This window comes from Nocardia sp. NPDC004068 (assembly GCF_042874315.1).
Lineage (GTDB): Bacteria > Actinomycetota > Actinomycetes > Mycobacteriales > Mycobacteriaceae > Nocardia.
On record NZ_JBIAMW010000009.1, the window covers coordinates 1 to 230,686 of the forward strand.

Annotated in this window: 209 protein-coding genes and 5 pseudogenes (1 of these 214 cut by a window edge); 110 read left to right on the forward strand and 104 right to left on the reverse strand. The window is 69.5% G+C overall.

Features of this window, described 5'->3' with window-relative positions; translation table 11 throughout:
- Positions 1-108: 108 nt before the first annotated feature.
- The 12 genes and pseudogenes from ACFYTQ_RS22765 to ACFYTQ_RS22820 form a co-directional block, all read left to right on the forward strand.
- Positions 109-222, forward strand: a pseudogene (locus tag ACFYTQ_RS22765) (helix-turn-helix domain-containing protein); the annotation flags it as partial.
- An 81-nt stretch (positions 223-303) separates the two neighbouring features.
- Positions 304-879: a DUF5753 domain-containing protein gene (locus ACFYTQ_RS22770; protein WP_387364299.1), complete on the forward strand. Its 576-nt coding sequence runs from the start codon at positions 304-306 to the stop codon at positions 877-879.
- A gap of 178 nt (positions 880-1,057) precedes the next feature.
- On the forward strand, positions 1,058-1,873 hold the full coding sequence (locus ACFYTQ_RS22775) for a SigB/SigF/SigG family RNA polymerase sigma factor (protein ID WP_387364302.1): 816 nt from the start codon (positions 1,058-1,060) through the stop codon (positions 1,871-1,873).
- A 247-nt stretch (positions 1,874-2,120) separates the two neighbouring features.
- The gene (locus tag ACFYTQ_RS22780) at positions 2,121-5,885 is read left to right on the forward strand and encodes a nitrate reductase subunit alpha (RefSeq protein WP_387364305.1); all 3,765 of its coding nucleotides are present in this window, start codon (positions 2,121-2,123) and stop codon (positions 5,883-5,885) included.
- 10 nt (positions 5,886-5,895) lie between these two features.
- On the forward strand, positions 5,896-7,569 hold the full coding sequence (narH, locus tag ACFYTQ_RS22785; protein WP_387365398.1) for a nitrate reductase subunit beta: 1,674 nt from the start codon (positions 5,896-5,898) through the stop codon (positions 7,567-7,569).
- The gene (gene narJ, locus ACFYTQ_RS22790) at positions 7,566-8,246 is read left to right on the forward strand and encodes a nitrate reductase molybdenum cofactor assembly chaperone (protein WP_387364307.1); all 681 of its coding nucleotides are present in this window, start codon (positions 7,566-7,568) and stop codon (positions 8,244-8,246) included. The genes narH and narJ overlap by 4 nt, the downstream gene beginning before the upstream one ends.
- On the forward strand, positions 8,243-8,980 hold the full coding sequence (gene narI / locus ACFYTQ_RS22795) for a respiratory nitrate reductase subunit gamma (protein ID WP_387364310.1): 738 nt from the start codon (positions 8,243-8,245) through the stop codon (positions 8,978-8,980). The genes narJ and narI overlap by 4 nt, the downstream gene beginning before the upstream one ends.
- Before the next feature lie 252 nt (positions 8,981-9,232).
- The gene (locus ACFYTQ_RS22800) at positions 9,233-10,540 is read left to right on the forward strand and encodes a wax ester/triacylglycerol synthase family O-acyltransferase (protein ID WP_387364313.1); all 1,308 of its coding nucleotides are present in this window, start codon (positions 9,233-9,235) and stop codon (positions 10,538-10,540) included.
- Positions 10,541-10,561: 21 nt separating this feature from the next.
- Entirely contained in the window at positions 10,562-12,475 is a 1,914-nt protein-coding gene (locus ACFYTQ_RS22805; RefSeq protein WP_387364316.1) for a CocE/NonD family hydrolase, read from the forward strand.
- Entirely contained in the window at positions 12,472-13,827 is a 1,356-nt protein-coding gene (locus ACFYTQ_RS22810; protein WP_387364319.1) for an FAD-dependent oxidoreductase, read from the forward strand. The genes ACFYTQ_RS22805 and ACFYTQ_RS22810 overlap by 4 nt, the downstream gene beginning before the upstream one ends.
- On the forward strand, positions 13,824-14,873 hold the full coding sequence (locus tag ACFYTQ_RS22815) for a flavin reductase family protein (RefSeq protein ID WP_387364322.1): 1,050 nt from the start codon (positions 13,824-13,826) through the stop codon (positions 14,871-14,873). Before ACFYTQ_RS22810 ends, ACFYTQ_RS22815 begins: the two co-directional genes overlap by 4 nt.
- Positions 14,874-14,881: 8 nt before the next feature.
- Positions 14,882-16,015, forward strand: a complete 1,134-nt coding sequence (locus ACFYTQ_RS22820) for a fatty acid desaturase family protein (protein WP_387364325.1) — start codon at positions 14,882-14,884, stop codon at positions 16,013-16,015.
- Here the strand turns inward: ACFYTQ_RS22820 and ACFYTQ_RS22825 are convergent.
- Positions 15,976-17,244: pseudogene (locus ACFYTQ_RS22825) on the reverse strand (wax ester/triacylglycerol synthase family O-acyltransferase); the annotation flags it as partial. The gene ACFYTQ_RS22820 and the pseudogene ACFYTQ_RS22825 overlap by 40 nt on opposite strands.
- Positions 17,245-17,359: 115 nt before the next feature.
- On the reverse strand, positions 17,360-17,692 hold the full coding sequence (locus tag ACFYTQ_RS22830; RefSeq protein WP_387364328.1) for a hypothetical protein: 333 nt from the start codon (positions 17,690-17,692) through the stop codon (positions 17,360-17,362).
- 227 nt (positions 17,693-17,919) lie between these two features.
- Between ACFYTQ_RS22830 and ACFYTQ_RS22835 the strand changes: the two genes are divergently transcribed.
- Positions 17,920-19,206, forward strand: a complete 1,287-nt coding sequence (locus tag ACFYTQ_RS22835; protein ID WP_387364331.1) for a PucR family transcriptional regulator — start codon at positions 17,920-17,922, stop codon at positions 19,204-19,206.
- A gap of 126 nt (positions 19,207-19,332) precedes the next feature.
- Here the strand turns inward: ACFYTQ_RS22835 and ACFYTQ_RS22840 are convergent, their stop codons facing one another.
- The 3 genes from ACFYTQ_RS22840 to ACFYTQ_RS22850 form a co-directional block, all read right to left on the reverse strand.
- Positions 19,333-20,577, reverse strand: coding sequence for an MFS transporter (locus ACFYTQ_RS22840; protein WP_387364334.1), 1,245 nt, complete (start codon positions 20,575-20,577; stop codon positions 19,333-19,335).
- 4 nt (positions 20,578-20,581) lie between these two features.
- On the reverse strand, positions 20,582-21,058 hold the full coding sequence (locus tag ACFYTQ_RS22845; protein WP_387364337.1) for a MarR family winged helix-turn-helix transcriptional regulator: 477 nt from the start codon (positions 21,056-21,058) through the stop codon (positions 20,582-20,584).
- Between the two features lie 108 nt (positions 21,059-21,166).
- On the reverse strand, positions 21,167-22,204 hold the full coding sequence (locus ACFYTQ_RS22850; protein WP_387364340.1) for an alpha/beta hydrolase: 1,038 nt from the start codon (positions 22,202-22,204) through the stop codon (positions 21,167-21,169).
- A 254-nt stretch (positions 22,205-22,458) separates the two neighbouring features.
- Between ACFYTQ_RS22850 and ACFYTQ_RS22855 the strand changes: the two genes are divergently transcribed.
- The 4 genes from ACFYTQ_RS22855 to ACFYTQ_RS22870 are packed head-to-tail and all read left to right on the forward strand — an operon-like array spanning position 22,459 to position 27,297.
- Entirely contained in the window at positions 22,459-23,877 is a 1,419-nt protein-coding gene (locus ACFYTQ_RS22855; protein ID WP_387364343.1) for a condensation domain-containing protein, read from the forward strand.
- A gap of 3 nt (positions 23,878-23,880) precedes the next feature.
- Entirely contained in the window at positions 23,881-25,329 is a 1,449-nt protein-coding gene (locus tag ACFYTQ_RS22860) for an MFS transporter (RefSeq protein WP_387364346.1), read from the forward strand.
- Positions 25,326-26,252, forward strand: a complete 927-nt coding sequence (locus ACFYTQ_RS22865) for a glucosyl-3-phosphoglycerate synthase (RefSeq protein WP_387364349.1) — start codon at positions 25,326-25,328, stop codon at positions 26,250-26,252. The genes ACFYTQ_RS22860 and ACFYTQ_RS22865 overlap by 4 nt, the downstream gene beginning before the upstream one ends.
- 28 nt (positions 26,253-26,280) lie before the next feature.
- A complete protein-coding gene (locus tag ACFYTQ_RS22870; protein ID WP_387364352.1) occupies positions 26,281-27,297 on the forward strand; it encodes an alpha/beta hydrolase in 1,017 nt (338 codons plus the stop codon).
- Here the strand turns inward: ACFYTQ_RS22870 and ACFYTQ_RS22875 are convergent.
- Together ACFYTQ_RS22875 and ACFYTQ_RS22880 are read right to left on the reverse strand one after the other, a co-directional pair.
- Positions 27,269-28,411, reverse strand: coding sequence for a helix-turn-helix domain-containing protein (locus ACFYTQ_RS22875; RefSeq protein ID WP_387364355.1), 1,143 nt, complete (start codon positions 28,409-28,411; stop codon positions 27,269-27,271). The genes ACFYTQ_RS22870 and ACFYTQ_RS22875 overlap by 29 nt on opposite strands.
- Before the next feature lie 145 nt (positions 28,412-28,556).
- Positions 28,557-29,819: a helix-turn-helix domain-containing protein gene (locus ACFYTQ_RS22880; RefSeq protein ID WP_387364358.1), complete on the reverse strand. Its 1,263-nt coding sequence runs from the start codon at positions 29,817-29,819 to the stop codon at positions 28,557-28,559.
- Between the two features lie 182 nt (positions 29,820-30,001).
- Here ACFYTQ_RS22880 and ACFYTQ_RS22885 point away from each other — a divergent pair, with 182 nt between their 5' ends.
- A complete protein-coding gene (locus ACFYTQ_RS22885; RefSeq protein WP_387364361.1) occupies positions 30,002-30,730 on the forward strand; it encodes a hypothetical protein in 729 nt (242 codons plus the stop codon).
- On the opposite strand, the gene ACFYTQ_RS22890 is transcribed toward ACFYTQ_RS22885, so the two are convergent.
- The 10 genes from ACFYTQ_RS22890 to ACFYTQ_RS22935 all read right to left on the reverse strand — a co-directional run bounded on the left by ACFYTQ_RS22890 (position 30,731) and on the right by ACFYTQ_RS22935 (position 39,503).
- A complete protein-coding gene (locus tag ACFYTQ_RS22890; RefSeq protein WP_387364364.1) occupies positions 30,731-31,348 on the reverse strand; it encodes a hypothetical protein in 618 nt (205 codons plus the stop codon).
- A 20-nt stretch (positions 31,349-31,368) separates the two neighbouring features.
- The gene (locus ACFYTQ_RS22895) at positions 31,369-32,325 is read right to left on the reverse strand and encodes an MlaD family protein (RefSeq protein WP_387364367.1); all 957 of its coding nucleotides are present in this window, start codon (positions 32,323-32,325) and stop codon (positions 31,369-31,371) included.
- The gene (locus ACFYTQ_RS22900; RefSeq protein ID WP_387364370.1) at positions 32,322-33,398 is read right to left on the reverse strand and encodes an MlaD family protein; all 1,077 of its coding nucleotides are present in this window, start codon (positions 33,396-33,398) and stop codon (positions 32,322-32,324) included. The genes ACFYTQ_RS22895 and ACFYTQ_RS22900 overlap by 4 nt, the downstream gene beginning before the upstream one ends.
- A complete protein-coding gene (locus ACFYTQ_RS22905) occupies positions 33,395-34,501 on the reverse strand; it encodes an MlaD family protein (RefSeq protein WP_387364373.1) in 1,107 nt (368 codons plus the stop codon). The genes ACFYTQ_RS22900 and ACFYTQ_RS22905 overlap by 4 nt, the downstream gene beginning before the upstream one ends.
- Positions 34,501-35,526: an MlaD family protein gene (locus ACFYTQ_RS22910; protein ID WP_387364376.1), complete on the reverse strand. Its 1,026-nt coding sequence runs from the start codon at positions 35,524-35,526 to the stop codon at positions 34,501-34,503. Before ACFYTQ_RS22910 ends, ACFYTQ_RS22905 begins: the two co-directional genes overlap by 1 nt.
- Positions 35,514-36,521 carry an MlaD family protein gene (locus tag ACFYTQ_RS22915; RefSeq protein WP_387364379.1) on the reverse strand — a complete coding sequence of 336 codons (1,008 nt, stop codon included), beginning with the start codon at positions 36,519-36,521 and terminating at the stop codon, positions 35,514-35,516. Before ACFYTQ_RS22915 ends, ACFYTQ_RS22910 begins: the two co-directional genes overlap by 13 nt.
- On the reverse strand, positions 36,518-37,549 hold the full coding sequence (locus ACFYTQ_RS22920; protein WP_387364382.1) for an MlaD family protein: 1,032 nt from the start codon (positions 37,547-37,549) through the stop codon (positions 36,518-36,520). Before ACFYTQ_RS22920 ends, ACFYTQ_RS22915 begins: the two co-directional genes overlap by 4 nt.
- 3 nt (positions 37,550-37,552) lie before the next feature.
- Positions 37,553-38,380: an MlaE family ABC transporter permease gene (locus ACFYTQ_RS22925; RefSeq protein ID WP_387364385.1), complete on the reverse strand. Its 828-nt coding sequence runs from the start codon at positions 38,378-38,380 to the stop codon at positions 37,553-37,555.
- Positions 38,377-39,210: an ABC transporter permease gene (locus tag ACFYTQ_RS22930; RefSeq protein WP_387364388.1), complete on the reverse strand. Its 834-nt coding sequence runs from the start codon at positions 39,208-39,210 to the stop codon at positions 38,377-38,379. Before ACFYTQ_RS22930 ends, ACFYTQ_RS22925 begins: the two co-directional genes overlap by 4 nt.
- A gap of 143 nt (positions 39,211-39,353) precedes the next feature.
- The gene (locus tag ACFYTQ_RS22935) at positions 39,354-39,503 is read right to left on the reverse strand and encodes a hypothetical protein (protein WP_387364391.1); all 150 of its coding nucleotides are present in this window, start codon (positions 39,501-39,503) and stop codon (positions 39,354-39,356) included.
- A 125-nt stretch (positions 39,504-39,628) separates the two neighbouring features.
- Between ACFYTQ_RS22935 and ACFYTQ_RS22940 the strand changes: the two genes are divergently transcribed.
- Positions 39,629-41,086, forward strand: coding sequence for a flavin-containing monooxygenase (locus ACFYTQ_RS22940; RefSeq protein ID WP_387364393.1), 1,458 nt, complete (start codon positions 39,629-39,631; stop codon positions 41,084-41,086).
- Positions 41,083-42,822, forward strand: a complete 1,740-nt coding sequence (locus ACFYTQ_RS22945; RefSeq protein ID WP_387364396.1) for an FAD-dependent oxidoreductase — start codon at positions 41,083-41,085, stop codon at positions 42,820-42,822. Before ACFYTQ_RS22940 ends, ACFYTQ_RS22945 begins: the two co-directional genes overlap by 4 nt.
- Here the strand turns inward: ACFYTQ_RS22945 and ACFYTQ_RS22950 are convergent.
- A complete protein-coding gene (locus ACFYTQ_RS22950) occupies positions 42,809-44,071 on the reverse strand; it encodes an acyl-CoA dehydrogenase family protein (protein ID WP_387364399.1) in 1,263 nt (420 codons plus the stop codon). The genes ACFYTQ_RS22945 and ACFYTQ_RS22950 overlap by 14 nt on opposite strands.
- 37 nt (positions 44,072-44,108) lie before the next feature.
- A complete protein-coding gene (locus ACFYTQ_RS22955; RefSeq protein WP_387364402.1) occupies positions 44,109-45,008 on the reverse strand; it encodes an oxygenase MpaB family protein in 900 nt (299 codons plus the stop codon).
- Positions 45,009-45,205: 197 nt separating this feature from the next.
- On the opposite strand from ACFYTQ_RS22955, the gene ACFYTQ_RS22960 reads away from it, so the two are divergent.
- Genes ACFYTQ_RS22960 through ACFYTQ_RS23010 form a run of 11 tightly spaced genes read left to right on the forward strand, consistent with a single transcriptional unit; the run spans position 45,206 to position 54,905 of the window.
- The gene (locus ACFYTQ_RS22960; RefSeq protein ID WP_387364405.1) at positions 45,206-45,430 is read left to right on the forward strand and encodes a hypothetical protein; all 225 of its coding nucleotides are present in this window, start codon (positions 45,206-45,208) and stop codon (positions 45,428-45,430) included.
- Complete coding sequence (locus ACFYTQ_RS22965) at positions 45,418-45,621, forward strand: hypothetical protein (protein ID WP_387364408.1); 204 nt, start codon at positions 45,418-45,420, stop codon at positions 45,619-45,621. The genes ACFYTQ_RS22960 and ACFYTQ_RS22965 overlap by 13 nt, the downstream gene beginning before the upstream one ends.
- Positions 45,618-46,505 (forward strand): MlaE family ABC transporter permease, encoded by an 888-nt coding sequence (locus ACFYTQ_RS22970; RefSeq protein WP_387364411.1) that lies wholly within the window; start codon positions 45,618-45,620, stop codon positions 46,503-46,505. The genes ACFYTQ_RS22965 and ACFYTQ_RS22970 overlap by 4 nt, the downstream gene beginning before the upstream one ends.
- A 40-nt stretch (positions 46,506-46,545) precedes the next feature.
- Positions 46,546-47,409 carry an ABC transporter permease gene (locus ACFYTQ_RS22975; protein WP_387364413.1) on the forward strand — a complete coding sequence of 288 codons (864 nt, stop codon included), beginning with the start codon at positions 46,546-46,548 and terminating at the stop codon, positions 47,407-47,409.
- Between the two features lie 9 nt (positions 47,410-47,418).
- On the forward strand, positions 47,419-48,861 hold the full coding sequence (locus tag ACFYTQ_RS22980) for an MCE family protein (protein ID WP_387364416.1): 1,443 nt from the start codon (positions 47,419-47,421) through the stop codon (positions 48,859-48,861).
- Positions 48,858-49,880: an MlaD family protein gene (locus tag ACFYTQ_RS22985; RefSeq protein WP_387364419.1), complete on the forward strand. Its 1,023-nt coding sequence runs from the start codon at positions 48,858-48,860 to the stop codon at positions 49,878-49,880. Before ACFYTQ_RS22980 ends, ACFYTQ_RS22985 begins: the two co-directional genes overlap by 4 nt.
- Positions 49,877-50,875, forward strand: a complete 999-nt coding sequence (locus ACFYTQ_RS22990; protein ID WP_387364422.1) for an MCE family protein — start codon at positions 49,877-49,879, stop codon at positions 50,873-50,875. Before ACFYTQ_RS22985 ends, ACFYTQ_RS22990 begins: the two co-directional genes overlap by 4 nt.
- The gene (locus tag ACFYTQ_RS22995) at positions 50,875-51,981 is read left to right on the forward strand and encodes an MCE family protein (protein WP_387364425.1); all 1,107 of its coding nucleotides are present in this window, start codon (positions 50,875-50,877) and stop codon (positions 51,979-51,981) included. Before ACFYTQ_RS22990 ends, ACFYTQ_RS22995 begins: the two co-directional genes overlap by 1 nt.
- Entirely contained in the window at positions 51,978-53,114 is a 1,137-nt protein-coding gene (locus ACFYTQ_RS23000) for an MCE family protein (protein WP_387364428.1), read from the forward strand. Before ACFYTQ_RS22995 ends, ACFYTQ_RS23000 begins: the two co-directional genes overlap by 4 nt.
- Complete coding sequence (locus ACFYTQ_RS23005) at positions 53,111-54,283, forward strand: MCE family protein (RefSeq protein WP_387364431.1); 1,173 nt, start codon at positions 53,111-53,113, stop codon at positions 54,281-54,283. Before ACFYTQ_RS23000 ends, ACFYTQ_RS23005 begins: the two co-directional genes overlap by 4 nt.
- A gap of 10 nt (positions 54,284-54,293) precedes the next feature.
- Positions 54,294-54,905 (forward strand): hypothetical protein, encoded by a 612-nt coding sequence (locus tag ACFYTQ_RS23010; RefSeq protein ID WP_387364434.1) that lies wholly within the window; start codon positions 54,294-54,296, stop codon positions 54,903-54,905.
- A 4-nt stretch (positions 54,906-54,909) separates the two neighbouring features.
- Here the strand turns inward: ACFYTQ_RS23010 and ACFYTQ_RS23015 are convergent, their stop codons facing one another.
- From ACFYTQ_RS23015 to ACFYTQ_RS23035, 5 genes are all read right to left on the reverse strand, one after another.
- On the reverse strand, positions 54,910-55,887 hold the full coding sequence (locus tag ACFYTQ_RS23015; protein ID WP_387364437.1) for a glycine betaine ABC transporter substrate-binding protein: 978 nt from the start codon (positions 55,885-55,887) through the stop codon (positions 54,910-54,912).
- Positions 55,884-56,621, reverse strand: coding sequence for an ABC transporter permease (locus ACFYTQ_RS23020; protein ID WP_387364440.1), 738 nt, complete (start codon positions 56,619-56,621; stop codon positions 55,884-55,886). Before ACFYTQ_RS23020 ends, ACFYTQ_RS23015 begins: the two co-directional genes overlap by 4 nt.
- Positions 56,618-57,868, reverse strand: a complete 1,251-nt coding sequence (locus ACFYTQ_RS23025) for an ATP-binding cassette domain-containing protein (protein WP_387364443.1) — start codon at positions 57,866-57,868, stop codon at positions 56,618-56,620. Before ACFYTQ_RS23025 ends, ACFYTQ_RS23020 begins: the two co-directional genes overlap by 4 nt.
- The gene (locus ACFYTQ_RS23030; RefSeq protein ID WP_387364446.1) at positions 57,865-58,509 is read right to left on the reverse strand and encodes an ABC transporter permease; all 645 of its coding nucleotides are present in this window, start codon (positions 58,507-58,509) and stop codon (positions 57,865-57,867) included. Before ACFYTQ_RS23030 ends, ACFYTQ_RS23025 begins: the two co-directional genes overlap by 4 nt.
- Positions 58,510-58,620: 111 nt before the next feature.
- On the reverse strand, positions 58,621-59,559 hold the full coding sequence (locus ACFYTQ_RS23035) for a TauD/TfdA dioxygenase family protein (RefSeq protein WP_387364449.1): 939 nt from the start codon (positions 59,557-59,559) through the stop codon (positions 58,621-58,623).
- Positions 59,560-59,723: 164 nt separating this feature from the next.
- On the opposite strand from ACFYTQ_RS23035, the gene ACFYTQ_RS23040 reads away from it, so the two are divergent.
- The 7 genes from ACFYTQ_RS23040 to ACFYTQ_RS23070 all read left to right on the forward strand — a co-directional run bounded on the left by ACFYTQ_RS23040 (position 59,724) and on the right by ACFYTQ_RS23070 (position 65,668).
- Positions 59,724-60,389, forward strand: coding sequence for a GntR family transcriptional regulator (locus ACFYTQ_RS23040; RefSeq protein ID WP_387364452.1), 666 nt, complete (start codon positions 59,724-59,726; stop codon positions 60,387-60,389).
- 109 nt (positions 60,390-60,498) lie between these two features.
- Positions 60,499-61,236 (forward strand): PIG-L deacetylase family protein, encoded by a 738-nt coding sequence (locus tag ACFYTQ_RS23045; RefSeq protein WP_387364455.1) that lies wholly within the window; start codon positions 60,499-60,501, stop codon positions 61,234-61,236.
- Positions 61,233-62,018: a DUF1932 domain-containing protein gene (locus ACFYTQ_RS23050; RefSeq protein ID WP_387364458.1), complete on the forward strand. Its 786-nt coding sequence runs from the start codon at positions 61,233-61,235 to the stop codon at positions 62,016-62,018. The genes ACFYTQ_RS23045 and ACFYTQ_RS23050 overlap by 4 nt, the downstream gene beginning before the upstream one ends.
- 5 nt (positions 62,019-62,023) lie before the next feature.
- A complete protein-coding gene (locus ACFYTQ_RS23055; RefSeq protein WP_387364461.1) occupies positions 62,024-62,731 on the forward strand; it encodes a 4-carboxy-4-hydroxy-2-oxoadipate aldolase/oxaloacetate decarboxylase in 708 nt (235 codons plus the stop codon).
- The gene (locus ACFYTQ_RS23060; RefSeq protein WP_387364464.1) at positions 62,728-63,801 is read left to right on the forward strand and encodes a 4-oxalomesaconate tautomerase; all 1,074 of its coding nucleotides are present in this window, start codon (positions 62,728-62,730) and stop codon (positions 63,799-63,801) included. Before ACFYTQ_RS23055 ends, ACFYTQ_RS23060 begins: the two co-directional genes overlap by 4 nt.
- A gap of 30 nt (positions 63,802-63,831) precedes the next feature.
- The gene (locus ACFYTQ_RS23065; protein WP_387364467.1) at positions 63,832-64,803 is read left to right on the forward strand and encodes a VOC family protein; all 972 of its coding nucleotides are present in this window, start codon (positions 63,832-63,834) and stop codon (positions 64,801-64,803) included.
- A gap of 13 nt (positions 64,804-64,816) precedes the next feature.
- Positions 64,817-65,668: an MFS transporter gene (locus ACFYTQ_RS23070; RefSeq protein WP_387364470.1), complete on the forward strand. Its 852-nt coding sequence runs from the start codon at positions 64,817-64,819 to the stop codon at positions 65,666-65,668.
- A 32-nt stretch (positions 65,669-65,700) separates the two neighbouring features.
- Here the strand turns inward: ACFYTQ_RS23070 and ACFYTQ_RS23075 are convergent, their stop codons facing one another.
- From ACFYTQ_RS23075 to ACFYTQ_RS23085, 3 genes are all read right to left on the reverse strand, one after another.
- Positions 65,701-66,297 (reverse strand): hypothetical protein, encoded by a 597-nt coding sequence (locus ACFYTQ_RS23075; RefSeq protein ID WP_387364473.1) that lies wholly within the window; start codon positions 66,295-66,297, stop codon positions 65,701-65,703.
- A 176-nt stretch (positions 66,298-66,473) separates the two neighbouring features.
- Entirely contained in the window at positions 66,474-67,643 is a 1,170-nt protein-coding gene (locus tag ACFYTQ_RS23080; RefSeq protein ID WP_387364475.1) for a Zn-ribbon domain-containing OB-fold protein, read from the reverse strand.
- A 22-nt stretch (positions 67,644-67,665) separates the two neighbouring features.
- Positions 67,666-68,499, reverse strand: coding sequence for a mycofactocin-coupled SDR family oxidoreductase (locus tag ACFYTQ_RS23085; RefSeq protein ID WP_387364478.1), 834 nt, complete (start codon positions 68,497-68,499; stop codon positions 67,666-67,668).
- A gap of 216 nt (positions 68,500-68,715) precedes the next feature.
- Between ACFYTQ_RS23085 and ACFYTQ_RS23090 the strand changes: the two genes are divergently transcribed.
- From ACFYTQ_RS23090 to ACFYTQ_RS23100, 3 genes are all read left to right on the forward strand, one after another.
- Entirely contained in the window at positions 68,716-69,969 is a 1,254-nt protein-coding gene (locus ACFYTQ_RS23090) for an amidohydrolase family protein (RefSeq protein WP_387364481.1), read from the forward strand.
- A gap of 86 nt (positions 69,970-70,055) precedes the next feature.
- A complete protein-coding gene (locus ACFYTQ_RS23095; RefSeq protein ID WP_387364484.1) occupies positions 70,056-70,775 on the forward strand; it encodes a TetR/AcrR family transcriptional regulator in 720 nt (239 codons plus the stop codon).
- 44 nt (positions 70,776-70,819) lie between these two features.
- Positions 70,820-71,491 carry a TetR family transcriptional regulator gene (locus ACFYTQ_RS23100; protein ID WP_387364487.1) on the forward strand — a complete coding sequence of 224 codons (672 nt, stop codon included), beginning with the start codon at positions 70,820-70,822 and terminating at the stop codon, positions 71,489-71,491.
- Here the strand turns inward: ACFYTQ_RS23100 and ACFYTQ_RS23105 are convergent.
- The 8 genes from ACFYTQ_RS23105 to ACFYTQ_RS23140 form a co-directional block, all read right to left on the reverse strand.
- Entirely contained in the window at positions 71,455-71,988 is a 534-nt protein-coding gene (locus tag ACFYTQ_RS23105) for a DUF2505 domain-containing protein (RefSeq protein ID WP_387364490.1), read from the reverse strand. The two genes, ACFYTQ_RS23100 and ACFYTQ_RS23105, sit on opposite strands and share 37 nt — an antisense overlap.
- 1 nt (position 71,989) lies before the next feature.
- Positions 71,990-74,089, reverse strand: a complete 2,100-nt coding sequence (locus tag ACFYTQ_RS23110; protein ID WP_387364493.1) for an MMPL family transporter — start codon at positions 74,087-74,089, stop codon at positions 71,990-71,992.
- A complete protein-coding gene (locus ACFYTQ_RS23115) occupies positions 74,083-74,832 on the reverse strand; it encodes a thioesterase II family protein (protein WP_387364496.1) in 750 nt (249 codons plus the stop codon). Before ACFYTQ_RS23115 ends, ACFYTQ_RS23110 begins: the two co-directional genes overlap by 7 nt.
- 20 nt (positions 74,833-74,852) lie before the next feature.
- Positions 74,853-76,355, reverse strand: coding sequence for a GMC oxidoreductase (locus tag ACFYTQ_RS23120; RefSeq protein ID WP_387364499.1), 1,503 nt, complete (start codon positions 76,353-76,355; stop codon positions 74,853-74,855).
- Positions 76,348-77,559, reverse strand: coding sequence for a cytochrome P450 (locus ACFYTQ_RS23125; protein WP_387364502.1), 1,212 nt, complete (start codon positions 77,557-77,559; stop codon positions 76,348-76,350). The genes ACFYTQ_RS23120 and ACFYTQ_RS23125 overlap by 8 nt, the downstream gene beginning before the upstream one ends.
- On the reverse strand, positions 77,559-82,757 hold the full coding sequence (locus tag ACFYTQ_RS23130) for a thioester reductase domain-containing protein (RefSeq protein WP_387364505.1): 5,199 nt from the start codon (positions 82,755-82,757) through the stop codon (positions 77,559-77,561). Before ACFYTQ_RS23130 ends, ACFYTQ_RS23125 begins: the two co-directional genes overlap by 1 nt.
- Complete coding sequence (locus ACFYTQ_RS23135; RefSeq protein WP_387364508.1) at positions 82,744-92,163, reverse strand: SDR family NAD(P)-dependent oxidoreductase; 9,420 nt, start codon at positions 92,161-92,163, stop codon at positions 82,744-82,746. Before ACFYTQ_RS23135 ends, ACFYTQ_RS23130 begins: the two co-directional genes overlap by 14 nt.
- A 645-nt stretch (positions 92,164-92,808) precedes the next feature.
- A complete protein-coding gene (locus ACFYTQ_RS23140) occupies positions 92,809-93,369 on the reverse strand; it encodes a TetR/AcrR family transcriptional regulator (protein WP_387364511.1) in 561 nt (186 codons plus the stop codon).
- Positions 93,370-93,461: 92 nt separating this feature from the next.
- Here ACFYTQ_RS23140 and ACFYTQ_RS23145 point away from each other — a divergent pair, with 92 nt between their 5' ends.
- The 4 genes from ACFYTQ_RS23145 (at position 93,462) to ACFYTQ_RS23160 (ending at position 98,773) form a co-directional block, all read left to right on the forward strand.
- Entirely contained in the window at positions 93,462-94,346 is an 885-nt protein-coding gene (locus ACFYTQ_RS23145) for an aldo/keto reductase (protein WP_387364514.1), read from the forward strand.
- A gap of 299 nt (positions 94,347-94,645) precedes the next feature.
- Positions 94,646-95,110, forward strand: coding sequence for a hypothetical protein (locus ACFYTQ_RS23150; RefSeq protein ID WP_387364517.1), 465 nt, complete (start codon positions 94,646-94,648; stop codon positions 95,108-95,110).
- A 515-nt stretch (positions 95,111-95,625) separates the two neighbouring features.
- A complete protein-coding gene (locus ACFYTQ_RS23155) occupies positions 95,626-97,113 on the forward strand; it encodes an NAD(P)/FAD-dependent oxidoreductase (RefSeq protein WP_387364520.1) in 1,488 nt (495 codons plus the stop codon).
- Between the two features lie 25 nt (positions 97,114-97,138).
- Entirely contained in the window at positions 97,139-98,773 is a 1,635-nt protein-coding gene (locus ACFYTQ_RS23160; RefSeq protein WP_387365401.1) for a 3-deoxy-7-phosphoheptulonate synthase, read from the forward strand.
- A 112-nt stretch (positions 98,774-98,885) separates the two neighbouring features.
- Here ACFYTQ_RS23160 and efeB read toward each other — a convergent pair whose 3' ends face one another.
- Genes efeB through efeU form a run of 3 tightly spaced genes read right to left on the reverse strand, consistent with a single transcriptional unit; the run spans position 98,886 to position 102,325 of the window.
- Positions 98,886-100,172 carry an iron uptake transporter deferrochelatase/peroxidase subunit gene (gene efeB, locus ACFYTQ_RS23165; protein ID WP_387364523.1) on the reverse strand — a complete coding sequence of 429 codons (1,287 nt, stop codon included), beginning with the start codon at positions 100,170-100,172 and terminating at the stop codon, positions 98,886-98,888.
- Between the two features lie 18 nt (positions 100,173-100,190).
- Positions 100,191-101,402, reverse strand: coding sequence for an iron uptake system protein EfeO (gene efeO, locus ACFYTQ_RS23170; protein WP_387364526.1), 1,212 nt, complete (start codon positions 101,400-101,402; stop codon positions 100,191-100,193).
- Positions 101,403-101,434: 32 nt separating this feature from the next.
- Entirely contained in the window at positions 101,435-102,325 is an 891-nt protein-coding gene (efeU, locus tag ACFYTQ_RS23175; protein ID WP_387364529.1) for an iron uptake transporter permease EfeU, read from the reverse strand.
- Between the two features lie 129 nt (positions 102,326-102,454).
- Here efeU and ACFYTQ_RS23180 point away from each other — a divergent pair, with 129 nt between their 5' ends.
- From ACFYTQ_RS23180 to ACFYTQ_RS23190, 3 genes and pseudogenes are all read left to right on the forward strand, one after another.
- A complete protein-coding gene (locus ACFYTQ_RS23180; protein ID WP_387364532.1) occupies positions 102,455-103,186 on the forward strand; it encodes a response regulator transcription factor in 732 nt (243 codons plus the stop codon).
- Positions 103,183-104,685: a sensor histidine kinase gene (locus ACFYTQ_RS23185; RefSeq protein WP_387364535.1), complete on the forward strand. Its 1,503-nt coding sequence runs from the start codon at positions 103,183-103,185 to the stop codon at positions 104,683-104,685. Before ACFYTQ_RS23180 ends, ACFYTQ_RS23185 begins: the two co-directional genes overlap by 4 nt.
- Positions 104,686-104,733: 48 nt before the next feature.
- A pseudogene (locus ACFYTQ_RS23190) lies at positions 104,734-105,561 on the forward strand (dolichyl-phosphate beta-glucosyltransferase); the annotation flags it as partial.
- A 23-nt stretch (positions 105,562-105,584) separates the two neighbouring features.
- Here the strand turns inward: ACFYTQ_RS23190 and ACFYTQ_RS23195 are convergent.
- Together ACFYTQ_RS23195 and ACFYTQ_RS23200 are read right to left on the reverse strand one after the other, a co-directional pair.
- Positions 105,585-107,129 carry an AMP-binding protein gene (locus ACFYTQ_RS23195; protein ID WP_387364538.1) on the reverse strand — a complete coding sequence of 515 codons (1,545 nt, stop codon included), beginning with the start codon at positions 107,127-107,129 and terminating at the stop codon, positions 105,585-105,587.
- Positions 107,130-107,134: 5 nt separating this feature from the next.
- On the reverse strand, positions 107,135-108,016 hold the full coding sequence (locus tag ACFYTQ_RS23200; RefSeq protein WP_387364541.1) for an alpha/beta hydrolase family esterase: 882 nt from the start codon (positions 108,014-108,016) through the stop codon (positions 107,135-107,137).
- Positions 108,017-108,083: 67 nt separating this feature from the next.
- On the opposite strand from ACFYTQ_RS23200, the gene ACFYTQ_RS23205 reads away from it, so the two are divergent.
- Complete coding sequence (locus tag ACFYTQ_RS23205) at positions 108,084-109,112, forward strand: hypothetical protein (RefSeq protein WP_387364544.1); 1,029 nt, start codon at positions 108,084-108,086, stop codon at positions 109,110-109,112.
- A gap of 5 nt (positions 109,113-109,117) precedes the next feature.
- Here the strand turns inward: ACFYTQ_RS23205 and ACFYTQ_RS23210 are convergent, their stop codons facing one another.
- Both ACFYTQ_RS23210 and ACFYTQ_RS23215 read right to left on the reverse strand, forming a co-directional pair.
- Positions 109,118-110,413, reverse strand: a complete 1,296-nt coding sequence (locus tag ACFYTQ_RS23210; protein WP_387364547.1) for a hypothetical protein — start codon at positions 110,411-110,413, stop codon at positions 109,118-109,120.
- Between the two features lie 10 nt (positions 110,414-110,423).
- Positions 110,424-111,047: a TetR/AcrR family transcriptional regulator gene (locus tag ACFYTQ_RS23215; RefSeq protein ID WP_387364550.1), complete on the reverse strand. Its 624-nt coding sequence runs from the start codon at positions 111,045-111,047 to the stop codon at positions 110,424-110,426.
- Positions 111,048-111,146: 99 nt separating this feature from the next.
- Between ACFYTQ_RS23215 and ACFYTQ_RS23220 the strand changes: the two genes are divergently transcribed.
- Together ACFYTQ_RS23220 and ACFYTQ_RS23225 are read left to right on the forward strand one after the other, a co-directional pair.
- Complete coding sequence (locus ACFYTQ_RS23220; RefSeq protein WP_387364553.1) at positions 111,147-112,703, forward strand: MFS transporter; 1,557 nt, start codon at positions 111,147-111,149, stop codon at positions 112,701-112,703.
- Positions 112,704-112,729: 26 nt separating this feature from the next.
- On the forward strand, positions 112,730-113,551 hold the full coding sequence (locus ACFYTQ_RS23225) for an SDR family oxidoreductase (RefSeq protein WP_387364556.1): 822 nt from the start codon (positions 112,730-112,732) through the stop codon (positions 113,549-113,551).
- Positions 113,552-113,558: 7 nt separating this feature from the next.
- Here the strand turns inward: ACFYTQ_RS23225 and ACFYTQ_RS23230 are convergent, their stop codons facing one another.
- The 6 genes from ACFYTQ_RS23230 to ACFYTQ_RS23255 are packed head-to-tail and all read right to left on the reverse strand — an operon-like array spanning position 113,559 to position 118,767.
- Positions 113,559-114,428, reverse strand: coding sequence for an SDR family NAD(P)-dependent oxidoreductase (locus ACFYTQ_RS23230; RefSeq protein ID WP_387364559.1), 870 nt, complete (start codon positions 114,426-114,428; stop codon positions 113,559-113,561).
- Positions 114,425-115,279 carry an LLM class F420-dependent oxidoreductase gene (locus ACFYTQ_RS23235; protein ID WP_387364562.1) on the reverse strand — a complete coding sequence of 285 codons (855 nt, stop codon included), beginning with the start codon at positions 115,277-115,279 and terminating at the stop codon, positions 114,425-114,427. Before ACFYTQ_RS23235 ends, ACFYTQ_RS23230 begins: the two co-directional genes overlap by 4 nt.
- Before the next feature lie 4 nt (positions 115,280-115,283).
- Positions 115,284-115,646 (reverse strand): carboxymuconolactone decarboxylase family protein, encoded by a 363-nt coding sequence (locus tag ACFYTQ_RS23240; protein ID WP_387364565.1) that lies wholly within the window; start codon positions 115,644-115,646, stop codon positions 115,284-115,286.
- Positions 115,643-116,524: an NAD(P)-dependent oxidoreductase gene (locus tag ACFYTQ_RS23245; RefSeq protein ID WP_387364568.1), complete on the reverse strand. Its 882-nt coding sequence runs from the start codon at positions 116,522-116,524 to the stop codon at positions 115,643-115,645. Before ACFYTQ_RS23245 ends, ACFYTQ_RS23240 begins: the two co-directional genes overlap by 4 nt.
- Positions 116,521-117,270, reverse strand: a complete 750-nt coding sequence (locus tag ACFYTQ_RS23250; RefSeq protein WP_387364571.1) for an SDR family oxidoreductase — start codon at positions 117,268-117,270, stop codon at positions 116,521-116,523. Before ACFYTQ_RS23250 ends, ACFYTQ_RS23245 begins: the two co-directional genes overlap by 4 nt.
- A gap of 27 nt (positions 117,271-117,297) precedes the next feature.
- Positions 117,298-118,767, reverse strand: coding sequence for an aldehyde dehydrogenase (locus ACFYTQ_RS23255; protein ID WP_387364574.1), 1,470 nt, complete (start codon positions 118,765-118,767; stop codon positions 117,298-117,300).
- 151 nt (positions 118,768-118,918) lie between these two features.
- Here ACFYTQ_RS23255 and ACFYTQ_RS23260 point away from each other — a divergent pair, with 151 nt between their 5' ends.
- From ACFYTQ_RS23260 to ACFYTQ_RS23295, 8 genes are all read left to right on the forward strand, one after another.
- A complete protein-coding gene (locus tag ACFYTQ_RS23260; RefSeq protein WP_387364577.1) occupies positions 118,919-120,124 on the forward strand; it encodes a cytochrome P450 in 1,206 nt (401 codons plus the stop codon).
- Positions 120,125-120,907, forward strand: coding sequence for an SDR family oxidoreductase (locus ACFYTQ_RS23265; RefSeq protein WP_387364580.1), 783 nt, complete (start codon positions 120,125-120,127; stop codon positions 120,905-120,907).
- 10 nt (positions 120,908-120,917) lie between these two features.
- Positions 120,918-121,115, forward strand: a complete 198-nt coding sequence (locus ACFYTQ_RS23270; RefSeq protein ID WP_387364583.1) for a ferredoxin — start codon at positions 120,918-120,920, stop codon at positions 121,113-121,115.
- Positions 121,116-121,150: 35 nt separating this feature from the next.
- Entirely contained in the window at positions 121,151-121,696 is a 546-nt protein-coding gene (locus tag ACFYTQ_RS23275) for a nuclear transport factor 2 family protein (protein ID WP_387364586.1), read from the forward strand.
- Complete coding sequence (locus ACFYTQ_RS23280) at positions 121,690-122,952, forward strand: hypothetical protein (protein WP_387364589.1); 1,263 nt, start codon at positions 121,690-121,692, stop codon at positions 122,950-122,952. The genes ACFYTQ_RS23275 and ACFYTQ_RS23280 overlap by 7 nt, the downstream gene beginning before the upstream one ends.
- 22 nt (positions 122,953-122,974) lie before the next feature.
- Complete coding sequence (locus tag ACFYTQ_RS23285; RefSeq protein WP_387364591.1) at positions 122,975-124,591, forward strand: acyl-CoA synthetase; 1,617 nt, start codon at positions 122,975-122,977, stop codon at positions 124,589-124,591.
- A gap of 93 nt (positions 124,592-124,684) precedes the next feature.
- Positions 124,685-126,037 (forward strand): cytochrome P450, encoded by a 1,353-nt coding sequence (locus tag ACFYTQ_RS23290; RefSeq protein ID WP_387364594.1) that lies wholly within the window; start codon positions 124,685-124,687, stop codon positions 126,035-126,037.
- A 23-nt stretch (positions 126,038-126,060) separates the two neighbouring features.
- Positions 126,061-127,305: a cytochrome P450 gene (locus ACFYTQ_RS23295; RefSeq protein ID WP_387364597.1), complete on the forward strand. Its 1,245-nt coding sequence runs from the start codon at positions 126,061-126,063 to the stop codon at positions 127,303-127,305.
- Positions 127,306-127,313: 8 nt separating this feature from the next.
- On the opposite strand, the gene ACFYTQ_RS23300 is transcribed toward ACFYTQ_RS23295, so the two are convergent.
- Positions 127,314-128,048 (reverse strand): SDR family NAD(P)-dependent oxidoreductase, encoded by a 735-nt coding sequence (locus tag ACFYTQ_RS23300; protein ID WP_387364600.1) that lies wholly within the window; start codon positions 128,046-128,048, stop codon positions 127,314-127,316.
- 86 nt (positions 128,049-128,134) lie between these two features.
- Between ACFYTQ_RS23300 and ACFYTQ_RS23305 the strand changes: the two genes are divergently transcribed.
- Together ACFYTQ_RS23305 and ACFYTQ_RS23310 are read left to right on the forward strand one after the other, a co-directional pair.
- Entirely contained in the window at positions 128,135-128,563 is a 429-nt protein-coding gene (locus ACFYTQ_RS23305; protein ID WP_387364603.1) for a MarR family winged helix-turn-helix transcriptional regulator, read from the forward strand.
- 43 nt (positions 128,564-128,606) lie between these two features.
- Positions 128,607-128,801: a VOC family protein gene (locus tag ACFYTQ_RS23310; protein ID WP_387364606.1), complete on the forward strand. Its 195-nt coding sequence runs from the start codon at positions 128,607-128,609 to the stop codon at positions 128,799-128,801.
- Positions 128,802-128,845: 44 nt separating this feature from the next.
- On the opposite strand, the gene ACFYTQ_RS23315 is transcribed toward ACFYTQ_RS23310, so the two are convergent.
- The 5 genes from ACFYTQ_RS23315 to ACFYTQ_RS23335 form a co-directional block, all read right to left on the reverse strand.
- Entirely contained in the window at positions 128,846-129,895 is a 1,050-nt protein-coding gene (locus ACFYTQ_RS23315) for a hypothetical protein (protein ID WP_387364609.1), read from the reverse strand.
- Positions 129,896-129,977: 82 nt separating this feature from the next.
- Entirely contained in the window at positions 129,978-130,505 is a 528-nt protein-coding gene (locus tag ACFYTQ_RS23320) for an RDD family protein (RefSeq protein WP_387364612.1), read from the reverse strand.
- Positions 130,502-131,143, reverse strand: a complete 642-nt coding sequence (locus ACFYTQ_RS23325) for a hypothetical protein (protein ID WP_387364615.1) — start codon at positions 131,141-131,143, stop codon at positions 130,502-130,504. The genes ACFYTQ_RS23320 and ACFYTQ_RS23325 overlap by 4 nt, the downstream gene beginning before the upstream one ends.
- A complete protein-coding gene (locus ACFYTQ_RS23330; RefSeq protein ID WP_387364618.1) occupies positions 131,140-132,417 on the reverse strand; it encodes a hypothetical protein in 1,278 nt (425 codons plus the stop codon). The genes ACFYTQ_RS23325 and ACFYTQ_RS23330 overlap by 4 nt, the downstream gene beginning before the upstream one ends.
- Before the next feature lie 10 nt (positions 132,418-132,427).
- Positions 132,428-132,760 (reverse strand): hypothetical protein, encoded by a 333-nt coding sequence (locus tag ACFYTQ_RS23335; RefSeq protein ID WP_387364621.1) that lies wholly within the window; start codon positions 132,758-132,760, stop codon positions 132,428-132,430.
- Between the two features lie 328 nt (positions 132,761-133,088).
- On the opposite strand from ACFYTQ_RS23335, the gene ACFYTQ_RS23340 reads away from it, so the two are divergent.
- Entirely contained in the window at positions 133,089-133,385 is a 297-nt protein-coding gene (locus tag ACFYTQ_RS23340) for an antibiotic biosynthesis monooxygenase family protein (protein ID WP_387364624.1), read from the forward strand.
- A 27-nt stretch (positions 133,386-133,412) separates the two neighbouring features.
- Here the strand turns inward: ACFYTQ_RS23340 and ACFYTQ_RS23345 are convergent, their stop codons facing one another.
- Genes ACFYTQ_RS23345 through secY form a run of 3 tightly spaced genes read right to left on the reverse strand, consistent with a single transcriptional unit; the run spans position 133,413 to position 135,956 of the window.
- Positions 133,413-133,811 (reverse strand): hypothetical protein, encoded by a 399-nt coding sequence (locus tag ACFYTQ_RS23345; protein ID WP_387364627.1) that lies wholly within the window; start codon positions 133,809-133,811, stop codon positions 133,413-133,415.
- A gap of 10 nt (positions 133,812-133,821) precedes the next feature.
- Positions 133,822-134,628: a LuxR C-terminal-related transcriptional regulator gene (locus ACFYTQ_RS23350; protein WP_387364630.1), complete on the reverse strand. Its 807-nt coding sequence runs from the start codon at positions 134,626-134,628 to the stop codon at positions 133,822-133,824.
- Between the two features lie 14 nt (positions 134,629-134,642).
- Positions 134,643-135,956: a preprotein translocase subunit SecY gene (secY, locus tag ACFYTQ_RS23355; protein ID WP_387364633.1), complete on the reverse strand. Its 1,314-nt coding sequence runs from the start codon at positions 135,954-135,956 to the stop codon at positions 134,643-134,645.
- A 189-nt stretch (positions 135,957-136,145) separates the two neighbouring features.
- Between secY and ACFYTQ_RS23360 the strand changes: the two genes are divergently transcribed.
- On the forward strand, positions 136,146-136,922 hold the full coding sequence (locus ACFYTQ_RS23360; protein ID WP_387364636.1) for an EI24 domain-containing protein: 777 nt from the start codon (positions 136,146-136,148) through the stop codon (positions 136,920-136,922).
- Between the two features lie 98 nt (positions 136,923-137,020).
- On the opposite strand, the gene ACFYTQ_RS23365 is transcribed toward ACFYTQ_RS23360, so the two are convergent.
- On the reverse strand, positions 137,021-137,638 hold the full coding sequence (locus ACFYTQ_RS23365) for a 2'-5' RNA ligase family protein (protein ID WP_387364639.1): 618 nt from the start codon (positions 137,636-137,638) through the stop codon (positions 137,021-137,023).
- 582 nt (positions 137,639-138,220) lie between these two features.
- On the opposite strand from ACFYTQ_RS23365, the gene ACFYTQ_RS23370 reads away from it, so the two are divergent.
- Both ACFYTQ_RS23370 and ACFYTQ_RS23375 read left to right on the forward strand, forming a co-directional pair.
- Positions 138,221-138,760, forward strand: a complete 540-nt coding sequence (locus tag ACFYTQ_RS23370; protein ID WP_387364642.1) for a hypothetical protein — start codon at positions 138,221-138,223, stop codon at positions 138,758-138,760.
- A gap of 308 nt (positions 138,761-139,068) precedes the next feature.
- Positions 139,069-139,533, forward strand: coding sequence for a 2'-5' RNA ligase family protein (locus tag ACFYTQ_RS23375; protein WP_387365404.1), 465 nt, complete (start codon positions 139,069-139,071; stop codon positions 139,531-139,533).
- A 33-nt stretch (positions 139,534-139,566) separates the two neighbouring features.
- Here ACFYTQ_RS23375 and ACFYTQ_RS23380 read toward each other — a convergent pair whose 3' ends face one another.
- Positions 139,567-140,787, reverse strand: coding sequence for a helix-turn-helix domain-containing protein (locus ACFYTQ_RS23380; protein ID WP_387364645.1), 1,221 nt, complete (start codon positions 140,785-140,787; stop codon positions 139,567-139,569).
- Between the two features lie 192 nt (positions 140,788-140,979).
- Between ACFYTQ_RS23380 and ACFYTQ_RS23385 the strand changes: the two genes are divergently transcribed.
- Together ACFYTQ_RS23385 and ACFYTQ_RS23390 are read left to right on the forward strand one after the other, a co-directional pair.
- Entirely contained in the window at positions 140,980-141,123 is a 144-nt protein-coding gene (locus tag ACFYTQ_RS23385; RefSeq protein WP_387364648.1) for a hypothetical protein, read from the forward strand.
- Positions 141,123-141,998, forward strand: a complete 876-nt coding sequence (locus tag ACFYTQ_RS23390) for a helix-turn-helix domain-containing protein (protein WP_387364651.1) — start codon at positions 141,123-141,125, stop codon at positions 141,996-141,998. The genes ACFYTQ_RS23385 and ACFYTQ_RS23390 overlap by 1 nt, the downstream gene beginning before the upstream one ends.
- 1 nt (position 141,999) lies before the next feature.
- Here ACFYTQ_RS23390 and ACFYTQ_RS23395 read toward each other — a convergent pair whose 3' ends face one another.
- Together ACFYTQ_RS23395 and ACFYTQ_RS23400 are read right to left on the reverse strand one after the other, a co-directional pair.
- The gene (locus tag ACFYTQ_RS23395; protein WP_387364654.1) at positions 142,000-142,623 is read right to left on the reverse strand and encodes an MBL fold metallo-hydrolase; all 624 of its coding nucleotides are present in this window, start codon (positions 142,621-142,623) and stop codon (positions 142,000-142,002) included.
- Complete coding sequence (locus tag ACFYTQ_RS23400) at positions 142,620-143,705, reverse strand: S-(hydroxymethyl)mycothiol dehydrogenase (RefSeq protein WP_387364657.1); 1,086 nt, start codon at positions 143,703-143,705, stop codon at positions 142,620-142,622. Before ACFYTQ_RS23400 ends, ACFYTQ_RS23395 begins: the two co-directional genes overlap by 4 nt.
- Positions 143,706-143,927: 222 nt before the next feature.
- Here ACFYTQ_RS23400 and ACFYTQ_RS23405 point away from each other — a divergent pair, with 222 nt between their 5' ends.
- From ACFYTQ_RS23405 to ACFYTQ_RS23445, 9 genes are read left to right on the forward strand one after another with little or no spacing between them, the layout of a single operon-like run.
- Positions 143,928-144,701 carry an MlaE family ABC transporter permease gene (locus tag ACFYTQ_RS23405; protein WP_387364660.1) on the forward strand — a complete coding sequence of 258 codons (774 nt, stop codon included), beginning with the start codon at positions 143,928-143,930 and terminating at the stop codon, positions 144,699-144,701.
- Positions 144,701-145,564 carry an ABC transporter permease gene (locus ACFYTQ_RS23410; RefSeq protein WP_387364663.1) on the forward strand — a complete coding sequence of 288 codons (864 nt, stop codon included), beginning with the start codon at positions 144,701-144,703 and terminating at the stop codon, positions 145,562-145,564. Before ACFYTQ_RS23405 ends, ACFYTQ_RS23410 begins: the two co-directional genes overlap by 1 nt.
- Positions 145,565-145,568: 4 nt before the next feature.
- Positions 145,569-146,573 (forward strand): hypothetical protein, encoded by a 1,005-nt coding sequence (locus ACFYTQ_RS23415; protein ID WP_387364666.1) that lies wholly within the window; start codon positions 145,569-145,571, stop codon positions 146,571-146,573.
- Positions 146,573-147,577, forward strand: coding sequence for an MlaD family protein (locus ACFYTQ_RS23420; RefSeq protein ID WP_387364668.1), 1,005 nt, complete (start codon positions 146,573-146,575; stop codon positions 147,575-147,577). Before ACFYTQ_RS23415 ends, ACFYTQ_RS23420 begins: the two co-directional genes overlap by 1 nt.
- A complete protein-coding gene (locus ACFYTQ_RS23425; protein ID WP_387364671.1) occupies positions 147,565-148,581 on the forward strand; it encodes an MlaD family protein in 1,017 nt (338 codons plus the stop codon). The genes ACFYTQ_RS23420 and ACFYTQ_RS23425 overlap by 13 nt, the downstream gene beginning before the upstream one ends.
- A gap of 49 nt (positions 148,582-148,630) precedes the next feature.
- Positions 148,631-149,725 carry an MlaD family protein gene (locus tag ACFYTQ_RS23430; RefSeq protein ID WP_387364674.1) on the forward strand — a complete coding sequence of 365 codons (1,095 nt, stop codon included), beginning with the start codon at positions 148,631-148,633 and terminating at the stop codon, positions 149,723-149,725.
- Positions 149,722-150,783, forward strand: a complete 1,062-nt coding sequence (locus ACFYTQ_RS23435) for an MlaD family protein (protein WP_387364677.1) — start codon at positions 149,722-149,724, stop codon at positions 150,781-150,783. The genes ACFYTQ_RS23430 and ACFYTQ_RS23435 overlap by 4 nt, the downstream gene beginning before the upstream one ends.
- Entirely contained in the window at positions 150,780-151,736 is a 957-nt protein-coding gene (locus ACFYTQ_RS23440) for an MlaD family protein (protein ID WP_387364680.1), read from the forward strand. Before ACFYTQ_RS23435 ends, ACFYTQ_RS23440 begins: the two co-directional genes overlap by 4 nt.
- Positions 151,737-151,743: 7 nt before the next feature.
- Positions 151,744-152,316 (forward strand): hypothetical protein, encoded by a 573-nt coding sequence (locus ACFYTQ_RS23445; protein WP_387364683.1) that lies wholly within the window; start codon positions 151,744-151,746, stop codon positions 152,314-152,316.
- Positions 152,317-152,324: 8 nt separating this feature from the next.
- Here the strand turns inward: ACFYTQ_RS23445 and ACFYTQ_RS23450 are convergent, their stop codons facing one another.
- Positions 152,325-153,374: a phosphotransferase gene (locus ACFYTQ_RS23450; protein ID WP_387365407.1), complete on the reverse strand. Its 1,050-nt coding sequence runs from the start codon at positions 153,372-153,374 to the stop codon at positions 152,325-152,327.
- 38 nt (positions 153,375-153,412) lie between these two features.
- Positions 153,413-153,718, reverse strand: a pseudogene (locus ACFYTQ_RS23455) (LLM class flavin-dependent oxidoreductase); the annotation flags it as partial.
- A gap of 417 nt (positions 153,719-154,135) precedes the next feature.
- Between ACFYTQ_RS23455 and ACFYTQ_RS23460 the strand changes: the two are divergent.
- The 3 genes from ACFYTQ_RS23460 to ACFYTQ_RS23470 all read left to right on the forward strand — a co-directional run bounded on the left by ACFYTQ_RS23460 (position 154,136) and on the right by ACFYTQ_RS23470 (position 161,756).
- Positions 154,136-159,601 (forward strand): carboxyl transferase domain-containing protein, encoded by a 5,466-nt coding sequence (locus tag ACFYTQ_RS23460; protein WP_387364686.1) that lies wholly within the window; start codon positions 154,136-154,138, stop codon positions 159,599-159,601.
- An 8-nt stretch (positions 159,602-159,609) separates the two neighbouring features.
- Positions 159,610-160,776 carry a hypothetical protein gene (locus tag ACFYTQ_RS23465; protein ID WP_387364689.1) on the forward strand — a complete coding sequence of 389 codons (1,167 nt, stop codon included), beginning with the start codon at positions 159,610-159,612 and terminating at the stop codon, positions 160,774-160,776.
- A 185-nt stretch (positions 160,777-160,961) separates the two neighbouring features.
- Positions 160,962-161,756, forward strand: a complete 795-nt coding sequence (locus ACFYTQ_RS23470) for an acyl-CoA thioesterase domain-containing protein (protein ID WP_387364692.1) — start codon at positions 160,962-160,964, stop codon at positions 161,754-161,756.
- Between the two features lie 3 nt (positions 161,757-161,759).
- Here the strand turns inward: ACFYTQ_RS23470 and ACFYTQ_RS23475 are convergent, their stop codons facing one another.
- Positions 161,760-162,401, reverse strand: a complete 642-nt coding sequence (locus ACFYTQ_RS23475; RefSeq protein ID WP_387364695.1) for a carboxymuconolactone decarboxylase family protein — start codon at positions 162,399-162,401, stop codon at positions 161,760-161,762.
- A gap of 13 nt (positions 162,402-162,414) precedes the next feature.
- Entirely contained in the window at positions 162,415-162,978 is a 564-nt protein-coding gene (locus ACFYTQ_RS23480; protein ID WP_387364698.1) for a VOC family protein, read from the reverse strand.
- An 81-nt stretch (positions 162,979-163,059) separates the two neighbouring features.
- Here ACFYTQ_RS23480 and ACFYTQ_RS23485 point away from each other — a divergent pair, with 81 nt between their 5' ends.
- From ACFYTQ_RS23485 to ACFYTQ_RS23525, 9 genes are all read left to right on the forward strand, one after another.
- Positions 163,060-163,689, forward strand: coding sequence for a TetR/AcrR family transcriptional regulator (locus ACFYTQ_RS23485; RefSeq protein ID WP_387364701.1), 630 nt, complete (start codon positions 163,060-163,062; stop codon positions 163,687-163,689).
- Positions 163,686-164,927: a CaiB/BaiF CoA transferase family protein gene (locus ACFYTQ_RS23490; RefSeq protein WP_387364704.1), complete on the forward strand. Its 1,242-nt coding sequence runs from the start codon at positions 163,686-163,688 to the stop codon at positions 164,925-164,927. The genes ACFYTQ_RS23485 and ACFYTQ_RS23490 overlap by 4 nt, the downstream gene beginning before the upstream one ends.
- On the forward strand, positions 164,924-165,832 hold the full coding sequence (locus ACFYTQ_RS23495; RefSeq protein ID WP_387364707.1) for a hydroxymethylglutaryl-CoA lyase: 909 nt from the start codon (positions 164,924-164,926) through the stop codon (positions 165,830-165,832). The genes ACFYTQ_RS23490 and ACFYTQ_RS23495 overlap by 4 nt, the downstream gene beginning before the upstream one ends.
- A 31-nt stretch (positions 165,833-165,863) precedes the next feature.
- Positions 165,864-166,247, forward strand: coding sequence for a nuclear transport factor 2 family protein (locus ACFYTQ_RS23500; RefSeq protein WP_387364710.1), 384 nt, complete (start codon positions 165,864-165,866; stop codon positions 166,245-166,247).
- Between the two features lie 108 nt (positions 166,248-166,355).
- A complete protein-coding gene (locus tag ACFYTQ_RS23505; protein ID WP_387364713.1) occupies positions 166,356-167,537 on the forward strand; it encodes an acyl-CoA dehydrogenase family protein in 1,182 nt (393 codons plus the stop codon).
- A complete protein-coding gene (locus tag ACFYTQ_RS23510; RefSeq protein ID WP_387365410.1) occupies positions 167,537-168,934 on the forward strand; it encodes a phosphotransferase family protein in 1,398 nt (465 codons plus the stop codon). The genes ACFYTQ_RS23505 and ACFYTQ_RS23510 overlap by 1 nt, the downstream gene beginning before the upstream one ends.
- 141 nt (positions 168,935-169,075) lie before the next feature.
- Positions 169,076-169,630, forward strand: a complete 555-nt coding sequence (locus ACFYTQ_RS23515; RefSeq protein WP_387364716.1) for a hypothetical protein — start codon at positions 169,076-169,078, stop codon at positions 169,628-169,630.
- 299 nt (positions 169,631-169,929) lie between these two features.
- Positions 169,930-170,256: an ArsR/SmtB family transcription factor gene (locus ACFYTQ_RS23520; RefSeq protein WP_387364719.1), complete on the forward strand. Its 327-nt coding sequence runs from the start codon at positions 169,930-169,932 to the stop codon at positions 170,254-170,256.
- A gap of 114 nt (positions 170,257-170,370) precedes the next feature.
- Positions 170,371-171,228, forward strand: coding sequence for a TIGR03620 family F420-dependent LLM class oxidoreductase (locus ACFYTQ_RS23525; protein ID WP_387364721.1), 858 nt, complete (start codon positions 170,371-170,373; stop codon positions 171,226-171,228).
- Between the two features lie 111 nt (positions 171,229-171,339).
- On the opposite strand, the gene ACFYTQ_RS23530 is transcribed toward ACFYTQ_RS23525, so the two are convergent.
- Together ACFYTQ_RS23530 and ACFYTQ_RS23535 are read right to left on the reverse strand one after the other, a co-directional pair.
- Positions 171,340-172,860, reverse strand: coding sequence for a long-chain-fatty-acid--CoA ligase (locus ACFYTQ_RS23530; RefSeq protein ID WP_387364724.1), 1,521 nt, complete (start codon positions 172,858-172,860; stop codon positions 171,340-171,342).
- Positions 172,861-172,870: 10 nt separating this feature from the next.
- Positions 172,871-173,776: a cyclase family protein gene (locus ACFYTQ_RS23535; RefSeq protein WP_387365413.1), complete on the reverse strand. Its 906-nt coding sequence runs from the start codon at positions 173,774-173,776 to the stop codon at positions 172,871-172,873.
- Positions 173,777-173,937: 161 nt separating this feature from the next.
- Here ACFYTQ_RS23535 and ACFYTQ_RS23540 point away from each other — a divergent pair, with 161 nt between their 5' ends.
- A complete protein-coding gene (locus ACFYTQ_RS23540; RefSeq protein ID WP_387364727.1) occupies positions 173,938-174,222 on the forward strand; it encodes a hypothetical protein in 285 nt (94 codons plus the stop codon).
- A 4-nt stretch (positions 174,223-174,226) separates the two neighbouring features.
- On the opposite strand, the gene ACFYTQ_RS23545 is transcribed toward ACFYTQ_RS23540, so the two are convergent.
- Together ACFYTQ_RS23545 and ACFYTQ_RS23550 are read right to left on the reverse strand one after the other, a co-directional pair.
- Entirely contained in the window at positions 174,227-175,312 is a 1,086-nt protein-coding gene (locus tag ACFYTQ_RS23545; RefSeq protein WP_387364729.1) for a dihydrodipicolinate reductase, read from the reverse strand.
- 124 nt (positions 175,313-175,436) lie between these two features.
- On the reverse strand, positions 175,437-176,432 hold the full coding sequence (locus ACFYTQ_RS23550) for a Rieske 2Fe-2S domain-containing protein (RefSeq protein WP_387364732.1): 996 nt from the start codon (positions 176,430-176,432) through the stop codon (positions 175,437-175,439).
- 194 nt (positions 176,433-176,626) lie between these two features.
- On the opposite strand from ACFYTQ_RS23550, the gene ACFYTQ_RS23555 reads away from it, so the two are divergent.
- A complete protein-coding gene (locus ACFYTQ_RS23555; protein ID WP_387365416.1) occupies positions 176,627-177,181 on the forward strand; it encodes a TetR/AcrR family transcriptional regulator in 555 nt (184 codons plus the stop codon).
- Here the strand turns inward: ACFYTQ_RS23555 and ACFYTQ_RS23560 are convergent.
- A pseudogene (locus tag ACFYTQ_RS23560) lies at positions 177,178-178,139 on the reverse strand (SDR family oxidoreductase). The gene ACFYTQ_RS23555 and the pseudogene ACFYTQ_RS23560 overlap by 4 nt on opposite strands.
- A gap of 80 nt (positions 178,140-178,219) precedes the next feature.
- On the opposite strand from ACFYTQ_RS23560, the gene ACFYTQ_RS23565 reads away from it, so the two are divergent.
- Positions 178,220-178,810: a TetR family transcriptional regulator gene (locus ACFYTQ_RS23565; protein ID WP_387364735.1), complete on the forward strand. Its 591-nt coding sequence runs from the start codon at positions 178,220-178,222 to the stop codon at positions 178,808-178,810.
- A gap of 10 nt (positions 178,811-178,820) precedes the next feature.
- Here ACFYTQ_RS23565 and ACFYTQ_RS23570 read toward each other — a convergent pair whose 3' ends face one another.
- Together ACFYTQ_RS23570 and ACFYTQ_RS23575 are read right to left on the reverse strand one after the other, a co-directional pair.
- The gene (locus tag ACFYTQ_RS23570; protein WP_387364738.1) at positions 178,821-180,728 is read right to left on the reverse strand and encodes a M3 family metallopeptidase; all 1,908 of its coding nucleotides are present in this window, start codon (positions 180,726-180,728) and stop codon (positions 178,821-178,823) included.
- A 41-nt stretch (positions 180,729-180,769) separates the two neighbouring features.
- On the reverse strand, positions 180,770-180,946 hold the full coding sequence (locus ACFYTQ_RS23575) for a hypothetical protein (RefSeq protein WP_387364741.1): 177 nt from the start codon (positions 180,944-180,946) through the stop codon (positions 180,770-180,772).
- A gap of 306 nt (positions 180,947-181,252) precedes the next feature.
- Here ACFYTQ_RS23575 and ACFYTQ_RS23580 point away from each other — a divergent pair, with 306 nt between their 5' ends.
- On the forward strand, positions 181,253-182,401 hold the full coding sequence (locus tag ACFYTQ_RS23580; protein ID WP_387364744.1) for a hypothetical protein: 1,149 nt from the start codon (positions 181,253-181,255) through the stop codon (positions 182,399-182,401).
- Complete coding sequence (locus ACFYTQ_RS23585; RefSeq protein WP_387364747.1) at positions 182,398-182,628, forward strand: hypothetical protein; 231 nt, start codon at positions 182,398-182,400, stop codon at positions 182,626-182,628. Before ACFYTQ_RS23580 ends, ACFYTQ_RS23585 begins: the two co-directional genes overlap by 4 nt.
- A gap of 113 nt (positions 182,629-182,741) precedes the next feature.
- Here the strand turns inward: ACFYTQ_RS23585 and ACFYTQ_RS23590 are convergent, their stop codons facing one another.
- Positions 182,742-183,158 carry a MarR family winged helix-turn-helix transcriptional regulator gene (locus tag ACFYTQ_RS23590; protein WP_387364750.1) on the reverse strand — a complete coding sequence of 139 codons (417 nt, stop codon included), beginning with the start codon at positions 183,156-183,158 and terminating at the stop codon, positions 182,742-182,744.
- A gap of 44 nt (positions 183,159-183,202) precedes the next feature.
- Here ACFYTQ_RS23590 and ACFYTQ_RS23595 point away from each other — a divergent pair, with 44 nt between their 5' ends.
- From ACFYTQ_RS23595 to ACFYTQ_RS23610, 4 genes are all read left to right on the forward strand, one after another.
- Entirely contained in the window at positions 183,203-183,889 is a 687-nt protein-coding gene (locus tag ACFYTQ_RS23595; RefSeq protein WP_387364753.1) for a class I SAM-dependent methyltransferase, read from the forward strand.
- A 64-nt stretch (positions 183,890-183,953) separates the two neighbouring features.
- Positions 183,954-185,180, forward strand: a complete 1,227-nt coding sequence (locus ACFYTQ_RS23600; protein ID WP_387364756.1) for a glycosyltransferase 87 family protein — start codon at positions 183,954-183,956, stop codon at positions 185,178-185,180.
- Between the two features lie 82 nt (positions 185,181-185,262).
- On the forward strand, positions 185,263-186,078 hold the full coding sequence (locus tag ACFYTQ_RS23605; RefSeq protein ID WP_387364759.1) for a hypothetical protein: 816 nt from the start codon (positions 185,263-185,265) through the stop codon (positions 186,076-186,078).
- Between the two features lie 32 nt (positions 186,079-186,110).
- Complete coding sequence (locus ACFYTQ_RS23610) at positions 186,111-186,569, forward strand: nuclear transport factor 2 family protein (RefSeq protein WP_387364762.1); 459 nt, start codon at positions 186,111-186,113, stop codon at positions 186,567-186,569.
- A 4-nt stretch (positions 186,570-186,573) separates the two neighbouring features.
- Here ACFYTQ_RS23610 and ACFYTQ_RS23615 read toward each other — a convergent pair whose 3' ends face one another.
- The gene (locus ACFYTQ_RS23615; protein ID WP_387364765.1) at positions 186,574-187,797 is read right to left on the reverse strand and encodes an ROK family protein; all 1,224 of its coding nucleotides are present in this window, start codon (positions 187,795-187,797) and stop codon (positions 186,574-186,576) included.
- 65 nt (positions 187,798-187,862) lie between these two features.
- On the opposite strand from ACFYTQ_RS23615, the gene xylA reads away from it, so the two are divergent.
- The 3 genes from xylA (at position 187,863) to ACFYTQ_RS23630 (ending at position 191,309) form a co-directional block, all read left to right on the forward strand.
- A complete protein-coding gene (xylA, locus tag ACFYTQ_RS23620) occupies positions 187,863-189,044 on the forward strand; it encodes a xylose isomerase (RefSeq protein ID WP_387364768.1) in 1,182 nt (393 codons plus the stop codon).
- Positions 189,041-190,465, forward strand: coding sequence for a xylulokinase (gene xylB, locus ACFYTQ_RS23625; RefSeq protein WP_387364771.1), 1,425 nt, complete (start codon positions 189,041-189,043; stop codon positions 190,463-190,465). Before xylA ends, xylB begins: the two co-directional genes overlap by 4 nt.
- Positions 190,466-190,925: 460 nt before the next feature.
- Positions 190,926-191,309 (forward strand): response regulator, encoded by a 384-nt coding sequence (locus tag ACFYTQ_RS23630; protein ID WP_387364774.1) that lies wholly within the window; start codon positions 190,926-190,928, stop codon positions 191,307-191,309.
- A gap of 2 nt (positions 191,310-191,311) precedes the next feature.
- Here the strand turns inward: ACFYTQ_RS23630 and ACFYTQ_RS23635 are convergent, their stop codons facing one another.
- From ACFYTQ_RS23635 to ACFYTQ_RS23645, 3 genes are all read right to left on the reverse strand, one after another.
- Positions 191,312-191,791, reverse strand: coding sequence for a TspO/MBR family protein (locus ACFYTQ_RS23635; protein ID WP_387364777.1), 480 nt, complete (start codon positions 191,789-191,791; stop codon positions 191,312-191,314).
- A 67-nt stretch (positions 191,792-191,858) separates the two neighbouring features.
- Entirely contained in the window at positions 191,859-192,224 is a 366-nt protein-coding gene (locus ACFYTQ_RS23640; RefSeq protein WP_387364780.1) for a hypothetical protein, read from the reverse strand.
- Between the two features lie 50 nt (positions 192,225-192,274).
- Positions 192,275-193,261, reverse strand: a complete 987-nt coding sequence (locus ACFYTQ_RS23645) for an SDR family NAD(P)-dependent oxidoreductase (protein WP_387364783.1) — start codon at positions 193,259-193,261, stop codon at positions 192,275-192,277.
- Positions 193,262-193,346: 85 nt separating this feature from the next.
- On the opposite strand from ACFYTQ_RS23645, the gene ACFYTQ_RS23650 reads away from it, so the two are divergent.
- Positions 193,347-193,760 (forward strand): winged helix DNA-binding protein, encoded by a 414-nt coding sequence (locus tag ACFYTQ_RS23650; protein ID WP_387364785.1) that lies wholly within the window; start codon positions 193,347-193,349, stop codon positions 193,758-193,760.
- A 51-nt stretch (positions 193,761-193,811) separates the two neighbouring features.
- Here ACFYTQ_RS23650 and ACFYTQ_RS23655 read toward each other — a convergent pair whose 3' ends face one another.
- From ACFYTQ_RS23655 to ACFYTQ_RS23700, 10 genes are read right to left on the reverse strand one after another with little or no spacing between them, the layout of a single operon-like run.
- Positions 193,812-195,257, reverse strand: a complete 1,446-nt coding sequence (locus ACFYTQ_RS23655; RefSeq protein WP_387364788.1) for an aldehyde dehydrogenase — start codon at positions 195,255-195,257, stop codon at positions 193,812-193,814.
- Positions 195,258-195,260: 3 nt separating this feature from the next.
- The gene (locus tag ACFYTQ_RS23660; protein WP_387364791.1) at positions 195,261-195,581 is read right to left on the reverse strand and encodes a hypothetical protein; all 321 of its coding nucleotides are present in this window, start codon (positions 195,579-195,581) and stop codon (positions 195,261-195,263) included.
- Positions 195,582-195,604: 23 nt separating this feature from the next.
- Positions 195,605-196,849 carry an amidohydrolase family protein gene (locus ACFYTQ_RS23665; RefSeq protein ID WP_387364794.1) on the reverse strand — a complete coding sequence of 415 codons (1,245 nt, stop codon included), beginning with the start codon at positions 196,847-196,849 and terminating at the stop codon, positions 195,605-195,607.
- Positions 196,846-197,181, reverse strand: a complete 336-nt coding sequence (locus ACFYTQ_RS23670; protein ID WP_387364797.1) for a hypothetical protein — start codon at positions 197,179-197,181, stop codon at positions 196,846-196,848. Before ACFYTQ_RS23670 ends, ACFYTQ_RS23665 begins: the two co-directional genes overlap by 4 nt.
- Entirely contained in the window at positions 197,181-198,452 is a 1,272-nt protein-coding gene (locus ACFYTQ_RS23675; protein ID WP_387364800.1) for an aromatic ring-hydroxylating dioxygenase subunit alpha, read from the reverse strand. Before ACFYTQ_RS23675 ends, ACFYTQ_RS23670 begins: the two co-directional genes overlap by 1 nt.
- A gap of 23 nt (positions 198,453-198,475) precedes the next feature.
- Entirely contained in the window at positions 198,476-199,315 is an 840-nt protein-coding gene (locus tag ACFYTQ_RS23680; RefSeq protein ID WP_387364803.1) for a TauD/TfdA dioxygenase family protein, read from the reverse strand.
- 10 nt (positions 199,316-199,325) lie between these two features.
- A complete protein-coding gene (locus ACFYTQ_RS23685; RefSeq protein WP_387364806.1) occupies positions 199,326-199,661 on the reverse strand; it encodes a hypothetical protein in 336 nt (111 codons plus the stop codon).
- 5 nt (positions 199,662-199,666) lie between these two features.
- The gene (locus ACFYTQ_RS23690) at positions 199,667-200,932 is read right to left on the reverse strand and encodes an aromatic ring-hydroxylating dioxygenase subunit alpha (RefSeq protein WP_387364808.1); all 1,266 of its coding nucleotides are present in this window, start codon (positions 200,930-200,932) and stop codon (positions 199,667-199,669) included.
- Positions 200,929-201,537, reverse strand: coding sequence for a carboxymuconolactone decarboxylase family protein (locus ACFYTQ_RS23695; protein WP_387364811.1), 609 nt, complete (start codon positions 201,535-201,537; stop codon positions 200,929-200,931). The genes ACFYTQ_RS23690 and ACFYTQ_RS23695 overlap by 4 nt, the downstream gene beginning before the upstream one ends.
- A complete protein-coding gene (locus tag ACFYTQ_RS23700; protein ID WP_387364815.1) occupies positions 201,534-202,295 on the reverse strand; it encodes an SDR family NAD(P)-dependent oxidoreductase in 762 nt (253 codons plus the stop codon). Before ACFYTQ_RS23700 ends, ACFYTQ_RS23695 begins: the two co-directional genes overlap by 4 nt.
- Before the next feature lie 228 nt (positions 202,296-202,523).
- Between ACFYTQ_RS23700 and ACFYTQ_RS23705 the strand changes: the two genes are divergently transcribed.
- From ACFYTQ_RS23705 to ACFYTQ_RS23720, 4 genes are all read left to right on the forward strand, one after another.
- Entirely contained in the window at positions 202,524-203,114 is a 591-nt protein-coding gene (locus ACFYTQ_RS23705; RefSeq protein WP_387364817.1) for a TetR/AcrR family transcriptional regulator, read from the forward strand.
- A gap of 197 nt (positions 203,115-203,311) precedes the next feature.
- Entirely contained in the window at positions 203,312-204,130 is an 819-nt protein-coding gene (locus ACFYTQ_RS23710) for a SigB/SigF/SigG family RNA polymerase sigma factor (RefSeq protein WP_387364820.1), read from the forward strand.
- A 72-nt stretch (positions 204,131-204,202) separates the two neighbouring features.
- Entirely contained in the window at positions 204,203-205,150 is a 948-nt protein-coding gene (locus ACFYTQ_RS23715) for a helix-turn-helix transcriptional regulator (RefSeq protein ID WP_387364823.1), read from the forward strand.
- Positions 205,151-205,199: 49 nt separating this feature from the next.
- The gene (locus ACFYTQ_RS23720) at positions 205,200-207,209 is read left to right on the forward strand and encodes a nitrate- and nitrite sensing domain-containing protein (RefSeq protein ID WP_387364826.1); all 2,010 of its coding nucleotides are present in this window, start codon (positions 205,200-205,202) and stop codon (positions 207,207-207,209) included.
- On the opposite strand, the gene ACFYTQ_RS23725 is transcribed toward ACFYTQ_RS23720, so the two are convergent.
- The 11 genes from ACFYTQ_RS23725 to ACFYTQ_RS23775 form a co-directional block, all read right to left on the reverse strand.
- Complete coding sequence (locus ACFYTQ_RS23725) at positions 207,206-207,466, reverse strand: hypothetical protein (protein ID WP_387364829.1); 261 nt, start codon at positions 207,464-207,466, stop codon at positions 207,206-207,208. The two genes, ACFYTQ_RS23720 and ACFYTQ_RS23725, sit on opposite strands and share 4 nt — an antisense overlap.
- A gap of 124 nt (positions 207,467-207,590) precedes the next feature.
- Entirely contained in the window at positions 207,591-208,913 is a 1,323-nt protein-coding gene (locus ACFYTQ_RS23730; protein ID WP_387364832.1) for an AAA family ATPase, read from the reverse strand.
- Positions 208,914-208,928: 15 nt separating this feature from the next.
- Positions 208,929-213,374, reverse strand: a complete 4,446-nt coding sequence (locus tag ACFYTQ_RS23735; RefSeq protein ID WP_387364834.1) for a hypothetical protein — start codon at positions 213,372-213,374, stop codon at positions 208,929-208,931.
- A gap of 245 nt (positions 213,375-213,619) precedes the next feature.
- Positions 213,620-214,330, reverse strand: a complete 711-nt coding sequence (locus ACFYTQ_RS23740; protein WP_387364837.1) for a hypothetical protein — start codon at positions 214,328-214,330, stop codon at positions 213,620-213,622.
- A 70-nt stretch (positions 214,331-214,400) separates the two neighbouring features.
- Entirely contained in the window at positions 214,401-215,066 is a 666-nt protein-coding gene (locus tag ACFYTQ_RS23745) for an FMN reductase (RefSeq protein WP_387364840.1), read from the reverse strand.
- 8 nt (positions 215,067-215,074) lie between these two features.
- A complete protein-coding gene (locus tag ACFYTQ_RS23750; RefSeq protein ID WP_387364843.1) occupies positions 215,075-216,208 on the reverse strand; it encodes an LLM class flavin-dependent oxidoreductase in 1,134 nt (377 codons plus the stop codon).
- A gap of 54 nt (positions 216,209-216,262) precedes the next feature.
- A complete protein-coding gene (locus tag ACFYTQ_RS23755) occupies positions 216,263-217,201 on the reverse strand; it encodes a phytoene/squalene synthase family protein (RefSeq protein ID WP_387364846.1) in 939 nt (312 codons plus the stop codon).
- A complete protein-coding gene (crtI, locus tag ACFYTQ_RS23760) occupies positions 217,188-218,720 on the reverse strand; it encodes a phytoene desaturase family protein (protein WP_387364849.1) in 1,533 nt (510 codons plus the stop codon). Before crtI ends, ACFYTQ_RS23755 begins: the two co-directional genes overlap by 14 nt.
- Positions 218,721-218,730: 10 nt before the next feature.
- Positions 218,731-219,828 (reverse strand): polyprenyl synthetase family protein, encoded by a 1,098-nt coding sequence (locus tag ACFYTQ_RS23765; protein ID WP_387364852.1) that lies wholly within the window; start codon positions 219,826-219,828, stop codon positions 218,731-218,733.
- Between the two features lie 301 nt (positions 219,829-220,129).
- Positions 220,130-220,864: an alpha/beta fold hydrolase gene (locus ACFYTQ_RS23770; RefSeq protein ID WP_387364855.1), complete on the reverse strand. Its 735-nt coding sequence runs from the start codon at positions 220,862-220,864 to the stop codon at positions 220,130-220,132.
- A gap of 31 nt (positions 220,865-220,895) precedes the next feature.
- The gene (locus ACFYTQ_RS23775; protein ID WP_387364858.1) at positions 220,896-222,113 is read right to left on the reverse strand and encodes an oxygenase MpaB family protein; all 1,218 of its coding nucleotides are present in this window, start codon (positions 222,111-222,113) and stop codon (positions 220,896-220,898) included.
- A 136-nt stretch (positions 222,114-222,249) separates the two neighbouring features.
- Between ACFYTQ_RS23775 and ACFYTQ_RS23780 the strand changes: the two genes are divergently transcribed.
- The 3 genes from ACFYTQ_RS23780 to ACFYTQ_RS23790 are packed head-to-tail and all read left to right on the forward strand — an operon-like array spanning position 222,250 to position 224,413.
- Positions 222,250-222,927: a TetR/AcrR family transcriptional regulator gene (locus ACFYTQ_RS23780; protein ID WP_387364861.1), complete on the forward strand. Its 678-nt coding sequence runs from the start codon at positions 222,250-222,252 to the stop codon at positions 222,925-222,927.
- Between the two features lie 60 nt (positions 222,928-222,987).
- Positions 222,988-223,791 carry an IclR family transcriptional regulator gene (locus tag ACFYTQ_RS23785; RefSeq protein WP_387364864.1) on the forward strand — a complete coding sequence of 268 codons (804 nt, stop codon included), beginning with the start codon at positions 222,988-222,990 and terminating at the stop codon, positions 223,789-223,791.
- A 25-nt stretch (positions 223,792-223,816) separates the two neighbouring features.
- Positions 223,817-224,413 (forward strand): TetR/AcrR family transcriptional regulator, encoded by a 597-nt coding sequence (locus ACFYTQ_RS23790; protein ID WP_387364867.1) that lies wholly within the window; start codon positions 223,817-223,819, stop codon positions 224,411-224,413.
- Position 224,414: 1 nt separating this feature from the next.
- Here the strand turns inward: ACFYTQ_RS23790 and ACFYTQ_RS23795 are convergent, their stop codons facing one another.
- From ACFYTQ_RS23795 to ACFYTQ_RS23810, 4 genes are all read right to left on the reverse strand, one after another.
- Entirely contained in the window at positions 224,415-224,606 is a 192-nt protein-coding gene (locus ACFYTQ_RS23795; protein WP_387364870.1) for a hypothetical protein, read from the reverse strand.
- A 110-nt stretch (positions 224,607-224,716) separates the two neighbouring features.
- The gene (locus tag ACFYTQ_RS23800; protein WP_387364873.1) at positions 224,717-226,108 is read right to left on the reverse strand and encodes a CBS domain-containing protein; all 1,392 of its coding nucleotides are present in this window, start codon (positions 226,106-226,108) and stop codon (positions 224,717-224,719) included.
- Complete coding sequence (locus tag ACFYTQ_RS23805; protein ID WP_387364876.1) at positions 226,102-226,776, reverse strand: hypothetical protein; 675 nt, start codon at positions 226,774-226,776, stop codon at positions 226,102-226,104. The genes ACFYTQ_RS23800 and ACFYTQ_RS23805 overlap by 7 nt, the downstream gene beginning before the upstream one ends.
- Entirely contained in the window at positions 226,773-227,717 is a 945-nt protein-coding gene (locus ACFYTQ_RS23810) for a ParA family protein (protein ID WP_387364879.1), read from the reverse strand. The genes ACFYTQ_RS23805 and ACFYTQ_RS23810 overlap by 4 nt, the downstream gene beginning before the upstream one ends.
- 192 nt (positions 227,718-227,909) lie before the next feature.
- Between ACFYTQ_RS23810 and ACFYTQ_RS23815 the strand changes: the two genes are divergently transcribed.
- The gene (locus ACFYTQ_RS23815; protein ID WP_387364882.1) at positions 227,910-229,292 is read left to right on the forward strand and encodes a cation:proton antiporter; all 1,383 of its coding nucleotides are present in this window, start codon (positions 227,910-227,912) and stop codon (positions 229,290-229,292) included.
- A 63-nt stretch (positions 229,293-229,355) separates the two neighbouring features.
- On the forward strand, positions 229,356-229,481 hold the full coding sequence (locus tag ACFYTQ_RS23820; RefSeq protein WP_387364885.1) for a hypothetical protein: 126 nt from the start codon (positions 229,356-229,358) through the stop codon (positions 229,479-229,481).
- Here the strand turns inward: ACFYTQ_RS23820 and ACFYTQ_RS23825 are convergent.
- Both ACFYTQ_RS23825 and ACFYTQ_RS23830 read right to left on the reverse strand, forming a co-directional pair.
- Positions 229,469-230,362: an alpha/beta fold hydrolase gene (locus ACFYTQ_RS23825; RefSeq protein WP_387364888.1), complete on the reverse strand. Its 894-nt coding sequence runs from the start codon at positions 230,360-230,362 to the stop codon at positions 229,469-229,471. The two genes, ACFYTQ_RS23820 and ACFYTQ_RS23825, sit on opposite strands and share 13 nt — an antisense overlap.
- On the reverse strand, positions 230,362-230,686 hold the end of the coding sequence (locus ACFYTQ_RS23830; protein WP_387364891.1) for an amidohydrolase family protein. Its footprint extends 1,421 nt past the window's final position; 325 of the gene's 1,746 nt are visible here — the last part of the coding sequence; its start codon lies off the right edge, out of view; its stop codon occupies positions 230,362-230,364. The genes ACFYTQ_RS23825 and ACFYTQ_RS23830 overlap by 1 nt, the downstream gene beginning before the upstream one ends.

Genomic DNA, 230,686 nt, shown 5'->3' on the forward strand with positions numbered 1-230,686 from the left:
CCACCGACCAGGAGGAAACCACCCCAGCACTGACCGCCTGACCGAACAGGATCACGCGGCAATCACCCCGTTACACCACCCGTTTGGACTTGACCCCGCAAAAACTCGGGGATAACCGCACGAGAGCTTGCCAAGCGAGAGGGCTGGCACGAGTCGAAAGCATCCCGTATCGAGCACGGGCATTCCAACCCATCCCCTGGAGATATCAAGGCTTACTGCAAGCATTGCAGCGCATATGATCAGCTGAATGACCTGCTTGCGACGCTGCACAATATCGATAACGCCTATATGGAATACCGTCGGATGCTGAGTTCCGGTGTCGCCCGCGGGCAACAGCTATATGCAAGGCTCGAAGCTTCCGCCACGCTCATACGGAACTACGATCCGCAGATCATCCCCGGGCTTCTCCAAACCTCGGATTACGCCCGCGCGATACTCCGTGAGGTAATCGACTTCTATGAGCTTCCGGACGATTTGGACCGTGGTGCAATCAAACGCATGGACAGGCAGCGCGTTCTTTATGAGCGCGAACACCGGTTCCATTACATCATCAGCGAGAAATCTCTTTACACGACGGTTGGCGGGCCGGACGTCATGATCGGGCAACTGGATAGATTATATTCCATCATCGGGATGCCTCGGTTGACGTTCGGAATAGTTCCGATGTCTGCGCACGCCAAAGTCGTCGTGGAAAACTTTGTGATGTTCGATGACAAGTTGGTGAGAGTGGAAGGGCACACAGCCGAGTTGGCGATTACTCAGCCGAGAGAAATCGCGCTGTACGGCCGGGCCTTCGATGTCCTCGCCGGTCAGTCCGTGACCGGAGATGCCGCCCGAACACTCATCCGCCGAGCTTTGCAAGCCAGGGCCGCGACCTGAGCCCCCCCCCCCCGAAGGCTGACACACATTCTGTCCGAGCGGAGATAACCACGTTCGGTGACTTCCGCCCCTGACCCAAGTCCCCCCACCCGACGACCTTCGTCCCGATGTCGAGCCACGCCCCACTCGCAAGACTGGACGTGCGATCAACAGAACTCGGCCCCCGGAAGGACACGTCGTGACAGCAGCCACCCCGACCACCGCGCACCCGGCCGACGCCTACGAGAACCTCGAACCGTGGTTCGACAAGCTGGCCGCGCTCGACCCCGCCGATCCGGAACGCCCGATCCTGCGCGAGCACATCATCGAGACCGCGCTCCCGCTGGCCGACCATATCGCGCAACGGTATTCGGGCCGCGGCGAACAGGTCGACGATCTGCGGCAGGTCGCGCGGATCGGGCTGGTGCTCGCCGTCGACCGGTTCGAGGTCGGGCGCGGCACGAGCTTCCTGTCCTTCGCGGTGCCCACGATCATGGGCGAGGTGCGGCGGCACTTCCGCGACCACGTGTGGGCCGTGCGGGTGCCACGCCCGGTCAAGGAGGCGCAGACCCGCTTGGCCGCGGCCGTCGAACGGCTCATGCAGCGGCTCGAGCGACAGCCCACCCCGCGCGAGATCGCCGCCGAACTCGCCCTCGACGTGGACACCACCGTGCTCGCCCTGATGGCCAACAACGCCTTTCGCACCGACTCCATCGACCAGATTCCCCTCGACGACGAGCGCGGCTCGACCCTGAGCGACCGGCTCGGCCGCGAGGAGGGCTGCTACCGGCTCATCGAACGCTCCTCGGTGGCCCGCCCGCTCATCGCCCGGCTGCCCGCCGCGGACCGGGAACTGCTGTGCTGGCGCTACTTCGAGTCGCTGTCGCAGAGCCAGATCGCCGAGCGGCTGGGCTGCTCGCAGATGCAGGTCTCGCGACTGCTGACCCGCGTCCTCGAGCGGCTGCGCGAACAGGCCGATCTCACCCCCGCCGGACTGCCGAAAGCTGCCAGCTGAAAGTAAACATTTGTAAAGTGCCGGAGAACCACCCGTTTCGGAAGGTTCACCGGCGCCCCGGCACCCCGCTCCCCGAGCGGGGCTTTCCGGCGTCGGCGCAGGTCGAATCGGCACCGCGCGTCCCGCACAGCCCGACTGTGGTGAACGTGAGGTTTCTCCGCCCTCACAGCTCACCCCCGCGCCGGGAGCGTTGTGAGAGAGGGGTTTTGCGCTGCTCGGGGGCGTCCTTACTGTCGAGACCGACAGCATGGTGGCACTCTCGTCTGGGGGCGTTGTGGTTAGTTCTCCATCCCGTGGTTCGGCGCCCTCCGATCCCTCCGCCGGGGACGCGTTGCTGCGTCTGGGCCGCTACTTCGCGCGCGGCGAGGTGTCGGAGGATCTGCGCACGGTGCACCGGGTCGGCGGCCGCTCGGCCGACGACTTCTATCGCGAACGCTGGGCGCACGACAAGGTGGTGCGCTCGACCCACGGCGTCAACTGCACCGGCTCGTGTTCGTGGAAGATCTACGTCTCCGACGGCGTGATCACCTGGGAGTCGCAGCAGACCGACTACCCGTCGGTGGGCGCGGACAAGCCCGAGTACGAACCGCGCGGCTGCCCGCGCGGGGCGTCGTTCTCCTGGTACACGTATTCGCCCGCGCGCGTGCGCTATCCGTACGTGCGCGGCGTCCTGCTCGAGCTGTACCGCGAGGCCAAGACGCGGCTGAAGGATCCGGTGCTGGCGTGGGAGTCGATCGTCGAGGACCCCGAACTCGCCGCCCGCTACAAATCCGCCCGCGGCAAGGGCGGTTTCGTGCGCGCCGAGTGGTGGGAGGCCGCCGAGATCGCCGCCGCCGCGCACGTGCACACCATCAAGCGCTACGGCCCGGACCGGATCGCGGGCTTCTCCCCCATCCCGGCCATGTCGATGGTCTCGCACGCGGTCGGCGCGCGGTTCATCTCGCTGCTCGGCGGGTCGATGCTGTCGTTCTACGACTGGTACGCCGATCTGCCGGTGGCCTCGCCGCAGGTGTTCGGCGACCAGACCGACGTGCCGGAGTCCGCGGACTGGTTCGACGCGGGCTACCTGATCATGTGGGGCTCCAACGTTCCCGTCACCCGCACGCCCGACGCGCACTACATGACCGAGGCCCGCTACCGCGGCCAGAAGGTCGTCGTGGTCTCCCCCGACTACGCCGACAACACCAAATTCGCCGACGAGTGGGTGGCCGCGCGGCCCGGCACCGACGCCGCGCTGGCCATGGCGATGGGCCACGTGATCCTGCGCGAGTTCTTCGTCGAACGCGACACCCCGCGCTTCACCGACTACGTCAAGCGCTACACCGATCTGCCGTTCCTGGTCGAATTGGACGAGCGCGCGGGCGGATTCGACGCCGACGGCGAGTACGTCGCGCACACCTACGTTCCCGGCAAGTTCCTCACCGCCGCCGACCTCGGCCACGACGGCGAGGGCGTGGAGTTCCAGCCCGTGCTGCTGGACTCGTCGGGAAATCCCGTGGCGCCCAACGGTTCTCTCGGCCACCGCTTCACCGAGTCCGGGGCGGGCCGCTGGAATCTCGACCTCGGGGACACCGATCCCCTGCTGAGCCTGCACGGTCGCGCCGACGACGCCGCGCCCGTGCAGTTCCCCCGCTTCGACGGGCCGGAGGCGGGCGTGCTCACCCGCGGCGTGCCGACCACCGTCATCGCGGGCAAGCGCGTGACCACCGTCTTCGATCTACTGCTCGCCCAGTACGGCGTGTCCCGGCCCGGCCTGCCCGGCAACTGGCCCACCGGCTACGACGACCCCACCGAGCCCTACACCCCGGCGTGGCAGCAGGAGATCACCGGCGTGCCCGCCGGGCAGGCCGAACGCGTCGGCCGCGAATTCGCCGACAACGCCGAACGCACCGGCGGCCGGTCGATGATCCTCATGGGCGCGGGCACCAACCACTGGTTCCACTCCGACCAGATCTACCGCGCCTTCTTCACCCTCACCCTGCTCACCGGTAGCCAGGGCGTCAACGGCGGCGGCTGGGCGCACTACGTCGGCCAGGAGAAGTGCCGTCCCGTAACGGGTTGGTCCACACTGGCTTTCGGCCTGGACTGGCAGCGGCCGCCGCGGCAGATGCAGGGCACCGTGTTCTGGTATCTGGCCAACGACCAGTGGCGCTACGATCCGTTCACCTCCGAGGCGTTCGCCTCGCCGCTGGGCGCGGGCGCGTTCGCGGGCCGCGCCGCCGCCGACAATATCGCCCTGGCCACCCGGCTGGGCTGGATGCCGTCGTATCCGACCTTCGACCGCAACCCCCTCGATCTCGCCGACGAGGCCGAGGCCGCCGGGCGGACCGCCGCCGAACACGTTGTGGCGCAACTGAAATCGGGTGATCTCCGATTCGCCTGCGAGGATCCCGACGCACCGGAGAACTTCCCCCGCGTGCTGACGGTCTGGCGGGCGAATCTGCTCGGCTCCTCCGGCAAGGGCAACGAGTACTTCCATCGGCACCTGCTCGGCGCGGATTCGAACCTGCAAACCGGGGAGGCCACCGGGGTGCGCCCGCAGGAACTGGAATGGCGGGAGACCGCGGCCACCGGCAAGCTGGATCTGCTGCTGTCGCTGGACTTCCGGATGACCAGCACCACCCTGTTCTCCGATATCGTGCTGCCCGCCGCGACCTGGTACGAGAAGTACGACCTGTCCTCCACCGACATGCACCCGTTCGTGCACGCCTTCACCCCCGCGATCTCCCCGCCGTGGGAGGCCCGGACCGACTTCGAGGCGTTCCACCGCATCGCCCGCGGCTTCTCCTGGCTCGCGGAGAAACATCTGGGCAAGCGCTCCGACATCGTCGCGGTGCCGTTGCAGCACGACAGCCCCGACGCCCTCGCCCAGGCGGGCGGGCGCGTGCGGGACTGGAAGAAGGGCGAATGCGAGCCCATCCCCGGCAAGACCATGCCGAAACTCGTTGTGGTCGAACGCGATTACCCGCACATCGCGGAGAAGATGGCCGCGCTCGGCCCGCTCGTGGAAACCCTCGGCCTGACCACCAAGGGCGTCACCACGCTGCCCGACGCGGAGGTCGAGTACCTGAAGGGCGTCAACGGCGCGATCGTCTCCGGCGTCGCGCGGGGCCGCCCGTCGCTGGCCAAGGACACCCACGCCGCCGAGGCCATCCTCGCGCTGTCGGGCACCACCAACGGCCGCCTCGCGGTGGCGGGCTTCCACGCGCTCGAGCGGCGCACCGGGACCGAGCTCGCGGATCTGGCCGCGGAACACGAGGGCAAGCGAATCACCTTCGCCGACACCCAGGCCCGGCCCGTCCCCGTCATCACCTCACCCGAGTGGTCGGGCAGCGAGACCGGCGGGCGGCGCTACTCCCCGTTCACCATCAATGTCGAGCGCGCCAAGCCCTGGCACACCCTCACCGGCCGCCAGCACTTCTACCTCGACCACGACTGGATGATCGAACTCGGCGAGCAGCTGCCGGTGTACCGGCCGCCGCTGGACATGTCGGCGCTGTTCGCCGAGCCCGGCATCGGCGCGGTCGGCGCGAACGGGGTGACGGTGCGGTATCTGACCCCGCATTCCAAGTGGTCCATCCACTCCGCCTACCAGGACAACCTGCACATGCTCACGCTCTCGCGCGGCGGGCAGGCGATCTGGATGTCGGAGGTCGACGCCGCCAAGATCGGTGTGCGCGACAACGATTGGATCGAGGCGGTCAACCGCAACGGCATCGTCGTGGCGCGGGCCATCGTCTCGCACCGGATGCCCGAGGGCACGGTGTTCATGTACCACGCCCAGGACCGCGCGGTGAACGTGCCGCGCATCGAGGGCACCCCGGAGACCAACGGCGCCAAGGGCAAACGCGGCGGCATCCACAACGCGCTCACCCGCATCATGATCAAACCGTCGCACCTGGTCGGCGGCTACGCCCAGCAGTCGTTCGCCCTGAACTATCACGGCCCCACCGGAAATCAGCGCGACGAGGTCACCACGATCCGTAAGCGCTCGCAGGAAGTGGAGTACTGACATGCGTGTCATGGCGCAGCTTGCCATGGTGATGAACCTGGACAAGTGCATCGGCTGCCACACCTGTAGCGTCACCTGCAAACAGGCGTGGACCAACCGCTCGGGCACCGAGTACGTGTGGTTCAACAATGTGGAAACCCGTCCGGGACAGGGGTATCCGCGCCGCTACGAGGATCAGGAGAAGTGGAAGGGCGGCTGGACGCTGGACCGCCGGGGCCGCCTCACGCTGAAGTCCGGTTCCCGGATGAAGCGGCTGCTCAACCTCTTCGCCAATCCCGACCTGCCCACCATCGGTGACTACTACGACCCGTGGAGCTACGACTACGACACGCTGCTGTCCGCCCCGCGGATGGACACCACCCCGGTGGCGCGGCCCAAATCGCTGATCACCGGGGAGGACACCCAGGTCACCTGGGGCGCGAACTGGGACGACTCGCTGGGCTCGGGCCCGGAGCAGGTGGGCCGGGATCCGTTGCTGGCCAAGCTGTCCGACCAGGTGAAGCTCGAGTTCGAGCAGACGTTCATGTTCTACCTGCCGCGCATCTGCGAGCACTGCCTCAACCCGTCGTGCGCGGCGTCGTGTCCGTCGGGGGCGATCTACAAGCGGTCCGAGGACGGCATCGTGCTGGTCGACCAGGACGCCTGCCGCGGCTGGCGGCAGTGCGTCACCGGCTGCCCGTACAAGAAGATCTACTTCAACCACAAGACGGGCAAGGCCGAGAAGTGCACCTTCTGCTACCCACGGGTGGAGGTCGGCATCCCGACGGTGTGCTCGGAGACGTGCGTGGGGCGGCTGCGCTACATCGGGGTCATGCTCTACGACGCCGACAAGGTGCTCGAGGCGGCGTCGGTCACCGACGACACCGAGCTGTACCCGGCGCAGCTGGGGGTGTTCCTCAATCCGCACGATCCGCGCGTGATCGCCGAGGCCGAGCGGTCCGGCATCTCCCCGGAATGGATTGCCGCCGCGCAGGATTCGCCGGTGTACAAGCTCATCGTCGACTATCAGATCGCGCTGCCGCTGCATCCGGAGTACCGGACCATGCCGATGGTGTGGTACGTGCCCCCGCTGTCGCCGATGGTGGACGTGCTGTCGCAGACCGGGCACGACGGCGAGAACGCGAACAACCTGTTCGGGGCGATCGACGCGCTGCGCATCCCGGTGGAGTACCTCGCCGAACTGTTCACCGCCGGTGATCCCGGCCCGGTGCGCGCCGCGCTGCAACGGCTGGCCGGGATGCGCTCGTTCATGCGCTCGATCAACCTCGGCCAGGAACCGGACCTGACCATTCCGGAGTCGGTGCGGCTCGAGCCCGAGGAGATCGAGGCCATGTACCGGCTGCTCGCCATCGCCAAGTACGAGCACCGGTACGTGATCCCCACCGGCGCGACATCCCGTGCGCACGAACTGGATTCGCTGGCCACCGGGTGCAGCCTCGACGTCGACGGCGGGCCGGGGATGACCGCCTTCGACGTCATGGCCGAGAAGTTCCACCTCACCGACACGAACAACGCCGCGCCGCAGGAGAAGTCGAGCCGGATCAACCTGCTGGACTGGGACGGTAAACGCACCGACGGGCTCATGCCGACCGGCGACACGAACGGCAACGGGACCACGGCGAACGGAAACGGCCACGCGCCCGCCGACGCCCCGGCGGCCGTTCCCGGCGGAGAGCCGCGATGAACCTGCTGAAACCGCGCCGCCGCCCCGAACCGGTGGTGCCCATGCCCGACCGCGAACGGCGACTGGTCTGGCGCATCGCCGCGCTGCTGCTGGACTACCCGGGCGCGAAGACCCTCGGCCTGCTCGACGAATTGTCCGGCGCGACAGCGGAATTGCCCGAACCGGTGCGCCGGGAACTGGAACCGGTGCTGGCCTGGCTGCGCGACACCACCCCGATCGCGGCGGCCCAGCACTACGTCGAGACCTTCGACATGCGCCGCCGCGCCAGCCTGCACCTGACCTTCTACGCCTACGGCGACACCCGCAAACGCGGGATGGCGCTGTTGCGGTTCAAACAGACCTACCGGCAGGCCGGGGTCGAACTCGGCGATCACGAACTGCCCGACCATCTCGCGGTGCTGCTGGAGTTCGCCGCGACCGTCGATCCGATCGGCGGGGAACGGCTGCTCGGCGAGCACGTACCGGTGCTGGAGCTGTTGCGATTGTCGTTGTCCGACAGCGGTTCCCCGTACGCGGGGATCCTCGCGGCGGTGACCGCGACGCTGCCGCCGATCACCACCGCGGATCGCCGCCGCATCGCCGAACTGGCCGCGCAGGGCCCACCCGAGGAAGAGGTGGGCCTCGAGCCCTTCGCGATGGACCCGCTCACCCTCACCGGATCGGAATCCCGCCGATGACCACCACCCTGTGGACGACCCTGCCCTACATCGCGTTCACCTCGTTCGTGCTGGGCCACCTGTGGCGCTACCGCAACGACCAGTTCGGCTGGACCACCCGCTCCTCGCAGATCCACGAATCGCGGCTGCTGCGGCTGGGCAGTCCGCTGTTCCACTTCGGCATGCTCGGCGTGGTCGGCGGGCACGTGCTCGGCGTGCTGATCCCCGAGTCGTGGACCGCGGCGGTCGGGATCTCGGAGCGGTCCTACCACGTGCTCGCGGTCTCCGCGGGGTCGGTCGCGGGCGCGGCGGTGCTCGCCGGAATCGGCATCCTGCTGTACCGGCGCTGGACGGTTCCGGCCGTGCGCCGGGCGACCACCACCAACGACAAGGTGATGTACGCCCTGCTGGCGGGCGCGCTGCTGACCGGCGTGCTCAATACCGTCGGCAGCAATCTGCTGTGGGGGCGGCACAACTACCGCGAGACCGTATCCCCTTGGTTCCGAAGCCTTTTCACCGCTCACCCCGAGCCGGACCTCATGGTGGGCACGCCGTGGACGTTCCAGGCGCACGCGCTGATCGTGCTCGCCCTGATCGCCTTCTGGCCCTACACCCGGCTGGTGCACATGTTCAGCGCGCCGGTGGGGTATCTGGTGCGGCCGTACGTCGTGTATCGGAGCAAGGAGCTCGCCGCGCCGGACAAGCGGCGGTACGCGCGGGCGTGGGATTCGCCCGCGACTCCTCCATCGCGGTGAATTCGGGGCGTGGATTTCAGCTCACCGAAATTGCAGTTCCCCTTTATCACTAGAAGGCCGGTCGGTATCGACCGGCCTTTTCCTTTCATCCGGTATCTAATGGCCGGAAAGCTTTTCAATACGGAAGTGACCGGGTATTCTCGGCTGTGAACGGTTCAGCGACACGTGCCGTCGAAAAGGGGACATCCTTCTTCACCCGACCATGCTCTGTGATCGATGATTGGTGAAGCCGTGAATTTACGACCCACGTCCGTGCTCGATGCCGCCTTCCTTTTCGGCGACACCCCACAACATCCGATGCACGTTGCCACATTGCAATTGTTCGAACCGCCGCCGGACGCGAAAGACGATTATTTCCGAAAGCTTTTCGCGACCCTTTCCGTGCGCACCGACGCGACGCCGACATTTCTGCGGCACCCGGTCGCGCTGCCCGGGATCTCGCCGCTGCTGTGGACCCGGGACGAGAATCTGGACCTGTTCCGCCACCTCGTACACATCGCCCTGCCCGCCCCGGGCGGACAGGCCCAGCTGCTGGAGGTCGTCGACCGGCTGCACGGGCAGCCACTGGACCGGAATCTGCCGCTGTGGCAGGTATTCCTGATCGAGGGGCTGGCCGACGGGCGGTTCGCGGTGTACTGCAAATGGCATCACGCGCTGCTCGACGGCGCGGCCGCGCAGCGGCTGTTCGCGCGCACCCTCGACGCCGCGCCGACGAGCGCGCCACCCCGCGCGTTCTGGCAGCTCCCGCCCGCCAACGGGCATCGGCCCGAGCCGAATTCGCGGTCCGCGTCGCGACAGCTGCGGACGCTGCTCGACGCGGGCCGCAAGGTCGTGCTGGACCGGGCGCTCACCGTGCCGTTCGAGGCGCCGCGCTCCCCCTTCAACGTCCCCATCGGCACCGCACGGCGCTGCGCGGTGCTGTCCCTGCCGCGCGGGCGGATCGAGGCCGTGCGGCGGCGGACCGCGACCACCGCCAACGACGTCATCCTCACCGTCGTCGCCGGGGCGTTGCGCGGCTATCTCGATGAACGGCACCAATTGCCTGCTCGCCCTCTGGTTTCCATGGTGCCGATGACGCTGCGCTCGGCCGACGACCACAGCGGGGGCAACAAGGTCGGCGCGACCCTGTGCGCCCTGGGCACCGATATCGCCGATCCGCGGCGGCGGCTGGCGGCGATCAGCCGGTCCATGGCCGACAGCAAGAGCGTCTTCGCCGCACTGCCCACCCCGGGCGGTGTCGCGCTGTCGGGGCTCATGCTCAGCCCGCTGCTGATCGCGCTGCTCGCCGGGCGGCTGGCCACCCTGCTCCCGGCGTGCAATGTGGTGATCTCGAAAGTGCCCGGCACGCACGTGCCGCGCTATTGGGGCGACGCGCGGCTCGACGCGCTGTATCCGTTGTCGATCCCCCTGACCGGCCTGGCGCTCAACATCACGTTCACCACCACGAACGACCGGATCGATTTCGGCCTCGTGGCCTGTCCGACGGCCGTGCCCGAACTCGATCGGCTGCTCGAATTGTTCGAGGAATCCCTGGCCGAATTGGAGAAAGCGGCCGTCTGAATTCATTTCGGAAGGTGCCCGATGAGCACGAATCCCACGGCCTTGCCCGTGCATATCGCGACGCGGTTCGACATCGGTGAACCGCGCTGGCCCCGAACCCATTGGCGCGGCGACGTTTCCATTCGGGCGTCCGACGGGGAACTGCTGCTCGCCGATATCGGATTGCCCGCCGACGAACGGGGGGTGGTCGACGTGCCGGTCCCGGCGGTGGTCTGTTTCACCCCCTACAACAAAACGCTGATCCGGGCGTTCGGTTCGCGTCCCGCGCGAAACGCGCTGCGCGCCTGGGCGACCGCGACGGCGACCGGGCCACGCGGCGGGGTGGGCTTCCTGGATCTGATCGGCGGGATCGGTCGCGGCGCGCTGGACACGATCACCACCAACGACACCCTGGTGTCGCGCGGCTACGCCATCGTGCTGGTGGATGTGCGCGGCACGGGGTCCTCCACCGGGACGTGGGACTTCCACGGCGAACACGAACAACGCGACTACACCGACGTGCTGGCGTGGGTGCGCGCACAGCCCTGGTGCGACGGGCGGATCGCGGTGAGCGGCATCTCCTATCACGCCCAGGCCGCCCTGCTCGCCGCCGCGCGGCAACCCCCCGGGCTCGCGGCGGTGTTCGCGATCGAACCCTCGACCGATCCGACCCGCGAGATCGGGCTCAGCGGCGGGGTGCCCTCGCCGTTCATCCTCGCCTGGTCGGCGTCGATCAATCTCGCCAAACTGGTGCCGTCGCCGTCGGTGCTGCGGCGGCCCCGGCTGCTGGCCCGGCTGGTGCGCGACCGGCTCGCGCACCCGATCCCCTGGTTCGGCCTGATGCTGGCGGTCCTGGCCTCCGACCGCCACCCGCACAGCTATCTGAATGCCATGTGGGCGCGAAATGTGCCCGATGTCACCGCGATTCGCGTTCCCACCTTTCTCGTCGGCGCCTGGCACGACATCTACAGCGGTTCGGTGTGGCACATCTACGAGCGGCTGCCGCAGCCCCCGGGGGCGAAGCAGCTGCTCATCGGGCAGGGCTATCACCTGTCGCCGGTGCCCGAACTCGGCGGCCTCGCCGCGCCGCCCGCCCTCGACGAACTCCAGTGCGCGTGGTTCGACCGCTGGATCCGCGGCATCGACAACGGCATCGATCGCTACGGTCCGATCACGCTGCGCAGTCAGGGCGACGGCTGGGTGCGCCGCCGGGTCTTCCCCGATCCGGACGCCGGACGCCGGAAATTCCATCTCACCGCCGATGCCAGCGGCTCGGCCGGGCACGCGCACTTCGACGGCACGCTCGCCGCGCGGCCCCCGGACAGCGCGCGGCGGATCGAACTCGACGCGCACTCGCTCCCGGCCTCGGACAACGCCGCCCGCGCGACCGTGGGCCTGGCGACCCTGCTGGGCCGCGACTTCGGTCGTGACGAGCGGCGCGCCGAGCGGGCGGCGGCCACCTTCACCTCCCCGCCCCTCCGCGCCGACCTCACCCTCAGCGGCCCGGTCGCCCTGCACCTGTACGTCGAGGCGGGCTCCCGGGACGCGTTCTGGGCGGCCACCCTGAGCGATGTCGCCCCGGACGGCCGCTCGGTCGCTCTGTCCTCCGGCGCGCTGCGGTCCTCCATGCGCCGCCTCTCCCCCGACACCCCGCGCTACCCCGACGGCGATCCCGTCGAACCCGTCCACCCGCTCACCGCCGAGTCGGAGATCCCGGCCGAACCGCACCGCCCGCATTCGGTCGACATCGACCTGCACGCCACCGAGGCCCTCGTCCGGGCCGGGCACCGGCTGCGAATCTCGGTCACCCGCAACAGCTTTCCCCGCTATCTGCTCACCCCGTCCATCCGCCGCAACATCACCACCCAGGCGATCCTGCTCGACCCGGCCCACCCCGGCCATCTCACCGTGCGGGTCCTCCCCGCGGACCCGCCGACCGATCAGGAGGACGCATGACACGACGGACGACGGAACTCGACGACGTCACCGACATGCTCGTCGCGAGCGCGGCGACCCTGTCGATGGACATCGATGCCCTGGACTGGGAGCACGGCTTCGAACCCGGCAGGTACTTCCTGCCCGAGCACCGGCTCGCCCTGTACGGCACCGCCCTGTGGGACCGGCTCGACCGCGCGCAGCGAATCGCGTTCAGCGCGTACCAGTGCATCGACTGCGGCGCCTGCGCGCACGCCTGCCCGGTCGACGCGATCCGGCCGAGCGAGCGGCTGAGCCCTGAGCAGCAACCGTTCCGCATCACGAGCGCCGCGTATTTCCAGCGACACCCCGCCCACCGCGCGCGGCCCGTGAAACCTCCCGCGCCGCAACCGGTTCCCCTGGGCAGGCGCACCCTGGAGGTGGCGATAGTCGGGGCCGGTCCCGCCGGGATGTACGCCGCCGAGGAACTGCTCCGGCACCGCCGCGTTCGCGTCGTCGTCTTCGACCGCTCCCCCGAACCCGGCGGACTGGTGCGGTACGGTGTCGCGCCGGACCAGCGGGGCGTCAAGCGACTGCTGGACGAATTCGCCGCGGTGACCGCCGATCCGCGGGTGCGGCTGCGACTCGGGGTCGAGATCGGCCGCGACCTCGATCCGGCCGCGCTGCGCCGCCGCTTCCCCGCCGTCGTCCTCGCCACCGGCGCGGCGGGCGGCCGCACCCTCGACCTCCCCGGCGCGCGCCTGCCCGGGAACCTGACCGCCCACGACCTGGCCGCCTGGGCCAACGGCGCCCCGACCCACCACCACGTCGACCTGTCGCATCCGCGCGCCGTGATCATCGGCAACGGCAATGTCGCACTCGACGCCGCCCGACTGCTCCTGACCCACCCGGACGAACTAGACCCGACACGCGTCCCACCCGCCGTCCGGAACACGCTGGCGCACAGCGCCGTTCGCGAGGTCGTGGTGATCGGCCGCCGCGGCCCCGGCGAGGCGACGTTCACCGCCCCGGCGATCCGCGCCCTGACCCGACACCAACGAATCCGCAACGGCGGCCTGCGCTTCCGCTTCCACACCGCCCCCGCGACGATCCTGGGCACGAATCACGTTGCGGCACTGACGGTCACACCCACCCGCGACAGACCGACACCCGCCCCTGACCTCATCGAGACCGGTCTGGTGATCCACGCCGTCGGCGCGATCGCCCACGCGGCCGGACGCGTGCTCGCCCCCGACGGCCACCCCCGAACCGGCCTCTACATAACCGGATGGGCGGCCCGAGGCCCCCGCGGCAAGATCGGCACGAACCGCCCGCACGCCCAGGCGACCGTGCACGCGCTGCTCGACGATTTCGCCGCGGGTCGGTTGGGATGAGGGATTCCGTCGCGGCGCTCGCCCGGGTGCTGGCGGCACCCCACGAACCCTCGGAGTACGCGCGGTTGTTCGCCCCGGCCCGGGGCGCGGACCCGGTCGGCGCACGGGTACGGGCGGTGCGCCGGTGCGGGCCGGATGTCACCCGGCTGTGGCTCGAGGCGGACCGGCGGTGGCGCGGGCATCGCGCGGGCCAGTGGACGACGATCGGGATCGATGTCGACGGGGTGCGGCACCGGCGGCCGTTCTCGATATCGTCGGCGCCCCGGCTGGATCGGCTGCTCGAGGTGACCGTGCGGGCGGTCCCCGGCGGCGTGGTCTCGCCGAAACTGGTGTACGACACCGGCATCGGGGCCGTCGTGGAATTGACTCAGGCCGCCGGGGACTTCGTCGTGCCGGGACCGCGACGGCCGCTGCTGTTCATCACCGCGGGCAGCGGCGTCACGCCGGTGATGTCTATGCTGCGCGAACTGGCCACGGGGCCGCGCGCGGCCGCGACGGTGACGATGATCCATTCCGCGCGCCGGGCCGAGGAGGCGATCTTCGGACCCGAGCTGCGGACGCTGGCCGAGACGGTGCCGTGGTTCCGGTACATCGAGCGGAATACGCTGCGCGGCAACCGTTTCCGACCGGCGGAGCTGGACTCGCTGTGCCCGGACTGGCGGCGGCGCTCGGCCTACGCCTGCGGACCGAGCGGCCTGCTCGACGCGTGCGCCGACCACTGGGCGGCCGCCGATCTCGCCGACCGACTCGCGCTCGAACGCTTCGCTCTCCCCCCGCCCGCCGCCACCGAGGGCGGCACCGTGCGATTCCTGGTCAGCGCCAAGGAGTTTCGCGCGTCCGGTGGCCTCTCGTTGCTGGAGGCGAGGGAACGCGCCGGGATCGCCCCGCCGAGCGGATGCCGGATGGGCATCTGTTTCGCCTGCGCCGCGCGGCTGCGCGCGGGCCGGGTGCGGGATCTGCGGACGGGCCGGGTGCAGCACGGCGAGGGCCAGCCGATCCGGACCTGCACCACCACCGCCGCGGGCGACGTCGCCCTCGACCTGTAGGAGGATCGATGACCGAGCCGGACCTCGCGGCGGAGCTGGACGAACTCCGGCGCCGGATTCTCGACGACCTCGGCGCCGCCGACGCGCGCTACATCCGCACCGTGATCCGCACCCAGCGCACCCTCGAACTCGCCGGTCGCGCCGTCCTTTTCGGCTCGTTGTTCCCCCCGGCGTGGCTCGCGGGGGTCACCTGCCTGTCGCTGTCGAAGATCCTGGACAACTGGGAGATCGGCCACAATGTCCTGCACGGCCAATGGGATTGGCTGCGCGATCCCCGGATCCACTCCGCCGCCTGGGAGTGGGACATGTACATGCCCGCCGCGCAGTGGAAGGACAGCCACGTCCACCATCACCTCTACACCAATGTCGTGGACCGCGATCGCGACCTCGGTTTCGGCTATCTGCGGATCTCCCCCGAGCAGCCCTGGCACCCCCTCAACCTGGCGCAGCCGCTCTACGCGATCGGCCTGGCGGTGTGCTTCGACGCGATGCTCCTGCCCTACGACGCCGAACTCGAGCGAGTTCTCACCGGGCGCAAGGACATTCGCGAGATCGACGGCAAGCTCCGCGCGGGCGCGCGCAAGACGCTCACCCTCGCGACCAAGGAGTACCTGCTGTTCCCGCTGCTGACCGGGCCCTGCGCCGCGACGACGCTCACCGCGAACCTCGCCAGCGAACTGGTGCGCAACCTGTGGTCCGCCGCGATCGTGCTGTGCGGGCATCTGCCCGCCGGAATCGCCACCTTCCCCGAGCGATGTCTCGCGAACGAGAGCCGCGGCGACTGGTACGCCCGGCAACTGCGCGGTTCGGCCGACATCTCCGGCGGCCGGATCCTGCATGTCCTCTCCGGTCACCTGTCCTTCCAGATCGAGCACCACCTGTTCCCGGACCTGCCGAGCAACCGCTACCCGGAGATCGCGCCCGAGGTGCGGCGGATCTGCGCGCGGCACGGGCTGCCCTACCACCGCGGTCGCCTGGTCCCGCAACTGCTGACCGTGGTCGGAAAGATCCTGCGCTACTCGCTGCCCGCGCGAATCAGCAACGCCGCCTCCGTTTCCCGCAGCGCGGCGGCCAGCATTCCCGGGAAGCGGTTCAGGTCCGGGACCGTGGTGCGGCAGGCGACCATGCCGAAGTCGATGTGATCGTCGGCGATGGTGAGGGTGACGTTGAGGGCCTGGCCGTCGAAGGGGATCGAGAGGGGGTAGCTGGCGGTGAGGCGGGCGCCGTTGAGGTGCATGGGGCCGCGCGGGACGGGCATGCTCGAGACGACGATGTTGAACGGCGGGGTGATCCGCGCCAGCGGGCGCGGCAGGAAGGCCAGGGCCAGCGGGCTCACCAGCGCGGCGGTGAGCGCCATGGCGGCGGTGGCGGACAGCTCGCGGTAGATCTGCTTGTTGCGGCCCATCGCGGCCTTGATCCGGTCCAGGCGCAGGGCGGGATCGGCGGTGTCGGTGCCGAGCGGGCACAGCACCGCCGCGACCTTGACGCCGCCGGAGCTGCGCGCCTCCGTCCCGCTGCGCAGCGACACCGGCACCATCGCCACCAGTGACCGATCCGGAAGGGCGTTGCGGCACAGCAGGTATCGGCGCAGCGCCCCGCCCGTCACGGCCAGCACCACGTCGTTGATCGAGGCGTCGGCGGCGTCCGCGATCGCGGTGATCCGGTTCAGGTCGCAGGAGTACAGCTCGCAGCGGCGGTCGCCGCCCGCGGCCACGTTGAACAGGGTGGCGGGGGTTTCCCAGGGCCGCACCAGCGCCGCGTCGGTGATCACGGTCCGCGCCGCGCGGGCGAGCCGGGCCAGCGCGGTGCCCACCCCCGGCGATCCGGTGCGTCCCGCCGCCGCCCGTCGCGGGCGGGGCGGCTCGGCGTGCCACGGCCCGTACGCGACGGGCACGGGCTCGTGGTCGAGTCCGCGATGCAGCGCGTGCTGTCCCGCGACGCCGTCGGTGACCGCGTGGTGAATGCGCACGAACAACGCCAACTCGCCCCCGCGCAGCCCCTCGATCACATTGACGTCCCACAGCGGGCGGTCGGCGGGCAGGCGGCGGCTGTACAACCACGACACCAGGTCCAGCAGCTGTTCGGTGCCGCCGGGCCGCGCCGGAGCCCAGCGGGCGAGGTGCCGGGCGAGGTCCACCTCCCGGTCCCAGTGCCACAGCGGCATCGCGACGCCGCCGACCGACCGCGGACGTTTACGGAAGGTGCGATCGAACCGATTGTCCGACAACAGCTTTCGATACGTGTCGAGGCCGAAATCCGGGCCCGCGCCGGGCGGCGGCTCGAACAGCTGGATCGCGCCCACATGCATCGGGCGGTGGGGAGCCTCCCCGATCAGGAACAGGGCCTCGAGCGGAGATACCAGGTCGACCATGACGCGCGCCTCCGGAACGGGAGCGCCCGGCGAAGACCACGCTGTCCGGGAACGGGCGGTCGAAAAATGCTCTGAGCCAACAGATTACAACAGCCCCGTGGAAAACGGGCCGGTTTCACACCCGCTGATAGGCGCGCGTGACCGTACGATGCAACAGATCGTGCAACCACAGCGTGGTCGAGCCGTCGTCGGACCCCACCTGGTCGGACAGGCCCGATTCGAAACCCTCGTTGACCATGGTGTGCACCTCGTCGATCGGCACCCCGAGGCGCGCGCAGCGCAGGGCCGCGTCCTCGAGCCAGCGCAGCGTGAGCACCCCGGCGTCCTCGGCCGCGCCGACCACCGTGAGGGCCAGGCGGAACCCGGAGGCCATCGTGGCGATCGCCGGATCGGCCGCTGTGCCGACACTGTGTCCGTCCAGTTCCGAACGGCATCCATCAATGCTCACCTGTACCACCTCCCGCGAGGATTCCCCCGGCACTGACGGTACGGGTTACTGATCGGTAGCCCAACAAGGATTCAACGTTCTGTGAGCTGTAATAGAGCCCGGAGGACGCGTTTTCGCCACCCTCCCAGATTTGGCCGGGATTGCTGTGTATACGCGTCACGTCATTGTTACGGTGACACTCTGTACCGGTAATTTCCGCGGGGGGACTGGAAGAGGGAGTGTGCCGAGTGGCCGAATCCGCGCGACCCGTCGACGTACCCCCGACCCTGGCCGGACACCACGTGACCTCGCCCCTGCGGGACGTGCGCACCCTGTCGCGGAAGATGGTGGGGCACTTCCTCGACACCGTGGTGGCCTGCCGGACGATGCCCACCGACGCCATCAGCGGTGACTTCACCGCCACCACCCGGCTGTGCCTGGAACTGGCCGTGGCCATGTTCGACGGCGCGGACACCGGCGAGCAGATCGCCCGGCTCGAGGACGCCGCCGCCGGGTGGGCCCGGGAGGGCATCCCGCTGGGCGTGATCCACCACGCGGTGCACGAGGGATTCCGGCTCGGCGTCGATCTGGTCCAGGCGCATCTCACCGCCGCCGATCTCGAGGACATCAAGCTCGCCTCCCGGCGGCAGATCGACGTGCTCGAGATCATCACCGCCACCATCTCCGACGCCTATGTCCGCGAATTGCGCGCCGCCGCGGGCGAACACCACCACGCCGCGCACACCCTCATCACCGCGCTGCTGTCCGGGCACTCCACCTCGACCATGGCCCGCGAGTGCGGGATCGATATCGCGCCCTCGTATCACGTTGTGGCACTGGCGCTTCCGCCGCATCCCGACGAACACGACCCGACCCTGGACGGCCGGGTGGTGGCGCGGCGCAAGCTGCGCCGGGTGCAGGCGGCGCTCGCGGCCCGCTGCGGCGAGGCGGTGCTGTCGCTGTTGAGCGTGGACGGCGGAACGATTCTCGTGCCCACCACGAGCGTCGCGGACGCGGAACTGGACGAGTTCGTCGAGGCCCTGTCCGCGGCGGCCGGGGTGGCTGTCACCGCGACGGTCGTGGGCGCCGCACCCGAGGGTGTCCCCGAGGCCGCCAACCAGGCCCATCAGCTGCTCGACACCGTCCAGCATCTGCGCACCCGGCCCGGTCTGCACCGGCTCGACGATCTGGCGGTGGAGTATCAGATCACCCGGCCGGGACCGGGTCGCGAGGTGCTCGGCGCGCTGCTCGCGCCGCTGGACGCCCACCCCGAACTGTTGCAGACCCTGACCCGGCATCTGGCCAACAATCTCAACCGCCGGCTCACCGCGCGGGATCTGCACGTGCACGCGAACACCGTGGACTATCGCCTCAAGCGCATCGCCCAGCTCACCGGTTTCGATCCGAGCACCCCGGGCGGGCTGTGGTATCTGCGGTCGGCGATCGTGGCCCGCACCTACACCACCAACCGGGCGCGCGACGCCCGGGGCCGGGGCACTGTGCGCGGACCGAATCGGGGCGCGAAATCCTCGTGACTCGTCCCAGGATCGGCGAACCCGCCACGCGCGCAAGCGCATTCGCCGGTACTGTGACGGGAGGTAGGACGTCTGGGTGCATTGGCGTCCTACCTCCCCAATCCTCTTGTGGCCCAGCGTATCCCGTCAGTCGTCGCCGACGGTGATCGCCGCGGCCTCGGTGGCGCTGTGCGGCGCGGGTTCGTGGTCGTCGACGTGGGCCAGGGCCGAGCGTCCGGCCAGCAGCACCAGCACGCCGATCCCGGTGCAGGCCGCGCCGACCCAGAACGGCAACGCCATCCGGTGCTCACCGAGTTTGCCCGCCAGATAGGGCGCGGCCGCGCCGCCGACGAACCGCACGAAGCTGTAGGCGGCCGAGGCGGTCGAGCGCTCCACCGGCGCCGAGATCATGACGGCCTCGGTGATCAGCGTGTTGTTCACGCCCAGGAACAGCCCCGCGAGCACGGTGCCCACGATGAGCACGGGCCGGTGATCGGCCCAGATCGCCATGACGGCCAGGTCCGCGGCGAACAACGCCAGCGCGGTCGCGATCATCGGCACGGTGCCGAAGGCCGCCTGCAACCGCGGCGCGAACACCACCGACGCCAGCGCCAGCAGCAGACCCCAGCCGAAGAAGATGACGCCGATGGCGTAGGTGCCCATGTCCAGCGGGAACGGCGTGTAGGCCAGCAGCGTGAAGAACCCGTAGTTGTACAGCAGCGCGGTGACGCTCACCAGCAGCAGGCCGGGGAAGCGCAACGCCTTGAACGGCGCGGTGATCGAGGTCCGTTGCGCGGGCGGCGGCGTGTCCGGCAGCAGCACCACGATCGCGACGAACGCGACGGCCATCAGCACCGACACGCCGAAAAACGGTGCGCGCCAGCTGAATCCGCCGAGGAAGCCGCCGACCAGCGGCCCGGCCGCGATGCCGATCCCCAGCGCGGCCTCGTAGAGGATGATCGAGCGGGCGACGCCGCCGGTGGCCGCGCCCACGATGGTGGCCAGGGCGGTCGCGATGAACAGCGCGTTGCCCAGCCCCCAGCCCGCGCGGAAGCCGACGATCTGTCCGACCGTGCCGGAACTCCCCGCCAGCGCGGCGAAGGCCACGATGATCGCCAGTCCGGCCAGCAGCGTCCGCTTGGCGCCGAACCGGCTCGAGATCACGCCGGTGATGAGCATGGCGACGCCGGTGACCACCATGTAGCTGGTGAACAGCAGCGTCACCTGGGACGGTGAGGCGTGCAGCTGCTCGCCGATCGGTTTCAAAATGGGATCGACCAAGCCGATGCCCATGAAGGCGATGACCGAGGCGAAGGCCACCGCCCACACGGCCTTGGGTTGCTTGGTGCGTGTCGGCGCGTCGGTCTCGACGCGGGTGAGGGTGCTGGTCACAACGCTAACGCTCCTGTTCTTCGAATTCGGTTGCGGCGGTGGACACGAGGGCCGCGTGCAGGGCCCGCAGCTCGTCGCTCAGGCGAGCCAGCCGCTCGTGGTCGAACCCCGGGGACCGGGCGGCCAGAGCGGTGCCGATCGCGCGGCGGGACGCCGCCAGACGGGCGCGTCCCGCCGCGGTCGGCTCGACGACCACGGCTCTGGAGTCGCCGGGAACGGTGGCGCGGGCGACCAGTCCGGCCGCGACGAGGCGGCCGATCAGCGTCGTCGCCGTCGGCTGCGAACACCCGTCGATCCGGGCGAAGTCGCCGACCCGCATCGGGCCGTGCTCGTCGAGCACCGACAGCGCGCGCACCATCGCGCGCGGAAGCCCGTCACCACCGAAGCCGCTGGCCAGCCGGGACAGCCGCGCCACGATGACGGCGATATCCACCAACCGCCCCTCGACCGTCGCGCTCTCCTCGATCCGGCTCATCGACATGTTTTTAGTTTACATTTGCTAACTATCTATGTACATAGGCTAACTATCTCGGGACGCGTGAGGTCGCTCACCCATTCGTCCGACGAGCGGACTCTCTCGGGTGCCTGATCAGCGGGTGAGGGCCTGCTCGAACAGCGGCCACGAATCGTGCAGGTCCTGTTGCCAGTAACCCCACGAGTGGGTGCCGGTGGGACGCAGGTTGAAGGTGGCGGGGACGGCGAGGGCGGCGAGGCGGGTGCGCAGGGCCTGGGCGCACTGGTTGGTGATGGCCTCGATGACCAGGCCGGTGGTGATCTGGCTGAACAGCTTCTGCCCGTTGCCGTTGACGCCGGGGCCGTCGAGGGTGTCGAGCGGGCCGGGCAGGCCGGTGCCCGCGGAGACGTAGATCGCGGTGCCGCGCAACCGATCCGCGTGCAGGTAGGCGTCGTTGGCGGCCCAGGCCGGATCGCCCGGCGGGCCCCACATGTTGACCGAGTTGCCCGCGTAGCGCCCCACGACCGCGGTCACCATCGCCTCGCCCTGCGGGCTGCTGGTCTGCACGCACCCGCTGTAGGAGCCGAGCGCGCGATACAGACCCGGTGCGGCCAAGGCCAATTGGAACACCGAGGTGCCCGCCATCGAGATCCCCGCGATCGCGTTCGCGCCCGTGCCGTGGAAGGCCGAGTCGATGATGGGCGGCAGTTCCCGGGTCAGGAACGTCGTCCAGCGCTGCCGACCCAGCACCGGATCGTCGGCGCGCCAATCGGTGAAGTAGCTGCCGCGCCCGCCCATCGGGATGACGACGGTGACCTGCTTGTCGGCGAAGAAGTCCGCCACATCGGTCTGCTCGTTCCAGCTGCTCGCCTCGGTGCCGCCATTGGCCCCGTTGAGCAGGTACAGCACCGGCGCGGGCCGCGAATCATCCACGGGCAGCAGCACTTTCACGGTGATCACGGCGTCCATGGCGGCGGAGTGGATCGCCAGATCCACCGTCCGGCCCTGCCGCTCGCCGACCCCGACCAGGCGCGAACCGTCCGGCGATGCGGCCGCCGCGGCCATGATCTCACCGGGTTCGGCCACCGCGGCGGGCGCGACGACCAGCGCCACGGCCAGCGCGATCACCGCGGCGGACAGCCCGATTCGCGTGCGGGCGGCGTGCGCGTCCAACCGTCTCCTCCCTCGGGCCTGCGGATCGTGTGGTCACGGTAGGAGCGAATACCGCTGAGCGACAAGGCCGTCGAATCGACATTGGTCTTTCGACCGCCTGACGACCGACGCCGTTGGCACTAATCACAAGGTTGTCCGCCGAGGCTGGCCGACCCGGTGGTAACTGCCGTTAACTCCCAAGGGCGTGGTCGGTGATACCTACCGAAACACGCATCGGCGAACCCGTCGCCACCGAGGCGTGAATAGAGGGACCCGTGGTCAATTTCGGCTTCTTCGACGATTGGCATCCGCAACCGGGCCGGATCACCAGCTGGTCGGTGTCCGAGGCCGCCCGCGCGGCGATGGCGGCCGCGCCGCCGTATCCGACCCCGCCCTGCTACCAGCAGGAGGAATACCTCCGGGCCGCGCACCGGCAGGCGGGCACGCGAGCGCGCACCTCGCGGGTCACCATGATCTCCTTCGATATGCCGGGCGAGCCGGACGTGCCCGCGATGACCCGCGCGCTCACCGCGTTCGTGCGCCGCCACGACACCTTCGGCAGCCGGTTCGAGGTCCTGCCCGACGACCGCGTCGTCCGGCACGCGCTGCCGCCCGAGCGGATCGACCTCGTCGCCACCGACCACGGCGACTTCGCCGACGCCGCCGCGATTCGCGCGTTCGTGCAGGCGAATACGCCCGACGCGCGGCACTGGGACTGCTTCGGCTTCGGGGTGATCCGGCACGAGGGCTCGTTCACCGTGTACGCCGCGATCGACCATCTGCACACCGACGGCGTCGGCCAGGCGATCACCTGCGTCGATCTGCTCATGCTCTACGGCAGCGAACTCGGCGGCACGCCCGCCCCGCTCGCGGCGGTCGAGGGCCATCTCGGCTACTGCGACCGCGAACGCGCCCACAACGAGGCCCTCACCGAGGACTCCCCCGAGGTGCGCGCGTGGGTGGATCTGTTGCGCCGCAACGGCGGTGACATGCCGTCGTTCCCGCTGTATCTCGGCACCGCGGGCGGTTCGGCCTACACCCGCGGCGCCCAGATCACGCTGCCGCTGTTCGACGAGCCGGACGCGCAACGGTTCGAAGAGGTCTGCGAGGCCCGGGGCGGGCGGTTCGTCGGCGGCCTGTTCGCCGCCCTCGCGCTGACCGAACTCGAATTGACCGGCGCCGATTGGTATTTCGTGCTCACCCCCGTCAACACCCGCACCACGGCGGGCGAGGCGAATTCGATCGGCTGGTACACCAACCTGGTGCCGGTGGCGATCGAGGCGGGCACGGACAACCGCTTCACCGGCCTGGTCGCCGCCGCGCAGCGCGCCGCCGATTCGGCCCGGGAACTCGGCGGGGTGTCCCCGCACCGGGTGGTCGAACTCGCCGCGCAACGCCACGGCGTCCGGACCCGGCCGGGCTGGGCCGCGATGATGATGTCCTACATCGATCTGCGCAAATTCCCCGGCGTCGAGATGTTCGACCGGATCAACGGCGGCATGTTCGCCAACGACGACTCGCCCGGCGAGGTGTACGTGTGGGTGAACCGCTTCCCCGACGTCACCAAGCTCAGCCTGTTGTTCCCGGACACCCCCGAGGCCCGTCAGGCCGTGGACCAGTACATCAAGACGCTGCTGTCGATCGTGGGCGCGGTCGCGCACGACGGGGACTACACCGTCGGTGTCGCCGTCTGACCCATGACCGTTCGCACCCTCGGCGCCCACCGGGCCTGGCTGGCGCTCGGCGCGTGCCTGTTCGCGGTCTTCATGCAGATGCTCGATCTCACCATCGTCAACACCGCGCTGCCCGCCCTGGCCCACGAGCTGGCCGCCACCGAATCGCTGCAACTGCTCGTGGTCACCGGCTACGGGCTGTGCTTCGCCTGCGCGCTGCTCACCGCCGCGCGGCTCGGGGACCGATTCGGCCGTCGCACACTGTTTCTCGCGGGCATGGGCGTGTTCACCCTCGCCTCGGCGTGGTGCGCCGCCGCGCGCTGGCCCGCGGAACTCGCGGTCGCGCGCGCGGTGCAGGGCGTCGGCGCGGCGGCCGTGGCCGCGCAGACCATCGCCATCCTCACCACCGCCTTCCCGCCCCGGCGGCGGGCGCTGGCCTTCGGCGTCTACGGGGCGGTCGCGGGCGCGGCGGGGCTGGCGGGTCCGCTGCTGGGCGGGGCGCTGGTCACCGCGGACGTGGCCGGGCTGAGCTGGCGCGCGATCTTCGTGATCAATCCCCCGCTCGGGATCGCCGCGCTGCTCATGGCCCATCGCGCGGTCGGCAACGCGCGCGCGGAGCGACCCGAACCGGTCGACGTGCTGGGTGCCGCGTTATCGGCGGCCGGGCTGGGCCTGGTGCTGTTCCCGCTGGTCACCGCGCGCGAGGCGGGCTGGCCGCCGGGGTCGATCGTGATGCTGATCGCGGGACTGGTCGTGCTCGCCGCGTTCTGGCGGCGGCAGCGGTCCCGGGCCCGGATCGGGCAGGACGCCCTCGTGCCGCGAGAGTTGTTCGCGGACCGGCCGTTTCGGATCTGCGCGGTGCTGATGCTGGTGTTCTACGGGCTGTTCACGGCGCTGCTGTTCGTGGTGTCGGTGACCGCGCAGACCGGGCTGGGCTGGTCCGCGTGGCAGACCGGGCGGCTGATGCTGCCGTTCGCGGTCGGCGCGCTGCTCACCGCCGTCACCTCCCCGCTGCTCGTGGCCCGGCTCGGCGGCCGGACGCTGACCCTCGGCCTCGGCCTGTTCGCGCTGGGCATGGGCGCGCTGGCGCTGTGCCTGCATCCGCGCGCGGGGGGCCTGGATCCCGATTCGGTGGTGCTCCCCGCGCTGCTGGCCGGGGCCGGGATGGGCTGGTTCTCGCCGCCGCTGCCCGCGATCATGGTGGCCGGGCTCGGCGAGCGGTCCACGGGCGCGGCCTCCGGCGTCGCGCCGACCGTCCAGCAGCTCGGCAGCGCGCTCGGCACCGCGCTGCTGGGCACGGTGTTCTTCACCCGGGTCGGCGCCGATTCGGTGGAACCGCTCGGGCCGCAACGCTTTCTGGCCGCCTGCGGCACGGTGCTGTGGATCATCGCGGCGGTGGCCGCCGTGCTCACCGCGGTCACCGCGGCGCTGCCGACTTCCCGCTCGTCGACCCCCGCGGAGGTATCGCGATGATCGTCCCGAAGGCGCCCGGCTGGTTCGACCGGCCGTGGTCGATTCCCGAACTCGTCGAACGCAAGGACGGACGGACCGTCTCGGTGGTGCTGCCCGCACTGAACGAGGAGGCCACCGTCGCCGGGGTCGTGGCCTCGGTGCGGCCGCATCTGGGCGGGCTGGTCGACGAACTGCTCGTGATCGACTCCGGCTCCACCGATCACACCATCGCCCGCGCCCGCGCGGCCGGGGCCACCGTCTACACCCGCGAGGAGGCGCTGCCCGGGGTGCGCCCGCGGCCCGGCAAGGGCGAGGTGCTGTGGCGGTCGCTGGCGGTGGCCGCCGGGGATCTGATCGTGTTCGTCGACTCCGATCTGGTCTGTCCCAGTTCGGGATTCGTGCCCGCGCTGCTCGCGCCGCTGCTGTTCGATCCGAACCTGAAGCTGGTCAAGGGCTTCTACCGCCGCCCGCTGAGCGGGGACCGCGCGGGCGAGGCCGACGGCGGCGGCCGCGTCACCCAACTGGTGGCCCGGCCGCTGCTCACCGCGCTGGCGCCCGCGCTCGGCGGCGTCGTGCAGCCATTGGGCGGGGAGTACGCCGCCACCCGGGACCTGCTCACCGCCATCCCGTTCGCGCCGGGGTACGGGGTGGAGATCGGCATTCTCATCGACTGCTGGCGACGGCACGGCGTCGACGCCATCGGCCAGGTCGACCTCGGCACCCGGCGACACCGCAACCGGCCCACCCACGAACTGGCGGTGATGAGCCGTCAGGTGGTGGCCACCCTGCTGGATCGGCTCGGCGTCGCCGACTCCGGCGTCGGGCTGACCCAGTTCATCCCGGAGGGGGCCGCCTGGCGGCGGGTCACCACCGAACTCGACGCCGCCGACCGGCCCCCGATGGCGCGGGTGTCGGACCGGTTCCCCGAACTCGACATCGCCTGAAACATCGTCCACCCGAAGGATTCTCGTCATGCGCACACCCCGGAGCCGTAGACTCCCGTGGCGGCCGCCCGCCGTGGTGACGGCGATCGCGGCCCTCACGGCCGCCACCGCGATCGCCCTGACCGGACCCGCGGCCGCCGCACCGGACGGCTCCCGTCTGGACCACCTCGAGGACGGGCCGGGCCGGGTCACGGACATGTACGTCTACTCCGCGGCCATGCGCACGGTCGTGCGCGCCCAGGTGCTGCGCGCCGCCGACCCCGACCGGCCCGCGCCGACGCTGTACCTGCTCAACGGCGCCAACGGCGGCGTCGGCGGCGGCTGGTACGACGAGACCGACGTGTCCCGGTTCTTCGCGGGCGAACAGGTCAACGTGGTGATCCCGATCGGCGGCGCGGGCAGCTACTTCACCGATTGGCGCACCGACGATCCCGTGCTCGGCCGCCCGCGCTGGAAGACGTTCCTCACCGAGGAGCTGCCGCCGATCGTGGACGCCACGCTGAACGGCAACGGCGCCAACGCGATCGCGGGATTGTCCATGGCCGCGACCGCCGTGTTCCACCTCGCCGAGACCGCGCCCGGACTCTACCGGGCGATCGGCGCGTACAGCGGTTGCGTGCGCACCAGCGATCCGGAGGGGCAGGCCATGGTGACCGCCGTGGTGGGCCGCTGGGCGGGCAACGCGACGAACATGTGGGGGCCGCCCGGCGATCCGGCGTGGGCGGCCAACGACCCGTATCTGCACGCGGACCTGTTGCGCGACACCACGATCTACGTGTCCAGCGGCACCGGCGTCCCCGGCGCGCTGGACACCCTCGAGGGCGTGCACGGCGATCCGACGCAACTCGCCTGGCAGCTGATGTTCGGCGCGCCGCTCGAGGCGGTGATGCACCACTGCACGGTGAACCTGCGGGATCGCCTGGCGCAGTTGGGTATTCCCGCCACCTTCGACTTCCGGCCGGACGGCACCCACTCCTGGGGTTACTGGGAGCAGGATCTGCACCGGTCGTGGCCGATCATCGAGGCGGCGTTGAATCGGCCCTGACCCGCAGCGCGATCAGGCCGGACCGCAGATACCAGGCCGCGCGGGGATCGGCGGGCGGCAGCCCGGTGAGCTCCTCCACCCGGCGCAGCCGCCGCCGCACCGAACTCGGGGAGATGCCGAGGTGGCGCGAGGCCGCCTCGGGACGGTCCTGCGCGGCGAAGTGGGCGCGCAGGGTCTCCAGCAGCTCCGGTTCGTCGCGCAGCGGTTCCAGCAGCGCCCGCAGCCGGGTGCGGCCGGGGCCGGGGCGGGTGAGCTGATACTCGCAGGCCAGATCCTCGAACCGGTGCAGCCCCGGCCCCCGGCGCAGGGTCAGCACCAGATCCAGCACCTCGTGCGCGCGTTCGCCCGCGCGCTCCAGGTCCCCGCCCGTCGCCTCCAAATAGGTTGCGGTGACCGGGGTTTCGGCGGCCCGCGCGAGGCGGGCGACCAGCGCCGAGAGCCACGAGTGGACCGGCTCGGCGGCGGCCGCCCGGGGCACGGTCACGGTGCCGCCCACCCCGCTCAGCGTGGCCGACACCGCGCCGGGCACGGCCCGGCCGAGTTCGCGGCGCACCCGCGCGGCGCGGCGGCGCGCGACCACCCGCGCGTCGAGTCCCGGATCGCGGTCGTCGGGATGCGGGGCGAATTCCATTGCCAGCACGAGGAATCGGCCGGTCCGCTCGGTCGTGTCGCGGGGGGTGTCGATCGGTCCGGCGGCCAGCCGGGTCCCGGCCGTGTAACCGCGCGACACCGCCGCCGACAGCGCGCCCAGCGCGTCCAGCAGCGCCGAACCGTTGCGGCGCACGGCATCCGGGCTCGACCACTCCAGCGTGGGGGCCGTGGCCTCGAAGCCGCGATCGATCGCGATGCGCACGGTGCGGTGCAGCACCGCGACCGGCGCGGCGCGCTCGGCCCAGCGGGCCGCGACGCGTTCGAGCACGAGCAGCGTGTCCGGTGCGATCGCGTCGTTCGCGCAGACCCGCGCGAGCGCGGTCAGGCAGCCGCGGGCCACCGCCGTCAGGTCGCCGCGCGCGCCGGAACCGTCCGGCCCGCAATCGGATTCGATCTCGTCCACGATCGCCCGCAGCAGCGCGCGCGGCGCCGGTTCGGTTCTCGCGTCGAGCACCGCTGTCATGACACACCTCGTTCGGGCACACGTCCGGTCTTCGCAGTTCGGCAACTCTATCGGGGATGTCCGCCCGGGGAACGGGCCGAAGCGCACAATCTCCGGGGCCGCCGATGTGCACTGTGGCCAAGGCGCGCCGCGGCGTTGTGAGAGTTCAGGAAACCGGCGCGGTCCGGCCGAGAACGCTCACGATCTCCAGTGCCAGGCCGACCTGCAACGCGCTGTGCTCGAGCGGGCGGGGCAGCAGGGCGCGGGCGCGGTCGAGCCGGTAGACGATGGTGTTGCGGTGCGCGAACAGTATCCGCGCGGTGCGGGCGGCGTTCCAGCCCTGTTGCAGATACACCCGCAGCGTTTGCAGCAGTTCGGGTTCCGCGCCGATCAGATCGCCCAGGGTGCGGGTGACGAACTCGTGCGCGCGTTCCTCGTCGTCGGTGGTGAGCGCCACCACCTCCACCTCATCGTAGGTCGCCAGCCGGGTGGGCGCGCGCAGCCGCCGCATGAGCCGCTGGGTGGCGACCGCGTCGAGATGGCTGCGCCGGAAACCGGCGGTGCCGGAACCGATGGAGCCCAACGCCATTCGGGTGCCCGGCGCGCCCTCCAGCGCCTTGTGCACGAGATCGGGGTCCGGCCGGGTGGCGGCGGGGACCCACACCCACAGCGTGGCCGGGCTCGGCGTCACGGTGAGCGGGTGGGCCGCGCCGGTCATCCGGGCCAGCGCGTCGGCCGCGGCGTCCAGCGCCTCGGGCACCAGCGGATACGAATCGCTCCACACGATCGCGGCCAGTTGCGGTCCGTCCAGCGGATAACCCAGCCGCCGGGCGGCGCGGTCGGCCCCGATCGGGGCCCCGGCCAGCACCAGGTTGATCGTCTCCATCCGCTCGGTGTGGTCGAGGTCGGCGAGCTGGCGGCGTTCGCGCTGGATCAGGTCGAAAACGCCGGTGAGGGTGGCGTCGACGAAGGCGAAGATGGACGCCATCATGAGGTCGAGCAGTTCGCGGATCTCGTGCGGATCGCTGCTGAGCAGGAACGCGAACTGGGTGAAGGTGCGCACGGCGGCGTTCTGCCCGGCGTGGAAATTGGTCACCAGCATCTCGTCGAACCCGTGCCGCACCACCGCGCGGGCCAGATCCACGTTCTCCGCCGACAGATTCGCGCTCACCGGCACGCCCGGCGCGTGCAGATTCGCCGCGCACCAGTGCCCGAGGTTGGCGCGCACGCAGGCCCGGATCGCCTCGGCCACACCGGGTTCGAGCGCCACCGGCGGACCGGCCGCCGCCAGCGACGCCTCGTCGATCACCCGATACACGGCCTCGGGATCGATCAGCACCATCTCCACGGCCGTGCGCAACAGTTCGGCGACGCGCGGCGTGGGCGGCTCCCAGTACTGGGAGCCGCTGCCGTACGGTTCACCTGCCATCTCCCCCGACGCTACGGCACGAGTTCGGCCGTGCGAGCGCGCTTGTCCGCCGTTCGTGGCGCGGCACAATCTCCCCGCGCCGGATCGGGAGATGTCACAGTCGCGCGGCGCGGCGGCGACCGGATTTCCGAATCGCGCTGCGCGCGTGGATGATCGACGGCGGTCCGGCCTACGGTTCGGGCATGGGCATGGTGAGTGTCGCCGAGTGGGCGGTGCGGCGGTTCGGCCGCGGTCGGGTGCGGGCGCTGGTCTACGCCGTGGGCTGGACGGTGGCGGTGGTGGCCAGCGTCATCGGGTTGTGGATCATCGTCGCGCTGTTGCCGCCGGGCGACGATCCGGCGGCGGTGGCGCGGTTCTTCCACGACTACAACGGGTGGCTGCGGGGCGCGGCCTTCGTGGTGGCCTGCGCGGTGGTCTATGTGGTGTGGTTCAGCGCGGAGCTGACCAGTCGAATGCTGGCCGCGGACAGCAGCTCTCGCGGTCGGCTGGGGCGGTTGTTGTGGACCAGCGAGATCGTCTTCTACGCGGTGTTCGCCGTGGAGGCTGGGGTCTTCGCCGCGCTGCCGCTGTCCAGCCCGCACGTCGGCGCGGAGGCGCTCACCGCGCTACACGTCGCGGTGCTGGTGGCGGCCGCCCCGCTGGGCCTGCTCGGGGTGCCGTATCTGCTGGCGCTGTATCTGATCGCGCGGCGCGACGCCGTGTTCCCCCGCTGGCTGCGCGGCACGGTGCTGGTGTGCCTGGTACTGAATCTGTCGCTGGCGACCGGCTTCTTCACCCTGCGCGGCCCGTTCAGCGCGGTCGACGGGGTGGTATGCATGGGCGGCAATCTCATCGCGTTCTTCGTGCTGCCCGCCGTGCTCACCTCCTGGCTGGTGGACCGCTGGCTCGACGAGACGGTGTCGTCCGCGTGATCACTTGCCGCCCAACGCCCCGTCGAGGCCGCCGACGTCGGTGACCTTCCAGCCCGCGGCGCGGTCGACGGTGACGTTGTAGGTGACGGTGGTGTGGCCGCCGTCGGGGGTCTGGGCGTTGGTGGAGGAGACGGTGAGGAAGACGTCGATCTTGTAGACCCCGCCCGCGTCGCCGAGCGTCTCGGCCGCGATGGGGGTGGCGGTGGAGGTCCATTTCAGCGGCAGCAGGATATCGCGCAGCTTGGGGGCGGTGGCGTCGAACTTGTTCGCCAGCTGCGGGGAGGTGTTGGCCTTCAGGCGGGTGAACCAGTCCTCGACGTGGTTGTAGTCGATGGTGGACGCGCCGAGCGCGTAGTCGGTGGCGACCTGTTCGGCGTGGCGCTGGTCGGCGGCCGCGGCGTCGCGGTCGCGCAACTCGCCGCGCGCGCCGAGCCAGGCGACCGCGAATCCGACGATCAGCGCCACGGCGAGCGCCAGCACGGCGGCGGCGAGGACCGTGGACATTCGGATCGACACGCTCAGCGAGCGCCCGCGGCGGGGCGATTCCGGTTGCGCGGCAGCGGTTTCGGTGTCCGGCTCCGGATTCGATCCGGTGCGTTCGGGTGTTTCGGTGGTCATGGATCTCCTCCCACTGGGCGTCAGCGCACGCCGACGCGCACGTGTACGGCGTCCTCGTCCAGGCCGAGCAGGACCTGGGAGATGAGGGCGCTCAGGTCGATTCGCGGGAACGCCCGGACCGCGATGTCGCGCAGCGGCACCAACATGGGGGCCAGCGGCGCGAGATCGGGTCCGATGGCGTCGATGCGGGCGGTGAGCTTGTCCAGGAACGGCACCAGGCCGTTGCCCTCGAGGTACATGCGCGGGGAGTCCCCAGTGGTGAACAGCCGTCCCACCGCGTCGGCGATGGCGTCCACCCGCTGCCCGAATTCGATGAACGGCGGCGAGGCGGTCGTCATCGCCGGACCGGTCCAGTCCATATCGGGGGCGATGGACTGCAACGCGGTGATCGTGCGGCCCAGCGCCGCGGAACGATCGCCGATCAGCGCCGCCAGCAGATCGGTCGAGCGCGCCAGATCGGGGACCACGGCGGCGTTCCCGGCGTACGCGGTGACCACGGTGTCGATCAACCGGCCCACCGCGTCCGGGCGCAGCTGGCGCAGCAGTTCGGCCGCCATTCGCGCCATCCGCGCGATCGAGATCGCCGGGCGGACGCGATCGGGCGGAATCGCCTGTCCGTCGGCCAGATACGGGCCGTCCGCCGTGCGCGGGACGATCTCCACATAGGGTTCGCCGAGCACCGACAGGTTCTCGATGACGACCCGGCTGTCCAGCGGCACCCGATGCTCCGCGTCCAGCCGCAGCCGCACCCGCACCCCGGCGGGCGCGGTGTCCACCGCGGCCACGGTCCCGATCCTGACGCCGGTGAGCAGGACCGCCGAACCTTCGCCGAGCCCGCCCGCGTCGGGCAGGTCCATGAGCGCGGTGGTGTGGTCGGCGAACGCGTCCCGGTTCACCACGCCGAAGTCGAGATACGCGCTGCCCAGCACCGCCACCGCGACGATCGCGCCCAGCGACAGCAGCGAGCCGATCCTCATCGCACCACTCCGATCATGCGCAGGCTGTCGATGATGCGGCCCACCTGGTCGTCGGCCGATACGGGCGCTCCGGCGGCGGTCACCGCGGCACGGGTGATGTTCACCTTCGGTCCGTGTTCGACGAACGGAATCACCTTGTCGCGCAACCACGCCACGAGCGCGTTGAGATTCGAGGGGGCGTCCAGATCCAGCGGGCGGCTGGTGAACAGCAGCGGCACGAACGCCTCGGCCGCCTTGTCGCCCGCGTCGGCGATCGGGGCCAGCCACAGCAGCGCGTGCGCGACCGACCCGAGCGCGCCCAGCACCCCGATGACCCCGACGATCGAGGACACCGCGTCGGTGATGTGCTGCACCTCCTGCTCGGTGAGCATGGTGGCGAGCACATCGATCTGATCGTGCATGACCTGCGAGTCCGCGGTGAACCCGTTCAGCAGCGCATCCACCTCGTCGAGATTGCGGGCCAGATCCATGGTGTCCGCGCCGACCGTGTTCGCCAGCCGCGCGGTCTCCTGCGGGGTGGGCGGCAGGATGGCGTTGAACCGATCCACGATGTCCTGCAACTGATGCACCGCGCCGCCCTCGAGGAACGTCGCCAAACCCGCGAGGGTGTCCTCGATCTGGATGGGCCGCCGGGCCTGCCGCAGCGGGATCAGCCCGCCGTCGCCGAGGGCCGGGGCCGCGTCGTCGGCGGGGAAGGCCAGCGCCAGATGCATATCACCCAGCAGCGTGGTCTGCCGCAGTTCGGCGGTCGAATCCGCGGGCAGCCGAACCGATTTCGCGATATCGGCGTAGACGACCACGTGCCCGCCCGCGCCCGGCTCGGCGGCCCCGGGATCCACCACGGCCACCCGCGCGACGGTGCCGACCCGGGTGCCGTTGACGATGACCTTGGCCTTCGCCGGCAGATTCAGGGCGCTGGCCAGTTCGACGCGAACGGTGTAGGTCGGCTCGGCGGTGGTGGGCACCGGGATCGGCACGCTGCCCGGATCGATGCCGCAGCCGCAGCCGAGCAGGGCCACCGTTCCCAGCACGCCCCAGCGGGCGCGGCGGAACACGCTGTGTGCCATGGTCATCGGGCGCTCACCGTCCCCAGTACCAGGGTCACCAAATCCACGTCGGCCATCCCGTTCTCGGTCCCGGTGCAGCGGCCGGGGGCCACGGCGTTCACGGCCCCGCACACGGCGTTCGCGTCCGGTGCGGGCAGCGCCACCCGGCGCGGCCGGTAGGTCACGCCGGGCTGGCCGCTGTTCGGGTCGAAGACCGTGCGCAACGCGTCGAGCAGCGGCGGGATCATGGCGAGGATGTCGCCGATGACGCGGATGTTCGCGCCGATGAATCGGGTCAGCGGCACGGTCGCGTCGAGCAGGGTGAGAATGGCGCTGCCGAACATGGTGGTGATGTCGTTGATCATGGGCAGCACCCGTCGGAAACCGTCGATGATGACCACGGTCTCGGTGAACAGTTCGTTGTTCACCTGATCGAGTACCTGGGCCAGCCGGGTCAGCATGGATTTGATGTCGCCCCAGTGCGCGGCCACGGCCTCTGACAGCCGCGACAGCGAATCCACCACTCCCGCAAGGTGACCGAGGGCCGCGTCCGGGGAATCCAGCGCCACCCCCAACCGCCGGATGAGGTCGTTGATCTGCTGACCGGTCCCCGCGGTGGCGTTATCCAGGCCCGCGACCGCGCGGCCCAGCGGGGGCGCGGCGGTGCCGTCGGGGCCGACGACCTGTTCGGCGAGCCGGGTGAGCGCGTCGAAGGTTTCGCTGATGCTCTTGGGGGTGAGCGTCTTCGTGACGCACCCATCACGCGGGGTAGTGGGCCAATCCTCTTGCAGCACGGCCAATTCCCGGTCCGCGACCACCGTGCGCGCGACCGTGGTGGCCGCGGCGTCCTCGCCGACCGGATAGCGGGTGTCAACGGTGAAGTCGACGCGGACCTTGTCCCCCTGCGGGGCCACCCCGGTCACCTGCCCGACCGTGATACCGCGCATGGTGACGTGATTGCCCGGATACAGGCCGATGGCGTCGGGCATGAGCGCGCAGTAGGCATGGGCCGGTCGCGGCGGCTCGACCACCAGATATCCGGCGGCGGTGACGGCGCACAAGGCCAGCGCGCCGACGGCGGACATGAATCCGCGCGAGGCGAGCAGGCGGCGCGTGGACGGTCCGACCATCAGCACGCCTTCCCCGGCACCGGAACGCACACCTCGGACACCAGGCGTTCGCCGGAGTCGTCGATCCCCACGGTTCCGTCGGGTCCGATCAGCGCGGTGAGCTTGCGCCCGATCTCGTGGACCGAATTCACCATGGCGACAAGCTTTTCCCCGATGGACTCGAGTTCGTGCAGCGCGTCCGCCAAGGGCTGGGCTATGGGTTTGAACGTCCCCTCCCAGGCCGGTTGCAACGCGCCGATCCGGTTGATGACGCGGTTGAGCGCGCGCACGGCCTCGCGCACCTCGTCGCGTTTGTCGCTGATCATGGTCTCGAGCAGATCCACCTTCTCCACCAACCGCCGCAGCTCCGACTTCCCGGTGGTGACCGCGTCGAGGTATTCGTCGGCGATCGCGGTGGCCTTGGACACGTCCGCGCGCTGTTGTTCGAGCACCTCGACGAAATGCCCGACGCCGTCGAGCACCCGGCGCACGCTCTCGGGTCCGGTTTGCAGCCCATCGGCCAGCGAGGCGAGGTTCGCGCGCAGCGTGTTGCCATCGATCTCGCGGACCGGGGCCACCGCGTCGTCGAACACCTGCATCAGGTTGTACGGCAGTCGCACCCGGTCCGCGGGAATCGGCATGCGCCCCAGCGGTTGTGACCCCGCGGGCGTCACCGCGACATAGTGTCCGCCGACCACGGTGAGCATCCGGATGTCGAGGGTGGTCTCGCTGCCGAGGAACACGCTCGAGTCGACCGCGAACCGCATCTCGACCCAGCGCGGGCGCAGCTCCAGCGAACGCACCGACCCGACCGTGATACCCGCGATGCGCACGTCGTCGCCCGCGCGCACCGACTGCCCGTCGGCGAGATAGGCGGTGTAGACGGTCTGCCCGACCGGCACCGCGTACAGCACCGACACCGCCAGCAGCAGCGCCGCCACCGCCAGCGCCCCGCCGATGCCGAGCCACAGCTGTCGTCGCCGCTCCCGCGCGGCCGCGGGCAGCGTCCGCCGAATCAACGTCCGCCGAATCCTCAACGCTTGCATACCGATACCCTCCGGCCGTCGACGAGCACCCGCAGCGGCGCGGGCACCTCGGCGTCACCCTTCGCGCAGACCCGCGTCGACCCCGGAATGGGCGACGGGATCGCGGCGTCCAGTCCCTCCAGCAGCGCGGGCAGCCCGGCCAGCAGATCGGCGATCGCCTTCGGGTCGGGGATGTAGCGCCGCACGATCTCGTTCACGTCCGGGTTCTCCCCCACCGTCAGCCCGATCGTGGCCAGCAGCCGGTCGGCCGGGTACAGCACCGGCGGCGCGGTCAGCGCGAAGTCGATCAGGCCCTCGAGATTCTTCTGGAGGGATTCGAAGACGTCGGAGACCTTGCCGAGGAAGTTCACCAATTGCGGTGAGCGCCCGCCGATCCGGTCCGCGATCTCGGACAGATTGCGCACCAGCGTGGTGAGCACCCGTTGCCGGTCGCCGACGTAGGCGCTGAGTTCGCCGATCGACGCCAGCGCCGGGCCGATGCCCTTGCCCTCCCCCTCGAGCACGGCCAGCATGCTCGTGGTGAACCGGTTCAGCGCGTCCGGCGACAGGGTTCGCAGCACCGGTTCCAGGCCGTTGAACAGGGCGGTGATATCGAACGAGGGCACGGTGTGGTCGGCGGGCACGAGCGCGCCGGGCCGGATCCGCGCGCCCGGGGCCGGGTCGTGCTGGATGTCGACATACCGTTGGCCGGTGAGGTTCTGGTAGCGGATGGCCAGGCGGGTGTTGTCGTAGAGCGGGGTGTCGGTCTTCACCGTCAGCCGCACCCGCGCCAGCGTCCCGTCCAATCGGATGCCCTCCACCTTGCCGACCTGCACGCCGTAGACGCGCACGTCGTCGCCGATGCGCAGCCCGTTGGCGTCGGTGAACAGCGCGTCGTGCGTTTCCGTGGCCCCGGCGACCGGACGCTGAATCATGGTGAGCACCAACGCGAATGCCGCGATCATGGCGATGGTGAACAGCGCCAGCCGCCACAGCGAACCGGAGGTGGTCGTCATCGCGGACCTCCCGGCAGGCCCAGCGGCACCGCCACGGCCGGGACGCCGGACAGGTCGAGATCCAGATTCAACACCGGCCCGTCCGGGGTGTCGGGCATGGCGGAGCGGAGCCGCCGGATGATCTCCCCGACCTCCGCGCCGGACCGTTGCGGTGTCGGCACCATCTGGGCGAGCACGGTGAGAAACGGCACCACCAGATCGGTGAATCCGGCGAAGGACGCGCCCGCGTGGTTCAGCGTCGTCTCCAGCGTGGGGAACAGTTGGTGCACGACCATGGCGATCCCGGCGTCGACCTTGTCACGTTCGGTGCGCAACGCCTGGTTGGTGTCGAGGCTGTAGAGCACCTTGATGATCGCCCCGATCAGATCGGCCCCACCGGTCAGCGCCTCCCCGAACCGCCCGACCACCAGCGACAATTCCTCGCGCTGAGTGTCCGACACGGTGCGCGCGAGCACCACCATCGACTCCAGCAGCGGTGTGAACGAGCGCAGGTCCGAGCCGAAACGCGCGATGACACCGGCCAGTTCGGGAGTGAAGACGCGATCGCCGACCTGGGACAGCCCGCGCAGCAGCGAACCCATGGTGGCGTCGTCCACATCGCCGGGCCGGGCGGTGAGATCCACGACCGTGCCCGCGCGCAGCGGGGCGCCGCCGGGCCCCCGGTGCAGCTCGATCTCACTGACGCCGAACAGGTTTCCCGGCGCGTACTGCACGCGCAGACTGTCGTCGAGCCCGTGCAGCCGGGAACCGTCCAGCCGCAGCGTGATTCGCTGCGACCCGGCGGCGGCGGGCTCGATCGCCACGACATCGCCGACCGGCACCCCGTCCATCCGCACCCGCGCCCCCGCCACGATGCCGTCACCGACCTGCTTGGCGCGCAATGTGATGCGCAACCCGTCCGGCGGCCGCAGCGCCTGATATCCGGCGATACCCCCGGCCACGAGCGCGGCCACCAGCACCGCCGCCAGCCCGGTCGATCGCGCGCGGCCCCGGCCCACCGTCACACCGGGCATTCCGTAATACGGCATCGGCTACCCCTTGAACTCGATCGCGGTGTGAAAACCCCACAGCGCCAACGTCATCGCCATGTCCAGGGCGATGATCGCCACCGACGAGGCGCGCACCGCCCGCCCCGAGGCGATGCCCACCCCCTCCGGACCGCCCGCGGCGAAGTAGCCGTAGTAGCTGTACACCAGGATCACCGCCGTGGTGAAGATCGCGACCTTGACCACCGCGGCGAGCACGTCGAACCCGGACACGAACTGGAAGAAGTAGTGGTCGTACACTCCCGCGGACTGGTTGTGCACCACCGTGATCAGGCCGCGGCAGGCCAGATAGCTCAGGATCAGCCCGATCAGGAAGGTGGGCACCATCGCGACCGCCCCCGCGATCACCCGGGTGGTCACCACGAACGGCGCCGACCGCAGCCCGAGCGCCTCGAGCGCGTCGATCTCCTCGGAGATCCGCATGGCCCCGATCTCGGCGGTCATCCGGCAGCCCGCCTGCCCGGCGAAACCGATCGCCGCCGCGATGGGCGCGAGTTCGCGGGTGATCGCGTACGCCGACACCACCCCGGTGACCGGGCCCATGCCCAACATGTCGAGCGTGGTGAACGATTCGACCGCGACCGACGCGCCCATGACCAGCCCGAGCACGATCATCATCGGCACCGTGCCGCCGCCCACGATGACCGAGCCCGCGCCCCAGGTCATATCGGTGACCGCGCGCAGCGTCTCGGCGCGGTAGCGCCGCAGCGTGAGCGGGATCGCGGTCAACACCTGCCACACGAAGGCCAGCGCGAACCCGATCGACTCCACCCACCCCAGCGGCGAAACCCGGTGCGGCGCCGCGGTTCTCATGCCAGCCTCGTCGGCAGGAACATGGCGGTGAGCTGGGTGGCCGCCAGATTCACCACCACGATCGACACCATCGACAGCACGACCGCCGCGTTCACCGCGTCGGCCACCCCGCGCGGGCCGCCGCGGGCCTCGAGACCGCGCTGACAGGCGACCACCACCACCAGGAACCCGAAGACCACCGCCTTGAGCAGCGACAGCCACACGTCGGCGACGGTGGTGAACGCCCCGAAGGTCGCCCAGTAGCTGCCCGGGGTGACGTCCTGCCCGCCGATGGCCACCGCGTAGCCGGACAGGATGCCGACGAAGATGATCAGCACGTTCAGCAACGGCGCCACGAACAGCATCGCCGCCATGCGCGGAATCACCAGGTGCCGAACGGGATCGATGCCCATGGTGTCGAGCGCGTCGATCTCCTCCCGGATCGTGCGCGCCCCCAGATCCGCGGCGATGGCCGCCGCGCCCGCCCCGCCGAGCAGGAACCCGGTCGCCAGCGGCGCGCCCTGCTTGATCACGCCCAGTCCCCCGGTCGCGCCCAGCAGCGAGTCCGCGCCCAGCGCGTGCACGAGATTGCCCACCTGCACCGAGACGATCACCCCGAACGGAATCGCCATCAGCACAGCGGGAATCGCGGTCACCGCCACCAGCCGCCACGCCTGCCGGACCGCCTCGCGCCACGGGAACCGGCGGGCGACGGCCTCGGTCACGCACCCGGCGGCGGCCCCCTGCGCCACCCCGACCGCGCGGCCGAAGGTCCGCAACGAGGCCACCACCGTGTCCGAGACATTGGCCCGCAGCACCCCCGAGATCCCGGCGTCCGCCACAGCCGCCACACCTCCATCCGTCCCGGCATCGTCGCAGTGCCAGGTATTACAGCCGGACGGAAACCGCAGCCCAGGGCTTCGCGGCGGGCTTGCCGAGAATTCACAACCGGTGGCGGCGGTCGTGACCGGGCGTCACAGGAGGCCGGACGGTCTCATTCCTCGCGCGACTCGTCGGGTTCGGTCAGCTCCGGCGCGAGTTCGCGCGTGGCCATACCGCCGTCGCGGCCCTGATCGGTCGGCCCGGGGCGGCCGCCCCGCGGCTCCTTCGAACGATCCTTCTCCTCGTGCTCGTCACGCGGCATGATCTCCCCTTTCGTCGCCGAGGAGAGCTACCCGGCCCGGCCGATTCCAATCGTGGCCGGAAATATGGATTTTCTGACCCCGAGTGTGAGTCGTCCCGGCTGGTCCAGGGCTTAGCGTTGTGGGCATGAGCACACCTTCGATCGTCATCATCGGCACCGGATTCGGGGGGCTCGGTGTGGCGATGGAACTCCAGCGGGCGGGGCTGAGCGAGTTCACGTTGCTGGAGCGGGCCTCGGATGTGGGCGGCGTGTGGCGGGAGAACACCTATCCGGGGGCGGGCTGCGACATCCCCTCGCCGCTGTACTCCTACTCCTACGCGCCGCGCACCGACTGGCCCAAGCGGTTCTCCGAGCAGCCGGACATCCTCGCGTATCTGCGCCGGGTCGCGCGCGACCACGGGCTGTTGCCGCACATCCGGTTCGACACCGAGGTCACCGCGGCCGAGTTCGACGAGGCCGCCGGGCGGTGGACCGTGCGCACCGCCGACGGCTCCGAATCGCGCTGCGACATCCTGATCTCCGCGGTCGGGCAGTTGTCGCGGCCCGCGCTGCCCGACATCCCGGGCGTGGAGACCTTCCGCGGCACCGCCTTCCACTCCGCGCAGTGGGATCACGACGCGGATCTGACGGGCAAACGGGTCGCGGTCATCGGCACCGGCGCGAGCGCGGTGCAGTTCGTGCCCGCGATCGCCCCGCGGGTGGCGCATCTGACGCTGTTCCAGCGGTCGGCCGCGTGGGTCATGCCCAAACCCGATGTGCGGTACAAGGATTGGCATCATCGGGCGTTCCGGCTGCTGCCGATCACCCGGCTGACCGAGCGGTTCGCGTTCTGGCTGTTCTGCGAGTTCCTCGCGCTGGCCATCGTCGACGTCCCGCTCATCCGGCGGCTGGTGACCTGGATCGGCCTGCGGCACTTGGCGAATCAGGTGCCCGATCCGGCGCTGCGCGCGAAGCTGACCCCCGACTATCCGGCGGGCTGCAAGCGGGCGTTGTTCTCCAACGACTACCTGCCCGCGCTCACCCGCCCGAACGTGACGGTCGAGACCACCGCCATCACCGAGATCACCCCCACGGGGGTGCGCACCGCCGACGGCGCGCTGCACGAGGTGGACGCGATCGTCTACGGCACCGGCTTCAAGGGCACCGAATTCCTCTGGCCCATGCGGATTTCCGGGCGCGGCGGCCGCAAGCTGTCCGACGAGTGGACGGGCGGCGCGCGGGCGTTCAAGGGCATGACCGTGCCGGGTTTTCCGAATCTGTTCCTGGTGTACGGCCCCAACACCAATCTCGGCGTCGGCTCGATCGTGTACATGATCGAAGCGCAGGCCCGCTACATCCGTCAGGCCGTCCAGACCCTGGCCGCCCGCCCGGGACGGCTGCTCGAGGTCCGGCCCGAGGCGGCCGCCGACTTCGACCGCCGCGTCCAGCGCCGCCTGGACCGCAGCCCGTGGACCTTCTGCTCGAGCTGGTACCGCGACGCCGCCGGGCGGATCACCAACAACTGGCCCGGCACCGTGACCGCCTACCGGTGGACCACCCGCCGGATGGACCCCGCTGACTACGAACTGGTGGAGAGCAGATGAGTTTCGACTACGACGTGGTGGTCGTCGGATCCGGCTTCGGCGGCAGCGTCACCGCGCTGCGCCTGACCGAGAAGGGGTATCGGGTCGGCGTGCTCGAGGCGGGCCGCCGCTTCGCCGACGACGAGTTCGCCGAGACCTCCTGGAAGGCGCGGCGCTACCTGTGGGCTCCGGCGCTGGGCTGCTTCGGGATTCAGCGCCTGACCCTGTTGAAGGACACCTTCATCATGGCCGGGGCGGGCGTGGGCGGCGGCTCGCTGGTCTACGCCAACACCCTCTACGAACCGCCGGACCGGTTCTACCGCGACCGCCAGTGGGCGCACATCACCGACTGGAAGGCCGAACTCGCCCCGCACTACGACCAGGCCAAGCGCATGCTGGGCGTCACCACCAACCCCGCGACGACCCCGTCGGACCGGGTGCTGGCCGAGATCGCCGAGGACATGGGCGTGGGCGCCACCTACCGCAGCACCCCGGTGGGAGTCCTGTTCGGCGGCAAGGACACCCGGCCCGGCCAACCTGTACCCGACCCGTATTTCGGCGGCGTGGGCCCCGAGCGCGCGACCTGCACGCACTGCGGCGAGTGCATGACCGGCTGCCGCCACAACGCCAAGAACACCCTCGTCAAGAACTACCTGTACCTCGCGGAAAAGGCCGGGGCCCAGGTGCTTCCGCTGACCACGGTCACCGATGTGCGGCCGCTGCCCGGCGGCGGCTACGAGGTCGCGACCGTGCGCACCGGCCGCTGGGTGCGCAAGGTCCCGCGCACCGTCACCGCCGAACAGGTGGTCTTCGCCGCCGCGGCGCTGGGCACCCAGAAACTCCTGCACCGGCTGCGCGACCGCGGCTCGCTGCCGGACATCTCCCCGCGCCTGGGCGAGCTGTCGCGCACCAACTCCGAGGAGCTGCTGTCGGTGCGCAGCCGCCGCACCGACGTCGACTTCACCAAGGGCGTGGCCATCACCTCCTCGATCCACCCCGACGCCGACACCCACATCGAACCGGTCCGATACGGCAAGGGCAGCAACGCGATCGGCCTGATCGGCACCGCCATGATCGATCCGGACGGCCGCACCGGCAAGGTCCGGCTGTGGGCGCGCACCATGCGCCGGATCGGATTCCGCGACGCCGCCCACCTCCAGAACCCGCACCGCTGGTCGGAGCAGATGATCGGGCTGCTGGTGATGCAGTCGGTGGACAACTCCATCACCACCTACACCAAGCGCGGCCTGTTCGGACGCCGGATGACCACCAAACAGGGTGTGGGCGAACCGAATCCGACCTGGCTGCCCGCCGGGCACGAGGTCGCCCACCGGGTCGCCGACAAGATCGACGGCATCCCCGGCGCGGGCTGGAGCGCTCTGTTCGACATCCCGATGACCGGCCACTTCATCGGCGGCTGCGTCATCGGCGACTCCCCCGCCACCGGCGTGGTCGACCCCTACCACCGCATGTACGGCTACCGCGGCCTACACATCATCGACGGCTCGACCATCTCCGCGAACCTCGGCGTGAACCCGTCGCTGACCATCACCGCCCAGGCCGAGCGCGCGGTCGCACTGTGGCCCAACAAGGGCGAGCCCGATCCTCGGCCGGAGCCGGGCGAGCCCTACCGGCGCGTCTCCCCGGTCCCGCCCCGCGCGCCGGTCGTTCCGGCGAGCGCGCCGGGCGCGCTGCGTCTGCCTATTGTCGAGATCACCGGTCCGGCAACGGAATCCGACGACGCTACACGCCCTTGACCGCGGCCCGGTCCATGAATCCGAACAGATACCCCGCCACCCGCCGCATCTGGATCTCCTCCGCGCCCTCGGTGATCCGGTAGCGGCGGTGGTGGCGGTAGATGTGCTCGAACGGCGTGTGCCGGGAGTAGCCGAGCCCGCCGTGCACCTGCATGGCGCGGTCGGCGGCCTCGCAGCACAGCCGGTTGGCCCAGTAGTTGCACATCGACACCTGCTCCGACGCCGCGAAGGTGCCGTGGGTGTCCATGGTCCAGGCGGTCTGGCGGATCAGCGCGCGCAGCATGGCGCACTGGGTGTGCAGTTCGACGAGCGGGAACTGGATGGCCTGGTTCGCGGCCAGCGGCTTGCCGAACGGCTTGCGCTCCTTGGCGTACGCGACCGCCCGGTCGATACAGTATTGCGCCGCACCGAGACTCGACGCCGCCTGCCGGATCCGGTTCTCGTTGAAGAAGTGTTGCACCACGCCCAGGCCGCGCCCCTCCTGCCCGAAGACCGCCGCGTGCGGGACCCGCACGTCGGTGAGTGAGACGCGGGCGTGGTCGGTGGGCATGTTGAACGTCCACAGGTATTCCTCGACCACGAAGCCGGGGGCGTCGGTGGGCACCAAAAACGCGGTGATGCCCGTGCCGTCACCCGCCCGCCCGGCGGTGCGGGCGAAGATCAGATCGGCCTCGGCGATGTGCACGCCGGTGTTGAAGGTCTTGGCCCCGTTGATGATCCACTCGTCGCCGTCGCGCACGGCGGTGGTCTCCATGTGGGTGGCGTCGGAGCCGTGCTCGGGTTCGGTGATGCCGAAGGCGAAGAACTTCGTCCCCGCCGCGAGGCCGTCCACCCAGTGCCGCTTCTGCTCCTCGGAACCGTACTCGAGCATGAGCAGCAGGCCCACGTTGTTGGCGACGATGGCGTGCTCGTTCTGGAGATCGCAGTGCAGGCCCAGCCCGCGATGGGCCAGGTGTTCGCGGATGACGGCCATGCCGAGGTTGGTGCCGTCGCGCCCGCCGAACTCCGCCGGGAAGGCATAGCGGTAGTGGCCCGCCGCGTCGGCCCGGCGACGCGATTCGGCCAGCAGCGCCTCCCAGTCCGCGGCGGGCAGGCCGCCGCGGTCCCAGTCGGTGCGGGCGTCCTCGCGGCGGTGGTCGAAGAAGCGGATGTTGTCCTCGGCCTGTTCCAGCGGCGTGATCTCGGCGTCGATGAACTCGTCCAGCTCCCGCAGGTACGCGCGCAGGTCCTCGGGCAGGTCGAAATCCATACTGTCTCCTGGCTTTTCGCGTCGTTCGATCGCCGGCCTAGATGAGCGGTTTGCCCTTGCGGATTCGGCGGCGGACGTCGCGCATGAGGTTGTAGGTGCCGCCGAAGCGGATGAAGCGGGGGATGAAGCGGTTGACGAAGCCGACGAACAGGAACAGGTGCTCGAATCGGCGCTGGTCGGTGGCGGTCCAGGTGATGTCCATCTGCTCGCGGAAGTAGGGCGCGAGGAAGCCCGCGGTGAGGAAGCGCAGCAGCCCGCCGAACACCACGCGGAAGTACCAGGGGATCATTCGCAGGTGCAACAGGTCGTCGACGTAGGCGCGCACCTTGTCGTCGAGCACGGCCTGTTCGGCGGCCTCGTTCCAGTACACGTCGAACTCCGCGCGGCTGGCGGGCCACATGTCCTGCGGCACTTGCAGAGTCGTGCCGAGCGTGGCGGAGGTGCGGTAGAACGCCTCGGCCTGTTCGGGATTCAGCTTGCCGTGCAGCAGCTGGTAGGAGTCCTCGAACCCGATGTAGAGGCAGGCCGCCACCCACAGTTGCAGTTCCCGGTCGAAGGCGTTGTAGCGCACCGGCGCTCCGGGTTCGGAGCGCACCTGCCGGTGCGCGACGTTCACCGCCTCCCGGAACTCCCGCTTGTCCTCGTCGGAACCGAGCACGGCCACCGCGAGATAGGACGCGGTGGTGCGCAACCGTTTCCACGGATGCACCATCAGCGCACCGGATTCCACCTTGCTGTCCGCCACGCCGTGCCCGACGCCGGGACGCGCCATCTGCATGGCGACATTCGCGGCCGCCCCGGCGAACTGCCAGAAATCCAGCGCGTCCTGCAATCGCGGCGGGCGTTTACCCTCGGGATGCGGGCCGACCGGGATGGCGATGCGGGTCCGCTCGGAGGTCAGCGGCCGATGCGATTGCGGTTGCGCGGCTGCGGTCATATCGGGGTTCCTTCGTGGTGACGTCCGCGAACATTGATACGTTCACCCGATCAATCAGAACGGAGAACATCCATAAACTTATCCCGGATACTATCCCGATAAACGCACACTTGCGCAGAGAATGCCGGATAACATACGCTCCGATCTCGAGTCCCTGCTGTGACCGGGGGCACGCGTCGGAAAGGATGCAGCGCGGCATGCTGAAGAAGCTGGATCGCCTACTCGCCTACGAGATGAAGGTCTCGGAGTTCGTCGGAACCCTGATCATTCTCGCGGTCCCCTACGGCCTGATCGGACTGATCTGGTCGCTCACCCACACCGCGCACCTGAGGCAACTGCACGGCATCGATGTGGTGGTCTCGTTCCTCGGCGCGATCGTATGCTGGCCGGTCCTCACCTTCTCGAATGTGTGCATGACGTAATGATGGCGCTGGTGTGGCTCATCGACGTCCTGGTCGTGGTGATCAAGATCCTCGGTGGCCGGATGAAGGTCAATCCCGTTCTGCGCCTGGGCCTCTGGGTCGCGGTGCTGTGCCTGCTGGCGGCGGGGCTGTGCGCGGTGGGAGCGCTGCTGGTGCTGGTGCAGCGCGCGCTGGAAGGTCCGGCGACATGACCGCCGCCACGACCGCGCGCCCGACAGTCCCGCAGGCGCCCCCCGAACCCCCGCCGCCCTCCGAGCTGGCTCGCCTGGGCACCTCGGTGGGGACGCTGTGGCGGCGGCATCCGCAACAGTCGCTCGAGACCCTCGGCCGTCAGGTGCTGCTGGGCCGGGACGCCTTCCTCGCGCTGTTCGTCTCGATGGCGAAGGGACGATTCCCCTTCAAGGAATTTCTCAAGCAGTGCGCGTTCATGTCCAATGTGTCGGCCGCGCCCACGGTGCTGGTCGCGATTCCGGTGGCCGTGGTGGTCTCCATCCAGCTCGGCGCGCTGGTGAACCAGGTCGGCGCGACCACCTTCATCGGCGCGGTCGCCGGGCTGGGCGTCATCCGCCAGGGCGCGCCGCTGGTGTCGGCCCTCATGATCGCGGGCGCGGTGGGCTCGGCGATCTGCGCGGATCTGGGCTCACGCACGATCCGCGAGGAGATCGACGCCATGATGGTGATGGGCGTGGATCCGGTGCGGCGGCTGGTCGCGCCGCGCCTGGCGGCGGCGGTGCTGGTGAGCGTATTGCTGTGCGGCTTCATCGTTTTCGTCGGTTTCGCGACCGCGTACCTGTTCAACGTGTACGCCCAGCACGGGACGCCGGGCTCGTTCGTCGGCTCGTTCGCCTCCTTCGCCGTCGCGAACGATCTGCTCGTGGCGCTGGCGAAGTCGGCGATCTTCGGGGCGCTGACGGCCGTCATCTGCTCCGACACCGGGTTGCACGCCCGCGGTGGCCCCGGCGGGGTGGCCAACGCGGTCAACTCGGCGGTGGTCAGCTCGGCGCTCATGCTGTTCGCCACCAACATCGCGCTGACCCAGCTGTACAACACGTTCCTCCCCTCGAAGGTGGTCTGACGGTGGGCGGTACCTACACTCCCTCGAAGGTGGTCTGACCGTGGGCAGTACCTACACTCCCCCGGTGCTGCGGCCCGTGCGCGCGGTCGTCGGCGTGGCCGCCGCGCCGGTGCGGGCCAATCAGCGCCTGGGCCATCACGCCCTCACCTTCGTACAGGCGCTGGCCGCGATTCCCTTCGCGGTCAAGCACTATCGGCGCGAGGTGGCGCGCCTGGTGGCGGATGTGAGCTGGGGCAACGGCTCGTTCATCGTGGGCGGCGGGACCATCGGCGTAGTGGTCGTGCTGTGCTCGTTCGGCGGGATCATCGTCGGGATGGAGTCCTACACCGCGCTGAACCTGCTGACGATGAATCCGCTGACCGGCGCGATCTCCGGCTTCGCCACCACCCGCGAGCTGGCCCCGATCCTGGCCACCCTCGCGTTCGCCATCCAGGCCGGGTGCCGGTTCACCGCGCAACTGGGCGCCATGCGCATCGCCGAGGAGATCGACGCGCTGGAATCCATTGCGATCCGGCCGCTTCCGTATCTGGTGAGCACGCGCATGATCGCCGCGACGCTGACCATCGTCCCGCTCTACACCGTGGGCCTGGCCGTGGCGTATCTGGCGACCAAACTGATCGTGCTGGTCCTCGGCGGCACCTCGCCGGGCACCTACGACCACTACTTCTTCCAGTTCCTGCTGGGGCCGGACCTGTTCTACTCGCTGCTGAAGGTCGTCGTGTTCGTGCTGCTGTCGTCGTTCATCCAGTGCTACTACGGGTTCACCGCCACCGGCGGCCCCGAGGGCGTGGGCGTGGCGGCCGGACGCGCCATCAAGATGGTGATCGTCGTCATGGTGTTCGCGAATCTTTTTCTGACCCTGGCCATCTGGGGCATCGACCCCGGCTTCCGGATCTCGGGATAGGGGGACACGATGCTGCTGGATCCCAGCGGACGCGGGCCCACCCCCCGCCAACTCACGCTGTCCGGACTGACCCTGATCGCGGTCGTCGCGCTGCTGCTCTATCTGCTCGGGCTGCGCTACGCCGGCAGATTCGAGGACCGGGTGCCGGTGGTCGCGCTGCTGACCTCCACCGGCGACGGGCTGCCCGAGCACGCCGACGTGAAGTACCGCGGCATGGTGGTGGGCGCGGTGACCGGGGTCGAGGTGGTCGCCAAGGGTGAGCGCCAGCGCGCCGCCCTCGACCTGAAACCCGCTGTGGCCGAGGAGATTCCGGCGAACGTCACGGCGCGGGTGATCCCGAACAACATCTTCGGCGTCACCGCGATCGAACTGGTCGACAACGGCCCGTCGAGCGCGACACTGCGCGGCGGCGCCACCATCGCCGAGGACACCAGCACCGGCACCGTCCAATTGCAGACCACGCTGAACATCCTGCGCACCATCCTGGATCGCATCCAGCCCGAGAAGCTCGGCCGCGTGCTGGCCACACTGTCGGCCGCGCTCGATCCGTCCGCGCGCGTGCCCGGATCGACGATCGAGCGACTCGACCTGTGGCTCACCGACATTCACGACACCCCCGGCATCGGGGATATGCTCGGCAATCTCGGGCGGGCGGTGACCGCGCTGAGCGTATCCGCGCCGAATCTGGTGGGGGTGCTGTCGGATTCGGTGACCACCGCGCGCACGCTCGCCGATCACCGCGGCCAGTTGGAGGCGCTGCTCACCGACGGCGGCACCACCGTCGACGCGGTCAACACCCTGTTCGCGCGCAATCCCGATTCGGGTAAGTTCCTGGTCGCGGGCCTGGACCAGCTGTTCGGCGGGCTCGCCCGCGATCCGGAGGCCATCCCCTACACCACGGCCAACCTGAACCAGGCCATCCACGCACTCATCACCACGTTCCGCTTCGGCCCGCACCGGCAGATGGTGTGGCACATGGACGTATCGTTCACCCCGTTCCAGCAGTACACCGCGAAGGACTGCCCGCACTACGGCGACATGTACGGCCCGCGCTGCGGCGGCCCGACGGTCCCGGTGGCCGCCCCGGAACAGGTCTACCCACCCCAGCAGGCGCCGCAATGGCTCGATGCGGCCGGTCCCGCCCCGCGCCCCGCGGCCGCACCAGGCATCCCCGGCATCCCGGCCCTACCCGGCCTGCCCGCCCTCCCCGGCATCCCGAGCATCCCGGCCATCCCCGGAATCATCACTCCCGCAACCCCTTCGGGGACAGCGGGAACTCCGGGAGCCGCTCCCGCGAGCTATTCGGGCGCCACCGATCTGCGGGGACCGGCGGCGGTGGCCGCGGTGGTGGGCGGGATGCCGAACACGGCGCAGTTGTTGTTGCTCGGCCCGGTGCTCGCGGGCGGGTCGATCGATGTGGGCGAGGCCGCGAAAGGTGGTGCTGGGCAGTGAAACTCGGGAAAGGGTGGATCGGGTTCGCGGTGTTCGCCGTCGTGGCGATCGTGCTGACAGTCACCATGTACTCCACCTTGCAGCGCTCGGTGACCGGCCGGACGAACTCCTATTCGGCGATCTTCTCCGACGTGCTGGGCCTGCGAGTCGGCGACGACGTGCGCATGGCCGGGGTGCGGGTGGGGCGGGTCGACGAGATCGACTTCGACGACGGCTACAAGGCGCGGGTGACGTTCCGCGTCCAGGACGGCCAGCACCTCACCACGACCACCAAAGCCGTTGTGCGCTACCAGAATCTGATCGGTCAGCGGTACATCGCCCTGCTCCCCGGACCGGGGGCGGGCCAGGCGCTGCCGTCGCACGGGCGCATCCCGCTCGAGCGCACGGAACCGTCGTTCGACGTGTCCGCGCTGCTGTCCGGATTCGAACCGCTGTTCTCGGTGCTGCAACCCGATCAGGTGAACTCGCTCTCGGAGACCCTCATCCAGGCGTTGCAGGGCAACGACGTCTCCCTCGGCGCGCTGATCACCCAGGCCGCCCAGCTGGCCCAGACCTTCGGCCAGCGCGATGAGATCCTCGGGCAGGTCGTCTCCAATCTCAGCAGCGTGATCGGCGGCCTCGCCCATCGCGGCACCGAACTGGAAACCCTGATCACCCAGGCGCGTTCGCTCATGGACGGCCTCTACGCCCAGGGCGAGTCGCTGAAACACGCCGTCGATCAGGCGGCCACCTCCACCACCTCGCTGGTGAATCTCATCGGCACCGTCGAACCCGATGTCGCCGCCGCACAGAACGACGCGACCACGGGTGTGGCGCTGCTGCTGACCAACGGCGCGTCCCTGGACCGGGCCGCGATCGAACTGCCCGACATGCTCAACGGCCTGGCCCGCATGACCAGCTACGGCGCCTACGGCAACGCCTACATCTGCCGCCTGGACGTCTCGCTGTGGGGCGTCCTGCTGCCCCCGGGACTGTTCTCCCGGGTCGGCGGCGAATCGCAATCGGAGGTGTGCCGATGATCCGGGGATTCCTGCGCAACCGATACCTGCGCCTCGGCGTGCTGGCCGCCGCGTTCGTCGTGGTGCTACTGGTGGCGTCGAGCGTGCTGGTGCGGGCCCGATTGGGCGACAAAACGATTCACGCCGAATTCGCGCAGGCCGCCGGGCTGCGCGCGGGCGCGACCGTGGACGTGTCCGGGATCGAGGTGGGCGCGGTCCGCTCGGTCCGCCTCCAAGGGAACAAGGTGGTCGCGGATCTGAAGGTGCGCCGCGATCTGCGGCTGGGCCCGGACGCCCGCGCGGCGATCAAGCTGTCGACCTTCCTCGGTCGGCTGCATGTGGATCTGATCCCGGGCGACGGAAAAGGGCTGCCCGGCAACACGATTCGACTCGACCGCACCGACGTGCCCTACAACCTGGGCAAGGTCATCGAGGACCGGCAGTACAAGAACTCCTTCGAGCGCGTGGAACGCCTCGACCCGCAGAAGCTGCGCCAGGCCCTGGATCTGGTGAATCAGCAGATGGGTTCGTCCCCGCAGCTGGCCGTGCAAGCCCTGGACAGCATCGGCTCGCTGGCCAAGGTGATCGACGATCGCCGCGACGAGGTGGACACCCTGCTCAAGAGTATGGACCAGGTCGCACAACTGGCCTCGGACAACCGCAACAGCGTGCTGCTGTTGCTGACCCGCGGCGAGGCGATCGGCGACGCGGTACAGAAGCGACAGGCGCTGTTGAAACAACTGCTCGACAATGTCGCCGCGCTGTCGAAGTTGTTGCAGGACATGGGTTTGGAGAACAACGACCAGCTCGCACCGCTCATCGCGAATCTGAACACGATGTCGGAGGGCCTGACCAAGAACCGGCAGAACCTCGACCAGCTGTTCCAGATCATGCCGGTGGCCGTGCGGCAGTTCGACAACGCGGTCGGCAACGGGCCCTACGGCGACGTGTACGCGCCGTGGATCTTCCCCGACAACTGGCTGTGCTTTGCCCAAGCCGTACGGGGGTGCAACTGATGCGGATCCGGCACGCGTTCAAACTGGCCGCGCTGTGCTGCGCGGCGTCGCTGGCCACCGGCTGCGGCCTGCTGCCCGACAGCCTCACGGCGCTGCCCGACGCCTACCTCGGCGAACACCTGCGCATCAGCGCCGATTTCGACAATGTCGCCGGGCTCTACGCGGGCAACGAGGTCGACATCCTCGGCGTGCCCGTCGGGCGGATCGACTCGATCGAGGCCAAGGGCTCCTACGTGCAGGTGGTCATGCTGCTGGACAAGGGCACGAAGGTGCCCGCGGACGCCATGGCGGCGCTGGTGAATCCACAGCTGATCACCAACCGGCACGTCGAGCTGTATCCGGCGTACTCCGGCGACGGCCCGGCCATGGCCGACGGCACCCATATCCCGTTGCCGCGCACCCGAACCCCGGTCGAACTCGACCGCATCCTGAAGACCTTCGACGAACTCGGCCAGGGCCTGAAGGGCGACAACCAGACCGGGCCGATGGCCAGCCGCGTGCTGTTCCCGCTGCTCGACGGCAACGGCGACAAACTGCGCGCGACGCTCGACGCGCTGTCCGCGGCCTTCGAGACCACCCTCGCCAACAAGGACCAGATCTCCGACACCATCGTGAAACTGAATGAGATCACGCAGGTGATCGCCGACAACGACCGGACCGTGCGGGATTTCAGCGGGCGGCTCACCGAACTGCTGACCCTCATGGGCGATCAGGCCCCCGGGCTCCAGGCGGTGCTCACTCAGCTCGACGCGTTCGTCACCAATACCGCGACGCTGGTCGGGCAGAACAAGGATCAGCTCGCGGGCGCGCTCGGCCGGTTCGTCGCCATCAGCGATCAGATGCGCGCCAACGCCCGCAACCTCACCGAGATCACCGACGTCACGCCGCTGATGTTCCAGAACCTGTCCAACGCCACCAGCCGCGAGGACCGCGCGCTGCGGCTGCACGGCCTGTTCGACAAGGTGGTGCTCGACGGGGAGGCGCTGTCGCTGTTCTGCGAACGCGTCGCCATGCGCCTGGACGGCTGCCGCACCGGCAGGATCGCCGACATGGGCCCCGACTTCGGGCTCACCGCGGCCCTGCTCGGCATCGAGGGCGTGAAATGAACAGGCGCGCAACCGTGCTCACCGCGCTGCTCGCGGCCTCGGCGATCACCACCGCGTCCGGATGCGCGGTGACCGTGCAGAACCTGCCGATGCCCAAACCCGGCATCGGCGCGCCCGGCTACCGCATCCACGCCACCTTCCGCGACGCGCTGAACCTGCCCGACCACGCGCACGTCAAGATCGGCGGCACCGACGTCGGCACCGTCACCGCCATCGGCGCCACGAACTTCCTCGCCGATGTGGAGATGCTCATCCGCGACGACGTGCGGCTGCCGCGCGGCACCACCGCCGAACTGCGTCAGGCCACCCCGCTGGGCGATATGTTCGTCGCGATCACGCTGCCCTCGAATGCCGAGGCGGGACCGCCCCTTTCGCAGGGCGACGTGATCGATGCCGAGCACACCTCGAGCGCGGCGTCGGTGGAACAGCTCATGATGTCGGTATCGATGCTCGTCAACGGCGGCGGCATCAATCAGGCCGCGCAGATCACCACCCAGCTCAACTCCATGTTCGACGGACGCGCCCCACAGTTGCAGCATCTGATCACGGAGATGGCCGTGGTGCTGACCGCGCTCAATCAACGCACCGGCGATATCGACAGCGTGCTCACCGGACTGAACACGCTGTCGGGCGAATTGGCCCGGCGCAAGGCCGAACTCGGCAGCGCGGCCGACACCTTCCCCCAGATGCTCGGCCTGCTCAGCGAGAACAATCAGCGCATCGTCGACCTGCTGAACAAGGTGTCGGTGACCATGGCCGCGCTCGGCGACTTCACCGACACCACCGGACCGCAGTTCATCAGCCTGTTCCACAGCATCCAGGCGCTCATGTCCGGGTTCACCCGGATGGGCGACAACCTCGCGGGCACCCTCGAGGGGATGCACGAGCTGTACCCGGGTTTCATGGCCAGCCTGCGCGGCCCGCAGCTCGCGGTCGCGGCCACGCTGTCCTACATCGATATCGGCGCGGTCACCGACCCCAAGGGCAGCCGCTGGCCCGAGATCGGCGACGTCCCCGCCTTCATCGGCAGTCTCGCCCAGGTCCTGGAGAAGGTCTTCGGCCGACTCACCAGCCCGCCCGGCCCGCCGACCGGCACCGGGCCGACGACCGGCGCGACCGGAGGAGACCGATGAACCCGCCGTTGTGGCAGTGGCTGGTCCGCAACCGCGTGGCGCTGGCGAACTTCAGCCTGCTCGTGGTGCTGGTGCTCGGGGCGGGCTATCTGGGCACGTATGTGCTTCGCTACCAGCCGATTCCGCACACCTACCGGGTGACGGTGGAGCTGGCGACCTCGGGCGGGCTGGCGGCCGGAAACGACGTCACCTTCCGGGGACTGCGGGTGGGCCGGGTGAGCGAGGTGCGGATCTCCGGCGACGGGATCGCGGCGGTCGCCGAGATCGACGACGCCGCACGGATTCCCGTGGGCGGGACGGTGGCCGTGGGACGGCTCTCCGCCGCGGGCGAGCAGTACCTGGACTTCCGGCCCGAATCCGATTCCGCCCCATACCTTTCCGACGGCGCGGTCGTCGACCGGTCCCGATCGAGCAGCCCCGTAACGGTGCAGTCGGTGCTGGGCAATCTCAGCGAGTTCATCGCCGGGCTCAATCCGGACCGGCTCGACGTCATCGTCGACGAACTGGACAAGGCCCTGGCCGGGGGCCCGGACCGGTTGCGCAATGTGATCGCGGGCCTGAGCCGGGCCACCGCCGGACTCGGCGATCTGCTGCCGCAGACCGAGAAACTGCTCGAGCACCTCGAGGTGATCGCCGAGACCACCTCGCACGCCCAGCCCGACCTCGGCACCCTCACCGCCGCGGGCAGCGCCCTGTTCGAACAGGCCGAGGCCGCCGACCAGGAGGTGCGGCACCTGCTCGAGCAGGGGCCCGGCCAGCTGCGGCTGTTCGGCGACTTCCTCACGAGCAATCAGGACCCGATCACCCGTCTGGTCACCAACTTCGTCGCGATCACCAAGGCCGCCAAGCTCCGCCAACCCGCGATCGAGGCGCTGTTCCCGGCGCTGCGGGAAGGCTCGGAGGCGCTGGGCATTCCGGCCCACGACGGCGCCTACAACACCCTCGTCGACATCTGGCCGCGGCCCACCTGCGACTACCCGGCCACACCGCTCATCCCGACGCTCGCGACCACCGACACCCGGGTGCGGCTCTACAACTACTGCGTGACCGACAATCCCGCGCTGCTGGTCCGGGGCGCGGCGAACGCGCCGCGGCCCGACGTCCCCGACAACGGCGCGACCGCCCCGCCCGGCGTCCGCGGCGACGAACTGTCCGAACCGGGCCGATAGGAGGGCCATCATGACCGACACCACCGACGACAAGACCGACGAGCCGACCACCGAGGAAACGGAAACCCCTGCGGCACAGCACCATTCGCGGTTCGGCAAGGCCCGCGCGGCCGTCTCCGGGCGGCGTGGGGTGGTCGCCGTGCGCGCCGCCGCCGCGATCCTGGTCGGCGCCTCGGTCGGCGCGGCGGGCTACTTCTACCTCCAGGACGCGCACCATCGCGACCTGCTCGCCGCCCACGAGGCGGCCCGCACCGCCGCCTGCGACTACGCGCCCGTGCTCGCGAACTACGACGCCAAGAACCTCGACGCCTACTTCTCGGCGGTGCTCGCGGGCGCGACCGGCGACTGGAAGAAGCAGTTCGACTCCACCAGCAAGGATCTGCGCGATGTGCTCGGGCAGGGCCAGGTGGTGTCGCACGCCACCGACGTGCAGTGCGCGCTCGAGAGCGGCGACGAGCGGTCCGCCGAGGCGATCGTGGTGATCGGCCAGTCCGTCACCAGCACCGGCACCCAGGGCAAACCCGCGCCGGGTCAGCTGTCGATGGTGATGTGGCTGGAGAGGTCGGGCGACCGCTGGCTGGTGAACAAGCTGAATTCGCCGCTGGCCAAACCTAGTCCGTAGCCCCTCACTCGACCAGCTTCTGACTCTTCAACCAGTCGTAGGCGACGTCGGCGGGGTCCTCGCCCTTGATGTCGACGCGCCCGTTGAGATCCCGCAACAGATCGTCGGTGAGGCGTTCGGAGATCGTGCCGAGCAGCGTGCGCAGCTCGGGATGGCTCTCCAGCACCGACGCCCGCACGACCGCGGTGCCACTGTAGGGCAGGAAGAACTTCCGATCGTCGTCCAGCACAACGAGATTCAGGTTCTTCACCCGGCCGTCGGTGGTGTACACCATGCCGAAGTTGCAGGGTGCGCTGCGGGCGGTGGCGGTGTACACCACGCCCGCGTCCATGCGGGTGACGTTTCCGGCCGGGACGCCGTTCGGATCGTTGTACGGGATACCGTACTTCGCCAGCATCGGGATGAAACCGTCGGAGCGGCTGAAGAATTCGTCGTCCACGCAGAAGGTTCGGTCGGGCACCGGCAGCGCGGCCACATCCGACAGCGACTTCACCTTCAGCCGTTCGGCCGTGGGGGTGGACGCGGCGAAGGCGTAGGTGTCGTTGAAGTTGGCGGGCGGCAACCACTCCAGGTCGTAGTCGCGCTTCTCCACATCGTGCACCCGCCGCCACAGCTCCTGTGGATCGGCGATGGTCTCGGTCTGGTTGTGGTAGTTGACCCAGCCGGTGCCGGTGTACTCCCACAGCACGTCGGCGTCGCCGTGCAACTGGGCCTGCCGCGAGGACGCCGACCCCGGCGCGCCGGTCATATCGATGACCTTGGCGCCCGCCGCGGCCAGATACGTCGCGGTGATCTTGCCGAGCAGAATGCCCTCGGTGAAGCTCTTCGAGGTGACCACCACCTTGGCCCCCGCGAGCGGGCGATCGTCGCCGGGCAGTCGGGCGTCGTGGAACGTGCCCGACGAGCTGACCAGCCCGCAGCCGGCGAGCAGCGTCAGCGTCACGGCCAGGACCGAGACCAGGTGGGCGCGTGGCCTTCTCATGAGATACCTCGCGGGGTCGCGGCCAGTTCGACGAGGCGGCCGAGCCAGTCGATGAGCAGTGCCAGCAGCCCGACGAGGATCGCGCCGGAGACGAGCAGTTTGGGCAGGAACAGCGTCACCCCGGTCGTGATGAGCGTGCCGAGGCTGGTCGCGCCGATGAACGTGCTCAACGTGGCGGTGCCGACCAGGATGACCAGCGCCGTGCGCACCCCGTTGAGGATCACCGGCACCGCGAGCGGCAACTCCACCTGCACCAGCGTGCGCGCCGCGGAGAACCCGATGCCGCGCGACGCCTCGATCGTGCGCTGATCCACCTGCCGCAGTCCGACGATGGTGTTCTGCAGGATGGGCAGCACCGCGTAGACCACCAAACCGACGATCGCCGTGCGGAATCCGGTGCCGAGCCAGAAGGTGAACAGCACCAGCAGCCCGACCGCGGGCGCGGCCTGCCCGATATTGGCGATATTGACCGCGAGCGGTTCGAACCGCTTCAGCGCGGGCCGGGTCAGCGCGATGCCCAGGGGAATCGCGACGACGACCACGATGACCGTGGCCACCACGGTCAGCTTGACGTGCGCGAGGATCGTGGTCTGGAGGTTCGACCACGCCAGCGACGCCTTCTCGGTCGGGGTGAACGTGGTCGACCGGTACCAGATCAGGTAGCCGACGCCGATGACGAGGATGATCAGCGGTTCGAACCACACGTCCATCGGCAGGCGGCGCAGCCGGTTCATGAGCGCGCTTCCGATTCGAATTCGTCGTCGGCGGCGACCACCGGCGTCGGGGTGGTGTCGGTGCCGTCGACGTAGCTCTCGTAGGACAGATCCGGTTCGGCCGCACGGCCTTCGGCGAGTTTGGCCTGGATCAGATCCGTGAGCGCGCCGATGCCGAGCGAGCCGAGGACCGCGCCGCGCCCGTCGGTGATCAGTGCCGCGCCCTGACTGGCCGCGAGCATGGCGTCGAGCGCGTCGTTGAGGGTGGAGGACTGCGCCACCACCGGCAGGCGGCGGTCGAGGTAGTCCGACACCTCGGGTTTGGTCGCGAGTTCGGTGAGCGAGGGCCAGGATCGGGGCCGTCCGGCGTCGTCGACCACGACCACCCAGGTCTGCCCGGCCGCCTTCGCGCGGTCGATCACCGCCTGCGCGGATTCGCCGATGCGCGCGGTGACCACCTGATCGAAGGGGACGTCGCGCACCCGGGAGACGGTCAGATACGCCAGTTTCGCGCCCGACCCGACGAACTCCTCCACGAACGGGGTGGCCGGATCGGTGAGGATCTCCTCGGGGCTGGCGTACTGCTCGATGTGCCCGCCCTCGGACAGGATGAGCACCTTGTCGCCGAGTTTGGTCGCCTCCTCGAAGTCGTGGGTGACGACCACGATGGTCTTGCCGAGTTCGTGCTGGATCGCGATCAGGCTGTCCTGCAAGCGAACTCGCGTGATCGGATCGACCGCGCCGAACGGCTCGTCCATCAGCAGCACCGGCGGATCGGCGGCCAGCGCGCGGGCCACCCCGACGCGCTGCTGCTGACCGCCGGACATGTCCTTGGGCAGCCGGTCGGCGAACGTGCCCGGGTCCAAGCCGACCAGATCGAGCAGGTACTCGGTGCGTTCGGCGATGCGCTTGCGGTCCCAGCCGAGCACCCGCGGGATCGCCCCGACATTGCGGGCCACGGTCCAGTGCGGGAACAGGCCGCCGGACTGGATGACGTAGCCGATGGATTGCCGCAGCTTGTCCGGATCCTCCTTGGTGACGTCGCGGCCGTCGATGAGGATGCGGCCCTCGGTGGGTTCGATGAGCCGGTTGATCATCTTCAGCGTGGTCGTCTTGCCGCAGCCCGAGGGGCCGACGAAGGCCACGATCTCGCCCGCGGGGATCTCGAGGTCGAGCCGCTCCACGGCGGGCCGGTCCTGGCCCTTGTAGCGCTTGACGACCGAATCCAGCTCGATGGACGCGCCGGTCACGTTCCGCTCGGTGGTCATGACAGTCCTTTTGCGATCGTGAGGCGTCCCAGCAGGACGAGCAGGGCGTCGAACACCAGCGCGATGACGACGATGAGAATGGTTCCGGTCAAGGCCATTTCGAGCGCGTTCGCGCCACCGAGCCGGGACAGGCCGGTGAATATCAGCGAACCCAGGCCGGGCCCGAGCACATAGGCGACGATCGCGGCGACGCCGACGATCATCTGCGTCGACACCCGGATTCCGGTGAGGATGACCGGCCAGGCGATCGGCAATTCGACGGTGAGCAGAATCCGCCAGCGGGAAAAGCCGATGCCGCGGGCGGATTCGACGACCGACGGCGGCACCGAGCGCAATCCGACGATCGCGTTACCGATCACCGGCAGCGCCGCGAAGAACGCCAGCATCACGAACGAGGGCACCACACCCAGCCCGAACGGCACCAGCAGCAGCGCCAGCAACGCCAGCGACGGAATCGTGAGCGCGACCCGGCTCGAGGTCAGCGACAGCTGCGCGACCAGCGGCAGCCGATAGACCGCGACCGCGATCAGAATCGCGACGACCGTGCCCACCAACACCGTCTGAAATGCCAGGGACGCATGCTGATACGTGAGGAAGGCCAGAGTTTCTCCGCGTCCTCGGACGTAGTTCCATAAATCCACGGGATTCCCCTCGTGAGCCGAAGACCGGTTCGCCGCCGCGGTCGAAGAATAGTCGATTCGGGACGCGCCGAGCGGATTTCCACCCGACGCGTCCTCGAATTCGTTCCCCGATCAGGCCGCGCGCGGCAGCGGATCGATCGTCGAATAGCCCCGGGCGTCCCCGGCGATCGGCGTGCTGGGCACGCCGTCCACGCCGACCGGGATGTCGCCCGCGAGGGTGATGCGGGTCAGCTTGCGGTGCTCGCCGCCGTCGTAGTCGTCGATGGCGTAGTGCTGGGTGGCGCGGTTGTCCCAGATGGCGACGTCGCCGAGCGACCAGTTCCAGCGGGTGGTGTGCTCGAGGCGGGTCACCCGATCCTGGAACAGCCGGAACAGCGCCTGCGATTCGCTGCTCGACACGCCGACGATCTGCTTGACGAAATGGCCGAGCAGCAAAGCCTTTTCGCCGGTTTCGGGGTGGACGCGCACGACCGGGTGCTCGGTCTCGAAGTACTCGGACTCGAATTCGCGGCGGTAGGCGCGCTCGTTGTCGCCGGGGCGGTCCTCGGCGGTGGCGGCGTAGTCGTAGATATTGGTGTGCCGCGCGCGCAGGCCCTCGGCGAGCCGCTCGAGCGGTTCGGGCAGCGAGTTGTACGCCGCGACCGTCGAGGCCCAGGTGGTCGAGCCGCCGTAGCTGGGCAGCGTGACCGCGCGCAGGATGGACGCCTTGGGCACCCGGTCGACGAAGGTGACGTCGGTGTGCCAGCTGTTGGCCCGGCCGTGGTGGGAGTCGATCGCCAGGCTCTTGACCCCGTGCGAACGGACGGTGGGATGCGGGGAGGTGGGAGTGCCCAGCAGCCGGGCGAATTCGTACTGCCCGTCCTCGGTGAGGTGGTGCTGGCCCTGGAAGAAGATGACCTTGTGCTCGTTGAGCGCGGCCCGGATCGTCGCCACCGTCTCCGGGTCGAGGTCACCGCCGAGCCGAACCCCCTCGATCCGCGCGCCGATGTGGGTACCGAGTTTGACCACGCGCAGGGCGGTCTCGGTGGCTACTGCGTAATCGACGGACATCGGCGGACCTTTCGCTCGAACTCACGAACGGTCCGACGAAACCACCCGGCGTGCACCGCGAACAGCATTTCGGTCACCCGGATCGAAATGCCCGGTTACCGCGCCCGAGCGAATTGTTGGCATAATCGCCGACAATACGATCGCCTACGGTCAGGACGGTATCTGTGTCGGAATCTCCCGAACTGGCACGCGGAGCCCACGGCAAGGCCATCGCCACGGACGGGCTGCGGCAGGCCATCCGGCGCGGCGAGGTCGTGCCGGGGCAGCGGCTGGTGGAAGCGGATCTGGTCGAGCGGTTCGGCGTCACGCGCGGCAGCGTGCGCTCGGCGATCGACGATCTCATCGCCGAGGGCCTGATCGAGCGCGTGCCCAATCGCGGCGCGCGGGTGCGCGCGGTCAGCCGGGAACAGGCCGTGGAGATCCTCGAATGTCGCCGCGCCCTGGAGGGTTTGATCGCGGCCAAGGCCGCCGAGCACGCCACCGCGGCCGATCTCGCGCGGCTGCGCGAACACGCCGACCTGCTCACCGCCGCGGTGCGCGACAACGAACCGCTGAAGTACTCCGCGCTCAATCACGACCTGCACGCCGCGCTGGCCGAGATCGCCGGGCAGCGCACCGCCGCCGATCTCATCGGGCGGTTGAACACCCAGGTCGTGCGGTTCCAGTTCCAGCTCTCGCTGCGCCCGGGACGACCGCGAGTCTCCCTCGCCGAACACCTCGCCGTGGTCGACGCGGTCGTCGCCCGCGACCCGGTCGCCGCCGAGCGGGCGATGCGCGCGCATCTGGACAGCGTGATCGAGGCCCTGAACGAGGAGAGCGAGGAGAGCTGAGCGCGACCGGGTTTCGTTGCCAAAATTGTTGACAATTTCGCCGACCAACTTCTAGGTTGGAGTCGTGCCGCCGTCGGACGCGGCACCCCGATCCCCGGAAGGTGAGGCGATGGCCGAGAACGCGACCGATTCGCTACTGGTGGTGAGCGCCCACGCGGGCGACTTCGTCTGGCGCGCGGGCGGTGCCATCGCGCTGTCCGCCGCGCGCGGCGAGCGCGTCACCGTGGTGTGCCTGAGCTACGGCGAACGCGGCGAGTCGGCCAAGGCGTGGCGCGAGGGCAAGCGGCTCGACGAGATCAAGGCGCTGCGCCGCGACGAGGCCGCGGCCGCCGCGGACGTGCTCGGCGCGGACATCCGTTTCCTCGACGCGGGCGACTACCCCCTGCTGGAATCCCCGGAACTGGTCGACCGGCTGGTGCGCGTCTACCGCGAGACCGCCCCGACCGTGGTGCTCACCCACACCCTGATCGACCCCTACAACGGCGACCACCCGGCGGCCGCGCGCATGGCGTTGCAGGCGCGCATCCTGGCGCAGGCCGTCGGCTACGACGCGCCCGGCGAACCCCTCGGCGCGCCACCGGTTTTCAGCTTCGAACCGCATCAGTCGGAGATGTCGGAGTTCCGCCCGGACGTGCTGCTCGACATCACCGAGGTGTTCGAGACCAAGCGCAAGGCCATGCGCTGCCTGGGCGCCCAGCAGCACATGTGGACCTACTACGAGGATCTGGCCCAGCGCCGCGGCGTGCAGTACGAACGCAACGCGGGCCCGAACCTCGGACTACTGAGGAACACGCGGGCCGAGGCGTTCGCGCGTCACTTCCCGCACGTGACCACCGCGCTGTCGTGACCGCCCGCGCCGTCGCGGTGCTCGGCCTCGGCGAGGCCGGTGCCGCCTTCGCCCGGGATCTGGTCGCCGCGGGCGCGTCGGTGCGCGGCTATGACCCGAAAGTGCCCGCGCCCGAAGGTGTTTCGCAACGATCCGGCGATGCCGACGCGGTCCGCGACGCCGAACTGGTGTTCTCGCTGACCACCGGGGCCGAGGCGGAGGCCGCCGTGACGGCGGCGCTGCCCGCGCTGCGGCCGGGCACGCTGTGGGCCGAGGCCAACACCGTCACCCCGGAGCTGAAAGTCCGTCTGGCGCACCGTCTTCGGGACGCCGGGGTCGAACTGGTCGATGTCGCGATCATGGCCCCCGTCCCCGGCACCGGGCTGCGTACCCCGATGTCGGCCTCCGGTGCCGCGGCCCCGGCTTTCGCGACGATGCTGCGGGAGTTCGGGATCGACGTCGACCTCGTCGACGGCCCCGTCGGCGCGGCGAGTTCGCGCAAACTGTTGCGCAGCGTCGTCTACAAGGGCCTGGCCGCCGCGGTGGTGGAGGCCATGGCCGGGGCCCGCGCCGCCGGGTGCGGCGACTGGTTCCACCACCACCTGACCACCGAATTCGTCCGCTTCGACGCGGCCATGATCGATCGGCTCGTCTCGGGCACCTACGCCCACGCCGCGCGCCGCGCCGAGGAGATGGACGCGGCGGCCGCGCAGCTGACCGGCCTCGGCGTCACCCCGCACATCGCCGCCGCGGCCCGAAACGCCTTGCGCGACATCGTCGAAGCCACCCACCCGAAGGAGTAGCGCCCATGGACACCATCGTCGTCACCGACCCGCCCCGCGCCGCGCTCGCGGACGCCGACCGGCTCGGCGAATACGGCGTGGCGACCGTGCACGAGGCCGCCGGACGCGTCGGATACCTCGGGCCGCGGCTGCGCCCGGCCTGGCCGGGCGCGCGCGTCGGCGGCACCGCGGTCACCGTAATGTGCTGGCCCGGCGACAATCTCATGATCCATGTCGCGGTCGAGCAGTGCCGCCCCGGCGACGTGCTCGTGGTGGCCACCAACTCGCCCTCGACCGACGGCTTGTTCGGGGAGTTGTTCGCCACCGCGCTGCGGCACCGCGGCGTGCGCGGGGTCGTCCTCGGTTGCGGCGTGCGCGATGTCGCCGAACTGCGCGACCTGGGCTTCCCCGCCTGGTCCACGGCCGTGAGCGCGCAGGGGTCGGTCAAGGCCACCGCCGGGGCGGTGAACGTGCCGATCGTGCTGGAGGGCCAGCTGATTCGGCCCGGCGATGTGATCGTGGCCGACGACGACGGCGTGGCGTGCGTCCCGCGCGACCGGGTGCCCGCGGTGCTGACCGCGGCCGCGGCCCGAGTCGCCAAGGAGGAGGCGAGCCGGGCGGCGTTCCGGCGCGGCGAGCTCGGACTCGACCGCTACGGATTGCGTTCGCGCCTGGGCGATCTCGGCATCACCTACGTCTCCTACGAGGACCACGCCGCGAAGGAGCAGGCATGAGTCCGGAGACCGAGGGCGTCCCGTGTGTATGGATGCGGGGCGGAACGTCCAAGGGCGGATTCTTCCTGGCGTCGGATCTGCCCGCCGATCCGGCGGCCCGCGACGATCTGCTGCTGCGCGTCATGGGCACCCCCGACCCGCGCCAGATCGACGGAATGGGCGGGGCGACCTCGCTCACCAGCAAGGTCGCGATCGTCGCGCCGTCGCGGCGATCCGACGCGGACGTGGAGTACCTGTTCCTGCAACTGGGTGTGGACGCCCCGACCGTCTCGGACCGGCAGAACTGCGGCAATATGCTCGCCGGGGTCGGGCCGTTCGCGGTCGAGACCGGACTGGTCACCGCGACCGGCGACAGCGCGAGAGTCCGTATCCACCAGGTCAATTCGAACAGCATCGCCACGGCCGTATTCCCGGTCCGCGACGGCCGCCCGGTCTACTCCGGCGACGCCCGCATCGACGGCGTGCCCGGCACCGCCGCGCCGATCGCACTCACCTTCGCCGACACCGCCGGTTCGGCCACCTCCGGCCTGTACCCCACCGGCCGGGTGCGCGACGAGATCGACGGCCTCGCGGTCACCTGCGTGGACAACGGCATGCCGGTCGTGGTCTCGACCGCCGCGAGTTTCGGGGTGAGCGGATACGAGTCCGCCGCCGAGTTGGCCGAGAACCGGACCCTGCTCGAGCGCGTGGACACGGTGCGGCGCAAGGCCGCCGGGCTCATGGGGTTGGGCGAGGTGTCGGATGCGCCGGTGCCCAAGACGGTGCTGCTGGCTCCCCCGCGCGACGGCGGGCTGGTGTGCGCGCGCTCGTTCATCCCGGTGCGCCCGCACACCGCCCTGGGCGTCTTCGCCGCGATCAGCGCCGCGTCGGCGGTGCTGACCCCCGGCGCGGTCGGCCACGAGTTCCGCGGTGAGCGGGCGGAGCGGCGGGTGGACGTCGAGCACCCGTCCGGGCACCTGCTGGTCGACGTCGATCTGGACATCACCGCCGACCCGCCCGCGGTGCGCTCCGCGGGCGTGCTGCGCACCGCTCGAAAGTTGTTCGCCGGTAAGGCTTTTCCCCGCGCCTGACGCGCCCGACGGTCGAGGAGGACCGCACCCATGGCACCCCGTCACGACATCGCCCATCTCGGGCACGTCCAGCTGCTCACGCCCGATGTGGAGGGCAGCGTGGAGTTCTGCACCGACTTCCTCGGCCTGCGCGTGGTCGGCTCCGACGGCGATGTGGTGTACCTGCACGCCTGGGACGACTACCAGCACCACACGCTGTCGCTGCGGGCGCATCGGCACGCGGGCATCGGCCGCACCCATCTGCGCGCGGCGAGTCCGGAGGCGCTCACCGCGCGGGTGGCCGCGCTCGAGGCCGCCGAACGCGGAATCGGTTGGGCCGACGGCGAACCCGGCTTCGGGCCGACGTATCTGTTCACCGATCCCGACGGGCACGAGTTCGGCCTGTACTACGAGGCCGAGTGGTTCGAGTGCGCCGAGGACATCCGGCCCGCGCTGAAGAACCAGGCCGCGGCCTACCCCGGCAACGGCGTGCCGGTGCGGCGGCTCGACCACGTCAACTTCCTGGGCCGCGTGCCGGTGGACAACCGCGACTTCCTCGTCGACACGCTCGGGGCGATGACCACCGAACAGATCGTGCTCGACGACGGCACGATCGCGGGCGCGTGGACCACCTTCACCAACAAGAGCTACGACCTCGTCTACACCCGCGACAACCTCGGGCTGGCGGGGCGGCTGCACCACATCGCCTTCGCCGCCGACAGCCGCGCCGACATCCTGCGCGCCTGCGACGTCGCCCTCGATCAGGGCGTGTTCATCGAGACGGGACCGCACAAGCACGCCATCCAGCAGACCTTCTTCCTCTACGTGTACGAGCCCGGCGGCAACCGCATCGAGCTGTGCAATCCCGGTGCGCGCCTGATCCTCGCGCCCGATTGGCAGCGCGTGGACTGGACCGAGGCCGAACGGGCCAAGGGACAGGCGTGGGGTCTGCGGACCATCGAGTCGTTCCACACGCACGGCACCCCGACCGCCGCGGAGTTGGCCCGCGAAGCGGACCGCTAGAAAAGAGACACCGGTGTCCCCGACCGTCACCCCCGGCGGCAACTCCGCCATCACCGCCCTGGCGACCCGCGTGATCGCGCTGTGCTGGGCGCTGCTGCCGGAGTCGGTGACCTATCTGCTGGCCAGCGGACGGACCGAGCGGGCCCGCGCCCTGTGCGCGAAATACGGTGTGCCGCTGGGCTTCTACGCGCCCGAGCCGGGTGCTCCCGAACGCCGCGGCAGCGTGCGCGCGCTGTTCGCGCCCGGGATCCGCTCGACCACCCTGCTGTTCTGGATCGCGTCGTTCTTCGGGCTGCTGCTGGTGTACGGGATGAACACCTGGTTGCCCACCATGATGCGCGGGCACGGCTACAACCTGGGTTCGGCGATCAGCTTCCTGCTCGTGATCAACCTGGGCGGCATCGTCGGCATGTTGGTCGCCGGACCGCTGGCCGACCGGTTCGGACCCCAGCGGGTGGCCATGATCTGGTTCGCCATGACGGCGCTCGGCGTGGGGCTGCTGGTGTTCCGTATGCCGCTGGCGGCGACCTACACGGTCGTGTTCGTCACGGGCGGATTCCTGTTCAGCGCACAAACTTTGATCTACGCCTCGACCACGACGCACTACCTGCCCAGCGTCCGGGCGACCGCGCTGGGCTGGGTGTCCTCGGTCGGCCGCTGGGGCTCGATCGTCGGGCCGTGGTTCGGCGGGGTACTGCTCTCGCACGGGTTGACCACGGGCGGCTTCGGGATGTTCGCCGCCGCCGCGGTGATCGCGCTGATCACCCTGTCCTTCGTCCGGCGCGACCCGCGGGTCGAGGCGGTCGCGGCGACCGAAACCGCCGCCGCGACCGGAATTTCCGCACACCCCGCGCAACCGGCCTGAATCCCGATGTGCCGCAATATCATCGAGCCCGCCTATCGGGCCGAGCGCACCTCGCCCGCGTAGTCGGCCGCGCGCGGCTCGCCGATCCGGAACACCTCGGTCGCGTCGGCCGGGGTGGCGGAGGTTCCGGCCGCCGCGAGGGCGGCGAATTTGAAGGCCCGGCCCGCCGCGCTCATCCGATGCCAGACGGGCGCGACGACCTCGTCCAGTTCGGTGGGCAGATCCGCGCCCCACAGCACGACCTCGGACAGCCCGCGGTCCAGGCAGCCGAGCACGCCCGCGCGGACGCGCTCGTCCGCCAGATACGTCGCGGTGTCCACCGCGAGGGTGTGCGGGCGCAATTCGTGCAGCGGCGCGGCGAGGGCCTCGCGCCGGTCGAGCGCGGTCGCGCCGAGCATGTCCAGCGGGCGCGTCGCGGCGTCGCCGTCGACGAGGACGGCGGCCTCCCAGCCCGCGCCCACCCGGTCGAACAGCCAGCCGCCCGCGTGGCGGACGACATCGCCGGGATCCGCCCCGATGACCGCCAAGCGGTAGCGCAGCGGATGCCGCCGGGCGCGAGCCCGCCAGCGACTGGTCGAAGTGAGGTTCCGAACGCCTCGATCATTGGCATCGACGGGTCGTGCAGCCATGGTTTCCATCCCGCTTCTCGACTGTGAAGAAACCGGCAGATCCGACGGCCGCGCGGCTGCTCAGGGCCGATATTCGCAGGTGCCGCGCTGCCCTACGGGGGAACTACCGAACACACGGTAACCCGGTTATCCATCGCTGTGCCGAGAACCGAATTCTGAGTGCATTGTGATCTGGGTCACTCTGGTTCGAAGGCGTAGCCGTAGTCGGGAACCCCGGACCGCACCGCGACCCGGCGCAACACCATGCGCCCGCGGTCGCCGATGCCGACGGTTCCGGGGTCCGCGCCGGTCACCTTCGCCAGCACCCGCACGCCGACGTCGTCGAGTTCGACGATCACCACGGTGTAGGGACTTCGGGAGCCCGGCACGGGAATGCGCACGGTCGTCGCCGCGTAGACCGTGCCCGTGCGCGGCAGCGGAACGAGGGTGTAGTCCGTGCTCAGCGATCCGTCGGAGCCGACCCGGTAGCGCGGCGGGAAGTCGAGATCGGGGCCGTCGCCGTGACGGCCCGCCTCGAGCCGGACCTTGGCCTCGAAGGCCCGCTCGTAGGCGGCCAGCGAGATCGGCAGATCCGCGCCCGGGGTGGTGTCGCCCTCGGGTTCGTCGCGCGCGGGCGGCTCGACGCGATGCAGTTCCACCGGGCCCGGGGTCACCGAAACACCGGACAGGTTGGCCTGTTCCACGCCCACCAGCAGACCGGAGGCGCCGTGTTCGGCCATCGCGGCCGCGGCGAACAGCCCGGCGCTCGCGCCGAGCGTCGGCAGCCGCGGCGGGTCGAGGCACAACCGCGCCGCCTGCCGATTGCCGACACCGGCGACCGCGACCGGGGTGTCGAGCCAGGCCGCCGACAGCGAGGCGAGCAGACCGCGGTGATGCAGCAGCCGGGGATCGCCGTAGTCGTGGACCGCGCCGACCGCGTTGCGGGTGCGCACGGGCAGGCTGCGCGCGACCCGCGCGGCGATGCGAACCTGGAGGCCGACCCGATCCGACACCAGGGCCGCCGCGGCGCCCGCGGGTTCGGTGTCGACGCCGATCACCAGGGTGCGCGGGCGGGCGGAGGTGAGCGCGTCGAGCGCGGCCGGGGCGCCTCCGAGGCGTTCGGTCACCTCGAGTTCCGGGTCCAGGCCGAGACCGGCCAGCAGGACCGCGGCATTGCTCGAATCCACCAGGGCCTGCGGCAGATCGCGGCTCACCAGCACGACGTGTTCGACCGGCAGTCCCGCCGCGAGCGCGGCCCGCCCGGCGGCGACCGCGAGGGTCACCGCGTCCTCGTCGTCCCCCGGCGTGCGGTGGAACCGACCACCCCAGCACGGCAGATAGGTGCCCATCGACGCGACGTACGGCATTGTCGTCACCTCTCCTCGTCGCTCACAACGCCAGGCCCCCGTCCACCGGGATCACCGCGCCGGTCATCGCGCTGTTCTCGGGTCCGGCGAGAAAGGCCAGGACCGTGGCTGTTTCGGCGGGGTCGAGCAGGCGGCCGACGGGCTGTTGCCCGGCGAAGCGGGCCGCGCTCGGCAGGCCGTAGAGCCGGGCGCACTCGTCCAGGAGGGGGGTGTCGGTCGAGCCGGGGCTCACGGCGTTGGCGGTGATCCCGGTGCCGCCGAGTTCGGCGGCGAGGGCCCGGATCAGCCCCGCCACACCGGCTTTCGCGGCGCAGTAGACCGCGAGGCGCGGGAGGCCCTTGGTGGCGGCGGCCGACGCCACGGCCAGGAAGCGGCCCGAGCGGGGTTCGGGGCGGGCCAGCAGGGCGGGGACGGCGGCCCGCGCGAGGTTCACCACACCGCCGAGGCAGACGTCGAGCACCGCGCGCTCCCGATCGAAGGGCATGTCCCACAACGGAACTCCGCCCGCGACGACCCCGGCCGCGCCGATCGCCGCGTCCAGTCCGCCCCAGACCGCCACCGCCTCGGCGACCGCCGCGCGCAGTGCGCCCGGATCGCGGACGTCGGCCACGAACGGGCGCACCGCCCCGACCCGATTCACCCGCCCGCCCGCCTCGGCGGTGACGGCGAGTAGTTCCTTCTTGGCGCCCAGCGCGTACGGCAGCGCCGGATCGTCCTCGGCCACGTCCACGGCCAGCACCGACCAGCCGCTATCGGCCAGCGCGAGCACGGTCGCCGCCCCGATGCCGCGCGCGGCCCCGGTCACCACCGCCACCCGCCGCTGCCCGGAATTCCACGCCACGTCGCGCGCCCGCATGCGGCCTCCCCGGGGTGCGGCTCCGTTTCCGCGGGTGACGGAGCGGAAAGATGATTCTCACTGAACGTTAATGGCATTACATGGCAGGTACAAGTGGCCGCTCCGGTATCGCCAGCACTCAGTATGAGAGTATGATTCTTCCCTGCGGAGATTGTTAATCTCACACCGTGGTCGGGCCGGACCCGTCCGACCTCCGCACGAGCAGCGAGGAGTCCCGTGAACATCGACGACATGATCCTGGTGAGTATCGATGACCACGTGGTCGAGCCGATCCACATGTTCGACGGCCGCGTCCCGGCGAAATGGGCGGACCTGGCTCCCAAGGTCATCGTCGACGACAAGGGCGTCGACCGCTGGGTCTACCGCGGCCGTCCGGTCGGGGTGACGGGCCTGAACGCGGTGGTGTCCTGGCCGCCGGAGGAGTGGGGCTACGACCCCGCGGGCTACGCGGAGATGCGCCCGGGGGTCTACGACGTGCACGAGCGCGTCCGGGACATGAACGCCAACGGCGTGCTGGCCTCGATGTGCTTCCCCACCTTCGCGGGCTTCAGCGCCCGGCACCTGAGCCAGGAGCCCGACGAGATCACCGTCGCGGTCATCCAGGCGTACAACGACTGGCACATCGAGGACTGGGCGGGCGCGTACCCGGGCCGGTTCATCCCGTTGGCCATTCTGCCGCTGTGGGATCCGGCGCTCGCCGTCGCCGAGATCGAGCGCGTCGCGGCCAAGGGCTGCCACTCGGTGAGCATGCCGGAGCTGCCGCATCTCGACGGCCTGCCCAGCTACCACGACATGACCTACTGGGCCCCGGTCCTCCAGGCGTTGCAGGACAACGAGACCGTGATGAACCTGCACATCGGCCAGGGCTTCGGCGTGCTGAAGCTGGCGCCGGACGCCCCCATCGACAATCTCATGGTGCTCGCGCCGAGCGTCTCGCTCATCTCGGCCCAGGATCTGTTGTGGGGACCGGCTTTCCGTCGCTTTCCCGGGCTGAGGGTGTCGTTCTCCGAGGGCGGCGTCGGCTGGATCCCGTTCTTCCTGGATCGCTCGGATCGCCACTACACCAACCAGAAGTGGCTGCGCCGCGACTTCGGCGGCAAGCTGCCCAGCGAGGTGTTCCGCGAGCACGCCATCTCCTGCTACGTCACCGACAAGACGTCGCTGAAGCTGCGCCACGAGATCGGCATCGACAACATCGCGTGGGAATGCGATTACCCGCACTCGGATTCGATCTGGCCGAACGCGCCGGAATTCGTGCTGGCCGAGTTGGCGGCCGCAGGGGCCGACGACACCGATATCGACAAGATCACCTGGCAGAACGCCTGCCGATTCCTGAATTGGGATCCGTTCCAGCACATTTCGCGGGAGCGGGCCACGGTCGGCGCGCTGCGCGAGCAGGCCCGCGACGTCGACACCTCCACCAAGTCGCGCAAGGAGTACGCCGAGCTGTACGCCGCCCGCGCGAGCTGAGGCCGGATTTCCGCCGAGAGCGGTATATGCCACAATGGAAAGGGGCGATCTCTGGAATCTCGGTTGACACCGTACCGTGATGCACGGTGTCACATCATTCTCCGGTACAGTGCCCTCATGTTCTCTTCACGCGACCGAGGACCGAGGCACCCGTGACCAGTCCGAGCGAGGAGCCCGCCTGGAAGCAGCGTGCCGTCGAGCGTTCGCTGCGGACCGCCAAGCGCCGGGCCGAGCAGCGGGTGCAGAAGTTCCTCGACGCCGCGCAGGCGATCATCACCGAGAAGGGGACCACGGACTTCACCGTCCAGGAGGTCGTCGACCGCTCCCGGCAGTCGTTGCGCAGCTTCTATCTGCAATTCGACGGTAAGCACGAGTTGCTGCTCGCCCTGTTCGAGGACGCGCTCGTGCGCACGGCCGAACAGCTGCGCGCGGCGGCCGACAGCAAGAAGAAGCCGCTGGACAAACTCCAGATCACCGTCGAGCTGCTGTTCGAGCTGTGCCGCCCCGATCCGTCCGCGCAGCGTCCGCTGTTCACCGACTTCGCGCCGCAGCTGCTGGTCTCGCATCCGGCTCAGGTGAAGGTCGCGCACGCGCCGCTGTTGGCGTTGTTCACCGAGTTGCTGGAGGAGGCGGTGGCGGCCAAGCAATTACGACCGGGCGTCGAACCGCGCCGCGCGGCGGCGATGGTCATGCAGACCGTCATGTTCATCGCGCAGTCGGCCGGCAGCACCGACGAGCAGACCCAGCATCCGATCACCGCGCCGGAGGTCTGGGACTTCTGCGCGCACGGGATCGCCAAGAGCTGAGAATAGGATTCTCATTTCCTCGATAACTGCGTTATCGTACATCGATGAGCCGGAGGAGTAATCGCGACGCCGCCGCGGTGATCATCGACGAGGTCATCGCGCTCATCGAGGCCGAGGGCTACGACGCGGTGCAGCTGCGCGAGGTGGCCCGGCGGGCCAAGGTCTCGCTGACGACGGTGTACAAGCTCTATCCCACCCGCGACGCGCTCATCCTGGCCGCCATCGAGGAGTGGATGGCTACCAACACCTATCACCCCGCCCCGCCCGCCCCGGATCGGGAGACGTTGCGCGACGGGCTGATTCGGCTGCTGCGCTCGGTCTTCGAACCGTGGGAACGCCACCCGCGGATGCTCGAGGCGCACTATCTGGCCCGCTCGGCCCCGGGCGGTCAGCGCCTGGACAATCAGGGGTTCGCCGCCATCCTGCCCAGCGCCGCCGACCTGCTCGACGATCTGGACCCCGACTACGTCGCCGATGTGGCGCTCGTGCTCACCAATATGACCCACGCCCTGATCGGCCGCTTCGTCGACGGCGCCCTGGCGAGCACCGAGATCCTGCCCGCGCTCGAACGCGTCATCTACCGCCTGACGAGCGATAACGCCGCTCTCGCCGCCCCGCCCGAGGCCGCGCGCGAGCACGGCGCGCACCGGTTCGTGCTGCGCCCGTCGTTCATCTCGCCCTACGAGCCGGGCCGCGAGGAGCCCGAGACCGAGTGATCGCGCACCCACGCGTCGATGAACCGGCAGTTGTCGAAGAACCCCTCGACCATCTGCTGGCACACCGTGTCCTCCACCGCCCGCCCGAACACCGGCAGCTTGGATTCGACGGTCCCGCTCAACGCCAGCGCGCAGGCGTCGTCCCCGCGCGCGCTCAACGCGAACAACGCGTCGACGGTCATGCGCCCCAACTCGATCCAGCCGTGGAACACGCCGGTGGCGGTGGAACCTGCGATCGGATGCCAGGACTCCTCGAAGTCGAAGGTGATCTCCTTGGCGCGTTTGCGCCCGACGCCGCGCGGCAGCAGCGCGCTCGCCACCTCGGTGGACGCGGCGATCGTGACGACGTCACCGGCGGTGCGGAAATCGGTGAGTCGGGTCCGGCCCTCGCCGATCGCGGCGAACCGTTGCTCCCAGTGCGGGCGGCTCACCATCGCCGCGTGCACCGCGGCCATCGGGACGGCGAAGTCGTAGTCCTCGGAAAAGGTCTTGGGCATGTCAACTTCCGATCGTGGTTGGGACGGGGGAACGGGATCGGCGCGCGGGTGACCACCACATGCGCCCGGTGAGCAGGCCGAGCACGGCCGGGACGAGGACGAGCCGCACGATGCTCGCGTCCACGAGCGCGGCCAGGGCGACGCCGATGCCGATCATCTTGGTGGCGGCCACCCGCGACGCGCCGATGGCCAGCAGCACGATGGTCAGGATCACCGCCGCGGAGGTGATGATGCCGCCGGTGCGTTGGATGGCGTTCACGATCGCCGCCCGGTCCGGCGTCCCGGCGCGGTGTTCCTCGGCGAGCCGCGCCAGCACGAAAACGCCGTAGTCCATGGACAATCCGAACGCGATGCAGATGACCAGGATCGGCAGCGTGGAGTCGATGGCGCCGGTCGGGGTGAACCCGAGCAGACCCGACAGGTGACCGTCCTGGAAGATCAACACGATCGCGCCCAGCGTCGCGGTCAGGCTCAGCCCGTTGACCACCACCGACACCGCCGCCAGCAGCACACTGCCGGTGAGCAGATACACCGCGATCAGGGCCACGATCGCGACGACCCCGATCGCGGGCCCGGCGAGCCGCCCGATGGCGGCCTTGGTGTCGAGCAGCGTCGCGATCTCCCCGCCGACCCGAATGCCATGCGCGCGAGCGGCTTTCTGAACCTGCGCGACCACGGCCTGCCCCGCCGCGGAGGTCGGTTCGATGCCCTTGTCGGGCATGATCAGCAGCGCGCCGGGCCGGGTCATGCGGGTGGTGCGCGGATCGGTCAGCAGCGGCGGCGCGGCCACCTGCGCGACGCCGTGGATCGCCGCCAATTCGGTTCCGAGAGCGCGGATTTCGCCGGGTTCGCGGTCGTCGGGGATCACCAGATAGGCGATGGGCAGGGCGCTGGCCTGGAAATCCTCGCGCAACGCGTCGTGGGTGGCGCGAATCGCCGAACCCGGTGGCAGCTGGCGGTCGTCGACGGTGCCGTAGGTGACCGAGGCGAACGGCGCGGCCAGCGCCAGCAGCACCCCGGCGGTGACGATCGCGAAGGTCCACGGCCGCGCCAGCACCACCCGCGTCCAGTGCGCCCACCGCTCCGATCCCGCCGCGGCGGCCCGCCCCGACCGCCCGATCCGGTTGCCGAGCAACCGGAGCGCGGCGGGCAGGCACACCACCACCGCGACGGTCGAGATCGCCACGACGACGATTCCGGCATAGGCGAACGAGCGCAGGAAGTACATCGGGAACAGCAGCAGCACCGCGAGCACGGCGGTGATGGTGGCCGCGGAGAACACCACGGTCCGCCCGGCGGTGGCGACGGTGGCGCGCACGGCGGCGTCCACGTCGTCGGTGTCGGCCAGCTCCTCGCGGAAGCGGCGCACCATCAGCAGCGCGTAGTCCACCGCCAGCCCCAAACCCACCGCGGTGGTGAGGTTCTGGGAGAACACCGACACATCGGTGAGGTGGCCGAGCAGCCGCAGGATCGAGTTGGTGGTGACGATGGAGAACAGCCCGACCGCGATCGGCAGCAGCGCCGCGGTCACCCCGCCGAACACGGCCAGCAGCACGATCAGCATGAGCGGCAGCGCGATGAGTTCGGCCCGCAGCAGATCGGCCTTGATGGTGGACTGCACCTCGGCCCGGACGACGGCCGGACCACCCAGCCGCACGGTGATTCCGGGCCCCGCGTCGGGCAGGTGCCCGCGCACCGCGGCGAGGGTCTTGTCCTGCGCGCCCTCGTCGCCGCGGATGTGGGCGATCACCAGGGCCTCGGTGTGATCGGCCGAGCGCAGCGCGGGAAGCGGTGCGGTCCAAGCGGATACGACGCCACCGAGGCCGTCCTCGGCGGCGAGCCGATCGGTCAGCCGACGACCGAATTCGGCGACCTCGGGATCGTCGACCCCCTTGGGCGAGGACACCAGCAGGAACAGATTGGGGTCGGCCTGCGGGGCGATCTCGCTGATCGCCCGCGCGGCCAGCGCGGAGTCCGCGCCGGGATCGGACGCGCCGCCCGCCAATCGCCGGTCGCCGACGGTGAATTCGACGGTCAGCGCGAGCAGGAACAGCACCAGGGTGGTGACGAGCACGAACCGGGTGCGCGGTCGGGTCAGCATCGGGTGCTCCCGTTCGTGGCGGCGGTGTCGGCGACGCGCAGCGCCGCGGCGACGACGGCCGCCGGGTCGGCGGCGAGATACAGGTGCGAGCCCGCGAACACGGTGGTGCCCAACGGTATTCGGCTGAATCGCTCCCATCCGGCCGCGGCGGACGGAGCGCACACCGGGTCGGCGTCGGCGACGAAACAGGCCAGGGGCACGTCGATCGGCTCCCCGCGCGGGATCTCGTAGCGGTCCAGCAGCCGCAGATCCGCGCGCAGCGTCCGCAGGAACATCGGACCCAGTTCGGGATCGGTCAACAGCCGCTGCTCGGCCTCCGACAGCCCGTCCAGCCGGGCCACCAGTTCCCGGTCCCCGAGGGTGTCGGCCCCGACGGGGCGGCGCAGCCCGGGCGCGGGAGCGGCGGACAGAACCAGTGCCTCCCAAGGGCTTTCGCGATCGGCGCGCACGGTCTCGAAGGCCGTGAAGCCGCCCATGCTGTGCCCGAACAGCACGGTCGGCAGCGGCGGCAGCGCCCGCAGCGCGGCGGCGATCGCGCCGCCGAGTTCGGCGATCGAGTCCGGCATCGGCTCGCGCAACCGTTCCTGCCGGGCGGGGTACTGGATCAGGCACAGTTCGGTGCCGGGATCGACGTGGTCGGCCCACGACCGGTAGAACCCGGCCGACGCCCCCGCGTGCGGGAAGCACACGAGGCGGCGGGTGGGCGCGGCGGCCTCGATCAGGCGGTACCAGGGTGTGCGCATCGGTGCTCGCTTCCGTCGGTTCAGCGGTGCAGGGTGCGGAGGAGGGTGGTGACGCAGCGGTCGGCGACGGCGGTGACGGTGAGCGCGGGCGGTACGGCCGCACACGATCCGGGCAACAGGGCCGAATCGATGACGTGCAGACCGGGACAGCCGAACACCTCCCCCGTCTCGTCGGTCGCCGCCCCGAGCACCGCGCCGCCGAGACTGTGCGAGGTCGTGATCGCCCCGCTCACACCGAAACTCGCGCCGCCGCGCGCGGCGGCGAGCCGTTGCGCGGTCGACCGCACGGCGTCGGCGACGCGCACGATCTCCGGATGCTGGGCGGGCCAGTCCACCACCAGCCCGCCCGCGTCGGCGCGAATCGTGCCCAGCGCGGGCGGATCCGACACGGCCAGCACGCCCCCGGCGAGGTCGCCGCCGAGGGTTTTGCCGAGCGGGAAGCTCAACAGGGTGACCGGCACGTCCCCGCTCTCGTCGACCATGCCGACGTGCGCGGGCCCGCCCTGACCACCCCCTTCGGGCGGGAACCCGCCGATCGCGACCAGGTGATCGCCGCCGGTCCCCCACCGCCGCCCCACCTCGTCGTTGACCTCCGGCAGGTCCCCGGCCGCGCGGGCCCGCACGAGCAGCCCGGTGGTGCCGATCGATCCGGCGGCCAGCAGCACCCGCGGCGCCACGAGAGTCCTTGTGGCGCCGAGGTTTCCGGCCGCGTCGAGTTCGCCGTAGTCGATCCGGTACCCGTCGTCGTGGCGGCCGATCCCCCGCACCGGCGACAGCGCGCGCAGCTCGACCAGGCCGGTGTCCAGCGCGGCGGCCATGATGGTGCGATCCACGCTGCGTTTGGCCCCGCTGTTGATGCCGAACATGGAGTGCCCGGCGATGGCGGAAGCCGGTGCGGCCCCGGCGATCTCGGCGCGCACGGTGTCCCAGTCCAGGGCCAGCGGCAGCAGCGCCGGATCGTATCCGGCCCGCTCGGCGAGGTCCCGGAACGCGCGGGCGTCGGCGTAGCTGGGCGAGTCGAGCAGATCGGCGGGGATCGGGGACGGTCCGATCAGCGCCCGCGCCCGCGGGTACCAGACGCCGGTCATCTCGGCGTGGTCGAGCAGCCCGCCGAACGTGCGGTCGAACGCCGCCGCGCCGGGTTCGGCCATGACCGCGTTGTTCACCAGCGATCCCCCGCCCACGCCCGCGCCGAGCAGCCCGACGATGCCGCGCGCCGGGAATGCCTCGAGCACCCCGGTCGACACCGCGCCGGTCGGACCCGGCAGCCACACCGCGCGGCCGTCGGGATGTTCGGGCGTGGCGAAGGTGTCGGGTCCGGTGATCCGCCACGACCGCCCGCGCTCGAGCACGACGCTGCGAAAACCGGCCTGCGCCAATCGAAGTGCCGCGACCGATCCCGCGTACCCGCTGCCGACGATGACGATGTCGGCGGTCTCGGGTGCGGCGGCGTGGGCCCGGTCGGGGGCGGCGAGCGCGGCGCCGAGCAGCGCGCCGCCGACCAGGAGGGAACGTCTACGCACCAGGCTCCGCCGCCTTCGCGTCGATGAGCACCGGCAGATACGAGTAGCCGAACGAGCCCTGCCGCGTGCGCAGCCGCGGCGGATCGGCCGGATCCAGCGAGAAGCGGTGCCGCACCTGATACAGCGACCGGAAGGCGTGCTCGGCCAGCAGCCGCGACAGCGCCGCGCCGGGGCAGAAGTGCGGCCCCGCGCCGAAACCCAGATGGTCGCGCTTGTTGTGCCGGTCCAGATCGAGCCGGGCCGCGTCGGGGAAGTGGTTCTCGTCGCGGTTGGCCGACCCGATCACCACGTGGATGAGCCCGCCCGCCGGAATGTCGACATCGCCCACCCGCAGTTCCCGCGAGGCCCGCCGCAGCAGCCACTGGGTGGGGCTGTACAGCCGCAGGAACTCGTCGATGAATTCCTTGGTGTCCTCGGGCCTTTCGCGCAGCCGCGCCGCCAGCTCGTCGTCCTCGAGCAGCATCTTGAATCCGCCGCCGAGCAGGTTCATCGTGGTCTCGTGTCCGGCGGCGATGAACGACCAGGCCATGGTGACCAGTTCGTCGCGGGTCATCTCGCCGGTCTCCTCCTGGGCCACCAGCTCGCCCAGGATGTCGCCGCGATTGGGTCCGCCGAGGCGCTGGGAGGCCAGTTCGTCCATGTAGTTGCTGAACTCCAGGACGTCCTCGTAGTAGCCGGGCGCGAGATCGGGGTCCATGCCCGCCGCCACGGCGAAGCCGTCCATCACGCCCTGGGACCAGCGGCGCAGTTCGGCCTTGCGGTCCAGCGGCACGCCGAGCATCCCGCCGACCACGCGCAGCGGCAGCGCGGTGGTGAACGCCTCCACGAACTCCACCCGGGGCTGGGCGAGGATGTCGGCGATCAGTTCGTCGACGATGTCCTGCACCCAATCCCCCAGCGTCCGAACGAGTCTGGCGTTGAAGGCGCGGTTGGCCATCTTGCGCAGCCGGGTGTGTTCGGGGGCGTCGCGGTTGACGAGCATGGGCACGTTGAGCATGCCCTCGCGCTGGATGTGGGAGGAGTAGACCTCCTTGTTGCGCAGCGCCTCGTTCACCTCGTCGTAGCAGGCGTACACGTACAGGTCGTGCCCGTCCCAGGTGGCCTCGGGCAGATAGTGCACGCGCCGCTCGCGCAGCTTCTCGTACTTCGGCCACGGGTTGAGGCGGTACTCCGGGTCGGCGAGGTCGATGGTGAGGGTGGTCATCAGCCAGCCTTTCGTCGCAGGGTGGTGGTGTCGGGGGACCGGACGAAGCCGGATTCGACGAAGCGCCGCAAGTAGATTCGAACCTGGTCGGCGTCGAGCGGCGGGCAGACCAGCCCGACCCGTTCGAGCGCCGCCTCGGTCGCCGCGCTGTGCGACAGCGGCAGCCGCACGTGGTCGACCGAATCGCTGAGGAACGGCATCAGCCCGAGCAGGGCCATGCTGCTCGACCCGCGCCGCAGGATCTGCTCGCGCCACTGGTCGAACGGCAGCCGCCGCAGCCGGTACCCGAAGTCGTCGAGGGTGTCGAAGAACTCCGGCCACGGCATCGCCCGTCCGCTCACCAGATGCAGTGTGCGGCCGAGCAATTCGGGCTCGGTGGTGCAGGCGGCGATGGCGCGGGCCACGTGGTCGACCGGGGCCGGTTGGATCGGCATCTCCCCGCGCAGCGGCGCGATCCCGGCCTCGATGCAGCCCTTGACGAGCATGGACAGGTGATCGAGCTTGTTGAACGCGCCGGTGACGCTGTGCCCGGCGGTGTTGATCCGGTGGATGGTGACCGGCAGACCGCGTTCGGCGGTGCGCCGCACCATCTTCTCGGCGATCCATTTGGTCTGGGCGTAGCCGACGACCAGGGCGCCGCTGTTGTCGAGCGGTTCGTCCTCGTCGACATGGTCGCGCAGGTACTCCCGGGAGGAGAACACCCCGACGGTGGACAGGAAGTGGAACGGGATGGGCGCGCCCCAGGTGGCCAGCCGCAGCAGTTCGCGGGTGCCGCCGATGTTCACCGCCTCCAGCCCCCGGAACGGATAGGTCCACTTGACCAGCGCCCCGGCGTGCACGATATGCCCGACGCGGGCGCTGAGCCGGTCGTAGTCGGCCGGTCCCAGCCCCGCGAACGGTTCGCCGAGATCGGCGGCGAGCGGTTCGATGCGCGCGAGATCGGCGTCGTCGCAGGGCAATCCGTAGGCGGCGAGGTTGGCGGCGAGGCGGCGGCGGGCGTGCCCGGGGTCCTCGGCGCGGACCGGGCAGTGCACCCGCTCGTGCCGGTCGAGCAGTTCGCGCAGCAGGAACGCGCCGACGAAACCCGTTGCGCCGGTGAGCAACACCTCGCCGCGCGAGTCGTCGGGCGTCCCGTTCACGGTGATGTCGTCGCCCGGATCGGCGAGGGCGGTCATCTCCTCGACGGTCTTGCGCCGGATGCGGATGCCGGTGCGGGACCGTTTCGGCGCGTCCTCCCCGCCGGATTCGGTTGCCTCGGCGGTGATCTCGGTGACGAGCCAGTCGGTCAGCCGCCGCGGGGTGGGGTGATCGAACAGGGCCTCGAGCGGGACGGCCAGATCGAGGTCGCGTTCGACCTTGTTCTTCAGTTCGGCCATCATCAGCGAGTCGACCATCTCGTTGAACTGGGCGAGGGTGTCGATCTGCTCGCTCTCGCACCCCATGACGGCGGCGAGGATGTCCACGACGTAGGCCAGCAGGGTGTCGTGGGCGGCGACCCGGTCGGCCCGGCGCAGCTCGGCCATGTCGGGCGCGGTCACCGCCGCCAACCGGCCGTGCCCGTGCTGGGCCTGCCTGCTGGCGTGCACCAGCCGATCCAGCATGGCCGCGGTCACCGGGGCGAACGACACCCCCGACAGCCGGGCCGAGAGCCGGTCGTCGAGATAGACGCGGATGTCGCCGCGCACACTCGTGGCGGTGCTCTCGGTGAGTTCGACGGTACAGCTCATGCGGTCGCCGTGCGGGTCGCCGAAGACCTCCATCCGTTCGAATCCGGTGCCCAGCAGCACCGGCCGCTCGGCCTCGGGATCCTGGTCCGGCTCCCAGGCCGCCGACACCAGCTGGATGCAGGCGTCGAAGGCGAGCAGTTCGGCGCGCACCCCGGCGGTCTCGCCGCCACAGCCCGGCTCGGGCGCGCGCAGGGCGCCGATGGCCGCGCCCGTGCCGAGCTGGGCGTGGTCGATGAGCCGGAAACTGGGGCCGAGCACGAAGCGCGGATGCCACACCTTGTCGTAGAACTCGGCGTCGTTGACCACGCGGGGATGTTCGAGGAACAGCTCGGCCGGACCGATCTCCGGCGGCGCGCCGTTCCCGCGCTGCGCGAGGGTCACCGTCGCGTGCCGCGTCCACACCGTGGAACCGGCTGTGGCGCTGTAGATCTCGGCGGTCGCCCGGCCGTCCTCGAAGGCGGACACCAGCACCTGCACGTCGAGTTCCACCTCGTCGGCGGCCACCACCGGATGTTGGATCGAGACCTGTTCGGCCACAACGGGTTCGGCGGTCAGCGATTCGGCGGTGCGCAGGGCGAGCTCGAGCAGCACGACGCCGGGCACCACGCGCACATCGTGCACGACGTGTTCGTCGAGGAACGGGATCGTCGCCGCCGAGATCCGCGTCTGCGACAACGCGCCCCCGGTGGCCGCCCGCACCACGGCCGGGTCGAGCGCGCCCGTCGCGTCGTCGGCGAGCGGCGGCGGCGCGGGCCGGTCGGACCGGTCGGCACGCGCCCGCGGAATCCAGTACGGGGTGTGCTGGAACGGGTAGGTCGGCAGGGACGCGGGCCGGGCCGGGCGCGGGTGCACGGCCCGCCAGTCGATCGTCGCGCCCGCGACCCACAGCCGACTCACGGCCGCCAGCAACGCCTCTCGGCCCCCGCCGGAGGCGAGGGTGGCGACGCAACCGATATCGCGCCCGGCGGGGTGGTTGCGGATCAGCGACAGCAGCGCGCCCGGGCCGAGTTCGATCACGGTGGTCACCTCGCGGGCGAGCACGGTGTCCAGCGCGTCGGCGAACCGCACGGGCCGCCGGGTGTGGTCGGTCCAGTACGCCGGATCGGTGACCGCGTCGGTCGCCAGCGCCCCGGTGGTGTCGGAGACGAAATCGATTGCCGGGGGCGACAATCGGACCTCCGCGAACGCCTTGCGCAGCGGATCGAGCGCGGGCTCGACGAGCGGGGAGTGGAAGCCCTGCGTGACCGGGAGCCGCTTGGCCCGCACGCCGCGCCCGGTGACGGCGGCCACGACGGCGTCGACGTCCGCGGCGCGCCCGGACACCACCGTGTCGTTGGGGCTGTTGATCACCGCCACCACGACCGCGCCGGACGCCACCTCGGGCAGCTCCGCCAAATCGGCCGCGGGACAGGCGATCGCGGCCATGGCCCCGTCGTCGGTGAGTTCGGCCATGGCGGCGGCGCGGGCGGCGATCAGCTCCGCGCCCTCGGCGACGGTGAACACCCCCGCGAGCGCGGCGGCGGCGTAGGCGCCCACGCTGTGCCCGACGACCAGATCGGGTTCCACGCCGACCGATCGCCACCACTGGCCGAGCGCGACGGCCAGCGCGTACAGGGCGGGCTGCGCCACCTCGGTACGGGTCAGGGCGGCCTCGGCCGCGGGACCGGACTCGATCAGCACCGACAGGGGTAGGTCGCCCGCACCGCCGAGGCCGTCGACGACCTCGGTGATGACCGGATCGACCCCGTACAGCCCCGCGAGCGCCCCGGCGAGCCGGGTGCCGTGACCCGGCGCGATCATGGCGACGCGCGGCAGCGCGTTCGGGTCGCGCCGCCCGCGCAGGCCGCCGCCCGCCGCGAGCTCCCGCAGCCCGGTCACCAGGTCCTCCGGGGTCGCGGCCACGACCGCGCCGCGGTGGGCCAGATCCGCCCGCCCGGTTCCGGCCGTCCACGCCACCTGCGTTGTGCGCCAGTCGGTTTCGCGGGCCACCGCGTCGGCCAGTCGCCGCGCCGCATCGGTGAGCGCCTGCGCCGTCGCGCCCGAAACCTTCACCGCCACCGGTTCATTCACCGGTTCGTCGGCGGGTTCGGCGCTCGGCGGCGCGGCCACCACGAGATGCGCGTTGGTGCCGCCGAACCCGAACGAGGACACGCCCGCGACGCGCGGCCCGTCACCCCAGTCGGTGAGCACGCGCGGCACCCGCACCGGCAGCCGATCCCAGTCCAGATGCGGATTGGGTTGCGCCAGATTGAGATGCGGCGGGATCTGTCCCTTCGCCACGACGAGCGCGGCCTTGAGGAATCCGGCGATGCCCGCGGCCGCCTCCAGGTGCCCGATATTGGTCTTCACCGAACCCAGGTGCAGCGGCCGATCCGCCGGGCGGTCCGCGCCGAGCGCGTCGGCGAGCGCCCGCACCTCGATCGGATCCCCCAGCGGGGTGCCGGTGCCGTGCGCCTCGACGTAGCCGACCTCCGACGGGGCCACCCGCGCCGCGGCCAGCGCGCGCCGAATCACGCTGCGCTGCGCGGACGCTCGCGGCACGGTCAGGCCGGAAGTGCGGCCGTCCTGGTTGACGGCGCTGCCCTTGATGACGCACAACACGGTGTCGCCCGCGGCCTGCGCCGCCGACAGGGTGCGCAGCGCCACGATGCCGCAGCCCTCGCCGCGCACGTAGCCGTCGGCGGCGGCGTCGAAGGTGCGGCACTGCCCGGTCGGGGAGAGCATGCGGCCCTTGGACAGCGCGACGGTCACCTCCGGCGACAGCACCAGGTTCACGCCACCGGCCAGCGCGAGATCGCACTCCCCCGCCCGCAGGCTGTGCACCGCGAGATGCAGCGACACCAGCGACGACGAGCACGCGGTGTCGACCACCAGGCTCGGACCCTCGAGCCCGAGCGCGTACGACAGCCGGTTGGCCCCGAAGTTGGCGGCGTTGCCGGTCGCGACGTAGGCGTCGATGGCCTCCACGCCGTGCGCGGCCGCGCCGAGCCGCTCGTAGTCGCCGCCGCCCATGCCGATGAACACCCCGGTGGCCGACCCGCGCAGCGAATCGGGTGCGATCCCGGCGTGTTCGAGTGCCTCCCAGGCGACTTCGAGCACCATCCGGTGCTGCGGGTCGATGGCGACGGCCTCGCGCGGCGGCACCCCGAACAGCGCGGCGTCGAAACCCCGCACGTCACCGAGGAATCCGCCGTGCCGGGAGTAGGTGCGGCCGGGCCGGTCGGGATCGGCGTCGAAGAAGTCGTCGATCTTCCAGCGGTCGCCGGGCGTCTCGGTGATGCCGGAACGCCCGTGCGCCAACAGATCCCAGTAGTCGTCGAGTCCGGTGACGCCGCCCGGCAGGCGGCAGCCGACGCCGACGACGGCGATCGGTTCGGTCAGCGCCCGCTCCGCCTTGGCCGCGGCCTCCCGGGCGGCGCGCACCTCCAGCAGCGCCCGCCGCAGCGTCGCCTCACGATCAGTGCTTGTCATCGATCCTCCCGGTATCGAGTTCCTGGTCGAGCAGTTCGAGCAGTTCCGCCTCGCTCAGATCGAGCAGGTCGTCCGCCGCGTTCTCGGACGGCGCCGCGCCGCCCGGGGTTTCGGGGTCGGCGAGCTCGAGCAAGGTGAGCAGGTAGGTGGTGAGGTCGGCGATGGTGGGGTGTTCGAACACGGTGGTGACCGGGATCGGGCGGCCTATGAGCCGCTCGACGCGCGTCTTGAGTTCCACGCTGGTGATCGAGTCCATCCCCGATTCGAAGAAGCCCTGCCGCGGGTCGAGCCGGGTGCGCTCCGAGCGGCCCAGCACGGTCGCGACCTCCCGTTGCAGGGCGTCCTCGAGGGCGCGTCGCCGCGCGCCGGGCGCGAAGGTGCCCAGCCGCGTGACGAATTCGCGGGCGGCCTCGTTCCCGTCGGTCCCGCCGCCGGACCCGGCCATCTCGGCCAGCAGGGGCCGTTGCCGTTTGGCCTGCATCACCGGCAGGAACCTCGACCAGTCCACCGGGGCGGCCACGGTCTGCGGGGCCGCGCCGCCGACGAGGGTGTCGAGCACGGCGAGCGCGGTGTCCGGCGCGAGTTCGCTCATGCCCATGGCCGCGAAGTACTCGCCGTGTCCGGCGGCCATGGCGCTGTCGCGCCACCAGCCCCAGTCGATCGCGGTCGCGGTGCGCCCGCGGGCGCGCCGGTCCCAGGCGAGCATGTCGAGGAAATGGTTCGCCGCGCAGTAGTGCCCGGCCAGCGCCGAACCCCACACCGCGGCCGCGGAGGAGAACAGGACGAAGAAGTCCGTATCCGCCAGCGCGGCAAGCGAATCCAGGACCATCGCGCCCTGCACCTTGGCGCGCAACACCGCGTCGAACTGATCCATCCCCATGGAGGCGATCGGGGCGGCGTCCAGCGCGCCCGCGGCGTGCACGACGCCGCGTACCGGCGGCCAGTCGGGGTCGCCGTCGAACACCTCGGCCATGCGCCGGGGATCGGCGACATCGGCGGCCGGGGTGTGCACCCGCACGCCGCGTTCCCGCAGCGCCGCGAGCGCGTCCCGGACCTCGGCGGGATGGTCGGCGGGGTCGCGGCGGCCGAGCAGGACCAGATGCCGCGCGCCGCGCCGGACCAGCCAGTCCGCGATCCGCAGGCCGAGCGAGCCGAGACCGCCGGTCACCAGATACGCGGCGTCCGAATCGAGTTCGGGCGGCGGTGCGGCCGCGGTCGTGGCGCGACGCAGGCGGGGCACCAGCCGCCGGTCACCGCGGAAGGCCACCTGATCCTCCACGGTGTCGCCGGTGATCTGCGCGAGGACGGCGGCGGCGTCGCCGTCCGGGCCGGTGCTGGCGGGGTCGAGATCGATGGACGCGCCCCACAAGGCGGGGTGTTCGAGCCCGATGGTGCGGGCCAGACCCCACAGCGGGGCGTGCTCGACCGTGAGGGGGTGGTCGGCGGCGGGGACCGCGCCGCGAGTGACGACGAAGACCCGGCCCGTTCGTCCGCTCGCGAGCCATGCCTGGACGGTGCCGAGCACCGCGCTCGTGGCGCGGTGGATCTCGGCGGAGATCCCCTCCGGGTCGCGGCCGGTTCCCGGAGTGGTGACTACGATCGCACCGGCGAATTCGCCTGCGGGCACGTCGGTTCCGGGGGCGATCGTCTCGGCCGTCGCGCCCGCGTCGGTCAATTGGCGGGCCAGCCGTCCGACGAGCTCCCCGCCGTCGGCGACGAGCAGCCATCGGCTACCGGGCGGCACCGCGGCGGTCACGGATTCGGTTGCGCGCCAATCGATGTCGTAGAGATCGCAGTCCACGGCGGTGTCGCTCGCGGTGATGGTCGGCAGCCAGTGCCGCTGCCGGTGCCAGCGGTAGGCGGGCAGGTCGAGGCGGCGGTAGCCGCCCGCCGGGTACAGGGCGTCGAGCGCGACGGGATAGCCGTGTTCGAGCAACCGGCCCGCCGCGTCGAGCGCACTGCGGCGAACGGCGTTGTCCCGCACCATGGTCGGCACGTAGGTGAGATCCGGTGTCTGCCGCACCGCGCCCGCGAGGGTGCGATCCGGGCCGATCTCGAGCACGTCCCGCACCCCCTCGTCCACGGCCGCGGCGAGCGCGGCCTCGAACAGCACCGGCCGGGTGACCGCGGCCGCCCAGTACGCCGGATCGGTCAGCTCCTGTTCGGCTCGGCGGCCGAGCGAGGTGGAGTAGAACCGGATCGTCGGGGCGCGCAACGGCACCTCGGCGATCAGCTCCGGCAGGGCGTTCGCCGCCGCCGCCATCTGCGGGCTGTGGAAGGCGTAGTCGGACTGGATGGTTCGGGTCGGGGCACCGTGCGCGGCGGCGCGGCGGGCGATCTCGTCGACGGCCTCGACCGGACCGGCGAGCACCGTCGCGGCGGGTCCGTTGACGGCCGCGACGCACACCTCGTCGCCGTCGAGCAGTTCCCGCACACGCGCGACGGGCAGGCCGATCGCGACCATGGCCCCGCGGCCCCGGGTGTCGGCCATCGCCGCGCCGCGCGCGACGGCCAGCCGCAGCGCCGCCTCCCGGGTCAGGGCCCCGGCGGCGTACCCGGCGGCGATCTCGCCGACGCTGTGGCCGACGACCGCGCCGGGCCGGATGCCCCAGCGCGCCCACAGATCGGTCAGCGCGATCTGCACCGCGCAGATCGCGGCCTGCGCGTAGCGGGTGTCGTCGAGCCGGGACTGTCCCCCGGGTCTGCCGAATTCCGCCAGCAGCGACCAGTTTCCGGCGCGGCGGACGATCGCGTCGCAGTCCTCGAGGGTCTCCCGCAGCAGCGGTTCGGCCAGCACCCGCGCGCCCAGGCCGGGCCACTGGCCGCCCTGCCCGGAGTAGACGAACACCAGCCCGGTGCGGGAGCGGGCCGTGGCCCGGACCGTTTCCGCGCCGGAGACGCCGCCCAGTGCGGTGCGCAGCGCGACGAGGGAGTCGGCCACCACGGCCGCCCGGTAGGGGTCGATCGTGCGATGCCGGGCCAGGGTGGCGGCGACATCGCGGACGACGAGTTCGTCGCCGAGCCGGTCGGCGAGCGCGATCGCGTTGTCGCGCAACGATTCCGGGGTCGCGGCGCTGACCACGACCAGTTCGGGATCGCCGGTCGCCGCCGCGGGCTCCGCGACGGTCGGCGCGGGCGCCTCCTGGAGGATGACGTGGGCGTTGGTGCCGCTGAAGCCGAACGAGCTCACGCCCCCGATGCGGCCGTCGGCGTGTTCGGGCCAGGGCAGGGGTTCGGTCGGGATCACCACCGGCGTCGCACCCCACGGCACGGCCGGATTCGGGTCGCGGTAGTGCAGATGCGGTGGAATCCGCTTGTGCCACAACGACAGCGCGAGCTTGATCAGCCCGCACACCCCCGCCGCCGCCTCCAGATGACCGACATTCGTCTTGGCCGATCCGACGACGAGCGGCGGCGCCGCGTCCGGATCGGGCCGCAGGGCCGCGGTCATGGCGGCCAGTTCGATCGGGTCGCCGAGCGGGGTGCCCGTCCCGTGCGCCTCCACGTAGCCGACCGATTGCGGGGTCACGCCCGCGGCCCGCACCGCACCGGAGATGACCTCGGCCTGGGCGGTGCCGCTGGGCACGGTCAGCCCGGCGCTGCGGCCGTCTTGGTTGACCTCGCTGCCCCGCACCAGCGCCCAGATCCGGTCGCCGTCGCGGCGGGCGTCGGAGAGCCGTTTGAGGATCAGCACCCCGCACCCCTCGCCGCGCCCGTAGCCGTCGGCGGTGGCGTCGAAGGTCTTGCAGCGGCCGTCGGCGGCCAGCGCGCCCATACTCGACAGGCTCGACGTCGTCGCGGGCGACAGGATGAGGTTCACCCCGCCGACCACCGCGATATCCGCCCGGCCCGTGCGCAGATCGGTCACGGCGTGGTCGGTCGCCACCAGCGACGACGAGCACGCGGTGTCGATCGCCATGCTCGGCCCGCGCAACCCCAGCAGATACGACACCCGCCCGGCGGCGACGCTGAAGGTGTTGCCGGTGGCGAAATACGGGTCGACCGTGCTGCGTTCGGCCGCGAGCAGTTGCAGATAGTCGGTGGTGTTCATGCCCACGTACACCGAACCCGCCGCGCCCCGCAACCGGTCGCGGGCGATGCCCGCGTCGTCGAGCGCCTCCCACACCACCTCGAGCAGCAGCCGCTGTTGCGGGTCCATGCCGCGCGCCTCGCGCGGGGAGATGCCGAACGCCTCGGCGTCGAAGTCGGCCACCGGCACATCGAGGAAGCCCGCGCGGAATTCGGGGCCGTCGGTGCGCAGCCAGGGCCGGTCCGCCGGAACCGGTCCGGTGCCGTCGCGTCCGGAGATCAACAGATCCCAGTAGCCGTCGAGATCGTCGGCCCCGCCCGGGAAGCGGCAGGCCATGCCGACGATGGCGATCGGTTCGGCGCTCGGCGTCGCCCGCCGCCGCGCCGGGGCGGTCGTGGCGGCCTGGCTGCTCAGGTAGGCGGCCAGCCGGGCGATCGTCGGATGTTCGAACACGACCGTCGGCGGCAGCGGCACCGTATGGGTCGCGCGCAGGGTGGTGAGCAGTTCCACGGCCATGGCGGAGGTGAGGCCCACGTCGAACAGGCCCGCGTCGGGATCGACGCGCTCGCCCGCGGGCAGTCCGAGCAGCCGCGCCAATTCCGTTTGCAGCCGCTCGATCTCCGCGTCCACCGTGTAGGTGACCTCGCCGCCCGGTTCCGGGGTCGCGGCCTCGGCGTGGATCGGATGCTCGTCGGTGATCCAGTACGGGACGCGCTGGAACGGGTAGGTGGGCAGCTCCGGTATCCGGTCGGGCTCCAATTGGGTTGCCGCCCACTCGATCCGGCTGCCGTCCGCCCACACCCGGGCCAGCGATTCGAGCAGCCGCCGGTGCGGGTCGGCGGTTCCGGCCGAGGGCACGCACAGCGGTTCGCGCGCGTCGGGATGGGTGGCGAGCAGGGACAGCAGCCCGCCCGGCCCGAGTTCGACGACGGTGTCGGCGCGGCGCGCGTGCACGGTCGCCACGGCCGCGTCGAAGCGGACCGGCTGGCGGGTGTGGGTGAGCCAGTACTCCACCTCGGTGGGTTCGGCGGTCGCCACCTCGCCGGTGGTGTCGGAGACGAAATCGATTGTCGGCTGGCGCAATTCGATGTTCTCGAACGCGGCTCGCAGCATCGGCAGCGCGGGTTCGACGGCCCTGGAGTGGAAGGCCCGGCCCACCGGCAGCCGCCGCGCCTTGATCCCGCGCTCCCCAGCGGCGGCGACCACCGCGTCCACCGCGGCACCCGGGCCCGCGACCACGATCTCCGTCGCGGCATTGACCACCGCCACCGTCACCGCGTCCGACGGCGCGAGTTCCGCCACATCCGCTGGCGCGCAACCGATCGCGGCCATGGCATCGCCCTCGGCGAGCGCGCCCATCGCCGTCCCCCGGGCCGCGATCAGCGCGGCCCCGTCGGCGATCGAGAACACCCCGGCCAGCGCCGCCGCCGCGTACGCGCCGACGCTGTGCCCGGTCACCACGTCCGGCTCCACCCCGACCGAGCGCCACCACTGCCCCAGCGCCACCGCCATCGCGTACAGGGCGGGCTGCGCCACCTCGGTCCGCGACAAGGCCGCCTCGACCTCGTCGCCGGTCCGCACCAGCACCGACAACGGCAGTTCCGCCACCGACCCGAGGGAGTCCAGCACCTCGGTCACCACCGGAACCACACCGTAGATCCCCGCCAAGGCCCCCGCGATCCGCGTCCCGTGCCCCGGCGCGACGAACGCCACCCGCGGCGCTCCGCCGCGCCGTCGACGGCCTCGAATCCCGTTGCCGGAGGCGGTATCCCGCAGTCCGTCCAGCAGTTCGCGCCGCGACCCGGCGATCACCGCCGCCCGCACGGGAAGGTCGGCCCGCCGCGTATTCGCCGCCCAGGCGACCTGCGCCGGGGACAGGGTCGGCTCCCCCGCCACCAGCTCCGCCAGCCGCTCGGCCGTCGCGGCCAACGCGCCCGGATCGGCCCCGGCCAGCTTCACCACCACCGGCGCCTCGGCCTTCGGCACCGACCGTTGCTGCGGCACAACGACTTCCACGGTCTCGGGGGTGGCGAGGACGACATGGGCGTTGGTGCCGCCGAATCCGAACGACGAGACCCCCGCGACGCGTTCGGGTTCGGCCCACGGCGTGACCCTGCGGGGCACCTCGATACCCAGCCGGTCCCAGTCGACGTGCGGCGTGGGCTCGCGCAGATTGAGATGCGGCGGGATGACCCCCCGCGACACGGCGAGGGCGGCCTTGATGAACCCGGCGATGCCCGCCGCGGCCTCGAGGTGGCCGATATTGGTCTTCACCGACCCCACGCGCAGCGGGTTCTCGTCGCGTCCGGAGCCCAATACCGCCGCGAGCGCACGCAATTCGATCGGATCGCCGAGGGGCGTCCCGGTGCCGTGGGCCTCGACGTAGCCGACCCGCTCGGGCTCGAGTCCGGCGGCGGCGAGGGCGCGCTGCACGACGGCCTGCTGGGCGACCATGCTCGGCGCGGTCAGACCCGAACTGCGGCCGTCCTGATTGACCGCCGACCCGCGCACCACGCACAGCACCCGGTCCCCGTTCGCGATCGCGTCGGACAGGCGGCGCAGCACCACGAAACCGCAGCCCTCGCCCCGCACATAGCCGTCGGCGGCGGCGTCGAAGGTGCGGCACCCGCCGCTCGGGGAGAGCATCCGGCCCTTCGACAACGCCATCGTCACCTCCGGCGACAACATGACGTTCACCCCGCCCGCCAAGGCCAGCTCGCATTCGCCGCCGCGCAGGCTCTGCGCCGCGAGATGCACCGCCACCAGCGACGACGAGCACGCGGTGTCGACCACGAGACTCGGCCCCGCCAGACCGAGCGCGTACGACAGCCGATTCGCGCCGAAGTTCCCGGCATTGCCGGTCGCCACGTAGGCGTCGATCGCGTCGATCCCCCGCGCCCGCGCGGCCACCCGCTCGTAGTCCCCGCCGGACATGCCGACGAAAACCCCTGTGCCGGAACCGCGCAGCGCGTCCGGCGCGATCCCCGCGTGTTCCAGCGCCTGCCACGCCGTCTCCAGCACCAGCCGCTGTTGCGGATCCATACTCGCCGCCTCGCGCGCCGAGATCCCGAACAGTCCGGCATCGAACCCGCGCACATCGGACAGGAATCCGCCGTGCCGCGAATACGTCCGCCCCGGCGCGTCGGGATCGGCGTCGTAGAACTCCGCCACGTCCCAGCGGTCGCCCGGGACCTCGCCCACCCCGGACCGCCCGGTCACGAGCAGCTCCCAGAACTCCTCGGCCCCCTCCACCCCGCCCGGGAACCGGCATCCCACCCCGACCACCGCGATCGGCTCGTCGGTCGCCCTCCGCGACTCGAAAACCGCTGCGCCGCCGGAGGTTTCACCGGCCAGCTCGGCCAGCGCCGCGGCGGCCTGCACGATGCTCGGATGCTCCCACGCCAGCGTCGGCGGGATATCGATGCCCAATTCCTCGGACAGATCGGCCGCGATCCGCACGGCCTGGATCGACCCCAGCCCATAGGTCGCGAACTGCTCCCGCACATCGATCTCCTCGGCCGCCAGCCCGGAGTGCCGCGCGATGGCCGCCACCATGAGCGCCTCGATCTCGCGCCGCCCGCGCCGGGGCCGGGGCTCCTCGCTCACCGCGGCCGCGTCCTCGGCAACAGCGGAGGTCGCGGGCGGCTGCGAAGCGGTGATGACGCCGCCGAACTCGCCGTCCAGATACTGCCGACGGCATTGCGCCCGTTGCAGTTTGCCGCTGGAGGTCACCGGGATCGCGCGGGCGGGTACCAGCAGGATGTCGTAGGCGGCGAGCTGGAAGTGCTCGGAGACCGCGCGGCGCACGGCGGCGACCAGTTCGGCGTCGGTGAACTCGCGGCGCGCCCGGCGCGGCTTCTGCTGCACCACCACGAGCCGGTCCTCGCCGCCGACCTCGATCGCGAAGGCGACGCAACGCGTTCCGGCCAGACCCGGATGACTGCCGACCGATACCGCCTCCACGTCCTGGGGATACACGTTGCGGCCGCGGAAGTTCATCGCTTCCTTGGTGCGCCCGACGATGAACAGCTGACCGTCCACCAGACAGCCCAGATCGCCCGGGTCGAGATACGGTCCGTCCCCGGTGTCGGTGTACCGCCGGAAGGTGTCCTCGGTCGCGGTCTCGTTCTCGAAATACCCTGCGGCGACGCTGATTCCGCGAATCCACACCGCGCCGACCCGACCCTCGGGCAGCACCGTCCGCGTCGCGGGATCGACGATGGCGACCTCGGTCTCGGCGGCGACGCGCCCGGACCCGACCAGCCGGGCGACCCGCTTCGTCCCGTCGTCGGCCGCCGTCACCCGGCCCTGTTCGAGCTCGTCCGCCGAGGCCGTCACAACCGCCGGATCCCCGGCCGGGCGACCGCCCGAGACCAGCAGCGTCGCCTCGGCCAGGCCGTAGCAAGGATAGAACGCCGACCGGCGAAATCCGCAGGGCGCGAACGTTTCCGCGAACGCGTCGAGCACCTCGGCCCGCACGGGCTCCGACCCGTTGAGCGCGCTCTCCCAGCGCGACAGATCCAGCGTCGCCAGTCGCTCCGGATCCGCGTGATCCACACACAGCTGATAGGCGAAGTTCGGTCCCGCGCTGCTGGTGGCGCGCTCGTGGGCCATGACCTCGAGCCAGTACAGCGGATCGCGGACGAAGGTCATGGGCGAGATCACCACGACCGGGAAACCGCTGTAGATCGGCGAGACCAGCCCGCCCAGCAGGCCCATGTCGTGATAGGGCGGCAGCCAGCCCGCGCCGATGGAGTCGGGGGTGATGCCGAAGGCGTCCTCGGCGATGCGCGCGTTGTTCAGCAGATTCGCGTGGCTGACGACGACGCCCTTGGGCGCGGACGTCGACCCGGAGGTGTACTGGAGCAGCGCGGTGGTGTCCGGCTCGATGTCCGGCGGCTCCCACTCGTGCGCGGGCGCGGTGAAGTTCCCGCGCCCGGCCTCGATCCAGGTGGCCGCCGCCAGGGTGGGGATCTCGCTGCCGCGAATGGTCGAAAGGCCCAGGCGGTCAGCGCCTTCCGCCGTCAGCACCGCCCCGGCGCGCGCCGAGCGCGCGATGGTCTCCACCCGCGACAGATGCCGATTCGAGGCGGGCGGATACGCGGGCACGGGGACGAGCCCGGCGTACAGGCACCCGTAGAAGTGCATGATGTACTCCACCCCGGGCGGGCACAGCAGCAGAATCCGTTGTCCCGGTTCGCAATACGAGCGCAACCGCACCGCCACCGATCGCGCGACCGCGTCCAGCTCGCGGTAGGTGAAATCCTCCCGCTCGAACCGATTCGCGGCGGTGGGCCGCACGAACCGCATGGCCAGCCGGTCGGGCGTCGACGCGCCGCGCCGCCGAATGGCGTCCACCAGAGTTTCGAAGTTCACGGCACGCTCGGCCACAAGCTTCCCCCTTTTCGACAGAACGACAACACTGTCGGGACATGCGACGACAATCAACTCCAGCGGTGAGCGTCGCGCCGAAATTCATCCCCCGCGAATATCCGAAACAATCGCGAGGACGACGAATTCGAGAATTGGTCGGGGTTACCTGTTCCCCCGGATATCTGATGATCAACTTCGACCCGGACGAGTCTACGACACGGTTCGCGGGATTGCACAACGCCCGTTCTGGGTAACAGGTGTGTATCCACGGTTACCGGCAATCGCCCGGCCACCGCCGAACACAGGGTCAACACGTCCGCCTGTTGGCGATACAGCGACAAGTCAACTTTCCAGCTAATCAGACAACCGACCAGTTGGGCGGTATCGCCGCAGCTCCCCGGCGAGCTGCCGAATTGAACTATTCAGAAACGGAGTGAATGCCGGGAACCGCAACTGGGGATCCGCATTCCCCATACGGAACGGTTTGTTTGCGACGCAATAGCTTATGACAAGACCTTGCCATACCGTCGTGACGACAAGGTTTCCCGCTCGTTGTGAGAATTCCCAGCTCGCCCTTTACGGTGTAGGGACCGAATTGCCCGAGTATTACGAGCGGCCGCGCGTCAACCCCTATCTCGGCGGTCCGTCTCACTCCGCGCGCAGGCCGCGCATCAATAGATCGGCCATTCGCTGGGCCTGTTCGCGTTGCTCGGGTTCGCGGCACACCAGGAATATTCCGAGCAGCGCGACCACCACATCCTCGGCGAGCACGTCGTCGCGCAGCGTGCCCGCGGCGACCCCGGCCTCGAGGATCGCGCCGACCGCGCCGGACAGCTCCGCTCGCGCCGCGGTGGCGGTGACCGCGCCGGAGGCGATCATGGCGCGCAGGGTCTCGGCCATTTCGTGCTTGATGGCGATGTAGTCGCCGAAGCGATCCATCCACCGGCGCAACGCGATCTCGGGCGGATGGTCGGCGAGCAGTTCGATCGCCTTGTCGCACAGGCGAGTTCGCTCGTCGCGGTAGACGGCCTCGACGAGCGCCTCACGCGTGGGGAAATGCCGGTAGAGCGTGCCGATGCCCACGCCCGCCGCGCGCGCGATCGCCTCCAGGGTCACGTTCTCCCCCGCGCCGCCGAATTCCGCGCGGGCGGCGTCGAGCAGTCGGCGGCGGTTGCGCTGCGCGTCGGCGCGGCCGGATGTGGCAGTCACTAGCGGAGGCCCCTCCGTTTCTGTTAGCGTGGGAGATGCGGAGGCTCCTCCGCATCACGGGATCGACTCGACTATGCCACGGGAGTACGACCATGACCAGCATCGAGCACGCCGCCCCGGGCGGCACCGCCACCCTGGGCGACCGCCGGGTGGCCCGAATCGGTTACGGCGCCATGCAATTGGAGGGTCGCGCCGGGTCCGATCGGGACGCGGCCATCGCCCTGCTGCGCACCGCGGTCCGGCACGGCGTCGACCACATCGATACGGCCCACTTCTATCCCGGCTGCAACGAGCTGATCCGGGATGCGCTGCGGCCGTCCTATGCCGAACTCACCCTGGTCACCAAGGTCGGCGCCGACCGCACGGCCGCGGGCCTGGTCGCCCGGCAGCGGCCCGAGCAACTGCGCGCGAGCGTCGAGGAGAATCTGGCGACGCTGGGCGCCGAGCGGATCGACGTGGTCAACCTGCGCCGCGCCGACGCGCCCCCGGGCATCGTCGCCACCGGCGATCAGGTCGTCGATCTCGACGATCAACTCGCCGAACTACTCGCCCTGCGCGACGCGGGCAAGATCGGCGGCATCGGCCTCAGCGCCGTCGACGCCGGACAACTGCGCCGCGCCCTGCCCGCCGGTATCGCGTGCGTGCAGAACATCCACAATGTCGTCGACCGCTCCACCGAACCGGTCCTCGACCTGTGCCGCGCCCACGACATCGCCTGGGTCCCGTTCTGCCCCCTCGGTTCCGCCTTCCCCACCTTCCCCAAGCCCACCGAACACCCCACCGTCGTCGACCTCGCCACCCGCCTCACCCTCACCCCCGCCCAACTGGCCCTCGCCTGGGAGTTGGCCCACTACGACCACACCCTCCTCATCCCCGGCACCCGCAACCCCACCCACCTGACCGAGAACCTCGCGGCCGGATCGATCCACCTGGACCCGTCCACCTTGGCCACCCTCGACGGCATCGCCGGGAACTGACGCCCCACAACCCCTTTGCTTCGCGACTCCCCGGCCCCCTCTGCCTCATAAGGACTGGCGCACCTCGCGACCCACCTTTCCGCCAGGGACCGACGCACCCTCGCGACCCACGCCCCCCTTTCCCCGCCGAGGACCGACGCACCCTCAGCACCCTTGCCCCCGCGAAGGATTGCGGCCCCGGCGTGGCTCACGGCACCCACGCCCTGCTCAAAGTGCCGAGGGGCCGTTGCGGTTCGGCGCGTGCGCCAGCACACTGACTTGTGTTCCGTTGGCGACGAAAAGAATACGGGGTGGCCGGGATGCGGGGATGGACGAGTGGGCGGGCGGCGTTGGCGGCGGCCGCGGCGGGGGTCGCGGTGGCGGGGCTGACGTCGGCGGTGGCGCAGGGGCACCCGGGCGGGCCGGGCTATTCCTATTCGGCGTTCCAGACGCCGTCGGGGAACGTGGCCTGCCTGATCGATGACGACGGCGCCGGAGTCCGGTGCGATGTACTGGATTACACCTTCACCCCGCCGCCGCGCCCGGCGGGCGGCTGCGGCCCGAGCGGATACGGGCACGCCGTCGCGATGTCGGTCACCGTCGCACCGCGATTCGTCTGCGCGGGCGACACGGTGGCCGCGCCGGACCTGCCCGTGCTCGAGTACGGGGACACCACGGGAGTCGGCCGGGTCGAGTGCTACTCGACCACCGACTACCTGTACTGCGACGTCGACGGCGGCGCCCACTCCTTCCAACTCGCCCGCGACTTCTACCGCCTGGACTGACGCCGACACCGAGCCGACCGCCGCGGCCGACGCGCCTCGGCGGTGGTCGGCGCGCGCGGACACACCGATCGGTCGATAGGGGTTTCCGGCGATTCTGCCCGAACCGGGCGCGCGAATTCCATTTGTACCGTACTGTTTTTTACGGACGCAGCACAGGGTGACGACGACGCCGACCACACGCACCCATTCGACGAACCCTGAGCACCGCACCCGTTCCACCGCGTCGCCGCCCGACCCCTCGTGATCGTCGGAGCGTCCCCTCCTACCCGCACTGGCACCGCAAATCCGTTCCGCGCCAGTGGCTTTCGCATGCCCGCAGCACTCATGATCACGAAAGTTGTTCTTGCACTTGAGATTTCAATTTCCGTCGGTAGAATAGTTCGAGCGCCACGCCGCAAAAAGCTGTTCGCAATAGGGCGAGTTCCGGATCGAGCCCATCGTCGTGCGCGATTCGGAGGCGGCCCGCGGGCCGCGGTCAGCGCATCCCTTTCATCAGCATTTCCAGGGAGATTGCCATGGGAAACGATCCACACGTGTTGGTAGTAGGCGGAGGCCCGGCCGGTTCCACCACCGCAGCCCTGCTCGCTCGGGCCGGGATCAGGGTGACCCTCCTGGAGCGGGACAAGTTCCCCCGCTACCACATCGGCGAATCACTGCTGGCCTCGTGCCTGTCGACGCTGCGCATCTCCGGCGCCTACGACAAGGTCGCCGCGCACGGCTTCCAGATCAAACGCGGCGGATACTTCCAGTGGCAGAACGACATCTGGCGGCTGAAATGGGATGAGCTCGTCGACGCCGAGGCCTGGTCGTGGCAGGTCGACCGCGCCGAATTCGACGATCTGCTGCTGCGCAACGCCAGCGACCAGGGCGTCGAGGTCATCGAACAGGCCACGGTCCGCAACGTGCTGTTCGACGCGAACGAGCGCCCCACCGCGGTGGAGTGGACGCTGCTCGGCGACGACGAGGTCCGCACCACCGAATTCGACTTCCTGGTCGACGCGTCCGGCCGCGCGGGCCTGCTCTCGCGGCAACACTTCAACATGCGCAAACCGCATCCGGCCTTCCGCAATCTCGCGGTCTGGTCGTATTGGACCGGCGCGCATCTGCATCCGGAGAGCCCCGAGGGCGCGATCAATGTCGTGTCCACCGACGAGGGCGGCTGGTTCTGGCACATCCCGCTGGCGGGTGGCCGCTTCAGCGTGGGCTATGTGGTCTCGGCCAAGCTGGCGAGCGACCGGCGGCGCGAACTGGGTTCGATCGAGGAGTTCTACGCCGACATCATCCGCCGCACCCCCAAGATGAACACCATGCTCGAGGGCGCCGAACAGGTCGCCGGCGTGCAGGCCGAACAGGACTATTCCTATGTCGCCGACCGGTTCTGGGGTCCGGGCTACGCCATCGTCGGCGATTCGGCCTGCTTCTTGGACCCGCTGCTGTCCACCGGCGTGCACCTGGCCACCTACGGCGGCATGGTCGCGGCGGCGGCCATCGCCACCGCCTTGCGCGGTGAGATGAGCGAGGCCGAGGCGCTGGGCTTCTTCGACTACACCTACCGCCGCGCGTATTCGCGCTTCCTGGTGCTGGTTTCGCGCATGTACGAGCAGTACATCGGCTCCGACGAGTACTTCAAGCACGCCAGCAACCTCACCGAGGAGCACGAGGGCGACACCCCGGAGGAGTCCTTCACCCGGATCATGGCCGGGCTGACCGACGTCGACGAATCCTCCGGCGAGCAGCGGCGGACCAATACCGCCACCATCGTCGCCGAGGTCGAGCACGCCGAGGACGAGGGCGTCAACATCAAGTACATGGGCAAGCTGGACATGTCCCCGGTGTGGAACATCTGGCGCGACCCGCTGGGCGCGGACACCGAGATGGGCGAGGTGCGCATCACCACCGAACCGGTCCTCGGTCTCACCCGCCGCCCCCGCACCGAGGCCGAAATGGCCGCCGTCGCACGGCCTTTCCTGCCGCCGAAGAAGGGCGACACCGTACCCCACTGACGGGCAGGACACGGTCGTGACAACGATGCGATCCGACTCCGAGCCGTCGCGCGGCCGCGCCGCCGGCGGCTCGGGGGGCGGGACCCTCAAGGACGAGATCGCCCGCTTCGGTCATGCGATGACCCGAATGCTGTTGGCGGGCGACGGTTTCACCATGCCGGTGCTGGAGGCGATCCTCGGCACCGAACTGCGCGTGCGGGTGCTGCGGCAGGACGACCTGGCGCTGGACCGGTTGCCCCACGGGGTGCGCGAGGTGTTGCGGCCCGCCGGGGCCGATCGCGTCGTCCTGCGCCGATCGTGCCTGGTCGACGCGGAACTGGTGACGGTGTCGGTCAATCACGTCGTCACCGTCGCCGGTCCGGCGACCACCTACGGGGTCGACGACGTGCGCACCCCGATCGGCTACAGCCTGATCTCGCGCGGGGTGTCGCAGCGGCGGCGGATCGTGCGGGCCGGGCTGGGCCGCTGGCTGGACGGGCGCGCCTGCGCGACCAAGGCGTATGTGATCCTGCTCGACGACCGGCCGCTGTGCTACATCCGCGAATCCTTCAATCCCGATATCGTCCCCGCCGAACACGCGAGCCCCGCGACCATCGAATCGGAGTGGGACGACGAACCCGACGGACCGGCCCCCGGGCCGACGGATCTGGCCTCGGCGGTGCCGCCCGCCGTCGAATCCGACAGCGGCGCAACCGGTTCCGCCGATCGGCTGCGGGACCTGCCGCCGCTGGTCCACCCCGACGAGAGCGCGGCCCTGATCACCGAACTCGCCCGCGCTGGGCGTGGCGAGGCGTTCGTCCTGCATCTGGTCGACCGCGGCGAGCCCACCGCGCCCTTCCACACCCGTCGCGCGCTGGCGCACGCCGTCACCGCAGTCCTCGCCCACGGGCTGGGCGCCGATATCGTCACCGTCGCCCACCCGACCGGCCCGGTGCGGCCGAACGCGTTGGAGGACAGCTACTTCCACGCCGCCGCCACCCTCAACTACTGGCGCGGCAGCCCACCGCCCACCGCGCGCATCGCGGACCTGTTGCGCCGCACCGCCGATCGCCGCGCCGACCCCCTCGCGCGCACCCTGCTGCGCGACGTGGCCGGACTCCTGCCGCTCGCCACCACCGCCCCGCACGACGCGCGCGAATTGTTCAGCGCCACACCCCCTCTGCACGTCGGCCACGACGCCGCCCACCTCCCCTACGAGGCCGCCCTCACCCGCCGCGGCCCCGACCGCAACTGGTGGAACTGCGCCACCGCCCTGCTCTGGCTGGGCCCGCACGCCCACACCCCCGCCCACCTCGAATACGCCGCCCGCACAACCAATCCCATCGCGATATCCCTCTCCCCCACCACCACCCCCGCCGAGATCACCCACCTCTGCCGCACCCTCAACCCCCACCACCGCCCCGGCCGCCTCCTCCTCATAGCCCACCCCACCCCCACCCAAACCCCCGACCACCTCACCCCCCTCCTCACCGCCCCCACCCCCACCCCCGTCACCTGGCTCTACGCCCCCGGCCCCACCCCCACCACCTCCCTCCCCACCTTCCTCGAAGCCTGCCGCACCACCGCCACCCCCTTCGGCGGCCTCCACCTCGAATCCCCACCCCCCACCCAAGCCCTCCACACCGCCCTCACCACAGCCACCACCCTCCGCCCCCACTGACCCCAGGCACACGAACCCAGCCGCACCCTTTATTCGAATCCGCACCCCCTGCAGGGCTATACAGGGGGTGCGGATCCGAACAAGGGGTGCGGCTGGGTTCGTGGACCTGGGGTCAGGTGAACAGGTGTTGGCCCCAGAACTCGTCGGGGGCGGGGCCTGGGGGGCAGGCGAAGAGGGCCGAGCCGGTGTGGGTGATGTATTCCATCATGGCGTCCTTGGCGGCGAGGGCGCGTTGCATGGGGACGAACTGGTTGTGGGGGTTGCGGCAGTAGGCGATGAAGAACAGGCCCGCGTCGAGGTGGCCGAAACCGTCGGAGCCGTCGGTGAAGTTGTAGCCGCGGCGGAGCAGTTGGACACCGCCCAGGTTGTCGGGGTGGGCGAGGCGGACGTGGGCGGTCGCCGGGATGACGGGGGTGTAGCCGGAGGTGATGCGGAAGTCGGGGGCGTCGAATTCGCTGTTCTGGCCCAGCGGTTCGCCCTCGTGCTTGCCGCGGCCGATGACCGCCTCCTGCTCGGACAGCGACGCGCGGTCCCACGCCTCGATGTCCATGCGGATGCGCCGGGCCACGAGGTAGCTGCCGCCGGTCATCCACCCCGCCTCGGGGCGGTCGTCGCCCTCGCGCACCCACACCCAGCGGTCGAGCAGTTCACTCTGATCGGCCTTGAGGTTGTTGGTTCCGTCCTTGAACCCGAACATGTTTCGCGGCGTCGCCTGGCTACGCGTGGTGCTGGAGGTGCGGCCGAAGCCGAGCTGCGACCAGCGCACGCTCACCACACCAACTCCCAGCCGCGACAGATTGCGGATGGCGTGCACCGCCACCTGCGGATCGTCGGCGCACGCCTGCACGCAGATGTCGCCGTAACTGCGCGACGGCTCGATGGCGTCCTTGGCGAACACCGGCAGATCCGCCAGCGCCGCCGGTTTGCGCGCACCCAGCCCGAATCGGTCGGGCCGGTTCGGATCGTCGGCCGACGGCCCGAACAGCCCCGGCCCGAATCCGATGGTGAGCGTCAGCGACGCGGGCGAAAGTCCCAGCGCCTCACCGGTATCCGCGGGCGGCCGGTGCGCGCCGTGGTTGTAGGCGCCGCCGTCGACCGCCTCCTCACCGCGCGTCATCCGCTCGGCCGCGACGGTCCAGCGACGCAGCATATCGATGAGCTCGTCCCGCGACCGCGTCAACACGTCGAACGCCGCGAAATGCAGTCGATCCTGCGCCGCGGTCGTGATGCCCGCCTGATGCGGCCCGCGGAACGGGACGATCCGGTCGCCGCTCGGCGGATCGGTGTCCATCGCGAAGACTCCGGCGCCCGCCGCGGCCCCCGCGGCCGCGCCGACGGCGACACTGGCTCCGGTCGCGCCGAGCAGTGCCCGGCGGGAGAATCGGCTCGTCTGCTTCATGATCGGCCTTCTCGTCGGCTATTGGCTCAGGATCAGGCCGGGTACCTGACTCAGACTCGCCGAGAGCGCGTCGATCTTGTCCGACAACGCCTTCCGCTGGTCCTCGGTCACCGTCTTGTAGGACATGTACCCGTCGCCGGCGCGGAACTGGTTGATCCCGTCGCGCACCGCCGCGAACTGGGCGGTGAGCTTGTCCATCAGCTTGGAATCCTTGGCCGAGATCATCGGCTGCAATTCCGCGATCAGCGTCTCCGAGCCGTCGATATTGGCGGCGAAGTCCCACAGGTCGGTCCGCGAGTAGCGGTCCTCCTCGCCGCCGACCTTGGTGCGGGCGATCTCGTCGACCAGCGCCTGCGGACCCTTCACGAACGACTGCGTCTCGAACACGAAGTCGGGCTTGTTCACCTCGTCGTTCAGCGCGGACACATTGGTGAGCAACGCGTCGGCCTCGGCGTCGATGGCCGGTTTGGTGTCGGCCTTCCTGGCGTTGTCGACGTCGGCCTGGGTGATGGCGTCGCCCTTCTCGCCGACCTCGCTCTGCTGCGGCGGCCACAGGAACCGTTCGATGCGGTGGAAGCCGGTGAAGGGCTGGGCGCCGTTCTCGGTGTCGTCCCAGCGCATATCGATCTTCGGGTCCAGCTCCGGGAACGACTCGGCCACCGGCTCGATGCGCTCGTAGAAGGTGCGGGTCAGGCCGAACTGCTTGCGCGCGTTGTCCAGATCACCGGACTTCACCGCGGCGACGAACGTCTTGGTCTGCTCGACCAGGCCGTTGAGCTGGCCGCGCACATAACCCAGGTAGTGCGCCTCGGCCGCCTCGACGTCCGGCGGGGCCTCGGTCTTGACCTTCTTCTCGCCGGTGACGGTCAGCTGCTTGCGAATGCCGTTGCCGACCATACCCGGCTTGCACGCGGTCTCGTAGGTGCCGGGATCGGTGAACTCCACCGCGAGCTTGCCGGTCACGCCGGGCCCGATGTTCTCGACCTCGCCGAGCACCCGGTTGTTGTTGCCGTAGACGTAGAACTCGGTGACCTTCGAACCCTGGTTGGCCACCACGAAGTTCACCGTGCCGGTGCCCGCGGACGCCACGCCCAGTTCGCAGGCGGAGTCGGTGGAGGTCACGGCGACATCGCCCGCGCCCGCCTTGGACTTCTCCGTGCAGCCGGTGGTCGCCAGCAGCGCGGTCACGGCCACCGCGGCCACCGCTGCGATACGTCCCGTCGAATTCACCTGTGTCCCATTCCTTCTGTCTCCGGCCGGTGTCACGCGGCCGACGTTTCCATCTGCCCGGAGGCGCGGGCCGGATCGCCGCCCGCGGGCCGCGTGGGCCGCAGGAACAACGCGAGGACGACGACCAGATACGCGGCCCACGCGATCAGTTGCAGCACGGTCGGGTCCGGGCGGAAGTTGAAGATCCCCGCGAGAACCGTTCCGTACCACGACGATTGATCGAACCGGGCGGAGAAGTCGAAGGCCATCTCGTTCGCGCCGGGCAGCCAGCCGACCAGTTGCAGCGCGCGCACCCCGTAGGCGAGGATCCCGGCGGCGACCAGGATCAGGAACGCCCCGGTGTATTTGAAGAACTTGGCGAAGTCGATCCGGATCGTGCCCGCGTACAGCAGCACCGCCAGCACGGCCGCCACCACGACCCCGCCGATCAGGCCGACCAGCGGCCACGCGCTGCCGGAGGCGTTCTCGGCGTAACCGACCATCAGCAGGGCGGTTTCGACGCCCTCGCGGCCGACCGCGAAGAATCCCAGCACCAGGATGGCGAACCCGCCGCCCTCCAGCGCGCGGGCCATGCCCTGTTTGAGATCGCGGGAGATGTGCGCGGCGGCGCTGCGCATCCACAGCACCATGCCCGTCACCACGACCACCGCGACCAGCGACGCCACCCCGGCGATCGCCTCCGCGGCCAGGCCGTCGACCGTGGACGTGCCGAAGTGGATGGCCGCGAAGATGGCCAGCACCATGACCACGGCGAGGCTCACCCCCGCCCACAGCCACTTCAGCGCGTCGCGGCGGTCCGATTTGACCAGGAACGCGGCCAGGATCATCACCACGATGCCGGTCTCGAGACCCTCACGCACGCCGAGCAACCCGCTCCCGAACAGCTGGGTCGCGACCGACGGCGCCGATGCCAGCGTCTCCATCGGCGGAACCCCCTTGTTTGGTAAGGCTAAGTTCGGTGAGCATAGCATTACCGTCCTCGCGGCCGCGGTGACCCCTTCACAGCGAACGTCCAGCTTTCCGCCAGCCTTCGTCCGGGTTGCCGGGTGATGATGAGCGGCATGAACGCCACAGCCCCGGGAGCGCGCGTGCTGGTCGTCGACGACGAGCAGTTGATCCTCAAACTGCTCGCCACGACCCTGAGGTTCCAGGGCTTCGAGGTGGAGACCGCCGCGACCGGGGCCGAGGGGCTCGACAAGGCCCGCGGGTTCCGTCCCGATGCGCTGATCGTGGACGTGATGATGCCGGGCATGGACGGCTTCGGGCTGTTGCGGCGGCTGCGCGCCGACGGCATCGACACCCCGGTGTTGTTCCTGACCGCCCGCGACGACGTGGAGGACCGGGTGACCGGGCTGACCCTCGGCGCGGACGACTACGTGACCAAACCGTTCGCCCTCGAGGAGGTCGTGGCCCGGGTGCGGGTCATCCTGCGCCGCACCGGGACCGCGGCGGGCGGGGCCCCGCAGCGCCCGACCCGGTTGTCGGTCGGGGACGTCGAACTCGACGACGACAGCCATCAGGTGTTCAAAGCCGGTGTGCCCGTGAGCCTTTCGCCGACGGAGTTCACGCTGCTGCGCTATTTCATGCTCAACGCGGGCCGGGTGCTGAGCAAGGCCAAGATCCTCGATCACGTCTGGCAGTACGACTTCGGCGGCGACGGCGGCGTGGTCGAGTCCTATGTGTCGTATCTGCGGCGCAAGGTCGACACCACCGAACCGAAGATGTTGCACACCCTGCGCGGCGTCGGCTACGTGCTGCGCCCGCCCGAGGGCACCCGCCGGTGACCGTGCGTGCGGCGCTCACCCGGCGGCTCGCGGCGGTCCCGCTGCGCATCGGCCTGGTGGTCGCCATGGTCGCGCTCGCGGCCGCGGTACTGGTGGCGTGCGGGTTCGCGGTCACCTCGGCGTTGAACCGTACCCTGACCGCGCGCACGGACGAGCAGCTGTCCGAGGCCGCGCACACCTGGGCCGATCCGCGGCCGATGAAGCAGGTGGCGATGTCCGACGGCCGCCTGGTGTGGGTGCCCACCGACCGGCCCGCTCCCCCGCCGCCGCCGAATTCGCCCGGGGACCAACCGAATCAGTTCTTCGAGCTCCGGCGCGGCCCCGACGGCACCGTCTACGACATGCCGAACTCCCCCGATCCGGCGACGCATCCGGCGACGCCGGACCTGTCGGGGGTGACGCCCGGACATCCGGCCACGGTCGGCTCGACCGGCGGCGGGTCGATCACGTGGCGGGTGCTCACCATCGCCAACGAGAACGGTTCCACCACCATCGGCCTGCCGCTGACCGACAACCAGGCCACGGTCTCGCGGCTGATCATGTTCGAATTGGCCACGGGCACAGTGGCTCTCGCGCTGCTGGGGGTGGGCGGCTACGTCGTGGTGCGACGCAGTCTGCGCCGGTTGCGGCAGGTCGAGGTGACCGCGGCCGCCATCGCCGCGGGCGATCTGAGCCGCCGGGTGCCGGTGCGTCACGTCGACACCGAGGTCGATCACCTCGCGCAGTCGTTGAACGAGATGTTGACCCGCATCCAGCACGGCGTGATCCGGACCGAGGCGTCGGAGGAGGCGGCCCGGCGCTCGGAGGCGCGGATGCGGCAGTTCATCGCCGACGCCAGCCACGAGCTGCGCACCCCGCTCACGACGATCCGCGGCTTCGCCGAACTGTGCCGCCACAACGCCGACCCGCAGACGGAGGAACTGCTGGCGCTGATCGAGTCCGAGGCCCAGCGGATGGGGTTGCTGGTCGAGGACCTGCTGCTGCTCGCCCGCCTCGACGCGCAACGTCCCCTCGAACGCGAACCGGTCGATCTTCTCGCCCTCACCGGTGAGGCCGTGCACGCCGCGCAGGCCCGCGCGGCCCGCGAGGCGGGTCCGCCGCGGCACATCGGACTCGAGATCGGCCGGGGCACAGGCGGAGTGGAGGTCGTGGGCGACGCGGCCCGGCTGCGGCAGGTGCTGACCAACCTGCTGGGCAACGCGCTCACCCACACCCCGCCGGGCACGCCGATCTCGGTGCGGCTCACCCCCGCCGACGACGAGGTCCACATCGATGTGATCGATCAGGGGCCGGGTCTGTCGGCGGAGGCCGCGGCGCGGGTGTTCGAACGCTTCTACCGCACCGACACCTCCCGCACCCGCGCCAGCGGCGGCGCCGGACTGGGCCTGTCGATCGTGCACGCGCTGGTGACCGCGCACGGCGGCCGGGTGACGGTGCACAGCGAGCCCGGGGCCGGGGCGACGTTCTCGGTACACCTGCCGCGGTTCCCAGCGGACTGACAGTCCGGCGCCAGGGCCGCCGCAGGCGCGGGGCCGAATCTGGTTGTCATGAGCGATATTTCGACGATTCTCCCGGCGCCGGAGCGCCCGGACACGACCGTGACCGCACCCGTGGTCGACGTGGTGATCCCCGTGTACAACGAGGAACGCGACCTGGGCATGTGCGTGCGCCGCCTGCACGCCTTCCTGGGCGACGGCTTCCCGTTCCCGGCCCGAATCACCATCGCCGACAACGCCTCTACCGACGCCACCCTCCAGGTCGCGGAGTTCCTCGCGGCGGAGTTGGACGGCGTGCGCGTGGTGCATCTGGACCGCAAGGGCCGCGGCCGGGCGCTGCGCGCGGTCTGGGAGAGCTCCGACGCCCAGGTCGTCGCGTACATGGACGTCGACCTGTCCACCGACCTCAACGCGCTGCTGCCCTTGGTCGCCCCGCTGGTGTCCGGGCACTCGGATCTGGCCATCGGCACCCGGCTGGCCAGGTCCGCCCGCGTGGTGCGCGGACCCAAGCGCGAGATCATCTCCCGCTGCTACAACCTCATCCTCAAAGCGTCGTTGCGGGCCCGATTCTCCGACGCCCAATGCGGATTCAAGGCCATGCGCACCGACATCGCCCGCGAACTGCTCCCCCTGGTGCAGGACGGCGAATGGTTCTTCGACACCGAACTGCTGGTGCTCGCCGAACGCGCGGGTTTGCGCATCCACGAGGTGCCGGTGGACTGGATCGACGACCCCGACTCCCGCGTCGACATCGTCGACACCGCCCGCAAGGACCTGCTCGGCGTCTGGCGGGTCGGGCGCGGACTGGCCTCGGGCACCTTGCCCGTCAACGAACTCCGCGCCGCCATCGGCCGCGAACCCCTGGTCGACGGGATGCCACTCACCGACACCGCCCGGGACGCTCACTCCGCGGCGATGAGCGCGCGCTTGTAGATCTTGCCGGAATCGTCGCGCGGCAGTTCGCCGACGATGCGCACCCGGCGCGGCAGCTTGTAGGCGGCGAGGCGGTCGGCCAGGGCCGCGCGGATACCGGCCTCGGTGAGCTGGTGGCCGGGGCGCGGAACGAGATGCGCCACAACGATTTCCCCGAGGTCGCCGGTGCGGTCGGGCAGCCCGAACACCGCCGCGTCCTCCACGCCGTCGAGGGCCAGCAGGGCGTTCTCGATCTCGGTCGGGTAGATGTTGACGCCGCCGGAGATGATGATCTCGCTGGAGCGGCCGGTCAGGTAGAGGTATCCGGCGTCGTCCACGCGGCCCAGGTCGCCGACCCAGATCATGCCGTCCACCGGGCTCTCGGGCCGACCCCGATTCAGGTATTCGAAGTCGGGCCAGTAGTCCGCGCCCTTGACGTACACGCGGCCGACCTCGCCCGCCGGCACCGGCTTCCCCGTCTCGTCGGCGACGAGCACCGCGGAACCGTCCACGGGCCGTCCCACGCTGCCCGGCCGCGCGAGCCACTCCGCCGCCCCGATCCAGGTGACGGTCCCGGCCTCGGTGCAGCCGTAGAACTCCCACAGCGCGTCGCCGAACCAGTCGATCGCGGCGCGCTTCACCGCGGGCGGGCAGGGCGCGGCCGAGTGGATGAGATGGGTGAGGCTCGAGACGTCGTAGCGGGCGCGCACGTCCCCGGGCAGCGACAGCAACCGCGACAGCATGGTGGGCACCACCTTCGCCTGCTGGATCCGGCCCTCGTGCACGTGCCGCAGGAACCGCTCCGCGTCGAACCGCGGCATGATGGTGATATTCGTGCCCATCCGCAGCGCGAGCACCGCGACCGCGTTGGGCGAGGCGTGATACAGCGGCCCGGCGACCAGCATTCGCCCGCCCGGCGCGAGACCCATCCGGCGCGCCGTGCCGCCCGCGATGGCGAGCAGCTGCTGGGCCGACATCCGTTGCCGCCGAACCCCTTTCGGCGTGCCGGTGGTGCCGGAGGTGTAGATCAGGCCCATCGAGTCCGCGACCGCGCCGTCGATGTGGCCGAGCGGGTCGGGCTGTTCGGCGATCCACTCCTCGAGCAGCGGATGCCGTCCGGTGGGTTGCGCGAGCGCGGGATCGAGCCCGGCCTCGGCGAGCAGTGGCGCGGGCATGGCGATCTCGAGCACCTCGGGCGCCGTCCCCGCGAGCGCGGCCGCCGCCGTCACCACCGGCACGAATTCGGTGTGCGCGAGCACCAGCCGCGCCCCGCTGTCGGCGAGCACGTGCGCCACCTCCGCGGCCCGCCACCGGGTGTTGATCGGCACCGGATTCGCCCCGCACGACGCGATGGCCAGCGACGCCTCGAGGAATTCGATGTCGTTGCGCGCCATCACCGCCACCCGCTCGCCCCGCCCGTGACCGCGCGCCGCGAACGCGGCGGCCAGGCGCCCGGCCCGATCGTGCGAATCCGCTTGCGCGCGCACGCGTTCCCCGCAGGCGATGGTCGGCGTGCCGTCCCGAACGTCCGTCATGGGGTTCAGTCTGCCGCGCCGAGGTCGAGTCCGAGGAATTCGGCGGCCACCGCGACGGTGTCCAGCGCACGGCTGGGCCTGCCGAACACCCGGCGCGGACCGGCCGACGCGCCCGGGATCTGATGCCCGCACCGGGAGACGGCGTAGAGGGTGACCGGCGGCCTGTCCTGCTGCCGGTAGTCGATCCGCCGCACGGCCCCGGCTCCTACCCACGAGGACGTGGGTTCGCTGTCGATCCCATTGCGGCGGGCGAAATAGGCGGCGGTCTCCTCCGCGCCGAGATGCTCACCCCTACGGAACCAGCCGAACCCGACCGGCCCGCCCCCGTACGGCGACAGCGGATCGTCGGTGCCGTGAATCTCCAAGTACGGCAACGGAACCGGAGCGTGCCGGGGCGGGGTGATGTGCCCCGGCGTCGGCAGATTGGCGGCGAGGACGACCGCGCCCGCGATCAGCTCCGGCGCGTCGTGGATCAACCGGAAGACCATCTGCCCACCGAGGGAGTAACCGATGGGATGAACCGGACCGATCCCGTACCGATCCCGGACGTCGGCGACGAGCGCCGCGAGGAACCCGACGTCGTCGATCCCCTTCACATCCCGCAGCAGCATCCGCGCGGTTCGCGCCCCGTTCCATTCCCGGTGCACCGCATCGGGATACGCGACCGGGTATCCGGCGGCGGCGAAACGGTCGAAGGCCCCCGCCGCGAAATCCCGTATCCCCGAACCGGTCTGCGCGGTCCCGTGCAATACCAGGATCAGCGCGCGACCGGGCGCGGGCCGCGGCGGCCGGACCAGCGTGTACGTGCGGCGGCGGCCGTCGTGCCGCAGCGTCCGCCGTTCCGCGACCGGCGACCCCGCGGGCCCCCGCACCCCTCGACTCAGCACCGCTCGAGTGTGACCGATGGCGGATGCCCGCGCCACCCGCTAGCGTGTGTCCCGGGGGGAGGGTCCGATGTGGTATCTGGTCGACGCGACCGACGCGGCGAAGGTGATCCGGCACGTGCCCGAGGAGGGTATGGCGCGAGAACGCCTGTTACACCGCGCGATTCGGCCGAATTCGCTGGCGCTGCTGGCGGAGTCGGTGCTCGAGCGAACCATCGTCTCGGGCGAGCGGGTGGCCCGGGACCTGCGGGTGCGCGGCGAGGACTTCCAGGTGCTGGCCCTGCCCGTACCGGGCCCGGACGACCAGGTCCTCGCCGTCCAACTCCGGGTGGCCCGCCGCGCGGATCCCCCGGAGCCGCCGCCCGCGGTGGACGCGTTCACCTGGGACGGCCCGCAGTGGACGCTGCTGTCGGGCGGCGCGGGCGGGGCCGTGCTGCCCGCCGGATACGCGCGGCTGCACGGCGCGTGGTTCCTCAGCCGCATCGTGGAATGCGAGGAGCGCGACAAGCTGATGACCGCCGCCCTCACCCCGCGCCCCGGCACGGTCTGGGAGGGCCCGATGCGGGTGCTGACCGCCGACGACACCCACACCACCCGCGTCTTCGGCTACTTCCGCTACCACGGCGACGAGGCGCTGCGCGGGCTGCTGCTCCAGGTCGAATCCGATCGGGTGCCCGGCATCGTGCAGCCCACCTACCACAACGACGCGGCCGCGGCCCTGCTCGGCGGGACGACCGCGCTGATCGACACCGAACGCCTCCAGATCATCGAATGGCTCACGCCCCCGCTGCCCGAGATCGCGTGGCGGCACCATCCCGCCTCCCGCGGCCTGGACCCGGTCGACCGCGACGAATTCAACCTGGGCACAACGCATCTCATCCACCCCGAGGACATGGGCTTCTACGTGCGCGCGCTCACCGACCTGGCCCGCGGCGCGGCGACCGAGGCGCGGGGCATCGTGCGGCTGCTCACCCTGCGCGGCGACTGGCGCACGGTGGAGCTGTACTGCATCCGGCTGCCGCACGGGCTGCCCCGCTTCCTCATCTGCCTCATCCGGCCGGTCCCGGACGCCGCGCCGGGGCTCATCACCGCGCGGTGAGCGGGTCAATTCCGCAGGGAGTCATGCCATCCCGCCGCGACGCCCGCGAGCAGGCCGTACCCGCGCACCTCGGTCTCGGGCCCGATCTCGGCGGGATCGAGGGAGGCGCATTCGGCCACGCCCTGCGCGCAGCACAGCGGGCGGCCGTCGGGTTCGTCGTCCTCGGGCAGATCGGCGGAGGCCAGCACCTCGGCGGGATGCGGCGGCCCGATCACCGTGTCGGCGTCGGGGGTGTCCCCGGCGATATAGAGGCGCGACAGCTCACCCTTCTCCGCGAGCGCCCAGCCCTCGGCGCCGTAGTCGTTGTAGAAGTACTGCGCCGCGCCGAACCGGCCGCTCAGCTCCGCCAGAAACGTGGTGAGCGTGCCGAATTCGCGGTCGGGCAGCGCATGGCCGAAGATCAGCGTCCAGCCGTTCAGCTCGGGGGTGACGAACACCCGGCCCGAGCCGGCCGAGGTCCGATCCCAGCCGACGCGCAGCGTCACCGGCATCGGCTCGTGCAGCCCGAGCGCCGCCACCACCGCGTCGCGGTCCCCGGTCGACACCGCGAACCACTCGCCGAGGAATTCGCCGTTCGGCTCGGCCAGCGGTTCGGGCTCCTCGACGGCGACCCGATCCGCCACCCACCCGCGCACCAGCTCGCGCTCGGCGGCGGTCAGCGCGGGCCACTCGCCGAGGGCGGCCAGCACCGCGAGCGCACGCCCGGCGTCGCCGGTCCGGCTCAGCGCGCGAAGTCGTTCGCGCGCAACGGTTCCCAGTTCGCCGAGGGTCGCGATCGCCTGATTCGCCACGGCCGCATCGGGATCGGTGACCAAGGGCAGGATCGCGTCCACGAGCGGGGCCGCGGCCGCGCGCGGGGTCGCCAGCGCGCACACCGCCCGGTAACGCAGCACCCGCTCCGAATTCCGCAGCAGCGGAAGCCAAATCGCGTCGTCGTCCACGCGCAGCCCGCGCAGCGCCACCTCCAGCACATAGGCTTCGTTGCCGATCCGCCACGGCAGTTCCCGTCGCAGATCGGCGCCGCGGGCGCGGTCGGCGGCGACGGCGTCGGGCATCGCCGCGGCCAAAGGCGCCACCGCCGCGTCGCCGAGGCGCTGGAGGGCGTCGATCAACGCGGCCGTGGCCGGATCGGATCGCGGGTTCAGCCGATCGCGCAACGCCGTCTCGCGTAGGGCGGTGATCAACGGTCCGGCGGCGTCGGCTCCGGCCGCGCTCAGGCGGTCCCGCGCGGCCGCGGCCCGTGCCGGATCGGCGTCGGTCAGCTGGATGACAAGGGCTTCAAGAGTTTTCTCATCGAGCACCGCCCCATCGTCACACGGACGACCGGTTCGGTGCCGCCCATGCGGCCAGCAGATCGTCCACGAATCGCGCGCAGTCCGCCCGCGTCGCCCGCCCGATCCCGCTCAGCCGCAGGAACGCGATCGGCCCGATGAGCTGCACCAGCACCCATTGCAGATCGCGGTCGCCGAGCAGGGCGCGGCCCTCGGGGGTGTCGAACAGTTCGTCGAAGGGCCGCCGGTAGTTCTCGATGAGACGATGCCGCAACGACCCCACCCGCACCCCCGCGGACTCGTCGTCGGTGCGGTCGGCGGTGGCCAGCCACGCCAGCGTCGTCAAATGCAGTGGGGCGTCGTTGATCACGTCGGCCTGCCTGCCGAGCAACTCGATCAACCGCTCCCGCAACGTGCCCTCGGTCGGGGCCTCGACCACCGGCGGCAGCATGTGCTCGAGCGTCGCGAGGCGCAGGTGCACCACGGTGTCGAAGTGCCGATACAGCGTCGTGCGAGCCACATTCGACTTGCGCGTGACCGCGTCGATCGTGATCGCCTCCAGCCCGCCGGCGGCCACCAGCTCGGCCGCCGCCTCGAGCAGCTTCGCGCGCGAACGCGCCTTGCGTGGATCGTCGTCGTGCCGACCCGGATCGATCGTGGCCATGACCGAAGGATTCCTCCTCGCGAAGAACGTTGCGCTGGTTCGACTTATGCTACTCCTGGTAGCGTAGCGATACTCTCGGTTTCGTTTCTCGGAGGCCCCATGGACACGCACCCCAGCCCCTGGTCGGCCCGCCTGCGCTGGGTGGTCCTGCTGTCGTGTTCGGCGGTCGCGCTGGTGGTCGCGTCGATGGCGGCCCTGTACACGGCGCTGCCCGAGATCGCCGCCCGCACCGGGGCGACGCAGTCCCAATTGACCTGGATCATCGACGGTTACACGCTGGCGCTGGCCTGTCTCGTGCTGCCCGCGGGCGCGCTCGGCGACCGCTACGGGCGCCGGGGCGTGCTCATCGCGGGCCTGGTGGTGTTCGCGCTGGCCTCGGCGCTGCCGCTGGTGCTGCACGGCCCGGTCTGGTTGATCGTGGCGCGGACCGTCGGCGGCGCGGGCGCGGCGTTCGTCATGCCCTCGACGCTGTCCATCCTGACCTCCGGATTGCCCAGGGAGCAGCGCACTCTCGCGGTCGGCATCTGGGCGGGCACGGTCGGCGGCGGGGCCGTGCTGGGCATCCTCGGTTCAGGGCTGCTGATGGAGTGGTGGACGTGGGAGTCGATTCCGGCGGCCATGGCGGTGTGCGGGGCGGTGCTGGCGGTCGCGGCCTGCACGGTCCCCGAATCACTGGATTCCGCGCGCCCGGCGTTCGATCCGTGGGGCGCGCTGACCGGTGCGACGGCCGTCGGCCTGGTCGTGGTGGCGGCTCTGGAGGCGCCGCAACGGGGTTGGCTCGATCCGCTCGTGATCGCTTGCGCCGCGGCCGGTCTCGCGGCCGGGGCGGCCTTCGCGCTGATCGAGCTCCGGGTGGCGCATCCGCTGCTGGACGTGCGCCTGTTCGCCGACCGCGGTTTCGGCGCGGGAACGGTCTCGGTCGCCGTCCAATTCCTGGTCTCCTTCGGCCTATTCATGCTGATCGTCCAGTTCTTCCAGCTGATCCTCGGCTACCGCCCGCTGATCTCGGCCCTGGCCATGGCCCCCATGATCGCCCCGATGGTCCTGCTGTCGCTGATCTCCCCGTGGATCGCCCAGCGCTTCGGCCTCCGCCTCCCCACCGCCGTCGGCCTCGTCCTCGTGGGCGTCGGCCTGCTCTGCCTGGCCCTGCTCACCGCCGACAGCACCTTCGTCGACATCCTCTGGCCCCTGCTCATCATGAGCACCGGTCTCGGCCTCACCGCCGCCCCCGCCACCGCCGCCATCGTCGACGGCGTCCCCCCGGACAAACACGGCGTCGCCGCCGCCGTCAACGACGCCGCCCGCGAGGTGGGCGCGGCCCTCGGAATCGCCTTGGCCGGAAGCATTCTCGCCGCCGGCTACACCCACCACATCACCCCCGCCCTCACCCACCTCCCCCCGGAGATCCGCGACCCGGTCTCCAACTCCCTCGCCGGAGCCCTCCAGGTCACCGACCACATCGGCCCCGCCGCCGCCCCCTTGGCCACCTTCGCCGAACAAGCCTTCGCCCACGGCCTACGCACCGCGACATTGGTGCTGGGCGGCCTGACCCTGGTGGTCGCGGTCCTGCTGGGCGTCTGGGCTCCGGGCCGCGTCGCGCGAAAGCCCCCGCACCCCACCCCGACCCCGGACTTCGCCGAACGGATTGATTCATAAGTCTGTCCGGAATAGTATCCAGACACATGTCCGAAAGATCGCACCCCAAGATCATCGCCGTTACCGGCGGAGCGCGCGGCATCGGCCGCGCGATCGCCGCCGAACTCGCCGCGTCCGGCGCCCGTGTGGCGATCGGCGATATCGACGCGCCCACGGCCGAGCGGACGGCCGCCGAGCTGAAACTCCCCTTCGCGGCGAAACTCGATGTCGCCGAGCCGGATTCGTTCCGCGCGTTCGTCGATGCCGTGGAGAACGAGCTCGGGCCGGTGGGCGTGCTGGTGAACAATGCCGGGATCATGCCGGTGGGGCGGTTCACCGAGGAGAGCGACGCGATCACCCATCGCATCCTCGACATCAATGTCTACGGCGTCATGGTGGGCACCAAGACGGTGCTGCCCGGGATGCTCGCGCGCGGGCGCGGCCATGTCGTCAATATCGCGTCGCTGGCCGGGGAGAATCCGACGCCGGGGATGGCGACCTACTGCGCGAGCAAACAGGCCGTGCTCAACTTCACCGAGGCCATGCGGCTCGAATACCGTGGCACCGGAGTGCGTTTCTCCGCGGTCCTGCCGACCTTCACCGACACCGAGCTCATCGCGGGGACCCGTGCCCCGATGGGTCTGCTGGCCCAGCCCGGCGATGTGGCCGTCGCGGTGCGAAGGCTTGTCGCCAAACCGCGCGGGAGGGTGACCGTGACCCGCACCGCGGCCGTCCTGGCCTCGTTCAACCGGCTCACCCCGCGCCCGCTCGGCGAATTCGTCGCCCGCCGCATGGGGGTGCACCGCACCTTCGTCGACGAGGTGGACCGCGACGCCCGGCGCGTCTACGACGACCGGCTGCGTCCCTGAGGACCGGCTAGCGGCCGATCATCCTATCCAATTCCTCGATGGTCCAGGGCTTTTCGTGCGCATGGTCGCGGTACCCCAACGGCTCCGCGACCGGCCGCCCGAACCTCCCCACGAAACCCCCTGCGGCGATGAATATCTCGCCGCTCACCGACCTCGAAGCGTCGGAGGCGAGGTAAAGATACAGCGCGGCAGCGTATTCCGGCGGTGGCGCGTCCAACGCCCCGTGCATGGTCGTCTCGTCGAGCAGTCCGCGCCGATGCAGCTCCCGGATGTGCGCCTCGTAATCCGGCCCGGTCGACAGCCGGGTCCGCGCGCCGGGGCACACGGCATTGACCCGCACCCCGTGTTCCCGCAACTCCGCGGCCAGCGCCAGCGTCAGGCTGGCGACCGCGCCCTTGCCCGCCGGATAGCCCGTTCCGCCGAAATCGCCCAGATAGGCGAATGATCCGGTGTTCACGATGGCCCCGGACCCGCGCTCGGCCATGAGCGGGGCGACGGACCGGCAGGTGGTGAACACGGTCGTCAGATGCGAGTCCAGCAGCTCCCGCCACTCGGCGGCGGTGACGGTGAGGATCGACGACCCGCGCGGTTCGGCGATGCCCGCGCAGTTCACCAGCACGTCGACCGCCCCGAACTCGGCCACGCACGTCGCCACGAGCCGCGCGGCGACGGCCTCCTCGGCCGCCGATCCCGCGACGCCGATCGCCGTCCCGCCCGCCGCGGTGATCGTCGCGATGACCTCCGCCACGGCCGCCTCGGTGCGCGAATTCACCACCACCCCAGCGCCATTGGCGGCCAGCAGCTCGGCCACGGCCCGCCCGACCCCGCTGCCGCCGCCCACGACGACAGCGCCCCGGCCCGACAGCGGCGCGCTCACGGCGACCGCAGATCGGCCAGTTTCCCGCTGAGCCGATCCAGATAGCGCAGGATGTCGTCGGTCGACCGGTCGGGCAGCCCGTAGAGCACATCGGTCACCCCGTCGGCCGCCCACTGCGCCAGCCGATCCGCGTCCGGCTTGAAGTCCAGCGCGACCACGCGCGGCCGCCCGGACCGCCCGGCGTCGTCCCAGAACTTGTGCAGCAGCCGCAATCTCGCGGAGATGTCGGTCTCGGTGGGGGTGGTGATCCAGCCGTCGCCGGTGCGCGCGATCCACGCGAACGTCTTCTCCGTGCCCGCCGCCCCGATCAACACCGGGATGTGCGCCTGCGCGGGCTTGGGCCACGCCCAGCTGGGCCCGAACCGCACGTGGTCGCCGTCGTAGCTCGCCTCGTCGCGGGTCCACAGCTCCCGCATGGCCTCCACGTATTCCCGCAGCACGGTGCGCCGCCTGCCCGGCGGCACCCCGTGGTCGGCGAGTTCGTCGGTGTTCCAACCGAATCCGGCGCCGAGGGTCACCCGGCCGCCGGAGAGATGGTCGAGGCTGGCGATCGTCTTGGCGAGGGTGATCGGATCGTGCTCCACCGGCAGCGCGACCGCCGTGGACAGCTCGATCCGCTCGGTCACCGCGGCCGCCGTGGCCAGCGCCACCCACGGATCGAGGGTGCGGGTGTAGCGGTCGTCGGGCAGCGACGCGTCGCCCGTGGTGGGATGCGCGGCCTCCCGCTTCACCGGAATGTGGGTGTGTTCGGGCACGAAGAACGAGTCGAAGCCCCGTTCCTCGGCGGCGGCCGCGGCGGTCGCGGGCGCGATGCCGCGGTCGCTGGTGAACAGGACGATTCCGAAACGCATACCGCTACTTCTTCTTTCGCTTGGCCAGCACCGACCCGACGACCGAGTCCAGTTTGGTGCCCGCGGGCCAGCCGATGTAGTGGCACAGGAACAGCGCGATCTCCTTCAGCTGCTCCTCGTCGAGTTCCTCGTTGTGCAGCGCCGCACCGATCTGGATCTCCGCCACGTCGAACAGCCCCTGCGCGGTGAGCGCCCCGAGCAACAGCAGGCGGCGGTCGCGGATGGAAAGCCCGGGCCGCGACCAGATGTCGGCGAACAGGTGATCGACGGTGACCGCGAAATGCTCCCCCGGCCCGTCGCTGACCTCCCAGCCGTACACCTCGCTCATCTTGGCCAAGCCCCGCTTGCGCCGATCGTCGTCGGTCATGAACGCTCCTTCTCCGATGCGGGGACCCCGAGCCCCTCCGCGAGGCGGGAGGCGGCCAGTTCGGCCAGCGGCAGCGAAACATCCAGGCGGGCACCGAGTTCCAGCGCCAGCGACAGATCCTTCTCGCCGAGATCGCGGACGTGACTCAGGATCGGGAACCAGAAGTCCTCCGGATCGATCGGGGCGGTGGTGTCGCGCAACATGATCGCGCCCGCGCCGCCGGTGATGGCGTCGGAGTGCCTGACCACCTTGCCGAGCTTGGTGATGTTCAACCCGGCCGCCTCCGCGAGCCGCTGCGCCTCGGTCGCGGCGGTGAACGACACGAAGTGAAGCAGGTTGCGCGCCAACTTCATTCGCGTCCCCGCGCCCACGTCACCGGCGTGCACGATGAGATTCGAGAACAGCCCGAACGGCGGCCGGATCCGCTCCACCGCCGCCTTCGTCCCGCCCACCATGACCGCCAGCGCGCCCTTCTCCGCCGCGCCCGCGCCCCCACTGACGGGCGCGTCCACGAATTCCACCCCGTGTCCGGCGCACAGCGCGGCCAACTCCTCGGCCGTGGTGTCGCTGATGGTGGAGTGCACCGCGACAACCGTGCCCGGCGCGGCCGTGCGCAGAATTCCCTTGGGGCCGTTGACGACATCGCGCACCTGCCCGTCATCGATGACGGTCACGCTGATCACCCGAGCCTCGGTCGCCAGCGCGGCCGGATCGTCGGCCGCCCGCGCCCCCGCCTCGGTGAACGGCGCGATCGCCTCCGCCCGAACATCGCACACGATCAGCCCGCCCGCCCACTCCAACAGCCGCTTGGCCATCGGCGCGCCCATATTTCCCAGGCCGATGAATCCGACCGGGGCGTCGGCGTTCTCGTCGGTCATCGGATGATCTGCCCGCCGTCGACATTGAGAATGTGCCCGGTGACCCAGCCCGCGTCGTCGGAGAGCAGGTACAGGCACGCGCCCACCAGATCCTCGGGGGTGCCCATCCGCTTGATCGGAATGCGGGAGACCATGTCCTTCACAATATTTCCGGGCGTCACGGTCTGGGTGGCCTCGGTATTGATCGGGCCGGGCGCGATGGCGTTGATGCGGATCTTCGACCCGCCCAGTTCGGTCGCCAACTGCTGGGTGAGCCCGTTGATGCCGACCTTGGCCAGACCGTAGAACCCCGAGTACAGCCACGCCGCCGTGGAGGACTGGTTGACGATCGAGCCGCCCCCGGCCGCCGCCATCGACTGCCACACCGCGCGGGTCACGTTCAGCGCGCCGTCGAGGTTCACGCTCATGAACTTCTTGTAGTAGTCCCACGGCACGGTCAGCAGCAGATCGAGTTTCATCTCGCCGTAGATGGCGGCGTTGTTCACCAGATGGTTGATCGCCCCGAACTCGGCGACGGTGAATTCGGCCAGGGCCGTGGCGGATTCGGGATCGGCGACGTCGACGGTGTGGAAGACCGCGGTGCCGCCGTCGGCGACGATCTCCTTGGCGACTTGCTCGCCGCGCTCGGCATTGAGATCGGCGACCACGACCTTGGCGCCCTCGGCGGCCAGCGCCTTGGCGTAGGCCGCGCCGATGCCCTGCGCGGCGCCGGTGACGATCGCGGCCCGATCGGTGAAACGTGCCATATGAGTTCAACTCCTACTGTCGAAGATTCAGGCGGGGAAGGCGACCAGCTTGGTCTCGAGGTACTCCTCGAAACCCGCGACACCCATCTCGCGGCCGATGCCGGACTGCTTGTACCCGCCGAACGGCGCGTCCGCGTGGTACCAGAGCCCGCCGTTCACGCCGAGCGTGCCGGTGCGCACCCCCGCCACCACGCGTTCGATCCGCTCGGGATCTGTACCCCACACCGAACCCGACAGCCCGTACGGGGATTCATTGGCCAGCCGCACCGCGTCGGCGTCCCCGTCGTGCGGGATCACCACGAGCACCGGCCCGAAGATCTCCTCCTGCGCGACGGTCGAGGTATTGGGCAGATCCGCGATGAGCGTCGGCTCCACGAAGAAGCCGCGCTCCCGGTTCGCGGGCCGTCCGCCACCGGCCACGATGCGCCCGCCCTCGGCGCGCGCGATCTCGATATAGCGCTCCACCCGCTCGCGCTGCCGCGCGGAAATCACCGGGCCGCAGACGGTTCCGGGTTTGGTGGGGTCCCCGGCCCGGATGCCCGCCATGGCCTTGGCCGCCGCGGCCACCGCGTCCTCGTAGACAGCGCGCGGCACCAACATGCGCGTGGTCAGCGCGCAGCCCTGCCCGGCGTGCACCGCCACCGAGAACGCCGTGTAGCTCGCGGCCGCGGCGATATCGGCGTCGTCGAGCACGATCGCCGCCGACTTGCCGCCCAACTCCAGGAAGGTTCGCTTGAGCGTGGCCGCCGCGCCCGCCATCACCGCGCGACCGGTCTGCGTCGACCCGGTGAAGGTGACCATGTCCACGCGCGGATCGGCCACCAGGCGCGCGCCCAGCGTGTGATCGGCGGAGGTGACGATATTGACCACCCCCGCCGGGATGTCGGTGTGCTCGGCGATCAGCGGCCCCAGCACCGCCGCCACCCACGGGGTGTCGGGAGCGGGCTTGAGCACCACCGTATTTCCCGCCGCCAGCGCCGGACCGAGTTTGGCGAGATTGATCTGGTGCGGGAAGTTCCACGGCGTGATCGCCCCCACCACGCCGACGGCCTCGCGGCGGATCTCGCGGCGGCTGGCGATGCCCATCGTCTCGGCGACGCCCAGATCGGTTGTCCACGAATAGCTTTCGGCCAGGGCTGCGGCGAACGACAGATCCGCGACCGGACCCTCGAGCTGCGGTCCGCTGGTCAACATGACCGGCGCGCCGACCTCCGCGATGGTGATCGCGCGCAGTTCCTCGATGTGCGCGCGCATCACATCGCGCAACTGCCGCACACAGTGCGCGCGGAAGGCGTGATCCCGCGACCAGTCGGTCTCGTCGAAGGCCGTGCGCGCCGCCGCGACGGCCGCGTCCATATCCTCCGGCGACGCGTCGGCGGCATGGCCGAGGACCTCCTCGGTCGCGGGGTTGACGGTCTCGAACACGCCCGCGCCGCCGGGCACCGACTTGCCGCCGATCAGCAGGGATGTGACCTCGGGAGGGACGAGGCTGTTCATCAGCATGCTCCGATACATGTCTAGACAGGTGTTCGGAATATAGTTCCGATCGCCGACGCGGCGCAAGGATCGGCCCGAACCGTTGTGGTGGAACAGCGTCGGTGATACCGTCCAGACACATGTCCAGCTATGTGTCTTCGAGGTACGCGTGATGACTTCGGCCTCACTGGAACCGGTCACGTTCGATCCGTACGACTATCGGTTCCACGACGACCCCTATCCCGTCTACCAGCGGCTGCGCACCGACGCGCCGCTCTACCACAATCCGGAGCTGGGCTTCTGGGCGCTGTCGCGGCACGCCGACGTCATCGCCGGATTCCGCGACAACGCGCGACTGTCCAGCGCCAACGGGGTCTCACTCGATCCGGCCGCCTGGGGACCGCACGCGCATCGCACGATGTCGTTCCTGGCGATGGACGACCCCCGGCACATGCGCATGCGCAAACTGGTCTACAAGGGCTTCACCCCGCGCCGGGTCTCCGAGATGGACGCCCGCATCCACGAACTCACCCTCGAACATCTCGAATCCGCCTTGGCGGCAGGCACTTTCGACTGGATCGAGGATTTCGCGGGCAAGCTGCCCATGGACGTCATCTCCGAACTGTTGGGCGTGCCGGTCCCCGATCGCGCCGAGGTCCGCCGCCTCGCCGATCTGGTCATGCACCGCGAGGAGGGCGTGCTCGACGTCCCGCCACCCGCGATCGACGCGGCCCTGCGGCTGATCACCTACTACAGCGAGATGGTCGCCGACCGCCGCAAGACGCCGACCGAGGATCTCACCTCCGCGCTGCTCGACGCCGAGATCGACGGCGACCGGCTCACCGACGAGGAGATCATCGGCTTCATGTTCCTCATGGTGGTCGCGGGCAACGAGACCACCACCAAACTGCTCGGCAATGCGCTGTACTGGGCCGCGCGCAATCCCGGCGAGTACGAGAAGGTGAGCGCGGATCCGGAGCTGGTGCCGGACTGGGTCGAGGAGACCCTGCGCTACGACACCTCGAGCCAGATCGTGGCCCGCAGCGCCGCCACCGATATCGAGATGTACGGGCGGACCATCCCGGCCGGGGACAAGGTGCTGCTGCTCATCGGCTCGGCCAATCGCGATTCCGACGTCTTCGACGACGGCGACAGTTACCGTATCGATCGCGCCGAAAAGGGCAATCTCGCCAGTTTCGGTGCGGGCGTGCACTTCTGCCTGGGCGCGCATCTGGCCCGGCTGGAGACCACGATCGCATTGCGCGAGTTCGTCTCCCGGGTGCGGCGATACGAGCTCGTCGAGTCCGGCATCGAACGCGTCCACTCCACGAACGTCCGCGGTTTCGCCCATCTCCCCCTCACCGTCGAGGTCCGGTAAATGCCCCGTTTCGAACCCCATCCCGACCGCCGCCCGGCCCTGATCGCCGGGGCCTCCTCCGGGATCGGCGCGGCCACCGCCGTCACGCTGGCCCGGCTCGGCCATCCCGTCGCCCTGGGCGCGCGCCGCGTGGACCAGTGCGCGGAACTGGCCGCCAAGATCGTCGCCGACGGCGGCGAGGCGGTCGCGCACCGGCTCGACGTGAGCGACACCGCCTCGGTCGACGCCTTCGTCACCGCGGCCGAGGCCGATCTCGGTCCGATCGAGGTCCTCGTGTCCGGGGCCGGGCATCTGAGGTTCTCCCGGGTGCACGAGATGGATCCGGCCGAGTTCGCCGAGCAGGTGAACGTCCATCTGCTCGGTGTACAACGCTTGGCGCACAGGGTGATTCCGCACATGGTCGCCCGTCGGCGCGGCGACTTCGTCATGATCAGCTCCGACACCGCGAACAATCCGCGCCCCCGCTCGGGCGCCTACCCCGCGGCCAAGACCGCGGTCGAGGTGATGGCCCGGCAGATGGTGATGGAGCTCGAGGGCACCGGTGTGCGCGCCTCGCTGGTGCGGCCCGGCCCGACCATGACCGGCATGGGCATGGACGCCACCGCCGACGTCATCGGACCGGTGCTCGAGGACTGGACCCGATGGGGTTTCGCCCGGCATCCGGAGATGCTCAAACCCGTCGCGCTGGCCGACGCCATCGCCGCGGTCGTCTCCGCCCCGCGCGGCACCCACATCCAGCTGACCGAGGTGCAGCCCGAGGCCCGGGTGACCACCACCGAGTAGGGAGCAACACATGAGGATCACCGTCGATCTCGACCTGTGCCAGGGCCACGCCGTGTGCGCGGCCGAGGCGCCCGACGTCTTCACCGTGCCCAAACACGGCAAGGTCGAAATCCGCGTTCCCACACCGGGTCCCGAGTCCCGCGCCGAGGTCGAGACGGCCGTGCGCTACTGCCCCACCCAGGCGCTGTCGGTCACCGACGGCGACTGACTCCTCCCCCAGGATCGACCGAAAGGACCACGGCCATGGCCGAATTCGACCGCGCCGAACTCGACGAGATGGTGCGCCGCTGGCTACAGGCGAACGAGGAGTGCGAGGCGAAGGGCGACTGGCGTCCCCTCGCCGAGTTCTACACCGAGGACGCCACCTACGGCTGGAACTACGGCCCGAAGCAGGAGTTCATGGCCGTCGGCCGCGACCAGATCCGCGACTGGGCCGTGGGTCTGGAGATGGACGGCCTCGACGGCTGGACCTACCCGTACCAGGCATGGGTCATCGACGACCGCACCGGCAACCTCATCGGCCTGTGGAAGCAGGTCAACGAGAACACCCGCCCCGACGGCCGGCACTACTCGCCCGAGGGCATCGGCGGCAGCTGGTTCCGCTACGGCGGGAACTTCCAATGGTCGTGGCAGCGCGACTTCTTCGACTTCGGCAATGTCAGCGCGCTGTTCCTCGAGATGATCACCGACAACGTGCTTTCGGACGGTATGCGCAAGCGCATCGAGCGGTCGGCCCAGCCGCAGCCGGGCTGGTACAAGATCGGCGAGGCCCCGGTGCCGCTGTGGTGAGCGAATCTCCCTCGCGCCGCAGCGCTTTCGCGGAGCTGAGCCATGCCGAACTGGCGTCGCTCGTCCCCGAACTGCTGTTGAGCGGTCAGCTGATCGACCGCTCCGGGATGGCGCACAGCATCAAGGCGTTCGGCCGCGAGGGGATGGCGGCCGTGGCGATCGAGGAATGGCAGGTCGCCAGCCCCGTCTACACCCGCCGGATGCAGCGCGCGCTGAACTTCACCGGCGACGACGTCGTGACGATCTTCAAAGGGCTGCAACTGGATATCGGCGCGCCCCCGCAGTTCATGGACTTCCGCTTCCGCGTCGACGATCCCCGGCACGGCGAGTTCTGGCTCGACCACTGCGGCGCGCTGGCCGATGTGGAGCCGATGGGCGAGGACTACGTGCGCTCGATGTGCCACGACATCGAGGACCCGACCTTCGACGCCACCGCGCTGGCCACCAACCCGCACGCCCGGGTGCGGCCCATCCACCGCCCGCCCCGGGTGCCCGCCGACCGGCACCCGGTGTGCGCGTGGACGGTGGTCATCGATCCCGCGCACGAACCGCCGCCGATCCCGCCCAACGCGGACATCGTGGCCGAATCCGCCGCCGCCCGGGTCGAATTGGATCCGATCGATCCCGACGACCCGGGGCGGCCGGACTACTCCGGTCCGTTGCTGAGCGATCTGCGATTCACCGACTTCTCCCGCGCGGCGCTGATCCGAATGGCCGACGAGGTGTGCCTGCAACACCATCTGCTGGCCCTCGGGTTCGTCATCGCCATCCGCTCGCGCACCGACGCGGCGAGCGCGACGGAGATCGTGCGCAAGCAGTTCACCGGCATCGCGGGGCTCACCTCCGAACGGCTGCGCGACGCGCTCGGGCTCGGCCGCGACGAGGCGGCGCTGGCCCGGGTGCTGGCCCTGCATCCGGCGTGGAATCCGCTGCGCTACACCGGTGTTCGCGTCGAGACGGGCGATTCCGAGGTCGCGTTGCGCCTGCCCAAGGCCAGCGGCGCGATCGCGGACGGCGTGTGGCCCACGGTGGTCGACGCCGATCACCTCGCCCCGCTCGAGGCCATGGCCCGCGGGGTCGATCCGCACTACGTCGCCGAGGTGGCCGCCGACACCGACGACGAGCTGGTGGTCCGATTCCGGCTGGGCGACACAGCGTTCCGAGAGTCCGGTGAGGTGGCGATCACCCGATTCAGCACCGGCGCCGATTTCCGCTTCACCGACCGCGGCATCCCGCTGCCCCTGACCGTGGTCTGAACCTCATGAGAGACGAATTCCCATGGCGCGCAACTTCGCTGACCTGTTCGAGCACGCCGTCGATGCGATGCCCGACCGCACCGCGCTGGTCCACGCGGGCCGCCGCGTCACCTACGCCGAGCTCGAGGCCCGAGCCAACCGGCTCGCCGATCACCTGACCTCCATCGGCGTCGGGGCGGGCGCGCACGTCGGTTTCCAGATGCACAACAGCATCGAGACCATGGAAACCCTCATCGCCTGCTTCAAGGTGCGGGCGGCCCCGATCAACGTCAACTACCGCTACGGCGTCGAGGAGCTGCGCTACCTCTACGACAACGCCGACCTCGACGCGCTGGTGTACCACCGCAGTTACGAATCCGCTGTCGCACAGGCGCTCTCGCTGACACCGCGGGTGCGTCACGCCCTCGTGGTGGACGACGACCTGGGCAGCGACCATCTCACCAGCTCGGCCACCGCCTACGAGGCGGCCCTCGCCGCGGGCTCGCCGGAACGACGCGCGGTCGAGCGCAGCGCCGACGATCTGTTCATGATGTACACCGGCGGCACCACCGGCATGCCCAAGGGCGTGATGTGGCGGCAGGAGGACATGTGGCGGGTCCTCGGCGGCGGCATCGACTTCTACACCAACGAGCCGGTCGCCGACGAGTACCAGCAGTCGCGGACCGGCGCGCAGAACGCTCCCATGACCTGGTTCATCCTGCCGCCGCTCATCCACGCCGCGGCCATGATGCCCACCTTCACCGCGCTGTGGACCGGCAACGCGGTGATCTTCGAGTCCAGGTTCGATCCGATTCGGGTGTGGCGCACCGTCGAACGCGAACGGCCGCAGGTGCTGGTCATCACCGGCGACGCCATGGCCCGCCCGCTGCTCGACACCCTCGCCGCCGAACCCGTCGACGCCTCCTCGCTGGTGGTCATCGCCTCCGGGGCGGCGCTGCTGTCGCAGCAGGCGAAGAACGAACTGCTCGAACGGTTCCCGTCGGCGCTCATCTCCGACTCCATCGGGTCGTCCGAAACAGGCTTCGGCGGCATGGGTTTCGCGACCAAGGACGACGACCCCGGGCGCGGGCCACGGGTGCGGATCGGGCGCGGCGCGGTGGTCGTCGACGAATCCGGGCATCCGGTCCCGACCGGCGCCGAGGGCTGGCTGGCCAAGACCGGGGCGGTCCCGATCGGCTACTACAAGGACGAGGCGAAGACCGCGCGGCTGTTCAAGACGGTCGACGGCACCCGCATGGTCATCACCGACGACCGGGCGCGCGTCGAGTACGACGGCTCGATCACCCTGCTCGGGCGCGGCAACATGGTCATCAACACCGGCGGCGAGAAGGTCTTCGTCGAGGAGGTGGAAAGCGTTCTCAAGGCCCATGATTCGGTGTTCGACGCGGTCGTGGTCGGCGTCCCGCACGAGCGGTGGGGCCATCAGGTCGCGGCCGTGGTGTCGGTGACCGGCGATGGCGCAACGGATTTCGACGCGCTCACCGCTCACGTACGGCGGCATCTGGCGGGATACAAAGTGCCCCGGCGGATCTGGATCGCCGAGACCATCACCCGCTCCCCCAGCGGCAAACCCGACTACCGGTGGGCCAAGGAGTTCACCGCCGCGCGCGAGCCCGCCCACCGCACCGACCCGGTGTGAACGGGCGCGGCCCTTGTCGCGCATCACAAACCGTAGTACCGTCCAGACAGGTGTCCATCTCTGTCTGGACAGGTCTTCAGGGAAGGATTTCCAATGACCCTGGTCAAGCCGCGGCGCGTGTCCGGAGGCGAACACGAACACGGTCACCTCGAGGAGTTCCGCACCGATCCGATCGCGCTCATGCGCCGAGTGCGGGCCGAGTGCGGGGACGTCGGCAGTTTCGGGCTCGCGGGCCGCGATGTGATCATGCTGTCCGGTGCGGAGGCCAACGAGTTCTTCTTCCGCGCGGGGGACGACGATCTCGACCAGGCGGCGGCCTATCCGTTCATGAAGCCGATCTTCGGCGAGGGCGTGGTCTTCGACGCGCCGCCCGAGCGCCGCAAGGAGATGCTGCACAATCAGGCGCTGCGCGCGGACCATATGCGCGGGCACGCGGTGACCATCGCCCGCGAGGTCGACCGGATGCTCGAACGCTGGGGCGACGAGGGTGAAATAGATCTGCTCGAGTTCTTCGCCGAGCTGACCATCTACACCTCCTCGGCCTGCCTGATCGGGGTGAAGTTCCGCAATCAGCTCGACGGTCGCTTCGCCCACCTCTACCACGAACTCGAGCAGGGCACCGACGCGCTGGCCTATGTCGACCCGTACGCGCCGATCGAGAGCTTCCGCCGCCGCGACGAGGCCCGCGCACAGCTGGTCGAGCTGGTGCGCGAGATCATGGCCGACCGCGCCGCCAACCCGCCGAGCGGCAAGGACGAGCGCGACATGCTCGACGTGCTCATCTCCATCACCGATGAGCAAGGGGCGCCGCGGTTTTCGGCCAGCGAGATCACCGGCATCTTCATCTCGATGATGTTCGCCGGGCACCACACCACCTCGGGCACCGCCGCGTGGACCATCATCGAACTGCTGCGGCATCCCGAGACCCTGGCGGGCGTGGTCACCGAACTGGACGAGCTGTTCGCCGACGGTTCGGAGGTCAGCCACAACGCGCTGCGTCAGATCCCGAATCTGGAGGCCGCGCTGAAAGAGGCGCTGCGCCTGCATCCCCCGCTCATCATCCTCATGCGCATCGCGCGCGACGAGTTCGAGGTGTGCGGCCACCGCATCGCCCCCGGCGATATGGTGGCCGCGACGCCCGCGATCTCCAACCGCATTCCCGAGGACTTCCCCGATCCGGACACCTTCGATCCGGGCCGCTACCTCGATCCGCGCCAGGAGGATCTGGCCAACCGCTGGACCTGGATCCCGTTCGGCGCGGGCCGCCACCGCTGCGTCGGGGCCCCCTTCGCCCTCATGCAGTTGAAGGCGATCTTCTCGATCCTGTTGCGCGACTGGGAATTCGAGCTGTCCCAGCCGTCGGACACCTACCGCAACGACCACTCCAAGATGGTCGTCCAGCTCCAACAGCCCTGCCGCGTCCGCTACCGCCGCCGCCGGCGGTGACCCCCGAATCCCAGGAGTACGCAGTGCCAGCCCCAGCCATCCCCGCCGGATTCGACTTCACCGACCCCTCCCTGTGGGAAACTCGCAATCCCACAACCGAATTCGCCGAACTTCGCCGCACCGCCCCGGTCTGGTGGAACGCCCAGACCGACGAACAGTCCGGCGGCTTCCGCGACGGCGGGTACTGGGTGGTGAGTCGGCACGAGGACATCAAGGAGATCTCCCGCAAGCCGGAGATCTTCTCCTCGCAGCGCAAGGGGTCGATCATCCGGTTGCCGGGCGAGATCACGGCCGATCAGATCGAGCTCACGAGCGCGTTGCTGGTGAACATGGATCCGCCCAAGCACACCAAGATTCGGCGGATCATCTCCAAGGGGTTCAGCCCGCGCGCGGTCGAGGGGTTGCGCGCGGCACTGGCGGATCGGGCCGCGGCGATCGTGCGCGGCGCGCGCGAGTCCGGCGGCGGCGACTTCGTGGAACAGGTCGCCTGCGAACTGCCGTTGCAGGCCATCGCGGAGTTGCTCGGCGTCCCGCAGGAGGACCGCCGCAAGGTCTTCGACTGGTCCAACCAGATGCTCAACTACGACGACCCGGAGTACGGCGACGCGGTCACCACGACCTCCGCCGCCAACGCGTCGATGGAGATCCTGGGCTACGCCTGGAACTTGGCCGAGCAGCGCCGCGCCGACAAGCTCGACGACATCGTGAGCCAGCTCGTGCACGCGGATGTCGACGGGGAGTCCTTGGCGTCGGACGAATTCGGGTTCTTCGTCATCCTGCTGGCGGTCGCGGGCAACGAGACCACCCGCAACGCCATCACGCACGGCATGAAGGCGTTCGTCGACAATCCCGAGCAGTGGGAGCTGTACAAGGCCGAGCGCCCGCGCACCGCGCCGGACGAGATCGTCCGCTGGGCGACCCCGGTGACGGCCTTCCAGCGCACGGCGGTCGAGGACACGGTGCTCGGCGGCCAGGAGATCAAGGCGGGTCAGCGGGTCGGATTGTTCTACAGCTCGGCCAATTTCGACGAGGACGCCTTCGAGGACCCGTTCCGGTTCGACATTACGCGAGACCCCAACCCGCACTTGGGTTTCGGCGGGACGGGTGTGCACTACTGCGTGGGCGCGAATCTGGCCCGGCTGGAGATCGACCTGATGTTCAACGCCATCGCCGACGCCATGCCGGACCTGACCCAGGTCGCGGAACCGGAACGGCTGCGCTCGGGATGGATCAACGGGATCAAGCACTGGCGGGTGCGCTACGCCTGACGCTCAGGTCAGCTCAGGCCGCCGTCGACCGCGATGCTCTGACCGGTGATCCATCTCGCCGCGTCGGAGGCCAGGAAGTCGACGACATCGGCGATGTCGCCCGGTTCCGCCAACCGGCCCAACGGGGTCTGGGCGAGGAGCACGTCGACCGGGGCGCCGGACGAGGCGAACAGGTCGGTGTCGGTCGGGCCGGGCAGCACACTGTTGACGGTGATGCCGCGCGCGCCCAGTTCGCGGGCCGCCGTGCGGACGAGATGTTCGCCCGCGGCCTTGCTGGCGGCGTAGAGCGCCTGCCCGGCCGGGTTCACGCGGGTCACCGCGGAGGAGACGAAGACGATCCGGCCGCCGGGGCGCATGTCGAGCCCCGCCTGCCGGAGCGCCAGGAAGGTGGCGTGGGCGTTCAGCGAGAACGCGTACCGGTAGTCGTCCTCGGTGGCCGCGTCGAGCGGGCCGCCGACGAACCCGGCTGCGTTGTGCACCAACACATCCAGGCCACCGTAGTGACGCCGGGCCGCGTCGAAGAGGGTACGCAGCTCCCCCGGGTTCGCGACGTCGGCCCGCACCATCATCGCGCGGCCGCCCCGCGATTCGATGTCGGCCACCACGCGCGCGGCCGCGGCGGCATCGGTGCGGTAGTTGCCGACCACGGCCACGCCGCGGGCGGCGAGCCGCAGCGCGACGGCTCGCCCGATTCCCCGCGAACTACCGGTGATGACGGCCACGCGATCGGTCGTATTCTGCACCGCGTCACTCCAATGGTAAATGTCGTCAACAGTTGAGTCTCTTTACTATATGGTTGACCTCCTCAACAATCAACTACCATCGCTCCATGGCCGCGGCATCGGATGATTCGACCCTCGCGCAGGCACTGCTCGAATTGGGTTGCGTCCTGGACGGACTCAGAGCGGCCGCCAGTCGCGACATCGGCCTCACCCCCCAACAGGCGCAACTGCTCACCCTGGTGGACGCGCGGCACGTGACCCACAGCGAACTGGCCGCCCGAATGCATTGCGACAAGGCCAATATCACCGGTTTGGTCGACCGCCTGGAACGCCGCGGCCTGGTCCAGCGCCGCACGAATCCCGACGATCGGCGCGTGTCCCAGGTGTCGCTCACGGATCGGGGCACGGACCTGGTCACCACCTTCAAGCGAGCGGTCCGCGAGACCGTCGCCGACCACCTCTCCTCCTGGCCCGCCGCCGATCGCCGCCGCCTGGGCGCCCTCGCCCGCGCCGCGACCGAGGCGCTGTGCGAGTGAGGTGGCGGCTTGCCTCGCGAATCCGGCCGTGCGATCCTGACTCGTGGCCCTGGCCCGACTCGCCCTCACCGTCCTGGACTGCGACGACCCCGCCGCCGCCGAGGCCGAGGCCGTCCGCTTGGGCGCCCGCCGCGCCCACCATCAACCCGGCAACCGGCGATGGCGAGTCCTCCTGGACCCGGCGGGCCACCCGTTCTGCCTGTGCGATTGGTCCCAGCCCCTGGATTCACCCACGTAACGTGTTGCGGCGCAAGGGAATCGGCGCTCGACCGACCACCCCGGTCAATAGTTGAAATCGGGCGCGTCGACCGGGACGACCGGAGGCCACGGGTTGGCGTGAATCTCCCTGTCCGACACGGGAATTCCGTGGAACCACCCGTGCGTGCGATCGGCCGCAGTGGTCGGCCGGGCATCGATGTAGTCCAGGTGCAGCCACGACCACACCTGCTCCGCGGGGCACGGCCCGGTTCGGAGGCTCGGGTCGTCGACGACGCCGGATTGGATGAGGACGTCGAGGTGATAGGCGGCGGAGAACCAGCGGGCGGCGTCCCGCCCGCCCGGGCACTCGCGATGCCAGGTCGTGGACAGGGCACGGTCGTCACCGAGACCACCCGCGCCGATGGACCGCGCGGCCAGACGCCGCACCATCGGCGCGGCCTCCGCCAGATCGGCGCACAACCCCCGCGTCACAAGGGAATTGGCGTAGTGCCCGGGACCGTTGACCGAGATCATCACCCCACCCGGGATGCGGCGGTCGTGGTGGCGACGCAGGTGCGCCCCGGTATGAAAGAGCTGCACACTTCCCTTGAACATCCGCAGCGCACCGCGACGGTCGCGCAGGGGTATCGCCTCGGTGTAGATCACATCGGGTTCGATCGGCGCGCGCTCGGTCAGATACAACGCCGCCAGCTCCGCGCACACCCCCCGCAACTCCGGACCGGGCACGGCCCAAGCCAGCCGCCGACTGTTGAAGACGACGAGAAAAGCACTGCTGAGCCCTTCGGCGGCCACCAACTTCCACGCCCGCCGATCGGCCGCGATCCGCTCGGCGACGGCCTGCGCGCCCGCATCCAGAACGTCGTCCCCGATCCAACACAGCGTGAGAACCAGCCCCCGCGCCGCCCGCCCACCCTTGGTCGCCAACCGCCCGAAAACACACGGCTGATGCCGCGCCACCCACTCGAGAAACACGGCACGCTTACGCTCCTCGGGCGCGTCCGACAGCAGCACCCGATGTGCCTCATCGATATCGCCCCCGAACGACGTCCCCGCCGGATACTGCGGCAGCCGGTCGAGTTCGGCGAGCGGGGAATTCGCGGAGATCTGGGGCATCGTCGCCTCGATGTCGGAGGGCCGAAAAGCTTGTGACCAGGCTATTCTGGGCTATTCGGCCCTACCCGGCGGCCCTTCCCGGTCACCGTGGAGTGTCGTACTCGGGTGGCACAGTCACGTCCTTCCGGCGAACCGCGGGCAGGGCGAAGTCCGGGCCGCTCCCGCCACTGCCTCCGGTGTAGTTGCCGAAGAAGCCGACGATCAGGACGATCCAGAAGAACAAGCCGGAAAACCACACCTTCACGAGCCGTCCGAAGGAGGGCCACCCGCCGTCCTCGGGTCGGATGACGACCAGCCCGAACAACAGCTTCCCTATGGTTGCGTGGCAGAACCCTTGCAGGAGTACGCGATCGGAGAAGGACAGAATCGGCCAGGAGATCAAGGCCCACAATCGCGCCTGCGGCACGTCCCCTTCCCAGGCGGGGTGCTGAGCCAACACCGCGAACACGGCGATCATCGGCCCGGCGTGCAGAACCCAGTCGACCAGAAAAGCCGAAACCCACCGCACCCGCCGAGCGGACGGATAGCGCGGGTCGAGTCCGTTCCCGTGTTGCCCGGATGTCTCGATCGCACGGATCTTCCGGGGCTCAGCGCGGCGGCTATGGTTCACAGTGACAGCGCCCCTTCACCAGTGCTCTGGATTCGCAGGCTCACCGAGCGCGCCATATCGATGACCGTGCTCCGGAACCGCGGACCGTATTCGGCGAAGACAGTGGACAATTCGATCGAGGCGACGGCCGACCCGTCCTCGGAGGGCACCACCGCGTCGAGTTGATAGACCGGTGCGGCCGTGCCGGAAGTCGGGTTCCCGGCGAACTCCGGCACCGGGAAGTCGCGCACTCTTTCGAAGAACAGCATCGGCCTGTTGTCGAGTTCGACTACCTGGAGGTCGCCGTAATCGCCGCCTTCGATCGCGGCCTCGGCCAAGTTCTTCACCACCAGGCGCGGATTCTCCCGGTCGCCCCCGGTGTCGTAGACCAGGACCGTGAGCACCGACGTGACAAGGGCCTCGTCGAACACGTGCCTGCCGAGTCCGCAGAATCGAACGCCATTGCGGCCCAATTCTCCGAGAAAGACCCGCATCGCCGGGAGCATCCGATCGGCGGCGGCCACCAGATCGGCGGCACCGACCTCTCGCAACAACGCTGTGGCACTTTCGATGCTGCTGTCGATGCCGCTCAGCGGGAGCCCCACGTAACCGACGGGAATCCCGATGCCGAGTTCCACGCTGCGAGTGGTGGCCGTCACGAGTTCAACCAATCCCTGATGTCGTGATAGCCCGCGGTGACAGCGGTTTTGCCCCGCCAGACCATCTCGATGGTGTCGAGTCGGTTCAACAATGCCAACTCGGGGTTGGCGTGAGCCCCGACGCCGAACACGGAATCGGGAACCCCGAGCCTCGTGAAGACCGTATTGATTCCCTTTGTCGAGAGCCCTGCGGAGTGGGCCGCATCGGACAGCACATTCGTCAGGGTGGGAGCCGCCTCACCTGCCTTGGCCGCTTGGGACGCGAGATCTCCCAGGGACGCAATGCCTTTCGCGGCGCCGTAGGCAGGCGCGACGCCCAGGCTGTCCAATCCGACCTTCGACAATGACTCCAGATCCTGCGTGTGGAAATCCCCATGCAAGAAATCGCCGTTCCCGACTCCCGTCGCGAAGTCGCCGATGTCATTGCGCACCTTGGGGTCGCTCAGATCCAGCCCCACATCGGCCGCACTGGCGGCGATACCGACGACCATTCCGATCACGTCGAAGGGCGGCGGGGTGAACATCGCGACGAGCCCGCCGATGGCGGCCACGGTGCTCAGGATGTTGTGCACCAGCTCCCGGTGTCGGGAGATCCAATCCCCGATCGCGGTGACCGCGTCGGTGATCTTGTCCCACCAATGTTTCGTCGGCGGTTCCGGTGCGAAATCCTTTGCGGCTGCTTCCAATTCGGCGGCGGCCTTGCGCGCTGCGGCCTCGTGCTCGTGTTCGAGATCCCGGGCATGACGAACGATCTCGTCGATCCTGGTCTGCGCGTCGTTCACCGCGGTGGTCGCCGCCGTGACTTGCGCGACGGCGTTGTTCAAGCGCGCCTGGGCCGCTTGCCGCTGAACAGCATCCGAGAAGGTCTGGTTCGCCAGCTCGAGGTCGGGATTGGCCCGGGCCCGCTGCAGAGCGGCCTGCGCGTCCGTGTACTCCCGACGCGCGGTGGCCGCCTCCGTTTCCAGCGTGCCGGCGACCTCACGATGCGCGATCAAGGAGCTGTGCCATCCAGCCAGCACGCCGACCGCCCGTTCCAGGGAGCTCTGCGCATAGCCGAGATCCCGAGCCAGGGTGGTGTCGAACTGGTTGCGAAACGCATCGCCGCCCTGTCCGACCCACACGCCGTCGGTGCCGTTGCGCAGACGGTTCAAGACCTCTTTGGTGTCCTTGATGGCCTCGCCCGCGGAGTTGATCCTCCCTCGCAGACCTTCGACGTCGTCGGGAACTCCGGCTACCGGATTGAAGCCCAGATTGGGATAGGGGTTGTCACTCAACGGAACTCGTTCACCGTGCCTCGGACCGACCGATGGACTGCTCGACCGCCACCCGGGCGCGATCCAATGCGTCCGCGAACTCCTTGTCCACCTGCCGATAGGCATCGTGGCATCGAGAAAGGCCGTCCGCCACGTCCTTGGCATGCTCACCGATCTGCTGCAGGCCGTAGTGCCACCGATTGTGGAAGTTGTCGGCGGCGTCGACGAGCACCTTCGGCCCGACATCGCCGTGGCCCTCCTGCTTCATGGCGTTCAGCGCATCGGTGAGCACCTGTTCCGAACCACGAAGCAACTGCACCATCTTTCCCAGAACGTCGATGTCCACCCTGAAGAAGCCGACCACACCGTCTCCCCTCACATCCCCGTGTCTACAGACAATCCGCCCCAAGGGTACGGAACGCCATCGGATTTACCACCGAGATCACCGCCGTCGGACTGCCCGACCTCGCCGAGCTGGGATATCCGTGGCTGTACCCCTGTGTCCGCTCTCGACATTCGGTTGCCCGGCGGCACGCGAGCCAGTGGCCGAACAGCTCACCGCGGCGCTCACACATCTTGCCGCCAACGGGGTACGGTTGATATGCGCGCTTATTACCTTGCTTTCGTGCCCATCTCGAGCCCGAGGAGGAACCCGGTGACGACCATTCGCACGGACCGCCGAGGTACTCACTTTGATCATCAGCATGACGGTCCGGCCTGGCAACTGTGATGCGTTGCTCGACTTGATCGAGCGCACGACGACGGAGTTCATCAGCAAGCAGCCCGGCTTTCTCTCCGCCAACCTGCATCGCAACGCGGAGGGCACCAGGCTCGTCAACTACGGGCAATGGGTGAGCGCCGAGTTGTATCGGCAGGCGCGGGCGCGGCCGGAGTTCGAGTCCTTCTCGACGCGCGTCGAGCGACTCGCGGAAAGTATCGACCCCTTCGTGTGCTCGGTCGTTTTCACCGAGGAGTTCCGCGCTATCTGACCCGTTGCGACCGGCCTGCGTTCCGGCTCACTGGCGATCGGCTGGCGTGCGAAGCCTTATCTCGGGCTTTGTCTCCACCCAGAGGGACTCGGCCACAGCATCATTGGAGAAGTCGATCCGAAGCCGTTCCCGCCCTTGATGTTTGTCGACCGACACCGATCGCACTCCCCTGAGCTCGAGATCGGCGAGCTGATCGTCTGCCACCCCGATGATCAACCGAATCTTGCAGTGATCGGGGCGAATCTCCATTTCCACCCACCTCTGCCCCCGCCGGAGTGAGAAGACGGCACTGGTATAGGGCCACAACTCCGCCTCGTAGTCCGCGTTCGTGTGCACCCGCGACTGTGCGGTGGCGTGCGGCCAGTGCGGCTCGCCCTCGAACAACCAGACGAGGTCGGCGAGGTCGGGAGCCGGGTCCATGGTCATGAACTGGAACCTAACGCGGAACGATGCGGCGGGTGTGGGCGTAGACGACGGCATGGACCCGGTCCCGAACCCCGAGCTTGGCAAGGATATTGGACACATGCGTTTTGACCGTCTGCTCACCGATGCCCAGCGCGACAGCGATTTCCGGATTCGTGGCGGCCTTCGCCAGCAGAATCAGGACCTGATGTTCGCGCGGGGTGAGCGTGGTGAGTTCGGGTGCGGCAGGGAATGGTTCGACGCCGTGCGACAGCCGCTCGATCAGGCGGCGGGTCAGGAGCGGATCGATCAGGGCGGGATTGTGCGCGGCGGTTCGGACGGCGGCGACGAGGTCTCGGCCCGGCACCGCCCGGGTGAGGAAGCCGCTGGCGCCCAAACGCAGTGCGCGGTAGAGGTTTTCGTCGGTGCGCTCGGCCGCCAGGGTGAGAATTCGACTGGCGCCGCCGAGTTCGGCGACCGCCTCGGCGATGTCGGGGTCGTCGAGTCCGGGCATGTCGAGGTCGAGGATGGCGATGTCGGGCCGGAGTCGTCGCATCTCGCTGACGGCCGCGACGCCATCCCCGACTTCGGCGACGCATCGTAGATCCGGCTGGCTCTCGAGCACCGCCCGCAAACCCGACCGGAAAACGATCTGATTGTGCGCGAGCAGCACCGATGTCGTCGTGCCGCGCCCCGGATCGGCGTCCGCGGTGACGCTGCTCCCCGCGCCCGGAGTGACGGCGTGCGCGCTGCCCGCCGACAATATCGTCGCGGTGAGCGCGAGCACGAGGGTGGATACGAGCCGCAGCAGCAGCGGGCGCGGCGGTGTGGTCGTCGGCATGGACACAGTCTGCTTCAGCGGAGGAACCCCGTGTAGTTCTTGTTCATCACCTGACTTTCGAGCTGTTTGACGGTGTCGAGCCCCACGCTCACCACGATCAGCACCGAGGTACCGCCGAATGCCAAGTTCTGTGCGGGACCGCCGGATCCCGCGCCCGACAGCAGGTTCGGCAGGACCGCCACCGCGCCGAGATAGATCGCGCCCGGCAGGGTGATGCGGCTCAGCACGAAGCTCAGGTGGTCGGCGGTCGGCTTGCCCGGACGGTACCCGGGGAGAAACCCGCCGAACTTCCGCATCTCGTCCGCACGCTCCTCCGGGTCGACGGTGACCCCGACGTAGAAGTAGGTGAAGAACACGATCAGCGCGAGGTACACCGCGACGTAGACCGGACTCGTCGGGTTCGTCAGGTACCGCCGCACGTACTCCTGCCAGGCGGCGGTGTGCCCGGAAGACGTCAACTGCGCCACTAGATTCGGCAGATACAGCAGCGAGGACGCGAAGATGACGGGAACGACCCCGGCCTGATTCACCTTCAGCGGCAGATATGTCGGGGCCCCGCCGTACATCCTGCGCCCGACCACCCGCTTGGCGTACTGCACCGGAATCCGTCGTTGCCCCTGCTCGACGAAGACGACACCGACGATCACGACCAGCGCGCCGACACCCACCAGAATCGTGGTCGGCAATCCTCGGCCGTCGTGAATCTGCCTGGCCTGCACCGGAATTCGCGCCACGATCCCGGCGAAGATCAGCAGCGACATCCCGTTGCCGACGCCCCGCTCGGTGATCAGCTCGCCGAACCACATGACCAGGCCCGCGCCCGCGGTCATCACCAGCACGATGACGATCATGCCGAAAAGTGAAGTGTCGGAAAGGATGTCGCGCGGACAGCCCGGAAGCAGCTGCCTGCGCGCGGCGAGCGCGACCAGAGTCGTCGCCTGCAACACCGCCAGCGCCATCGCGAGATAACGGGTGTACTGCGTGATCGTGGCCTGCCCGGATTGCCCCTCGCCGCGCAGCCGCTCGAAGCGCGGAATCACGGCGGTCAGCAGCTGGGTGATGATACTCGCGGTGATGAACGGCATGATGCCGATCGCGAAGACCGACAGATGCAGCATCGCGCCGCCGGAGAAGAGGTCGATCAACTGGTAGATCCCGGCCGACCCGCTGCCGGAGACGATCCCGAGACAGGTACGGACGGACCGATAGTCCACTCCGGGAGACGGGAGCGCGGCCCCGAGGCGATAGACCGCGATCAGCCCGAGGGTGAAGAGGATCTTCCGCCGGAGGTCCGGGGTCCGCACGGCCGACGCGATGGCGGAAAACACGGCTCCTCCTGACGAATGTCGTTGCGGCACAGGCGATCGACCCTGCCTCGGGATCTCCGACGGTACGGGCGCTGGCGCTCGGCGCACATCGGCCGCAAGGGTTGAATCGCCCTCCCCCGATGGAGGGAACGAGCACGCCGAGCCGCGATCGCCCCGGAACAGCGGCGCCCGGCTCGGTAGGGTATGGCCGTGCGCGACTTCGGTAGAGGCTTCCGGTATCTCCTGACCGGCCAACGCTGGATCCTCGGGCACGGCCGCCAGTACGGTTTCGGCCTCCTACCGGGCCTGATCACCCTCGTCCTGTACCTCGCGGCACTGATCGCCCTGATCCGCTACGGCTACGACATCGCCACCGCCGTCACCGGATTCGCCGACCACTGGTCCGGTGCGGAACCACTACGGGTCCTCGTCACCGCCCTCCTGATCGCCCTGGCCCTCCTGCTCGCGGTGCTCAGCTTCACCGCGGTCACCCTGCTGATCGGCCAGCCCTTCTACGAGGCCCTCTCGGAACGAGTCGACCGCGCGGCCGCCCCGAACGGCCGCGCCCCGCAATCGAATCGCCCCCTGTGGCAAGAGCTGTGGATCTCCGCCCGCGACAGCCTCCGAATCCTGCTCCGCGCCACCCTCTGGACCCTCCTCCTGTTCGCCCTGGGCTTCCTCCCCCTCCTCGGCCAAACCGTGATCCCAGTCCTCGCGATCTTCGTCACCGGCTTCTTCCTCACCGAGCAATTGACGGCAATGGCCTTGCAGCGGCGCTCGATCGAACTACGAGAACGGCTGAAACTGTTGCGTTCCCGCCGAATGCTGGTGTGGGGCTTCGGCGCTCCCTTGGCCGCGGTCTTCCTGATCCCGCTCATCGCGGTTTTCCTGATGCCGGGGGCGGTGGCGGGGGCGACTCTGCTTGTTCGGGATCTGGTGGGTGAGGGCAATCGGGACGAGCAGTTCGGGCAAGCCGCCGACCGGTAGCCCGGCCGTCCCGGCCCTTCGAAGGCCGTGCCGGTGCTCTTCGCTCTCGCCACAGAGGGTGTACAGGTACGGTCATTCCGCCAGCGAGACAGGCATATTCACTGCGCGCGCAGCGGAATTCGCGCTTGGACCTCCCAGGTATAGCCTCTTCTCCCCCGCTTCAGCCACACCAACACCGCTTCGGTGACCACTACCTCGATCGGGGCAATCACGGCGTCTATTTCTGTCGCGGTCGAAGCGGCTACTGCCGAGGCATTTTCAGAGGCCGGATAGGCAATCGTGATGTGCGGAGCCGATGCTGACATCTTCACCGGTGCGTCCGGGAAAATCGCCAAGGTCGCCGCTCGCACCCGGTCCCGAAGCGCCCGCACAGCATCGGCGGGCGTAACGATGAAGCCGATAGCCCCACGCAGACTGGTCACATGCGCCAGCCGCAAAGCAAGTGGATGTTGTGCCTGACAGGTCAGGACCGCGGCCGCGGCGATCGCGTCGAGATGTTCGGGCGTAATCTCTCCGACCCGTGCGATCCTGTCCACGGTGAGGTGCAAGCCGCTGGTCGGCATCAGGTCGAAGAGGTCCGGATCAATATGTCGCTGGCACCCTTTCACGGCGGCATGCAGTTCCAACGCGTGTTCGAATGTCAGAAACCAGTAGTACCCGAGCGCTTCAGCGGGAGGATCATCGCCTCTGTCTGCCGGGCTGGCCATCGCGCTCATCGACGCTCCTCACGTTCGCGAGCGCCCCCCGCACTGTCCGTGGTTCGGAGCGCCCGTACACGGTCGGTGAATTCGCGAACCGCAGGGTCGGCCGATACGGTCCGAGATCATCGATCAGCGTGGCCAGATGACCTACACAACGCGTGGAGTCGACCCGCTCCGCGAGCAGGTCGACCGCGTGACCGGCCAGCGAGAGCGCTTGGTCCACATCCGGATCGTCCTGTCGCACATACGTTGTGGCCAACAGCGTGTACCTCAAGGCCCCCTCGCGCGAGGTGCCGGGTTCCTGTGAGCGCAGAGCCTTACGCAGGTGGTGCCGAGCATCGGCGTACCTTCCGAGCCGGAGATAGCAATATCCGGCCTGGCCGTGCGCATGGGTCTCGTCGAGCCAATAGCTCCAGTCCGGAGCTCCCGGGGCGGAGGTGTCCAAGGCCGTGAAGGCGGCATCGATCGCACGCCGAGTCTCGCTGCGCGCCCCCTGGTTCGCTCTAGCCTCGGCCGCGCGGAGGTGCAAGATGGCCTCGACTCGGGGGCTTCCCCGCGATAGCCCGCGCGTGCGGTGTCCGCCAGCGTGGCGGCCTCATGTGGCTGGCCGAGGTCTTTCGCCCGACAGGACATGAAGCCGAGAATGTTCGCGGCGAGGGCTCGATCTCCGGCAGCATGCGCGGTGCGCAGCGCGGCGACCCAATAGCGTTGGGCGCGCGCGTGTTGACTCGCGTCGAACGACAGCCACCCCGCCAACCGGAGCAGCTCAGCGGCCGAGGCGTGCAAGCGGCGTCCTACGCTGTCGTCATAGCGCCCGTGTTGCAGCAGGTCGAGTACGTGCCGCAGATGAATACGGACCATCGTGAGCAGATTACCGCTGCCGACCTGATCGTCCATCCTGCGCAGGCTGGCGGTCACGGTGTCGATTTCGTCAACGGTCCCGATCTCGATGCGCGTATCCATCATGCTGGCGACGAGCCGTTGATGGACCGGGCCGATCATCAAGGAACCCGTCAGAGTCAGGAACAGCCGACGCCGCATAGGATCACCATCGGTGACCGCCTGCATGACACGCAAGGTTCCTGGCCCAGGACCGGAGATACCCGCTGTCGGCTGTCTCCGAGATCACCCAGTTGAGCGATAAGCTCGGCCGGTGCCCCACCGAACCGATCTCGAGATGTTCGCGGAATCCGCTCACCCGCAGGCGCAAGCGTGAACGGCGGTCCGTTCCCACCGAAGGCACCCGACTCCTTGATCGACCCCACACCATCCGCGCGAATGACTGGCAGGCATTCGCGAATCTGACTCTGCTCGAGAATCATTGGAGTATGAAGGCGTGGCCGCCAGGACACGCCGCCTACTACTGGTACCTCACCTTCGCCGACGGTGCTCTCATGTCTTACGTCGAACAGTGCCAGGCACAGCTCGAGACAGAGCACCTAAACATGGTTCCGCCAGGCGGGCTCCACTTGACGCTCGTCAAGGTTGGAGACGCGGACATGATCGATGCCGAGGACCTGTCGGCGTGCGCGAGTGCGGCCGAAGCGAACCTCGCAGCGCTGAAACCCTTTTCGCTCGAAATAGGACCATTGGCCGGTTCGCCCAGCGCGATTCGCTTTTCTGTTGCACCATGGCAACCGCTTGTGGAACTCCATGCCGCGTTGCGAGGAAGTATCACTAGGACGCGACCAACCCAAACGCCTAGCCCGACTGCCCAATTCCGGCCGCATCTCGGAATCGCGTACAACAATCAGCGTCGCCCCGCCGCCCCGGTCGTGAAAGACGTTGCCAGGCTGAGACATATGCCTATCGTCAAGGTAGGCATCGTAGAAGTGAAGCTTGTCCGATTATGGCGGACAGAGCATCACTACAAGTGGCAGGACCGCACGGCCATCGCCCTTCGGCCATAGGAACGCCCGACGTATGTATCGGGACAAGGCACATCAGGTACGGCGCCCGACCACCAGCTCGGGAGCCGTGGCGCTGATCCTCGCCAGCACTCCCCGGGTCCGGTCCGACTCCAATTCCTCGAGAGTGTCGAGCACAGGATTCACGATCCTCGCCGCCCCCGCTTCATCGCCCAACCGCAGCCTCAGCATCGCGGTCTCCCCCGCGATCATCGCGTGGACCCGCGCGTGAGTCTCCGGATTCCAGAGCGTCGTAGCGCGCTCGTGGTACCGCTCCGCCTCCTTCAGCTCCCCCAACGCTTCGAGCGCCTTGCCCGTCTGATGCGCGACCGTGCCTCCGTTGGGTGTCCACGACGCCATCCACGGGGGCAGCTCCGCCGTGTGCTCGTTATCGGTGAGGGACGTGACCTCCCTCAGCATGTCCCGAGCGGCGGCCGCGTTTCCCGTCTCCGCATGACAACGAGCGAGGGTCACCTTGAACTGAGCCATCGCCACCTCATCGATGTCCTCGCGTGCTCGTTGGACCGCCGCCTCGGCGAGATCCACACTGAACCGACGCTCCCCGATATCGGTGGACTGTACGCTCAAAGCACGCAGAGCCCATGCGGCTTGGCCATCGCTCCCGCCCTCGGTAGCGAGCCGCAATGCTGCCAGGTAATACCGTTGCGCGAGACCATCCGCTCCCGCGTCGTGCGCCTTGAATCCAGTGAGGTACGCCAATTCCGCTGCGGCGCTGAATGCCTCGAAACGAACAGTGGCGTCGGCGAATCGCGCTCGAAGTAGAGCGGCCACATCGGTCGCCAGAAATTCGGCGACGGCGGTACGTCCAGCGCCTCCACCGCGTACCTCGTCCAGCCGGTGAAACGCCGCGGTGATGTCGCGGACCGCGCGGACCTCGGCGAGTCCGACGCGCCGAGATTGGTCGACGTGAGTCAGGCGTGCGGTGGACTCGGGTAAAGGGGCAAGAGCGCTCGCCGACAATGCCACGCTGTAGACGGCGTTGCGCAGAAACGACCGGCGGTCCACATCGTTCTTCGCCAGTGCGACAGCCGAACTCACCGCGTCGGTGAACGGGCCGCACACTCGTTCGTACCACGCGACTATTTCCGCCGTGGGGGTTCGATGCCCGGTTTCGTAGTGGCCGAGCGCGGCTCGGCTGTAGGGCACGCGCTCGGCCATGCCGGACAGACTCAATCCCGCCGCTTCTCTGGCCGCACGCAGCCGAGATCCGGTGATTGTGGCGTCCTGGTTTTCCACAGTTCCAGGCTATCGCGGCCGGTCGGTTCGGGGAGGAGCCGTAGATGTCGTGTAGACACCGAAGGCATCGTTCGGCGCTTCGTCTCGCCTTACTGTTCCTTCGTGCGTCGCGCTCGTCGATGTCGAGTGGACAGCACATGCTTCCCCGATCCACCACGGTGCCCTATCCCTCGATACCGGAGGTGTTACCCCATGAGCATTGCCTTGGCCTTGATCGCCGCCCTTCTGGGCTCATTGGCCACCTATTTCCTGATTTCCCTGTGGCCACAACGAATTCCAAGAGATATCACTGTCGACGCCATCCGTGAACGCGTCGAGCGCGAGGGAGGTCGATAATGCCCGCCGAAGGTTCCACCCTCGCCCGCCGCGCCCTCGGCCGCCAACTGAACGCCTTGCGGGAGAAGGCGAACATCACCCGCTTCCAAGCCGCCCGCATCCTGGGTATCTCCCCCCAGACCATGACCCGCCTGGAGGACGGCGTCTCCCTGCCGTCGGCGAAGGACCTCTACATGAACGCCCTGTGCGATCACTACGGCGTCTCCGACGAGAAGCGCCGGATGGTGCTCGCGCTGGCCGCCGAGGTGCGGGGCAATGCCAGAAATGGTGGCGGCTGGTGGCGGCCGCATATCGATTGTGCCCCGGCCGATTTCGATCCTTACGCCATGTTGGAGAACGCCGCTCGGCGCGTGACGGCGTGGCGGGTCATCCTGCTTCCGCCGATCGTGCAGACCCTCGATTATCGGCGCGCGGTGGCGTGGACCAAGAGCCCGCACCTGCCGACCGGGGAGATCGAGCGGCGCATCGAGCATCAGGTGAAACAGCAACGCCGACTGGATGATCCGGCGTTCACCGCCGAGATCATACTGTCGGAGGCCGCGATTCGCGAGGAGTGGGGCGGGGCGGGGGTCATGGCCGAGCAGCGCCGCTACCTCGCCGAACTCGGGCAGCGCCCGAACGTCTCGATTCGCGTGGTGCCGTTCAATACCCGCAGCCACATCGGCGCGCTCGTCGGATCGTTCTCCCTCATAGAGTTTCCGCTCGTCCCCCACCCCAGGCTCACCGAACCGCCCGTCGTCTATATCGAGGAACATGTGGGAGACCTCTTCCTCGAGCGTTCGGAAGAGATCGACGCCTACAAGTCCACGATCACCGAACTACGCCGCGTCGCTCTCAGCGAATCCGACTCCCGCACAATGCTTCTGGAGTCCTAACTCAATACCCCCGAGCGATCCACTCCTCCAAATGCGGACTCTCCGCCCCCACCGAAGTCCCGTCGCCGTGCCCGGTCCGAACCTCCGTCTCACCGGGCAAGGTGAACACCCTCTCCCGCAACGACCCGATGATCGTCGGAAAGTCCGAATACGACCGCCCCGTAGCCCCCGGCCCGCCCGAGAACAGCGTGTCCCCGCTGAACAACACTCCCAATTCCGGCGCGTACAGGCACACCGAGCCGGGCGAATGCCCAGGCGTGTGGATCACCTGAATATCCGTCCCCGCCACCGAGATTCGCGCACCGTCCGCCAACGACGAGAACCCGGACGACGGATACACCACCCGCCACAACATCTCGTCCCCCGGATGCAGCAACACGGGCGCGTCGGTCCGCGACGACAGCTCCCCGGCCACCCCGATGTGATCGTTGTGCCCGTGCGTGCACACGATCCCCCGCACCACCCGATCACCCACGGCGTCCAGAATCGCCGACGCGTCGTGCGCGGCGTCCACGATCACGACCTCGCGATCGTCCCCCACCACCCACACATTGTTGTCGACCTCCCACGACCCGCCGTCCAGCTCGAACGTCCCGGACGTGACCACCCGCTCCACCGCACTCACAACATCACCACCGACCGCAGCACCCGCCCGGATTTCATTGTGGCGAAAGCCTTTTCGACATCCCCCAGCCCCACCCGCTCGGACACGAACCGCTCCAACGGCAACCGCCCCGCTCGATGCAACGCGAGCAGCGTGGGAAAGTCCCGTTCGGGCAGGCAATCGCCGTACCACGACGATTTCAACGCCCCACCGCGCGAGAAGAAGTCCAGCAACGGCATATCCAACCGCATATCCGGAGTAGGCACGCCGACCAACACTACCGTACCGGCGAGATCGCGAGCGTAGAACGCCTGCTCGTAGGTCTCGGGGCGCCCGACCGCGTCGATCACCACATCCGCGCCGAAATCCCCGGTGAACTCGCGGATCAGCGCGACCGGATCGGATACGGAGGCATCGACGGTGTGCGTGGCGCCCAACTCCACGGCCGTCTCCAGCTTGGCCTTGTCCCGATCGACCGCGATCACCGTCGTCGCCCCGGCCAGCACGGCCCCGGCCACGGCCGCCGCCCCGACACCCCCGCACCCGATGACGGCCACACTGTCTCCCAGCCCGACCTGCCCGGTGTGCAGTGCCGCCCCCAACCCGGCCATCACCCCACACCCCAACAACCCCGCCACCGCCGGGTCGATCGCGGAATCGACGACCGTGCACTGCCCTTCGTGCACCAGCGTCTTGTCCGCGAATGCCCCGATCCCCAACGCCGGAGTCAGCTCGGTCCCGTCCGTGAGCGTCATCTTCTTCGACGCGTTGAACGTATTGAAGCAGTACCACGGCCGCCCCCGCCGACAAGCCCGGCACCGCCCGCACACCGCACGCCAGTTCAGCACGACGAAATCCCCGACCGCCACATGGTCGACCGCCGCCCCGATGTGATCGACGATTCCGGCCGCCTCGTGCCCGAGCAGGAAGGGGAACTCGTCATTGATCCCACCCTCGCGGTAGGTCAGATCCGTATGGCACACCCCGCACGCCAGCACCCGCACGACAACATCGTGCGGCCCCGGATCGGGGATCACGATATCGGTCGATTCGACGGGTTCGCCCACCGCTCGCGCGACCACGCCACGCACGATCTCGGCCATGTCACCTCCGTGTCCACCGGCCCGAACAGGCCGGGCCATCAGTCCGGTTCAGTATCCATGCACCCATCCGGAATAGTGTCTGGAATGTGGTCCACGTCATATGGTAGCGTCGCCGTCGCATGGTGAAGGAGATGCGCTTTGTCGACGACGAATCTGGCTCTTCCCCCGGCTGAGCAGGGATCGCGGCCGGGTGCGGCGCTTCGTCGGAATTTCTCGGAGACGGTGTTGTCGAGCCTGGCCACGTTCGGCCGGGCGCTGCGGATGGGCGCACACGCGGTCCGCGTCGGCACCGGCGATCTCCTCCGGCTGCGGTTCCAGACCCACGAAACCCTCACGCAGGCTTGGTTTCTCATCAAGGTGACCGCGATTCCGAGCATCCTGATGGCGATTCCGTTCGGCGTCATCATCTCCGCGCAGGTCGGCAATATCGTCTCCCAGCTCGGCGCGGACTCCATGATCGGCGCGGCGGGCGGGCTGGGGGTGATCAAGCAGGGCGCGCCGATGGCGAGCGCCATGATGCTCGGCGGTGCGGGTGCGGCGGCCATCGCCGCGGACCTCGGCGCGCGGACCGTGCGCGAGGAGGTCGACGCCATGCGGGTGATGGGCGTGGATCCCGTTCAGCGCCTGGTGGTTCCGCGGATCGCCGCCATGATGCTGATCGCGCCGCTGCTCAACATCCTCATCGTGGTGGTCGGCATCGCCGCGGGATTCCTGGTCGCGGTGACCGCGCTCGATGTCACCCCGGGCAGTTACTGGGCGTCGTTCGGGGCGTTCACCACGACAATCGACATCTGGGTGTCGCTGGTGAAGGCGTTGATCTTCGGGTTCCTGGTGGTGGTCATCGCCTGCCAGCGCGGGCTCGAGGCCAAGGGCGGGCCGCGCGGAGTCGCCGACGGGGTGAACGCGGCGGTGGTCATGTCGGTGGCCGCGGTGGCGGTGCTCAACACCGCCATCACGCAGGTGGTGACCATGTTCTTCCCGGTGAGGATGGCGTGATGACCGCGACCCCGTATCTGCCCGCCGGACTGCGCTGGGCCAACCGGCTGCGCGGCCACCTGCATCCGCTAGCGCCGATCGAATTCGTCGGCTTCGCAATCGGTTTCGCGTGGCAGGCGCTCTCGGCGCTGCCCTACACCTTGGTGCACTACCGGCGGCAGACGATCGCGGTGATCACCGATATGACGTGGGGTCGCGGGTCGGTCATCATCGGCGGCGGCGTGGTCCCGCTCATGCTGCTGCTGGGCGCGGCGATGGGCGCCTCGATCGGCATCGAGTCCTTCAGCGCCCTCGATCTGCTCTCCCTGGGCCAGCTCACCGGGCTGATCTCCGCGTTCGGCGTCACCCGGGAGCTCGCGCCGATCGCGGCGGGGGTCGGGTTCGCGGCGCAGGCGGGGTGCCGCATGACCGCCGAGATCGGGTCGATGCGGATCTCCGAGGAGATCGACGCGCTGGAATCGCTGGGGGTGCGGTCGGTGCCGTTCGTGGTGACCACCCGCATCATCGCCGGAATCGTCGCCGTCGCACCGGCTTTCGTGGTCGCGTTGATCCTCAGCTACCTGTCGTGCCGGGTGATCGTGACGACCGTGCACGGCACCCCGGAGGGCACCTACGGTCACTACTTCGACCAGTTCGTGCTCGGCTGGGATGTGCTGGCGGCGATCATCAAGGTGATGGTGTTCGCCGTCGCGGTGGTGCTGATCCATTGCTATCAGGGCTATTTCGCCACCGGCGGCCCGGAGGGTGTGGGCACCGCCTCGGGCCGCGCGGTGCGGGCGAGCCTGGTCTCGATCATCGCCCTGGACATGTTCGCGACGATTGTGCTGTGGGGCTTCCAGTCCCCCATCACGTTCACCGGGTGATCGCGTGCCCGCCTATACCCTGCCCGGAACCGAGGTCGGCCCGCGCCGCGCCCGCGTCCTCGGCGCGTGCGCGGTGCTGATCACCGTGCTCGGCGTCGTCGCCTGGCGTGCCGCTCCGGAAACGAAGTCCGCCAACGACATTCACGTCACCCTGGTCACCACGACGGTCGGCGAGGGCGTGGGCTCCGGCACCGATGTCCGCCTCGACGGCATGCGGGTCGGCTCGGTGGCCGAGGTCGCGAGCGCCGGGCCGGGCCGCCAGCACATCGACCTGACCCTGCAACGGTCGCAGCTGTTCGGCCTGACCGACGCCCTGAGCGTCGACTACGCGCCGGGCAATCTCTTCGGAATCAGTGCGCTGCAACTGCATTCGGGCTCCGGCGGCGACGTGCTCACCGACGGGACGACCGTGGATCTCACCGGCCCGCGCGCCGACCGGGTCCGCGACGCGACGCTGGCCGCGCTGCTGGGTTCCACCGGCACCCTGACCGACGACGTGCTGACCCCGAAACTGGCCGAGCTGCTGCGCACGGCGTCGCACGACATCAGCGCCTTCACCCCGCTGTTGCGGGCGGTCGGCACCACCGCGCGCTCGTTCGCCGAGACCCAGCTGATGCCGCCGTCGCTGCTGTTCGACCGGTTCGGCTCGGTGCTGGCCGGTTTGCCGCCGATGCTGGCGGGCGCGCTGCGCATCGTCTACTCCGCCTACACCAACCAGTACTTCCAAACCCCCGAGCACATCGCGAAATACTCCGAGATGTTCGACAAGATCCAGTACGAGCTGCTGCCGACCGTCACGCGGACCGCCACCACAGGCAATCAGTACTTCGGCGGTTTCATCCCGATCGCCACCGCGATCCTCGATCAGCTCTCCGGCTCGATCGGCGACCCGGCGGCCTCCGCACCGCGGCTGCGCGAACTGCTCGAGCGGCTCGGCGTCGCCTTCCACGACACCCCCGACGGCCCGGTGCTCGATGCCGGTGTCGAGGTCGGCACGGGAGGACGCTGATGACGACCCGCGCCCTGTTCGTCCGGGTCTCGATCGCCGTCGTGGTGATGGCGGTGGCCCTGGTCGGCGTCTTCCGGATCGTGCAACGACCCGTGCGCGGCGAAACCGACACGTACACAGCGATATTCACCGACGCCAACGGTCTGCGCGCGGGTGACGACGTGCGGCTGTACGGCGTTCAGGTAGGCAAGGTGCGCGAGGTCGGCCTCGATCACGCCCAGGCTCGGGTGCGGTTCACCGTCACCCGCGACCATCCGCTGTTCACCGACAGCCGCGTCGCCATCCGCTTTCAGAACCTCACCGGGTTCCGGTATCTCGACATCCAGCAACCCGACCGGCCCGGCGCACGCCGCTCGCCCACGGCGGTGTTCCAGACCGCGGAGACGATTCCGGCCTTCGACATCACCACCCTGTTCAAGGGATTGCAGCCGGTGCTGGCCGAACTGTCGCCCGAGGATCTCAACCAGTTCGCCGACAGCATGCTCGCGGTCGTGCAGGGCGACGGCACCGGCATCGGGCCCGCGCTCGGCGCGATCGACAAACTCAGCCGCTACGCCTCCGACCGGCAGGCCGTGCTGTCGACGCTGGTCGGCAATCTGGCGCGGATCTCCGATCATCTCGGCGGCAAATCCGGGAACGCCATGAAACTGCTGACCAATCTGACCAACCTGTTCACCGCGATCACCGACAAGCTGCCCGGCCTGGTAGATTTCGCGCTCGCGATTCCGCCTGTGCTGCAACCGCTTCGGGACATGCTGACGGTTCTCGGCATCACCGGGGACCGCGATCGGGACCTGGACGCCCTACTGCGCCAGGCGTTTCCGGATCCGCGCCAGGCGGTCGCGGTGTTCGGCCAACTGCCGGGCCTGATCCAGGCCATCACCGCCACCGTTCCCCCGACCGGGCCGGAGGCCGCCATGACCTGCTCGCACGGCGTCGCCGTCGCCCCGCAACCCATTCAGATCCTGATCGCCGGACAGAGGATCACGCTGTGCCGGGGCTGAGGGGGTGGCGGGCGCGACTGACACCGAAAACCGAGCGCGGCAACGAGATTCGCTGGGGTCTGGCCGGGATCTGCGGGGTGCTGCTGCTGATCGCGGCGATCGGGGTCGTGTACACGACCGGCACCACGCCGGAGCGGACCTATCGCGCGGATATGGCGCAGGCGGGCGCGATCCGGCCCGGCGACGACGTCCGGGTCGCGGGCATCCCGGTGGGCAAGGTGAAGTCGCTGACCCTGCTCGCCGACCGGGTGCGGATGACCTTCACCGTGAACAGCACGGTATTCGTCGGCGACCAGACCACCCTCGATCTGCGGATGCTGACCATTGTCGGCGGCTACTACGTGGCGGTGGAACCGTCGGGGGCGAAACCGCTGGGCTCGACGATCATCCCGTCGCAGCGAGTCGTGTTGCCCTACAACCTGACTCAGGCGTTCCAGGACGCCATCGAGCCGGTGCGGAAGGTGGACGGGGATACGTTACGGCGCAATCTCGCCGCGCTGGCCTCCTCGGTCGACCGCAGTCCCGACGCGCTGCGGGCGGCGGTCCAGGCCGTCAGCGATGTGGTCGGGGTGATGGACAAGCAGAACGCCGACATCTCCCACACCCTGTCCATCGCCGACGAATACCTCGCCGCGCTCGACGCCAATTCCGCGGTGCTGGCCCAATTCGTGACCACGCTGCGGACCCTGGAGAACATCGTCGAGGGCAACAAGACGGCGGTGCACCAGGCCGTCGACGACCTCGCGGTGGTGCTGCACGACTTCAGCCCCCTGGGCAGGCTGTGGGACGAGCAGCTGAAAGCCAAGGCCCAGCCGCTCGCCGACGCCATGCCCAAACTCCAGGAACTCGCCAATGGCCTTGGCAGCCTGCTGGATTCGCTGCGCGGGCTGGAACAACGCGTCCTGCCCCTGCTGCCACCGGGCGGCGGCGTGACCATCGATCAGTCCGGCACCACGATTCAACCGGCCGCGTTCTGCGTCCCCGTCCCGGGAGGTGGCTGCTGATGGCCCGCAGCGCCGTGCCCCGCCAACCGATTCGCGGAGGGAGACGCTGATGCTCGCCCGGATTCTGGGGTCGCGCGGACTCATGTCGGCGGCGGTGATTCTCCTGCTCGTCGCGGCCGCCGCGATCGGGCTGAAGGTCATGAGATCGTCCCCCGAACCCCGCGCCTACTGCGCCGATCTGCCCGACAGCGTCGGGTTGTACAAGGGCAGCGCGGTGACCATCATGGGCGTGCCGGTGGGGCGGATCACCGACATCACGCCCCAGGGGGCGATAGCGCGGGTGCGATTCACCGTCCCCGCCAATCGCAAACTGCCGCCGGACGTGGGCGCGGTGACGGTGAGCGACACCCTTGTGGCCGATCGCAAGCTGGCCCTCATCGGCGCCGAACCGCAGGGGCCGGGCTGGGACGCGCGCCACTGCATCACCAAATCCCTGACGCCCAAGAGCCTTTCGCAGACCTTCGACGCGCTGGCCCAGCTCGCCGACCAGCTCACCAGCGCGCGGGATCCGAGCCAGCGCGACAATCTCGGCGCGGGACTCGACGCGCTCGACCGCGCCACCGCGGGCACCGGCGATCAGCTCAACGCCATCGTCGAACAGCTCAGCCGGGTGCTCGCCGCACCGGACGCGGCCATCGGGCACATCGGCGGCCTCATCGACGCGCTCAGCCAGCTCGCCCATCGCGCGCAAGGAAATTGGTCGACGGTGCAGGAGTCGGTGAGCGGGCTGGCCCAGACCTTCGGCGATATCAATGTGCTCGCCATCCCGCAGATCGTCGAGATCGTGGCCGGACTGCGCGATGTGCTGCCGCAGCTCAACGACGTGCTCATGATGTTCGGCACGCCCGCGATCCGGGCGCTGGACTCGATCACCGATCTGCCGCGCATGATCGACGCCGGGGTGGGTTCGGTTGGCGAGATCATCCGCATGGCCCCGGCCGTCGCGTCGGGCTTCGCGAACACGATCGATCCCGCGACCGGGCAGCTCACCATCCGGTACACGCCACCGAAGATCGCTCTGCCGCAACAGGATACCGCTCAGGTCTGCGCGGCCGTACAAGTGGTGACCGGGCAGCCGTGCCCGGCGGGCGCGACGACCGTACCCGCGCTGCCGCTGCTGCTGGGGGCGGTGAGCGCCCGATGACCCGCCTGCGCCTCACCTTGTCGGCCCTGCTCACCGTCGCCCTGCTACCGCTCGCGGGAGGCTGCGATTTCCAACCCGCCGAGATCGCCGTGCCCGGCACCGGAGTCGACGGTCCCACCTATCACCTGCGGATCGAATTCGCGAACGTGCTCAATCTCCCCCAGGGCGCGAAGGTGATCGCCGACGGCGTGCCCGTGGGCCGGTTGACCGGTGTCACCGTCGTCGATCCGACCGCGGACCGGCACGGCCTCGTGATCGCCGAGGTCGACATCCGCGCGGCGGTCCGGCTGCCGGTCGGCACCACCGCCGAACTGCGGCAGGAGACCCCGATCGGTGATGTGCACATCGCGCTCACCGAACCCGCCGCCCCCGCCGCGGGCGAGCTGCGCGCGAACGACACCATCCCGCTGGCGAATACGACCCAGGCCCCGCAGATCGAGGACATTCTCGCGCGGCTGTCCACCTTCATCGGCAGCGGCGCGGTCACCGACATCCAGAACATCGTCCGCACCATGAACGGGGTACTGCCTCCGAATCCGGCCGACACGGCGCGCATCGCGGGCACCCTGGGCGCGGACCTCACCGATCTGGCCGACCACACCGAATCCATCCACAATCTCGTCGCCGGATTGCAGAGCACCGTCGATGAGGGATTGCTCGCCAACACAACGACTTTCGACCAGTTGCTCACTCCGTACGGCGTGCAGCACACCACCGATTCGATCAACGCCACCATCGGCGTCATCTTCGTGCTGACCGCGCTCGGACCGGTCGCCCCGGCCGCGGCCTGGCTGGGTCCGGCGCTGATCTCGGCCGACGGGGTGGTGCGGTCGGTGGTGCCGGTGCTGTTCGGCAGCCATCCGCTCGACACGAGTTCGCCGTCGAATCTGAAGCTGCTGGTCGATCTGATCCAGAACAAGATCATTCCCTTTGTGCAGCGGGGGCCGAAGGTGAACATGGTCGGGGTCACCGTCGACCCGCCACCGGTCGCGATGCCGCCCGAGGAGCAGACCGCCCGCATCGTGGACACCCTGCGAATGATCGGAGCGGTGCGATGAATGTGCGTGGGGCGGTGTCGCTTTCGGCGATCGCGGCGGTGCTGATCCTCGGGGCCACCTATATGACGGTCGGGGTGCTGCATCTGGATCCGCGCCGCGAATACATCACCGTGACCATGCGGCTCGCCGATTCCGGCGGCCTCGGACCCAACGCCCCGGTGCTGCTCACCGGAGTGCAGGTGGGCCGCGCCGAGGAGGTCCGCAAACAGGCCACCGGCGTGCTGGTCCGGTTGCGCATCGATGACCGGTATCGGGTTCCGCTCGCCAGCGACGTGCGCATCGAACAGCTGTCGGCGCTGGGCGAACCCTATATCGAGTTCGCGCCCGAGGGCGGCGGCGGGCCGTATCTGCGTGACGGACAGACGATTCCGGCCGAGCGCGTGCGCACCCCGATGACGATCACCGCGTTGTCGGCGCGGTTGGTGCTGCTGCTCGACCAGGTGCATCCCCAGTCTGTGGCGAATCTGGTCGACACCTTCGACCGGGCCTTGGCGGGGACGGACGCGGCCGTGCAGACCTTGCAGCGTTCGACGACGCTGCTGGCGGCGACCCTGCTCAGCCGCACCGAGGTCGTGCGGCGCATGTTCGGTGACGTGCAGGCGCTCGGCACGAACATCGACTGGCTCGGGCCCTCGCTGGCGGCGGCCGGGCCGGAGTTCGGCGAGTTCGGGGCGGCGTTGAGCGCGATCGTGGAGTCGGCGTCGGAGTTCGTCGAGGCCCGCCCGATCCCGGACTATTTCACCGGCACCGGGGTGACCCCGTTCATGGCCGAGCTCGGTGCGCTGCTGAACAAGATCGGCCCCGGGGCGGCGCCGCTGGCCCCCGCCCTGCGACCCGTCGTGACCGATGCGGTGAGCCGGGCGCCCCGGCTCGACGTGAGCGCCCTGCTCGATCAGGCGCTGCACGGTGTCGATCCCGACGGAACCGTGCACCTCCGCATCACCACCCGATAGGACCCCCATGCCCACTGCCACCGACGACAAGCCGACCGAGACCGCCACCCGCGACCCCCGGACCGTGTCGATCCGGCTGTCGACGGTGCTCACCGCCCTCACGATCGCCGTATTGCTGGCCGCCACAATCGTTTTCGCGTCGCTGTACCTCTCGGCACGCGGCACCCTCGCCGACCGCGACGCCCGCGCGGCCGACGACGCACACGCCGAGCGCATCGCCTCCGACTACGCGGTCGGCGCCTCCACCATCGACTTCCACGACACCAAGGGCTGGCTGACGCGCCTGAAGTCCGACACCACCCCCCAGCTGGCCGCCAAATTCGACGCCACCGCACCGCAATTGGAGCAGATCCTCCTCCCCCTGCAATGGACCTCCAAGGCCACCCCCCTCTCGGCCACGGTCACCTCCGAATCGGGCGGCGTCTACAAGGTCAACGCCTACCTGAACATCAGCTCCACCAGCGCCCAAACCCCCGAGGGCGCCCAGACCACCGTCACCTACTCACTGACCATCGACCGCAATTCCGACTGGAAGATCACCGACGTCGGCGGCTTGCAGACGGCCCTGCCGACGAAGTGATCCGGGCGTCACACCGCGCCGGGCACCAGATCGGTGACGGCGGCGGCGGTGCGGGTGAGCATGGTCAGGAACATGTGGTCGCCGCGGGCGGTGGGTTGGGCCGCGCCGCAACCGAAGACGATGATGAGGGGGGCCTGGACGAGGTTGGCGGTGTAGTCGTGCCAGCACTGGTCGAGGGGGTAGCCGGTGACGCCGTGGGCGAGCAGGGCGCGGTGGTAGGTGGCGACGATCGCGCGTTCGTGGGCGCGGCGGGTGTCGGGGTCGAGGCTGGTGGCGAGCAGGAAGGCGATGTCGCGCAACGGGTTTCCGGGGGTGATGGTCTGCCAGTCGATGACGGTGACCGTGCCGTCGGGGGCGAACATGACGTTGTCCACGCGCAGATCGCCGTGCAGCAGCGCGTAGTGATCCGGCGGGGCGACGAGCCAGTCTCCGGCGGTGGCCACCAGCCAGTCGAGGGTGGCGGATTCGAGGGCGGACAGGCGGTCGGCGAAGCGGTCGCGGAAGGCGTCGGTCATGGGGGCCAGCACCGAATCCATGAGTTCGCGGTCGGCCCGGGTGGGCAGGGACATACCCGGTTCGGTGAGCAGGGTGGCGTCGCACCAGCGGGGGGCGTGCAGTCCGGCGGCGGCGACGGCGACCGAATCCGCCTGCGCCGCCGTGCATCCGGCGATCTGATCGCCCTGGACGGCGGGAGCCAGATCGTCGAGCAACAACACGAACGCGTCGCCCGACTCCGAGATGACCGCGCCGTGGCAGCGCGGGACCGGGACGCGGACGGTGGCGGCGAGGCGGCGGTAGAAGGTCACCTCGTTGCGGAACGCGCCGCTGCCGAAGGCCCGCTGCTCCGGCGAGCCGGTGGCGAGTTTGGCGATCAGCCGGGTCGGCAGGGGCGCGTCGCCGCGATAGCGCAGCGTGAGCCGGAAACTGCCCGCCATCTGCCCCGAACCGATCGGGGTCGCCTCCAGATCCGCGACCGTCACCGAGTGACCCTGCGCGCGCAGCAGGTCGGTGAGCCACGCGGGCGTGAGATCCTCGGGGCGCGTGGGGATTTCGGACATCATGCTCGAACCCGTTCTGTCGCACCGGGATTGACGGGCAGCCCGCGCCCGGACAGCCCGAGCGCGAACCGGCCGCCGCTGAGTTCGGCGAGGGTGGCGCCCATGGTGGCGGTGACCACGGGGTGGCGGGTGTGATGGTTGGTCGCCGCGGTCGCGATGCCGAGGCGAGGCGCGGCGGCGGCGAGCGCGCCCGACAGCACGGCCGCGTCCTTCACATTGAACCGTTCGGAGACGAACGCCGCGCCCAGCCCGATGCGGTCGGCGACCGCCGCCTCGGTGACGAGTTCGGCCGGGCGCACCGGATGCCGCGACAACGCGTAGTACCCGAGTTCGGGCAGCGGCATCGAATCAGACCCCGGCATCGGCACTCCCGCCCATCGTCTCGCCCATGCCGCCAATCTAGAACCAGTTGCAGTGGCGTGTACACAGATTCGAAAAACTGTCTACTGGCCGATCGCGCGATCGAAATCGGCGCACCGACGCCGTTCCGACACCGATGAACGAACACAATGGGAAACGGCGTGGCGGAAGCGTCCGATACAGGAGAGAGACCTTGCAGGTCAACGCATCTGGCGGGAACCGGTCGGGAGGTGTCGGCCGGGTGGCGGGTCGCCTACGATCGACCGCGCCGAAGAATACGTGCGGGTAACCCCGAAGCGCTGTGCACTATGTATGGGCAAGGGTGCACACTACCTGGAAACAGGGGTCGTGGGACCCCCTTGCCCGAACGCCCAGTCTGTGGAACAAGAAGGAGCCGGCGAGTGTTCAGCCGTATTGCCATCGTGAACCGGGGTGAGGCCGCCATGCGGCTCATCCACGCCGTCCGAGATCTGGCCGCGGAGACCGGGCTGCCGATCGAAACCGTCGCTCTGCATACCGATGTCGACCGGAACGCGACCTTCGTGCGCGAGGCCGATATCGCCTACGATCTCGGTCCGGCATCCGCGCGCCCGTACTTGGACCTGAAGGCGCTCGAACGCGCCCTGCTGACGACCAAAGCCGATTCCGCTTGGGTCGGTTGGGGTTTCGTCGCCGAGGACCCCGCCTTCGCGGAGTTGTGCGAACAGATCGGAATCACCTTCATCGGGCCGAGCCCCGACGCCATGCGCAAGCTCGGCGACAAGATCGGCGCGAAGCTGATCGCCGAGGAGGTCGGCGTGCCGGTCGCGCCGTGGAGCCGGGGCGCGGTCGAATCCGTCGACGCCGCCCTCGCCGCGGCCCAGGAGATCGGCTACCCGCTGATGCTCAAGGCGACCGCGGGCGGCGGCGGGCGCGGCATCCGCGTCATCACCAACGAGGCCGAACTCGTCGACGCCTACGAGCGCACCCGCCAGGAGGCCGCCCGCGCCTTCGGCAGCGGCGTCGTCTTCCTCGAGCGCCTGGTCACCGGCGCCCGGCACGTCGAGGTGCAGGTCATCGCCGACGGCCAGGGCACCGCGTGGGCGCTGGGCGTGCGCGACTGCTCGGTGCAGCGCCGCAACCAGAAGGTCATCGAGGAGTCGGCCTCGCCGAAGCTGAGCCCCGAGCAGACCGCCGAGCTCAAGGCGTCGGCCGAGCGGCTCGCCGTCGCGGTCGGCTACCGCGGCGCGGCGACCGTCGAATTCCTCTACCACCCGGGCGAGAAGCTGTTCGCCTTCCTCGAGGTCAACACCCGTCTCCAGGTCGAGCACCCGATCACCGAGTACACCACCGGTTTCGACCTGGTCCGCGCCCAGCTGCACGTCGCCTCCGGCGGCAAACTCGAGGGCACGCCGCCCGCCGAGCGCGGCCACGCCATCGAGGCCCGCCTCAACGCCGAGGACCCCGACCGCGACTTCGCGCCCGCCCCCGGCCGCATCGCGCTGCTGGACCTGCCCGCCGGACCGGGCATCCGCGTCGACACCGGCGTCAGCGAGGGCGACACCATCCCCGCCGACTTCGACTCGATGATCGCCAAGATCATCGCCTACGGCAGCGACCGCGAACAGGCGCTGGGCCGCCTGCGCCGGGCCGTGTCGGAGACCCGCGTGGTCATCGAGGGCGGCGCGACCAACAAGAGCTTCGTCCTCGACCTGCTCAACCAGCCCGAGGTCATCGACGCCAGCGCCGACACCGGCTGGATCGACCGCGTCCGCGGCGAGGGACGCCTTGTCTCGCAACGGCATTCGGCCGTCGCGCTGGCCGCCGCCGCGATCGACGTCTACGAGGAGGAGGAGCGCGCCGAACTGCACCGCCTCATCTCCACGGCCGCGGGCGGACGCCCGCAGGTGCAGCACAAGAGCGGCCGCCCCCTCGATCTCAAACTGCGCGGCGTCACCTATCGCGTGCGCGTCGCCCGCGTCGGGGCGCACCGGTTCCGGCTGGGCATCGAGGCCGCGGGCGAGATCCACACCGCCGATGTCGACCTCGAGCGCTTCGACAGCCACACCGCCCACATCGTGGTCAACGGCAACCGCTTCCGCCTGGTCACCGGCACGCACGGCCCGACCACCCTGGTCGACGTCGAGGGCGTGACCCACCGGGTCAGCCGCGACGAGGGCGGCGTGGTCCGCTCCCCCGCGCCCGCGCTGGTCGTCGCCACCCCGCTCGAGGTCGGCGCGGAGGTCGAGGCCGGGGCGCCCGTGCTGGTGCTCGAGAGCATGAAGATGGAAACCGTGCTGCGCGCGCCGTTCCGGGCCCGGCTCAAGGAGTGCTCGGTCTCGGTCGGCACCCAGGTCGAGACCGGCGCGCCGCTGCTGCGGCTGGAACCGCTCAGCGACGACACCGAGGCCGAGGAGGCCGCCGACACCGGCACGGTCGAACTCGACCTGCCCGCCGAGGCCGCCCCCGCCCGACCCTACGAGCGCCTGACCCGCGGCCTGGAGACGCTGCGCAGCCTGCTGCTCGGCTTCGACGTCGACCCGCACGACGAGCGCCGCGCGATCGACGAGTACCTGGCCGCGCGCCGGGCCGCCGTCGCCGAGAACCACCGCCCGCTCGCCGAGGAACTCGACCTGCTCGAGCTGTTCACCGACCTCGCCGAGGTCAGCCACAACCGCTCCTGGGACGAGGACGGCACGCACGGCCACGTGCACAGCGCGCGCGAGTACTTCCACACCTACCTGCAGAGCCTCGACGTCGAACGGGCCGGGCTGCCCGAGTCCTACCGCGCCAAGCTCGCGAAAGCCCTTGGGCACTACGGCATTACGGAGCTCGACCGCACCCCCGATCTCGAGGGCGCGGTGTTCCGCATCTTCCTCGCCCAGCAGCGGCCCTCGGACACCGTCACCGTCGTCACCACGCTGCTGCGCGAATGGCTGTCCGAGCCGGTGCCGGACCGCGCGCTGCGCGAGCCGGTCGGCCTGGGCCTCGAGCGTCTGGTCGCGGCCACGCAGGTCCGCTTCCCCGTGATCGCCGACCTCACCCGCGGGCTGGTCTACTCCTGGTTCGGCCAGCCGCTGCTGCGCCGCAACCGCGCCCGCGTGTACACCAACGTCCGCAAGCATCTGAGCCACCTCGACGCCCACCCGGACAGCCCGGATCGCGCCGAGCGCATCTCCGATATGGTCCGCAGCACCGAGCCCCTGGTCCGGCTGCTCGGCCAGCGCCTGGTGCGCGGCAACCCGGACAACACCGTCATGCTCGAGGTGCTGACCCGCCGCTACTACGGCAACAAGGGCCTGGCCGATGTCCGCACCCAGGAGGTCGGCGGCTGCACCTTCGTCATCGCCGAACGTCGCGGGGTCACCCTGGTCTCGGCCGCGGTCGCCTTCGACGCGCTCGACTCCGCGGTGCGCGGGCTGACCGAACTGGCCACCGGCGCGGTCTCCATCGAGGCCGACATCTACCTCAGCTGGGAGGGCCAGCCCGAGGACTTCGACGCGATGGCCGCCGCCCTCCAGGACGTGCTCGGCGCGCGCACGCTGCCCAACCAGGTGCACCGCATCACCGCCACCGTCGCGGGCAGCGGCGGCGCGGTCATGCACCACCACTTCACCTTCCGGCCCTCGGCCACGGGCATGGCCGAGGAGCGCCTCATCCGCGGCCTGCACCCGTACATCGCGGAGCGGATGCAGATGAAGCGGCTGCGCAAGTTCGATCTGCACCGGCTGCCGTCCTCGGACAACGACGAGGTGTACCTGTATCGCTGTGTGGCCAAGGAGAATCCGGCCGACGAGCGGTTGATCGCCTTCGCCCAGGTGCGCGACCTGGCCGCGCTGCGCGAACACGACGGCCGCCTGCTCTCCCTGCCGACCGCCGAGGGCACCATCGCCACCTGCATCGACTCCATCCGCCGGGCGCAGTCGCGGCGGCCGTCGAACCGGCGGCTGCACACCAACCGGATCGTCATGTACATCTGGCCGCCGATCGACCTCACCGCCGAGGAGTTCGAGACGATCGTCGGGCGCATCGAACCGGCGACCGTGGGCGCGGGCCTCGAGGAGATCCTCATCATCGCGCGCCAGCGCGACGAGCGGACCGGCGAACTGGTCAAGGTCGCCGTGCGCATCTCCTTCGACACCACCGGCGGCACCCAGGTGACCGTCACCGACCGCACCGACGAGGCCGTCGAACCGCTCGACGAGTACCGGCAAAAGGTGCTGCGCGCCAGCAGCCGCAACACCGTCTACCCGTACGAATTGACCTCGGCGCTGGGCGAATTCACCGAATACGACCTCGACGCCGAGCACGCGCTGGTCCCGGTGGACCGCCCCAAGGGCCGCAACACCGCGGCCATGGTCGCGGGCGTGGTCAGCACCCCGACCGAACGCCACCCCGAGGGCGTGAAACGCGTTGTGCTGCTGGGCGATCCGACGAAGTCGCTGGGCGCGCTGTCGGAGCCGGAGTGCCGCCGGGTGATCGCCGCGCTCGATCTGGCCGAGCGGATGGGCGTGCCGCTGGAGTGGTACGCGCTGTCCTCGGGCGCGCGGATCTCGATGAAGTCCGGCACCGAGAACATGGACTGGGTCGCGGCCGCGCTCAAGCGGATCGTCGAGTTCACCCAGGACGGCGGCGAGATCAACATCGTGGTCTCCGGCATCAACGTCGGCGCGCAGCCGTACTGGAACGCCGAGGCCACCATGCTGATGCACACCAAGGGCATCCTGATCATGACCCCCGAGTCGGCGATGGTGCTCACCGGCAAGCAGGCGCTGGACTTCTCCGGCGGCGTGTCGGCCGAGGACAACTTCGGCATCGGCGGCTACGACCGCGTGATGGGCCCCAACGGGCAGGGTCAGTACTGGGCGCCGAACCTCACCGCGGCGCGCGGCATCCTGATGTCGCACTACGACCACACCTACATCGCCCCCGGCGAGCAGGGCCCGCGGCGGGCGGCGACCAGCGACCCGATCGACCGCGACGTGTCGACCTTCCCGCACGTCATCGACGGCAGCGATTTCACCACCGTCGGCGAGATCTTCTCCGCGACCGCCAACCCGGATCGCAAGAAGCCCTTCGACATTCGCACGGTGATGCGGGCGCTGGCCGACCAGGATCATCCGACGCTGGAGCGCTGGGCGGGCATGGCCGACGCGGAGACGGCGGTGGTGCAGGACGCGCATCTGGGCGGAATCCCGGTGTGCCTGTTGGGCATCGAGTCGCGCAGCGTGCCGCGGCGCGGGTTCACCCCGACCGACGGCCCCGACACCTACACCGCGGGCACGCTGTTCCCGCAGTCGTCGAAGAAGGCCGCGCGGGCGATCAACAGCGCCAGCGGCAACCGGCCGCTGGTGGTGCTGGCGAACCTGTCGGGCTTCGACGGCTCGCCGGAGTCGCTGCGCAAGCTGCAATTGGAGTACGGCGCCGAAATCGGCCGGGCCATCGTGAATTTCGAGGGTCCGATCGTGTTCTGCGTGATCTCGCGCTACCACGGCGGCGCGTTCGTGGTGTTCTCCAAGACGCTGAACCCGAATATGACGGTGCTCGCCATCGAGGGCTCGTTCGCCTCGGTGCTCGGCGGCGCCCCGGCCGCGGCCGTGGTGTTCTCCGGCGAGGTCGACACCCGCACCGCCGCCGACTCCCGGGTGCGGGAGCTGGAGGCCCGGGTCGCGGGCGCGTCGGGCGCGGATCGCGCCGCGCTGTCGGCCGAACTCGACGAGGTCCGCTCGTCGGTGCGCGCCGAGAAGCTCGGTGAGGTCGCCGCGGAGTTCGACCGGGTGCACAGCATCCAGCGCGCGGTGGAGGTCGGTTCGGTGGACGCGATCATCCGCGCCGACGAGCTGCGTCCGGCGATCATCCGGGCCATCGACGCGCGCCTGGCGGGCTGAGCCCGCGCGTGCCGGGCCGACCGCGGGCATCCGGTGTGTTCCGGGTGCTCGTGGTCGGTGTCGTGGCGGTTCTCGGCCTCGGACTGTTCATGCCGTGGCCGAGGCCGCACGCCGATCTCAGCGACGGGGCGCGGCCGCTCACCTGCCTGACCGCGGCGCTGGGTCGGTACGGGGATTCGCGACGCGGCTGGACGGGCGGGGATTCCACCTGGTCGGCCGAATTGCCCGGGGGCCGTACGGTTTTCGCGTTCTCCGACACCTTCCTGTCCCCAGTCATGCCGCCGGCCCGGCCCGCGGGGGCCGCGTTCGTGCACAACTCCCTGATCGTGCGCGGGCCCGGCGGGGAGTTCAGCACGATCGTCGGCAGCACGGCGGACCGGCCGGACTCACTCCTGCGTCCCGCCGACGACGCGCACTGGTTCTGGTTGGGCGCGGCCACGTATCTCGGTGGGGCGCTTCAGATTCCGCTCACCGAATGGCGGCCGTCGGGGCCGGGCGCGCTCGATATCGCCTTCGTCGGGGCGTCGGTGGCGCGCTTCGACGCCGACGATCCGTCCCGGCCGCTCTCGGTCACCCCACTGCCGCGCGGGCGCGGCATCCAATGGGGGCAATGGGTCTGGCCCGAGGACGGCTGGACCTACGTCTACGGCGTGGAGATCGCCGAGGGCCACAAGTACGTGCACGTCGCCCGCGTCGAGGGAGCGGATCTGCGCGGCCGGTTCGCGTTCTGGACGGGGCGCAATTGGTCGGCGTCCGAGGCGGATTCGGCCCGGATCACCAGCGACGTCTCGGCCGAATTCTCGGTCCACCGCCTCGCCCCCGGCCGCTACGCGCTGATCACCATGCAGGACCGCCTCGGCGACCACCTCTACGCCCGCTTCGCCACCGCGCCGACGGGCCCCTTCGGCCCCGACACCACGCTCTACGTCACCCCGGAGACCGGCCCCTCCGGCACCTACCACGACCCCGACGTATACACCTACAACGCCCACGCCCACCCCGAATTCTCCACGCCCACAACCCTCGTCGTCTCCTACAACGTCAACAGCCTCGACACCGCCCCCGGCGGCGACGTCTACCGCGACATCACCGTCTACCGCCCCCGCTTCCTCACCGTGCCCCTCCCGGGCGACACCCCCACCCCGGATATACCCACCCGCCCGGCCTGTCCATGAGGAACGAGCGGAAGGCCACCCACCGCCCGGCTCCCTCGGGACGTACGCGCCCTTCCGCCCCCACGACAGGCTCCTCGGACATACGCCGTCTTCCACTTCGCCCACGGCAGGCGCCCTTTCGGACATACGTCGCCTTCCACCCGGCCCGCAACGGGCACCCTCTGGACATACGCCACTATGGGCGTATGACAGACATGCCCTCCATGTTCACGCTCGATGACGACGGCCGGTATCTCCCGCGGAAGTGGGCGTACGGCCGGTGGGGGGCGGACATGCTCAACGGACCCGCCATTTGCGCCGCCGCCGCGCGCTCGCTCGAACACGCGCACGGGCTGGCCGGGTTCATTCCGGCGCGGTTCACCATCGACCTGTTCAAGGCGGCCAAGGGGCAGCCGCTCGAGGTGCACACGGAGGTGATCCGGTCCGGGCGGCGTATTCACATCGCCGCGGCCCGGGTGTGCCAGGGCGAGGTCGAGGTGGCTCAGGCCCGCCTGGTTCAGTTGCGTGCCGCCGAGGCCCCGCCCGGGGCGGAGTGGCACTCCGAGCATCCGTTCACCCCGCCCGCGGACTCCGGCCTGGACTGGTGGTACCACAGCGATCACGACTGGTCCACCACCATGAGCGAGCACCAGAACGCGGGCCGCAAGGAGCTGTGGGCGGTGCCGCTCGGCGCGGTGGAGGGCGAGGAGCGCAGCCCGTTCGTGCAGGCCGTGATCGCCGCCGAATCCACCAGCCTGGTCACCAACTGGGGTTCGGCGGGCATCGGCTACATCAACGCCGACCTCACCGTCGCCCTCGACCGCCTCCCCGTCGGCGACCGCATCGGCCTGCGGGCCGAAACCCACCTCACCGACAACGGCGTCTCCGTCGGCACGGCCACCCTGCTCGACTCCACCGGCCCGATCGGCACCGGCATGGTCACCGCGATCGCGAACGCGGCGGCGCAAATCGACTTCTCCGGCGACGAGACCCGCTGGTGAAACCTATTGTCCCCCGGACAGATCCGCGGACAGATCGCGAATCTCCATCCCGTCGGGGATCCGCACCTCCTCGACGAGTTCGGGCCGATCGTCGAATTCCAGGCGCAGCGCCCGGCACAGGGTGGCGTGCATGTCGTACATCGCGGTGATGTAGGTCAGTTGCAGGATCTCCGCATCGCCGAGATGCGCCTTCAGCACCGCGAACACCGCGTCGGGCACCCGGCCCCCGTCGAGCACCAGACCGTCGGTGTAGGCCAGCACCGCGCGTTCGAGTTCGGAGAAGCAGTCCGCGACCTGCCAGTGCGGGATCGCGGCGATCTTCTCCTCCGCCACGCCCAGCGACCGCATCTGCTTGCAGTGCTGGGAGAACACGAACTGGCTGCCGCGCGCGTACCCCGCCCGGCTCTGCCCGAGTTCGCGCAGCGCCGGATCGAGAGTCGCGTTGCGGTACAAGGCGAATCCGCGCACCGCGTGCCGGAAGACGTCGGGCGACTGCGCGAACACCGTCCACCAGTCGCCGGGCGTGCCGTGCACGGTGCCGTGGTCGACGGCCGGATCCTTGTCGGGCCCGAACAGCCGGTCGTAGTAGAACAGGATCCGCTCGTCGGTCACCTCGGCGCGGGGAACCTCGCGAAGACGCGGCATGGGGGAACTCCTCTCAGCGCTGCGCCGGAACCCGGCGGTCGGCGGCGGTCTTCGGTTCGTGGGCGACGTCGTCCTCGGTGAATTCCCGTGTCCAGCAGGCGCATTCGAGCAGCACCCCATCGGGATCCTGGAAGTAGAACGACCGCACGAACGTCCCCGGATGCACCTCCCGCGACACCCCCCGCGGACTGTCGTCGTGATTGAGCACCCGACTCACCTTGACCCCCTTCGCCGCCAGCCGCTCCCGGTACTCGTCGAACCGCTCCGGCGGCACCGCGAACGCCACATGATTCATCGACCCGACCCCGCTCACCAGCTCCCCCTCGTCGGGCAGCCCCTTGGGCGCGGCCAGGCCCGGCGTGGCGTCGGGTGCGTCGGCCAGCCAGAAGAACGCCAGCGTGTTCCCGCCGCCGCAGTCGAAGAAGAAGTGCTGCCCCAGATCACCGGGCAGTTCGATAGTCTTGATCAACGGCATACCGAGTGTCCCCGAATAGAATTCGATGGTCCTGCGCATATCCGAACACACCAGCGCGAGATGGTTGATCCCGCGGAGCTCGTATTCGGGGTTCGCGTTCATGGCGTTCCTTCCGCTCGGGGCGACATGCCGTCCCCTCAACTGACTTGACAGTCATGTCATGTTTGTTGGATAGTCTGAGCCGTGCCGAAGTCATCTGTCAATAGCGCCCCCGCCGCGGTCGACACCCTGACCGCCCGGGGTCGCAAGACGCGCGACGCGCTGCTCGACGCCGCGCGCAAGGTCTTCGAGGACGTCGGCTTCCTCGACACCCGGGTGGAGTTGATCGCGCAGGAGGCAGGCGTCTCCTACGGCACCTTCTACCGCTACTTCGAATCCAAGGAACACGTCTTCGGCGAGTTGAGCACCCGCCTGTTCGAGGACATGCACCGCCGCGAACCCACCGCGGCCGACCTGTCCCCCGCCGCGCGCCTGATCGCCGCGAATCGGTCCTATTACCAGGCGTATCGGCGCAACGCGCGGATGATGGCGATCGTCGAACAGGTCGCGACCTTCAACGAGGAGTTCCGCCGGCTGCGCCACGAGCATCGCCGTCAGCTCATCGACCGCACCGCGCGGGCCATCGCCCGCTGGCAGCGCGAGGGCCTGGTCCGGCCCGAACTCGACCCGGAGCTGGCGGCGCGGGCGATGTCGGCCATGGTCGACCACTCGTTGTATCTGTGGCTGATCCAGGGCGAGGACGCCGACGAGGCGGCACTGCTGGACACGCTCGACCGGATGTCGGTCGCCGCGCTCGGACTGGAGGCACCGTGACATCGCATTCCGTACTCGCCGGACCCCTCGACGGATATCGCGTCCTCGAACTCGGCACGCTCATCGCGGGCCCTTATTGCGGTCGCCTGCTCGGCGATCTCGGCGCGGACGTGATCAAGATCGAGGCGCCGGATCGGCCCGACCCGCTGCGGGATTGGGGCCAGGCCCAGGGCGGGCACCAGTACTTCTGGACCGTGCACGCGCGCAACAAACGCTGTGTGAGCCTGGATCTGCGCACCGACGCGGGCCGCGCGGTCTTCCTGGAACTCGCCGCCGGTGCCGATGTGGTGGTGGAGAGCTTCCGGCCGGGCACCCTCGAACGCTGGGGCATCGGCTATGACGTTCTGGCGCAACGCAATCCGGGCCTGGTGCTGGCCCGCGTCTCCGGCTACGGGCAGACCGGGCCGTACGCGTCGCGGCCCGGATACGCCTCGGTGGCCGAGGGCATCAGCGGTCTGCGGCACCTCAACGGGTTTCCGGGGCAGGCGCCGCCGCGCATCGCACTGTCGCTCGGGGACAGCCTCGCCGGACTGTTCGCCTTCCAGGGTGTGCTCGCGGCCCTGCTGGTGCGCGAACGCACCGGGCGCGGGCAGATCGTGGACGCGGCGCTGACCGAGGCCGCGCTCGCCATCCAAGAGTCGACGATTCCCGACTACCACAAGACCGGCCACGTCCGGCAGCCGTCGGGCACGCGACTCGATCGGGTCGCGCCGTCGAATCTGTATCGCGCCAAGGACGAATTGTGGGTGATCATCGCGGCCAATCAGGACACGGTCTTCGCCCGGCTGGCGACCGCCATGGGCCGTAGCGAACTGGCGTCGGACCCGCGCTACGCCGACCATTCCGCCCGCGGGGAGCATCAGGACGAACTCGACGAGATGATCGCCGAGTGGGCGGCCGGGTACACCGCCGCCGAACTCATCGAGCTGCTCGCCGCGCACGGGGTGGTCGCGGGTCCGGTGAACACGGTCGCGGAGGTGATGGCCGATCCGCAGTTCAACGCGCGCGATATCTTCGTCGACCACACCGATCCCTCGCATCCGCCGGGCGATCCCGAGCACGATCCGGTGCCCGCGAAGGGTGTTGGCGTGGTGCCGCGGCTCAGCGAGACCGCGGGCGGGGTGCGGTGGGGCGGGGCGAGCCGGCCGGGCACGCACACCGAGGAGGTCTTGACCGAATTGCTGGGCTACGACGGCGAGCGCATCGCGGCCCTGCGGGCAGAGGGGACGATCGCATGAGCATCGATATCGTCATTCGCGAGGTCGGACCGCGCGACGGATTGCAGATCGAGCGGCCGCTGCCGACCGAGGCCAAACTCGAGTTCATCGACGCGCTGGTCGCGACCGGGGTGCCGCGCATCGAGGTCACCTCGTTCGTCTCACCGCGCGCGATCCCGGCGCTGGCCGACGCGGAAGCCGTTGCGGCGCAACTGGTTCAATGGCCCGGGGTGGAGTTCTCGGCGCTGGTTGCCGGGCTCGGCGGGGTGCGGCGCGCCCTCGCGTCCGGGGTGACCCGCCTCGAATACGTGGTGTCGGCCTCCGACGGGCACAGCCGCGCGAACGTCGGCCGCACCAGCGCGGAGTCGGTGGCGCTCATCGCGCCGATCGCCGACCTCGTCCACGAGGCGGGCGGTGAGCTGGAGGTGATCGTCGCCATCGCGTTCGACTGCCCGTTCGACGGCCGCACCCCGCCCGAGCGGGTGGCCGAGATCGCCGGGCGCGCACTGGCTTCCGGCGCGGACACGCTCTCGGTCGCCGACACCGTGGGCACCGCGACGCCGGTCCGCACCGGCGACGTGCTCGATCGGGTGCGCGCGGTCGCGCCCGAGGTCGATCTCGGCATCCACCTGCACAACACGCGCGGCCAGGGTCTGGCCAACGCCTGGGCCGCCTACGGCCACGGGGTGCGCCGCTTCGACGCCTCCACCGGCGGCATCGGCGGCTGCCCGTTCGCGCCCGGCGCGAGCGGCAATATCGCGACCGAGGAACTGGTCTACCTGTTCGAGGACGGCGGCATCCGCACCGGCATCGATCTGGACCGCACTCTCGCCGCGGCACAACTCATCTCACGCCTGCTCGGCCGCCCCGCCGACAGCAACCTGCTCGCCGCCGGCGGCCGCCTGGTCCCCCGCCCCGAGCGCTGAACCCCCGCATCGCCTCGGAGGAGGTCCCCTCATGGACGAACTGGCCGACCGCTTCTTCGCCGCCGTCAGCGCCGGTGACGTCGCCACACTGACCGAACTGTACGCCCCCGACGCGCGCATCTGGCACAACGACGACAACGCCGAACAGACCGTCGCCGAGAACCTCCGCGTGCTGCGCTGGCTCTCGCGGACGGTGGAAGACCTTCGCTACGAGGACATTCGGCGCCACCCTTTGCCGGATGGCTTCGCGCAGCAGCATGTGCTGCGGGGGCGGCTGGCCGGGCATGGGGCGCTGGAGGTTCCGGCGTGTTTGTTCGTGCGGGTGCGGGAGGGGCGGATCGTGCGGATCGAGGAGTATGTGGATTCGGCGGCTACGAGTGCGTTGCGGGCTGTGGCGGGTGGGAGGGGGCGCTGAATCGCTGTGCCAAGTGCGGCACGGGCCGCACCGAGATTCGTTCGGGTACAGAATATTTCATTCGAAGCGGGATTCGGTGGTGGTCGCCGCTGGAGAGCAGGAGCAGTGATGAGCGGTGGGACGCGGCCTGAGGGGCAGCTGGTCGAAATGATCTCGCGGATGCGGGATTTCATCGATGACGAGGTGATACCACGGGAGGCGGCGCTGGCGGGCGAGGACGGCGGGCCCGAGCTGGAGAGGCTGCGGGGACGGGCGAAGGAGCTGGGGCTGTGGGCGCTCGGGCATCCGGCCGAACTCGGCGGCGGGGGTGTGCCGTTTCTCGATTTCGTGTATCTCAACGAGGTGATCGGGCGCTCGGAGTTCGGGCAGCTGGCGGTGGGGTCGGTGTCCATGCAGGACACGCTGATGCTGTACCGGCACGGAACCGAGGAGCAGCGGCGGCGCTGGATTCCACCCATGGTGGCCGGGGACATCCTGCCCTCGGTCGGGCTGACCGAACCGGAGGTCGCGGGTTCGGATCCGACGCTCATCGAGACCCGCGCCGAACTCGACGGCGAGCACTGGATCATCAACGGGCACAAGTGGTTCACGACCGGGGTGGCGCAGGCTGCCTACTGCACGGTCTTCGCGCGCACCGAGGACGAGTCCGTGCCACGGCACGCGCGGATCAGCGCGATCATCGTGCCGACCGACACGCCCGGCTTCGAGATCGTGCGCGCGATCCCGACCATGGGCCACGATCCCAGCGATCACTACGAGGTTCGTCTGACGAATGTCCGTGTGCCCGTTGCCAATCTGCTCGGCGAGCGCGGCAAGGGCTTCGTGATCGCACAGGACCGACTCGGACCCGGCCGCATCTTCCACTGCATGCGCTGGCTCGGGCAGGCCCAGCGCGCCTTCGAGTTGATGTGCGACCGGGCGAACACCCGGTACGCGCACGGTTCCCCGCTGGCCGAAAAGGGCGAAATCCACCGGTACATCGCCGAATCCGCCGCCGAGATCCACGCCGCGCGACTGATGACCCTCGACGCGGCGCGCGCCATGGACGCCGGGGAGGACTACCGGGTGCGGGTCGGGCTGATCAAGTTCTGGGGTGCGCGGATGCTGCACAATGTGATCGACCGGGCGATTCAGGTGCACGGGGCGTTGGGGCTGACCGCCGATACGCCGCTGGAGCGGATGTATCGGCAGGCGCGATACGCGCGGATCTACGACGGGCCCGACGAGGTGCATCGGATGTCGACCGCACGTCGGCTGCTGCGTTCGCCGGAGGCCGCGCCGTGGAACTGATGGCCGAGGATGTCCGCGCGATTCTGGCTGCGGCACTGGGGCGTTCGGTCGGCGAGGTGAGTGTCCGGCAGTTCACCGGCGGCGCCAGTCGACAGGTGTACGGGGTGGAAGCCGGTTCGGTACGGGCGGTGCTGCGCCGCGATCCGCCCGGCCACGGCGACGCGAATCGGATGCGCGCGGAGGCGGCCTGTCTACGGGCCGCCGCCGCGGCGGGTGTCCCCGTGCCCGCCGTGCTGGCGGCCGGTGACACCGCTCCGGGGATCGATGCGCCGTATCTGTTGATGGAATACGTCGACGGCGAGTCGATTCCCCGTAAGCTGCAACGGGATCCGGCGTACGCTCCCGTCCGCGAGCGGCTGGCCGGTGACCTGGGTGAGATCCTCGGCCGGATTCATCGCACGCCGACCGATACGCTGACCATGCTGACCGACGCCGATCCCCTCGACGAGATCGAACGCGTCTACCGCGACCTCGGCCAGCCCCGCCCGGCTGTCGAGATGGGTCTGCTCTGGCTGCGGGACCATCTTCCTGTTGTGCGCCCGAAAACGTTGGTACACGGCGACTTTCGCCTGGGGAACTTCCTCATCGCGCCGACCGGCGTCCGCGCGGTGCTGGACTGGGAGCTGGCCCACCTCGGCAATCCCATGGAGGACCTCGGCTGGCTGTGCGTCCGCGCCTGGCGCTTCGGCGGCCCCGCCCCCGTCGCGGGGATCGGGACCAGAACGCAGCTCCTGGACGGGTACGAGCGGATCACCGGCATCCGCCCCGCAGCCGAAGAACTCCATTGGTGGGAGGCGTTCGGCACGCTGAAATGGTTGATTCTCAGCATGTTTCAGGCCGATCGGCACTTCAGTGGTCGGGAACATTCCCTGGAACTGGCCGCGATCGGACGGCGTGTGTGCGAGTCCGAGTACGACTTGTTGATCGCGCTCGACCTCTTCGATGATTCGGCCGACCTCGCTCCCCACCCGGCACCGACCGACGCGGAGGCCCGAGAGATCACGGGCGAAACCCCCACCGCCACCGTCCACGACCGCCCCACCCTCGACGAAATCCTCACCCTCGTAACCGAAACCCTCACCACCGACATAGCCCCCACCCTCGCCCCGCGCGAACGCTACCTCCTCCGCGTCTGCACCACCCTCCTGTCGACCGCGACCCGAGAACTCCACTCCGGCCCCACCCCCACCACCACGGTGCAAACCCTCCTCACCACCCTCGGCTGCGACTCCGAACAAACCCTCGCCACCCGCCTCCACAACGGCACCCTCCCCTACACCGACCCCCAAGTCCGCCGAACCACCTCCACAGCCATCAAAACCCGCCTCCAAATCACCAACCCCCACCATCTCACCCACCCCAGCCGCACCCCTTATCCGAATCCGCACCCTTTGTAGAGCCCTGCAAGGGGTGCGGATTCGAATAAAAGGTGCGGCTGGGTTCGCGAAACTCGAAACGGTAACGATCTTGATAGGGGGTGGGGGATCAAGATCATGTTGTTTAGTGTCGCTGGTGCATGGTCTTCACTTCCCGATCCGATGTTCGATCGAGAGAAGGGGTTACGCATGAGGATCCGCACTGTTTTCGCCATCGGGGCGGCCGGTCTCGTCGTTCTCGCCGCTCCGGCTGGGGGCGCCTTCGCGAATTCCGTTCCGGGCGTGGCTGTTCCGGTTCAGGACGATGACGGCGACGAACTCGTCTCCGGTGCGATCGTTCCCGCGCAGGACGACGATGACGACGACCTCGTGGCGAGCGGAATCATTCTCGCGCAAGACGACGATGACGACGATTTCGTAGCGAGCGGAATCATTCCCGCGCAAGGCGGAGACCTCGTTCGAGGTGCCCTCGTTTCCGTTCGACAGGGCGACGACGACGGCGCGGAAGACGCGATCGGAGCCGGAAACGCCCCGGCGCGGAACGACGCACCGATCGACGGCCGCTCCCGGAACGACAACACGCGGGACCACCGGGGCCCGACCGAGCCCGAGCCGCAGACCGACAGCTCCGGGCTCGGGACCCAGAGGAACGACTCGACGAACGAGACCGACCAGCGGTCCGGCCCGGTCGCACCCCAGCCGCGCAGCGTGCACTGACGCGGGAGGACCATCGGGGGCGTGGGTTGCCGTGCGCCTGTTGACCCGCGCCTCCGTGGCCGGGGCACGAGTGAGGGTGCGCCCGTCAGTCACCCCGCCGCAGACGCAGAGGCATGAGTGAGGGTGCGCCCGTCGCCCGCGCACTCCAAAGCCCGGCGCACCTATGGAATTCCCGCGGCCTGTCTCCCCACGATTCTGGCCGATCGCGCGGCCCCTGGCCTCGGCGTCAGCCCCGAAACCAGCCAAGGTCACATCGACATTCTTCGAATTGTCAGTGCCCCGCCCCTATACTGCCCCGTATGGAGAAGTCTCCACCCGACCCGCGCCTCACTCAGGCCCTGCGTGCGCTCGCCAATCCGCTGCGCTTGCAACTGCTGCAATGGCTGCGGGATCCGGAGCGGAACTTCGTTCTCGACGGGGCGATCGCCGATCCTCATGAGGTCGGGGTGTGTGTGACGCATATCCAGGCCAAGGTTGGGCTCGCCCAGTCGACGGTTTCGGCGTACATGGCGGAGCTCGAGCGCGCGGGGTTGGTGCGGTCGACTCGTGTCGGGAAGTGGACTCACTATCAGCGCGACGAGCGGCGGATTGCCGAACTGGTCGCCGAGCTCGGCCGGAACCTCTGAGTCGCAAGCGGATTCGACGCTGATGCCCGACTCGGCTTCATATCGACAATTTCCGATGCTACGATACATCGAGACTTTCCGATACAACGATTCATCACGCCGAGGAGTCACCCGATGACCACGACCGACGGGCTCGATCTGGGCCGATTCGGCATCTACACCTGGGATTTCGAGCACCGCTCGCCCGCGCGGGTGCGCGACGACATCCAGGAACTGGAGGATCTGGGCTGGCCGAGCTTCTGGTTTCCCGAGGTCGGCGGCCGCGAGGCGTTCACCCACGCGGGCCTGCTGCTGGCCGCCAGCCGCCGCATCCGAATCGTCAATGCCATAGCCAAGATCGGCGAGCGCACGGCCGTGGCCACCCACGGCGCCGCCCGGCTGCTCGCCGACGCCTATCCGGGCCGCCACGTCCTCGGCCTCGGTCTCGGCGACGGGCTGCCGGGCGTGAAGCCCCTCGCCGCCGTCTCCGGCTACCTCGATGAGCTCGACAAGCTCGCGGACGGGCGGCCGATCCCCCGCGTCCTCGCCGCCTACGGCCCCAAGATGCTCGCCCAGGCCCGCGATCGCGCCGCGGGTGCGCACACCTACAAGGTCACCGTCGACCACACCGCCCAGGCCCGAGAGATCCTGGGCCCCAACGCATTCCTCGGCGTCGAACACGCGGTCCTGTTCGAATCCGACCCCACCACCGCCCGCGCCAAGGCCCGCGAACACCTCCACCTCTACCTCACCACCCCCTTCAACGTCGCCAAGTACCGCCGCCTCGGCTACACCGAGGACGACGTCACCCACGGCGGCAGCGACCGCCTCGTCGACGACCTCGTCTTCTGGGGCACCCCCGACACCATCACCGAAAAACTTCGAGCCCACCTGAAGGCAGGCGCCACCCACGTCACCATCCAGGTAATCGGCACTCCCCCAGGCGAATCCGCCATGCCCCACTGGCGCACCCTAGCCCAAGCCCTCCTCTGACAGGCCCTACAACCTCCCCGCCAGACCAACCCAGCCGCACCCTTTGTTGGGATCCGCACCCCTTACAGGGCCATGTAAAGGGTGCGGATTCGGATAAAGAGTGCGGCTGGGTTAGGTGAACTGTTGGCGGAGGGCTCGTTTGAGGATTTTGCCGGTGACGTTTCGGGGGAGGGTTTGGACGAATTCGACTCGGCGGGGGAGTTGGAAGCTGCCGAGGTGGTCTCGGCAGGCTTCGATGATGTCGGCGGCGGAGGCGGTGGCGCCGTCGCGGAGGACGACTACGGCGCAGACGATTTCGCCCCAGGTGTCGTCGGGGACGCCGATGGCGGCGGCCTCGGCGACGGCGGGGAGGCGGTAGAGGGCCTGTTCGACCGAGAGTGAGGAGACGTTCTCGCCGCCGCTGATGATCAGATCCTTCTTGCGGTCGACGATGTAGACGAAGCCCTCCTCGTCCCGGCGCACCAGGTCGCCGGTGTGGAACCAGCCGTCGGTGAAGGCCGCGGCCGTCGCCTCGGGCTCGTTCCAGTACCCGGTCATCACCTGATCCGCACGCACGATCATCTCCCCGATCGCACCCGCGGGCACGTCGCGGAATTCGTCGTCGACGATGCGAATATCGGCCAGCCGCATGGGTTTTCCGGCGGAGGCCAGCAGATGCGTCTCACCCCCGGCGGCCCGGCGATGCGCCGCCTCGTCCAGATGCAGAACGTTCCCGGCCAGTTCGGTCATGCCCATGCCCTGATAGAAATCGCAGCCGAACCGCTCCAGCCCCTCGCGCAGCACCGCCGCCGGAATCGCCGAGGAGCCGTATCCGATCGCCCGCAATGTCTCCATCGAATGCTTGTCCAGCTCCGGATCCCGCAGCAGGAAATTGATCATCGTCGGCGCGAGCCCGGTCTGGGTGACTTGCCATTCGTCGACCAGCCGCAGGAATGTCGAATTGTCGTATGCCCGAAGGATTCCCACCGTCGCCCCGAGCAGATGATTCACCAGCACGACATACCCGCCGACATGACACAGCGGAAAGCAGAACAGGAACACCGTCTCCTCCGGAATCCCCCACTGCAATGCCGACGAGGTGACCCCGGCGAGCAGATTGCGGTGCGACAGCATCACCCCCTTCGGCGCGCCGGTCGTCCCGCTCGTGTACACCAACCAGGCCGTATCGTCGGGGTCGGGCCGCACCGCGGGCGCCCGCACCGAGGCCGCGCCCACGAACTCGGCCCAGCCGAGCGTCCCCTCCGCCGGGCCCATCGACACGACGGTGGTCACCGACGGAATCCGCTCGCGAATCGCCGCGACCATGCCCGCGAACTCCGGCGCGACAATCAGCACGCGCGCCCCCGAATGCGTGATGAGCGCGACGATCTGCTCCGAATGCAGCCGAAAGTTGAGGATGGTCAACGCCATTCCCGCCATCGGCACGCCGTAATAGCAGTCCAGATACCGCGCGCAATTCCCCGACAGGATCGCCACCCGATCCCCCGGCGCGGCCACCCCGAGCAACGCGTTGGCGAGCCGGCGAGCGCGCTCGCACAACCCCCGATAGTCGATCGCCTCGTCCTCGAATCGCACCGCGATCCGATCCGGATGTTTGCGCGCGCCGTACTCGACGATATCCCCGATCAGCATCCGCCCACTCCTATCGGATCGCTAGCGGATTGATCGGCGAGCCGACCCCGCGCGTGAATTGCAAAGGGGGACCGGCGTAGAAGAAATCCCACCGCCCGTCGACCGCGCATGCCGCCGACAACTCCTCGAAATCGAGCATCTCCGCCAGTGTCATGCCCATGTCGCGGATGAGCACCATGTGCAGTTCGAACGCGCCGCCGGGATGCTCGCCGGGCATCACCTCGACCGCCCAGTTGTCCGAACCGACCACGGCCACATCGCGTTCCCGTAGCCAACCCGCACACGCCAGGCTCAACCCGGGCTCCCCGGCCATGAACCCGGCCGCGTCCCGATCGGTCACGAACTTCTTGCGCCAGCCCGTGCGGATCAACAGGATGTCGCCCGCACCGACCGTCACGCCCTGCCCGGCGGCCACCGCCTCGAGTTCCTCGGGCGAGATCGCCTCCCCCGCCTCGAGCCAGTCCACGCCGCGCGCCCGCGCGATGTCGAGCAGCACGCCGCGCCCGGCGATGCCGTCGGCCTGGGTGTGGATGCCGCACTTGTCGGCGCCCTTGACCGTCACGCCCGCACCGGGATGACCGTTGTAGAGCCGGTCGTCGTAGTGCACGTGCGCCAGCGAGTCGTACTGCGACCCGGCCTGCAACGGCATGAACACGAAATCGTCGGCCCATTTGAAGCCGCCCGGCAGCACCTGCTCCTGCCCGTTCTCCGACATGAGCCGAATCGGGTTGATGCGCAGGCCACCCGGCTGCGGCCCGTCCCCGTCGAGCGGGATGCCCAGTTTGAAGGTCTCACCCGTCCGGATCAACGACGCCGCAGCCCGAATCCGTTCGGCGGTAATGAGATTCGTGGTTCCGCGCTCGTCGTCACTCCCCCACCGCCCCCAGTTGCTGACCTTGCCGCCCAGCTCGCGCATGTCGGGAACATCAGGCACCGTCGCCTCCTCAACTCATGACGTGACAGTCATGTCAACTTTCTCGACAAGTGTGAGCGCGGGCACTATCGCTGTCAATAGCCCATTATTTCCGGCCTGTTCGTCCCCTCATCCCATGCCCGGTGGGGCTACCGTGAACATGTATGGGGATCAAGGAAATATCGGTGGCGGTGACCGAGGACGACTGGCTGGCCCTGAGCGACGCGGCCGACTGCGCGGGCATGGGCGTGCGGGACTATGTCGCCTGGGCGGTGCGGCTGGTGGCGTTGCAGGCCAAGCCCGAGGTCACGCGGGCGAGCACGCCCTATCTCACGAAGGGCGTGCGGTATCGCGTCGAGGACCGCGACGAGCCCGAATCGGCCGCGTGGCTGGACACTTTCGCCGAGCGGCTGTCCCACCGGGCCGAGCAGTTCCGCGACGAGGTCTGAGCACTCAGAGTTTGAAGCGCCCCGCGAACGCCCGCAAGGGCAGATCCGCACTGGTCACGATGCCCGGCGGGGCGGCGACGACCGAGCGGATCGCGTTCAGCGCGGGCAGGCCCGTCACGGTCATGCCGATCGAGGCGAAGTTCGCCGGGTCGGACAGATCGAATCCCTTCTTGGGGAAGATCATGTGCTTGCTGTAGATGCTGGGATCGCCGGTGATCTGAGTGATGTAGCAGCCCTTGATGTTCCACGCGGGATCGGTGTGCGGGGTCATCTGCCATTCGAGGTGCGTCTCCACGCGCGGGACGCCGTCGACCAGGCCCTGATATCTGATGTAGTTCGCGCCCAGCGAGCCCTTCGGCAGGAAGTACCAGCCCAGGTCGACGTCCTTCGTGCACGCGCCGAGTTCGTAGCCGAACGTCACCTCGTCGAGCACGAGCCCGAACGCGTCGGCCATCAGCTGCACCGAATCGGCGAAGACCGCGGTGTATTTGTAGAGCGAGTCCGGGATCGTCGGATCGTCGATCGGGCGGCCGTACCCCACCGCCTTCCACGTCTCGACCGAGTGATGACAGGAGACGTCCACCGATTCGGTGACGGTCACGTTCTCGATCTCGGCCACGTCCGCCGAGTGCGCGATGCCCAGGACCTGGCACAGGCCGGGATTCATGCCGGTGCCGTAGAACGTCGCGTTGCCGCGCTCGCACGCGGCCCGGATGACCTCGCTCACCGGGCGGCCCGACGGATGCGGATGATTGCGGTCGCGGTGGTGTCCGGTGATCCAGTCCGCGGTCGTGACCACGTCGATGCCCGCCTCGAGCACCCGCTCGTAGAGCGCCTCGTCGGGGAACACGCCGTGGAAGGTGAGCACATCGGGCCGCGCCGCGATGATCTCCTCGACGGTTCCGGTGGCGACGACCCCGATCGGCCCGATGCCGACGATCTCCCCCGCGTCCCGGCCGATCTTCTCCGGTGTGTAGCAGTGCAATCCGACCAGTTCGAGATCGGGATGCTCGCGAATGCGCCCGATCATCTCGCTACCGAGATTGCCTGTGGCGACCTGGAATACGCGGATCTTGTCGGGTGTGCTCATGGGGTGTACCGCCTTTCGACGCCGACCGTCTCCGGTGTGCTCATGGTGTGTCGCCTTTCGACGCCGATCCTCTCCGGTGCCGCCATCGGGTACCGCCTTTCAAAGCCGATCCTCTCCGGTGCCCTCATCGTCCGCCGCCTTTCGACGCGGGATAGAACTGGGCCGCCCAGGCTCGCAGGGCGCGGAAGCCCTCGAATTCCTTGCCGGACAATGCCGGTGGGTCGCTGTAGCGCTGATGGGCCCAGATGTGGATGTCGGCCTCGAACTGCTCGATGACGAAACTCGCCATGGTCTTCGCGTATTCGGTCATGTGCGGGCGGTCGTCGCCGGGTTTGCGGCCGATCCAGACGGTGAACCGGACGTCGGAGGTGGAGTCGTCGACCGGGGTCACCGCCGAGAGCGTGCGATTGTCGACCATGCCCCAGCTCTTGGTGACCGCGGCGCCGAGACCGCCGTTGATGGCCTCGACCCCGCTGTTGATCTCGTCTCGCGGGGTGTCGTCGAAGGCGACGGTGAAATCGACGTAGGACACCGGGCCGCCGAAGTCCTGCCGGGTGAACTCGGGCACGAACGGCGTCTTGTGCACGTAGGTGAAATGCGCGAAGTCGACGCCGTTCTCCATGATGTACTGCGGATGCAGTTCCAGCCCTTGGCGATACAGCGTGCCGTCCGGGAAGGGCGGATAGTAGTCGGCCGCGGTCTTGTCGTCGTCGAAGTCGGCGAAGATGTCGGGAACATCGAAATACGGTGCGCGACCGTCGATGTCGTGCCACATCCAGATCGCCTCGTTACGCTCGACGGTCGGATAACTGCGAATTCGCCTGCCCCGGTTGGGATGTCGCTCGTAGGGCACGCACACATTGCGGCCCTCGCGATTCCACTCCCAGCCGTGGAACGGGCAGACGATGTTCTCCCCGTCCACCCGGCCGCCGTAGCCGAGATGCGCCCCGAGATGTTCGCAATAGGCGTCGAACACCGACACCGCGCCCGAGGCCGAGCGCCAGGCCACCAGCTCCCGGCCGAAGTACTTCATGGTCCGCACGTCCCCGATCGCGACCTCATGGGACCAGGCCACCTGGAACCAGCCCGTCGGCTCCATCGACAGCGTCGGCTTCGCCATATCCATCCTCCAGTTGCCGCCCGGGGCAGGCGTTCTCGCGGCGACACCGATCGTAGAAGCCTCTACGAAACAATACAAGAGGGTTCTACGAAACTGGTCGGCCGAGGTCGGCCCGGCTACACTGGCCTCCCGTGACGGATGTGGAGGTGACCGGGCGGCGCGCGAACAAGCGCGGCCTCGCGACGCGCGAGAGCATGATCCGCGCCGCGATCACCGCCCTGGCCACCGGCGACCCGAACGCGGTGTCGGGCAATCGGATCGCGCGCGAGATCGGCGCGACGTGGGGTGCGATCAAGTACCAGTTCGGCGACATCGACGGTTTCTGGGCGGCGGTCCTGCGCTACACCGCCGATCAGCGCGGCGACCTGCCGGCCGGGATCAAACCCGACGGCACCCTGCCCGAGCGGGTGCGCGCCCTCATCGACGCCATGTGGGTCGGCCTGCGCCTACCCCCCTCCCTCGCCATCGAGACCCTGCGCGCCGCCCTCCCCCGCGCCCAGGCCGAACTCGAACGCGACTACCCCCGCACGGCCGCCGAACTGGCCTCGTGGAAACCCAACTGGGACAAGGCATGTCAGCGCGCCTTCGCGGATCTCGGGGTGGATCCGGTGAAGGTGCGGCAGGTGGCCGCGCTGATCCCGGCGGCCATGCGGGGGATCACCTCGGAGCGGACGCTGGGGACGTACGGGAATCTGGACGACGCGCGGGAGGGGTTGGTCGGCGCGATCGTGGCGTACCTCGCGAGTTAATCGCGGGATTCGATGTGCTTGTGCGGCAACCAGATCGCCTCCGCATGCCTCCTGGATTCGGGGGTGAAGTAGTCGCCGGATTCCAGATCCTCGAGCAGGGTCGGGTGTTCGGGCGTCCAGCCCAGGAGCGCTCGGGTGCGCTCGCTCGAGACGGGCACGTCGAGGGAGAAGAATCTCGCCAGGAACGGGTTGCCGAGATGGTCCGCCGCCTCCTCCAAAGACAATGCGGCCGTGGAGATTCCGAGCTTGTCCGCCACCTTCGCGGCCACGCTGCCGATCGTGACCGCGCTCTCGCCGACGCCGTGCAACACGCTTCCGGCGGGCGCCTGCTCCAGGGCCAGCCGGAACAGGCGGGCCGCGTCGGCGCGATGGACGGCGGGCCAGCGGTTGCGGCCGTCGCCAACGTACGCCGAGACGCCGGACCGGTGCGCGGCCGCGATGAGGGCCGGGATGAATCCGTGGTCGTTCGGCCCGTGCACGGTCGGGGCCAGGCGTACGACGCTGGCCGGACTCCTCGGTCGGCGTAGGCCAGGCACGCTCGCTCGCCCGGAATACGGAAGGCCGCAACGGAATTCGGGTCGGGCTCGTCACCCTCGGCGCTGACCCGACCGGTCGGCAGCACCAGGGTGCCGGACGTGCTGACGAACGGCTTGCCGGTTCCGGCGAGCGCCTGCCCGAGCGCGGCGATCGCGGCGCGGTCGCGGCGGACGAGGTCGTCGGGGTCGGCGAAGTTCCCACCGAAGGCCAGATGGAGTACCCCGTCGGCGGCCTCCGCGCCGCGACGGAGACTCTCGAGATCGTCCAGGGAGCCGGAACGCGCTGTGGCGCCGAGGGTTTCGAGCCTAGTTGCTGCGGCGGCCGAGCGCGCGAGGCCGGTGACGCGATGGCCCGCCGCGACGAGTTCGGTGACGACGGCGGGACCGGTCTGGCCGGTGCCGCCGGTGACGAACACATGCATGAGAACACTCTCCTTCGAAATGTCAGTCACTGACTCTACCTCGTAGCGCCAGTCACTGACATATCGAGTAGACTGAGCAGGTGCCACGTAGCGGAGCCGACGCGCGCCGCCGCCTGCGGGAGGCGGCGCTGGAGCTGTACCGGGAGCGCGGATTCGATCGGACCACGGCCGCGGAGATCGCCGCGCGCGCCGGGGTCAACGAGCGCACCTTCTTCCGGCACTTCCCCGACAAGCGGGAGGTGCTGTTCGACGGCGAGACCGAACTCCGGGACGCGCTGCTGCGGACTATCGTCGAATTACCCCGGGAGATGGGCGTTTTCGCGGTCCTGCTGGCCGCCTTCCGGAAATCGGCCCGGACGCTGGCGGACAATCGGCCGTTCGCCGAGCCGCGCTGGCGGGTCATCGCGGCGACCCCGGCGCTGCGCGAGCGGGAGTTGGCCAAGCACGCCGCGCTCGCCGAGGTGGTCGCGGAGGCGCTTCGGCGGCGAGGCGTCGGCGACGGCGTGGCGAGTCTGGCCGCGCGGACCGGGTGGGCGGCGTATCAGCACGCCGTGCAGGCGTGGCTCGACAACCCCGGCGAGAGTTTGGACGCGCAGTTGACCCGCGCCTTCGATGATCTGTGCGCTCTGGCGGCGCGCCCGGACACCCTCGAGACGGCCGCGAGCGACTGATACTGCTCGGCTACGGGTTTAGCCAGGACTCGAAGGCGGCGAAGGTGAACGGGCGGCCGAGGAAGTCGGCGACCAGGTCGGCCGCGCCGCGGGAGCCGCCGGGGGCGAGGACTCGGTCGCGGTAGCGGTGTGCCACAGTCGGTTCGAACAGGTCCTCGGTGTCGAAGGCCGAGAACATGTCCTTGGCGATGACCAGGCTCCACAGATAGGTGTAGTAGCCCGAGGTGTAGCCGGACAGATGCCCGAACGAACTCTGGAAGTGGGTGTCGGGCAACGCGGTGACAAGGCTGTGGCGGTGCAGTGCGTCCAGGGCCGCGGCCGTGTGGTCGGCGGGGCGGTCGCGGTGCAGCAGATAGGAGATCGCAGCGTAGCCGAGTTGGGTGCGGATATTGAGGCCCTTGCCGAAATCCTTTGCGGCACGCATCCTTTCGACGAGTTCGGCGGGGATGCTCGCACCCTTGTCGTCGACGGCGAAGGTGCGCAGGATCGAGGGATCCCACGCCCACTCCTCGAGCATCTGCGACGGCGCCTCGACGAAGTCCCATTCGGTCGCCACGCCGGAGAACCGCACCCAGTCCTGGCGGCCGCCGAGCACGTGGTGGATGAGGTGTCCGAACTCGTGGAACAGCGTGACGACGTGCTGATGCTCCATCAACCCGCGCGAGAAATTGCACACCAGCACCCCCTCGGGCAGATGCCGATCGGTGATCCCGGCGACGAGATCGAACTGCGCGGCGTGCTTGTACTTGCCCGCGCGCGGATGCAGGTCCAGATGAATCCGCCCGCGTCGTTCGCCGTCGGCGTACACGTCGTAGACCGCGACCTCCTCGTGCCAGCGCGGCACGTCGACCGGGCGGTACTCCAGGCCGAACAGCCTGCCGGTGACCTCGAGCAAACCCGTTCGCACGCGGGCGAATTCGAAGTAGCGCCGGACCTCGCGGGCATCGACATCGTACTGTTCGCGTTTGATCAGCTCGATGTAGTAGGCGACCTCGGACCGGTCGATCCCGGTGGCGGCGGGGTCGTCTTCGCGGCGGCGCGCGAGCAGGGCGGCGAGGTCGCGGCGGGCGGCGGCCTCGGCGGCGGTGGACAGCCGCTCGATGAACTCGTCGATGGCGCGGCCGCTGCCGATCATCTTGACCGCGGCGTCGTAGTCGGGCCAGCCGTCGAAGCCGAGCAGCCGGGCCTTCTCGTCGCGCAGGTCGAGCATCTCGTGCAGCACCGCGTCGTTGACCGGCCAGCCGCGGCGGTCGAATTCGGCGGTGAGTTCGCGGCGCGCGTCGGTGTCGCGGGCGTAGCTGCGGAACGGGTGGAGGTCCGGGTAGTCGGTGGTGACGGCGACGCGTCCGTCGTCGGAAACCGGGTGTGCCGCAATGAAATCGGCGGGGAGCCCGTCGAGTTGTTCGGGCCGCACCCGGATCTCGCGCACGTCGTCGCGGATGGCGCGGCCGAACTCCTGATCGAGCACGACGAGCCGTTCGGAGATCTCCCGCAAGCGGGTGCGGGTCGGCTCGTCGCGATCGACGCCGCTGCGACGGAAGTCGCGCAGCACATGCTCGCGCATCCGGTGCGCCGCCGCGTCCAGCCCCGAAGGATCGGTGCCCGCGACCACGTCGTAGAGCTCCCGATCGAGATCCCGATCGGTCCGCACCCGATCCACCTGCTGGGACAGCTTTTCGGCGAGTTCGCGCACCGCGGGGTCGGGATGGACCTCCGCGAGCAGCCCGGCGGCGGAGTCGGCGGCGCGCAGCGCGATATCGGCGTCGTTCCACAGCTCCAGCACGGCGCGGGTGTCGCGGGCGGTCCCGTCCTTGATCCGTAGCAGAGTGTCGGTCGCGGCCCGCAGGTTGCCGTGCGCGTACCCGTCGAGCCAGTCGGACCAGTCGGACGTCGGCAGGGCAAGCGGTTCGAGCGTCATGTCACGACAGTAGCCGCCGGGCGCGGGCCGACGCGGTCATCTCACCCGTGCCCACCCGAGAGCAGCAATCGGCGGCGACGCACGGCGCGCCGCTCCGCCTCGTCCGCCGCGGCGGTGGCCTCCTCGGGCGACCCACCGCGACCGATCGCCTCCTCGTACGCCGCGGCCCTGGCCTTCTCGATCTTCGCGGCCCGTCGCCGCCGGATTCCCTCGAACATCGCCGTCCTCACCTTCGATTCCGCTGCTTCCGTGTCCCGTCAGTCTTGCCGGGTGAGAGTGCGGGGCGCATCGCTCCACGGAATGACCGGGCATCGTCCCCGAGAACTACTTCCGTCCGGGCGCGATGACCGAACCGGCGTACCCGGCCTTTCAGCGCGCCCCTCCGCGAGTGGGCGTCGAAATCGCCCGCGATCAGCGCCGACCCGAGGCCCACCCACGGAGTGGTGAGCCGGCCCGCCAGGACAGCGTGGAATCAACGCTGTCGCATGGGCTTTCGAACGCGGGCGTGCCGGTAGGTTCGAAGGATGGGGAGTTCGAGAATCCGCCGTCCAGTCGCGATCGTGCTCGGGGTCGTGGTGGCGGTGGTGGCCGCGGCGCTGCTGCCGCGATGGTGGTGTGGGCGGGACGCGGATCGGTGGTTCGAGGGGGAACCTGGGCGGGTGCGGGGGCTGGCCGAGGAAATGGTGGCCTTCGAGGACGGGGACGATCGGGCGCGGGCCGACCGGAGACAGGTGCTGGACGGGATGTGGGGGTTGCTCGCGCATCAGATGACGGCGCTGGGGCTGGCGCAGGTGTGCCTCGCGCATCCGGAGTGGCGAGAACGCTACGCGCCCATCGTGACTCGCGCGGCGGCCAAGAGTCTGCTGCCCGAGATGCGGTCGGCGTTCACCGACAGCTGGCACGGCGAGGACGGGGCGGCGGTTCCGGACAGCCCGCACGGGCACGCGTACCTGTCCTATCCGGCCCTCGCGCTGGGGATGGCCCGGCTGGTCGATCCGGCCTTCCCGCCCGAACTCGCGGCGCGGCACGACGCCCTGATCGAGTCCGCTCAGCGCCGGCTGCTCGCGTCGCCGACCGCGCTGCTGGAAACCTTTCCCGGCGAGGCGTATCCGACCGATGTGGCGGCCGTGGCCGCCGCCATCGCGGTGCACGGGCGGGCGACCGGGGTCGATCACGGGGCGGCGCTCGCGCACTGGGCCCGGCAGGTACGCGCGGTGCAGATCGATCGGGAGACCGGACTCGTGGTGCAGCGCATGGGAATCGACGGTCGGGCGCACGACGCGCCGCGGTCCTCCGGGACCGGATTGGCGGCGTATTTCGCCGGGTTCGCGGACCGGGTGCTGGCCGCGGATTTGGCGGCGGGAGTGTTCCGGCAGGAGCGCGGCGTGCTCGGCTTCGGCGCGATCCACGAGTACGGCGGCGGGCGCGGCGGACCCGGGGATATGGACAGCGGGCCGGTCGTGCTCGGAATATCGGTCTCCGCAACGGGTTTCGCGCTCGCCCCGGCCCGCGCCTTCGGGCAGCGCGAGGTATTCACGCGGCTGTTCCGGACCGCCGATCTGGTCGGGGTGCCGGTGCGGAGCGGTTCCCGGCTGCGGTTCGCGACGGGTGGGGTGATCGGGAACGCGCTGTTGCTGGCGTTCCTGACCTCGGGGCCGGAGCTGGCCCGGTGAGAGTCTCGCTGGTGCTGGTCGTGCTGTATCTTGTGCTGCACTGGCTGTTGGGGGTGTTGTCGGAGCGACACGGGTTCGGGTCGGTCGACGGGGTCGGCGCGGCGTTCTCGGTCGTCACCGTTCTCGTGGTGGGGCTTCGGGTGACGGTGCTGGTCGTTATGCCGGGCCTGCTCGCCTATCGGCTCGCGATGCGGCTGCTGCGGCGGGGCGCTGATACCGAGACCTGATGTCCTCCAGAGATTTTGGGCTTCGACGATGGGGGGTGGAGGTCGTCGTGGTTCACCTGACCGCCCACTCCCGTGATCCTCGGGCGAGCTCGTCGGTGTCGAGCGGGCGTGGCCTACCCGACGGCGGCCAGGAGGCGGCGCAACTCTCGACGGTCCTTTTCGGTCAGTTTGCTCAGAACACGCCGCTCGGCCTCCGTGATCGCCGGATCGATTCGCTCGAGCATTGCCGAACCGGCGCGAGTCAGGCTGGCGGGCAACGATCTTCCCGTCGCGACGGTCGCGGGGCGGGTCACCAGACCGCGGCGCTGCAAGCCGTTGATGACCTTGTTCATGGCCTGGGGGGACACGTTCACATCGCGGGCGAGCTGGGCGTTCGATCTACCCGGCGTCTGCGCCAGCAGCCGCATGCACAGGTATTCGGGGAAGGTCAGCTCGAACGGTTCCAGCACCGTCGCGCCCACCTCGGCCCGCAACGCCGAGGCGACTCGGTGCAGAAGGTAGCCGAGGGGCTTGTCCTCGAAACCTTCCATCGGAGCATCTTGACACATATCAACCTGGTTGACATAAAGGGTCTATGACGAGTTCATCCCAGGAAGAGATGTTCGAATCCGCTTACCAGGGCAAGGCTCCCGAGATCGGCGAGGGTTTCCGGCCGCCGTGGAGCATCGGGGCGCCGCAACCGGAGATCGCCGCGCTCATCGACGCCGGGAAGTTCCACGGCGAGGTGCTCGACGCCGGGTGCGGTGAGGCCGCGACGTCGTTCTACCTCGCCGAGCGGGGCTTCACCACGGTCGGGCTGGATCTGTCGCCCACCGCCATCGACCTCGCCCGCGCCGAGGCCGCGCGGCGCGGGGCGCACACCGCGAGTTTCGAAGTGGCCGATATCAGTTCGTTCACCGGGTACGACGGACGCTTCGGCACCATCGTCGACAGCACGCTGTTCCACTCCATGCCCGTCGAATCGCGCCGGGGTTATCAGGAGTCCATCGTGCGGGCCGCGGCGCCGGGCGCGTCCTACTTCGTGCTCGTCTTCGATCGCGCGGCGACCCTGCCGGGTCCGATCAACGCGGTCGACGAGGAGGAGCTGCGGGCGGTCGTCGGCGAGTACTGGTCGATCGACGAGGTGCGCCCCGCGCGCATCCACGCCAATATTCCCGGCGGCGCGGAACGAAGGGGCGAGTTCGCGGGACTCGATCTCCGCGACGAGGGCGCGGGCCGGGTGTCCCTGCCCGCCTGGCTGCTGTCGGCACACTTGGACTGAACGGACAATCCTCCTACACTGCCCCGTTGTGCGTGCGCTGTCCCCGCGGTCGAGAGTGTGGCTGGTGTGGACTGTCACGCGAATCCTGTTGGTGGCCTTCACCGGTGTGACGGCGCTCCCGCACAGCGTGTGGGACGCGTCGGCGGCGGATCTGCGGTTGTACCAGGAGTGGGCCGAGCTCATCGTGCGGCAGCACACCTTTCCGCTGGCCGACGAGCAATGGCAGTACCCGCCGGGTGCGGGAGCGCTACTGGTCGTGCCCTGGTTGTTCGGGGGCGGGGCCGGGTACAACTGGTTCTTCTTCGGGGTGGTCGCGGTCGCGGACGCGGCGGTGTTGGGGTTGTTGATCCGGGCGTCCGGACGGGGCGGTGGTCCCAGGTACGAAGCACGCTGTGGCGCACCGTCTTTCGCGGGGCCGTGGGTGTGGACCCTGGGGGTCGCCTTGTTGGGGCGGGTCTGTTACGGGCGGTTCGATCTGGTGGTGGCGGCGTGTGCGGTGGCGGCGCTGTTGTGGGCGGGGCGGCGGCCGGTCGCGGCGGGGGTGGCGGTGGCGGCCGGGGTGTTGTTGAAGGTGTGGCCGGTGGTGGCGGTGCTGGGGTTGCGCTGGCGGGAGTTGCGGCGGGTGGGGGTCGCGGCGGGGGCGGCCGGGGTGGTGCTGGCGGGTGGGGTGACGCTGCTGGGGCCGGGGGCCTGGTCGTTCCTGCGGTTTCAGGCCCAGCGGGGGTTGCAGATCGAATCCGCCGCCGCCACACCGCTTCTCATCGCCCGGCTGGTGTCCGGGGGGTGGGATATCGAGCATCGGTTCGGGGCCGAGGAGCTGTCGGGGCCGGGGGTGGCGGGGCTGGCGCGGGTGTGCGTGGTGGCCATGGTCGTCGGCGGGGTGGTGGTGCTGGCGCAGTGGTGGCGCGTTCGCCCGCCCGCGGCCGATCTCGCGCTGGCGGCCACGCTGCTGGCCATGGTGACCAGCCGGGTGCTCAGCCCGCAGTATGTGGTGTGGGCGGTGGCGGTGGCCGCGGTGTGCGCGCTACGGTCGCGGACCACGCAGCGGCCGATCGTGTATCTCGTGCTGGTGGCGGCGTTTCTGAGTCAGGTGGAGTTCCCGTTCGTCTACGACCGGGTGGCGACGGGCAGCCTGCCGGGTGTGGTGGTGTTGACGCTGCGCAACGCGGTACTGGTCGGTGCGGCCGTGTGGTCGGTGGTACGGCTGCGGCACGGGCGGAGTACGGGTTACGGGGAGGCACGCTCGTCGCGTGGGAGCGCACTGCCCGCGCTGTCGAGGTCGGGCACGTAGCCGAGGGTCACGGCCGGACGGGGCCGCGGGAATCCCCTAGGCTGCAAGCGAATAATCGTGCCGCGTATAGGGGGGACCACCCATGGCTCAGCCGTTTCCGTCCGCGATACCGCCGTATCCGACGCCGCCGCCCGGGTGGGGATCCGGTTATCCGGCGGGGAACGCTCGCGGTTCGGGCAACCCCCTCGCGGCTCTGGCGCTGGGGCTGGCGGCCCTGCTGATGACGGCGCACTGGATCTGGCGCTTCACCAAGTACGAGAAGTTCTACTGGAGCGACGCCAGCACCGTCCTCACGGTCCTGTTCGCCTTCACCGCCGCCCTCGTCCTCCTCGTCGGAAACCGTTCCGCCCGAACGAAACTCCTCGCCGCCGCCGCGACCGGCCTGATCCTGGCCCCCGATGTCAGCTTCCTCCTCACCACCCTCGACTCCCGCCTCCACTACGCGACGAGCCCCTGGGCCCTCGGCGGCTGGCTCGCCGTCCCCATCACCCTCCTGTCCCTCCTCGCCCTGATCCTGCTGCTGACCACCGCGACTCCCACCCCACCACCATCGGCCCCCGCATCGTGGCCGCAGCAACCGGTCGGCCCTCCCCCGAATATCGCGTGGCCGCAGCCAGTTCAGGCCCCGCCTGCGGTCGGGTATCAGCCGTCCCCGGGCCAAGCCGCGCCTGCGGACGGGTATCAGCCTGGCTCGGGCCAAGTGCCGTCCCCGAGCGGGTACCAGCCTCTCTCGGGCCAAACCCCGCCGCCGGGCGGGTATCAGCCTGCCTCGGGCCAAGCTTCGTCCCCGAGCGGGTACCAGCCTGTCTCCGGCCACGCCCCGTCGCCGGGCGAGTACCAGCCTCCCCAGGGCCAAGTCCCATCCCCGGGCGGGTATCAGCCTCCGCCGGGGTGGTAAGGGCACTGAGTGTCGGCGCTTATTCTGCCCGCATGGATACAGCCACCGATGTCACCGCCATTACGAATCTGATCGCGAGATATGCCGAACTCGTCGATACCGGGGATTTCGACGGGGTGGGTGAGCTGTTCGCCGAGGCGGTGTTCATCGGGGGCGGAGGGGTGGTGCGGGGCGGGGACGGGATCGCGGAGATGTTGCGGCGCACGGTGATTCGGTATGCGGATGGGACGCCTCGGACTCATCATGTGACGACGAATATCGCCGTCGAGTTCGAGGGAGAGGGTGTCGCGACGGCGCGGTCGTATGTGACCGTGTTCCAGGGCCTGCCGGAGCTGCCGTTGCAGGCCGTGGCGGCGGGACGGTATCGCGATCGCTTCGAAAGACGCGAGGGCCGTTGGCGATTCGTGGAGCGTCGGGTGGACATTCATCTCCGGGGCGATCTCAGCCGTCACCTGCGCGGGCAGCCGCTCGACGCCGAATCCGGGACTTAGCGCGTCACGAGGCGTTGTCGGTCGCCCGCTCCGGGAGCCAGTCGGTGGGCGTGGCGATCAGATCCGACAGCGCCGCATAGGCCGCACCGGTGGCGGACAATGACGAATCGGGTTGTCCCGCAATGATTTCCGGTGTCGTCCATCGGGCGGACAGGACTCGAGTGGACAGGTGGGCGCGCACGGGCGGGATGAGGAATTCGGACAGCTCACCGAGATGACCACCCAGGACGACGGCGGGAATATCGAGAAGGTTGACGACCGCCGACAGCGCGAGGGACAGCGCCCACGCGGCGCGGTCGAGCGCGGCGCGGGCCGCCGCGTCGCCACCACGGGCGCGGTCGGCGAGCGCGACGGGTCGCGTTCCGACGGGAAGGTTTGCGGCGCAAAGCAATTGGCTTTGACCCGCGTACAGCTCGAGACAGCCGCTGGAGCCGCACGGGCATTCGGGCCCGGTGGGGTCGACGGTGATGTGGCCGATCTCCCCGGCCCAGCCGTGACGACCGGTGATCACCTCGCCGCCCAACACCGCCGCGCCGCCGATGCCGGTCTCGCCGGAGACGTAGAAGAAGTCGCGCAGGGGTGCGGGGCGGCCGGGAGCCAGATCGGCTACCGCACGGGCCGCCAGATCCGCCTCGTTGCCGATCGAAAAAAGCAGGGCCGCAAGGGATTCCAGGTAGTCGACGGGTGCGATGTCGCGCCAGCCCAGATTGGGCGCGGTGAGCAGCAGACCGGTGCTGGTGTCGACGAGACCGGGCACGGCCAGGACGCCGCCGACGACACGGGCGTCCGCGGTCGCGGACAGCAGGTCGGCGCACAGTTCGTCGAGGGTCGCGAGGACGGTCGCCGGATCGCCGCCCCGAAAATCCCCGGTCGTCACGCGCTCGGCCAGTACCTCGCCGGTCAGGGCGATCACCCGCCCGGACAGACTGGTGGTATTCACCTGAAGCCCCAGCCCGGCGAATGTCCGCCCGGCGACAATCGGGGTCGCCGGACGCCCCCGGCCTCCACCCTGCGCCGGAATCCCTTCCGCCAGCACTCCCCCCGCGACGAGTTCGTCCACCCACCGCGCCGCCGTCGCCCGGGTCATCGACGTGACCCCCGCGATATCCGCCCGCGACAACGGTTCCGGCGCGCGCAGCACCGTCTGTAGGACGAGCGCCAGATTCGCCGCGCGGACCGTCGACTGACGCGCGCCGGTGCGCTGGACCGGCCAACTTCGGTGGGGCACGTGGTTGACCCTAGCCCACGGCGGAGTTAAGTTCACTCTCTGAACAAAATCGCGAGGAGGACACCGTGACTCGTCTGCCCACCGCGGAGGACAAATTCTCGTTCGGTCTGTGGACGGTCGGGTGGACGGGGGTCGATCCCTTCGGTACCGCGTCCCGCCCGGCGCTCGATCCGTGGGAGTACGCGGAGCGGCTCGCCGAACTCGGCGTGTGGGGCATCACCTTCCACGACAACGACGTGTTCCCCTTCGACGCGGACGAGGCGACGAAGGACCGGCGGGTGGCCCGATTGCGGGAGGTCACCGAGCGGGCCGGGTTGGTCATCGAGACGGTCACGACCAATACCTTCACCCATCCGGTCTTCAAGGACGGCGCGTTGACCGCCAACGATCGCGAGGTGCGCCGCTTCGGATTGCGAAAGATCCTGCGCGCCACCGATATCGCCGCGCGGGTGGGCGCGTCGACATTCGTCATGTGGGGCGGGCGGGAGGGCGCGGAGTACGACGGGTCCAAGGATCTGTTCGCCGCGTTCGAGCGGTATCGCGAGGGCGTGGACACCGTCGCCGCGTACATCAAGTCGCAGGGGTACGATCTGCGAATCGCGTTGGAGCCCAAGCCGAACGAGCCGCGCGGGGACATCCTGCTGCCGACCGTCGGCCACGCCCTGGGCTTCATCGCGCGGCTCGAGCACGGCGATATCGTCGGGCTCAATCCCGAGACCGGGCACGAGCAGATGGCGAACCTCAACTATTCGCACGCGCTGGCGCAGGCGTTGTGGAGCGGCAAGCTGTTCCACATCGATCTCAACGGGCAGCGCGGGTTGAAGTACGACCAGGATCTGGTGTTCGGGCACGGCGATCTGCTGTCGGCGTTCTTCACCGTGGATCTGCTGGAGAACGGCTTTCCCGCGCAGCCGGACGGGCCGCGTTACACCGGGCCGCGGCATTTCGACTACAAGCCTTCGCGCACAGAGCATTTCGCGGGGGTGTGGGAGTCGGCGCGGGCGTGTATGTCGACCTATCTCATGTTGGCGGAGAAGGCGCGGGCGTTCCGGGCGGATCCGCGCGTTCAGGAGGCGATGGCGTATTCGGGCGTGTTCGATCTCGCGCGGCCGACGCTCGGGGACGGGGAGTCGATCGCCGAATTCCTTTCCGCCGACGACGGTTTCGACGCGGAGAAGGCGGCTGAGCGCGATTTCGGGTTCGTGCGATTGCAGCAGTTGGCGGTCGAGCATCTGGTCGGGTCATGACGCTGGTCGCCGGGGTCGACTCCTCGACACAATCGTGCAAGGTGGTGGTGCGGGAGCTGGAATCGGGGCGGGTGGTGCGCGCGGGCAGTGCGCCGCATCCGACCGGGACCGAGGTGTGGCCCGAAAGATGGTGGGACGCATTGTGTTCGGCCCTCGGGGCGGCGGGCGGACTCGACGACGTCGCCGCGATCTCGATCGCCGGTCAGCAGCACGGCATGATCTGTCTGGACGCCGACGGACGGGTCGTGCGCCCGGCGCTGCTTTGGAACGACACCCGCTCGGCGGAAGCGGCCGACGATCTCGTGCGCGAGCTCGGGGCGGCGGAGTGGGCGGGCGCGGTCGGCACGGTTCCCGTTGCGTCGGTGACGGTTTCGAAGCTGCGCTGGCTCGCCGACCACGAACCCGAGCAGGCCGCCCGGATCGCCGCCGTCGCGCTGCCGCACGACTGGCTCACCTGGCGGCTGCGCGGCGGTTCGAGGCTGGACGAGCTGACCACCGACGCCTCCGATGCCTCGGGGACCGGCTATTTCGATCCGCGCACCCACTCCTATCGCCGCGACCTGCTCGGGCTGGCCCTGCGACGCGACGTGCGCGACATCGTGTTGCCGCGTGTTCTGGAGCCGGGTGAACGCGCCGCGACCGTCGACTCCCGGCTGGTGCTCGGGCCGGGTTGCGGCGACAATGCCGGGGCCGCACTGGGTCTCGGGATCGGGGCCGGGACCGCGATCCTGTCGCTGGGCACCTCCGGAGTCGTGGCGGCGGTCTCGGAATCGCCGGGCGCGGACCCGACGGGCGCGGTGGCCGGATTCGCCGATGCGACAGGGCGATTCCTGCCGCTGGCCTGCACCCTCAACGCCGCGCGGGTGCTCGAGGCCACCGCGGCCGTGCTCGGGGTGGAGCTGGGCGAGTTGGACGCGCTCGCGCTCGCCGCACCCGCGGGCGCCGGGGGTCTCGTGCACGTTCCGTATCTGGAAGGCGAACGCACGCCCAATCTTCCGCACGCCACCGGATCCCTGCACGGCATGACCCTCGCCTCGATGACCCGCGAGAATCTCGCGCGCGCCGCCGTGGAGGGGTTGGTGTGCCTGATGGCCGACGCCGCCGCCGCGCTGCACCGGCTGGGCATTCCCCTCGAACGGTTCGTCCTCGTCGGCGGGGGCGCGCGGTCGGCGGCAGTTCGGGAGATCGCGCCCGCCGTCCTCGCCGCGCCCGTCGACGTGCCGCCCCCGGGCGAATACGTCGCCGAGGGCGCCGCGCGACAAGCCGCCTGGGCATTGCTGGGCGGCGACCGACCCCCGGACTGGCCGCGCGCGGGGGTACGCACCTACTCGGCGACCCCGACCCCGGACCTGCTCACCCGGTACCGCTCCCACGCCGCCCACCACAGCCGCACCCCGTGTTCGGATCCGCACCCGTCGTAAGGCACCCCAGCCGCACCTCTTGTTCAGATCCGCACCCGTTGTATGGCACCCCAGCCGCACCCCTTGTTCGGATCCGCACCCGTTGTAGGGCACCCAGCCACACCCCTTGTACCGATCGGCACCCGTCGTAAGGCAGCACAGCCGCACCCTTTATTCGGATCCGCACCCGTTGTAAGGCTTTGTAAGGGGTGCGGATTCGAATAAGGGGTGCGGCTGGGTTCGTGGGCGGGGGTAACCGAACGGTGTCGGGGTGGGTGCGGGAGGGTTACGGGGGGTGTGGCGGGCGGGGGGTTGGGTCACGGTATGGTGACGATATTCGGGGGGAGGTGGGGGGATTTCACGGTTCTATTGCTACGTGGTTGCTGACGGGCATAGCCTCTAATTCCGTCAACCCGCGCAAACGGCTCGAGGGCCGTCGGTGTGGGAGCTGGGCGGGGACTTCGGTCGCAAGGGGCGAGCCATGAGCACACAGCAGTTGTCGGGCGATCCGGCTCGGGTGTTGGTCGTCGAACAGGATCCGGCCACCGCCGAGATGACGTTGCTGGTGCTGGCGGCGGCCGGGTTCGAGGCGGTGAGCACGAGAACCGGGGGGCAGGCGCTCAGTGCGGTCGATGTGTGGCATCCGGATCTGGTGTTGCTGGAACTGCTGCTGCCGGATCTGCCGGTGGCCGAGGTGTGTGCCCGGCTGCGGGTCGCGTCGCCCGCGCCGATCATGATCGTGTCCACCGAGACCGATCCGGACGTCATCGAGCTGGCGCTGGGCGCGGGCGCGTGCGATTACCTCGCCAAACCGTTCCGCACGCGGGAGTTGCTCACCCGCATCCACACTCGCCTGGGCGTCTGAGCTCAGCGGTTACGTCGCCACAGGGCCGCCGACAGCACGGTCGCGAACGCGCACCACCCCGGATACACCACCAGCGCCCGGCCGCTGCGGTCCACCGCCGCGACCCGCCGGGCCAGATCCGCGCTGCTCGCCGTGAGCGCCCCAGCCACCGCGGTCGCCGCGCCCAGCCGATGCGCCCGGAAGAACACCCACGTCCAGCTCGCGTTCAACACCAGATTCACCGCCAGGGCCCGCCGCAGCGAACGCGCCTCCGCCTCGGTCGCCCGGTCCAGCGCCCGCGCGCTGGTCACCGCGATATCCCCGTACAGCAGCGTCCACACGATCGGAAACGCCGCCCGCGGCGGCTGGAACCACGGCTTGCGCACCCGCTGATACCACCGCGACCCGGTCCCCGCCGCGAGCGATCCGACCGCGGCCGCCGCCGCGACCCCGGCCCCCGTCTCCGCGAGATGACGCCCCTCCCCCACGACCGCAGCACCCATGACCACCTCTTTCGTCGACCGGACCGTTTGGCGAGCGGTACCCGCGAAACGTCCGGTTATCCCGAATTCAGTACGTCACCGCCACGGCCACCAGGCCGACGCTGGTAGCCGCGAAGGACACCGCGCTCACCACCCGATACCCGAGATTTCCGGTGAGTTGCTCGCGAAAGGCCAAGGGCAGGAACAGGGTCGGGTTGAGCAGGGTGCCGAATACGAGTACGGGGACGATCCAGGCGGCGGGGCGCGGCACGGCGGTGCCGACCGCGATCAAGATCACGCCCATGATCACGTAGTCGAGGTGGGCCTGGAGGATGCGGCGCGGGCTGATGACACCCAGCCGTTCGAACAGGCGCGGCGCGGCGTGCGTACCCGCGACGACCCAGCCGAACAGCGCGCCGAAGGCCAATTCCAGTAGTCCGATGTGTACCAGCATGTTCCGCCCCCAGGGTCGACCGTCTCGGGACGTCAGCGTAGTCAGCCGGGCTACTGGACCGACCAGCCGCCGTCCGAGGCGAGGATCTGGCCGTTGATATTGGCGCTGTCGTCGGACAGCAGCCAGGTGATCGAGGCGGCGAGGGATTCGGCGGTGGTCACCGGGGGGATGAGGGCCTGGAAGGGGGCGAGGCGCTGGTGGGCGAAGTCGGAGTCGAAGCGGCCCTCGATGCCGGTGGCGGTCGGGCCGGGAGCGACGGCGTTGACGCGAATTCCGTTGGGGCCGTAGAGGAATGCGGCGCTCTTGGTGAGGCCGACCACGGCGTGCTTGGAGACGGTGTAGGCGGTTCCGGCGGCATTGCCGCGCAGGGCCGCCTCCGAGGCGACGTTCACGATCGAACCGCGCCCGGCGGCAAGCATTTTCGTGACGACGGCGCGGCTGAGCTTGAACGTGCCGGTGAGGTTCACCGCGAGGACCCGCTCCCACACGTCGTCGCCCACCTCGTGCAGCGGCAGCATGCCGTCCATGATTCCGGCGACATTGGCCAGGCCGTCGACGGTGTCCCCCGCCGCGGCGACGATGCGGGCGATATCGGCGTCGGCGGTGATGTCGCCACCGACGGCGACGACCGCGTCCCCGGCCAGCGCGTCGAGCCGATCGGCCGCCACGTCGACGGCCACCACACGGCCACCCTCGGCGAGAATCCGTGCGGCGGTGGCCTTTCCGATGCCCGAGCCCGCACCGGTGACGATGATCGTGCGTCCGGCGAAGCGGGCGGCGGGGGCGGGTTCGTCCGCCTCGACGGGCATGACGCCGCCATTGGCACGGGCGACGAGACCGTCGACCGCCTCCTGGCTGAGCTGCCCCTGACTCAGGCCGACGAGGGAGTTCAGCGGGAGGTTGGCGATCTGCCGCAAGACGCTCCGATCGTGTCCCATCGACGCGAGCAGTTCCTCGATGACCGCGCTCCCCGCCGGATCGTCGAGCCAGCGCCCGATGGTGTCTTTCCCCGTGAGCGGCCGAGCGTCGGCAGTCATCGCATTCCTCTCGTCGTGGACCGCCAATTGTATCAGTGACAGATGTATCTAACCCGGATGAATCGGTAGCTGATAAATTCGGCCGGTGGATGTCCGTGAGCTGCACCACCTCATCGCCTACCTGACCGACCTCGCCCGGCAGGTCAGCGTGAACCCCGACGAACCCCCGGCCTCGCTGGGCGAGATCGCCGTGGTCGACGACATCGTGACCAATCCCGGCAGCTCGGTGCGGGACATCACCGAACGCACCGGATTCGTGCAGAGCCACGTCTCGACCACGATCGCCCGCCTGTCCGAGCGCGGCCTCGTCACCACGGCCGCCGACCCCGCCGACCGCCGCCGCACCCTGGCCCACCCCAGCGACGCGCTGCTGAGCCTGATCGAGGAACGAGCGTCCCGGACCGTGCACGCGGCGCTCGCGAAACGCTTGGGCGACAAGGCGTCCGCGGCACGGGCCGGACAACTGCTCGACGAACTCGCGCGGTTGCTCCTGGAGTAATGAGGGGCCGTCCCGCACCCGTCCGCGGGCGCGAGGCGGCCGCCCCGACTGTCAGGCGGCGATGGATATCGAGGTGAGTTCCAGGAATTCGTCCAGCCCCTCGGGCCCGAACTCGCGGCCGATACCGCTGGCCTTGACGCCGCCGAACGGCGCGGCCGGATCCATGCTGTAGGGCTGGTTGATTCCCAGTGTGCCGCTGCGTATTCGGCGCGCGACGGCCAGGCCCCGCTCGATATCGGGGGTCCAGACCGAGCCGGACAGGCCGTAATCGGTGTCGTTGGCGATGCGCACGGCCTCGTCCTCGTCGTCGTAGGCGAACACGCCGAGCACCGGGCCGAAGATCTCCTCACGGGCGATGCGCATGCCCGGGGTGACGTCGGTGAACAGGGTGGGCCGGACGTACCAGCCGCGCTCGACGCCCTCGGGCGGTTCGACGCCGCCGACCAGCAGCCGCGCGCCCTCGCGCACACCCTGATCGATGTAGCCGCGCACACGGTCGCGCTGCCGCCGGGTGACCATCGGCCCGATACGGGTATCGGGATCGAACGGGTCACCGACGGTGAGCGTCTCGATCATCTCCACCAGCGCGTCGGTGTACTCTCGAACATGCTTGCGCGGCAACAGGATCCGGGTCTGCGCCACGCACGCCTGCCCGCCGTTCATCAATCCGGCCACGGCCATCCCCGTGGCGACCACGACGGGATCGGCGTCGTCGAGCACCACCGCGGCCGACTTGCCGCCCAGTTCGAGCCCGACCCGGCGCAGCCGCGGCGCGCACGCCGCCGCGACCTCCTTACCCGCGGCCGTCGACCCGGTGAAGGAGACCTTGTCCACGCCCGGATGCGCGACGAGGTGACGGCCGATCTCCCGATCGCCGGGCAGGATGCTCACCACCCCGGGCGGCAGGTCGAGGTCGGTGAGCAGATCGGCCATGAGGTAGGCGTCCAGCGGCGTCTCCGGCGACGGTTTGAGCACGATCGCGCAACCGGCCAGCAGCGCGGGAATCAGCTTGGCCACGATCAGGAACATCGGCATGTTCCACGGCACGATCGCGCCGACCACCCCGATCGGCGTGCGCCGCACCGTGATCGGGCCGCCGAACGCGCCCGGCCGCGTCTCCTGCCAGGGATGCCGCGCGGCGAGGTCGGCGAACGCGCCCATCATCGCGCCGGGCAGCCGCGCGTGCGCCGACCGGGAGAACGTGATGGGCGCGCCCATCTCGGCGGTGACGAGCCGGGCGAGTTCCTCCTGCCGCGGCTGGTAGCGCGCGAGCAGCGCCCGGACGACCGCGATCCGTTCGCTCGGATCCGCACGCGGCCACGGACCCTCGTCGAAGGCCGCGCGCGCGGCCGCGACCGCGCGATCGACATCGGCGGGTCCGGGCGCGGCGACGCGCGCCACGAGTTCCTCGGTGTGCGGGGAGATCACCTCGAGGGTGTCGCCGGTGCTCGGGGCGACCCAGTCACCGCCGATGAACAACTGCTGCCGGGTGTCCATGAATCACGCTGTCCGCGAGGCGATCTGGCGATAGAACCGCACCGTCGGCGGTGGGTCGGTGCGCAGCCCCCGCGGCGGCGAGAACGCCCCCGCCCTGGTGGATTCGGCCAGCCGGGCCCGCACCGCGCCGATGTCGTCGGCCTCGATCTCGTAGATGGCGACGAAAACCCCGTCGTCCGAGAGGGATTCGAAGCGGCGGGCGGCGATGATGCCCTCGATGCCGAGCATCTCCTTCATATGGGTGTGCTCGTACCAGGTGTGGTAGGCGGCCGCCTCCTCGGCGGAACCGGGCTGGGATTCGACGTAGAGGATTCCCTTGGCCATTGCTGTCTCCTTGTCGGCGTCGGTCAGGGCCGTTTGACGATGCGGCCGTCCTTCATGACGAACCGCACGTCCTGGACCGTGGTGATATCGGCGGTGGGATCGCCGGGGACGGCGATGATGTCGGCGAGCAGGCCGGGCGCGAGCCGTCCGCGATCGTCGGCGCCGATGAGTTCGGCGCTGGTGACGGTCGCGGCGCGCAACGCCTGGGCCGGGGTCATGCCGCGATCGACCAGGGCCCACAGCTCCTTGGCGTTGTCGCCGTGCGGAACCGCGGGAGCGTCGGTGCCGCAGGCGATCTTGACGCCCGCCGCGATCGCCTTGCGCAGCGTCTCGCGCGCCCTCGGGAAGACCTCGGCGGCCTTCTTCCGCAGGGCGGGTGCGGCTTTGGAGACGTCGAGCCCCTCGGACAGATAGCTGGTCGGCACCAGGAACGTGCCGTGCTCGACCATCATCGCGATGGTGTCGTCGGTGGCCAGCGATCCGTGTTCGATGCAGTCGACCCCGGCCCGGACGCACGCGCGGATTCCGGCGTCGCCGTGGGCGTGCGCGGCGACCCGGACCCCGGCGCGATGGGCCTCGTCGACGATCGCGGCGAGTTCCTCGTCGGAGTACTGCTGCGCCCCGGCCACGGTGCCGTGCGACATCACCCCGCCCGAGGCGGAGATCTTGATGACCTCCGCACCGTATTTGATCTGGTACCGGACGCATTCGCGGACCTGGGGCACGCCGTTGGCCCGCCCCTCCTCCACACTCACCGGCATGATGTGCGGGGCCAGGCGCTGGAACATGGTCGGATCCAGATGCCCGCCGGTCGGGGTGACCGCGTGCCCGGCCGCCACGATGCGCGGCCCCTCGACCCAGCCCTGCTCGATGGCCCGGTGGAGGTCGACGTCGAGCAGGTAGCCGCCCGTCTTCACCATCAGCCCGAGGTTGCGCACGGTGGTGAACCCGGCGTGCAGGGTGGTCCGCGCGTTCACGGTGGCGCGCAGCGTCCGGTACACCGGATCGTCCTGCACGCCGTGCATCGGGTTCGGCAGGCCGGTCGGGTTGTCCGGGCCGCCGATGAGCAGGTTGATCTCCATATCCATCAACCCGGGCAGCAGGGTGACATCGCCCAGGTCGACGATCGTGGCCGCGCGCGGCAGTTCGGGCGGATCGATCGCCTCGATCACGTTGTCCCGCACCACGATCACCGCCGACTCGAGCACCTCGCCGGTGTCGACGTCGACCCGCCGATCCGCGCGCAGCACGATGCTCGGCGCGCTCACGGGATCGGCTCGATCACGCAGTCCAGCGTCGCGGCCCCGGTGTCGGGGATGCGCGGCTGGCTCCAGACCTCCACCGGGAACGACACGGTGATCATCGAATACAGCAGGTGCATCAGGTTGCGCACCTCGTCGGGCAGCTCGTCGAGCGGGAACTTGTCGCAGTAGGCGAGGGCGTCCTCGGCGCGCGGGGTGACGGCGTCGTAGAACCGTTGCATCTCGTCCATCGAGCTCGCCAGGCGGCGGGCGTAGCGCTCGGGTTCGGTTGGCAGACACCAGGTTCGGGCGAACGGCTCGAGGTCGGCGAATTCGGGGGGCAGCAGCGTGTCCGACATCAGCGCACCGCCTGCGCGCGTTCGGTGCGGTAGTCCTCGACCCAGTCCGCGGCCACCTTGTGCAGATGCCGCAGCAGGATCTCCTGATCGTTGAGCGGAAACGCCGTCACCGCACGGGATTCCAGCATGAGCTGCGTCGCCTCCAGGGTGGAGCTGTCCTGCAGGCCGTACTCCTTGAACGTCACCGCGGCCATCTCGTGCGCGACGCGGTCGCGCGCGCCGCGCGACGGCGGGAAGTACAGGTTGCCCTCGAAGATGTGGGTGTTGTGCGAGGTCGGCCAGTAGTGGTAGGTCAGATACCAGCCGCCGGACCAGATCAGGATCACGAAATTGGGCCAGAGCTGGAACGAATCCAGCCCCCACGGATCGCATTTCGCGGGATTGAGGCCCGCGGGCATCGGCCCGAGATCCGGTGTGTCCCACGGCCCGAACAGTCCGCTGCGGGTGATGTCCTCCATGGGTTTGCGCATGGTGGGATCGAGCTCCCAGGTGACCACGCCCGACGTGCTGACCAGCCGGTGCGGACCGTCGAGCCGGTAGTGCGGCGCCTCGAACCCGGCCTGCTGGGCGGCGATGGAGTAGTTGTCCGGCGTCTGCTTCCCGTGCAGCACGGGCGCGTGATAGAACTCCTGGAACGCGTCCATGTACAGCTTCCAGTTCGCGCCCACCTCGGAGCGGTAGCAGAAGCGCTCGGTGAGCGTGTCGAACGGATAGCCCTCGAGCCCGATGATCATGGGCCCCAGGAACTCTCGCAGCGATTGGCGCGGTTCGCGGGCCAGGTTGACGAAGATGAAGCCCGACCACACCTCGCAGTGCACCGGCACCAGCCCGAACCGCGCCTTGTCCAGGTCGAAGAACTCCTCCTCCTGCTGCACGAAGGTCAGCGCGCCGTCGAGTCCGTAGCGCCAGCCGTGGTACTTGCAGGTGAACTGGCGGCAGGTGCCGGAGACCTCGTCGCGCGGGATCTCGTCCCAGACCAGCTTGTTGCCGCGGTGGCGGCAGATGTTGTGGAAAGCGTTCACCGTGCCTTCCTTGTCGCGCACGACGATGACCGAGGTGTGCGCCGCGTGGATCTCCTTGGTGAAGTAGCTGCCGGTGCGCGGAAGCTGTTCCACGCGACCGACATTGAGCCAGGCGCGTTTGAAGATCGCCTCCCGCTCGAGGTCGAAGTACTCCGGCGAGATGGAGTCCTCGTAGGACATCGGGGCGGTGCCGAGTTCCGGGTAGTGCTGGGTCCAGCTGCCTTCGGCGGGCTTGGGCCAACGAGGCATGGTGTTCTCCTGGAGGGACGGGGTTATCGGATCGGCTCGTCGCCGAGCACGGTGGTGCGCAGCATTTCTCGCGGCGAATCGGGGTCGTAGGGCGCGGCGCGGTGGATGACGCCGCGGTTGTCCCAGAGGACGGTGTCGCCGACGGACCATTCGTGGCGGTAGACCCGCTCGGGGGTGGTGCAGCGGCGCAGCAGATCGTCCAGCAGCGCCCGGCTCTCGTCCGGATCCATCCCGACGACGTGATCGGTGGACGCGCCCAGCACCAGCGAGCGGCGGCCCGACTTGTGCGTCCAGATCAGCGGATGCTCCTTGCTGGGGCGACGCCGCCACGCGGCCAGCTGCTCGGGCGACGGGTCGGGGGTGACCAGCCGCTGCGACGCTTCCAGCGAATGCACCACCCGCAGCGTCGCGAAGCGTTGTTTCTCCTCGTCGCTCAGCGTGTCGAAAGCCTTGTAGGTGGAGGCGAATTCGGTTTCGCCGCCGCGCTCGGCCACGGCCTTCGCGGTGAGCATGGTGGCCTTCTGCGGGTAGGCGTCGTCCTGCGGGGTGCAGCCGTCGATGTGCCAGTCGAAGGTCGCGCGCAGGTAGCTCGCCGAGGAGTTCTTGGTCGTGTCGAGGCTGACCCGGTAGATGCCCGGGACCGGGTGGTGGCCGGGTTCGGTGTCGATCTCGCCGAGCCTGCGGCAGAACGCGACCTGGGTCTCCGGATCCAGGTGCAGGTCACGGAACACCAGCACGCCGTAGGTCTCGAGCGCGTCCAGGACGGCGTCGCCCAGCGTGTCGTCGGTGAGCAGCCGCTCCCGGTCGAGCCCGCGGACCTCGGCGCCGACCTGCGAACCGAGCGGCTCGATGGTTGTCGTCATCGCACTCTCCTCATGGCAGCGGCTCGGCGATCCGCGTGATCTCGGCGTCGGCGCTGTCGGTGGGTTTGATCTGCTGGAAGATCTCGACCGCCATGGCGACCATCACCAGCGAATACACCAGGTGCAGCAGGTTCAGGGCGTCCTCGGGCAGCTCGTCGAGGGGGAACTTGTCGCAGTAGGCGATGGCCTCGTCCAGGCGCGGCAGGAACGCGTCGTGGAAGGCGATCAGCTCGGGCATGGTGCTGGCCATGCGCCGGGCCCAGCGCTCGGATTCGGTTGCCAGACACCAGGTTCGGGCGTACTCCTCGAATTCGGCGAACCCCGGGGGGAGTTTTTTCTCCGGCATCGCGCTCACACTCCCGCGAATTCGCTCTGGTAGCGGGCGACCCACTCGCCGACCGCCCGGTGGAAGTGCCGCACGAGGATCTCCTGATCGTTGACCGGGAAGTGGGTGAGACCCGCTGTGCGGTAGGCGGATTCGAGTGCGGTCTGGGTGCCGGTCAGCATGCCCGCGTCCTGGAGCGCGAACTCCTTGAACACGACCGACGCGACCTCGTGCTCCACGCGTTCGCGGACCGTGCGCGCGGGCTGGTAGGCCAGCACGCATTCGAAGCGGTGGCTGTTGTGGGAGGTCGGCCAGTAGCGGTAGAGCAGGTACCAGCCGCGGTAGATGAGGATCTCGATATTGGGGAAGATCTGGAAGTTGTCGATCCCCCACGGCTCGATCCGGCCGGGATTCAGGCCCCCCGGCGGCTCACCCAGGTCGGGCGACTCCCACGGCCCGACCAGGCCGCTGCGGGTGATCCGCTCGATCGGGTACATGTATTCCGCGGGCTGGGTCCAGCGCCGCGGCCCGCCGGTGGAGACCATCCGGTGCGGGCCGTCGACCTGGAAGTGCGCGCATTCGAAGCCCTTTCCGGTGCGCACCGGGTTCGGGATCTGCTGCGGGTGCAGGCCGGGCACGTGGTAGTACTCCTGGAACGCGTCCGCGAACAGCTTCCAGTTGCTGCGGTTGTCGGCGGTGAACTCGTACCACTCGGTCATCCGGTCGAACGGGTAGCCGTCGAGCGCGGTCACCATGGGCCCCAGGAACTCTCGCAGCGTCTGGCGGGGTTCGCGGTCGAGGTTGACGAACACGAATCCGGCCCACACGTCGCAGTGCACCGGGACCAGTCCCGACGCGCTCGGGTCGAGGTCGAAGAACTCGTCCTGCTGCTGCACGAACGCCAGCGAACCGTCCAGGTTGTAGCGCCAGCCGTGGTACTTGCAGGTGAACTGGCGGCAGGCGCCCGCCACCTCCGCGGTCGGAAACTCGTTCCACACCAGCTTGTTTCCGCGATGGCGGCACACATTGTGGAAGGCGTTGATCGAGCCGTCCCGGTCGCGCACCACGACGATCGAGGTGCGGGCCGCCTCGATCTCCTTGGTGAAGTAGCTTCCGGTGCGTGGAAGCTGTTCCACGCGACCGACATTGAGCCACGCGCGTTTGAAGATCGCCTCGCGCTCGAGTTCGAAGAACTCCGGGGACACCGAATCCTCGAACGAGATCATCGACGTGCCGAGCTCGGGATAGTGCTCGGTCCAACTGCCCTCGGCGGGCTTGGGCCACTGGGTCACGGTCGTTCCTCCGTATCCGGTCGCGGAAGTGTCGGCGGCAGTGCCATATCGGGGTCGAGTTGCAGGCCGACGCTGTTGAACACCAGCGCCAGGCACAGATAGGAACCGGCGACGAACAGCAGTTCGAGCGTGCGGCGGGGGTCGAAGTGGCGCACCAGCTCCGCCCAGGTGCCGTCGTCGAGGCCGTGCCGGTCGAGCAGCTGGTCGACGGCGGTCAGCAGCACGCGTTCCAGCGGCGACCACACCGGGGCGTCCGGGCCGTGGGCGACGGCCTCGATCCGCTCGTCGGTGAGTCCGGCCCGGGAACCGATGAGCGCGTGCTGCGCCCATTCGTAGGCCGAGCGCGTGCGCCAGGCGACGCGCAGGATCACCAGTTCGCGGTGGCGGGGGTCGAGCGCGGAGCGCTCCAGCAGCGCGCCGTTGTAACTCAGCCAGGCCCCGGCCAGTTCGGCGTGGTGGCCGAGGACGCCCAGCACATTCGGCATCCGGGGGGCGTCGGGCGCGCCGGACAGATAGCGGTCGGCGAGACTCACCTTGCCGCGCAACGACTCTCGCGCCCGCTCGTCCCAGTGCTCGGCGGCCAGCGGGGTCAGCCGCGGCGTCATATGACGGACCCCCCGTTCACGCCGAGCACCTGGCCGGTGATGTAGCCCGCCTGCTCCGAGCACAGGAACAGGCAGGCCGCGGCGATATCGTCACCGGAACCCAAGTGCCCCACCGGAATCGCGGCGGCCATCCGGTCGTTGTCGGGCAGGTGCCCGGCCTCCTGCGAGCGGCGCGACATGGGCGTGTCGATGCCCGAGGGCGGGATGGTGTTGACCGTGATGCCCCGGCTCGCGAATTCGCGCGCGAGGGCCTTCGTCATGGCGACGACCGCGCCCTTGGCCGCGGTGTAGTGCACCATGCCCGGCGAGCCGCGCTGCGCGCTGGACGAGGAGATCGTCACGATCCGTCCCCACCCGCCGCGCACCATGTCGGGGATCGCCGACTGCACGCAATGGAACGTCCCGGTCAGGTTGACCTCCACGATCCGGTGCCAGTCGGCGGCAGTGATCTCGGTGAACGGCGCGAAACCCACCACACCCGCGCTGGTCACGAGGATGTCGATCGGGCCGAATTCGGCGCGCACCTTGTCCAGGGCCGCGTCGACCGCGGCCCGGTCGGTCACGTCCACGCCGCACGCCGTGGCCGCGCCGCCCGCCGACCGCAGCTCCTCCGCGAGCTGTTCGGCGGCGGTGGCGTCGATGTCCAGCACGGCGGTGCGGTGGCCGTGCGCGGCGAAGGTCCGGCAGACGGCCGCTCCCATCCCGGACGCGCCGCCGGTCACCACCGCGACCCGGCCGTCGGCTGTCGGTCTGCTCATGATCCGGCTCCCTCCACCGGTCGAAGACGCTGCGCCACAAGGGTTTCCAGCGGCCAGGGCATATCCTGCGGAGCCGCTCAGCGAGTTAGTCGACTGCCTAAATTAGGCAAGTGATTAAGGTATACGGCAGGTCGTCGGCGACTGTCAACAGGCTTCGAACAGACTTGCGGGAACCCGCCGTACACTGAGCTGCGACCGTGCGCGTCGCGCGGCACAGGAGGCCCGCAGATGAAACCGGCCCGCAGCGCCGACCCGGACAACTCCCCCACCCGCGCTGCCCTGCTGGACGCGGCCCAGGAGCTCATGCTCGAGGAGGGGTACGCCGCGGTGAGCACCCGCCGCCTCGCCGCGCGGGCGGGCGCCAATCCCGCGCTCGTGTACTACTACTTCGGCACGATGGACAATCTGTTCATCGAGTTGTTCCGCCGCGGCGCCGAGCGCAGTTACCGGCTCCAGGTCGAGGCGCTCGACGACCCGCAACCGTTGTGGGCGCTGTGGGAGGCGATCCACGATCAGTCCCAGACCGCACTGACCATGGAGTTCGTCGCCCTGGCCAACCACCGCAAGGCCATCCGGGCCGAGATCGCGGCCTCCTCCAAGCGTTTTCGCGAACTCCAACTCGACGCCGTCACCAAGATCCTCGCGGGGTACGGCCACGAGTCCGTCGTGCACACCCCCGCGGCGGTGGTGCTGTTGATGTCGAGCATCTCCCGGTTCTTGCGGATGGAGGAGGCGTTCGGCGTGGACGCGGGCCACGAGGATGTGGTTCGGCTCATCGAGGGGTTCCTGCGTGAGGTGGAGGGCGAACGGCGGCGCTGACCGGTCGATTCTGTCGGTGCGAGACGTGTTTATCCGCCCGGACATTCGTATTTCGGATGGCCCCGGCGTTCTTGTTCGCTTTCCGCACTGACCGATTCGCCCAGTCTCGGCAGACTGGGCAGGCGACTTCTTCGATGCGGGCGCGTTCAGGACGTGAGCGAACCCCGCACGATCTACCCGGTCGTCGGAGGCGAGTCATGACTTCGCTACTGGATTCGAACACGGTTTCCACCACTCGAGCACGCCGGGGCAGCGACCCTTACGACGGCATCGAGCCCTGGCTGGAGAAGATGGCGGCACTGCCCGAGCACGATCCGGAGCGCTCCCGGCTGCGCACCGACATCGTGGGCCGCTGCCTGCCGCTGGCCGAACACATCGCCCGCCGCTACACCGGACGCGGCGAGACCTACGAGGACCTGTACCAGGTGGCCTCGGTCGGACTGCTGCTGGCGGTCGACCGATTCGACGCCGGGAAGGGCTGCTCGTTCCTGGCCTTCGCGGTGCCCACGATCATGGGCGAGGTTCGCCGGCACTTCCGCGACCGCACCTGGGCGGTGCGGGTGCCGCGGCCCACCAAGGAATTGCAGTCGGCCCTGGGCCCGGTGATCGAACGCCTCTCCCAGCGGTTGCATCGCATGCCGACCGCGTCCGAGCTGGCCGCCGAACTCGACGTCGATCTGCTCGAGATCACCCAGGCCCTGCTGGCGGCCAACGCCTACAACACCGACACCATCGACGGGCCGTCCGACGACGCCGATCGCGAGCCGGGCACGTCGCGGGTGATGGAGGAACTCGGCGGCGTGGACGGCGGCTACGAACTCACCGAGAACGCCCTCGCGGTCGCCCCGCTGCTGGCCGCCCTGCCCGAGCGGGAGCGGCACGTGCTGCAATGGCGCTTCTTCGAGAACCTCACCCAGACCCAGATCGCCCAGCGCCTGAGCATCTCCCAGATGCAGGTCTCCCGCATCATCACCAAGACGCTGGCCACCCTTCGGGAGGACGTACTGCGGGACTGAGCGCGTTTCCGCCCGTCGATCGCGGGTACCGTCGGAAGGAGGACTCGGGGGCGGTGACGGAAGCGGAGGCGTATGCGGAATCTCTCGTTCGACAGTGACGACCTCACCGCGACCGAGGAGTTCCTCAACGACGCCTACACCTCGATGAGCATCGGCAACACCGGCGTGCGCCGCGTGCGCACCCGGATCCGCCGCGACATGCTGGGCCCGGTCAGCCTCGACCGCCTGGACCTCGGGTTCGACATGAGCTACGAGGCCGAACCGCTGCACAAGGTGTGCCTGTGCACGGTGGAGGCCGGCTCGATCGAGGAGAACTACCACGACACCGGCGTCGACGAGTTCGGCCCCGGTGACGTCGGGCTGCTCACCCCGCCGCAGCTGCCCTACAGCGGGGTCGTCCGCTCGGCGCGCTACGGCATCACCATGTTCGACCCCGCGCTGCTCGACCGCGTGGCCGCCACCGCCGGGGAGAAGACCCCGCTGCGCTTCCGCGGGCACCGGCCCGTCACCCCCGCGGCCGGACGCCGCCTCGCCGAGGTGATCGCCCATCTGCAACGCACGGCCGCGGACCCCGAGGCGGCGGCCAGCGACCTGGTCACCGCCACCGCGATCGACTATCTGGCCGCCACGGTGTTGGACACCATGCCCACCACGGCGGTCGCCGACCCCACCGCGACCGACCGCCGCGACGCGCACTCCGACACCCTGCGCCGCGCGATCGCGTACATGGAAAGCCGTCTGCGCGAAGACATTTCGATCGCCGACATCGCCACCGCGATCTTCGTGACCCCCCGGGCCGTGCAGCTGGCGTTCCGCCGCCACCTGGACACCACCCCCACGGCCCACCTCCGGCGCCTGCGCCTGGCCGCCGCCCACGAGCATCTGCTCGCCGCCGATCCGGGCGATGGGACGACGGTCGCGTCGGTCGCCTACACCTGGGGTTTCGCCCATCCGGGCCGGTTCGCCATCGACTATCGCCGCGCCTACGGGCAGAGCCCGCTGACCACTCTGCACGCCTGAATCCTGTGATGAGAATCATGTTTCCCCTTAGCTGGGCTATATTTGCGCGGTGTTGCCAGCTAGATTCTCCGAGATCCGAACACGGATTCTCGCCATCGCCCTCGTGCCGAGCCTGGTGCTGCTCGTCATCGGGGTCGTCCTCGCCGCCTACCTGACCGCTCAGGGGCGGCACGCGAGGCAGTTCTCCGACACCTTCAGCGCGTACCGTGAATCGGCGCACGATCTGATCCTCGCCGTCGAGCAGGAGCGGTTCCAGTCGCTGTGGCAGCTGGCGGGCAACGAGCCCAATCCGCGCGAATTGGCCGCGGCGCGAGCGGCTTTCGACGAGACGCTGCGCAAACAGGTTGCCACCCAGGGACATCTGGCCGCCGCGGGCGGATCGATGAACGATTCGATCAGCGCGTTCAACCAGTTGCAGGCCAAGCTGCCGCAGTTGCGCGGCGGGGTGGACCACGGCACGCTGCCGCCCGCGGACGCCTACCACTTCTTCAGCGCGCTGCTCGACTACGGCGACGAGAGCGTCGCCGCGCTCGGCCAGAGCGAGAACGTGCCCGATCCGACCTCGACGCTGCGGCTCATGCAGACCGTGAGCCTGCTGCACGTCGTGGAGGCGAACGCGCGGGCCGCCGCGCTCACGGTGACCGCGGCAGGTCCGGCCGGGCTGCCGGCGGATCTGGTGGAGGAGTATCGCGATCAGGTCGGGGCGTATCGCGTCGCGCTCACCCAGGTGGCGGTCGCGCTGCCGCCGGAGCTGAGCAAGCGGGCCACCGACATCGTGGCCTCGTCCGCCTGGCAGCAACTGGGCGCGATGGAGACGGCACTGCTGACGCCCGCGAAACCCGGTGCGGCGCAACTGCCGATGAGCGTCACCGACTGGCGCGGCGTGGCGACCCACGTCAACGAGCAACTGCTCACCCTGTGGTCGGATCTCTACCAGGCCGCGCAGGACCACGCCCGCGCCGCGGCCACCGACAAGGCGAACAACTCCCTGCTCGCGGGCGCGCTCACCGCCGCGGTGGCGATCGCGGCCTTCGTGCTGTCGCTGCTGCTGGCGAATCGGCTGATCGGGCGGCTGAAGCGATTGCGCACCGAGACGCTGGCCCTGGCCGAGGAGCAATTGCCCGAGACCATGCGCAAACTCAGCGCCGGGGAGCGCGTCGATCCCGAAACCGACAGCGCGCGTTTGGATTTCGGCTCCGACGAGATCGGTTCGGTGGCCAGCGCGTTCAATCGCGCGCACACCGCCGCGGTCACCGCGGCCGTGACCGAGGCCCGCACCCGCGAGGGCGTGCGCGCGGTGTTCCTCAATATCGCCCAGCGCTCCCAGCTCGTGGTGCACCGCCTGCTGGAGATCCTCGACGACGCCGAACGGCGGCAGGAGGATCCGGAGGTGCTCGAGATCCTGTTCCGCCTCGACCACCTGGCGACCCGCGAGCGGCGCAACGCCGAGAACCTGATCATCCTCGGCGGCGGCCGGCCCGGCCGGAAATGGCGACGACCGGTGGACCTGCTGGAACTCGTGCGCAGCGCGGTGGCGGAGACGCTGGACTACGCGCGCGTGCACACCGGGCGGCTGCCGCGGGTGTTCGTCGCCGGCGACGTGGTGGCCGACCTGATCCACCTGCTCGCCGAACTCGTCGACAACGCCACCGCGTTCTCCCCGCCGGGCTCGCGGGTCGAGGTGAGCGGCGGCATCGCGGGCAAGGGCGTCATCGTCGAGATCGGCGACCAGGGCACCGGCATGACCCCGGAGGACCTCGCCCGCGCCAACGCCATGCTGTCACGGCCGCCGGACTTCGCCGTGGCCACACTGTCCTCGGATTCCCGCCTGGGCCTGTTCGTGGTCGCGAGATTGGCTGTGCGGCATGGTATCTCGGTGAAGCTGTCCGATTCGGTCTACGGCGGGGTACGGGCGATCGTGCTGATCCCGAACGCCCTGATCACCACCGGTCCGGCGGCGGCCGACGGGCCCGAACAACCCGCGCTCGCCGAGCATTCGCCCGGGGCGCTCATCTCGGCCATGCGCGCCGGGGAGGTCGCGGAGACGCCGGTGGGTTAGGTTGCGGGGGTTGGCGTGGCGCCCACCGCGCCGACGACGAAGCACAGCCCAAACGCGTCCACGGCCGGGATCTCCGGCGTCCCGGGCGCGACGCCGTGATGCGGCTGGTCAGAATGACCGCCCTCGCGATCGTGGAGCCGACCGAGTGCAAGCCACGCTGGTGGCGGCTTCGCCCTCGACACGTTCTCCAGCACGACCGTCGGCATTGCGGCGTAGCAGATGCCGACGCCCACCGAGCCGACGCAGATGCCGAGCATCAGTTGCTAGCGTGCGTTCACGAGGGCCGCGCCGTACGCGTACCGGTTCGCGCACGGGGGATCGTGCGCGACGCGGCGGACTGATCGCTCTGGCCCTGATCCGAACTTCCGCCCGGGACCACCCTTAGGACGCCCCGAAATATGCGGTCAGCGCGTCGTTCACCGCCGTCGTAGCCGCCGCGGTCCCGACCGACAAGCTAGCCGCACCCAACTTCCTGAGAAGACGGTCGCGCCATTTCTCCACCTCGGGTCCCTGCACTCGGCCACCAGGGCGTCCTGCGGCCATCGCGTCCACCTCCAGCGCGGTGCGAAGTTTCTCGATGTCATCATTCATCAGGCCGACATCCGCCAGGCGGTCGAACAGCTCGGACCTGCCCGCGCTATCGATCGTCTGCTCGAAATCCGAGCTGCTCACCGCGATATTTGCTTCTCGGTAATTATAGAAATTATTGGTCATCTTGACCGGATCGTCCGGCTTTGAATCCATTTTCCGCTCCTCTATTGTGATGGTCTTGACATATTCCGAGAAGGTTCCGGGCGATAGGTGAAGGCGTCCGGAATCCGAACGCGAACACAATCCATAGTCCATCAACGGATTGATTCCCACAATCGGGCTACCGCCATTGGCGATGTCGACCAGCGCGCGTAACATGTCATCGGCCGCGATCGTGCGGATGATGGAATCGAAGTACGAGGTGAAGGTCGGCATGATTCGGTCCGACAACGTGCGGATGTTCCCATCCTCCCACAACTCCTGCAACACGAGTTCGAGCAGGTAGGGTATACCACCTGCGAGCGAGTGCAGCAGCTCGTAATGGCGGTCGGTGAGCCCGTTCGGCCAGCCCCTGCCGATCATTTCGGCCCTCCCGGCCGGGCCGAAGGGCCTGAGCGCCATCATTGTGGCGACATTGGCGAGATTCGACAGATTCACTACCCGCTCCTCGATCCGCTCGAGCCGTCGGCGGCACAGAAAGAGCGCGGTCATGCCGAACAGGTGCGGTTTGTAGATGATCTCCCGGATTATCCGAATAGAGAAGAAGGGTTCCTTCGTCGAATCGACGGTGTCGAACTCGTCGAAGATGACCACCGTATTCAGTTCGCGCGCTCGCCGGGACCGTAGGACCTCCTTGAGCGCGTCACGCATGTCCTCGAATTGGTCTCCCATGGTCCAGGTGCGTTGGTCCACCAAGCCCAGGACCGCGCCGACGATCGATGTACGCGGGCCCAGCGTACTCACATCGATCCAGTGGACAGCGGTCCGTTCTCGGTCCTCGACCTCGTCGACGAGGGCGGTGGCGAGGGAGGTCTTACCCATCCTCGGCATCCCGACCAGGGCGCGGCTGCTCGTTCCCCGACCGACCGGCAATAGCCTCGCCAATTCCCCACCGCGACCGACGAACCGCGCGCCCGTCGCTACCGTTCCCACTTCCGAGTACGGATTGAACATCAATCGTGCGACCGCCTAACTGCTGCGCGTCTTCGGCGGCCGGTTGGCCTGCAACCACAGCTCGAAGATTCCGACGTGAATGCGAAGTCTTCCATCCCCGTCATTGGCGAGAACCTCCCGTTCCAGCATGTCGTCGACAATCATGTCGACGTCCAAGTCGGCCATATCGAGACGGCTGAGGTCGCCCCGCCAGACCCCACCGCCGGATCGCGAGTGGTCGGCCACCCAGGCGAGTATTTCAAGGTAAACTTCGCTCGGCGCGAGGCTGACCGATTCGCCCGCTTCGGAAATGAATGGGTCGAACCGCTCGATCGGCAGCATGGCCGAACCACTGACCAATGCCTTCGCTACCGCGTTGATATCGGATTCGGTGATCAGATCAGCCCGTCGTTCGTTCAGATGACGGACCAGCTCGTCACACATGATCTGAAGAAACCAGGGGCTTCTGCCGGAGAGCGAGAGCATGCGATCGAGCGAACGGCCCCGGAACCTCGTGCGCCCGTCCAGGTGAATAGGCTTTTCGCACAGCTGCCCCGCAGACTTCACATCCAGATACGAAATCCGCTCGTCGTGCGTTACACCGAACTCGTTCGGAAACTTGCGTTTGAAACCCGGCATCGAATCCTGACCGACGAGGACGGTGCTGAACAACTTGCTCTCGTGCAACGCCTTCCACTGACGCATGAACGACCCGTCCACCACTCCCTCGGTGATATATTCGTACATATAGGTGAACTCGTCCACCAGGTAGATAATTCGTATCGGCTGACCGAGCAGATCCGCGACCTTGTGATGTACGTCGCGCAGCAGGCGCTTGAATTCCGCCAGTGGCTCGTCGCCCAAATTCCTGGATGGCCAATGGATCTCGTTCTCGAAACCTTCTTTTTTCGCAGTCTCCCGGAGTTCCTCAACGCAAAGACGGAGAAAACTAGTATTGGCCGTTGATGCGTTTATCTCACCCAAGGTGACGTTGGCCACGATATGCGGGAGTGTGAGACGACGGGTGAGCTGGGAAAGAATAGAGGACTTGCCGGACCGCTTCTGCCCGTAGAGAACGAAGCATTGCCCCGGCGGCCCGACCGTGAGTTCTCCCAGGATCTTCTGAAGCAGGAGTTTGCGTCCGAAGAACATCTCCGGATCATCCACGACGCTTCCGCCCGAATAGGATTCGTAGGGGTTGTAGATCGGCGTGAAAGAGGTAGTGGATGCGAATCTGACCGGAATAGAAAACAGCTCGGAAGTCCCCGGCTTCTCGAAGCATTCATACTCGACTCGTCCCACCAGGTCGAAGGCCAAGTCGTTGCGCTGCACCGAGGTCGGCTTCACCTTGATCCGGAACTCGCTCTCCGAACCGCCCCGCATCAATCGAATCGGAGCATCGTGGTCGAAGGCGCGGATTCCGGATTCGGATTCGATACAGACCGTGACCTGCTCGATGGGAGGACTTCCCACCGATAATTCGATGTTGAGCGAAACGGTCAAGGTCTCGTCGGAGTGGAACGGGTAGCTGTCCTCTTCGAGAACATTGTGCACCGTTATTCTGGGCTGCGCGTCGTCGAGATATTTGGTGTGGGACTTTTCCAACCGAGTCGACAACTCCTGAACCGCCCCCAGCAAATGGACGATGCCGATCTCTGTGGGAGCCTCCGTGATGCGCTGCATCGCGGCATGGAGGGCAGAGTGTGCTCGCGCGTAACTGGACTCTTTGGCCTCGTAGTCCACCGAGTCCCAATAGCGCTCAATTTCGGCGATCGCCTCGGCCACCTCGGAGGCGCGGTCTTTGTCGATCGAGAATTTGGCGAACTGGGAAAGATGGCGAACCGCGTGCTCCAACTGTTCCAGTTTGGCGATACCGATATTGCCGATCTTCTTGAGCCGTTGCGCGGTACCGAGTTCATCGCGCTGCCGTTCGCGTTCTTGCTGGAGCAGTAGATCAGCTTCCTTCTGATCGAAAGCCAGCATGGGCTGATGGGCGAGTAATTCGTCGCGCAAGACGTCACGCAGATGCGGGCATCGGCGCTCATAATAGGGCAAGTCCGCGCGGAATCGAAGCCAGGCCTCGGGGTCGGCGAGAAAAGCTTGTGCGTACGGTCCCAGCTTGTCACGCACTCGCATGGAAGGATGCTCCTGGATGGAAACGTAGGTGGAGAGCAGGACTGGTAGCTCGATCGCGATGCCTTCTGGTTTGGCGAGGGCAATGGTTTCCGTGACGTAGGTTCGAATGGTGTCGGCGCTCGAACTGGCGACCACGCTTGCTTCCGCCATGATGCTGAAGTACCGGCGCAATAGTTCGGTGAGGTCACTGTCACCTGCGGCATCTTGATTTTGCCAGCAAATGTACGCCAAGGTCAGCGCCACTTCGGCGCGCTCTCGGGGCCGTCTGCCCCGAATGTCCTCGAAGAATCGTGTAACCGCGACGAAATCGCTCTCGTCGAAGTAGCCTCGCGCTTTCGACCGTTCATCGGCACCCGTCAACTTGGCGGTTTCGAGGAAGTAGCTCGAGAACGGCGATATTCCGAGGCCGAGGGTCTGTAGACCTTTGAGGTCTATTTCGTCGATATCACTCGTGAAGGTCGCCAGTCGAGCCATCAACTCCTCGAGCGAACTGTCGTCGGGATAGACCTGCATCGCGCTTCGAAGAATCCGTTCGGCACGAGAAAGATCGTTGAGCGCTATTAGACAGTAAATGTCCTGTTTGATCAGACCGAGATCCCGGCGTCGATCCGCTTTGACCCGGAGATTGGCGATCACCTGCCGGGCCTTGGCATACTGCTCGCCCTTGATGAAGATATTCAGTCGCAGATTGTCAACTGCCCGGGTGTCTCCGGAGAATTCGCCGCGGTACCGGTCGAGTACCCCGATCGCTTCCTGCCACTGGTTCATACGGTTCAACAGCCAGGCCAGCTCTTTGATGGCGCTCAGCCGGTGATCGCCCTTTTCGTTGATCTCTCGCTCGTACTCCGCCTTCGCTCCGGCGAGGTCACCGTCGAGCTCCAACTGCTTCGCGAACTGCCAGTGCGAACCACGATGGCGACGTGGCCGGGGCTTCTCGCGCACCTTCTTGCGCTCGGTGCTCACCAAAGTACCGGTTCGATCCGAGAACGGTGTCACCGGCACGAGCGCGTACGCGATCGTGCGATTCGCCCCCAATCGGGAGCGGGTCATCTTGGTGAAAAAATACACCGGACCGAGCCAGCCGGTTTCCAAGGCGTAGCGCAATTTCGGGTCGTCGATATTATCGCTGTCGAAATATATAGGCAACGGGTTGTCGTCGCCGGAGACCAGACCGTAACCCTCACTGGGGGAATATCTTCCCACTACGCCGCGCTGCTTGTCGGATGCCAGCGGATCGACATCGACCGTGGGGGCCGAGATGGTTTCCGTCGCGAATCGGGGGCTGATGCGTCCGGGTTCCGGGCCGGGAAGGGGTGCGGGCGCCTCGCCGTTGGCCGCCCCTGGCCGCTCGGTCTGCCCCGAGATCCTCCCGACGCGTGACCCCACCTTGTCGACCAGCGCGTCGAAGCGGATACGTTGCATCTCGTCCATGTCGGCGGTCGAGATCGTCTCCAGTATTCGATCCGCCTCGGCGGGCGTCGTTGTCGACAATCCGACCGCAAGTTCTTCGAGCAATCGGAGCCATCGGCTTTTTTCGCCCGTCGTACCCGGCGCTGCGAGGTAACGCCCCAACATCCAGTATGATTCGGCGATTCGGCCCAGCTCCGCGTATACTGCTGCGAGGCCCAAGAATGCGGCCACATTTCCCGCTTGGGCGGCGAGCAGGAAGTGATCGCGCGCGCTCTCGGGTTTACCGGAGACGAACGCCAGTGACGCCGTAAGGACCTCGAGCTGGACCGATCCGGTCCGCTCGGCGAGCCTGGACAGCGGCAGGATGTCCGCGCCTATCCGCTCCGGATCCTTTATCTTCAGCGCGTAGTTGTACCGATTGAGTGCGCGGACGACCACGGCTCGATCGTCATGGGCGAGGTCGGGTATTTTAAAATCAGGCGGATATATGTCAACGATCGGTTTGCGACGGTAAGAACCGCTATTATCGCTACCGTTCGATTCGACGGGCCCATCCTGTGCTGACGGCGTCTCGGGCACGCCTTCGACGTTCGGCCCAGTATCGGAAGCAGTCGACTCCTCATTCACGAAAGAAGGCGTACCTGCGGCTTCAGGCACGGGCGCAGAAAGGATCTCCGGTTCGGCAACGGCAGGCGAGGGGATCGAAGTCGGAGTTTCATGCCGTTCGGCCTGCTTACTCCCGGCCAGAAGTCGAAACCCGGATATCTCGTTGTCCGAAATATATTCGGTACCATCTGCGGTGACAATTGATAGATAAGAATCGGTCAACGACTGAATACGTCCGGTAACGCTGACGATACCCGCAGTAGTCCGATATCGTACGTCGAGCCGATCCCCAACATGAACTGTCGTAAGCAATTCACCGAAAAGTGACATCAGAACACCCTCGACCGCTGCGTGCTGAAAGCATCGACAGCCTCACGATCGATGCCGACATGCCGATACCTTCAGACTACCTTACCCGAGCTTCCAGGATTGGCGATTTCGCCCTTTTTCTTTAATCCACACGGAACGTAGCTCTCGGACTGCGGACGTAACGATTCCGGACGATAAGGGTTGCTGGTATGCCAACCCCGGATGGATACACCGATATTGCCGAACGGGATCGTTGCAGGACCTCATCAGCTCGACAACGTCGTCAGCGCGGCCGGAAGGAACAGGTCCCGGATCCGGTCCCACGGCAGCAGCACCGACTGGTAGTCCCCGGCGGCGTGGGAGACCGGGAAGTACACCCGCAGCCCCTCGGGCGCGGGGACCCAGGCGGCGAAGGTGTCGGCGGTGGCGAGTGGTGGGTCCAGGGGTGGGTCGCCGGCCGGGACCAGGGCGGGTGCGAGGGACGCGAGGGTGGGCCAGGCGGCGTCGGGGTCGCGCAGGGTGGCGGGCAGCAGGATCGGGCGCGCGGCGTCGTCGATGACGATCGTGCCGACCTGGACGACCGGATGCGGGCCGCCGAAGGTTCGCGAGGTGATCAGCACACCCGCCACGACGTGCTCGCCGATGCGGGTGACGCGGCTGGATTCGCCTCCGCCGGAGGGTAATTCGCCGTCGCCGAGGTGGCCGTCCAGATCCCGCGCCGCGTCGGCGAGCGAGGCGCGCATCCCGGCGTTGAACCGGTCCCGGACCGTAGGGTCGCCGCCCGCGAGTTGCGGGAGGGTCGCCTCGATCTCGGTCGGGCCGGTGCGCTCGCGGACCGCGATCGAGGTCGCGGTGTATCGGGAACCGTTGTCGCGCACGGATTCCGTGCTCGCCGAGGGGGCCGGATGCTCGTCGGCACCGCAGGCCGACAACAACAGGACACCGGTCAGCAGACCGGCTCGAAGGAGTGTGCGCATCGCCCTTTTCCCGTGCCGCGGGGCGTTCGCCCTCGAAATGCTCTCCCGGGAACGATACGCGCGGGCGCGGTCAGGCGGCAGGGGATTGATCCCCTGTGTGCCCGGCCAGCAGTTCGCTGAACGGCGTCACCGCGCCCAGCTCGTTGCCGGAACTGCGCCGCCGGGGCGACACGTCCTGGGCGAATCCCGCGACGGCGTCCGGCGCGGCGACGACCAGGGCCGCGAATTCGCCTGCCGCCCTGCGGATCCGGTCGCTCAGCCCGGCCGACCCGAAATCCTCGGTGGCCGCGAACACCCCGGTGGGCACGACCACCGCGCGCAGATAGGTGAACAGCGGCCGCATGGCGTAGTCGAGCATGAGCGAATGCCGCGCGGTGCCCGCGGTGGCGGCGACGAGCACCGGCATACCGTTGAGGGCGTCGGGGTCGAGGACGTCGACGAACATCTTGAACAGCCCGCTGTAGCTGGTGGCGAACACGGGCGTGACCGCGATGATCCCGTCGGCGGCGGAGACGTGCTCGCGCGCGGCCGCCACGGCGGGCGTGGGCAGCCCGCCCGTGGTCATGGTGGTGGCGAGATCGCCTGCCAGCTCCCGCAATTCGATGACCTCGACCGTCACGCTCTCGCCGCGCCCGCCGACGGCCGCGGTGACGGCCCCGGCCAGCTGGTCGGCGAGCAGCCGGGTGGACGAGGGCTGCGACAGCCCGGCGGTGATCACGACGATGTCGCGAGACATGCTGGGCCTCAATTCTTCTCGGCGACCAGCCGGTCGCGGGCGGGCTCCACCAGGTGGTGCGGCGAATCCGGTCCGGCCGCGACCAGGCTGGCGTGGGTGGGCGGATCGCTGGGCACGTGCGCGGGGCGGCGCAGCTCGAACTCCTTGCGCAGCACGGGAACCACGTCCCGGCCGAGGATCTCGATCTGCTCCAGCACCACCTCGAGCGGCAGTCCGGCGTGATCCATCAGGAACAACTGCCGCTGGTAGTCGCCCACATTGTCGGCGAAGCCGAGGGTGCGTTCGATCACCTGCTCGGGCGTGCCCACGGTCAGCGGGGTGAGTTCGGTGAACTCCTCGAGCGAGGGCCCGTGCCCGTACACCGGCGCGTTGTCGAAGTAGGGCCGGAAGAACCGCTTGGCCGCGGCCTCGGTCTCGGCCATGAAGACCTGACCGCCCAGCCCGACGATGGCCTGGTCGGCCGAACCGTGCCCGTAGTGTTCGAAGCGCCGCCGGTACAGCCGGACCATCTGCGCGGTGTGCTCGGCGTTCCAGAAGATGTTGTTGTGGAAGAAGCCGTCGCCGTAGTACGCGGCCTGTTCGGCGATCTCCGGGGAGCGGATCGAGCCGTGCCACACGAACGGCGGGGTGCCGTCCAGCGGCGCGGGCGTGGAGGTGTAGCCCTGCAACGGCGTGCGGAACCGGCCCTCCCAGTCGACCACCGGCTCGCGCCACAGCTTGCGCAGCAGGTGGTAGTTCTCCACCGCGAGCGGGATGCCGTCGCGGATGTCCTTGCCGAACCACGGGTACACCGGCCCGGTGTTGCCGCGGCCCATCATCAGATCGACCCGGCCGCCGGACACGTGCTGCAACATGGCGAAGTCCTCGGCGATCTTCACCGGATCGTTGGTGGTGATCAGCGTGGTGGCCGTCGACAGCAGCAGCCGCTCGGTGCGGGCGGCGAGATAGCCGAGCAGGGTCGTGGGCGAGGACGGGACGAACGGCGGATTGTGATGCTCACCGGTCGCGAACACGTCGAGCCCGACCTCCTCGGCCTTCGCGCCGATCGCGAGCATCGCCCGGATGCGCTCGGCCTCGCTGGGCGCGCGGCCGGTGGTGGGGTCGGCGGTGACGTCACCGACGCTGAAGATTCCGAACTGCACGGCTCCTCCTGGCTCCCAATTTGGTGGACATGGCAACCAAGAGAACCGGGGGGCCTACGCGGATATTCCGGCCCGGGCGCGCCGGGCGCGCAGCAGCGCGGGCACGGCCACGGCCACCTTGCGCGTGGTGGCGACCGCGGCCCGGCCCGCGAAGACGTTGTGGTCCATGGCCTCGATGCGGTCGAGGATCTCCGCGTACAGCGTGAACGCCGTCGCCACGCACGGCCGCGATTCGGGCCGGAGCATGGCGACGCCGGGCGCGGCGGTCCGGTAGACCGCGCGGGTGCGGGCGATCTGGTCGGCGAGCGCGGCCCGCACCGGGGGATCCACCGCGCGCCGGGCGCGGCACCAGGCCAGCCGGTCGCGGTCGACGCCGAAGGCGGCGAGTTCGTCGGCGGGCAGGTAGACGCGCCCGCGGTCGAGATCCTCGGCGATATCGCGCAGGAAGTTGGTGAGCTGGAAGGCGTCGCCGAGGGCGGCCGCGCGGGGTGCGGCCTCGGCCGGATCGGTCACCGTGCCGAGCACCGGCAGCAGTTGCAGCCCGATCACCCGGGCCGATCCGTGGGTGTAGCGCAGCAGGTCGGCGCGGGTCGGGTAGTCGCGGACGGTGAGATCCATGCGCATGGACGCCAGGAACGCCGCGAAGAGGGCGGGGTCGATGGCGTGTCGCCGCGCGGTGTCCGCGACGGCCGCGACCACCGGGATCGCGCTCGTGCCGGTGGCGAGCCCGGCGGCGAGGTCCGCCTCCGCCGCGTCGATCCCGGCGAGGACGCGCTCGGGTGTCGCGTCCGCCTCCGGCACGTCGACCAGATCATCGACGTACCGGGCGAACCCGTAGAGGGCGTGCACGGCGGGCCGCCGGTCCGGCGGCAGCAGCCGGGTGGCGAGGAAGTAGGTGCGGCCGTGCGCGGCGTTCAGCTCCCGGCACCGCGAATAGGCTTGTCGCAGCGCGGGTTCGGTGATTCCGGCGGCGTCGAGTTCACGCCGCGTCACGGTCGACTCCCCTCGTGCGGACGCGGGCGCTCGCGCGCACCGCGCCGGTGACGCGGTCGGCGGCCAACCGGCCGGAGATGAGCGCGGTGGGGACGCCGACCCCGGGAACCGTCCCCGATCCGGCGAGCACGACATTGTCGACGAAGCGCGGCAGGTTGCCCGGGCGGAACGGTCCGGTCTGGGCGAAGGTGTGGGCGTAGCTGAACGGGGTGCCCGCCGTCATCCCCGCTCGCGCCCAGTCGGCTGGCGTGAACGTGGCGAGGATCTCCGCCGAATCGGCCAGGCCCGGCGACACCCGCGCGGCGGCGATCGAGAGCACCTGGCGCAGATAGCGTTCGCCGTCGGCGTCCCAATCCAGGCCGGGGGCCGCCGCGAGATTCGGGACCGGCGCCAGCACCGAGAGCAGATCGCGGCCCGGCGGGGCGAGGGTCGGGTCGCTGGCGGTGGGCCGGGTGATCAGCAGCGAGGGGTCGCTCATCGTGCGGCCCTCGGTGATGAGTTCGTCGAAGGTGCGCCGCCAGGCCGCGCCGAAACCGATGGTGTGATGGGCGATGTCGGCTCCGGCGGGCACGCCGACGTGCACGATGGCCGCCGAGGGCGCGGCGCGCAGGGGCACCGGCCGCCGGGGCGCCGCGCCCAGCCAATCGTAGGTGGTGTGCGGTTCGGCCGTGGAAACGATTGCGTCGCAGGCGATTCGGTCACCGTCCTCGGTGAGCACGGCGGTGACGCGCGCGCCGCGCCGTTCCAGCCCGGCGACCCGCGTGTCGTAGCGCAGCGTCACCCCGGCGTCGCCGGCGGACGCCGCGAGCGCGTCGGGCACCGCCCGCACTCCCCCGCGCGGGAAGTACACCCCGGCCACGGTGTCCATGTAGGCGATGACAGCGTAGACCGCGAGCGCGCGGCGCGGCGCGACCCCGGCGTAGAGGGACTGGAAGCTGAACACCCGCCGCAACCGCTCGTCGCGCAGGAAGTGCCCGATGCGGGCGTCCACCGAGCGGAAGCCGCCCATGCCCACCAGCCGGGCCAGCGCGGGGGTGAGCACCGACAGCGGCGAATCGAAGTTGGCCGCGATGAACCGGTCGTACTGGGCGCGATACAGCGCGCCGAGCCAATCCCGCAGGCGCACATAGCGTTCCGCCTCGGCCGCGCCCGCGAAGCGCCGCACCTCCTCGTACATGGCGTCGGGATCGCTGTGCACCGCCAGCCGGGAGCCGTCGGCGAACCGCGCGTCGTACACCGGGTCCAGCGGCAGCAGCTCCAGCCGGTGCTCGACGCCGTCCCCGACGGCCGCGAAGGTCTCGTCCAGGATGTCGCGCATGGTCAGCACGGTCGGTCCGGTGTCGAGCCGGTACCCGCCGACGTCGAGCCGCCCGGCCCGGCCGCCCGGCGACGAATCCCGTTCCAGGACAACCACTTCCCGGTCGCGGCCCGCGAGATGCAATGCCGCCGCCAGTCCCGCCAGACCCGCTCCGATCACCACCACGCGATCGGTTCTGCCACGCACGGTGCGCATGATCATGCCTCCAATCTCAGCGCGCCCGGTCGGCGCAGGAACGGGCGAGGTGCACGAGAACGGCGCGGGCCTCCGGCGCCATCTCGGCGGCGGTCAGGGCCTCGACGCCCTCACCCAGCCGCTGGTCGATCAATCGTTCGGCGCGGACGCGCGCGCCGGACTCCGCCACGATGTCCACGTAGCGCTCGATATCGTTGTCGCTCAAGGTGGTTCGCGCGTCCAGCCGCCGCAGTTCCCGCCGCGCCGGGGCGTGTTCGCGGGCCAGCAGCAGCACCGAGGTGGCCTTGCGGGCGCGGATGTCGTCGCCGACCGGCTTCCCGGTCGCGGCCGGATCGCCGAAGACGCCCAGCAGATCGTCGCGCAGCTGGAACGCCTCGCCGATCGCGGTGCCGTAGCGGCCCAGCGCCGCGATCACCCCCGGCGAGGCCCCGGCCAGTTCGGCGCCCAGCTCCAGCGGCCCGCGCACGGTGTAGTTGCCCGACTTGGCCCGCGCGACAGCCAGCACCTCCGCCAGCGCGGGACGCCGCCGGGACTCGTTGAGCAGATCGCGGAACTGACCCACCGCCAGTTCGCTACGAAGCACGTCGTAGCGGCGCGACGCGCGGGCCAGCGCGCCCGGATCGGCCCCGCACTCGCGCAGCATCTGTTCGGCCCAGACCAGGCACAGATCCGCCGCCAGGATCGCCGCCGACTCCCCGAACCGCCGCGCCGACCCCGAAAGTCCTTGCCGCGCATGCCATCGCGCGAAGGCCGTGTGCGCCGCGGGGGCGCCGCGCCGCAGCGGCGACTCGTCCATCACGTCGTCCTGCATGAGCGCGAAGCAGTGCAGCAACTCCAGGCTGCCCGCGGCCCGATGCGTCGCACCGGTCTCCGGCGCGGCCGTCGACCAGCCCGCCGCGAGGAACGCCGACCGCAGGTACTTCCCGCCCCGGACGAACTCGGTGATCACCTCGCCCAGCACCGCCGTCCCGTCCGCCCCGAGATGTTCCCGGCAGCGCGCGGCCACGAACTCGCGCACGGCCCGCTCGACCTCGCCCCGCACCCGCTCACACCACTGGGCCGGATCCTCGGCGAGCACCGCCGCGCCTGCGCGCACATCGCATCGTATGGTCATCGTTTTCTCACACCGCCCTGATCGGAGGACGGCCGAGGCGACCGGAGGCTCCGGCCGCCTCGGCGCTGGGGCAACTCACCGCGGTAGGGCGTTGTCCAGCAGGTAGTACAGCTGGACCAGCGGATCGTGCACCACTCGGAACAGCATCTCGAATGCCTCGCGCATGACGATTACCTCCATCGGTTCGGTGTCTCGTACTCGCAGACTACCCAATAATCGATGCAAAAACGATGCATATTTCAGGCCGCGGTCCGATGCGTCCTTCTCTGGGACGGCGAGCGCCGGGCTCGGATGCGCTGAGTTATCGGTGATTCGCGGCGAGGAATTCCGCGAGCGTGTCCGCGAAACTCGGTGCGGCCGCGACGAAATGGCCCGCGCCCGGGGCGACGATCCGGCGCGCCCCGAGCGCGTCGGCGAGCCGATCGCAGATCAGCTCCAGCCCGGCCAGGTGGTCGCCCGAGGCGACCATGGCGGGGATCCCGGCTGCGCGGATCGCGCCGAGGTCCGGTCGGGCACCGCCGGGCAGCCGGGCCCGCCACGCGCGGTGCACGGCCGCGGTGGTGGCGTCGCTCGTGCCGTCGGGAGCGCCTGCGAGAGCGAGGAATTCGCGCAGCATCGCCGGATCGGCGTCGGGCCCGCGGGTGAGCACCTCGTCGCCCAACCGCTTCAGGCGGATCACCCCGGGATCGTCGGGGGCGAGGAAGTACAGCGGCGTTTCGATGATGGTCACCGACCGGACGGCGTCGGGGCATCGGGCCGCCGCCAGCAGCGCTCCGAAGCCGCCGTAGGAATGCGCGACCACATGTGGCCGCCGCTCGGCGAAGACCTCGGTCAGATCGCCGGCGTCGACATCGAAGTCCTGGCGTCCGTCCGGCGGGGGCGGACTGGCCCCGAACCCCCGCCGATACACGTGCAGCAGGGTCCATCGCGCCGCGAGCGACTCCAGCCCCGCCCAGGTCGACCGCGGTCCGGCGCCGCCGTGCACCAGCACGACGGCGGGACCGCCGCCTCGTTCGTCCATCGCGAGAGTTCCCACGAGAACGATTGTGCCGCAACGCGGTATCGGATCACCGATTCGTCAGCGGGATCTCGATACTGATGGGCATCTGGAGTTCCGAGACGTACCACAGCACGAACTGACGCAGGAACTCGTCGAACATCCAGGCGGCGTCCGCGGTGGGCGGGACGACGCCCTGCACGCCCTCCTTGACCGCGACGAAGGGCGGCCAGCTGAAGCGCAGCAACGGATCCCACACCGGTTCGCGCGCGATGTAGAGCCAGTCGGCGATCCGATCGCCCAGGATGAACCGGGTGAACGCGCCCAGGATCGGCTTGCTGAGCAGCGTCAGATCCAGATTCACGCCGAGATCGAGCAGCTTGTGGGCGAGATCGATGCCCTCGGGCGTCGGCGCCAGGATCGGATCGAGCACCTGCTTCGCCTGCGCGTCGGCCTGCTCCCACGAGTTGGGGATGTACTCGTCGTGGATGCCGAGCAGGTGCGCGGCGAGCTGCCAGCTGTGCAGGTAGCCCTCCGACTCGGGCGTGGGGATCTGCAGGTTCCACGCGCGGAACGTGCGCATGATGGTGGTGGCCAGGCTGTGCCAGGTGACCATCTGATCGTCCTGGCTGATGGGCCGCTCGCCCTCGGGCCAGTGCGGGGACCTCGGCAGCAGATGCCGCACGGCGGCGTGGATGATGCGCGTCTTGACGCACGTCACGATCATCTGCCCGTCGGGCGCGTAGGCGTTGACGGTGCCGATGTCGTAGCCGAGCTTGGCGGTCTTGGCGATGCGGTCCTTGAGATGCGAGCCGCCGCGCGAGTAGTACACCACCCGCGCCTCGTGCGGAATGACCGTGGACATCATGCCGCTGGCGAACGCGTAGAGCACGCCGAGATAGGTGCCGCGCTTCTTGGTGAAGTCGAACGAGGCGGCGAGTTTGCCCTGATCGGCCCACGACGGCAGCTGTCGCGCCGATTCGATGAAGTCGCGCAGATTCGCGGGCAGCCCGTCCGGGAGCGGCTGGCCGTTGGTGGTCCACTCCTTCAGGAGTCTGTTGACCTGTGGCACGTCCGCGTTGTCGATCACGTCCGCGACGACCGTGTCGGCCTGGTCGTCCCACACGGTCAACGGATCGGCGCCCGCGCCGCTGCCGACGATCGAATCGGCCGGTGACCACGTCCAGGGTTCCGCCCTCGCCGTGCGCGCACCCAGAGCCAGCACACCGGCGGCTCCCAAGAAGCCTCCGCCTGCCCGCAACGCGTCCCGTCTGCTGAGCCCACTCATGCTATCGTCCCTCTTCATCGAGTAGAGATACAGAGATACAGATTTAGTATCTCCGTATCTTGATAACATCACAGCGTGACCGTGATCACAACCTGTTGAGAATATTTCCGGAGAAACGACCGCTCGGGAGGAAAATGTGAAGCTCGGTCCCTCGGTGCCCGAGCAGGCGACCGACACCGCCTCACTGCTGGACCGCGCCTACTCGGCCGCCCTGGATCGAGCCGACGAGGGGGACGAGATTCGCGCCCGCGTCCTGGACGCCGCGTGCGAGCAGTTCGGCGAGGTGGGCGTGCGGCGTTCGACGATGGACGATGTGGCCAAGCGCGCCAACGTTTCTCGCATCACGGTCTATCGACGCTTCGCGACCAAGGACGTGCTGATCGAACAGGTCGTGCTCCGCGAATTCCGCCGCTATTTCGACCAGTTCCTGACCGATATCCGGGACGCCCGCACCGCCGCCGATCGGGTGGTCACGGGTTTCGTCAGCGCCCTGCGCGCCACGCGCGGCAATCCCATCATCGGCGGGTTGCTCGCCGCCGAACCGGAGATGCTCGTCGGTTCGCTGATCGGCGACCAGGGCCGCGGCGTGGCCATGGTGCGCCGATTCGTCGCGGGCCAGTTGCGCCGCGAACAGGCCGCCGGGCACATCGCGCCGGAGGTCGACGCGGAGATGGTGGCGGAGTTGATGGTTCGCGTCTCCGCCTCCTTCCTGGCCATTCCCAGCCACATCCTCGACCTCGACGACGATCGCCAGGTCGCGGAGCTCGCCCGGCGCTATCTGGTGCCGATGCTCGAACCGCGCCGTGACGGTTGACCACCGGGCGCATCCTGCTACCCTCGAACTAGAATCAATTTCAGTTTGAGAGGTGTGGCGATGACCTCGGTGCTGGGTGCGGAAGCCGACGTCGCGGTCCCGAAGCCCACGGGATCGCAGTCCATGGTCGAGCGGATCACGTTGATCATGGAGGCGTTCGGCCAGCCGCGAACCGTGCGGACGCTCGAGCAGGTGGCGCGGTCCAGCGGGCTGCCGCGGTCGACCACCTACCGGATCCTGGAACAACTGTCGGCCCTGCACTGGGTCGAGCGGGTGGGCGCGGGGTTCCGGCTCGGGTCACGCGCACTGGGACTGGGCGGGCACGAACTCGACCACGGGGCGCTGCGGGCGGTGGCCGCCCCCGTGCTGCACGATCTGTCGCTGCGCACGGATCGCGTTGTGCACCTTGCGGTTCTGGACGGCACCGAGGTGCTGTACCTGGACAAGGTGGGCGGGCGCGTGGCGAACACCGTCCCGTCGCGGGTCGGCGGCCGGGCCCCGGCGCACTGCACCGCGCTCGGCAAGGCGATGCTCGCGCGGCTGGACCCCGAGCAGATCGACGGTCGCTACGCCCAAGGCGTGACCGCGCGCACCCCGCACAGCATCGGCGATCTCGATCGGCTGCACGGCGAACTCGGCCGCATCCGCGTCGACGGCGGCGTCGCCTTCGATCGCGGCGAATGCGTGGACCGGATCGCCTGCGTCGGGGTCGCGCTGCGCGGGCCGGGCGGGGTGGCGGGCGCGATCTCGGTGGTCGGCGAGTCGCCGTCGATGCTGAAACGCTTGGTGCCGTTGGTGATTCGGGCGGCGGGCGTGATCGGCGAGGGCCTGCTCGACCGGCGGCGCGCGGCCGCGGCCCGGTGATCGGACAGGCACCCCGTTGGCACGCGTGACCGCCAAGCGCCCACCCGCAGCTCCCATCTCCGAGCGCCAGGTGGCGCGCCGGGAACGAATCCTCGACGCCGCGGCCGAATTCGGCGCGTCCACCGAATTCGACCGCTTGCAGATGACCGATATCGCCAAGGCCGCCGACGTGGCCATCGCGACGCTGTACCGCTACTTCCCCTCCAAGACCCACCTGTTCGCGGCGCTGTTCGACAATCGCATCGCCCGCTTCGTCGACCAGGAGTGGGCGGTGACCGACCGCGGACCGATCAGCGACATCGGCTCGAACCTCGCCGCGCTGAACCGCTCGCTGCTGCGCGAACCCCGACTGTGCTCGGCCATGCTGCGCGCCACCGCCGCCGGGTACATGAAGGACCTCCCCGCCGAAACCCTGTGGCCCGGTTCGGAAACCGCGCTCACCCGGGCCATCCTCGACACCCTCGAGATCGCCGACGAGAGCGTCATCGCCCTGCTGGTCTACAGCTGGTGGGGCATCCTCGCCTCCAGCCTGAGCCGCCGCATCTCCCCCGAACGCGCCGAACACGACCTGCGACTGGCGGCCACCCTCATCCTGGCCGGACACGAACCCGAACAACCCTGACTCAGGCCACCCCCAACTCCCGCGCCACCCGCGCCCGCACCCGCCCCTTCAACCCCTGAATCGCCTCCCGCGGCGACTCCCCCCGGCACGTCAACTCGGGAAAGCTGTGGTTGTAGGCGATGAACGCCCCCTCCCCCGGCGCCCACCGCACCCCGAACACCACCCGCTGCACCACCCGCTCGACGGCATCCATCCCAACCTCCGGTTTTGCCCGCTTGCCCTCATGGTGGCGCGCCGGGGGGGGGAGGCGAACAGGGGCTAAATACCCTGTTGGTCACCGGCGCCGCGCGGAGCGCCGAAAGGTCACGCTCGGTCCCGATAGCGGTGCAGCAGATCGTTGAACTTCCGCAACTTGTCGACGGCCCCCTCGGGAACCGAGTCGGGATGGAAGTGCATGACCTTGTTACGGATCTCGCGGATCTCCACCAGTCTGGCGATGAACGTGGACCGATCGAGCGGCCAGCCCAGCCGTCCCCACACGTCCTTGTTCTCCAGGACGTGCTGATAGTCCCCGACCGTGAGCTGATCGAAGCTGGTGATCTTCCGATTGCAGAATCGTTGCACCGTCTCGATATCCACGGCGCGGCTCAGAATCCACCTCAGGGTCTGATCAAGCTCGCCCAGCTGAAAGAACGGAGTCGCCATGTCGCCGTAGCGCATTGCCACATCGGCTGTCGTGACGATGCCCGCCACGGCCCGGTTCTGATCCGAGACGAAGACGAACTCGCGCAGTTGCAGAAGGGGCAGCACCTCGAACAGATCGCGCTCGTACGACACCACCTCCACCCGGGGATCGATGGCGTCCGCGAGTACGGCGTCCGCCTTTCGGTGCATGGCCTGAGCGATGGAACGCCAGGTTACCGCGCCACGCAGATTGCGTGGACCGCTGAGGACCGCGAGCTGGGAGAAGTCGTTGAGGAGCATCTTGGTGATCGCCTCCTCCAGCGTGCTGTTCGGCCCGACCGACGCGACCCCCGCGAGCGGCGACAGATTCCCCACTGTCAGACGGACATCGAGGTCGCCGCCACCCTCGTCGTCCTCGGCGATCGGCACGTCGTCGACATCGACCGAACCGACCTCCTCGGCGCCCTCGGGCTCGCTGGGAGGCGTGGTCAGCGAGACCACGGTGTCCAGCGTGACGGCCCGGAAACTCGGTGAGGTCACCAGGCCGTGATTCGCCAGATCCGCTTCGATCCGGCCCACCTGATCCCCGCGATCCGCCATCCCCCACAACGACAGCAGGTCGCGCACCGAGATCTGCTGCGGCGCACCGGCATCCGCTTCTCTGCGCGCCTGCCGCAGGCGCTCGTGGATACGCTGCCGGGCGATGTCCTCATTGTGTTGGTCGGCCTCGGCCGCGACGTCGGAGATCACCCGGTCCAGCAATTCCTGCCGGACGGCGTCGAGGGCCCGACCCTGGTCGACGACCCACCAGGCGCGCCAACCGTCGACCGCGCCCATCCCCGCCGCCACCATGGCCGCCCGGGACGGTGAGCGAAACTCCTCCCCGTCGGATTCGAGCCGGATCCGCCCCTTGTCGGTCACCGTCGCGTGGTAAACGACTCCTATTCGATTGCGTTTGAACCGAAGTCGCGCCCCGGCCTCGACGAGCCCGGCCTCCAGCAGGTCAGCCACGGTGACGCGGCGGCCGCCGATCAGATACATCGAGCGGGTGCCCGATCGGACGATCACCACTTCCGCAGTCCCGAGAACTTGCGCCTGGCGCCGATCGCCTGCTTGAGGACCCGCTTCTCCAGTTCCGATTGACTCAGGCGGCCGACCCGGGTGAGCTGCAACTCGGCCGCGAGCGCGAGCAGGCTCTCCCGGTCCAGCCGCTGGTCACGAAGATAAGCCGCACCCTCCTGCTCGGACTCCAGTTCCCGCAGCCGTTCGGCGATCGCCGTGGCGTCGACGGCGGTCGCGGCGGTCGACGTTTCGGGGCGGCCGGCCCGTTCGGGGCCGGGCTCGAACACGGCCGGTTCGGGCGGCGCGGCAGCCGCGACGTGCCGGTCGTGTGTGTCGGGTACGGACAGCAGGTCGATGAGCGCCGCTTTCTTCAGGCCGCTGTAACCGCGCAGACCACACGCCCTCGCCACTCGGTGCAGATCGTCGACCTTGAACCCCGCCGCGTTCAAGTAGATCTTGCGGTCGTGCTCCGAGGTCAATCGCGAAATGTCCTGCGCCGCTTGCACGGGATCGCTGGAGGGCGTCGGGCGCGGGCGGGCAATGGGGGCATCGGTCGCGCCCACGACCGTCAACCGCGCGGTTCCCGCGAGGATCGCCCGCAGGGTGGCCTCGTCCTGCTGCTCGAGGAACTCGTACACACGAGCCTGTAGAGCGATGAGATTCCGCAACTCGTTCATCGCTTCGCTCCCCCGGGCACGGCGAGCGCGCCCAGCACCTCATCGACCAATTGTTCGAATTCCTTGACGACCTCGTCCTTACCCGTGGCGCGCAGCATTGCGGGAACCCCGCTCTCACCCGCGTCTCCGAAGTGCTTGGGACTGTTGCGAATTACGCCCTCCAACACGGGAACCATCGAGTTCAGCCGAACCTCCTCGATATAGGCGTGCTGCGCGAGCGTCACCTGTTGCGAGTAGATCTGCACCATGGTGAACACGACCCCGAGGAACGACGGATCGATCGGACCGTGATCACCGCTGCCGCGTTTGTGATTGACGTAGTCATTGAATTGCTCCACCAGCTTTTCACAATTCCGGACCAGATAGTCCAATCCCAGGGTGGACAGGTAATCGGCCTTGGCGGGCACCAGGATCTGTTCGCTGGCCACGATCGCGGTCTTGGTGACGAGGCCGAAATTCGGCGCGCAGTCGATCAGCACAAGGTCGTATGCCCGGAAGTGCTCGTCCATCAACGCGCGGCGAAGGCAACTGTGCAGGTCCAGAAACCTTCGCTTGGACGCCTCGAGCGTCGTCGTGCCGCCCAGCATGGCGGCGAGTTCGAGATCGATGTCGATGAGACCGAGATGCGAGGAGATCAAATCGAGGCGACCGCCGGTGTTCTCGATACGCCCATTGGCCCGCTCCGGTGTGACGACGAGCTCGGCCAGAGAGATTTCCCGCCCGGGCATTTCACCGCCGTACCACTGCCGGATGGTGCGCGTGTCCTTGAGCCGATCGTTCCAATCCTCCACGGAGTAGAACGAGAAGGTCAGATTCGTCTGCGGATCGAGATCGATGAGCAGCACACGCAATCCTCGACTGGCCGCGACCGCACCGAGATTCGCCGTGAGGGTCGTCTTCCCCACCCCACCCTTGTAGTTCATCACCGCTACGACCCGCATATGCCGCTCCCCGATGGTCCCCGGTATCGACTTCGGATCGATATTGCCATCAATGGTCGACGGACGCGCGGAAACCGAATCATTCCCGCGAGTACCAACCGCCCTGTCCGCCTTCCGGTTTCGTGGCCGAGCGGGGCGCGCTATGGTGGCAGAACCGGCATTCCGGACGGACGCGCTGATCAGGGGGTACCCGTGAAACGCATACCTGCTGTGTATCTGTTGCTCGTGGGGGTTCCGGCGGTGGGGGCGGTGGGGTTGCTGGGGGTGATTTCGGCGGCGGGGCCGGAAGGTGGTGGGGCGGTGGGGGTTGCGGAGAATTCCGTATTGCGGCAGTTGCTGGTGGCGTTGACCGTGGTGGTGGGGGTGAGTGCGGTCGGGGGGATGGTTGCCGAAAAGCTCGGGCAGGCACGGGTTTTCGGGGAGTTGGTGGCGGGGTTGTTGTTGGGGCCGACGGCGTTGGGGGCGGTGGCGCCGGGGGTGCAGCAGTGGTTGTTTCCGAAAAACATTCTGCCGCATCTGGATTCGATGGCTCAGTTGGGTGTGGTGTTCTTCATGTTCCTGGTGGGCATGGAGGTGTCGCACGCGCATCTGCGGGAGGTGGGGGCGCGCAGCGCGGTGATCGGGCACGCGGCGATCGCGGTGCCGTTCCTGGGGGGTGTGGCGGCGGCGTGGTGGCTGTATCACAGCTATCCGCCCGCGCATCCGGGGATTCTGCCGTTCGCGCTGTTCGCGGGATTGTCGTTCGCCATTACGGCGTTTCCGGTGCTGGCGCGCATACTCGACGAGCAGAATCTGCTGCCGACCCGGCTGGGCAATGTGGGGATCAGCGCGGCGGGCTTCTGCGATATCACGGCGTGGTGTCTGCTCGCCGTCGTCGTGACGATCGTGCATCATTCGGCGCTGCTGCCCACCCTCGGCGCGATCGGGATCGCGGTCGGGTTCACGGCCGTCATGCTGATCGTGGTGCGGCCCCTGCTCGAACGGGTGGTGGCTCGGGCCGAACGCGCCGCGACGCCGCCGATCGCGTTGTACGCCGGGCTGGTCTGCGTGGTCCTCGGTTCGGCATTGGTCACCGAGGCCATCGGCGTGCACGCCATCTTCGGCGCGTTCCTGGCCGGGGTGGTGATGCCGCGCGGTCCGGTCCTGGTGACCGAACTCGGCACCAAGCTCGAGGGCCTCACGCTGTGGGTGCTGCTGCCGCTGTTCTTCGTCTCGGTCGGCCTGCGCACCGACATCGGCAGCATCGCCACCGTCGCGGGCGTGGCCACCTGCGCCGCGATCATCGTGATCGCGACGACCACCAAATTCCTCGGCACCGGCGCGGCCGCCCTGCTGGTCGGCGAGACACGCCGCGACGCACTGGCCCTCGCCGTCATGATGAACTGCCGCGGTCTCACCGAACTCGTGGTCCTCAACCTCGGCAAACAACTCGGCCTGCTCAGCGACAAACTCTTCGCCATGTTCGTGATCATGGCGGTCGTCACCACCGGCATCACGGCGCCCGTGCTGCGTCGCGTCACCCGAAAGGTCCACGCGGACCAGCGGATTCCGCACGAAGCGGAATCCGCCCACTGAACCCGAGCGCGGATCGCTCCCCCGGGTACAGAATGGTCCCCTCACCCCTCCGAAGGAGACGACGTGCCCGCCCTCACCCTCACCGCCCTGCTGGGCCTGCTGACCGCTCTGCTGCTCCTGCGCGCCCTCGCCCCGGCCCGCACTCCCGCCCGGGTTCCCCACGCGCGGCGGCGAACTCAGCCCAGGTAGTCGAGGATCAGGCCGTTGACGGTGTCCGGGCACTCCAGGTGCAGGAAGTGTCCGGCCCCTTCCACCGCGACGACCACGCTGCCGTCGGGGAGCCGGTCGGCGACGGTGTCGAACAGGCCGGGCCGTAGACAACCGTCGGTGGTCCCGTACAACTGGAGGATCGGCGACCGCGGCGGCGCCATCAGGAAGCGGTCGAGTTCGCGGCTGCGCGCCGACCGGGGACCACGGCGGACCAACTGCCGGTAGTAGTCGACGATCGCGGTGCGATGGGCGGGCGTGGGGGCGGATTCGGCGAGGTGGGCCAGATCCTCGCGCGCGTCGTACCCGGGAGACCAAGTGCGCCAGAGGAATTCGGTCATCGGCGTGAACAGCCGCTCGGGCACGGCGGGCACCTGGTTGGCGAGGATGTACCAGCTGTTGATCGACTGGGCCAGGGTGTTCAGCAGGTGCGGGACGAGCCGGTCGCGCGTGGGCGTCAGGGTCGCCAGGGGCGGGACCGCGAGGCTGACGACGGCCCGGAACGGCGACTCCGGCATGGCCGCGATCGCGGTCGCGGTGAACGCGCCCCAATCGTGCCCGATCACGACGGCCGAAGGGGCGCAGAGCTTTTCGGTGAGGTCGAGCGCGTCGGCGACCCGGGAACCGACCGACAGATCGCCGTCGGCGGGGATCGTCGAGGGCGCGTAACCCCGGGAGAACGGCGCGACGGCGTAATACCCCCGCTCGGCCAGCGCGGGCCCGAGATACCGCCAACTCCACGCGGTATCGGGGTAGCCGTGCAGGCACAGCGCCAGCGGCGCGCCGCGTTCCCCCCAGGTCAGGGCGGACACGGTGATATCGGTGAGCGGAACGACGAGCTCACCCGGGGCCACACCGACCACTACGCCTCCCCCGCCCGCAGGAATCGCCCGGTCCGCTCGCGCCCGACCACCGGTTCGGCCACCCCGTACCGGAACACCGGCCGTCCGCCCACCATCACCAGCGGAACCGTCGCGTCGTTGCGGTTCACCATGCGCGACAGCCCGCCGTATACCTCGATCGGCCGCTCGTGGTACTCGGTCAGCGAATCGTCCAGGCGCGCCGGGTCGACGACGAGCAGATCGGCCCGGTCCCCGATCCGTAGGTGCCCCGCATCGATCCCGTACCAGTCGGCGAGTTCCCCCGTGAGCCGCCGGACCACCGCCGCCACGCTCAGGAACGGCGTC

Coding starts and splice junctions, on each gene's coding strand:
- ACFYTQ_RS22770 (WP_387364299.1), top strand. CDS start 304: ATGCTGAGTTCCGGTGTCGCCCGCGGGCAACAGCTATATGCAAGGCTC.
- ACFYTQ_RS22780 (WP_387364305.1), top strand. CDS start 2,121: ATGGTGGCACTCTCGTCTGGGGGCGTTGTGGTTAGTTCTCCATCCCGT.
- narH (WP_387365398.1), top strand. CDS start 5,896: ATGGCGCAGCTTGCCATGGTGATGAACCTGGACAAGTGCATCGGCTGC.
- narJ (WP_387364307.1), top strand. CDS start 7,566: ATGAACCTGCTGAAACCGCGCCGCCGCCCCGAACCGGTGGTGCCCATG.
- narI (WP_387364310.1), top strand. CDS start 8,243: ATGACCACCACCCTGTGGACGACCCTGCCCTACATCGCGTTCACCTCG.
- ACFYTQ_RS22805 (WP_387364316.1), top strand. CDS start 10,562: ATGAGCACGAATCCCACGGCCTTGCCCGTGCATATCGCGACGCGGTTC.
- ACFYTQ_RS22810 (WP_387364319.1), top strand. CDS start 12,472: ATGACACGACGGACGACGGAACTCGACGACGTCACCGACATGCTCGTC.
- ACFYTQ_RS22815 (WP_387364322.1), top strand. CDS start 13,824: ATGAGGGATTCCGTCGCGGCGCTCGCCCGGGTGCTGGCGGCACCCCAC.
- ACFYTQ_RS22820 (WP_387364325.1), top strand. CDS start 14,882: ATGACCGAGCCGGACCTCGCGGCGGAGCTGGACGAACTCCGGCGCCGG.
- ACFYTQ_RS22845 (WP_387364337.1), bottom strand. CDS start 21,058: ATGTCGATGAGCCGGATCGAGGAGAGCGCGACGGTCGAGGGGCGGTTG.
- ACFYTQ_RS22860 (WP_387364346.1), top strand. CDS start 23,881: ATGACCGTTCGCACCCTCGGCGCCCACCGGGCCTGGCTGGCGCTCGGC.
- ACFYTQ_RS22865 (WP_387364349.1), top strand. CDS start 25,326: ATGATCGTCCCGAAGGCGCCCGGCTGGTTCGACCGGCCGTGGTCGATT.
- ACFYTQ_RS22870 (WP_387364352.1), top strand. CDS start 26,281: ATGCGCACACCCCGGAGCCGTAGACTCCCGTGGCGGCCGCCCGCCGTG.
- ACFYTQ_RS22875 (WP_387364355.1), bottom strand. CDS start 28,411: ATGACAGCGGTGCTCGACGCGAGAACCGAACCGGCGCCGCGCGCGCTG.
- ACFYTQ_RS22880 (WP_387364358.1), bottom strand. CDS start 29,819: ATGGCAGGTGAACCGTACGGCAGCGGCTCCCAGTACTGGGAGCCGCCC.
- ACFYTQ_RS22885 (WP_387364361.1), top strand. CDS start 30,002: ATGGGCATGGTGAGTGTCGCCGAGTGGGCGGTGCGGCGGTTCGGCCGC.
- ACFYTQ_RS22890 (WP_387364364.1), bottom strand. CDS start 31,348: ATGACCACCGAAACACCCGAACGCACCGGATCGAATCCGGAGCCGGAC.
- ACFYTQ_RS22895 (WP_387364367.1), bottom strand. CDS start 32,325: ATGAGGATCGGCTCGCTGCTGTCGCTGGGCGCGATCGTCGCGGTGGCG.
- ACFYTQ_RS22900 (WP_387364370.1), bottom strand. CDS start 33,398: ATGACCATGGCACACAGCGTGTTCCGCCGCGCCCGCTGGGGCGTGCTG.
- ACFYTQ_RS22905 (WP_387364373.1), bottom strand. CDS start 34,501: ATGGTCGGACCGTCCACGCGCCGCCTGCTCGCCTCGCGCGGATTCATG.
- ACFYTQ_RS22910 (WP_387364376.1), bottom strand. CDS start 35,526: ATGCAAGCGTTGAGGATTCGGCGGACGTTGATTCGGCGGACGCTGCCC.
- ACFYTQ_RS22915 (WP_387364379.1), bottom strand. CDS start 36,521: ATGACGACCACCTCCGGTTCGCTGTGGCGGCTGGCGCTGTTCACCATC.
- ACFYTQ_RS22920 (WP_387364382.1), bottom strand. CDS start 37,549: ATGCCGTATTACGGAATGCCCGGTGTGACGGTGGGCCGGGGCCGCGCG.
- ACFYTQ_RS22925 (WP_387364385.1), bottom strand. CDS start 38,380: ATGAGAACCGCGGCGCCGCACCGGGTTTCGCCGCTGGGGTGGGTGGAG.
- ACFYTQ_RS22935 (WP_387364391.1), bottom strand. CDS start 39,503: ATGCCGCGTGACGAGCACGAGGAGAAGGATCGTTCGAAGGAGCCGCGG.
- ACFYTQ_RS22940 (WP_387364393.1), top strand. CDS start 39,629: ATGAGCACACCTTCGATCGTCATCATCGGCACCGGATTCGGGGGGCTC.
- ACFYTQ_RS22945 (WP_387364396.1), top strand. CDS start 41,083: ATGAGTTTCGACTACGACGTGGTGGTCGTCGGATCCGGCTTCGGCGGC.
- ACFYTQ_RS22950 (WP_387364399.1), bottom strand. CDS start 44,071: ATGGATTTCGACCTGCCCGAGGACCTGCGCGCGTACCTGCGGGAGCTG.
- ACFYTQ_RS22955 (WP_387364402.1), bottom strand. CDS start 45,008: ATGACCGCAGCCGCGCAACCGCAATCGCATCGGCCGCTGACCTCCGAG.
- ACFYTQ_RS22960 (WP_387364405.1), top strand. CDS start 45,206: ATGCTGAAGAAGCTGGATCGCCTACTCGCCTACGAGATGAAGGTCTCG.
- ACFYTQ_RS22970 (WP_387364411.1), top strand. CDS start 45,618: ATGACCGCCGCCACGACCGCGCGCCCGACAGTCCCGCAGGCGCCCCCC.
- ACFYTQ_RS22980 (WP_387364416.1), top strand. CDS start 47,419: ATGCTGCTGGATCCCAGCGGACGCGGGCCCACCCCCCGCCAACTCACG.
- ACFYTQ_RS22990 (WP_387364422.1), top strand. CDS start 49,877: ATGATCCGGGGATTCCTGCGCAACCGATACCTGCGCCTCGGCGTGCTG.
- ACFYTQ_RS22995 (WP_387364425.1), top strand. CDS start 50,875: ATGCGGATCCGGCACGCGTTCAAACTGGCCGCGCTGTGCTGCGCGGCG.
- ACFYTQ_RS23000 (WP_387364428.1), top strand. CDS start 51,978: ATGAACAGGCGCGCAACCGTGCTCACCGCGCTGCTCGCGGCCTCGGCG.
- ACFYTQ_RS23005 (WP_387364431.1), top strand. CDS start 53,111: ATGAACCCGCCGTTGTGGCAGTGGCTGGTCCGCAACCGCGTGGCGCTG.
- ACFYTQ_RS23010 (WP_387364434.1), top strand. CDS start 54,294: ATGACCGACACCACCGACGACAAGACCGACGAGCCGACCACCGAGGAA.
- ACFYTQ_RS23015 (WP_387364437.1), bottom strand. CDS start 55,887: ATGAGAAGGCCACGCGCCCACCTGGTCTCGGTCCTGGCCGTGACGCTG.
- ACFYTQ_RS23020 (WP_387364440.1), bottom strand. CDS start 56,621: ATGAACCGGCTGCGCCGCCTGCCGATGGACGTGTGGTTCGAACCGCTG.
- ACFYTQ_RS23025 (WP_387364443.1), bottom strand. CDS start 57,868: ATGACCACCGAGCGGAACGTGACCGGCGCGTCCATCGAGCTGGATTCG.
- ACFYTQ_RS23035 (WP_387364449.1), bottom strand. CDS start 59,559: ATGTCCGTCGATTACGCAGTAGCCACCGAGACCGCCCTGCGCGTGGTC.
- ACFYTQ_RS23045 (WP_387364455.1), top strand. CDS start 60,499: ATGGCCGAGAACGCGACCGATTCGCTACTGGTGGTGAGCGCCCACGCG.
- ACFYTQ_RS23055 (WP_387364461.1), top strand. CDS start 62,024: ATGGACACCATCGTCGTCACCGACCCGCCCCGCGCCGCGCTCGCGGAC.
- ACFYTQ_RS23060 (WP_387364464.1), top strand. CDS start 62,728: ATGAGTCCGGAGACCGAGGGCGTCCCGTGTGTATGGATGCGGGGCGGA.
- ACFYTQ_RS23065 (WP_387364467.1), top strand. CDS start 63,832: ATGGCACCCCGTCACGACATCGCCCATCTCGGGCACGTCCAGCTGCTC.
- ACFYTQ_RS23075 (WP_387364473.1), bottom strand. CDS start 66,297: ATGGCTGCACGACCCGTCGATGCCAATGATCGAGGCGTTCGGAACCTC.
- ACFYTQ_RS23080 (WP_387364475.1), bottom strand. CDS start 67,643: ATGCCGTACGTCGCGTCGATGGGCACCTATCTGCCGTGCTGGGGTGGT.
- ACFYTQ_RS23085 (WP_387364478.1), bottom strand. CDS start 68,499: ATGCGGGCGCGCGACGTGGCGTGGAATTCCGGGCAGCGGCGGGTGGCG.
- ACFYTQ_RS23100 (WP_387364487.1), top strand. CDS start 70,820: ATGAGCCGGAGGAGTAATCGCGACGCCGCCGCGGTGATCATCGACGAG.
- ACFYTQ_RS23105 (WP_387364490.1), bottom strand. CDS start 71,988: ATGCCCAAGACCTTTTCCGAGGACTACGACTTCGCCGTCCCGATGGCC.
- ACFYTQ_RS23110 (WP_387364493.1), bottom strand. CDS start 74,089: ATGCTGACCCGACCGCGCACCCGGTTCGTGCTCGTCACCACCCTGGTG.
- ACFYTQ_RS23115 (WP_387364496.1), bottom strand. CDS start 74,832: ATGCGCACACCCTGGTACCGCCTGATCGAGGCCGCCGCGCCCACCCGC.
- ACFYTQ_RS23125 (WP_387364502.1), bottom strand. CDS start 77,559: ATGACCACCCTCACCATCGACCTCGCCGACCCGGAGTACCGCCTCAAC.
- ACFYTQ_RS23130 (WP_387364505.1), bottom strand. CDS start 82,757: ATGACAAGCACTGATCGTGAGGCGACGCTGCGGCGGGCGCTGCTGGAG.
- ACFYTQ_RS23145 (WP_387364514.1), top strand. CDS start 93,462: ATGACCAGCATCGAGCACGCCGCCCCGGGCGGCACCGCCACCCTGGGC.
- ACFYTQ_RS23150 (WP_387364517.1), top strand. CDS start 94,646: ATGCGGGGATGGACGAGTGGGCGGGCGGCGTTGGCGGCGGCCGCGGCG.
- ACFYTQ_RS23155 (WP_387364520.1), top strand. CDS start 95,626: ATGGGAAACGATCCACACGTGTTGGTAGTAGGCGGAGGCCCGGCCGGT.
- ACFYTQ_RS23160 (WP_387365401.1), top strand. CDS start 97,139: ATGCGATCCGACTCCGAGCCGTCGCGCGGCCGCGCCGCCGGCGGCTCG.
- efeB (WP_387364523.1), bottom strand. CDS start 100,172: ATGAAGCAGACGAGCCGATTCTCCCGCCGGGCACTGCTCGGCGCGACC.
- efeU (WP_387364529.1), bottom strand. CDS start 102,325: ATGGAGACGCTGGCATCGGCGCCGTCGGTCGCGACCCAGCTGTTCGGG.
- ACFYTQ_RS23180 (WP_387364532.1), top strand. CDS start 102,455: ATGAGCGGCATGAACGCCACAGCCCCGGGAGCGCGCGTGCTGGTCGTC.
- ACFYTQ_RS23195 (WP_387364538.1), bottom strand. CDS start 107,129: ATGACGGACGTTCGGGACGGCACGCCGACCATCGCCTGCGGGGAACGC.
- ACFYTQ_RS23205 (WP_387364544.1), top strand. CDS start 108,084: ATGTGGTATCTGGTCGACGCGACCGACGCGGCGAAGGTGATCCGGCAC.
- ACFYTQ_RS23215 (WP_387364550.1), bottom strand. CDS start 111,047: ATGGCCACGATCGATCCGGGTCGGCACGACGACGATCCACGCAAGGCG.
- ACFYTQ_RS23220 (WP_387364553.1), top strand. CDS start 111,147: ATGGACACGCACCCCAGCCCCTGGTCGGCCCGCCTGCGCTGGGTGGTC.
- ACFYTQ_RS23225 (WP_387364556.1), top strand. CDS start 112,730: ATGTCCGAAAGATCGCACCCCAAGATCATCGCCGTTACCGGCGGAGCG.
- ACFYTQ_RS23235 (WP_387364562.1), bottom strand. CDS start 115,279: ATGCGTTTCGGAATCGTCCTGTTCACCAGCGACCGCGGCATCGCGCCC.
- ACFYTQ_RS23240 (WP_387364565.1), bottom strand. CDS start 115,646: ATGACCGACGACGATCGGCGCAAGCGGGGCTTGGCCAAGATGAGCGAG.
- ACFYTQ_RS23245 (WP_387364568.1), bottom strand. CDS start 116,524: ATGACCGACGAGAACGCCGACGCCCCGGTCGGATTCATCGGCCTGGGA.
- ACFYTQ_RS23250 (WP_387364571.1), bottom strand. CDS start 117,270: ATGGCACGTTTCACCGATCGGGCCGCGATCGTCACCGGCGCCGCGCAG.
- ACFYTQ_RS23255 (WP_387364574.1), bottom strand. CDS start 118,767: ATGAACAGCCTCGTCCCTCCCGAGGTCACATCCCTGCTGATCGGCGGC.
- ACFYTQ_RS23260 (WP_387364577.1), top strand. CDS start 118,919: ATGACTTCGGCCTCACTGGAACCGGTCACGTTCGATCCGTACGACTAT.
- ACFYTQ_RS23265 (WP_387364580.1), top strand. CDS start 120,125: ATGCCCCGTTTCGAACCCCATCCCGACCGCCGCCCGGCCCTGATCGCC.
- ACFYTQ_RS23270 (WP_387364583.1), top strand. CDS start 120,918: ATGAGGATCACCGTCGATCTCGACCTGTGCCAGGGCCACGCCGTGTGC.
- ACFYTQ_RS23275 (WP_387364586.1), top strand. CDS start 121,151: ATGGCCGAATTCGACCGCGCCGAACTCGACGAGATGGTGCGCCGCTGG.
- ACFYTQ_RS23285 (WP_387364591.1), top strand. CDS start 122,975: ATGGCGCGCAACTTCGCTGACCTGTTCGAGCACGCCGTCGATGCGATG.
- ACFYTQ_RS23290 (WP_387364594.1), top strand. CDS start 124,685: ATGACCCTGGTCAAGCCGCGGCGCGTGTCCGGAGGCGAACACGAACAC.
- ACFYTQ_RS23305 (WP_387364603.1), top strand. CDS start 128,135: ATGGCCGCGGCATCGGATGATTCGACCCTCGCGCAGGCACTGCTCGAA.
- ACFYTQ_RS23315 (WP_387364609.1), bottom strand. CDS start 129,895: ATGCCCCAGATCTCCGCGAATTCCCCGCTCGCCGAACTCGACCGGCTG.
- ACFYTQ_RS23345 (WP_387364627.1), bottom strand. CDS start 133,811: ATGACCATGGACCCGGCTCCCGACCTCGCCGACCTCGTCTGGTTGTTC.
- ACFYTQ_RS23350 (WP_387364630.1), bottom strand. CDS start 134,628: ATGCCGACGACCACACCGCCGCGCCCGCTGCTGCTGCGGCTCGTATCC.
- ACFYTQ_RS23365 (WP_387364639.1), bottom strand. CDS start 137,638: ATGAGCGCGATGGCCAGCCCGGCAGACAGAGGCGATGATCCTCCCGCT.
- ACFYTQ_RS23370 (WP_387364642.1), top strand. CDS start 138,221: ATGTGGCTGGCCGAGGTCTTTCGCCCGACAGGACATGAAGCCGAGAAT.
- ACFYTQ_RS23375 (WP_387365404.1), top strand. CDS start 139,069: ATGGTTCCGCCAGGCGGGCTCCACTTGACGCTCGTCAAGGTTGGAGAC.
- ACFYTQ_RS23385 (WP_387364648.1), top strand. CDS start 140,980: ATGAGCATTGCCTTGGCCTTGATCGCCGCCCTTCTGGGCTCATTGGCC.
- ACFYTQ_RS23390 (WP_387364651.1), top strand. CDS start 141,123: ATGCCCGCCGAAGGTTCCACCCTCGCCCGCCGCGCCCTCGGCCGCCAA.
- ACFYTQ_RS23400 (WP_387364657.1), bottom strand. CDS start 143,705: ATGGCCGAGATCGTGCGTGGCGTGGTCGCGCGAGCGGTGGGCGAACCC.
- ACFYTQ_RS23410 (WP_387364663.1), top strand. CDS start 144,701: ATGACCGCGACCCCGTATCTGCCCGCCGGACTGCGCTGGGCCAACCGG.
- ACFYTQ_RS23420 (WP_387364668.1), top strand. CDS start 146,573: ATGACGACCCGCGCCCTGTTCGTCCGGGTCTCGATCGCCGTCGTGGTG.
- ACFYTQ_RS23430 (WP_387364674.1), top strand. CDS start 148,631: ATGCTCGCCCGGATTCTGGGGTCGCGCGGACTCATGTCGGCGGCGGTG.
- ACFYTQ_RS23435 (WP_387364677.1), top strand. CDS start 149,722: ATGACCCGCCTGCGCCTCACCTTGTCGGCCCTGCTCACCGTCGCCCTG.
- ACFYTQ_RS23440 (WP_387364680.1), top strand. CDS start 150,780: ATGAATGTGCGTGGGGCGGTGTCGCTTTCGGCGATCGCGGCGGTGCTG.
- ACFYTQ_RS23445 (WP_387364683.1), top strand. CDS start 151,744: ATGCCCACTGCCACCGACGACAAGCCGACCGAGACCGCCACCCGCGAC.
- ACFYTQ_RS23450 (WP_387365407.1), bottom strand. CDS start 153,374: ATGTCCGAAATCCCCACGCGCCCCGAGGATCTCACGCCCGCGTGGCTC.
- ACFYTQ_RS23470 (WP_387364692.1), top strand. CDS start 160,962: ATGACAGACATGCCCTCCATGTTCACGCTCGATGACGACGGCCGGTAT.
- ACFYTQ_RS23475 (WP_387364695.1), bottom strand. CDS start 162,401: ATGCCGCGTCTTCGCGAGGTTCCCCGCGCCGAGGTGACCGACGAGCGG.
- ACFYTQ_RS23480 (WP_387364698.1), bottom strand. CDS start 162,978: ATGAACGCGAACCCCGAATACGAGCTCCGCGGGATCAACCATCTCGCG.
- ACFYTQ_RS23495 (WP_387364707.1), top strand. CDS start 164,924: ATGAGCATCGATATCGTCATTCGCGAGGTCGGACCGCGCGACGGATTG.
- ACFYTQ_RS23500 (WP_387364710.1), top strand. CDS start 165,864: ATGGACGAACTGGCCGACCGCTTCTTCGCCGCCGTCAGCGCCGGTGAC.
- ACFYTQ_RS23505 (WP_387364713.1), top strand. CDS start 166,356: ATGAGCGGTGGGACGCGGCCTGAGGGGCAGCTGGTCGAAATGATCTCG.
- ACFYTQ_RS23510 (WP_387365410.1), top strand. CDS start 167,537: ATGGCCGAGGATGTCCGCGCGATTCTGGCTGCGGCACTGGGGCGTTCG.
- ACFYTQ_RS23515 (WP_387364716.1), top strand. CDS start 169,076: ATGTTCGATCGAGAGAAGGGGTTACGCATGAGGATCCGCACTGTTTTC.
- ACFYTQ_RS23520 (WP_387364719.1), top strand. CDS start 169,930: ATGGAGAAGTCTCCACCCGACCCGCGCCTCACTCAGGCCCTGCGTGCG.
- ACFYTQ_RS23525 (WP_387364721.1), top strand. CDS start 170,371: ATGACCACGACCGACGGGCTCGATCTGGGCCGATTCGGCATCTACACC.
- ACFYTQ_RS23530 (WP_387364724.1), bottom strand. CDS start 172,860: ATGCTGATCGGGGATATCGTCGAGTACGGCGCGCGCAAACATCCGGAT.
- ACFYTQ_RS23535 (WP_387365413.1), bottom strand. CDS start 173,776: ATGCGCGAGCTGGGCGGCAAGGTCAGCAACTGGGGGCGGTGGGGGAGT.
- ACFYTQ_RS23540 (WP_387364727.1), top strand. CDS start 173,938: ATGGGGATCAAGGAAATATCGGTGGCGGTGACCGAGGACGACTGGCTG.
- ACFYTQ_RS23545 (WP_387364729.1), bottom strand. CDS start 175,312: ATGAGCACACCCGACAAGATCCGCGTATTCCAGGTCGCCACAGGCAAT.
- ACFYTQ_RS23550 (WP_387364732.1), bottom strand. CDS start 176,432: ATGGCGAAGCCGACGCTGTCGATGGAGCCGACGGGCTGGTTCCAGGTG.
- ACFYTQ_RS23555 (WP_387365416.1), top strand. CDS start 176,627: ATGATCCGCGCCGCGATCACCGCCCTGGCCACCGGCGACCCGAACGCG.
- ACFYTQ_RS23570 (WP_387364738.1), bottom strand. CDS start 180,728: ATGACGCTCGAACCGCTTGCCCTGCCGACGTCCGACTGGTCCGACTGG.
- ACFYTQ_RS23575 (WP_387364741.1), bottom strand. CDS start 180,946: ATGTTCGAGGGAATCCGGCGGCGACGGGCCGCGAAGATCGAGAAGGCC.
- ACFYTQ_RS23580 (WP_387364744.1), top strand. CDS start 181,253: ATGGGGAGTTCGAGAATCCGCCGTCCAGTCGCGATCGTGCTCGGGGTC.
- ACFYTQ_RS23590 (WP_387364750.1), bottom strand. CDS start 183,158: ATGGAAGGTTTCGAGGACAAGCCCCTCGGCTACCTTCTGCACCGAGTC.
- ACFYTQ_RS23595 (WP_387364753.1), top strand. CDS start 183,203: ATGACGAGTTCATCCCAGGAAGAGATGTTCGAATCCGCTTACCAGGGC.
- ACFYTQ_RS23605 (WP_387364759.1), top strand. CDS start 185,263: ATGGCTCAGCCGTTTCCGTCCGCGATACCGCCGTATCCGACGCCGCCG.
- ACFYTQ_RS23610 (WP_387364762.1), top strand. CDS start 186,111: ATGGATACAGCCACCGATGTCACCGCCATTACGAATCTGATCGCGAGA.
- xylB (WP_387364771.1), top strand. CDS start 189,041: ATGACGCTGGTCGCCGGGGTCGACTCCTCGACACAATCGTGCAAGGTG.
- ACFYTQ_RS23630 (WP_387364774.1), top strand. CDS start 190,926: ATGAGCACACAGCAGTTGTCGGGCGATCCGGCTCGGGTGTTGGTCGTC.
- ACFYTQ_RS23635 (WP_387364777.1), bottom strand. CDS start 191,791: ATGGGTGCTGCGGTCGTGGGGGAGGGGCGTCATCTCGCGGAGACGGGG.
- ACFYTQ_RS23640 (WP_387364780.1), bottom strand. CDS start 192,224: ATGCTGGTACACATCGGACTACTGGAATTGGCCTTCGGCGCGCTGTTC.
- ACFYTQ_RS23645 (WP_387364783.1), bottom strand. CDS start 193,261: ATGACTGCCGACGCTCGGCCGCTCACGGGGAAAGACACCATCGGGCGC.
- ACFYTQ_RS23655 (WP_387364788.1), bottom strand. CDS start 195,257: ATGGACACCCGGCAGCAGTTGTTCATCGGCGGTGACTGGGTCGCCCCG.
- ACFYTQ_RS23660 (WP_387364791.1), bottom strand. CDS start 195,581: ATGGCCAAGGGAATCCTCTACGTCGAATCCCAGCCCGGTTCCGCCGAG.
- ACFYTQ_RS23670 (WP_387364797.1), bottom strand. CDS start 197,181: ATGTCGGACACGCTGCTGCCCCCCGAATTCGCCGACCTCGAGCCGTTC.
- ACFYTQ_RS23675 (WP_387364800.1), bottom strand. CDS start 198,452: ATGCCTCGTTGGCCCAAGCCCGCCGAAGGCAGCTGGACCCAGCACTAC.
- ACFYTQ_RS23680 (WP_387364803.1), bottom strand. CDS start 199,315: ATGACGACAACCATCGAGCCGCTCGGTTCGCAGGTCGGCGCCGAGGTC.
- ACFYTQ_RS23685 (WP_387364806.1), bottom strand. CDS start 199,661: ATGCCGGAGAAAAAACTCCCCCCGGGGTTCGCCGAATTCGAGGAGTAC.
- ACFYTQ_RS23695 (WP_387364811.1), bottom strand. CDS start 201,537: ATGACGCCGCGGCTGACCCCGCTGGCCGCCGAGCACTGGGACGAGCGG.
- ACFYTQ_RS23700 (WP_387364815.1), bottom strand. CDS start 202,295: ATGAGCAGACCGACAGCCGACGGCCGGGTCGCGGTGGTGACCGGCGGC.
- ACFYTQ_RS23705 (WP_387364817.1), top strand. CDS start 202,524: ATGAAACCGGCCCGCAGCGCCGACCCGGACAACTCCCCCACCCGCGCT.
- ACFYTQ_RS23710 (WP_387364820.1), top strand. CDS start 203,312: ATGACTTCGCTACTGGATTCGAACACGGTTTCCACCACTCGAGCACGC.
- ACFYTQ_RS23715 (WP_387364823.1), top strand. CDS start 204,203: ATGCGGAATCTCTCGTTCGACAGTGACGACCTCACCGCGACCGAGGAG.
- ACFYTQ_RS23725 (WP_387364829.1), bottom strand. CDS start 207,466: ATGCTCGGCATCTGCGTCGGCTCGGTGGGCGTCGGCATCTGCTACGCC.
- ACFYTQ_RS23730 (WP_387364832.1), bottom strand. CDS start 208,913: ATGTTCAATCCGTACTCGGAAGTGGGAACGGTAGCGACGGGCGCGCGG.
- ACFYTQ_RS23735 (WP_387364834.1), bottom strand. CDS start 213,374: ATGTCACTTTTCGGTGAATTGCTTACGACAGTTCATGTTGGGGATCGG.
- ACFYTQ_RS23740 (WP_387364837.1), bottom strand. CDS start 214,330: ATGCGCACACTCCTTCGAGCCGGTCTGCTGACCGGTGTCCTGTTGTTG.
- ACFYTQ_RS23745 (WP_387364840.1), bottom strand. CDS start 215,066: ATGTCTCGCGACATCGTCGTGATCACCGCCGGGCTGTCGCAGCCCTCG.
- crtI (WP_387364849.1), bottom strand. CDS start 218,720: ATGATCATGCGCACCGTGCGTGGCAGAACCGATCGCGTGGTGGTGATC.
- ACFYTQ_RS23765 (WP_387364852.1), bottom strand. CDS start 219,828: ATGACCATACGATGCGATGTGCGCGCAGGCGCGGCGGTGCTCGCCGAG.
- ACFYTQ_RS23775 (WP_387364858.1), bottom strand. CDS start 222,113: ATGAGTGGGCTCAGCAGACGGGACGCGTTGCGGGCAGGCGGAGGCTTC.
- ACFYTQ_RS23785 (WP_387364864.1), top strand. CDS start 222,988: ATGACCTCGGTGCTGGGTGCGGAAGCCGACGTCGCGGTCCCGAAGCCC.
- ACFYTQ_RS23795 (WP_387364870.1), bottom strand. CDS start 224,606: ATGGATGCCGTCGAGCGGGTGGTGCAGCGGGTGGTGTTCGGGGTGCGG.
- ACFYTQ_RS23805 (WP_387364876.1), bottom strand. CDS start 226,776: ATGAACGAGTTGCGGAATCTCATCGCTCTACAGGCTCGTGTGTACGAG.
- ACFYTQ_RS23810 (WP_387364879.1), bottom strand. CDS start 227,717: ATGCGGGTCGTAGCGGTGATGAACTACAAGGGTGGGGTGGGGAAGACG.